The organism is Rhodococcus sp. NPDC127593 (assembly GCF_042671975.1).
In the GTDB taxonomy this organism is placed as follows: domain Bacteria; phylum Actinomycetota; class Actinomycetes; order Mycobacteriales; family Mycobacteriaceae; genus Rhodococcus_F.
This window is the reverse complement of record NZ_JBHXWI010000019.1, coordinates 1-166,379: the sequence shown is the minus strand read 5'-3', so window position 1 is coordinate 166,379 and position 166,379 is coordinate 1. Positions and strand designations below refer to the sequence as shown.

The 166,379-nt window shown below is 68.0% G+C and carries 164 protein-coding genes, 2 pseudogenes and 2 riboswitches; of the genes and pseudogenes, 96 read left to right on the top strand and 70 right to left on the bottom strand.

Annotated elements, in window-relative coordinates; all coding sequences use genetic code 11:
• Positions 1-250: 250 nt before the first annotated feature.
• The 4 genes from ehuB to ehuA are packed head-to-tail and all read left to right on the top strand — an operon-like array spanning position 251 to position 3,311.
• Positions 251-1,135: an ectoine/hydroxyectoine ABC transporter substrate-binding protein EhuB gene (gene ehuB, locus ACFVJ3_RS19625; protein WP_378453602.1), complete on the top strand. Its 885-nt coding sequence runs from the start codon at positions 251-253 to the stop codon at positions 1,133-1,135.
• A gap of 22 nt (positions 1,136-1,157) precedes the next feature.
• The gene (ehuC, locus tag ACFVJ3_RS19620; protein ID WP_095862970.1) at positions 1,158-1,889 is read left to right on the top strand and encodes an ectoine/hydroxyectoine ABC transporter permease subunit EhuC; all 732 of its coding nucleotides are present in this window, start codon (positions 1,158-1,160) and stop codon (positions 1,887-1,889) included.
• Positions 1,886-2,530: an ectoine/hydroxyectoine ABC transporter permease subunit EhuD gene (gene ehuD, locus ACFVJ3_RS19615; protein ID WP_378453595.1), complete on the top strand. Its 645-nt coding sequence runs from the start codon at positions 1,886-1,888 to the stop codon at positions 2,528-2,530. The genes ehuC and ehuD overlap by 4 nt, the downstream gene beginning before the upstream one ends.
• Positions 2,531-2,549: 19 nt before the next feature.
• Complete coding sequence (ehuA, locus tag ACFVJ3_RS19610) at positions 2,550-3,311, top strand: ectoine/hydroxyectoine ABC transporter ATP-binding protein EhuA (RefSeq protein WP_378453601.1); 762 nt, start codon at positions 2,550-2,552, stop codon at positions 3,309-3,311.
• Between the two features lie 7 nt (positions 3,312-3,318).
• Here the strand turns inward: ehuA and ACFVJ3_RS19605 are convergent, their stop codons facing one another.
• Complete coding sequence (locus ACFVJ3_RS19605) at positions 3,319-4,323, bottom strand: bile acid:sodium symporter family protein (protein WP_378453594.1); 1,005 nt, start codon at positions 4,321-4,323, stop codon at positions 3,319-3,321.
• 83 nt (positions 4,324-4,406) lie between these two features.
• On the opposite strand from ACFVJ3_RS19605, the gene ACFVJ3_RS19600 reads away from it, so the two are divergent.
• On the top strand, positions 4,407-5,267 hold the full coding sequence (locus ACFVJ3_RS19600; RefSeq protein WP_378453593.1) for a LysR family transcriptional regulator: 861 nt from the start codon (positions 4,407-4,409) through the stop codon (positions 5,265-5,267).
• Positions 5,268-5,306: 39 nt separating this feature from the next.
• On the opposite strand, the gene ACFVJ3_RS19595 is transcribed toward ACFVJ3_RS19600, so the two are convergent.
• Positions 5,307-6,881, bottom strand: a complete 1,575-nt coding sequence (locus ACFVJ3_RS19595) for a hypothetical protein (protein WP_378453592.1) — start codon at positions 6,879-6,881, stop codon at positions 5,307-5,309.
• Between the two features lie 313 nt (positions 6,882-7,194).
• On the opposite strand from ACFVJ3_RS19595, the gene ACFVJ3_RS19590 reads away from it, so the two are divergent.
• On the top strand, positions 7,195-8,577 hold the full coding sequence (locus tag ACFVJ3_RS19590; RefSeq protein ID WP_378453591.1) for an MFS transporter: 1,383 nt from the start codon (positions 7,195-7,197) through the stop codon (positions 8,575-8,577).
• A gap of 1 nt (position 8,578) precedes the next feature.
• On the opposite strand, the gene ACFVJ3_RS19585 is transcribed toward ACFVJ3_RS19590, so the two are convergent.
• Positions 8,579-10,270, bottom strand: a complete 1,692-nt coding sequence (locus tag ACFVJ3_RS19585; RefSeq protein WP_378453590.1) for a PucR family transcriptional regulator — start codon at positions 10,268-10,270, stop codon at positions 8,579-8,581.
• 180 nt (positions 10,271-10,450) lie between these two features.
• Here ACFVJ3_RS19585 and ACFVJ3_RS19580 point away from each other — a divergent pair, with 180 nt between their 5' ends.
• The 10 genes from ACFVJ3_RS19580 to ACFVJ3_RS19535 all read left to right on the top strand — a co-directional run bounded on the left by ACFVJ3_RS19580 (position 10,451) and on the right by ACFVJ3_RS19535 (position 19,243).
• A complete protein-coding gene (locus tag ACFVJ3_RS19580; protein WP_105419547.1) occupies positions 10,451-10,897 on the top strand; it encodes a heme-binding protein in 447 nt (148 codons plus the stop codon).
• A 152-nt stretch (positions 10,898-11,049) separates the two neighbouring features.
• A complete protein-coding gene (locus ACFVJ3_RS19575; RefSeq protein ID WP_037242390.1) occupies positions 11,050-11,769 on the top strand; it encodes a TenA family transcriptional regulator in 720 nt (239 codons plus the stop codon).
• Positions 11,770-11,837: 68 nt separating this feature from the next.
• Positions 11,838-12,194 (top strand): Rieske (2Fe-2S) protein, encoded by a 357-nt coding sequence (locus ACFVJ3_RS19570; RefSeq protein ID WP_005245022.1) that lies wholly within the window; start codon positions 11,838-11,840, stop codon positions 12,192-12,194.
• A 16-nt stretch (positions 12,195-12,210) separates the two neighbouring features.
• Complete coding sequence (locus ACFVJ3_RS19565) at positions 12,211-13,449, top strand: NAD(P)/FAD-dependent oxidoreductase (protein ID WP_378453589.1); 1,239 nt, start codon at positions 12,211-12,213, stop codon at positions 13,447-13,449.
• Positions 13,446-14,888 (top strand): aldehyde dehydrogenase family protein, encoded by a 1,443-nt coding sequence (locus ACFVJ3_RS19560; RefSeq protein WP_378453588.1) that lies wholly within the window; start codon positions 13,446-13,448, stop codon positions 14,886-14,888. Before ACFVJ3_RS19565 ends, ACFVJ3_RS19560 begins: the two co-directional genes overlap by 4 nt.
• Before the next feature lie 29 nt (positions 14,889-14,917).
• Complete coding sequence (locus ACFVJ3_RS19555) at positions 14,918-15,280, top strand: non-heme iron oxygenase ferredoxin subunit (RefSeq protein WP_005245019.1); 363 nt, start codon at positions 14,918-14,920, stop codon at positions 15,278-15,280.
• Positions 15,277-16,869: a gamma-glutamyltransferase family protein gene (locus ACFVJ3_RS19550; RefSeq protein WP_378453587.1), complete on the top strand. Its 1,593-nt coding sequence runs from the start codon at positions 15,277-15,279 to the stop codon at positions 16,867-16,869. The genes ACFVJ3_RS19555 and ACFVJ3_RS19550 overlap by 4 nt, the downstream gene beginning before the upstream one ends.
• Positions 16,862-17,302: a RidA family protein gene (locus ACFVJ3_RS19545; protein WP_378453586.1), complete on the top strand. Its 441-nt coding sequence runs from the start codon at positions 16,862-16,864 to the stop codon at positions 17,300-17,302. Before ACFVJ3_RS19550 ends, ACFVJ3_RS19545 begins: the two co-directional genes overlap by 8 nt.
• 40 nt (positions 17,303-17,342) lie before the next feature.
• Positions 17,343-17,990, top strand: a complete 648-nt coding sequence (locus tag ACFVJ3_RS19540) for a GntR family transcriptional regulator (RefSeq protein WP_378453585.1) — start codon at positions 17,343-17,345, stop codon at positions 17,988-17,990.
• Positions 17,987-19,243 (top strand): MFS transporter, encoded by a 1,257-nt coding sequence (locus ACFVJ3_RS19535; RefSeq protein WP_378453584.1) that lies wholly within the window; start codon positions 17,987-17,989, stop codon positions 19,241-19,243. Before ACFVJ3_RS19540 ends, ACFVJ3_RS19535 begins: the two co-directional genes overlap by 4 nt.
• A gap of 7 nt (positions 19,244-19,250) precedes the next feature.
• On the opposite strand, the gene ACFVJ3_RS19530 is transcribed toward ACFVJ3_RS19535, so the two are convergent.
• Together ACFVJ3_RS19530 and ACFVJ3_RS19525 are read right to left on the bottom strand one after the other, a co-directional pair.
• Positions 19,251-20,603 carry a M1 family metallopeptidase gene (locus ACFVJ3_RS19530; protein WP_378453583.1) on the bottom strand — a complete coding sequence of 451 codons (1,353 nt, stop codon included), beginning with the start codon at positions 20,601-20,603 and terminating at the stop codon, positions 19,251-19,253.
• Positions 20,564-24,454, bottom strand: a complete 3,891-nt coding sequence (locus ACFVJ3_RS19525; protein ID WP_378453582.1) for a Pls/PosA family non-ribosomal peptide synthetase — start codon at positions 24,452-24,454, stop codon at positions 20,564-20,566. The genes ACFVJ3_RS19530 and ACFVJ3_RS19525 overlap by 40 nt, the downstream gene beginning before the upstream one ends.
• Positions 24,455-24,674: 220 nt before the next feature.
• Between ACFVJ3_RS19525 and ACFVJ3_RS19520 the strand changes: the two genes are divergently transcribed.
• Entirely contained in the window at positions 24,675-25,376 is a 702-nt protein-coding gene (locus ACFVJ3_RS19520) for a YciI family protein (protein ID WP_378453581.1), read from the top strand.
• Positions 25,376-26,611: an RNA polymerase sigma factor gene (locus tag ACFVJ3_RS19515; protein ID WP_378453580.1), complete on the top strand. Its 1,236-nt coding sequence runs from the start codon at positions 25,376-25,378 to the stop codon at positions 26,609-26,611. The genes ACFVJ3_RS19520 and ACFVJ3_RS19515 overlap by 1 nt, the downstream gene beginning before the upstream one ends.
• Here the strand turns inward: ACFVJ3_RS19515 and ACFVJ3_RS19510 are convergent.
• From ACFVJ3_RS19510 to ACFVJ3_RS19495, 4 genes are read right to left on the bottom strand one after another with little or no spacing between them, the layout of a single operon-like run.
• Positions 26,608-27,633: an agmatine/peptidylarginine deiminase gene (locus tag ACFVJ3_RS19510; RefSeq protein ID WP_378453579.1), complete on the bottom strand. Its 1,026-nt coding sequence runs from the start codon at positions 27,631-27,633 to the stop codon at positions 26,608-26,610. The genes ACFVJ3_RS19515 and ACFVJ3_RS19510 overlap by 4 nt on opposite strands.
• Complete coding sequence (locus ACFVJ3_RS19505) at positions 27,630-28,628, bottom strand: nitrilase-related carbon-nitrogen hydrolase (protein ID WP_378453578.1); 999 nt, start codon at positions 28,626-28,628, stop codon at positions 27,630-27,632. Before ACFVJ3_RS19505 ends, ACFVJ3_RS19510 begins: the two co-directional genes overlap by 4 nt.
• Positions 28,625-29,251 (bottom strand): TetR/AcrR family transcriptional regulator, encoded by a 627-nt coding sequence (locus ACFVJ3_RS19500; RefSeq protein WP_378453577.1) that lies wholly within the window; start codon positions 29,249-29,251, stop codon positions 28,625-28,627. The genes ACFVJ3_RS19505 and ACFVJ3_RS19500 overlap by 4 nt, the downstream gene beginning before the upstream one ends.
• 28 nt (positions 29,252-29,279) lie before the next feature.
• Positions 29,280-30,761 carry a purine-cytosine permease family protein gene (locus ACFVJ3_RS19495; RefSeq protein ID WP_378453576.1) on the bottom strand — a complete coding sequence of 494 codons (1,482 nt, stop codon included), beginning with the start codon at positions 30,759-30,761 and terminating at the stop codon, positions 29,280-29,282.
• Positions 30,762-30,907: 146 nt separating this feature from the next.
• Here ACFVJ3_RS19495 and ACFVJ3_RS19490 point away from each other — a divergent pair.
• The 4 genes and pseudogenes from ACFVJ3_RS19490 to ACFVJ3_RS19475 all read left to right on the top strand — a co-directional run.
• Positions 30,908-31,102: pseudogene (locus ACFVJ3_RS19490) on the top strand (mammalian cell entry protein); the annotation flags it as partial.
• A gap of 79 nt (positions 31,103-31,181) precedes the next feature.
• A riboswitch (SAM riboswitch) is annotated at positions 31,182-31,296 on the top strand.
• Positions 31,297-31,347: 51 nt separating this feature from the next.
• A complete protein-coding gene (locus tag ACFVJ3_RS19485; RefSeq protein WP_378453575.1) occupies positions 31,348-32,643 on the top strand; it encodes an aminotransferase class V-fold PLP-dependent enzyme in 1,296 nt (431 codons plus the stop codon).
• A gap of 4 nt (positions 32,644-32,647) precedes the next feature.
• Entirely contained in the window at positions 32,648-32,740 is a 93-nt protein-coding gene (locus ACFVJ3_RS19480) for a putative leader peptide (protein WP_368680942.1), read from the top strand.
• A 49-nt stretch (positions 32,741-32,789) separates the two neighbouring features.
• Complete coding sequence (locus ACFVJ3_RS19475; protein ID WP_378453574.1) at positions 32,790-33,416, top strand: hypothetical protein; 627 nt, start codon at positions 32,790-32,792, stop codon at positions 33,414-33,416.
• A 5-nt stretch (positions 33,417-33,421) separates the two neighbouring features.
• Here ACFVJ3_RS19475 and ACFVJ3_RS19470 read toward each other — a convergent pair whose 3' ends face one another.
• The 3 genes from ACFVJ3_RS19470 to ACFVJ3_RS19460 form a co-directional block, all read right to left on the bottom strand.
• Positions 33,422-33,931, bottom strand: a complete 510-nt coding sequence (locus ACFVJ3_RS19470) for a flavin reductase family protein (RefSeq protein WP_378453600.1) — start codon at positions 33,929-33,931, stop codon at positions 33,422-33,424.
• Positions 33,932-34,110: 179 nt separating this feature from the next.
• Complete coding sequence (locus ACFVJ3_RS19465; RefSeq protein ID WP_141471143.1) at positions 34,111-34,584, bottom strand: YbaK/EbsC family protein; 474 nt, start codon at positions 34,582-34,584, stop codon at positions 34,111-34,113.
• A 34-nt stretch (positions 34,585-34,618) separates the two neighbouring features.
• The gene (locus tag ACFVJ3_RS19460; RefSeq protein ID WP_378453573.1) at positions 34,619-35,710 is read right to left on the bottom strand and encodes a hypothetical protein; all 1,092 of its coding nucleotides are present in this window, start codon (positions 35,708-35,710) and stop codon (positions 34,619-34,621) included.
• Positions 35,711-35,834: 124 nt separating this feature from the next.
• Between ACFVJ3_RS19460 and ACFVJ3_RS19455 the strand changes: the two genes are divergently transcribed.
• On the top strand, positions 35,835-36,413 hold the full coding sequence (locus ACFVJ3_RS19455; RefSeq protein ID WP_378453599.1) for a TetR/AcrR family transcriptional regulator: 579 nt from the start codon (positions 35,835-35,837) through the stop codon (positions 36,411-36,413).
• A gap of 2 nt (positions 36,414-36,415) precedes the next feature.
• On the opposite strand, the gene ACFVJ3_RS19450 is transcribed toward ACFVJ3_RS19455, so the two are convergent.
• Both ACFVJ3_RS19450 and ACFVJ3_RS19445 read right to left on the bottom strand, forming a co-directional pair.
• Entirely contained in the window at positions 36,416-37,483 is a 1,068-nt protein-coding gene (locus tag ACFVJ3_RS19450) for an alpha/beta fold hydrolase (protein WP_378453572.1), read from the bottom strand.
• A 75-nt stretch (positions 37,484-37,558) separates the two neighbouring features.
• Positions 37,559-38,878: a monooxygenase gene (locus tag ACFVJ3_RS19445; RefSeq protein WP_378453571.1), complete on the bottom strand. Its 1,320-nt coding sequence runs from the start codon at positions 38,876-38,878 to the stop codon at positions 37,559-37,561.
• An 82-nt stretch (positions 38,879-38,960) separates the two neighbouring features.
• On the opposite strand from ACFVJ3_RS19445, the gene ACFVJ3_RS19440 reads away from it, so the two are divergent.
• Together ACFVJ3_RS19440 and ACFVJ3_RS19435 are read left to right on the top strand one after the other, a co-directional pair.
• Complete coding sequence (locus ACFVJ3_RS19440; protein WP_378453570.1) at positions 38,961-39,791, top strand: crotonase/enoyl-CoA hydratase family protein; 831 nt, start codon at positions 38,961-38,963, stop codon at positions 39,789-39,791.
• A 117-nt stretch (positions 39,792-39,908) separates the two neighbouring features.
• Complete coding sequence (locus ACFVJ3_RS19435) at positions 39,909-41,606, top strand: MDR family MFS transporter (RefSeq protein ID WP_378453569.1); 1,698 nt, start codon at positions 39,909-39,911, stop codon at positions 41,604-41,606.
• 60 nt (positions 41,607-41,666) lie between these two features.
• Here ACFVJ3_RS19435 and ACFVJ3_RS19430 read toward each other — a convergent pair whose 3' ends face one another.
• A complete protein-coding gene (locus ACFVJ3_RS19430) occupies positions 41,667-42,158 on the bottom strand; it encodes an inorganic diphosphatase (protein WP_378453568.1) in 492 nt (163 codons plus the stop codon).
• Positions 42,159-42,289: 131 nt separating this feature from the next.
• Here ACFVJ3_RS19430 and dacB point away from each other — a divergent pair, with 131 nt between their 5' ends.
• From dacB to hpt, 4 genes are read left to right on the top strand one after another with little or no spacing between them, the layout of a single operon-like run.
• Positions 42,290-43,675, top strand: a complete 1,386-nt coding sequence (gene dacB, locus ACFVJ3_RS19425; RefSeq protein ID WP_378453598.1) for a D-alanyl-D-alanine carboxypeptidase/D-alanyl-D-alanine-endopeptidase — start codon at positions 42,290-42,292, stop codon at positions 43,673-43,675.
• Positions 43,675-44,721, top strand: a complete 1,047-nt coding sequence (locus tag ACFVJ3_RS19420) for a zinc-dependent metalloprotease (RefSeq protein ID WP_378453567.1) — start codon at positions 43,675-43,677, stop codon at positions 44,719-44,721. Before dacB ends, ACFVJ3_RS19420 begins: the two co-directional genes overlap by 1 nt.
• 22 nt (positions 44,722-44,743) lie before the next feature.
• Complete coding sequence (gene tilS / locus ACFVJ3_RS19415) at positions 44,744-45,721, top strand: tRNA lysidine(34) synthetase TilS (protein WP_378453566.1); 978 nt, start codon at positions 44,744-44,746, stop codon at positions 45,719-45,721.
• Positions 45,722-45,725: 4 nt separating this feature from the next.
• A complete protein-coding gene (gene hpt / locus ACFVJ3_RS19410; protein WP_378453565.1) occupies positions 45,726-46,280 on the top strand; it encodes a hypoxanthine phosphoribosyltransferase in 555 nt (184 codons plus the stop codon).
• A 15-nt stretch (positions 46,281-46,295) separates the two neighbouring features.
• Here the strand turns inward: hpt and ACFVJ3_RS19405 are convergent, their stop codons facing one another.
• On the bottom strand, positions 46,296-48,398 hold the full coding sequence (locus ACFVJ3_RS19405; protein WP_378453564.1) for a serine/threonine-protein kinase: 2,103 nt from the start codon (positions 48,396-48,398) through the stop codon (positions 46,296-46,298).
• Between the two features lie 164 nt (positions 48,399-48,562).
• Here ACFVJ3_RS19405 and ACFVJ3_RS19400 point away from each other — a divergent pair, with 164 nt between their 5' ends.
• The 18 genes from ACFVJ3_RS19400 (at position 48,563) to ACFVJ3_RS19315 (ending at position 66,971) form a co-directional block, all read left to right on the top strand.
• The gene (locus ACFVJ3_RS19400; RefSeq protein WP_378453563.1) at positions 48,563-49,909 is read left to right on the top strand and encodes an amidase; all 1,347 of its coding nucleotides are present in this window, start codon (positions 48,563-48,565) and stop codon (positions 49,907-49,909) included.
• 211 nt (positions 49,910-50,120) lie between these two features.
• The gene (ftsH, locus tag ACFVJ3_RS19395; protein WP_378453562.1) at positions 50,121-52,391 is read left to right on the top strand and encodes an ATP-dependent zinc metalloprotease FtsH; all 2,271 of its coding nucleotides are present in this window, start codon (positions 50,121-50,123) and stop codon (positions 52,389-52,391) included.
• 60 nt (positions 52,392-52,451) lie between these two features.
• A complete protein-coding gene (folE, locus tag ACFVJ3_RS19390; protein ID WP_378453561.1) occupies positions 52,452-53,069 on the top strand; it encodes a GTP cyclohydrolase I FolE in 618 nt (205 codons plus the stop codon).
• Positions 53,066-53,923, top strand: coding sequence for a dihydropteroate synthase (gene folP, locus ACFVJ3_RS19385; protein ID WP_378453560.1), 858 nt, complete (start codon positions 53,066-53,068; stop codon positions 53,921-53,923). The genes folE and folP overlap by 4 nt, the downstream gene beginning before the upstream one ends.
• A complete protein-coding gene (gene folB / locus ACFVJ3_RS19380; protein ID WP_378453559.1) occupies positions 53,916-54,278 on the top strand; it encodes a dihydroneopterin aldolase in 363 nt (120 codons plus the stop codon). The genes folP and folB overlap by 8 nt, the downstream gene beginning before the upstream one ends.
• Complete coding sequence (gene folK, locus ACFVJ3_RS19375) at positions 54,275-54,787, top strand: 2-amino-4-hydroxy-6-hydroxymethyldihydropteridine diphosphokinase (RefSeq protein ID WP_378453558.1); 513 nt, start codon at positions 54,275-54,277, stop codon at positions 54,785-54,787. The genes folB and folK overlap by 4 nt, the downstream gene beginning before the upstream one ends.
• A 20-nt stretch (positions 54,788-54,807) precedes the next feature.
• On the top strand, positions 54,808-55,275 hold the full coding sequence (locus ACFVJ3_RS19370) for a DUF3180 domain-containing protein (protein WP_378453557.1): 468 nt from the start codon (positions 54,808-54,810) through the stop codon (positions 55,273-55,275).
• A gap of 68 nt (positions 55,276-55,343) precedes the next feature.
• A complete protein-coding gene (locus tag ACFVJ3_RS19365; protein ID WP_378453556.1) occupies positions 55,344-56,294 on the top strand; it encodes a DUF6779 domain-containing protein in 951 nt (316 codons plus the stop codon).
• A gap of 147 nt (positions 56,295-56,441) precedes the next feature.
• Complete coding sequence (locus ACFVJ3_RS19360) at positions 56,442-57,368, top strand: Rossmann-like and DUF2520 domain-containing protein (protein ID WP_378453555.1); 927 nt, start codon at positions 56,442-56,444, stop codon at positions 57,366-57,368.
• Between the two features lie 5 nt (positions 57,369-57,373).
• Entirely contained in the window at positions 57,374-58,312 is a 939-nt protein-coding gene (gene panC / locus ACFVJ3_RS19355) for a pantoate--beta-alanine ligase (RefSeq protein WP_378453554.1), read from the top strand.
• An 18-nt stretch (positions 58,313-58,330) separates the two neighbouring features.
• The gene (panD, locus tag ACFVJ3_RS19350) at positions 58,331-58,777 is read left to right on the top strand and encodes an aspartate 1-decarboxylase (protein ID WP_378453553.1); all 447 of its coding nucleotides are present in this window, start codon (positions 58,331-58,333) and stop codon (positions 58,775-58,777) included.
• Positions 58,778-58,780: 3 nt separating this feature from the next.
• Positions 58,781-59,596: a type III pantothenate kinase gene (locus ACFVJ3_RS19345; protein ID WP_011596827.1), complete on the top strand. Its 816-nt coding sequence runs from the start codon at positions 58,781-58,783 to the stop codon at positions 59,594-59,596.
• Between the two features lie 122 nt (positions 59,597-59,718).
• Positions 59,719-60,252 (top strand): cysteine dioxygenase, encoded by a 534-nt coding sequence (locus ACFVJ3_RS19340; protein WP_378439656.1) that lies wholly within the window; start codon positions 59,719-59,721, stop codon positions 60,250-60,252.
• Positions 60,249-60,671, top strand: coding sequence for a rhodanese-like domain-containing protein (locus ACFVJ3_RS19335; RefSeq protein WP_378453552.1), 423 nt, complete (start codon positions 60,249-60,251; stop codon positions 60,669-60,671). Before ACFVJ3_RS19340 ends, ACFVJ3_RS19335 begins: the two co-directional genes overlap by 4 nt.
• Positions 60,672-60,784: 113 nt before the next feature.
• A complete protein-coding gene (gene lysS / locus ACFVJ3_RS19330) occupies positions 60,785-62,296 on the top strand; it encodes a lysine--tRNA ligase (protein ID WP_378453551.1) in 1,512 nt (503 codons plus the stop codon).
• A 138-nt stretch (positions 62,297-62,434) separates the two neighbouring features.
• Positions 62,435-62,785, top strand: coding sequence for an Lsr2 family protein (locus tag ACFVJ3_RS19325; protein ID WP_378453550.1), 351 nt, complete (start codon positions 62,435-62,437; stop codon positions 62,783-62,785).
• Positions 62,786-62,885: 100 nt separating this feature from the next.
• Positions 62,886-63,821: an esterase/lipase family protein gene (locus ACFVJ3_RS19320; RefSeq protein WP_378453549.1), complete on the top strand. Its 936-nt coding sequence runs from the start codon at positions 62,886-62,888 to the stop codon at positions 63,819-63,821.
• Positions 63,822-64,433: 612 nt separating this feature from the next.
• Entirely contained in the window at positions 64,434-66,971 is a 2,538-nt protein-coding gene (locus tag ACFVJ3_RS19315) for an ATP-dependent Clp protease ATP-binding subunit (protein ID WP_378453548.1), read from the top strand.
• Positions 66,972-67,038: 67 nt separating this feature from the next.
• On the opposite strand, the gene ACFVJ3_RS19310 is transcribed toward ACFVJ3_RS19315, so the two are convergent.
• Complete coding sequence (locus ACFVJ3_RS19310; RefSeq protein ID WP_378453547.1) at positions 67,039-67,647, bottom strand: TIGR03086 family metal-binding protein; 609 nt, start codon at positions 67,645-67,647, stop codon at positions 67,039-67,041.
• Positions 67,648-67,684: 37 nt separating this feature from the next.
• On the opposite strand from ACFVJ3_RS19310, the gene ACFVJ3_RS19305 reads away from it, so the two are divergent.
• A complete protein-coding gene (locus ACFVJ3_RS19305; protein ID WP_378453546.1) occupies positions 67,685-68,635 on the top strand; it encodes a helix-turn-helix transcriptional regulator in 951 nt (316 codons plus the stop codon).
• A gap of 40 nt (positions 68,636-68,675) precedes the next feature.
• Positions 68,676-69,113, top strand: a complete 438-nt coding sequence (locus ACFVJ3_RS19300; RefSeq protein ID WP_378453545.1) for an OsmC family protein — start codon at positions 68,676-68,678, stop codon at positions 69,111-69,113.
• A gap of 10 nt (positions 69,114-69,123) precedes the next feature.
• Here the strand turns inward: ACFVJ3_RS19300 and ACFVJ3_RS19295 are convergent, their stop codons facing one another.
• From ACFVJ3_RS19295 to ACFVJ3_RS19275, 5 genes are read right to left on the bottom strand one after another with little or no spacing between them, the layout of a single operon-like run.
• Positions 69,124-69,459 (bottom strand): ScnB, encoded by a 336-nt coding sequence (locus ACFVJ3_RS19295; protein ID WP_378453544.1) that lies wholly within the window; start codon positions 69,457-69,459, stop codon positions 69,124-69,126.
• Positions 69,456-70,145: a thiocyanate hydrolase subunit gamma gene (scnC, locus tag ACFVJ3_RS19290; protein WP_378453543.1), complete on the bottom strand. Its 690-nt coding sequence runs from the start codon at positions 70,143-70,145 to the stop codon at positions 69,456-69,458. Before scnC ends, ACFVJ3_RS19295 begins: the two co-directional genes overlap by 4 nt.
• Positions 70,142-70,441 (bottom strand): SH3-like domain-containing protein, encoded by a 300-nt coding sequence (locus ACFVJ3_RS19285; RefSeq protein ID WP_378453542.1) that lies wholly within the window; start codon positions 70,439-70,441, stop codon positions 70,142-70,144. Before ACFVJ3_RS19285 ends, scnC begins: the two co-directional genes overlap by 4 nt.
• A complete protein-coding gene (locus ACFVJ3_RS19280; RefSeq protein WP_378453541.1) occupies positions 70,438-70,881 on the bottom strand; it encodes a hypothetical protein in 444 nt (147 codons plus the stop codon). The genes ACFVJ3_RS19285 and ACFVJ3_RS19280 overlap by 4 nt, the downstream gene beginning before the upstream one ends.
• Before the next feature lie 23 nt (positions 70,882-70,904).
• Positions 70,905-71,099 (bottom strand): CbtB domain-containing protein, encoded by a 195-nt coding sequence (locus tag ACFVJ3_RS19275; protein WP_005244942.1) that lies wholly within the window; start codon positions 71,097-71,099, stop codon positions 70,905-70,907.
• 254 nt (positions 71,100-71,353) lie between these two features.
• On the opposite strand from ACFVJ3_RS19275, the gene ACFVJ3_RS19270 reads away from it, so the two are divergent.
• Positions 71,354-72,019, top strand: coding sequence for a DsbA family protein (locus ACFVJ3_RS19270; RefSeq protein ID WP_378453540.1), 666 nt, complete (start codon positions 71,354-71,356; stop codon positions 72,017-72,019).
• On the opposite strand, the gene ACFVJ3_RS19265 is transcribed toward ACFVJ3_RS19270, so the two are convergent.
• Positions 72,016-72,471, bottom strand: coding sequence for a hypothetical protein (locus tag ACFVJ3_RS19265; RefSeq protein WP_378453539.1), 456 nt, complete (start codon positions 72,469-72,471; stop codon positions 72,016-72,018). The genes ACFVJ3_RS19270 and ACFVJ3_RS19265 overlap by 4 nt on opposite strands.
• A 142-nt stretch (positions 72,472-72,613) precedes the next feature.
• On the opposite strand from ACFVJ3_RS19265, the gene ACFVJ3_RS19260 reads away from it, so the two are divergent.
• The gene (locus tag ACFVJ3_RS19260; protein ID WP_378453538.1) at positions 72,614-73,555 is read left to right on the top strand and encodes a DUF5996 family protein; all 942 of its coding nucleotides are present in this window, start codon (positions 72,614-72,616) and stop codon (positions 73,553-73,555) included.
• Between the two features lie 14 nt (positions 73,556-73,569).
• On the opposite strand, the gene ACFVJ3_RS19255 is transcribed toward ACFVJ3_RS19260, so the two are convergent.
• The 3 genes from ACFVJ3_RS19255 to ACFVJ3_RS19245 form a co-directional block, all read right to left on the bottom strand.
• Positions 73,570-74,364 (bottom strand): CbtA family protein, encoded by a 795-nt coding sequence (locus ACFVJ3_RS19255; RefSeq protein WP_378453537.1) that lies wholly within the window; start codon positions 74,362-74,364, stop codon positions 73,570-73,572.
• Positions 74,355-74,549 carry a CbtB domain-containing protein gene (locus tag ACFVJ3_RS19250; protein ID WP_005244930.1) on the bottom strand — a complete coding sequence of 65 codons (195 nt, stop codon included), beginning with the start codon at positions 74,547-74,549 and terminating at the stop codon, positions 74,355-74,357. Before ACFVJ3_RS19250 ends, ACFVJ3_RS19255 begins: the two co-directional genes overlap by 10 nt.
• Positions 74,550-74,571: 22 nt before the next feature.
• Positions 74,572-74,705, bottom strand: a riboswitch (cobalamin riboswitch).
• Positions 74,706-74,756: 51 nt separating this feature from the next.
• On the bottom strand, positions 74,757-75,071 hold the full coding sequence (locus ACFVJ3_RS19245) for an antibiotic biosynthesis monooxygenase family protein (RefSeq protein WP_378453536.1): 315 nt from the start codon (positions 75,069-75,071) through the stop codon (positions 74,757-74,759).
• Positions 75,072-75,103: 32 nt separating this feature from the next.
• On the opposite strand from ACFVJ3_RS19245, the gene ACFVJ3_RS19240 reads away from it, so the two are divergent.
• Positions 75,104-75,859: an alpha/beta fold hydrolase gene (locus tag ACFVJ3_RS19240; protein ID WP_378453535.1), complete on the top strand. Its 756-nt coding sequence runs from the start codon at positions 75,104-75,106 to the stop codon at positions 75,857-75,859.
• A gap of 11 nt (positions 75,860-75,870) precedes the next feature.
• Here the strand turns inward: ACFVJ3_RS19240 and ACFVJ3_RS19235 are convergent, their stop codons facing one another.
• Positions 75,871-76,749 carry an A/G-specific adenine glycosylase gene (locus tag ACFVJ3_RS19235; RefSeq protein WP_378453534.1) on the bottom strand — a complete coding sequence of 293 codons (879 nt, stop codon included), beginning with the start codon at positions 76,747-76,749 and terminating at the stop codon, positions 75,871-75,873.
• Between the two features lie 100 nt (positions 76,750-76,849).
• Between ACFVJ3_RS19235 and ACFVJ3_RS19230 the strand changes: the two genes are divergently transcribed.
• A complete protein-coding gene (locus ACFVJ3_RS19230) occupies positions 76,850-77,476 on the top strand; it encodes a carbonic anhydrase (protein ID WP_378453533.1) in 627 nt (208 codons plus the stop codon).
• Between the two features lie 59 nt (positions 77,477-77,535).
• Positions 77,536-78,291 carry a hypothetical protein gene (locus ACFVJ3_RS19225; RefSeq protein WP_378453532.1) on the top strand — a complete coding sequence of 252 codons (756 nt, stop codon included), beginning with the start codon at positions 77,536-77,538 and terminating at the stop codon, positions 78,289-78,291.
• Here ACFVJ3_RS19225 and ACFVJ3_RS19220 read toward each other — a convergent pair.
• The 3 genes from ACFVJ3_RS19220 to ACFVJ3_RS19210 are packed head-to-tail and all read right to left on the bottom strand — an operon-like array spanning position 78,284 to position 82,155.
• Positions 78,284-79,246: an asparaginase gene (locus ACFVJ3_RS19220; RefSeq protein WP_378453531.1), complete on the bottom strand. Its 963-nt coding sequence runs from the start codon at positions 79,244-79,246 to the stop codon at positions 78,284-78,286. The two genes, ACFVJ3_RS19225 and ACFVJ3_RS19220, sit on opposite strands and share 8 nt — an antisense overlap.
• Before the next feature lie 15 nt (positions 79,247-79,261).
• Positions 79,262-80,707: an amino acid permease gene (locus tag ACFVJ3_RS19215; protein WP_378453530.1), complete on the bottom strand. Its 1,446-nt coding sequence runs from the start codon at positions 80,705-80,707 to the stop codon at positions 79,262-79,264.
• Positions 80,704-82,155 carry an aspartate ammonia-lyase gene (locus tag ACFVJ3_RS19210; protein ID WP_378453529.1) on the bottom strand — a complete coding sequence of 484 codons (1,452 nt, stop codon included), beginning with the start codon at positions 82,153-82,155 and terminating at the stop codon, positions 80,704-80,706. The genes ACFVJ3_RS19215 and ACFVJ3_RS19210 overlap by 4 nt, the downstream gene beginning before the upstream one ends.
• Before the next feature lie 219 nt (positions 82,156-82,374).
• Between ACFVJ3_RS19210 and ACFVJ3_RS19205 the strand changes: the two genes are divergently transcribed.
• Together ACFVJ3_RS19205 and ACFVJ3_RS19200 are read left to right on the top strand one after the other, a co-directional pair.
• Positions 82,375-83,094: a FadR/GntR family transcriptional regulator gene (locus ACFVJ3_RS19205; RefSeq protein WP_378453528.1), complete on the top strand. Its 720-nt coding sequence runs from the start codon at positions 82,375-82,377 to the stop codon at positions 83,092-83,094.
• 56 nt (positions 83,095-83,150) lie between these two features.
• On the top strand, positions 83,151-83,936 hold the full coding sequence (locus ACFVJ3_RS19200; protein ID WP_378453527.1) for an HpcH/HpaI aldolase/citrate lyase family protein: 786 nt from the start codon (positions 83,151-83,153) through the stop codon (positions 83,934-83,936).
• Here the strand turns inward: ACFVJ3_RS19200 and disA are convergent.
• Complete coding sequence (disA, locus tag ACFVJ3_RS19195; protein WP_005244912.1) at positions 83,933-85,018, bottom strand: DNA integrity scanning diadenylate cyclase DisA; 1,086 nt, start codon at positions 85,016-85,018, stop codon at positions 83,933-83,935. The two genes, ACFVJ3_RS19200 and disA, sit on opposite strands and share 4 nt — an antisense overlap.
• Before the next feature lie 85 nt (positions 85,019-85,103).
• Between disA and ACFVJ3_RS19190 the strand changes: the two genes are divergently transcribed.
• On the top strand, positions 85,104-85,667 hold the full coding sequence (locus ACFVJ3_RS19190) for a PaaI family thioesterase (RefSeq protein WP_378453526.1): 564 nt from the start codon (positions 85,104-85,106) through the stop codon (positions 85,665-85,667).
• 31 nt (positions 85,668-85,698) lie between these two features.
• Here the strand turns inward: ACFVJ3_RS19190 and radA are convergent, their stop codons facing one another.
• Positions 85,699-87,081 (bottom strand): DNA repair protein RadA, encoded by a 1,383-nt coding sequence (gene radA / locus ACFVJ3_RS19185; RefSeq protein ID WP_378453525.1) that lies wholly within the window; start codon positions 87,079-87,081, stop codon positions 85,699-85,701.
• A 46-nt stretch (positions 87,082-87,127) separates the two neighbouring features.
• Positions 87,128-87,760 carry a hypothetical protein gene (locus ACFVJ3_RS19180; RefSeq protein WP_378453524.1) on the bottom strand — a complete coding sequence of 211 codons (633 nt, stop codon included), beginning with the start codon at positions 87,758-87,760 and terminating at the stop codon, positions 87,128-87,130.
• Between the two features lie 263 nt (positions 87,761-88,023).
• On the opposite strand from ACFVJ3_RS19180, the gene carD reads away from it, so the two are divergent.
• Genes carD through rlmB form a run of 5 tightly spaced genes read left to right on the top strand, consistent with a single transcriptional unit; the run spans position 88,024 to position 92,064 of the window.
• The gene (gene carD, locus ACFVJ3_RS19175; protein WP_005262216.1) at positions 88,024-88,512 is read left to right on the top strand and encodes an RNA polymerase-binding transcription factor CarD; all 489 of its coding nucleotides are present in this window, start codon (positions 88,024-88,026) and stop codon (positions 88,510-88,512) included.
• Positions 88,513-88,530: 18 nt separating this feature from the next.
• Positions 88,531-89,211, top strand: a complete 681-nt coding sequence (ispD, locus tag ACFVJ3_RS19170; RefSeq protein WP_378453523.1) for a 2-C-methyl-D-erythritol 4-phosphate cytidylyltransferase — start codon at positions 88,531-88,533, stop codon at positions 89,209-89,211.
• Positions 89,211-89,687 carry a 2-C-methyl-D-erythritol 2,4-cyclodiphosphate synthase gene (ispF, locus tag ACFVJ3_RS19165; protein WP_378453522.1) on the top strand — a complete coding sequence of 159 codons (477 nt, stop codon included), beginning with the start codon at positions 89,211-89,213 and terminating at the stop codon, positions 89,685-89,687. Before ispD ends, ispF begins: the two co-directional genes overlap by 1 nt.
• An 11-nt stretch (positions 89,688-89,698) precedes the next feature.
• The gene (gene cysS, locus ACFVJ3_RS19160) at positions 89,699-91,093 is read left to right on the top strand and encodes a cysteine--tRNA ligase (RefSeq protein WP_378453521.1); all 1,395 of its coding nucleotides are present in this window, start codon (positions 89,699-89,701) and stop codon (positions 91,091-91,093) included.
• Between the two features lie 2 nt (positions 91,094-91,095).
• Complete coding sequence (gene rlmB / locus ACFVJ3_RS19155; RefSeq protein ID WP_378453520.1) at positions 91,096-92,064, top strand: 23S rRNA (guanosine(2251)-2'-O)-methyltransferase RlmB; 969 nt, start codon at positions 91,096-91,098, stop codon at positions 92,062-92,064.
• A gap of 12 nt (positions 92,065-92,076) precedes the next feature.
• On the opposite strand, the gene ACFVJ3_RS19150 is transcribed toward rlmB, so the two are convergent.
• Entirely contained in the window at positions 92,077-92,958 is an 882-nt protein-coding gene (locus ACFVJ3_RS19150; protein ID WP_378453519.1) for a biotin-dependent carboxyltransferase family protein, read from the bottom strand.
• A 47-nt stretch (positions 92,959-93,005) separates the two neighbouring features.
• On the opposite strand from ACFVJ3_RS19150, the gene ACFVJ3_RS19145 reads away from it, so the two are divergent.
• Positions 93,006-93,695 (top strand): ZIP family metal transporter, encoded by a 690-nt coding sequence (locus tag ACFVJ3_RS19145; protein WP_378453518.1) that lies wholly within the window; start codon positions 93,006-93,008, stop codon positions 93,693-93,695.
• Positions 93,696-93,709: 14 nt separating this feature from the next.
• Here ACFVJ3_RS19145 and ald read toward each other — a convergent pair whose 3' ends face one another.
• Together ald and ACFVJ3_RS19135 are read right to left on the bottom strand one after the other, a co-directional pair.
• Positions 93,710-94,816 carry an alanine dehydrogenase gene (gene ald / locus ACFVJ3_RS19140; protein ID WP_378453517.1) on the bottom strand — a complete coding sequence of 369 codons (1,107 nt, stop codon included), beginning with the start codon at positions 94,814-94,816 and terminating at the stop codon, positions 93,710-93,712.
• A 213-nt stretch (positions 94,817-95,029) separates the two neighbouring features.
• Complete coding sequence (locus tag ACFVJ3_RS19135; protein ID WP_378453516.1) at positions 95,030-96,637, bottom strand: PucR family transcriptional regulator; 1,608 nt, start codon at positions 96,635-96,637, stop codon at positions 95,030-95,032.
• 137 nt (positions 96,638-96,774) lie between these two features.
• Here ACFVJ3_RS19135 and ACFVJ3_RS19130 point away from each other — a divergent pair, with 137 nt between their 5' ends.
• From ACFVJ3_RS19130 to ACFVJ3_RS19120, 3 genes are all read left to right on the top strand, one after another.
• On the top strand, positions 96,775-98,292 hold the full coding sequence (locus ACFVJ3_RS19130) for a CoA-acylating methylmalonate-semialdehyde dehydrogenase (protein ID WP_378453515.1): 1,518 nt from the start codon (positions 96,775-96,777) through the stop codon (positions 98,290-98,292).
• A 20-nt stretch (positions 98,293-98,312) separates the two neighbouring features.
• A complete protein-coding gene (locus ACFVJ3_RS19125) occupies positions 98,313-99,701 on the top strand; it encodes an aspartate aminotransferase family protein (protein WP_378453514.1) in 1,389 nt (462 codons plus the stop codon).
• Positions 99,702-99,831: 130 nt separating this feature from the next.
• On the top strand, positions 99,832-103,113 hold the full coding sequence (locus ACFVJ3_RS19120; protein ID WP_378453513.1) for an NAD-glutamate dehydrogenase domain-containing protein: 3,282 nt from the start codon (positions 99,832-99,834) through the stop codon (positions 103,111-103,113).
• Positions 103,114-103,157: 44 nt separating this feature from the next.
• Here ACFVJ3_RS19120 and pxpB read toward each other — a convergent pair whose 3' ends face one another.
• Positions 103,158-103,778: a 5-oxoprolinase subunit PxpB gene (pxpB, locus tag ACFVJ3_RS19115; protein WP_378453512.1), complete on the bottom strand. Its 621-nt coding sequence runs from the start codon at positions 103,776-103,778 to the stop codon at positions 103,158-103,160.
• Positions 103,778-104,536, bottom strand: coding sequence for a LamB/YcsF family protein (locus tag ACFVJ3_RS19110; protein WP_378453511.1), 759 nt, complete (start codon positions 104,534-104,536; stop codon positions 103,778-103,780). Before ACFVJ3_RS19110 ends, pxpB begins: the two co-directional genes overlap by 1 nt.
• Positions 104,537-104,652: 116 nt before the next feature.
• Between ACFVJ3_RS19110 and ACFVJ3_RS19105 the strand changes: the two genes are divergently transcribed.
• From ACFVJ3_RS19105 to ACFVJ3_RS19090, 4 genes are all read left to right on the top strand, one after another.
• The gene (locus ACFVJ3_RS19105) at positions 104,653-105,810 is read left to right on the top strand and encodes a hypothetical protein (RefSeq protein ID WP_378453510.1); all 1,158 of its coding nucleotides are present in this window, start codon (positions 104,653-104,655) and stop codon (positions 105,808-105,810) included.
• A complete protein-coding gene (locus ACFVJ3_RS19100) occupies positions 105,807-106,568 on the top strand; it encodes an ESX secretion-associated protein EspG (RefSeq protein ID WP_378453509.1) in 762 nt (253 codons plus the stop codon). The genes ACFVJ3_RS19105 and ACFVJ3_RS19100 overlap by 4 nt, the downstream gene beginning before the upstream one ends.
• Positions 106,569-106,631: 63 nt before the next feature.
• The gene (locus tag ACFVJ3_RS19095; protein WP_378453508.1) at positions 106,632-107,045 is read left to right on the top strand and encodes a hypothetical protein; all 414 of its coding nucleotides are present in this window, start codon (positions 106,632-106,634) and stop codon (positions 107,043-107,045) included.
• A complete protein-coding gene (locus ACFVJ3_RS19090; protein WP_378453507.1) occupies positions 107,042-107,569 on the top strand; it encodes a DUF3558 domain-containing protein in 528 nt (175 codons plus the stop codon). The genes ACFVJ3_RS19095 and ACFVJ3_RS19090 overlap by 4 nt, the downstream gene beginning before the upstream one ends.
• 76 nt (positions 107,570-107,645) lie before the next feature.
• Here the strand turns inward: ACFVJ3_RS19090 and ACFVJ3_RS19085 are convergent, their stop codons facing one another.
• The 3 genes from ACFVJ3_RS19085 to ACFVJ3_RS19075 are packed head-to-tail and all read right to left on the bottom strand — an operon-like array spanning position 107,646 to position 110,384.
• Positions 107,646-108,539: a metal ABC transporter permease gene (locus ACFVJ3_RS19085; protein WP_378453506.1), complete on the bottom strand. Its 894-nt coding sequence runs from the start codon at positions 108,537-108,539 to the stop codon at positions 107,646-107,648.
• Entirely contained in the window at positions 108,536-109,414 is an 879-nt protein-coding gene (locus ACFVJ3_RS19080; protein ID WP_378453505.1) for a metal ABC transporter ATP-binding protein, read from the bottom strand. The genes ACFVJ3_RS19085 and ACFVJ3_RS19080 overlap by 4 nt, the downstream gene beginning before the upstream one ends.
• A gap of 13 nt (positions 109,415-109,427) precedes the next feature.
• The gene (locus ACFVJ3_RS19075; protein ID WP_378453504.1) at positions 109,428-110,384 is read right to left on the bottom strand and encodes a metal ABC transporter solute-binding protein, Zn/Mn family; all 957 of its coding nucleotides are present in this window, start codon (positions 110,382-110,384) and stop codon (positions 109,428-109,430) included.
• A 138-nt stretch (positions 110,385-110,522) separates the two neighbouring features.
• Between ACFVJ3_RS19075 and ACFVJ3_RS19070 the strand changes: the two genes are divergently transcribed.
• Positions 110,523-111,611, top strand: a complete 1,089-nt coding sequence (locus tag ACFVJ3_RS19070; RefSeq protein ID WP_378453503.1) for a LacI family DNA-binding transcriptional regulator — start codon at positions 110,523-110,525, stop codon at positions 111,609-111,611.
• Positions 111,612-111,624: 13 nt separating this feature from the next.
• Here the strand turns inward: ACFVJ3_RS19070 and otsB are convergent, their stop codons facing one another.
• Entirely contained in the window at positions 111,625-114,165 is a 2,541-nt protein-coding gene (gene otsB, locus ACFVJ3_RS19065; protein ID WP_378453502.1) for a trehalose-phosphatase, read from the bottom strand.
• Between the two features lie 68 nt (positions 114,166-114,233).
• Positions 114,234-114,872, bottom strand: coding sequence for a cholesterol catabolism transcriptional regulator KstR (kstR, locus tag ACFVJ3_RS19060; RefSeq protein ID WP_005566090.1), 639 nt, complete (start codon positions 114,870-114,872; stop codon positions 114,234-114,236).
• 94 nt (positions 114,873-114,966) lie between these two features.
• Between kstR and ACFVJ3_RS19055 the strand changes: the two genes are divergently transcribed.
• From ACFVJ3_RS19055 to ACFVJ3_RS19030, 6 genes are all read left to right on the top strand, one after another.
• Entirely contained in the window at positions 114,967-117,132 is a 2,166-nt protein-coding gene (locus tag ACFVJ3_RS19055) for an acyl-CoA dehydrogenase (RefSeq protein ID WP_378453501.1), read from the top strand.
• A gap of 83 nt (positions 117,133-117,215) precedes the next feature.
• Positions 117,216-118,256, top strand: coding sequence for an acyl-CoA dehydrogenase family protein (locus tag ACFVJ3_RS19050; protein WP_378453500.1), 1,041 nt, complete (start codon positions 117,216-117,218; stop codon positions 118,254-118,256).
• The gene (locus tag ACFVJ3_RS19045; RefSeq protein WP_378453499.1) at positions 118,241-119,392 is read left to right on the top strand and encodes an acyl-CoA dehydrogenase family protein; all 1,152 of its coding nucleotides are present in this window, start codon (positions 118,241-118,243) and stop codon (positions 119,390-119,392) included. Before ACFVJ3_RS19050 ends, ACFVJ3_RS19045 begins: the two co-directional genes overlap by 16 nt.
• Before the next feature lie 14 nt (positions 119,393-119,406).
• Positions 119,407-120,417, top strand: coding sequence for a bifunctional MaoC family dehydratase N-terminal/OB-fold nucleic acid binding domain-containing protein (locus tag ACFVJ3_RS19040; RefSeq protein ID WP_378453498.1), 1,011 nt, complete (start codon positions 119,407-119,409; stop codon positions 120,415-120,417).
• On the top strand, positions 120,414-120,836 hold the full coding sequence (locus tag ACFVJ3_RS19035; protein ID WP_378453497.1) for a MaoC family dehydratase: 423 nt from the start codon (positions 120,414-120,416) through the stop codon (positions 120,834-120,836). The genes ACFVJ3_RS19040 and ACFVJ3_RS19035 overlap by 4 nt, the downstream gene beginning before the upstream one ends.
• Positions 120,833-122,002 (top strand): lipid-transfer protein, encoded by a 1,170-nt coding sequence (locus tag ACFVJ3_RS19030; protein ID WP_378453496.1) that lies wholly within the window; start codon positions 120,833-120,835, stop codon positions 122,000-122,002. Before ACFVJ3_RS19035 ends, ACFVJ3_RS19030 begins: the two co-directional genes overlap by 4 nt.
• Here ACFVJ3_RS19030 and ACFVJ3_RS19025 read toward each other — a convergent pair.
• Positions 121,974-123,083: a flavin-containing monooxygenase gene (locus ACFVJ3_RS19025; RefSeq protein ID WP_378453495.1), complete on the bottom strand. Its 1,110-nt coding sequence runs from the start codon at positions 123,081-123,083 to the stop codon at positions 121,974-121,976. The two genes, ACFVJ3_RS19030 and ACFVJ3_RS19025, sit on opposite strands and share 29 nt — an antisense overlap.
• Before the next feature lie 109 nt (positions 123,084-123,192).
• Entirely contained in the window at positions 123,193-124,833 is a 1,641-nt protein-coding gene (locus tag ACFVJ3_RS19020; protein WP_378453494.1) for a LuxR C-terminal-related transcriptional regulator, read from the bottom strand.
• A gap of 147 nt (positions 124,834-124,980) precedes the next feature.
• Here ACFVJ3_RS19020 and ACFVJ3_RS19015 point away from each other — a divergent pair, with 147 nt between their 5' ends.
• Positions 124,981-125,937 carry an ATP-binding cassette domain-containing protein gene (locus ACFVJ3_RS19015; RefSeq protein WP_378453493.1) on the top strand — a complete coding sequence of 319 codons (957 nt, stop codon included), beginning with the start codon at positions 124,981-124,983 and terminating at the stop codon, positions 125,935-125,937.
• Positions 125,934-126,752 carry an ABC transporter permease gene (locus tag ACFVJ3_RS19010; protein WP_378453492.1) on the top strand — a complete coding sequence of 273 codons (819 nt, stop codon included), beginning with the start codon at positions 125,934-125,936 and terminating at the stop codon, positions 126,750-126,752. Before ACFVJ3_RS19015 ends, ACFVJ3_RS19010 begins: the two co-directional genes overlap by 4 nt.
• Before the next feature lie 10 nt (positions 126,753-126,762).
• Here ACFVJ3_RS19010 and ACFVJ3_RS19005 read toward each other — a convergent pair whose 3' ends face one another.
• Together ACFVJ3_RS19005 and ACFVJ3_RS19000 are read right to left on the bottom strand one after the other, a co-directional pair.
• A complete protein-coding gene (locus ACFVJ3_RS19005) occupies positions 126,763-127,191 on the bottom strand; it encodes an ester cyclase (RefSeq protein ID WP_378453491.1) in 429 nt (142 codons plus the stop codon).
• A gap of 30 nt (positions 127,192-127,221) precedes the next feature.
• Positions 127,222-127,803 (bottom strand): NTP transferase domain-containing protein, encoded by a 582-nt coding sequence (locus ACFVJ3_RS19000; RefSeq protein WP_378453490.1) that lies wholly within the window; start codon positions 127,801-127,803, stop codon positions 127,222-127,224.
• Between the two features lie 114 nt (positions 127,804-127,917).
• Here ACFVJ3_RS19000 and ACFVJ3_RS18995 point away from each other — a divergent pair, with 114 nt between their 5' ends.
• Positions 127,918-128,919: an alpha/beta fold hydrolase gene (locus tag ACFVJ3_RS18995; RefSeq protein ID WP_378453489.1), complete on the top strand. Its 1,002-nt coding sequence runs from the start codon at positions 127,918-127,920 to the stop codon at positions 128,917-128,919.
• On the opposite strand, the gene ACFVJ3_RS18990 is transcribed toward ACFVJ3_RS18995, so the two are convergent.
• Positions 128,916-129,815: a LysR family transcriptional regulator gene (locus ACFVJ3_RS18990; RefSeq protein WP_378453488.1), complete on the bottom strand. Its 900-nt coding sequence runs from the start codon at positions 129,813-129,815 to the stop codon at positions 128,916-128,918. The two genes, ACFVJ3_RS18995 and ACFVJ3_RS18990, sit on opposite strands and share 4 nt — an antisense overlap.
• Before the next feature lie 154 nt (positions 129,816-129,969).
• On the opposite strand from ACFVJ3_RS18990, the gene ACFVJ3_RS18985 reads away from it, so the two are divergent.
• Together ACFVJ3_RS18985 and ACFVJ3_RS18980 are read left to right on the top strand one after the other, a co-directional pair.
• The gene (locus tag ACFVJ3_RS18985; RefSeq protein WP_378453487.1) at positions 129,970-131,274 is read left to right on the top strand and encodes an NAD(P)/FAD-dependent oxidoreductase; all 1,305 of its coding nucleotides are present in this window, start codon (positions 129,970-129,972) and stop codon (positions 131,272-131,274) included.
• 9 nt (positions 131,275-131,283) lie between these two features.
• The gene (locus tag ACFVJ3_RS18980; protein WP_378453486.1) at positions 131,284-131,748 is read left to right on the top strand and encodes an NUDIX domain-containing protein; all 465 of its coding nucleotides are present in this window, start codon (positions 131,284-131,286) and stop codon (positions 131,746-131,748) included.
• A gap of 32 nt (positions 131,749-131,780) precedes the next feature.
• Here ACFVJ3_RS18980 and ACFVJ3_RS18975 read toward each other — a convergent pair whose 3' ends face one another.
• The 8 genes and pseudogenes from ACFVJ3_RS18975 to ACFVJ3_RS18940 all read right to left on the bottom strand — a co-directional run bounded on the left by ACFVJ3_RS18975 (position 131,781) and on the right by ACFVJ3_RS18940 (position 140,974).
• Complete coding sequence (locus ACFVJ3_RS18975; protein WP_378453485.1) at positions 131,781-134,492, bottom strand: molybdopterin-dependent oxidoreductase; 2,712 nt, start codon at positions 134,490-134,492, stop codon at positions 131,781-131,783.
• On the bottom strand, positions 134,489-135,298 hold the full coding sequence (locus ACFVJ3_RS18970) for an FAD binding domain-containing protein (RefSeq protein ID WP_378453484.1): 810 nt from the start codon (positions 135,296-135,298) through the stop codon (positions 134,489-134,491). The genes ACFVJ3_RS18975 and ACFVJ3_RS18970 overlap by 4 nt, the downstream gene beginning before the upstream one ends.
• Before the next feature lie 4 nt (positions 135,299-135,302).
• Positions 135,303-136,670 carry an 8-oxoguanine deaminase gene (locus tag ACFVJ3_RS18965; RefSeq protein ID WP_378453597.1) on the bottom strand — a complete coding sequence of 456 codons (1,368 nt, stop codon included), beginning with the start codon at positions 136,668-136,670 and terminating at the stop codon, positions 135,303-135,305.
• Positions 136,670-137,581, bottom strand: a complete 912-nt coding sequence (pucL, locus tag ACFVJ3_RS18960) for a factor-independent urate hydroxylase (RefSeq protein ID WP_378453483.1) — start codon at positions 137,579-137,581, stop codon at positions 136,670-136,672. Before pucL ends, ACFVJ3_RS18965 begins: the two co-directional genes overlap by 1 nt.
• A gap of 3 nt (positions 137,582-137,584) precedes the next feature.
• A complete protein-coding gene (gene uraH, locus ACFVJ3_RS18955; protein WP_378453482.1) occupies positions 137,585-137,914 on the bottom strand; it encodes a hydroxyisourate hydrolase in 330 nt (109 codons plus the stop codon).
• Positions 137,914-138,426 carry a 2-oxo-4-hydroxy-4-carboxy-5-ureidoimidazoline decarboxylase gene (uraD, locus tag ACFVJ3_RS18950; RefSeq protein WP_378453481.1) on the bottom strand — a complete coding sequence of 171 codons (513 nt, stop codon included), beginning with the start codon at positions 138,424-138,426 and terminating at the stop codon, positions 137,914-137,916. The genes uraH and uraD overlap by 1 nt, the downstream gene beginning before the upstream one ends.
• 121 nt (positions 138,427-138,547) lie before the next feature.
• Positions 138,548-139,612 (bottom strand): isopenicillin N synthase family dioxygenase, encoded by a 1,065-nt coding sequence (locus ACFVJ3_RS18945; protein WP_378453480.1) that lies wholly within the window; start codon positions 139,610-139,612, stop codon positions 138,548-138,550.
• A pseudogene (locus tag ACFVJ3_RS18940) lies at positions 139,593-140,974 on the bottom strand (nucleobase:cation symporter-2 family protein). Before ACFVJ3_RS18940 ends, ACFVJ3_RS18945 begins: the two are co-directional and overlap by 20 nt.
• Before the next feature lie 140 nt (positions 140,975-141,114).
• On the opposite strand from ACFVJ3_RS18940, the gene ACFVJ3_RS18935 reads away from it, so the two are divergent.
• A complete protein-coding gene (locus ACFVJ3_RS18935; protein WP_378453479.1) occupies positions 141,115-141,678 on the top strand; it encodes a helix-turn-helix domain-containing protein in 564 nt (187 codons plus the stop codon).
• Positions 141,679-141,681: 3 nt separating this feature from the next.
• Here the strand turns inward: ACFVJ3_RS18935 and ACFVJ3_RS18930 are convergent, their stop codons facing one another.
• The 7 genes from ACFVJ3_RS18930 to ACFVJ3_RS18900 all read right to left on the bottom strand — a co-directional run bounded on the left by ACFVJ3_RS18930 (position 141,682) and on the right by ACFVJ3_RS18900 (position 147,923).
• The gene (locus tag ACFVJ3_RS18930; RefSeq protein WP_378453478.1) at positions 141,682-142,410 is read right to left on the bottom strand and encodes an aspartate/glutamate racemase family protein; all 729 of its coding nucleotides are present in this window, start codon (positions 142,408-142,410) and stop codon (positions 141,682-141,684) included.
• Positions 142,411-142,420: 10 nt separating this feature from the next.
• On the bottom strand, positions 142,421-143,959 hold the full coding sequence (locus tag ACFVJ3_RS18925) for an NCS1 family nucleobase:cation symporter-1 (protein ID WP_378453477.1): 1,539 nt from the start codon (positions 143,957-143,959) through the stop codon (positions 142,421-142,423).
• Positions 143,960-144,138: 179 nt separating this feature from the next.
• Positions 144,139-144,852 carry a GntR family transcriptional regulator gene (locus ACFVJ3_RS18920; RefSeq protein WP_378453476.1) on the bottom strand — a complete coding sequence of 238 codons (714 nt, stop codon included), beginning with the start codon at positions 144,850-144,852 and terminating at the stop codon, positions 144,139-144,141.
• 10 nt (positions 144,853-144,862) lie between these two features.
• Positions 144,863-145,795 carry an allantoinase PuuE gene (gene puuE / locus ACFVJ3_RS18915; RefSeq protein WP_378453475.1) on the bottom strand — a complete coding sequence of 311 codons (933 nt, stop codon included), beginning with the start codon at positions 145,793-145,795 and terminating at the stop codon, positions 144,863-144,865.
• Positions 145,792-145,947, bottom strand: coding sequence for a hypothetical protein (locus tag ACFVJ3_RS18910; protein WP_378453474.1), 156 nt, complete (start codon positions 145,945-145,947; stop codon positions 145,792-145,794). Before ACFVJ3_RS18910 ends, puuE begins: the two co-directional genes overlap by 4 nt.
• An 88-nt stretch (positions 145,948-146,035) precedes the next feature.
• The gene (locus ACFVJ3_RS18905; RefSeq protein WP_378453473.1) at positions 146,036-147,283 is read right to left on the bottom strand and encodes a DUF6986 family protein; all 1,248 of its coding nucleotides are present in this window, start codon (positions 147,281-147,283) and stop codon (positions 146,036-146,038) included.
• 61 nt (positions 147,284-147,344) lie between these two features.
• Positions 147,345-147,923, bottom strand: a complete 579-nt coding sequence (locus tag ACFVJ3_RS18900) for a TetR/AcrR family transcriptional regulator (protein ID WP_378453472.1) — start codon at positions 147,921-147,923, stop codon at positions 147,345-147,347.
• A gap of 78 nt (positions 147,924-148,001) precedes the next feature.
• Here ACFVJ3_RS18900 and zapE point away from each other — a divergent pair, with 78 nt between their 5' ends.
• Entirely contained in the window at positions 148,002-148,919 is a 918-nt protein-coding gene (zapE, locus tag ACFVJ3_RS18895) for a cell division protein ZapE (protein WP_378453596.1), read from the top strand.
• Between the two features lie 43 nt (positions 148,920-148,962).
• Here zapE and ACFVJ3_RS18890 read toward each other — a convergent pair whose 3' ends face one another.
• Positions 148,963-150,279, bottom strand: a complete 1,317-nt coding sequence (locus ACFVJ3_RS18890; protein ID WP_378453471.1) for a TrpB-like pyridoxal phosphate-dependent enzyme — start codon at positions 150,277-150,279, stop codon at positions 148,963-148,965.
• Between the two features lie 115 nt (positions 150,280-150,394).
• Here ACFVJ3_RS18890 and ACFVJ3_RS18885 point away from each other — a divergent pair, with 115 nt between their 5' ends.
• Genes ACFVJ3_RS18885 through ACFVJ3_RS18865 form a run of 5 tightly spaced genes read left to right on the top strand, consistent with a single transcriptional unit; the run spans position 150,395 to position 154,335 of the window.
• A complete protein-coding gene (locus tag ACFVJ3_RS18885) occupies positions 150,395-151,369 on the top strand; it encodes a DUF4129 domain-containing protein (RefSeq protein WP_378453470.1) in 975 nt (324 codons plus the stop codon).
• Positions 151,351-151,833, top strand: a complete 483-nt coding sequence (locus ACFVJ3_RS18880; protein WP_378453469.1) for a hypothetical protein — start codon at positions 151,351-151,353, stop codon at positions 151,831-151,833. The genes ACFVJ3_RS18885 and ACFVJ3_RS18880 overlap by 19 nt, the downstream gene beginning before the upstream one ends.
• Positions 151,830-152,786, top strand: coding sequence for a MoxR family ATPase (locus tag ACFVJ3_RS18875; protein ID WP_005263839.1), 957 nt, complete (start codon positions 151,830-151,832; stop codon positions 152,784-152,786). The genes ACFVJ3_RS18880 and ACFVJ3_RS18875 overlap by 4 nt, the downstream gene beginning before the upstream one ends.
• Positions 152,783-154,006 (top strand): DUF58 domain-containing protein, encoded by a 1,224-nt coding sequence (locus ACFVJ3_RS18870; protein WP_378453468.1) that lies wholly within the window; start codon positions 152,783-152,785, stop codon positions 154,004-154,006. Before ACFVJ3_RS18875 ends, ACFVJ3_RS18870 begins: the two co-directional genes overlap by 4 nt.
• Entirely contained in the window at positions 154,003-154,335 is a 333-nt protein-coding gene (locus tag ACFVJ3_RS18865) for a hypothetical protein (protein WP_378453467.1), read from the top strand. Before ACFVJ3_RS18870 ends, ACFVJ3_RS18865 begins: the two co-directional genes overlap by 4 nt.
• Here the strand turns inward: ACFVJ3_RS18865 and ACFVJ3_RS18860 are convergent.
• The 3 genes from ACFVJ3_RS18860 to kstD all read right to left on the bottom strand — a co-directional run bounded on the left by ACFVJ3_RS18860 (position 154,314) and on the right by kstD (position 157,588).
• Positions 154,314-154,841, bottom strand: coding sequence for an NlpC/P60 family protein (locus ACFVJ3_RS18860; RefSeq protein WP_378453466.1), 528 nt, complete (start codon positions 154,839-154,841; stop codon positions 154,314-154,316). The genes ACFVJ3_RS18865 and ACFVJ3_RS18860 overlap by 22 nt on opposite strands.
• Positions 154,842-155,013: 172 nt before the next feature.
• The gene (locus ACFVJ3_RS18855; protein ID WP_378453465.1) at positions 155,014-155,880 is read right to left on the bottom strand and encodes a MaoC/PaaZ C-terminal domain-containing protein; all 867 of its coding nucleotides are present in this window, start codon (positions 155,878-155,880) and stop codon (positions 155,014-155,016) included.
• Positions 155,870-157,588, bottom strand: coding sequence for a 3-oxosteroid 1-dehydrogenase (gene kstD, locus ACFVJ3_RS18850; RefSeq protein WP_378453464.1), 1,719 nt, complete (start codon positions 157,586-157,588; stop codon positions 155,870-155,872). The genes ACFVJ3_RS18855 and kstD overlap by 11 nt, the downstream gene beginning before the upstream one ends.
• Before the next feature lie 148 nt (positions 157,589-157,736).
• Here kstD and ACFVJ3_RS18845 point away from each other — a divergent pair, with 148 nt between their 5' ends.
• Genes ACFVJ3_RS18845 through dmpG form a run of 3 tightly spaced genes read left to right on the top strand, consistent with a single transcriptional unit; the run spans position 157,737 to position 160,469 of the window.
• Complete coding sequence (locus tag ACFVJ3_RS18845; RefSeq protein WP_378453463.1) at positions 157,737-158,522, top strand: 2-keto-4-pentenoate hydratase; 786 nt, start codon at positions 157,737-157,739, stop codon at positions 158,520-158,522.
• Positions 158,523-158,532: 10 nt separating this feature from the next.
• Positions 158,533-159,435, top strand: a complete 903-nt coding sequence (locus ACFVJ3_RS18840; RefSeq protein ID WP_378453462.1) for an acetaldehyde dehydrogenase (acetylating) — start codon at positions 158,533-158,535, stop codon at positions 159,433-159,435.
• On the top strand, positions 159,432-160,469 hold the full coding sequence (gene dmpG, locus ACFVJ3_RS18835) for a 4-hydroxy-2-oxovalerate aldolase (RefSeq protein ID WP_112301955.1): 1,038 nt from the start codon (positions 159,432-159,434) through the stop codon (positions 160,467-160,469). The genes ACFVJ3_RS18840 and dmpG overlap by 4 nt, the downstream gene beginning before the upstream one ends.
• 39 nt (positions 160,470-160,508) lie before the next feature.
• Here the strand turns inward: dmpG and ACFVJ3_RS18830 are convergent, their stop codons facing one another.
• The 3 genes from ACFVJ3_RS18830 to ACFVJ3_RS18820 all read right to left on the bottom strand — a co-directional run bounded on the left by ACFVJ3_RS18830 (position 160,509) and on the right by ACFVJ3_RS18820 (position 162,541).
• Complete coding sequence (locus tag ACFVJ3_RS18830) at positions 160,509-160,886, bottom strand: VOC family protein (RefSeq protein ID WP_005574864.1); 378 nt, start codon at positions 160,884-160,886, stop codon at positions 160,509-160,511.
• Positions 160,887-161,030: 144 nt separating this feature from the next.
• Positions 161,031-161,378, bottom strand: coding sequence for a hypothetical protein (locus tag ACFVJ3_RS18825; protein ID WP_378453461.1), 348 nt, complete (start codon positions 161,376-161,378; stop codon positions 161,031-161,033).
• Between the two features lie 2 nt (positions 161,379-161,380).
• Positions 161,381-162,541, bottom strand: a complete 1,161-nt coding sequence (locus ACFVJ3_RS18820) for a Rieske 2Fe-2S domain-containing protein (RefSeq protein WP_378453460.1) — start codon at positions 162,539-162,541, stop codon at positions 161,381-161,383.
• A gap of 190 nt (positions 162,542-162,731) precedes the next feature.
• Between ACFVJ3_RS18820 and hsaA the strand changes: the two genes are divergently transcribed.
• Genes hsaA through hsaB form a run of 4 tightly spaced genes read left to right on the top strand, consistent with a single transcriptional unit; the run spans position 162,732 to position 166,280 of the window.
• Complete coding sequence (gene hsaA / locus ACFVJ3_RS18815) at positions 162,732-163,907, top strand: 3-hydroxy-9,10-secoandrosta-1,3,5(10)-triene-9,17-dione monooxygenase oxygenase subunit (RefSeq protein ID WP_378453459.1); 1,176 nt, start codon at positions 162,732-162,734, stop codon at positions 163,905-163,907.
• 8 nt (positions 163,908-163,915) lie between these two features.
• Complete coding sequence (hsaD, locus tag ACFVJ3_RS18810; RefSeq protein WP_378453458.1) at positions 163,916-164,794, top strand: 4,5:9,10-diseco-3-hydroxy-5,9,17-trioxoandrosta-1(10),2-diene-4-oate hydrolase; 879 nt, start codon at positions 163,916-163,918, stop codon at positions 164,792-164,794.
• Positions 164,794-165,696, top strand: coding sequence for an iron-dependent extradiol dioxygenase HsaC (gene hsaC, locus ACFVJ3_RS18805; RefSeq protein WP_378453457.1), 903 nt, complete (start codon positions 164,794-164,796; stop codon positions 165,694-165,696). The genes hsaD and hsaC overlap by 1 nt, the downstream gene beginning before the upstream one ends.
• On the top strand, positions 165,693-166,280 hold the full coding sequence (gene hsaB, locus ACFVJ3_RS18800) for a 3-hydroxy-9,10-secoandrosta-1,3,5(10)-triene-9,17-dione monooxygenase reductase subunit (RefSeq protein ID WP_378453456.1): 588 nt from the start codon (positions 165,693-165,695) through the stop codon (positions 166,278-166,280). The genes hsaC and hsaB overlap by 4 nt, the downstream gene beginning before the upstream one ends.
• Positions 166,281-166,379: the final 99 nt, after the last annotated feature.

The following is a 166,379-nucleotide window of genomic DNA, read 5'->3' as shown; positions in this document are numbered from 1 at the left end:
GGAGAGTAGGACACCGCCGAACATCCGTTACCGAAAGCCCCCCAACCTTGTTGGGGGGCTTTCGGCATTCCCGGACACCCTTCACCGACCACAACTTGATAACGCTGCGGTAACGTCCCCCCGGTTCCCCTATTGGCAGATCCTTCGCCTGCGTAACGTGGCCCGGGCAGATCCGTTGGGATCGTGCCGTGCGGTGCGCGTCCTCCCGGATCACCCGAGGTGACGAAGGGAATCTGTGGTGACGAGCACGATGTCGAAACAACGTCCGGCGGTCAGAGCCGCTGTCGCCTTCGCAGGCATGATGGTGGCTGCCGGCTCCCTGGCGGGGTGCACGAAGACCGACACGGCCAGCGGCGGATCGCTCCTCCAGCAACTGCAGGACAGCGGAACGGTGACCGTCGGCTTCGCCGGCGAGGCGCCGTACAGCTTCGAGCAGGACGGTCAGTTGACCGGCGCCACTGTGGCTCTGCACCGGGAGATCTTCAAGAACCTGGGCATCGACAACGTCGAGGGTGTGAGTACCGACTTTGGCGCGCTCATCCCCGGACTGCAGGCCCGCCGCTTCGACGTCGTCAGCGCCGGTATGTCGATCCTGCCGCAGCGGTGCGAGCAGGCAGCGTTCAGCGAGCCGGAGTTCAACTACACGACCGCACTGATGGTGCCGAAGGGCAATCCCGCGAAGCTCACGGACATGCAGTCGGTGCAGCAGAGCGGGGTGCGGATGGCTGCGATGACCGGGGCGATCGAATCGGACTACGCGCAGCAGCTCGGGATCGATGCGATGCAGGTGGCGTCGCCGCAGGACGGAATGGACGCCGTCGCCAACGGGCGAGCGGATGTCTTTGCGCTCACCGGGATCTCGCTGAACTGGCTGGCGCAGAACAACCCGCAGGCCCCGGTAGAAGTGACCAACTCCTTCGTCGCTGTGATCGACGGGGTACCCCAGGTCGGTGCCGGCGGCACCGTCTTCCGCAAGGAGGACACCGAGTTGCGCGACGCCTACAACGCCGAGCTGGCCAAGATCACTTCCGACAAGGACAAGTACCTGTCCATCGTCGGACCGTTCGGATTCACCGCGGAGGAACTGCCCGATCCGAACCTGACCACCGCCAAACTCTGCGGCGGGGCCGGCTGATCGTCGTAGTGGTCTGCTGCCTGTGAAGGAGAATATCGACGCCCTACTGGATGCGTGGCCGAGCATCCAGGAAGGGATCGTCGTCACGCTCCAGCTGACGGCGGGCGGTGCCCTCCTCGCGTTCGTCCTCGCGCTCGCGCTCGGGTTGGCAGCACGTGCACACAACATCGTGATCAGAGGATCGGCGCGCGCGTTCATCGAATTCTTCCGGGGCACTTCGCTGTTGGTGCAGCTCTTCTGGTTGTTCTACGTGGTCCCGCTGTTCGGCTATCTCATAGACCCGGTGCTGTGCGGGATCCTTGCGCTCGGGCTGAATTACGGCGCCTACGGAGCCGAGGTGGTGCGCGGCGCGATCAACTCGGTGCCGCAATCGCAGTGGGAGGCAGCGACGGCACTGGACTTCAGTCACTGGCAGCGGTTGCGCCGGGTGGTGTTCCCGCAGGCGTGGGCGGAGATGATTCCTCCGTTGACGAACCTCCTGATCCAACTCCTCAAGGGCACGGCGCTCGCGAGCTATATCCTCCTGCAGGACTTGACCTTCGAGATCGACCAGCTCCGGCAGACGACCGGGAACACGCTCTTCGCGTTCGGCGTCGGGCTCGTCATTTACTTCGTCATCGGCTACGTTCTGACACTGCTGATGAACGCGCTGGAGGTGCGGGCGAAGAATCGCCTCGGTACTGGGCCCTCCCTGCGTGAGATCTTCAGCCTCGCACCCTCCGATCCACGGGGACTGGAGGCCGCGAAGCAATGAGCGTCCACTGGAGTTGGGATCGAGCGTTCGAGGCTCTGCCCGTGCTTCTCGAGGGTTTCAAGATCACCCTGATCGCGACCGTTCTCGGGTTCCTGATCTCCGTCGTTCTCGGACTCGTCATCGCATTGATCCGGCAGGCCGCGCCGCGGTGGGTGAGTGTCCCGGTCCGCGCGGTCAGTGAATTCATCCGGCTGACCCCGCTCGTCGTGCAACTGCTGTTCGTGTACTACACGTTCACGGGACTGTCGCCGCTGCAGATCGGTGTCGCCGTACTCGGAATCCACTATGCGACGTACATGGCCGAGGTGTACCGGGCGGGTATCGAAGCAGTGCCCGTCGGTCAGTGGGAGGCGGCGCGGGCGTTGTCCATCGCGCCCACTCGGACGTGGCGGGCGATCATCCTGCCGCAGGCCATCCGTCGCGTCGTTCCCGCGCTGGGCAACTACGCGGTGTCGATGTTCAAGGACACCCCGTTCCTGTTCGCCATCACGGTGGTGGAGATGGTGACGGCCGCGCAGCAGTTCGGCGCCCGGCATTTCCAGTACCTCGAACCGTTGACGCTGGCGGGTGTGATCTTCCTGGTCGCCAGCTACCCGACGTCCCTGCTCATACGGCGATTGGAGAGACGTCTTGCCCGATGACGCGAGCGCAGCAACCCCGATGATCCGATTCGACGACGTCGTAAAGCAGTTCGGCGACCACGTCGTGCTCGACCACCTGGATTTCCAGGTCGCACGCGGCGACCGCGTGACCCTGATCGGCCCGAGCGGATCGGGCAAGACGACCATTCTGCGACTGGTCATGACCCTCGAGAAGGTGAACGACGGCGTCATCTGGGTCGACGGGGACCGCCTGACGCACGAAGAGAAGGGAAGCAAACTCGTTCCGGCGTCGGAGAAGTACACACGCCGGATACGCCGCCGGATCGGCATGGTCTTCCAGCAGTTCAACCTGTTTCCCAACATGAACGTGATCGAGAACATCACCGAGGCACCCATCCACGTTCTCGGACTCGACAAGGCCGCTGCCGTGAAGCGCGCACGCGAGTTACTCGAGACGGTCGGGCTCTCGGACAAGGAGACCGCGCACCCGACGCAACTGTCCGGCGGCCAGCAGCAGCGGGTCGCGATCGCGAGAGCACTGGCGATGGACCCCGACATTCTGCTGCTCGACGAGGTCACGTCGGCGCTGGATCCGGAGTTGGTGGCGGACGTCCTCGACGTGCTGAGGAACGTCGCGCGCACCACGGACATCACGATGCTGATCGTCACGCACGAGATGCAGTTCGCGCGGGACGTGTCGAACCGGGTGATGATGTTCGACGCCGGGCGGATCGTGGAGGAAGGCGACCCGGCGACGATCTTCACCGCGCCGAAGAACGAGCGCACCAAGACCTTCCTGAAGGCCGTGCTGGCCGACTGATTCCCGGCTAGCTCGAACTGGTCGCGAGTTCCGTCTCCTCTGTGGCGGCGCGGCGCGCCAGCCGGCCCGCCATCCACGCGCACACCAGCAACTGCAGTTGGTGGAACAGCATGAGCGGCAGCACGATCAGGCCGATCGGCTGGCTCGCGAACAGGACGGTGGCCATCGGAAGGCCGGTGGCGAGGCTCTTCTTCGACCCGCAGAACGTGATCGTGATCTGATCGGCGCGGTCGAAGCCGAGTCGCTTCGACCCGAACCACGTGACGGACAGGACCACGGCGAGCAGCACCGCGCACACCGCGAGCAGTGCCAGGAGCCGGCCGACGGACAGCGTGCCCCAGATGCCCTCGTTCATTCCCTCACTGAATGCGACGTAGACGACCAGCAGGATCGACCCCCGGTCGACGAGCTTGAGCGGTGCCCCGTGCTTTTTCACCCAGGGACCGATCCACCGTCGCACCGCCTGGCCGGCGATGAACGGGAGCAGGAGCATGACGAGGATGCCGATCGCGGAGGACGCGTCGAAGCCTGCCCCCTCGCTCGTCATCAGCAATGCCACGAGGAGCGGTGTGACGAAGATGCCGAGGATGTTGGAGAACGAGGCGCTGACGATCGCACCGGGCACGTTGCCTCGCGCGATCGACACGAAGGCGATCGACGACTGGACGGTCGACGGCAGCAAGCAGACATAGAGGAGGCCCAGATAGAGGGGTTGGGTCAGGATCGTCGGGACCAGCACGCGCGCAGCGATTCCGAGTAGCGGGAAGATCACGAACGTCGCCGCGAGGATGGTGACGTGCAGACGCCAGTGACGCAGGCCGTGGAGCGCCTCCTGCGTGGAGAGTCTGGCGCCGTAGAGGAAGAACAGAATTCCGACGGCAACCTTCGTGGCCCAGGTGAACGCGCTCAGGGCCGTGCCGTCCGCGGGGACCAGACTGGCGATCCCGACGGTGATCAGGATGCCGAGAATGAAGGGATCGAGTCTTCCGAGCAGCGGGATCTTCGTCAGCATGGTTCGACCGTAAAGAACTCGTTGATATTTCGAAAGACGATTGTCGCGTTTACTGTAATGCCGAACCGTGATAACAATGGGTGATGTTCGATCCGGTTCATCTGCGGAGCTTTCTCGCGGTCGCGCGCACCCGGAGTTTCACCGCCGCGGCCCGGCGACTGAACCTGCGGCAGTCGACGGTCAGCCAGCATGTGGGAAAGCTGGAACTGGCGGCCGGGCGCCGCCTGTTTCTGCGGGACACGCATTCCGTCGAGCTGACCGCGGACGGCTCGGTGATGGTGGGTTTCGCGACGTCGATACTCGAGCGGCACTCGGACGCCGAGCGCTACTTCACGCAATCCGGTGTGCGGGGACGCGTCCGGTTCGGGGCGTCCGAAGATCTGGTTCTGCACGAGCTTCCTCGGATTCTGGGCGAGTTCCGCCGCAGCCATCCGCTCGTGGATCTCGAACTCACGGTGGCGTTGAGCGAAGTGTTGTTCCGGCAACTGCACGAAGGCCGGCTGGACCTGGTATTCGGGAAGCGTCGCAGAGGCGACCGGCACGGCGAACTGGTGTGGACCGACCGTTTGGCGTTCTTCGCGGCCCCCGACTTCGTTCCGGATGTAGAGGGGCCGGTGCCGCTGGTGACGTATCCGCCGCCGTCGATCACGAGGGAGGCGGCGCTCGACGTCCTGGAGAAGTCCGGGCGAGGCGCGCGGGTGGCCTGTGTGACGGACAGCTTGAACGGGTTGCGGGCCGCCTGCCTGGCGGGTCTCGGCGTCGTGTTCCACGCGGAGACGCTTCCGCCGGCGGGGCTGGCGCCGGTGCGGATGCGCTCGCGCGACGAGTGGGGGCCCGCCGTCGACGTCGAATTCGTGCTCGAGGCCCGCCGGAGTGTTCTCAGCGAACCAGAGCAGGCGCTGCGTGCCGCCATCCTCGAGAACGCGGATCGACTGCGCGCGTGACCTCGGGGGGGATACCGCCCCACCGAGGCCGTCGACCCGTCAGAAGATGAACACGGACAGCGCGGTGGAGAGCACCAGGCCGGACACCACCGGAACGAAACACTTCCGGGCGAGTTCGAGGACGGGCACACGGGCGAAGCCGGCCACCGCGATCAACGACGACCAGGCGACGAGCGTTCCGCCGCCGGACCAGATGTTCCCCATCTGACCGATCGCCGCCAGGGTTGCGGGGTCCATCCCGACAGCAGGCCCGAGTGCGCCCGCGAGTGAACCGGTGAGCGGCAGCCCGGTGAACCCGGAGCCCTCGAGGCCCGCGATCATTCCGATGGCGAGAATTCCGAACGACGTGACGAACGCGTTCTGCGGCAGGTGGGACTGCGCGGCGTTCACCAGGTCGAAAAGCAGCGTCGGACCGGTCGCGTCCGCGGGAAGCCCGAGAATGGCGGCGGAGAAGTCACCGTTGCCGATGAAGAAGAATCCGGCGATCGGGATCACGATGCCCATGGCCTTGAACGCGAAGACCAGGCCGTCGATCAGATGCTCGGACGTCGTCTCGAGGAAGCCCTTCTTGTCGTTCGTCGCGGCAGCGGCGAACAGGATGAGCGCGGCGATGCCGCCGACCATCGCCGCAGCGTCGCCGCCCTTGAGGTCGGGCACCAGGTCGGTGAACTTGCCGACCATGAGGTAGACGATGAACGCCAGATAGGCGGTGGGCACCAGGACTGCGAAAGTCTTCGCGGCACGGATGCTCTTGAACGTGTCGTCGATGACCTGCCGCGCGGAGGCCGTGACGGGTTCGGCGAGAACGGCCGTCGACGTCGGGGGAGCGGCACTCGTCGCCGCTTCGGCCGGAACGTGAGCGATCGCGCCGCCGCCGGTGGGGGTCGTACCGCCCTCGGGGGCGTCGCCGCCGGGCTTGCCGAAGTCGCTCTCCGCGCGTGACTCCCAGTCGGTGAGCAGTTCCGGTGCGGGGCGGCGCATGTGCCTGCGCTGCGTGAAGTAGGCGATGAGGAGCGCGGTGAGACCGACGATCAGCGACATCACCAGCGCGCGGTCCGCGACGACGTCCGGATCGACTCCTGCCGACTTCGCCGACAGGCCCGGTGCCACCTTGATGATGTAGTCGGACGACAGCGCCATGCCCTGCCCGCAGATCGCGATCGCCATGCCGACCGCCATCGGGGGAAGTCCGGCGCGAATGGCGACAGGGATGAGCACGGCTCCGATCAACGGAACCGCGGGCGTGGGCCAGAAGAACAGCGAGATCGTGTAGGTGACGACGGCCAGGACGATGAAGCTGCTGGTGCCGCCGCGCATGACGCGCCGGAACGGCGCGACCATCAGCCGGTCGGCTCCCATCTGCCGGAGGGCGCCGAGCATCGCCGTCACCAGCGAGATGATGAGGAAGATGTTGAACAGCTCGCGGGCGGCGACGAGGCTCGCATTGAAAATCGACGCGAGACCGGTGACGAGGCTGTCGGAGAACACGAAGGCGGTCAGGAAGGTGCCGATGACGGCGGGGACGACGATGTTCTTCCGCATGAGCATCGTCCCGAGGATGACAATGATTCCCCCGAGATACACCCAATGTGCGGCGGTGAGACTTACATCCACGGTGCGCCCCTTCGAAATAGGTACAGACTAGTGGCACTAGTCACAGTGCAGTGATACTGCGCGGGGCGTTTTCCAGGGTCAACGTCCAGAGTGCACATCGATAACCAGCGTATTTGTGCATTGTGCCCGGCATTTTTCGCCGGGATTGCTTGTTGTCACGCGCAAGTAAAGGAATGCTCGGCAGAAGCCGTTTCACGGAATCCTGTGTTCATAATTAGGCTTGCCTAACCAAATTTGGCGAGCGGGGTGCGGCAAGGGTTCCGGCGAGAACTGGCATCGCCGGAACGCGAATTCTCGGATGAAAGTGGACTCTATGAACACGGCGGTCGGTCAGGCTCAGAGTGCAACCGCGGGTGACGAACGCGGACCCGGCACGTCGCCCGCGCTGGCGGCACTGCTCGCCGGAACGTTCGTCGGCACGGTCAGCAACAACATCGTCAACGTCCCGTTGAACGCGATCCTCACGGACTTCGACGCAGGCCTCGGCAGCGGTATCTTCGTCGTCGTCGGATTCCTCCTCACCTTCGCGGCGACGATGCCGCTGGCCGGGTGGGTCGGGGACCGGTTCGGTCGTAGGCGCGTGTACTGCGCCGCCCTACTGGGGACCGCGGTCTGTTCGCTCGGCGCGGCGCTCGCGCCGTCCCTGCCCGTGCTCGTGATCTGGCGGTCGCTCGGCGGTATCGCCGCTGCCGCGTTCGCGCCCGCGGTCATGGGCCTGATCGCGTGGCTGTTCGGGCCGGCACGGCGGGCGCGCGCCGTCGGTGCCTGGGCGGCGGTGAACGGGATCGGTCAGGCCGTCGGCCCGTCCATGGGAGGAATCGTCAGCGACTGGTGGGGCTGGCGGTGGGCATTCGTGCCACTGGTGCCGGTCGCCCTGATCGGGTTCGCCGCGACCCTCCGCTACATCCCGCGCTACCCCGGCAAGAAGATGCGGCTCGACGTGATCGGGGCGTTCGCCGTCACGCTCGGCGCGGTCCTGCTGATCCTCGGCCTCACGACCGTCTCGATGGAGCAGGTGCCCGTCTGGGCCAGTATCTCTACCATCGGCGGCGGAGTCGTCGTCACAGTCGGGTTCGTGGTCCACTGCCGGCGGGTGGCGAACCCGTTCGTGCCGATCGACCTGGTGATCGAATCGCGGTTCCTGCGTAGCGCTCTCGCCGCCTTCACCCAGATGTTCGCGCTGGGGGCCCTGCTACTCGCGCTTCCGCTCTACCTGACCGGTTCGGGCAGTTCGACCACACAGGCGGGGCTGATGCTCTTCGTGCTGCCGGTGGTCATGACGTGCGTCGCGCCCGTCGTCGGCCGTCTCGTCGACAGGATCGGGGCCCGGGTGGTGATGCGATCCGGCCTGGGGATCTTGATCAGTAGTCAAGTGGCACTGGCGATCACGTTGTCCGCCGACGTCCGGAACCCGGTCGCCGTCGGCGCCGTGCTCGTCGTCGCCGGAGTGGGGGTCGGCATGGTCCAGACGCCCGCCGCGGCCGGCTCGACCCGATCGCCCGCGGGGGCCGTGGGAACGGGTCTGGGACTGTTCAACCTCATCCGCTTCGGCGGCTCCGCCGTGGGCGCCGCCTGGGTGGGCGTGGCGGTGCACCTGGCGGCCGATCCGTACGGACTGCTGTTCGCCGTGGCGGCCCTCGTCGTCCTCGCCGGATTGGCCGGGACGTTCGCCGGCGAGGACCCGGTGGCCGTCTGAGCTAGCGGGTCACGATCTCGTGGTTGACGGTGTCCTGCACCTGGGAGAGCAGATCGAGACGGAGGGCCAGCCACAGCGTGAACTGGTTCTCGGGTTCCCGGATATCCATCCCGATGAGCCGCGACGTGCGATCGAGCTTGGCGATCATCGTGTTCCGGTGGATTCGGAGACGCCGCGCGGCCGCGTTGATGTTGCCGCCTTCCTCGAGGTAGGCGAACAGCAACTCCTCGGTGTCGGCGTGCGAACTCGACGCCCGAAGGGGACCGAGGACGTCACGGATGAGCCGTCGGCTCTCGTCGGTGTCGGTCGCCCGGGCGAGCACACTGAACCCGCGCAGGTCGTTGTAGGCCACCGAACCGGACAGCCCGAGCCGCTGGGCGATGCCCAGGGTGATGCGGGCCTCTCGGTAGCTTTCCCCGATGTCGCGGGCGCCCGCCGCGGGACGTCCGTGGGCAACCGGAATCCGCTGACCCAAACGGGTTTCGAGGTCGAGTGACATGGCGTGCGCGTACTCGCTGATCTCGGATTCGACGCCGGGCGCGTCGGCGGAACTCAACGATCGGATCACCACGAGCACGTCGCCGATGACGGTGACGTGAGAACGTACGCCCGGACGCGGCAGGACGCCGGCGGCGTACCGTGCCAGCCGGACCATGCTCGCGCCGGGCCGTCCCGACGCCCGGTCGACGAGGCCGGGAGCGACGAACACGATGTAGTGCAGGTCCAGATCGATCTCGTGCAGTGCGGCCCGGGTGCGCAGGTCGTGGTCGTTGGCGAAGTTGCCGTGCACGAGGGCCTGGACGAAGTCGCCGCGCGCCCGCTCCTCGGCCTCGTCCACGCTCCGCTGCCGGAGCATCTCGGTGCCGATGATCGTCCCGGCCTGTTCGACGACCACCCGGTGCTGTGCGATGTCGTGCCTGCGGGGGTTCGCCCCGGGCACGATGACCACGATCCAGCCCTCGTAGCGGCCGGCGAGTTGCATGGCCCCGGCGACTGCGGTCGTGGGCGCGAACACCCCGTCCGGATGCTCCAGGCGGAACACGTGAACGTTGTGCATCCGTGCCGGTGGTGATTCCTCGAGCCCCGGCAGGGCGTTCGCGAGAGCCTCCAGCAGGGCGACGGTGCCCGGGTCCTCGGCGTCCGGCAGGCCGGCGTGCGCGAGGAGGCGTCCCCGGACGTCCAGGGCGACGGCGACGTCCGAGGTCAGCGCCGCGACCTCGCGGATCAGCATCGGCAGGCCCGCTCCGCGGTGCAGCAACCCCGCGAGCGACTGGTGCACGGTGAGGGCATAGCGCATCACATGCGCTTCCTGGGTGAGTGCGCGCTCGGCGAGGAGCCGGTTGAGTGCGGTGAACCCGACGGGAAATCCCAGCTCCACGACCGTGAGTCCGGTCGGCCAGACCGTGCCTGCGGGCGCCGATCCGTCGACGAGGAGGACGCCGGCTCCCCGTGCCACCAGCGATTCGAGTTCACGTCCGTGCGCGGACAGGGTTTCCGGCCGGGTGTACACAGCGACCTCGGCGAGCGAGTCGGGCCGGCTCATCACCTCACCCCACGGCAGGCACCACGTCACCGGACCGCTCAGGGCGTCCGTGCCGGACAGCAGCCGGGCCGACGCGAGCAGGGGCTCTTCCAGCAGGCCGCGTAACGACAGTCGTTCGTCCTCCTCGTTCGGTGTCGTGGTGTCGTCCACTACGGACCCTCCTCGGGTGGCGTCGAAAAGTGCAGTATGGCGGAGCGCGCGCCTGCTCTTCCTATGCACTATGCCCTGATTTTGCCGAGATTGCCGGATAGTTTGACCATGGTTCCTTCGCCGATGCCGGTGATAGAAATCGGTGCATCACTTCCTCCCGAATACGCAACGGAGAAGACAATGCATCAGGTTCACCGAATCACCCTCGACGACGCACTCCCACTGCTCGCCGCGGGACGCGCGAAGGCCGAGGAAATCGGCGTCAAGCAGACCCTGTGCGTCTGCGACGACGGCGGCAACGTGCTGGCCCTGCACCGACTGCCGGGAGCGCGCCTCACCGGCGTCGACATCGCGATCGCGAAAGCGTTCACCGCTGCCGGCCACGAGCGGGCAACGCACCTGTTCAACGAGGCTCCCGACGGTCCCGCGTTGCCCGGGAACGAGGCATTCGGCATCAGCCAGATGCTGCCGGGCAAGTTTGCGGTGTTCGTCGGCGGATTTCCCCTCGTCTTCGACGGCCAGATCGTCGGCGGCGTAGGCATCAGCGGCGGAAACGGCAAGCAGGACAAAGCAGTCGGAGCGGCGATGCTGGCCGAATTCGAAGCCCTCGCCGCAGTACCCAGCTGAATGTCCACGATGCGCCGACAACGTGCACATCGAAACCCTTCCAACGCAGTCACTTCGACCGTGGTCGGGCAGACCGCGAGTCGATAACGTCGAATTCACTCCAGTCGGAGCATCCCCAACCATTCTCATACTCGAGGAAGACGAGGCACATCATGACCGAACTTCTAGGCAGGGACGAATTCCGCACAGCTCTGGAGAATGCCATCAAGGGCCGCGAGGCGAAGAACGCGTCGTTCAGCAAGGCGTGGGCCGAGGGCAAGCTCGAGAAGCACCATTTCGCGCGGTGGGCGGAGAACCACTACCACTACGTCGGACCCTTCGCCGACTACCTCGCGAACATCTACTCGAACACCCCCGACACCTTCACCAATGCAAAGGATTTCACCCTCCAGAACATGTACGAGGAGGAACTGGCCGACATCCGGCACACCGATCTCCTCATCAAGTTCGCCGAGGCGTGCGGCACCACGAAGGAACGCGTCGAGGACCCGTCGAACATGAACGCGATCACCCGCGGACTGCAGTCCTGGTGCTACGCGGTGTCGCAGCGTGAACACTTCGTCGTGGCCACCGCCGCGCTCGTCGTCGGACTCGAGTCGCAGGTACCGAGCATCTACAAGAAGCAGATCATCCCGCTGCGTGAGGTGTACGGGTTCACCGAGGACGAGATCGAATTCTTCGACCTGCACATCACGTCGGACGTCGTGCACGGTGAGCGTGGATACCAGATCGTGCTCGACCACGCCGATACCCCGCAGCTGCAGCAGCGTTGCCTGCAACTCGTGCAGTGGGGAGCCGAGATGCGCTTCTCGTACACGAAGGGCCTCTACGACACGTACGTGGCAACCGACCTCGAGCTCGCGACCGCCTGACCGTGCGAAGGGAGGGGCCCGCATCGGGCCCCTCCGGACGCAGGCGTCTCGCCCGACAGGAGAGAACGATGGAGACGAACTGGACCCGGCTGGTCACCGTGCGTGAGCTCGGCCGGCGCCGGAAGCTTCGCGTCGAGGTCGGGGACACCGCGGTGGCGTTGTTCCAGGCCGACGACCGGATCTACGCCTTTCGCGATCTGTGCATCCATCAGGATCGGTCACTGGCGAAAGGCACCCTGCTGCACGGGCGGGTCATCTGTCCGGGCCACCAGTGGGCGTTCGACCTCGACACCGGCTACGAGGAGGACCAGGACCTGTGCCAGCCGACCTACGCGGTGAAGGTCGAGGACGACGTCGTCTACGTGGATCTCACCCGCAGCCCCGATTACGCCGAGACCGCGACTTCGCCGGCCGAAGTCGACTGAGAGAGCGAGTGACCCCATGACGTTGAACACCATCGTCACCATCGGTGCCGGCCAGACCGCTGCCGTCGCGGCGCGCACCCTGCGGCGCCGAGGGTTCGACGGCAGGATCCTTCTCGTCGGCGACGAGCCGCACGCGCCGTATCAGCGCCCACCGCTGTCCAAGGAATTCCTTGCCGGGCAGGAGAATCGTGAGTCTTTGATGCTGCTTCCCGGCGCGTGGCGCGACAAGCAGAACGTCGAACTCCTCACCGGCACGACGGTGACCCGGATCGACGCGAGCGGCGGGTCGGTCGAACTGTCCGACGGGCGGAGCATTGCGGCCGACGCGGTACTCGTCGCGACCGGCGGCAGACCGCGCACGATGCCGGTGAACGGTCCTGCGTCCGAACGCGTGCACTACCTGCGGACGATCGACGACGCCGAACGGCTCGCCGCCCAACTTCGCCCCGGCGTCGGCCTGGTGCTGATCGGCGGAGGCTTCGTCGGACTCGAAATCGCAGCCACAGCAAAGACTCTGGGCGCGGAGGTGACCGTCCTCGAAGCCGACGCGGTGCCACTCGCCCGAATTCTCGGACCCGAGATGGGCGACATCTGCACTCGGCTGCAACGGGAGAACGGCGTCACCGTCCGCGCCGGCGTCCGGGTCGACACCGTGACGACCCGGCCCGACGACGTGCTCATCGCGCTCGAGGGCGGAGAGGTGATTCAGGCCGACGTCGTGGTGGTGGGGATCGGGATCGTCCCCAACGTCGAGGTCGCGCAGGCCTCCGGCCTGGCCGTCGACGGCGGAATCCTCGTGGACGCACAGGGGCGGACTTCGGTTCCGCACGTGTACGCCGCCGGCGACGTGGCAGCCCGATTCTCCGACACGGCAGGCAGACACGTTCGCGTCGAACACTTCGACAACGCGAGCAAGCAGGGGGCGGCGACCGCGAACCTCATGCTCGGACGCGTCGGGGTGGTGGACCCCGCGCACTGGTTCTGGTCCGATCAGTTCGGCAAGAACATCCAGTTCACCGGCACTGCCCGGTACACCGACCTGGTCTTTCGCGGCAGCGCCGACGACGGCGAGTTCACCGCCTTCTATCTGGACAGCGGTGTCGTGCGCGGCGCCTTCACGCTCGACCGCGGCGACGAGATCAGCGCGGCCAGAGAACTGATCGACCGGTCGATCGCGCCGGCCCGGCTGGCGGACGAAGGCGTCGACCTGTTCGACCTGATGGACGATGACGAGGAATTGGTGACGGTGTCATGATCGAGGGACTCAATTTCATTGACGGGCAGTGGGTCCCGGCGTCCTCCGGGGCGACGTTCGAGCGGCGTAATCCCGCCGACCACGACGACGTGATCGGCGTGTTCCCGGATTCCACCGAGGCAGACGTGGATGCCGCCGTCAGCGCACTGGCCAAGGCTGCGCCGCAGTGGGCCGCGACGCCGCCGGAACACCGCGCGGCGATCCTGGAAGCCGCGGCCGCGCACCTCGAGGCGCGGGCAGACGAACTCGTCGACGAACTCGTCCGAGAGGAGGGCAAGACCCGGGCAGAGGCGACCATGGAAGTCGGTCGCACGCCGATGAACCTGCGCTTCTATGCGGGCGAGGCGCTCCGCACCACCGGCAGCACGTATCCCACCCCGGGTGAGGGGCTCGTCATCACCCTCCGCGAACCTGTCGGAATCGTCGGAGCGATCACCCCCTGGAACTTCCCGCTCAACATTCCGTCGCGCAAACTCGGACCGGCGCTGACCGCCGGAAATGTCGTGGTGTTCAAACCGTCGGAGCTCACGCCGCTGATGGGTCAGCGGCTGGTGGAGGCACTGCTGGCCGGGGGACTTCCGGGCGGGGCGCTCGCCCTGGTCCAGGGTTCCGGTCGTGCCGGTGCCGCGGTCGCGGCGGACGGGCGCGTCGATGCCGTGACGTTCACGGGCTCCACCCAGGTGGGTCGCGCGATCCACGCGGCGGTGGGTCCGTCTCGCCGCAGTCAGCTCGAGATGGGCGGCAAGAACCCCGTCGTGGTCCTCGACGACGCCGACGTGGACAAGGCGGCCGCACTGATCGTCAAGGGCGCCTTCGGATTGTCCGGGCAGGCGTGCACGGGCACCAGCCGGGTGATCGCGGTGGACGCGATCCACGACCGGTTGCTGGACCGCGTTGTGGAGCTTGCCGGCGGGATCACCGTCGGACCGGGCGCCGACCCTGGTGTGGGCATGGGGGCTCTCGCGAGCGCGGGGCAACTCGCCAAATTCCTCGAGTACGTCCAGATCGGCCGCGACGAAGGCGCCGAACTGGTCTGTGGCGGAACCAGTCTCGACAGGGAGAACGGCTATTTTGCCGTCCCGACGGTGTTCGCCGGTGGCAGCCCGGACATGCGGGTAGTCACGGAAGAAGTGTTCGGACCACTGCTGGTCTTCCTGCGGGTGTCCGGCTTCGACGAGGCTGTCGCACTCGCGAACGACACGGAATTCGGGCTCAGCGCGGGAATCGTCACCAACGACGTGACCAGGGCACTCGCGTTCGCGGGCCGTTCCGAATCGGGTCTGGTGAAGATCAACCAGCCCACCACCGGCATGAGCATGAACGCGCCGTTCGGCGGATACAAGGCATCGAGCACGCAGACCCACAAGGAACAGGCGGGGGACTCGATGATGCAGTTCTACCAAGCCGAAAAGACCGTCTACCTCAGCCCTTCGGCCTGAGGCCTACCTGTCGACAGAGGGAGAAGACCATGGAATTCACTCGCGTTGCGCGCTCCGGACAGGTTTCCGAAGGCATCGTGCGCCGCTTCTTCGCCGGCGAACACGAGTTCGCCGTGGCCCGCCTGAACGGGAAGGCCTACGCCACCTCCAACTACTGCACGCACCTGGACTGCCTGCTCTCGTCCGGGAAACTCGTCGACGACGGCATCGGATGCTCCTGCCACGGAAGCGTATTCGATCTGGAGACCGGGGAACCCGTGTGCCCGCCGGCGACGGTGGCCATCAAGACCTACCCGGTCGAGGAACGTGACGGCGAGATCTTCGTCGGCATCGACCCCGACGACACCAGCTCCATCCCGCGCCGGCGGGCAGCGCGGGGGTGCATGAAGTGAACCCTCGACCGTCCACTCTCTCCGCCGACGGCATGGTCTCGTCCAGTCATCCCGCGGCGAGCACCGTAGGTGCCCGCGTACTGGCCGACGGCGGCAACGCCATCGACGCGACGCTGGCCATGGCCGCGATGACCTGGCTGACGTTGCCGGGACAGTGCGGGATCGGCGGTGACGCGTTCGCCGTCGTCCGCGAACCGGACGGATCGGTGTGGACGGTCGGCGGCAGCGGCTTCGGGCCCGACGGCGGTGATGTGGACTTCTACAGCGAACGTGGGCTGCGGTCGATTCCCCTCGACGGAGCGCTGGCGGTGGCCGTTCCCGGAGCGCCGGCGGCCCTCGGCGCGCTGCACGCGGGTGGCGCCACCCGCTCGCTGACGGACCTCTGGGCGCCGGCGGTGCGCGCGGCGGAGAAGGGGCTTCCCTGCTCGGCCAAGACTCGGGACGACGTGCGAGAAGCCCAGACCGCGATCGCCGCCGACCCCGGACTGCGTGCGGTGTACCTCCCGGACGGCCGGTTGCCGCAGGTCGGGGAGTTGCTGCCGCAGCGCGATCTGGCCCGGACCATCCGTGCACTGGCGCGCGACGTGCACGGTTTCTACAGCGGCCGGTTCGCCCAGCAGGCTGTCGAGGCGCTCCGCGCCGGCGGGGCGCCGTTCGGCGGGGACGAGTGGGCGGCAGGCGCCGACGTGCGATCGGAGATCGCGATCAGCGGGCACTACGCCGGTGCGGTCATTCATCAGACACCGCTGCCCACTCCCGGGTGGATGGTGCTCCAGCAGGCGGCGCTGAACGACGGTGTCGTCGGCTTCTCCCCGTGGCTCACCGCTCCGGCCGTCGATCGCATGGCCCGAGCGGCCCGCCTGGCCTTCGAGGATCGGTTCGCGACCTGCGGCGCCGGCAACGACGAGTGGAAGGCCGTACTCGAGCCGGCCGCGGTCGGGGCGGCGCGGGACCGGCTGGACAGCAACCGGGCGTCGTCGGGCGCCTTCAGCGTGAGTGCCGGAGACACCACCTCGACCGTCGCGGTGGACTCCGACGGCCGTGCCGTCAGTTTCATCCACTCGCTCGCCTTCACGTTCGGCGCCAAGATGACGGTCCCCGGAACCGGAGTGGTGCTGAACAACCGATACGGCCGCGGGGCCTATCTGATCCCGGGACATCCCAACGCCGCGGCGCCGCGACGGAAACCGCTGCACACCCTCAACGCCTGGGTGATCACCGATACGTCGGGGAATCTCCTGCACGTCGGAAACACCCCGGGCGGGGACGGGCAGGTGCAATGGAACATGCAACTGATCTCGCACCTGCTCGATCACGGGCTCGACCCGGCGGAGGCCGTCGCGGCACCCCGCTTCACGGTCTTCCCCGGAAGCGACGCCGATGTGGTCGGTCGCCCGGCGGAACTGCGGTGCGAGTCCCGCATTCCGGAGGAGGTGCGCGCCGAGTTGGAGCGCCTGGGTCACGACATCGCACTGCAGGGTCCGTGGGCCGCCGGTGGTAGCGCTCAGATCATCTCCCTCGATGCAGCGCGCGGCCTGCTGTCCGGTGCCGCCGACCCCCGCCAGGAAGGAATAGCACTCGGTGTCTGAGCAGGAATCCGTCGCCACCGCCCCGCGACCCCAGGGCCGCTACATTTCCGCCGTCGTGCACGACGGGATCGCGTACAGCGCCGGGATGACGCCACGCCGCGACGGTGTGCTGACGGTTACCGGCATCGTCGGACGGGACCTGGACATCCCGCGCGCCCGGGAGGCGGCCGGACTGGCGGCGAGAAACGCGATCGCCGCCGTCGCCGCGGCCGTCGGCGGCACGGCGGCCATCTCCCGGTGCCTGCGCATGAGCGTCTTCGTCGCGTGCACGCGCGACTTCCGGGAGCTGTCCGCGGTGGCCGACGGCGCGTCCGACGTGCTGGTCGAATGCCTCGGTGTCGACGCGCTGCCGGTGCGCAGCGCGATCGGCGTGTACGCCCTGCCGTCCGGCGCACCCGTGGAGATAGAGCTCACAGTGGCTGTCCGTGCATAGACCCGCGTCCGGCTCCGGAGTATAAATACATCTTGTGTCTATGTTGTATTCCGCCGCGGAGCAGGCCTATCGCGAGGTCAAGGAGCTCATCCTGTCGGGCGGTCTGCCCGGCGGTGAGCTGATCAGCGAGGGCGAGATCGCCGGACGCATGGGGCTCAGCCGCACCCCCGTGCGCGAAGCCTTCCTCCGACTCGAGGCCGAGGGCTGGATGCGGCTGTACCCGAAGCGGGGCGCACTCGTCGTCCCCGTCGCGGACGGCGAGGCCGAACACGTGGTCGACGCCCGCCAACTCGTCGAGACGCACAGCGTCCGGGTGCTGGCCGATCAGCCACACGCCCGCGAACTCCTCGTCGCCCGCCTGCGTGAGAACCTCGTGGAGCAGCGGGAGATCGCCGAGCGCGGCGACGTCGCCGCCTTCAGCGCCGCAGACGCCGACTTCCATCGGATGATCGTCGAGGCGGGCGACAACCCGCTGCTCGCGACGTTCTACTCCAGCATCCGAGAGCGTCAGCGCCGCATGACGGCACACTCGATCACCCGTGATCCGGGACAGCTGCCCAGGATCATTGCCGACCACGAGCAGCTGACCGAACTCGTCGAGGCGGGTGACTCCGCCGGGTTCGACGCCGCGGTGCTCGTCCACATGCGCCAGGTCCACGCCCTCAACCCGAGAGGAGTTGCGCGATGACCGTTGTCCGCGAATCCCCGATGAAGGTGCCGGAGGCCCTCGCGTCGCCGCGCGTCTGGCTGTTGGTGGCCGCGACCATGTTCGCGGTGGCGTGGGGCGGCAACGAGTTCACGCCGCTCCTCGGCATGTACCGCGCCGATCACGGTTTCGCACCGGTCACCGTCGATCTGTTCCTGTTCGCCTACGTTCTCGGGATCGTGCCCGCCCTCCTCCTCGGCGGACCACTCTCCGACCGACTCGGCAGGCGGCCGATCCTGCTCCCGGCACCGCTCCTGACGGTCGCCGGCTCCGCGCTCCTGGCCCTCGGCGCCGACTCCTCCGCGATGCTCATCGTCGGCCGCGTCCTGTGCGGTGTTGCGCTCGGCCTCGGCATGGCCGTCGGTGGCAGCTGGGTGAAGGAACTGTCGACCGCGCCGTGGGATCCCGCGGCCACGGACGGTGCCGGTGCGCGTCGGGCGGCGATGAGCCTGACCGGCGGATTCGGCCTCGGCGCGGGTGTCGCCGGCGTCCTCGCGCAGTGGGCGCCACTGCCGAGTGTCCTGTCCTACGTCGTGCACAGCGCGATCGCCGTCGCCGCTTCCGTCGCACTGTGGCGGGCACCCGAGACCCGCGCCGCCCAGCCGGCCTCCGAACGGGTGTCGCTCGCCCGCGATCTCGCGATCCCGTCCGCCGCCCACAAGCGGTTCCTCTTCGTGATCGCGCCGCTCGCACCGTGGGTGTTCGGTACGGCGGCCGCCGCCTACGCGGTGCTGCCGTCGCTGATGTCCGGGAACACCGGTGGGCTGCCGCTCGCGTTCTCGGCGCTCATGTGCATGGTCGGCCTCGGGGCAGGATTCGCGATCCAGGCACTCGGCCGCAAGATCGACACTCCCCGCAACGCGCGTGCCGTCGTGGTGTCGCTGGTCGTCGTCCTCGCCGGAATGGGCGTCGCCGCCGTCGCCGCGTCGGCCCTGACCGTTCCGCTCGCGCTCGCCGCGGCCGTCGTGCTCGGCTGCGGATACGGCATGGCCATGGTGTCGGGACTGCAGGAGATTCAGCGGATAGCGGGACCGGACGACCTCGCCGGACTGACCGCCGTCTTCTACTCGCTCACGTATCTGGGATTCGGGACGCCCGCCGTGATGGCCTACCTGTCCGAGACGTTCCCAGCGGTGACGTATCCGCGGATGTTCGTCTTCGGCGCGATCGCGGCCGCCGGCTGTCTTGCGCTCGCACTCACGAAGTGGCGCGCGCACCTGCCGAACTCGGAGTGACCGCAGCTCACATCGGTGGCAGGGTCTTCTCCCCGAGCCAGGAATCCCAGAGCCGGCGCAGCGGTTCGTCGGTGTAATGGGTTGCCAGGTCGGTGAACTGCTCACTCGTGACCGTGGAGTGACGATGAGCCAGAGTCCACTGCCGCAGCAACGCGAAGAACTTGTCGTCGCCGAGCCGGCGTCGTAATGCATGGAGCGTGAGCGCGCCGCGCTTGTAGACGCGGTCGTCGAACATCAACTGCGGCCCCGGATCGGCGATCACCAGATCCTGCGGTTTCCGGGCCAGGCCCTGATGCGCCTGGACTGCGAGTCGGTGCGCCGAAGGCCCACCGGAGTTCTCCGACCAGATCCACTCCGCGTAACAGGCGAAGCCCTCGTGCAGCCAGATGTCCCGCCACTGGCCGAGTGTCAGGCTGTTGCCGAACCACTGGTGGGCGAGCTCGTGCGCCACCAGCCGTTCGGACCAGCGCCGGCCGGTGCAGTGATTGGCGCCGAAGATCGACAGTCCCTGCGCCTCGAGCGGGATCTCCAACTCGTCGTCCGTGACGACCACCGTGTAGTCGGCGAACGGGTAGGGGCCGAACAACCGGCCGAACACGTCCATCATCTGAGGCTGCCTGCCGAAGTCCACGTCGAACGACGCACGCAGTCGCGGCGGGTGGACGGCGAACATCGGAACACCGCCCGACGCGAAGCTCCGGCGTTCGTACGGTCCGATCTGGATGGTGGCCAGATAACTCGCCATCGGCTCGGTCTGCTCGTACACCCAGGTCGTCTGGCTCGCCCGAGTCTGCTTGCTGACCAGTGCACCGTTGGCCACCGTGTAGTACGGCGAATCGGTCGTGATCGAGATGCGGTAACTGGCCTTCGAACTCGGGTGGTCGTCGCAGGGGAACCAGGACGCGGCCCCATTGGGCTGACTGGCGACGAGTGCGCCCTCGGACAGTTCCTCCCAGCCGACCTCGCCCCACACGCTGCGGATCGGTTTCGGGGTACCGCCGTACTGGACGGTGAGCACCAGGGCGCCGCCTGCCGGGATCGTCTGGGCAGGCGTGACGATCAGCTTGCCGTTCCGGTGCAGCCACTTCGTGTTGCGGGAACCGTTGGTCGCGACCTTCGTGACGTGCAGGTTGGACGCCAGATCCAGCGCGAACCGCGTACGGGCCTCGGTGGTGACCGCCGTGATCGTGGCCTTGCCTGCCAGCCGGTTGCTGTGGACCTTGTAGGTGAGGTCGAGTTCGTACCGGGACACCCGGTACCCGCGGTTGCCGTTCTGGGGGAGGTACGGATCGACCGGCTCGTCGATCCCCTTGTCGAGCTTCACGTCGCCGGCCACGGGGCGATCGGGTTGCCCTGCCATCGCGTGGACGGCGGCACCGTGTCGCCGCGCATGACGAGTGAGGCCGGACCGACCGTGGCGCCTTCGCCGATCCGGGCGGCGGGCAGCGCGACACAATGCGGGCCGAGGGTGGCGCCCGCTCCGAGGATGACGGTGTCCATGGACATGATCCGATCATGGAACAGGTGAGTCTGCACGACACACCCCCGTTCCACGGTCGCGCCGTCGCCCAGCGTCACGAGATCCGCCTCGGGGAGCCAATAGGTCTCACACCACACACCCTTGCCGATGGTGGCGCCGAGGCCCCTCAACCAGACGTTGAGCACGGCAGTGCCGGTGGCGGCACGGGCGAACCAGGGCGCGGCGACGGTCTCCACGAAGGCATCCGACACCTCGTTCCGCCACACGAACGAACTCCACAACGGGTGCTCGATCTTCCCGATCCGACCCACCACCAGCCACTTCGCGATCACGGAGATCAGCCCGGCGACCGCGCCCGCGACGAGGAGGACGATTCCACTGGCCAGCGCCGCGAGCCAGAAGCCGACGCGGTCGGCCATCGCCTGCAGCGCGAACAGCACGCCGAGGCCGATTCCGAACGTCACCATCACCGGGATGAGGCGGCACGTCTCCACGAACGCGCGCGCGACCTTGAGCCGGACCGGGGGACGGAACGTGCGGGACGCGTCGGTGTCGCCCGGCGCCCTACGGAGGCGGACGGGGGGACTGCCCAGCCAGGACGAACCGGATTTCGCCTTCGACGGCGTGGCCGAGAGCACCGCGACGAGACCGTTCTTCGGGACCCGCCGGCCGGGACCGGTCATCCCGGAGTTGCCGAGGAAGGCGCGCTTGCCGACCTTCGCGTGTTCGATGTGCATCCAGCCGCCGCCGAGTTCGTAACTCGCGATCATCGTGTCGTCGGCGAGGAACGCGCCGTCCGCCACGGTGGTGAACTTCGGCAGCATGAGGACGGTCGACGCTTCCACGTTCTTGCCGATCCGAGCGCCGAGCAACCGCAGCCATCCCGGCGTCAGCAGGCTCGCGTACAGCGGGAACAGGAAGGTGCGGGCGGAGTCCATGAGTCGTTCGGTGGCCCACACCTGCCAGCCGATGCGACTACGAACCGGGTGGTACCCCTCGCGCAGCGCGATGGACAGCAACCGGACGGACACGACGGTGAGGACGGCGAACACGGCGAGGCTGACGAGCGTCGCGGCGGGCAAGATCACCAGCGACTGAAGTACGGCGGACCCGATCGTGCCGGCGTCGCGGATCCACCACCCGATGACCACGATGCCGGCGACGAGGGCGAAGATCGGCAGTCCGGCGATGAGCATCGACGTCACGCCGAAGATCGGCACCCAGTAGGACGCGCGACGCGGGGTCTCCTCCGGCCACGGGTGGACGGCCTTGCCGACCTTGACCGCCGGTGAACCGGCCCAGTGCTGATTGGCCTTCACACGTCCGAAGACGGCGGAACCGGCCTCGACTTCGGCGTTGCGCCCGATGGTGGCGCCGGGAACCAGCGTGGACCGGGCACCCACCGACGCACCCGGACCGATCTTGATCGCACCGATGTGGACAACGTCTCCGTCGACCCAGTGCCCGGACAGATCGACCTCGGGTTCCACGGAGCAACCGTCGCCGAGTTCGAGCATGCCGGTGACCGGCGGGAGCGTGTGCAGGTCGACTCCCTTGCCGACCTTGGCGCCGAGCGCCCGCGCGTAGTAGAGCATCCACGGCGCGCCGGACAGGTTCGCGGCGCCGCTGGCCTCCGTCAGGCGCAGCGCGACCCACAGTCGCAGGTGCTCGCTGCCGCCTCGGGGATACGTTCCCGGTTCGAGTCCGCGCAGCAGGATCCGTGAACCGATCACCGAGATCGCCATCCGGCCGACCGGGCTGATGAACGCGAGGAACGCGAGCAGAATCCACCACCACGACACCGTGGGAGCCCACGACACCGTCGTGAACCACGAGAAGACGTTGTTCGCGATGGCCAGCCACGTGACCCACTGCAGGCCCGTGAGTGTGGTGAGCGGAACCGTGGCCGCGATCTGCGCGAGCTGGCTTCGACGCGGAGTCGGCGTGACGATGCGGGGTTCGGCGGCGTCGATCGGCGCCAGCTCGTCGAGGTATTCCGCGAGCGAACCGAGCCGCGGATGGTCGTAGAGCTGCGCGACCGTCACTTCGGGGAACCGTTCGCGCAGTGCCGTGACCAGCTGGGCTGCCGAGAGGGATCCGCCGCCGAGCTCGAAGAAGTCGTCGTCGGAGCCCGTGATCTCGGCGCCGAGAATCGCCGTCCACAGCCCGGCGACCCAGGCCTGCGTGCCCTCGAGCCCCAGTTTCTCCGCGGCGTCGTCGACACCCGGCGGGGGCCAGGGCAGGGCGTTCCGGTCGACTTTGCCGGACGTGCGGGTGGGGAGTTCGTCGACCCGCACCAGCCGGGGAACCAGCGCCGCCGGCAGCTGCTCGGTGAGCGCCGCGTGCGCCGCCTTGAGGTCGAATTCGGGGTTGGTGCTGGCCAGATAGCCGACGAGGATCTGGTGACCGGCACCGGTCCTGCGCACGGCCGCGGCCGCACCGCCGACGCCGGGAAGGTTCTGCAGGGCGTTGTCGACCTCACCCAGTTCGATCCGCCTGCCACCGAGTTTCACCTGATCGTCGGCGCGACCCTGGAACAGGAGTCCGCGGCGGTCGAGGCGGACGAGGTCGCCGCTGCGGTAGGCGCGATCCCAGCCGAGTGTCGGCATCGGCGCGTACTTCTCGGCATCCTTGTCGGGGTCGAGGTAGCGGGCCAGACCGACACCGCCGATGACCAGTTCGCCGACCTCGCCCTCGGGTACGGGTTCACCGGATCCGTCGACCACCGCGAGGTCCCAGCCGTCCAGCGGGAGACCGATGCTGACCGGACTCCTGCCGTCCATCCGCGCGCCGCAGGCCACGACGGTCGCCTCGGTGGGGCCGTACGTGTTCCACACCTCGCGTCCGTCGACGGCGAGCCGCTCCGCCAATTCGGGTGGGCAGGCCTCGCCGCCGAAGATCAGCAGGCGCACGGCCTCGAGGGCCTCGGCCGGCCACAGCGATGCCAGGGTCGGCACCGTCGAGACGATGCTGACGTCGCGTGCGACGAGCCACGGGCCGAGGTCCATGCCGCTGCGCACCAGGGACCGGGGCGCGGGCACGAGGCAGGCGCCGTGACGCCACGCGAGCCACATCTCCTCGCAGGACGCGTCGAACGCGACCGACAGCCCGGCCAGTACCCGGTCTCCGGGCCGGATCGGGTCTTCCTGCAGGAACATCCGGGCTTCGGCATCCACGAACGCCGCCGCGTTGCGATGGTTCACCGCGACACCCTTCGGGGTGCCGGTGGATCCGGAGGTGAAGATGATCCAGGCGTCGTCGTCGACGGTCGGCGGGCGGGCGCTCGGTGACTCGGCCCTGGCCGGCGCCGTGCCCGCGGTGATCCCGGTGCCGGTCACCACGCACCGGACCTGCGCCTCACCGAACACGAGTTCGGCGCGTTCCTCGGGGTCGTCCGCGTCGACCGGCACGTAGGCGGCGCCGACGGCGAGCGTCGCCAGGATGGCGACGTAGAGCGAGCAGGACCCGGAGGGCATACGGATTCCGACGCGATCGCCGGCCCCGACTCCCGATTCGGCCAGGACCTCCGCGGTCTGCCGGATCTCCTCGAGCAGTTCCTGGTAGGTCAGCGACGTCGAGCCGTCGTCGATCGCCGGGGCTTCGGGGTTCGCCTCGGCCGTCGCGACCAGGATGTCGACGAGGGTGCGCGGCGCCGGTGCGAATTCACGGCGGAGGAATTCCCGGGGTATACGGAGCGACAGGTCCGAATCCGTCGGCGACTGGAGAGACAATCCAGAATTCCTTCTCTGAGCGGGTGGTGGTGCGTACGGCTCGTTATCTCACGATCAAGTGGCCAGATGGTGAACAGTTGGTGGTTGGCAAAGCTTCTTCGACCATTCTTCACCCGCAGTTGCCACTTCTCTAATCTCACATGTCGAAGTTTCCCCCGCTTCTTCGTCGTCTGGTCAGAAGGAGCACCCGAGTTCCTTCTTTTCGAGGAAGGATGACCTCATGTACTACCTGGCATTGCTGGCCGACGAGAAGAACGCCACCGAATGGGCACCGGACAGTCCGGAGTTCGCGGTGGCCGTTGCGCGCCACCAGGCGTTCACGGAGAGAGCGGGCTCCGCGATCGTCGGAGGTGGTGCCTTGTATCCGAGCGCGGAGGCGGCGACCATCCGGAACGAGGGCGGCCGCGCGCTGATCACGGACGGTCCGTTCGCGGAGACCGCGGAGGTGATCGGCGGCTTCTACGTTCTCGAGGGACCGGACCTGGACGAGGTGCTGAATGTCGCGCGGCACATCCCCGAGGCGATCATCGAGTTGTGGCCGATGTTCGAGTGGATGCCCGTGACCGATCAAAAAGGCTGCTGGATGGCGCTGCTCCGCGAACCGGTGGCGGCGGCGGTGTCACCGGGAACACCCCAGTGGGACGAGGGGATGGCCGAGCACGAGAAGTTCGGTCGCCTCGCCGGGTCCGCGGTGCGTGGTGGCGGAGCCCTGTATCCGCCGGACTCCGCGACGACGATCCGCGTCCGCGACGGGGAACTTCTTCTCACCGACGGCCCCTTCGCCGAAACCGCCGAGGTCGCGAACGGCCTGTACGTGCTCGCAGCCGACGACCGGGAGAGCGCGATCGCGTTGTCGGCGAAGATCCCGGTGTCGCCGAAAGGCTGCATCGAACTCCGGCAGATCGTCGCCTTCGCCGAGTAATGGACGGCGACACGCTGAGCCGCGTCTTCCGGGAGGAGTCCGGTCGGGCGCTGGCCACCGTGGCTCGGATGGTCGGCGATCTGTCCCTCGCGGAAGACGCGGTGCAGGAGGCGTTCGCCGAAGCGATCCGCAGCTGGCCGGGGGCGGGGATGCCGAAGAACCCGGGAGCCTGGATCACGACCGTCGCCCGCAACCGGGCACTGGACCGGTTGCGTCGGGAGTCGTTGCGCGGCGACAAGGAGCATGATGCGGCGCGGCTCGTTCCGCCTCCGGACGAGGAAGAGGTGTGGCCGGTGCGGGACGACCAGTTGCGGCTCATGTTCACGTGCTGCCACCCCGCGCTGTCTCCGGAGTCGCAGGTCGCGTTGACTCTCCGTCTGGTGGCCGGGCTGAGGCCGGCGGAGATCGCCCGGTTGTTCCTCGTCCCGGAACCGACCGTTTCCCAACGGCTCAGCCGCGCGAAGTCGAAGATCCGGACGGCCGGTATCCCGTTCCGGGTTCCGCCCGACCATCTGCTGCCCGAGCGCACCCCGCAGGTGCTCGCCTGCATCTATCTGGTGTTCACCGAGGGCTATTCGGCGACGTCGGGCGACACCGCGATCCGGGACGAACTCTGCGAGGAGGCGCTGCGGATCGGCCGCTTGCTGTGCGAGCTGATGCCCGACGAGGGTGAGGCGTGGGCGCTGATGGCGCTCATGCTGTTTCACGACAGCAGGCGCGCCCAGCGAACGGACGGCGCGGGTGATCTCGTCCCCCTCGAGGACCAGGACCGTCGGCGCTGGGACCGGGCGAAGATCGAGGAAGGCGTCGTGTGCCTGCGGGCCGCACGGCGCAGGGGAGGCGGTCCGTACGGCGCGCAGGCCACGATCGCGGCCGCCCACGCGACCGCGCCGAACTGGGCGGCCACCGAGTGGAACACCGTCGTCGCCGGATACGACGAACTCGCCACGTACGGTGACTCGCCCGCTGTCCGCCTCAATCGTGCTGTCGCAGTGAGCTTCCGTGACGGCCCCGACGCCGGCCTCGCCGAGTTGGACGCGCTCGCCGGGGAGTCGAGGCTGGCGCGGACGCACACCATGCACGCGACCCGCGCCGACCTGCTGCGCCGAGCGGGCAGGCCGGCGGAGGCGAGCGCGGAGTACCGCGCCGCGATCGGCCTGGCGGCGAACGAACCGACCCGGCGATTCCTGGTGAGGCGGCTCGCGGAGGTGGACAGCGAGAACAGTGCCCGCTAGATCCGCCCGCGAGGCTGGTGCTGGGTGATGCAGTGGATGCCGCCGCCCCGAGCGAAGATCTGCCGGGCATCGACCGTGACGACGCGGCGACCTGGGTAGACGCTAGACAGGATGTCGCGGGCGAGGGCGTCGTGGGGGTCGTCGAAGCCGCACGCGATGACGCCGCCGTTGACGACGAGATGATTGATGTAGCTGTAGTCGACCCAGCCCTCCTCGTCACGCAGGACCGTCGGGGCGGGCACCTCGACGATCCGCCACGGCGTACCGGAACGGTCACAGCTGTCGGACATCACCTTCAGGATCTCGGCGGTCACCTCGTGGTCGGGGTGGGATCGGTCGCGCTGGGAGTGCACCAGAGCCACCCCGGGTGCGGGCAGCGCCGCGACGATGTCCACGTGCCCCTTGGTGCCGAATTTCTCGGAATCCCGCGTCAGGCCGCGAGGGAGCCAGACGACGTGCTCGGCACCGATCGTGCGCGCGAGCTCCGCCTCGACTCCCGCCGCGTCCAGGCCGGGGTTGCGCAGCGGGTCGAGTTGCACGGTCTCGGTGACGAGCACGGTGCCGCGACCGTCGACCTGCATCCCGCCGCCCTCGTTGACCATCGACGACGGGACCGGCTCCGCACCGGACCACCGGGTGACAGCCGAGGCGATCGACCGGTCGCGACCCCAGGTGGCCCACTCCTGTTGTCCCCAGCCGTTGAACGTCCAGTCGACGGCACCGAGACGGTCGTTCTCGTCGAGGACGAACGTGGGTCCGATGTCGCGCATCCAGGCGTCGTCGAGGGGAGCCTCGACCACGTCGATGTCGGAGGACAGGTATTGCCGGGCGACGGTCCGGTCCGCCGGATCGATGACCATGGTGACCGGTTCGAATTCGGCGATCGTGTGGGCGACGGCCGTCCACGCGGTCCGCGCCTCGTGCGCGTCGTCCGCGGTCGCGGTCATCGAGGCCCCGACGGGCGGGAACGCCATCCACACCCGGTCCTGCGGTTCGGTCTCGCTCGGCATCCGCCAGGTCATGACCGGGTCTCCGCGGCGGTTAGCGTCGCCGGAAGTCCGTAGGGGTGCTCGTGGTCCACGGGATCCGTCAGCCGGGTGTACGTGTCCGGCCGGCGGGTGGTCAGGAACGGGAAGAGGTCGAGCCAGTCCTTGCGCTGATCGAGGTCGAGATCGGCCACCAGGACCGCCTCGTCGTCGCGGGGCGCCGACACCAGCACGCGGCCGTAGGGGTCGGAGATGAACGAGGAACCGTAGAAGTCGATGCCCCCCTCGTTGCCGCAGCGGTTCGGGACCACCATGAATGTGCCACTGGTGATGCCATTTCCGACGATCACGTGCTGCCAGATCGGCTGGGTGTCGAAGGACGGGACGCTCGGCTCCGATCCGATCGCGGTGGGGTAGACCAGGATTTCGGCGCCGCCGAGCGAATACATCCGCGCGACTTCGGGGAACCATTCGTCCCAGCACGTCGGCAATCCGATGGCGGCACCGTGCAGTTCGGCCGGGCGGTAGACGGGGTAGGCGTCGTCGGCGGGACCGCCGCGGAAGTAGGTGTCCTCGTAGTAGCCGGCGCTGACGGGGATGTGCAGCTTGCGGGTCCGGGAGAGCAGTTCGCCGGACGGGGCGACGAGGATGGCGGTGTTGAAACCGAGACCGTCCGGGGCGTCGGCTCGTTCGTAGAGGGAGGCGTGGACGCAGACCCCGTGCCGGGCAGCGGCGGCCGCCGCGAAACGGTACGTCGGCCCGGTCATGAGCTCCTCGGCGTCGCGGCCGGGGGTCCCGGTCGCGCGGGTGTCGGCGGGGTACTTCGACAGCGTGAGTTCCGGCAGGAACACCACCGCGGCGCCGAGTGCGGCCGCCTCGCCGATCGCGTCGGTCAACGCGGTGCGCAATGCGTCCGCATCGGGACGCCAGCGGTGCTGCACCAGCCCGACCCGCAGCGGCGTGCGGGCGGATTCGGTGAAGCGCGCCGGTGAGGACGGTGCGGGCAGTGCGGTGATCGTGCGGATGGTCATGGTTCTTCCTTCGGTGTGGATGTGACGGGGGTGTCGGCAGTGGGGTGGGTGGGTTCGGACATCACGACGTCGATCGCGCCGAGCAGGTGGGCGTGGGCGTCCTCGGTGGTGATCTCCTTGCAGAGCCACCGCCCGGACAGTCCCTCGACGAGGGCGGTCATCGTGACCGCGGTGCGCTGGGGGTCGAGCGAGGGGGAGATCTCTCCGGTCGCCTGCGCCTGCCCGATCGCGTCGGCGATCTCGGCGACCCAGGCCGCGGTGGTGCGGGCGAGCGGCTCCCGCAGTGCCACCTCGTACACGGCGGCGGCGCGTAACTCGTTCCAGGCCAACGAGTTCTCCAGCACCTCGGGGCGATCCTGAATTTCCCCGAGGAGAGAGCGGGTGAGGCGGTCGCGGGCGGAGTCGCTCGATCCCTCACCCTCGCTGCGGTAGGCGCGCGCACGGTCGTTGATGTAGTTCAGGGCGGCCTCGAGGAGGCCGATACGATCCTTGAAGTGGTAGTACAGCAGGCCCGGCGACACGCCCGCGACCTCGGCGACATCGTTGACGCGAAGCCCGCGGATACCTCGTTGGGCAATGGCCGTCGCGCTGGCCTTCAGAATCGCATCGCGTCGCTCGCTCATCGGTAAATCTCCTTCGGTTCGTGTCGTCCTAGGACGTCGGCGCCTCGACCGGGGCCACGTGTTCGGGCCACAGTCGCAGCGCGACGAGGTAGCCGGCCACGGCGATGGCCGACGATCCGACAAGACTGACATCGACACCGTGCGCGATGTCGGCAAGGGGCCCGGAGTACAGCGACGTGTCGACGGCGAGGATGCCGAACACCGACCCGGCCGCCCACGGGACGACGGCGCGCAGGTTCCAGCCGCCGGTGAACCAGTACCGCCCACCCTTGCGGCCCAGGTTGAAGACCTGGAGGTCGACCGCGTCGTACTGCCCTCGCCGCGCAATCAGGAAGCCGGCGACGTTGATCGCCACCCACGGCGCGGCGAAACCGTTGAGCACCAGGGTCATCGCGGTGATCGAATCGACGGCGTCGACGACGAAGACGCCGATGTAGAGCAGGGCCACCGCGAGCGCCGACGTGATCAGCGTGGTGTGGACGCGGCGCAACCGGGGGATCAGCGCTTCCAGGTCGAGGCCGCTGGCGTAGACGTTGAGGACGCCCTGCCCGAGTCCGCCCGCGAGGGCGACGAGGACGATCGGCAGCACGTACCAACCGGGCGCCTCCGCCACCAGGTCGGCAACGTAGGAGGCGCTGAGCGTGGTGAACGTCGAGGCGGTGAACGACCCGAACGCCGCGGTCAGGAACAGTCCGAAGAAGATGCCGGCCATGGTGGCCGCGACGATCGAACGGTCGCTGAACCGCACCCGGGAGATCCGCCTGCTGTAGTCGCCGAGCGTCGGGGCGTACGACAACGGACCGCCGACGGCGAGGACCACGGCCAGAATCCAGGTGGGCCAGAATCCGCCGAGGAGATAGTCGCCGCCGCCCGCGCCGCCGTCGAAGCGACCACCGAATGCGAAGACACCGAGCAGGAGCAGCGCGGCGACGACGGGCAGCACGAACTTCTGGAGCGCGACCACCGTGCCGTGGCCGAACAGCGCGACGGCCACGATCTCGGCGGCGATGATGCCGTAGCCGAGCGCGAGCATGCCGTTGTCGACCGGGGTGCCGAGCAGGCGGTGGGCGGCGGCAATCAGCGCGTCACCCGAGGTCCAGACCGCGATCGCGGCGTACGCGAGGGCGAAGAGCAGCGTGAGACCGGATCCGATCATCCGTCCGCTCACTCCGAAATGCGCACCACTCGACACGGTGTTGTTCGTGCCGGTGCGCGGACCCAGGAGTGACAGGGGAGCGATGAGGAGCGTGCCGAGGCCGATGCCGACCGCGCTGGCCGCGACCGCGCTGCCGAACCCGAGCCCGAACGTGATGGGGAGCCAGCCGAACACGATCACCGAGAACGCCAGGTTGCCGCCGAAGAACACGGCGAGCATGTTGAGCGGTCGCGAATCGCGCTCCGATTCGGGGATGTACTCCACGCCGATCGTTTCGACGTGTCCGAAGCGGTCCTCCGGCGGGGAGGGGGCGGTGTCGTCGAGGGGCGTCGCCGGGTCGAGATTCGTGGACACTGCGGACCTCACATTCTGGGGGCGGAGGTGACCGTCATCACGTCCTGTTGGGTACCGAAGATATTCCAAACTGAAAATTCAGTCAAGACCTGCGAGCGACGTGCACCACCGATGGCGGTGCGAAGTTTGCGCTACGACGACCGGGCTTCCCGCAGAACACCGCCGCGTCCTGTGCGGCTCCGCAGGGCAGTCTCGGCGTCCGCAGCGCGAACCGGATCGTGTTCGGCGACCCCGCCGCCGTGCGGCCGTGGGACTGCACACCCAAGAAGGACCCGAACAGGTTGGCCCTCAACCCGATTGCACATCAGCTCGCCCCGCTCCGCGCGGCGACCCCCAACTGACGCGAGTTCACGGGCGCGGATCCCGGACTCCCGGGTTTCGGGTTGACAACTGCGCGTCGATCCTGCAATCTTCGAAACAGGTCACGAGTACCAGCGTCAAGCCCCGGCTAGCTGGTCGGCAACCCTCCACCGCGGCGGGGTGCTCCGGGTGACGACCAGGCTGAGGTCCATACCGGATCCGGCAAGCGCGGACTCCGAGAGGGCACCGACCCTGCGACGAGTCCCTGACTACTAGGGATGTCGTGATGACTGCTGTATTGACCGCTGACGTGTGTGTTGCCCCCCTGGCTCAAGTTTCGGGCTCCGACCTGCGGGTTCCGCTCGTTCAGGGCGGTGACTGCACCTACGTCAACTTCGACTACGCCGCCAGTGCGCCGGCGTTGGCGCAGGTGACCGACCGAATCGGGGCACTGCTTCCGACGTACTCCAGCGTGCACCGCGGCGCCGGCTACGCGTCGCGGGTGTCGACCGAGTGCTACGAGAAGGCCCGCGACTCGGTCGCCCGGTTCGTCGGAGCCGGCGAGGACCAGGTGGTGGTCTTCACCCGGAACACGACCGACTCGTTGAATCTGCTCGCCGGCTGTGTCCCCGGCAGCACCGTGGTCCTCGACATCGAGCACCACGCGAACCTGCTGCCGTGGAAGAACTCTCGTGTCGTGAGGGCGGCGGACACGCTGGACGAGACCGTCCGCCTGCTCGTCGCCGAACTGTGCTCCAAGCCCACCGCCCTGCTCGCGGTGACGGGAGCGTCCAACGTGACCGGCGAGGTGCTGCCGATCGCCGCCCTCGCCGAGGTGGCGCATCGTTGCGGCGCACGGATTCTCGTCGACGCCGCTCAGCTCGCACCGCACCGACGCATCGACATCGAGGAGTGGGGTGTCGACTACCTCGCCTTCTCCGGGCACAAGCTGTATGCCCCCTTCGGCTCCGGCGTGCTGGTGGGCCGCCGGGACTGGCTCGACGCCGCCGAGCCCTACCTCGCAGGCGGCGGAGCGGTCCGGAACGTGACCGTCGAATCCACCCAGTGGGCGCCCGCCCCCGCCCGGCACGAGGCGGGGTCGCCCAACGTGCTCGGCGCGGCGGCGCTCGCCGCCGCGTGCGATGCGCTGTCCGAGCTGGACTTCGGCACGGTGGCCGAACACGAGGCGGCGCTCACCGGCCGGCTCCTCGACGGCCTCGGCTCCGTCGACGGCCTGGAGTTCCTGCGGCTGTGGTCGGACGCGCCCGACACCGTGGGGATCGTGACGTTCACGATCGACGGGTTCGAGCCGGGAGAGATCGCCGCCTACCTGTCCGCCGAGCACGGAATCGGAGTTCGCGACGGGCGTTTCTGCGCCCATCCGCTGCTGGGACGCCTCGGCCGGCCCGACGGCGCCGTGCGCGTGAGTGTGGGTCTCGGAAGCTGCTCCGAGGACGTGGATCGGCTGGTCGACGCGGTGCGCACCCTGGTGGCGGGGCGCCGGAACTGGACCTACGCCAAGGAGAGCGGCCAGTGGAATCCGGTGCCGGAGACTCGTTTTTCGCGGGACGCGCTAGTATGACCGCATGGCATCGCAGGCTGGGAGCACAATGATTGCTCACTGGTGCCGTCGGCATGTCGATCTGTGCCGAACCGCCTCGGGTATGTGTTCGAGCTGACCGGTCTTCCAGCTCCGTTTCATTCACACGTCATTCCCGAGGAACCCCAATGTCTCGAGACAATGTCTTCGCTTCCCGTCCCCTTCGCGTCGCCGTCGAACTGACCGGATCGGGCCACCACCCGGCGGCCGAGGGTGCCGCAGGCACGCGGCCGATCAACGGCGCGGACTACTGGGTGGACCTGACCGCCGACTCGACGGATCAGCTCGACCTCACGTCGTTCCCGCCGAACGTCGTCCGTATCCGGGCGTCCGATCTGCGTGAGGCGCAGCAGGAACGGGCGCGGATCCGCGCCGAACTCGTCGCCGACGGTCGCGACCCCGACGGCGTCACCGTCCTGGTGGACCTCGAGGTGCTCATCGCCGGAGAGGCCCGCGCCGCGCGTAAGGAGCTGGCCCTCCTCGACAGCGCGCTGGAGACACCGCGTGCTCCGTTGTCGTTGCAGTACATCGGAACTCCGGTCGGCCTTGCCGGGCTCATCGCCGACATCCAGGCGGCCGGCGTCGCCGACGGTGTGACCCTGCTGCCGCTGTCGCTGCCCAGGGTTCTGGAGCAGCTCGTCGACGGCACCCTCCCGTGGCTGGAGGAGCGAGGTCTCGTCACCTCCGCCGACGCCGTCGACGAAGCACTGCGTCGCTTCGACCTCCCCCTCCGCGAGCGGGTACTGGCGTCCTGAGCAGGTCAGTTGCCGTTGTTCGCTGAACCCAGCGGCGTGGGCCGGTAGTACCGGCCCTCGTGATACAGCAGGGGAGCCGACGCGGAATCGTCGTCTGCCTCGGCATGGACTCGGGTGACGAGGCCGATGACGAGTGTGTGATCGCCGACGGGAATCAGCTGGTCCACGATGACCCGCAACCAGCTGGGAGTTCCGTGGAGGACCGGTTCGCCGGTGTCGAGTCGCGCCCAGAGGGACACGTCGGCGAACCGCTGGTCGGCGCTTCGGGAGAATCGCTGAGCCAGGTGCTGCTGGTGCTCGCCGAGGAGGTGGATCACCAGCGAATCCGCGGAATGGAGTGCCTCGATGCTGGACGAGGTGTTCGCGATGTTGAAAGACACCAACGGCGGGTCCAGTGAGACGGACGAGAACGAGGATGCGGTGAAGCCGACGGGGCCGGATCCCGCGTCGAGGGTCACGATGGTGACGCCCGCCGGGTGACGACGCAGGGCTGCGCGGTAATCCTCTGCGCAGATTCCGGGGGCGAGTTGAGGGTCGCGGGGGAGGTCCGAACCATCGACGGTTTCGGCGTTCTCGGCTCTGTCGGACAAATCATTCTCCGGGTCGGCCCGTGTGGGCACTGTGTCATTCTCGCTCACGTCACTCTCGTTCACGAGATCTGACGTCAACTATAGGGGCGTGAACCGCCCGGGATTCAGTCGACGTCGATCGCCAGGCCCGCGGTGATCCGAACCAACTCCGAGAACGACGTGCGGAAGACGGTGTCCGGGTGCCCGGCGGCCGCCCACAGTTCCGCGTACTCGGACAGGGCGTTGTCGACGTAGGTCGGAAGGTTCGTGGGATGGCCGAGCGGGGCGATACCCCCGATCGGCTGGCCGGTCGCGATCCGCACCATGTCGAGGGGCGCCTGGGTCAGATTTCCCTGCAGACGTTTGCCGGTGTTCGCCAGATCCACCTCGTGCGCCCCCGACACGAGGAGCAGGATCGGGTCGTCGTCGAGAAGGAACACCAGCGACTTGGTGATGGCCCCGATATCGACCCCCAGAGACTCCGCCGCCTCGGCCGCGGAGTGGGTGGAGTCGGGCTGGGTCACGATCACCCCATGGTGTCCTCGCGCGATCAGAGTCTCGGCGACATGCGCGGCGTGGGGGTGCAGGGGCGTCGGCATGAACCAAGAGTAGGTCCATTCCCCCGGAACGACATCAAGAAGCGTCGTCCGACACGACATCGGAACGGGGCGTAGTCGATTCCGGGTTCCGGAGGCGCCGGACGGTGAACCCGAACAGCAGTCCGAGCCCGACCGCGGAGTAGAGCGCGAGGGCGACGGCGGGCTGTCCCAGCCCCACGTTGTCGAAGTACACGATGCTGCGAATTCCCTCCGTGCCGGCGCCCGGGGTGATCCAGCGTCCGATGGCCGCGTAGAAGGCGGGGATGACGTTCGAACCGAACGCCCCGCCGGCGCTCGGATTGCCCAGAATGACGAAAACGGCGATCGCGAGAGGCACCGCGAGGATGCCGATCGAGGCACGCAACCCCAGCGTGAACACGGCGGTGCCGAAGACGACACCCGTTCCGAGGAGCCACAGCGGGAACCAGTGGCCTGCGAACGTCCCGAGTACGTGAGTGGTGATCAGGGCGCCGAGGGCACCGGACAGCACGGCGTAGCCGAACAGGACAGCCGTGTGCACGGACGCCTGACGCAGGGTCCGCGGGGCGCCGATGAACAGGCCGATCGCCGCCGCGAGCAGATAGCCGCCGACCACCCACCCGACCGCCAGATAGAAGCCGGACAGTCCGCGGTTGTCGTGCGCGCCCACCGGAATTTCGTCGCGGACCGTGAACTGGCGACCCTGACTGTTCTCCACCTCGGCGAAGACCGATTCGAGCGCGCTGGAGATGGAGCTGCCGCCCGCACTCGCCGTGATCAGGGTGTCGGGGCCAACAGGGTTCACGACGAACGCGCCCTGGATCTCGCGGTCGTGGAGGAGTCGACGGGCTTCCGCGGTGTCCGAGACGACACGGGCGCGCAGCGGCCTGCCGTCGATCGCATCGAGCCGGTCGGCGACCTGCTGGTCCGTGCCTGCGGGCAGTCCCTCCGCTGCGACGGCACCGATCTCGATGTCGCGGGGCGTGGGCTGATGGAACGCGGCCACGTAGCTGAGGATGAAGCCGAGCTGGAGGAGGAGAACGCCGAAGACCAGCGCGACCATCACCTTCGGTGCGCCGTACTTCGACACCGGACTGTCGTGGTGCACGGGAGCCGGGGTGGGGGATTCGCTGTCGGTCATGGTCATCGGGCGTCCTCGATCCTTGTCGATACCGTGGGTATTGAATACCCTAGGTATCGTGATTGGAGATCGTCAACCGGACAGTCGTCACACCGAATGGGCGCCCACGACGCGTCCCGGTCGTGACGTCGTGCGTCAGCGCCTCCTCGACGCGGCGGCGGAGGAATTCGCGGAACGTGGCTTCAGCGCGGCCAGGCTCGCCGAGGTGGCGCGCCGGGCCGGGTTCACCAAGGGGGCGGTCTACTCGAACTTCGAGTCGAAACAGGACCTGTTCGCCGAACTCTTCGCGGCGCGCTCACTCGAACTGGCGGGACGGGTCCTCGCCGAGATCGCCGGCATGAACCCCTCGGACGCCGCGGGCAAAGGCGGCGAGGCCGTCGCGTCGTGGATGGTGCGCGAGCCGGGATGGTCGCTGCTGGTGCTCGAATTCGGCGTGCTCGCCGCACGCGACCCGCAGATCGCGCAGGCGTACCTGCGGGAGCGGCGGCAACTGCGGGGAAGGCTCATCGAGCTGATCGGTGAACGCGCACGGGAGTGGGCGGTCGACGACACGTTCGACGTCCGCACCACGGCCATCTCGCTGATGGCCCTCATCTCCGGCCTCGTGCTCGAACACTCCGTCGACCCCGAGGAAGTGGATCAGTCGACGATGGGCGCCGCGGTCACCGCACTGTTCGCGGGCGCCGTCGCGAGGGCCGGGCTGACCTGATCTCAGGCGGTCTGCGCGACTACCCCGTCGAGGAAGCCGTCGATGTGCGCCCACGTGGAGTCCCTGGCCTTCGGTCCCGCGACGAGTCCCAGGTGGCTGCCCGGCGCGGACTCGAACCGCACCGACGGAGAACCGGTGAGCACGTCCGTCGCCGCCCGGACCGACGGGATCGGCGCGATGACGTCTTCGGTGCCGCCGATCGCGAGAACCGGCACCGCGAGATCGGCCAGCGTGATCGCGCCGTTCCGGGTCTCGAAACTCCCCGCGGCGAGCGCGTTCCCGAGGATCAGCTGGGTGCAGACCTGGCGGAAGAACCGGGCCGGATAACCCGGCATGTCGGCCATGAACCGGTCGATGGACTCCATGCGCGCGAGGGTCTCGGTGTCGTGTAGGTTCCGGGCGATGAACCACGGCTTGGTGAGCTCGCGCTGAAGCGCGGTGAAGCGGTAACTCGCCTGGACCAGCGGCGCGGGCAGCCCGCCCATCGCCCGCGTCGCGGTGGTGAGGGGGCGATCGCCGGTGAACCGGCCGACCATTCGTAGTGGCGCGATCATGGTCACCGACTCGTAGTCGATCGGTGTGCCGATCGCCGTCACCGAGCCGATCGGCAGATAGTTCCGGCCCGCAGCCGTGAGCAGCGACATCGTTCCCCCGAGGCTCCAGCCGATCAGGTCGATGGGTGCGCCGTCGTGGAGCCGGGACACCCGGTCGACGGCCGCCGGGATGAAGTCGTCGATCCAGTCCTCGAACCCGAGGCCGCGGTCGGAGTAGCCCATCGAGCCGTAGTCGACGAGATACGCCGCTTTGCCCGAACCGACCAGGTGCGCGGCCAGGCTCTGGCCCGGCCGGAGATCGAAGCAGTGCGCGGGCGCCGCGAGCGGGGGCACGAGAAGGACGGGCCGGCCGCCGTCGGTCTCGGTGGTGTCGTATCGGTACAGGTCCTGATGGGGCGCCTCGTGGATGCGCGTCGACGGGGTTCGCTGGACCGGGGCGATTCCGCCGCCGAAGGACAGTCGCCAGGCGTTGCGGGTCAGCGTGTTCAGCGTCGGGTTCCAGGCGATGTCGAGCACGGATTTCCTCTCATGGCGGCGCAGACCCTTCAGGTATCTGTGACGTCAACATACAGGTAATCTCGCGCTCGCCCGTCAGCGGGAGGCGAGCAGAACCCGCAGCACCGTCGCCGGGCGGAACAGCGTCCCCGGGCGGTCGAGAAGATGCGTCACCCGGAGGAACGCGGACCCCACGGCCGGGTCGACGGACGCCGCCCGATCGAGCCGGGACGTGTACGCATTGACCAACCGGACCCGCGCCGACCGCCGACCGGGCACGGCCGGGATCCGGAGATCGTTGTCGACGGTGAGCGTCCACGCGGCATCGATGCACCGGTTCGCCCCGCGGAGGAACCGGCGAGCGAGATGCGTCCGCCCCGACCGCAGGCAGTCCCGCAGGATCGTCGCCTCCACCGCGGCGACGCTCATGCCCTGGCCGTAGATCGGGTTGAACGAGCAGATGGCGTCCGCGAACGGCAGATAATTCGACGGCAGATCGTCCGCGGAATAGTGCCGCCGGACGGTCGTCGGAATCCGGTAGCGCACGCCGTCGTCCACCGGCTCGGCCGTGCGCAGTGCGTCGTACATGTCCGGTGCGGGGAACGACTTCACGAAGTCGAGGAAGCCGTCCGGATCAAGTGGCGGCACATCCTCCCCGTACCCGGCGAGAGTGACGATCCAGGTGCCGTCCTCCTGCACGCCCATGAATCCACTGCGCGGACTCGACGGTCCCGGCGCCATCCCGATGCCGGAATCCCCGTCCAGGTGCGGCGGTTCGAGCCGGAAGTGCCTCGTCGCGTAGCTGACGTCCACGGCCAGCTGCGACTCGGACGGCGGTGCGAACCCCAGCTCGCCGAGCCGGGCGACAGTCTGCGAACTGCGGCCGGACGAGTCCACGACGAAATCGGTCTCGATGACTTCCGGTGGGACGCCGCCCCGGTGCTGCACGGTCACGCCCGTCACCCGCCCACCGTCGACGGTGAGGCCGGTGACGTCGGAACGGTCCAGTATCCGCACAGTCGGCAGGGCCTCGACCCGTCTGCGCATCTGCCACTCGACGAGCGGCCTGCTCGCGAGAATGCCGGGGACCCCACTGATCTCACGCGCCATCCGATGCCCGTCGACGATCCACCGGATGTCGCCCAGTGCGTCGCCCGCGGTGGCGCCGAGGGCCAGGAGCTCGGCCACGAACCCCGGAAGGAGGTCCTCCATCGCGGCCTGCCCGCCGGCGAGAAGGGCGTGCACGTGCCGGGCCTGCGGCACACACCTGCGCGCGGTGGCCGTGTCGGGCAGGATGTCGCGGTCGAGGACGACGACGCTTCGGAACGTTCCGGCGAGAGCCGCCGCGGCAAGCAGTCCCCCCATTCCGGCACCGACGACTACGGCGTTGCCGACCGGGGTCGTCCGGTGCGTCATGGCGGCTGTCCGTTCACAAGACGGTGCAGAGACCTCCAGGGTATTTCGCCTGACCTCGAAGAGCGGTGGTTACTCTGGAGTAATGACCGAACAGAAGACCTGGAATGCGTTCACCGTCGAGCGCAAGGATCACGTCGCGCAGGTGACACTCATCGGACCCGGAAAGGGCAACGCGATGGGCCCGGATTTCTGGAGCGAGCTCCCCGAGATCTTCGGCGAACTCGACGCCGATCCGGACGTGCGGGCCGTGGTGATCGCCGGCTCCGGCAAGAACTTCTCCTTCGGTCTGGACCTGCCCGCCATGAGCGGCAGCTTCGGGTCCGTCCTCGCGGACAAGGCGCAGGCCGGCCCGCGTACCGCGTTCCACGACATGATCAAGCGGATGCAGTCCGGCATCAACGCGGTCGCCGACTGCCGTAAACCGGTGGTCGCGGCCATCCAGGGCTGGTGCATCGGCGGCGGGGTCGACCTGATCTCCGCGTGCGACATCCGCTACGCCAGCACCGACGCGAAGTTCAGCATCCGTGAGGTCAAGGTCGCGATCGTCGCCGACATGGGCAGCTTCGCCCGGCTGCCCGCCATCATCGGCGACGGACACCTGCGGGAACTCGCCCTTACGGGTAAGGACATCGACGCCGGGCGCGCCGCGAAGATCGGTCTCGTCAACGACGTCTTCGCGGACGCCGACGCCGTCCTTGCCGCCGCGCACGAGACCGCGGCCGAGATCGCGGCGAACCCGCCGCTCGTCGTGCACGGTATCAAGGACGTCCTCGACCACTCCCGCGCGGCCGCCGTCGACGACAGCCTGCGCTACGTCGCCGCGTGGAACGCCGCGTTCCTGCCGTCGCAGGACCTGACCGAGGCGATCACCGCCGTCTTCGAGAAGCGCGCCCCCGAATTCACGGGCGAGTAGTCCGTTCGCTGACACAGCCGCGCTCCGAGAAGGGGTGCGGCTGTGTCCGACGCACACGCTTATCCTCAGGTAAAGCCCAGTTCATCAGTTGCCCGAAACCTCGCCGCGCTCGCATACTTGCGGACTACAAGTAAACGACAGCGCAGCGAGGAAACAGTGTCGAATTCGGTCGAAACGCCGGTGGCCTACACCCACCGGCAGATCCTGGCTGTACTCAGTGGGTTGATGCTCGGCATGTTCCTCGCCGCGCTCGACCAGACGATCGTGGCGACGGCGATCCGGACCATCGCCGACGACCTCGACGGGTATTCACTGCAGGCGTGGGCCACCACCGCGTACCTCGTCACCGCCACCCTGGCGACGCCGCTCTACGGCAAACTCTCCGACATCTACGGCCGCAAGCCGTTCTTCATGTTCGCGATCACGGTGTTCGTGATCGGCTCGGTCATGTGCACGTTCTCGACGTCGATGTACATGCTCGCGGCCTTCCGCGCAGTGCAGGGACTCGGCGCGGGCGGCCTGTTCTCGTTGGCGCTCACCATCATCGGCGACATCGTCTCCCCACGTGAACGGGCCAAATACCAGGGTTACTTCCTGGCCGTGTTCGGCACCTCCAGCGTCCTCGGACCGGTCCTCGGCGGAGTGTTCGCCGGGCAGGACGAGATCCTCGGAATCGACGGCTGGCGTTGGGTTTTCCTCGTCAACGTGCCGGTGGGACTGGTCGCGCTCACGGTCGTCTCGCGCGTGCTGCACCTGCCGCGACGACCGAGCGGAAGCCGGCGGATCGACTGGTGGGGCGCGATCGCCCTCGCGGTGGGTGTGGTGCCGCTGCTCGTGGTCGCCGAACAGGGGCACAGCTGGGGATGGGACAGCTCGAAGTCATTGGCGTGCTACGTGATCGGCGTCATCGGCGTGCTCGCCTTCGTGTCCGTGGAACTGGCGATGAAGGACGACGCACTCATCCCGATGCGCTTCTTCCGCAACAGCACCTTCGCGCTCGGCGTCGTGATCAGCCTCGTCGTGGGTGCCGTCATGTTCGGCGGCATCACCCTCCTTCCTCAGTACCTGCAGGTGGTGAAGGGCTCGAGCCCCACTCTGGCCGGGTTCCAGATCCTGCCGATGGTCCTCGGTCTCATGGCCGGCTCGGTGGTCAGCGGTCAGATGATCTCGCGGACCGGGCGCTACCGGTACTTCCCGATCCTGGGCACCGCCCTGATCGGGATCGGCGCGTTTCTGCTGCACACGCTGGCCGCCGACACCCCGATGCCCGTCGTGATGGTGTTCATGCTGATCCTCGGACTCGGTCTCGGAAACCTGATGCAGCCACTCACCCTCGCCATTCAGAACGCACTGCCCCCGCAGGACATGGGGGTCTCGACCGGAGCGGCCACGTTCTTCCGGCAGATCGGCGGCACCGCCGGCGTCGCAATCTTCCTGTCGATCCTCTTCTCCCGCCTCACCCCGGCCATCGGCGAGCGGGTGACAGCCGCCGCCGGCACAGCCGACTTCCGTCGAGCCGTGGCCGCGGCCGCACAGAGCAACGACCCCGCGGAGGCCGCCATGGGCCAGGGAATGCTCAGCCCCGACCACGCCGGCGTCAGCGGAGTCCTCACGGACAGCTCGGTGATCGGAAAACTCGACGACGTGCTGGCCCTGCCCTTCCGGGAAGGATTCGCCGACGCCATCGGATCCGTCTTCCTCAGCGTGTCGATGCTCGCCGTCGTCGCCTTCGTCCTCACCGTGTTGTGGAAGGAAGTACCTCTCCGCAGCGAGTCCGGACTCCAGGCCGCGGCGCGGGGGGACGCGGAGGAGTGAGACGACAACGGCGCCCACCCCGTGGGGGATGGGCGCCGCCGGCGTGAATATCGCGGGGGCTCAGTGCCCGCCGTTATCCTTCAGACGCTTGAACGAGGCCTCGACCTCGGCCTTCGCCTCGGCGAGTCCGACCCAGTCGGCTGCCTCGACGTGCTTGCCCGGCTCGAGGTCCTTGTAGTGGACGAAGAAGTGCTTGATGGCGTCCAGTTCGAACTGCGGGACGTCGCCGATGTCCTGGATGTGGTCCCAGCGTGGGTCGCCGGCGGGCACGCACAGCACCTTGTCGTCGCCGCCGGCCTCGTCGACCATCTTGAACATGCCGACGGGACGTGCCTCGACGATGACGCCGGGGAACACGGACTCGGGGAGCAGGACCAGCGCGTCCAGCGGGTCGCCGTCCTCGCCGAGGGTGTTCTCGATGAAGCCGTAGTCGGCCGGGTAGCCGAACGCGGTGTAGAGGTAGCGGTCCAGCTTCACGCGACCGGTCACGTGGTCGACCTCGTACTTGTTTCGCTGACCCTTGGGGATCTCGATGGTGACGTCGAACTCCACGCCGATTCCTCGCTGTCGTGTCGATGATGATTCGGGGAGAGGATATCGGGTCGAGGATAAGGTTGGTTGTCTGACCACCCACGAATCACAGTGAAGACGGAGGCGCGTTGCCGGGCCAGGGAAAGAAGAAGATGGGCTCGTTGGCGGGACGCCACCGTCGGAACATGCGAATTCTGTTCGCGTCGGTCGTCGTCGTGGTGCTTGCGATGGCCGCTGTTCTGGTGGTCGCGGTGTCTGCGCACAACGCGTCGGCGGGCCGCGGCGAACTGGCGATCGCGCCCGAACCGGCACCGATCACGGCGGCCCCGCAGGTCACGCCGGTGCCGGACGACGCGCCGATGCCGACGGCGCAGGGGATCGCGACCGCGGTCGGTCCGGCCGCCGCCAACCCCGACCTCGGCAAGTTCAGCGGAACGGTCGCCGACGCGGTGACCGGTCAGGTCCTGTGGAGCGTCAACCCGCAGACCCCGATGACCCCGGCGTCGACCACCAAGGTCCTCACCGCGGGATCCGCGCTGCTGGCGCTGCCGTCCGACCGTCGCGTGACGACGAAGGTGGTGCAGGGGGCCACTCCCGGCGAGATCGTCCTCGTCGCCGGTGGTGATCCCACTCTCACCGCGAAGCCGGTCGGGGAGAACGGCTACTACCCGGGTGCGGCGCACATCTCGCAGCTGGTCGATCAGATCCGGAACGCGGGCATTGCGGTGACGAGCATCGTGGTCGACACCAGCGTCTACTCGGGCGACACCATGGCGCAGGGGTGGTTCCCGACGGACGTCGGCGCCGGATTCATCACCCCCACCGAACCGATCATGATCGACGGCGGACGGGCCGACCCCCTCGTGGACGAGTCGCCGCGCAGTTCGACGCCCGCGCTCGACGCCGGGCGGACGCTCGCCGGTGCGCTCGGCGTCGCCCCGTCGGCGGTCACGTCGGGGGTCGCGGCGCCCGGTGCGGCTACCGTGGCGAGTGTGCAGTCCGCGCCGCTGCGCGACCGGTTGCGGCAGATGATGGAACACTCGGACAATGTGCTTGCCGAAGCGATCGGGCGGGAGGTTGCCATGAATGCCGGCGCGGAAGCATCGTTCACGGGAGCCGTCGCGACCATCGGCCAGACGCTGACCGCGGCCGGATTCGATCTGACGGGGCTCACGCTGCACGACACGAGCGGCTTGTCCGTCGACGACCGGATCGCCCCGCACACGCTCGACCAGGTCCTGACGGCCGCCGCGGGCGACGGCAATCCCGCCCTGCGGCCGATGCTCGACTACCTGCCGGTCGCCGGTGCCACGGGCAGCCTGTCGGACCGGTACGCGTCGGGGAACCGGACGGGCGCCGGGTGGGTGCGGGCGAAGACCGGCACCCTGTCCACGGCCAGCGCGCTCGCCGGCTACGTGGTGGACCAGAACGGGCGTGTGCTCACGTTCGCGCTGATGTCCAACGACCGCCCGCCGGAGGTCAGCCGTCCCGCACTCGACGCACTGGCGGCTGCGCTCCGCACGTGCGGGTGCCAGTGATGGCCGCCGAGGGAAATGCCTTCAGCGGTGCCGTCGACTGGAAGCTCGCAGCCAAGACGGGGGTGAAGCTCGCGCGCAGCGGGCCCGTGACGTCGCGGTACACGGCCGAAACCGTGGTCGCGGAACTGGCCGACGCGTCGATGCGCGCGGAACTGCCCGTCCGGGAGGTCACCGGCCTCGCCGACGGACTTCCGGTGCCGGCCGCGCAGGTCCTCGATCGGGCCGGGTGGATCCACGCCGCGGCGCATTCGATGTCGCAACTGACGGGCGGCGACGCCGCTCCCGGCATGCTGGTCGGCAAGCCGGCGGGTATTCAGGCCGGGGCGATGCTCGCGTACCTGTCCTCGGCGATCCTCGGTCAGTACGACCCGTTCACCGGCGACAACGGAACCCTGCTGCTCGTGGCGCCCAACGTGGTGTCCGTCGAGCGCACGTTGCGGGTGCGGCCCAGCGACTTCCGGCTCTGGGTATGCCTTCACGAGGTGACGCACCGGGTGCAGTTCTCGTCGTCACCGTGGCTCACCGGATACATGCAGGAGTCGGTGGAGACCCTCGGATCCGCCGAGGACGAGTCCGTCACCGACGTGGTCGGCCGGTTGTCCTCCGCGCTGCGCGACCGCGGGCGCACGGAGCCGGACGAGTCGGGCGCACCGGGCGGAATCGTCGGACTGCTGCGCGCGACCCAGGCCGAGCCGCAGCGTGAGGCACTCGACCGTCTGCTGGTACTCGGCACCCTCCTCGAGGGACATGCGGACCACGTGATGGACGCCGTCGGCCCGGCGGTCGTGCCGTCGGTGGCCGCGATCCGGGCCGCGTTCGACCAGCGGCGCCGCCGCAAGAGCAACCCGGTGCAACGCCTGATCCGGGCGCTGCTCGGGATGGACGCCAAGATGGCGCAGTACGTGCGCGGTAAGGCGTTCGTCGACGCCGTCGTGGACAAGGTCGGGATGGACCGGTTCAACGTCGTCTGGAGCGGCCCCGACACGTTGCCCCGGCTCGCGGAGATCGACGCGCCGGACGCGTGGGTGTCCCGGGTACTGGGCTGATTCGCGAAGGGCTGAGCCGGTGATGGTGCTTCCCGAGGAGCCGGCGATCCTCGAGGTTCGTCACGCCGTGCGGCGCTGGGTCGCGGCGCACGCCCCGGACGGTGAGATCGCGGTCGCGTTGTCGGGTGGCGCCGACTCACTGGCGCTGACCGCCGCGGCCGCCGCCGAGGCGCGTTCGGTGTGTGCCCTCGTCGTCGATCATCGACTGCAGCCGGGTTCGGCAGACGTGGCGGACGAGGCGGCAGCCCGTGCCCGAGCGCTCGGCTGCACTTCCACCCAGGTGCTTCCCGTCGACGTGACCGGGTCGGGCGGGCTCGAGGCGGCCGCCCGGCAAGCCCGTTACCGCGCCCTCGACTCGGCGCGCGGAACCCAACCGGTGCTGTTGGGGCACACTCTCGACGACCAGGCCGAAACGGTGTTGCTGGGGCTGTCGCGCGGTTCGGGGGGTCGATCCATCTGGGGGATGAGCGCGTACGACAACCCGTGGGGGCGACCGCTGCTGGACGTGCGACGCGCGGTGACCCGGCAGGCCTGCGCGGAACTGGGACTGCGCCCGCACGAGGACCCGCACAACGTTTCACCCGACTTCGTGCGGGTGCGGCTGCGCACCGAGGTGCTGCCGCTGCTCGAGGACGTTCTGGGCGGCGGCGTCGCCGGGGCCCTCGCCCGCACCGGGGCACACCTACGCGAGGAGGGGGCGGTCCTCGACGCGTTGGCCGCCGACGCCGAAGCGAAAGTCGTGGTGGACGGCGAAATCGACGCGTCCGCGCTCGCCCTGTCGGCGCCACCCGTCCGCCGGCGGGTGCTGCGCAGCTGGCTCCTCGCCGCCGGTGCGCGCGGTCTCGGAGATACCCAGCTGCGGGCCGTGGACGACCTCGTCGCACGGTGGCGGGGGCAGGGACAGGTGGCGATCGGGGGCGGAACTCCGGACGCGAGGTTGGTGGTCCGCCGACGACGTGGCAGGCTGAACGTCGGATTGGACGACCGACGAAGGGTTTGATCGCGTGTACGAAGGCGACATCGCATCGGTACTGATCTCCGAGGACGAGATCCGTCGACGTATCGTCGAACTGGCCGAGGAGATCGCCAAGCGCTACCCGGAGGGTGCCCCGGAGGGGGATCTGCTCCTGGTGGGTGTCCTCAAGGGCGCCATCTTCTTCATGACCGACTTCGCGCGGGCCCTCCCCATCCCCACCCAGATGGAGTTCATGGCCGTCAGCTCCTACGGGTCGTCCACGTCGTCCTCCGGCGTCGTGCGGATCCTCAAGGACCTCGACAAGGACATCGCCGGCCGCCACGTGCTGATCGTCGAGGACATCATCGACTCCGGCCTCACGCTGTCCTGGCTGATGCGGAACCTGTCGACGCGTAACCCGGCGTCGCTCGAAGTCGTCACGCTGCTGCGTAAGCCCGACGCCATCAAGGTCGACATCAACGTCGCGAACGTCGGCTTCGACATCCCCAACGAATTCGTCGTCGGGTACGGCCTCGACTACGCCGAACGCTACCGCGACCTGCCGTACATCGGGACCCTCGAGCCCGCCGTCTACGGCGGCTGATTTCCGCGCTGCTCGTCAGCGGACGGGTTCGTGGGACACGGCGAGCTCCAGCGCCCGCAGGTCCTGCTCCAGTTGCCGGAACAGCCAGTACACGCCGACGAACGCGAAGATGCCGCCGACGCACAGAATGCGGACCGCAATGATCACCAGCGTGATCTCGTCGGGCGACAGGAACGTCACCCCGGCCACACCGGCCAGCGGAACCGAGGCGGCGACCGCGAGATACAGCGTGCTCCGGCGGTCGAGGCCCCGGAGTTTGTGCGCGTCGGCGCTGCTGGCGATGTCCTGCGGCAGCAGGGTCGGGTAGATGCAGCGCACCGCGAAGAACGCCACCACGAAGAACGGGTACGCCACCGACACGGCACCACACACGATCAGTGATGCGATGAAGTGCACGTACGCGCCCGGCGGCACGTTCCCCGCCGCGAGTTGCAGGGAAATCGGATAGGCGATGCCCGCGATGACCCACAACCCGAACACCACGAGCACGACGCGGTCGCCGAGCAGCAGCGTGTCGGTGCGGGCCCGGGCCAGTGTCTGGCGGTCGTACGTTTTCCCCTTGCGCAGACCCCGCGGAACGAGCAGCGGATATCGGCACCAGTAGAGCAGCATGATCGCGCCCAACGGGAACGCAATCGAATTGATCACCAACTGGATCGACTCGAACGAGTGCTGGGCCTCCGGGGTCAGATTGCTGATGATCAGCATCTTGTTGTGGTGGTAGTTGTAGGCGCCGGCGAGGGCGTTCGGCACCGCGATACCGATCACCAGAATCGGGAGCGCGAAGCGCCGCAGCCGCATGCGCCAACTGTTCGGCGGCGGATCGACGAGGTCCCGAGCCCGGGGATTCAGGCACAGGTCGAATTGCTGGGCCAATTCGGCACCGGACGACCACCGGTCCTCCGGCTTCGGTGCCAGACACGTCAACAGAACCCGTCGCAGCGACGGCGGGCAGTCGTAGGGCAACTGGTCGAGAAACTCCGGGTCGATGTCGCGGCCGCGGCGGTCCAGCATCGCTTCGAGTGCGACGAGCGACTCGCTCGACACGTCCTCGTCCTCGAACGGACGTCGCCCGCACATCAGCTCCCACAGCATGACCCCGAGCGCGAAGATGTCGCTGCGGGTGTCGAGGTCCGCCGCCGTCCCCGGCATTCCGCGGTGACACGCCTCGAGTTGTTCGGGGGACATGTAGGCCAGCGACCCGCCGAAGTAGGCGAGCGGTGACGCCCCGGTGACGGTGTCGCTGAAACTGATGTTGAAATCGGCGAGCTTCGGCACACCCTCGGCCGTCAGCAGGATGTTGGCGGGCTTGATGTCGCGGTGCAGGACGCCGCGCTTGCCGGCGTAGTCGAGGGCTTCGGCCAGTCGCCGGCCCAGCCACGCGATCGTCTCCGGCCAGGTCAGCGACGCGATCTCGTCCCGCACACTCGAGTCGGTGGGCCTGAGCTCGCCCTTCTCCCGCATCTCCTCGTCGACCACGTCCAGCAGCAGGCTGCCCGTCCGGTCCTGTTCCGGGGTAACGCGCACTCGGCGCAGAACCCGCAGCAGGGTGCCGCCCGGCAGGTACTGCATGTAGAGAAGGCGCAGTTGGCGGTCTTCGAGCAACCGCTGGTCGAACACGCGCACGATGTAGTTGTGGTCGAGCTGTGCGAGGGTCTGCGGCTCGTTCCCCTTGTCGTGCGAGATCTTCACCGCGACCAGTCGCTGCATCGACCGCTGGCGCGCCAGGAACACTCGGCCGAACGCGCCGCTGCCCAGGCCCATCAGCAGATCGAAGTCGTCGACCTGCTGCCCGACCTCCACATCGTCGAGCGCCGCATTGCCCGGCGGCCTGGTGATGAGCGTGTCCGGCTGCCGGGCGGTCACGGTCGGAGTGGCGGCCGCGGTCTGATCGGAGGGTGCGGTTTGCTCTGCCGCGGAGGTTTGTTCGGCGGCCGCGGTTTGCTCGGCGGGCATCGTCCGCGCGGACACGGTTTGCGCAGCAACAACCGTCGACGGGGCGGCCGCGACCGTCGACTCGCTGCTCTCGTGTTCGGAGTTCATGGCTCCGACGGTCCGTTCGGCAGAGTCCGGTCCAGCGGCCGATCCGTCTCTGCCCGACCCGTTTCCTCTGGTCATTGCACATCGAGGGTTCTACTGGGCGGGTTCTCTGGGCACATCGAGGTTGTCTGGAGCGGTGTGAAGAGTCCCATCCAGGGACAAGCGAATGGTAACCCCGCAGACCTACCGTATCCAGCGCGAATACTCGAAATGACTGCATCCCTGCGCCATATACTCGGGTGATGGGGGACTCCCCGTTCACCGCAGCCGTCGTCGTCGCCGAGCAGGTTCGCTCGGGCGTCTCGAGCCCGATGGAGCACGTCGAGGCTGCACTCGCGGCCATCGAGGAGCGTGAACCGAAGATCCAGGCGTTCGTCACCGTCCTCGCCGAACAGGCCCGAGCCGACGCGCTCGCCCTCTCCCTCCGGCCGGATCTGTCCACACTTCCGCTGGCAGGAGTGCCCGTCGCGATCAAGGACGTCATCCCCGTGGCCGGACTGCCGATGCGCGAGGGATCGGGCGCAACCAGTGCCGAACCGAAGGTCGCCGATCATCCGGTCGTCGCGCGGCTGCGGGCGGCGGGAGCGGTGGTCGTGGGCCTGACCACTCTCCCCGAACTGGCGGTGTGGGGGACCACCGACGCGCCCGGCCACATCACCCGCAATCCGTGGAATCCGTCGCGGACCTGCGGGGGTTCGTCCGGGGGAGCGGCCGCCGCCGTCGCCGCGGGGATGGTGCCCCTGGCCCACGGGACCGACGGTCTCGGTTCGATCCGCATCCCCTCGGCGAATTGCGGGGTGTTCGGTATCAAACCGGGCAGGGGAGTCGTGCCGTCCGAACTCGGAGCCACCTCGTGGTTCGGCATGGCCGAGAACGGGCCCATCGCGACGACCGTCGACGACGCCGCCCTCATGCTGTCCGTCCTCGCCGACCGACCCGAACTCGCGCGGATCGGCGCATCGGAACCACTGCGGATCGCGGTGGCGGCAGGGTCGCCGACATTCCTGGCCACAATCGATCCGCAGTGGCGGGATGCGGCCGTGCGCGCGGGCACGGAACTGACCGGCTCGGGCCACGACGTCGAGCCTGCGACCTTGCCGTATCCGGTCAACCTGCTTCCCGTTCTCGCCCGCTGGACCGCGGGAACGGCCGCCGACGCGAAGGGGCTGGATCTGCGGCAATTGCAGCCGCGGACCCGCAGGCACGTCGCGGTGGGCCGCGCGCTGGGCCGGTTCGTCCGTCCGGAGCAGGTGGGCCGGCTCGAAGAGTCGCTGCGCGAATTCTTCGAGAACTATGACGTGGTGATCACACCCGCTCTCGCGCAGCCGCCGCTCGCGGCGACGACGTGGAGCGAGCGGTCGTGGTTGTCGAACATCGTGGCCAACGTGCGGTACGCCCCGTTGAGCGCGCTGTGGAATCTCGTCGGGTGGCCGGCGGCGAGTGTGCCCGTCGGCACGCACTCGCATTCGGGTACCCCGCTGGCCGTGCAGATCGCGGCGCCGCCCGGGGGAGAGGCCAGGATCCTGGCGCTGGCCGCTCACATCGAGCGGGTGGGTGGCGGCTGGCCGAGGTTCGCGCCCGCGCGGTGAACTCCGGCACATTCGGGCCCGGATCGAGTCCGAGGGAACCGATGGGCGACCGCATGCGTTGAAAGAAAAGAGACCGCTCCCAACGGCGGTTGGCTGCTACCTGGAGTCGCCGGGGTGCCTTCGCGGTAACCTGGTTTGTCCGGTTGGCAGCCGGAAGGCGCACCCGGAAGACCCGCACTCTCGAAAGGACCGGCCATATCGGCCGACCTGTATGAACCGTAAGACTGTGTTTCGAAACCTGGCGATAGTTGCCGGCATCCTGCTGGTGATCTACGCCTTCAGCTACTTCGGCAACGACACGCGCGGATTCAAGGGTGTCGACACCTCCGTGGCGATCGCGCAGCTCGACGCGAACAACGTCGACAAGGCGCAGATCGACGACCGGGAGCAGCAGGTCCGCCTGTGGCTGAAGGACGGGAACGACGCGACCGACGGCAAGACCGAGATCCTCGCGAAGTACCCGGCGTCGGCGTCCGAGCAGATCTTCAACGAGATCTCCGACAAGGGCCTGCAGAGCTACAACACCACGGTCACGCAGGAGAGCTGGCTCACGTCGATCCTGTTGTTCGTCCTGCCGATGGTGATCCTGCTCGGCATCTTCTTCTTCGTGATGAGCCGCATGCAGGGCGGTGGCCGCGGCGGCGTCATGGGCTTCGGCAAGTCGAAGGCCAAGCAGCTCAACAAGGACATGCCGAAGACCACGTTCGCCGACGTCGCGGGTGCGGACGAGGCCGTCGAAGAGCTGTACGAGATCAAGGACTTCCTGCAGAACCCGATGCGCTACCAGTCGTTGGGCGCGAAGATCCCACGCGGTGTGCTGCTGTACGGGCCGCCCGGTACCGGCAAGACCCTGCTCGCCCGCGCGGTGGCGGGCGAGGCCGGTGTCCCGTTCTTCACGATCTCCGGTTCGGACTTCGTCGAGATGTTCGTCGGTGTGGGTGCGTCCCGCGTACGCGACATGTTCGACCAGGCCAAGCAGAACAGCCCCTGCATCATCTTCGTCGACGAGATCGATGCCGTCGGACGCCAGCGTGGCGCCGGCCTCGGTGGCGGTCACGACGAGCGTGAGCAGACCCTCAACCAGTTGCTGGTCGAGATGGACGGTTTCGGTGACCGCACCGGCGTCATCCTCATCGCCGCCACCAACCGCCCCGACATCCTCGACCCGGCGTTGCTGCGTCCCGGCCGCTTCGACCGGCAGATCCCGGTCGGCGCCCCCGACCTCGCCGGTCGTCGCGCCATCCTGAAGGTTCACTCGCAGGGCAAGCCGATCGATCAGCACGCCGACCTCGAGGGCCTGGCCAAGCGGACCGTCGGAATGTCGGGTGCCGATCTGGCCAACGTCATCAACGAGGCCGCGCTGCTCACGGCCCGCGAGAACGGCACCGTCATCACGGAGGCCGCACTCGAGGAGTCCGTCGACCGTGTCGTCGGCGGTCCGCGTCGCAAGAGCCGCATCATCAGCGAGCACGAGAAGAAGATCACCGCGTACCACGAGGGTGGGCACACGCTCGCCGCGTGGGCGATGCCCGACATCGAGCCGGTCTACAAGGTCACCATCCTCGCCCGCGGCCGCACCGGCGGTCACGCGATGACGGTGCCCGAGGACGACAAGGGCCTGATGACGCGGTCCGAGATGATCGCTCGACTCGTCATGGCGATGGGTGGCCGCGCGGCCGAGGAACTCGTGTTCCACGAGCCGACCACCGGTGCGTCCTCCGACATCGACATGGCGACGAAGATCGCCCGGTCGATGGTCACCGAGTACGGCATGAGCGCCAAGCTGGGTGCCGTGCGGTACGGACAGGAGGGCGGAGACCCGTTCCTCGGCCGGTCGATGGGTCAGCAGTCCGACTACTCCCACGAGGTCGCACGCGAGATCGACGAAGAGGTCCGCAACCTCATCGAGGCCGCGCACACGGAGGCGTGGGCCATCCTCAACGAGTACCGCGACGTGCTGGACATCCTGGCCACCGAACTGCTCGAACGCGAGACGCTCACCCGCAAGGATCTCGAGAAGATCTTCCACAGCGTCGAGAAGCGCCCGCGCATCACCGCGTTCAACGACTTCGGCCACCGGACCCCGTCCGACAAGCCGCCGGTCAAGACGCCGCGGGAACTCGCGGTCGAGCGCGGCGAGCCGTGGCCCCAGCAGCCCGAGCCGGTGTTCGCCCAGCAGCAGTCGCAGCAGGCTGCGCCGCAGCAGCAGTACCCGCAGCCTGCGCCCGCCAACGGCTACTCGCAGCCGGCGCCGGCCAGGCCACAGGGTGGGATGACGCAGCCGCGTCCGGACTACGGCGCCCCCGCGGGATGGTCGGCTCCGGGCTGGCCGCCTCGCGATCCGGGCAACCAGAATCCGGAGGGTCAATACTCCGGGAACCAAGGTCCGGGGAACCAGTGGAACCCGCCGCACGAGCAGCGTGGCACCGGGGACGACGACGCGCAGACGAGGGCCTGGAAAGGACCGGACGGATCGAACTGATCCGCCCGACACTAGGCTGTTGCTTCGGGACGATCGGTCCCGGTACTGGAGGAGTTTCGGTTGTCGGTGAATCATCTCGGTAGTGAGCCCGTGGCACTCGAGACAGGCCGGGTGTTCGATCAGCCGCGTGCCGAAGCTGCGGTGCGGGAACTGCTGATCGCGATCGGTGAAGACCCGGACCGCCCTGGACTCCGGGATACGCCCGCCCGCGTGGCGCGGTCGTACCGCGAGGTCTTCGCGGGCCTGTACACCGACCCGGACACCGTGCTGAACACGACGTTCGACGAGGGGCATCAGGAGCTGGTGCTCGTTCGCGACATTCCGCTGTACTCCACGTGTGAGCACCATCTCGTGTCGTTCCACGGGGTCGCGCACGTCGGGTACATCCCCGGTAAGACGGGCAAGGTGACCGGGCTGTCGAAGCTGGCGCGTGTGGTCGACCTGTACGCCAAGCGTCCGCAGGTCCAGGAGCGTCTGACCAGCCAGATCGCCGACGCCGTGATGCGTAAGCTCGACCCGCGCGGTGCGATCGTGATCATCGAGGCCGAGCACCTGTGCATGGCGATGCGGGGCATCCGCAAGCCTGGTGCGAGTACCACCACCTCCGCGGTGCGTGGTCTGCTCCAGTCCAGCGCGGCCTCACGTTCCGAGGCTCTGGACCTTATTCTGCGGAAGTGACCGTGATCGAGCTGCCGTCGCCAGGCCGAACCGTGGTGATGGGCGTCCTGAACGTCACCACCGATTCCTTCTCCGACGGCGGACGCTTCCTCGATCGTGACGCGGCGCTCGCGCGCGGTCTCGAACTGAAGCGTCTCGGCGTCGACATCGTCGACGTGGGCGGTGAGTCCACCCGGCCGGGGGCGGCGCGGGTCGATCCCGACGTCGAAGCCGGTCGCGTCGCACCCGTGATCGCGGATCTCGTGGGCGAGGGCATCTGCGTCAGCGTCGACACGATGCGGGCGTCGGTCGCGGAGGCCGCGATCGAGGCGGGTGCGTCGATCATCAATGACGTTGCCGGTGGCCGTGCGGATGCCGCGATGGCCTCGGTCGTCGCGGACGCCGGAGTTCCGTGGATCCTGATGCATTGGCGTTCGGCCGACGACTACGTGCACCGCGGCACCGCAGACCACTATGAAGACGTGGTCCGTGAGGTCCGGGACGAACTGATGACCCAGGTCGACCTGGCCGTGAAAGCGGGGGTGGATCCGGGTTCGTTGGTGCTGGATCCCGGTCTCGGTTTCGCGAAGAACGCCGACCACAACTGGTCTTTGCTGAAGGCGCTGCCCGAGTTCAACGAGCTGGGCTTCCCCGTCCTGATCGGCGCTTCCCGCAAGCGGTTCCTGGGTTCGCTGCTGGCGGATGCGGACGGTGAGCCGCGCCCGCCCGCCGGCCGGGAGATCGCCACCGCCGTCGTCTCGGCACTCGCCGCGACCCACGGAGCGTGGGGAGTGCGCGTGCACGACGCGCAGGGTTCCCTCGACGCCATCGCGGTCGCCGAGGCCTGGGCAAGGGGTGCATCCGGACGTGAGTGACCGAATCGAGTTGCGCGGCTTGAAGGTTCGTGGCAATCACGGCGTCTTCGAACACGAGAAGCGCGACGGTCAGGACTTCTACGTCGACATCACCGTCTGGATGGACCTCGCCCCGGCCGCCGCATCGGACGACCTCGACGACACCCTGGACTACGGCGGGCTGGCCGAGCGCGCAGCCGCGATCGTCGCGGGACCCTCACGGGACCTCATCGAGACCGTCGCCGCGGAGATCGCGGACGGGGTGATGACCGATCCCCGCGTCCGGAGCACCGAGGTGGTGTTGCACAAGCCGTCCGCGCCGATCCCGCTGACGTTCGCGGACGTCGCGGTGGTCGCGCACAGGTCGAGGTCATGAGTCGCGCAGTGCTGTCGATCGGGTCGAATGTCGGCGACAGTCTTGCCCATCTGCAGTCCGTTCTCGACGGCCTGGGTGACGCGGTCGTGGCGGTCTCTCCCGTGTATTCGACGGCGCCGTGGGGCGGTGTCGAGCAGCAGGACTTCCTCAACGCGGTCCTCGTCGTCGACGATCCCGCCCTCGACGGTTACGGCTGGCTTCGGCGCGGGCAGGAACTCGAGGCCGCCGCCGACCGGATGCGGGTCGAACGGTGGGGCCCGCGCACGCTCGACGTCGACGTCGTCACGTGCGACGACGTCCGCAGCGACGACCCGGAACTGACGTTGCCGCACCCGAGGGCACACGAGCGCGCCTTCGTGCTGATTCCGTGGCTGGACGTCGAACCCGAGGCCGTGTTGCCGGTAGGCGGGACGACGACCCGGGTGGACGCGCTGCTGCCACTGCTGGACGACGAGGAACGGGCCGGTGTGCACCGGACGCAGCTCGTTCTGGACCGGCGGCCGCGATGAAACCGGAACCGACGGGCACGATGAAACCCACCCGCATCTGGGATCTGCTGTTCCTGGCAGCTCTCGCCGTCGCCGCCACCTGGATTCTGGTCCGCGTGTTCTACGGCTCGTTTCCGCCGATTCCCGTGTACGCCGGGGCGTCGCTGTATCCGGTCGCGCTGATCGAGGTCGTGCTCGCGTTCATGGTGCGATCCCGGGTCAGCAACCATCAGGTGGGCGACGGACCGCGTCAGCTGCACCCGATCACCGCCGCCCGCGTTGCGGCGCTCGCCAAGGCGTCCGCGCTCGTCGGTGCCGCGACCGCCGGGGTGTGGGGCGGCTTCCTGCTGTACCTGCTTCCGCAGCGTTCGGTGCTCCGGGCCGCGGGGTCGGACAGTCCCGGCGCGTGGGTGGGTCTCGTTGCCGCCCTTGCCCTCGTCGGCGCGGCACTGTGGCTGGAACACTGCTGCCGCACCCCCGACGACCCCTCGGACGAGCCCGCGCATTAGGGCATAGGGGATCGCCGCAGGTCCGATGGATGCGCGGCGGACCCTTCGCGGCCAAGTACCCTGGCACCATGACGAATCCTGGTCGCCTCAAGTCTGCGCGCCGCAACAAGCGCAGCGCGAGCCAGATGATCGTTGCGGGCTTGCTCGCCCTCGCGGTGATCGCGTCCCTCTTCCTGATCTTCAGCGACAGCGTGCAACTCCTTCGGGTGGGCCTGGTGGCCGCACTGTGGGCTGCCACGGTCGGCGCCATCGCCATGACGAAGTACCGGCGCGAGTCGGCGCTCGACAAGGCGAAGGTCAACGACCTGCAGACCGTCTACGAGTTGCAACTGGAGCGGGAGATCTCGGCGCGCCGCGAATACGAGCTCACCGTCGAGAAGCGGGTGCGCAGCGAGGTGCGCGCCGACGCCGAAGAGCTCGCCGCGTTGCGTGCCGAACTCTCGTCGCTCCGCAAGAGTCTCGAGGCCCTGTTCGACGGCGCGATGCCGACCGAACGGATCGCGCTGCGGGCGGATTCGACGCGTGTGCAGGAACTCGCAGGCGGGTCGTACAGCAGCTACCAGCCTGCTGCGTCGGGCCTGTACATTCCGGGTGCGGGACACGCCGCCGGAGCCGGGCATCAGAGCGGTTCGGCCCAGCAGACTCAATCGTTCGCGAATCCGGACGACGATCCGGTCACCGCTGAGACGTCGATCGTCGAGCCCGTCGACGCCGCCCGAATCGAACCCGAGATCGAGGTCGAGCCGGAACCGGAGCCCGAGCAGGTTGCCGAGACCCCGCCGGCACCCAAGCCGGAGCCGGTCGCGGAGGTCGAGCCGGAACCTGTCGCGGAACCCGAGCCCGACTCCGAGGCAGAGGCAGAGCCCGAAGCGCGGCGGGGCCGCCGACGGGCGCCCGAGGACGACGAATCGTCGGGTGCGCACTCGAACGGGTTGTCCGTCGCCGAGATCATGGCCAATATGCAGTCGGCATCCGGGGCCGCCCAGAGCGCCGGAGGCAGGCGTCGCCGGGCCGAATAAGGCCGGACGCGCCCGAGGATCAACCCGCATCGTGTGAGGCATATATCACTCTGCCGGCGCATGGCGGGGTGCGTTCGAGCCGGGCTATCCTCACCCTGGAACGTCTGGTACCCGCCGAGCGGGACTGGAACGAACGAGAGGACGAAGGTGACCTCTTTCGGGATCACTAATGGCCCTGCGCCTGCGAGGTTGACGGTAGGAATCGTCTCCGCCGGCCGGGTCGGTACAGCAATCGGTGCCGCGTTGGAGCGGGCAGGTCACGTCGTCGTCGCCTGCTCGGCTGTCTCCGACGCGTCACGTCACCGGGCCCGCACCCGGCTCCCCGAGACCGAGATTCTGCCGGTGGCAGAGGTCGCGGCCCGCTCCGAACTGCTCATTCTCGCCGTCCCCGACGCCGAACTGCCGTCGCTGATCGCCGGGCTGGCCTCCACCCGTGCGGTGCCCAGTCGCGCGATCGTGGCCCACACGTCCGGTGCGAACGGCATCGGGATCCTCGACCCCCTCACCGAGCAGGGCGTCGTTCCGCTCGCGATTCACCCCGCGATGACGTTCACCGGGCACGACGAGGACACCGTCCGTCTCGCATCCGCCTGTTTCGGCATCACCGCCGGCGACGACATCGGATACGCGATCGCGCAGTCGCTGGTCCTCGAGATCGGCGGCGAGCCCGTCCGGGTCCGCGAGGACATGCGACCGCTGTACCACGCCGCTCTCGCTCACGGCAGCAACCACCTGGTGACGCTCGTCGTCGACGCCGTGGCCGCACTGCGCGTCGCCCTCGAAGGCCAGGAACTGCTCGGCCAGGAGCTGATCGGCGACGATCCGAACGGCCTGGCCGAACGAGTTCTCCAGCCGCTGCTGTCCGCGGCGCTCGACAACGCTCTGCGGCGCGGGCCGGCGGCGCTGACCGGGCCGGTTGCGCGGGGCGATTCGGAGGCGGTCGCCACGCATCTGCGGGTACTCGAAGAGGTCGATCCGCGGATCGCGGCCGGCTACCGCGCCCTGTCTCTGCGGTCGGCGCAACGCGCCGGCGCGACACCTGAACTGCTGGAAATCCTGGAAGACCGGAGGTGAGTTCCGTGAGCGATCTGCAGGGCGGATACAAGCGCGGCGAGCTGACCGTGCACCACGACCCGAGCGTGCTGACCCGGGTCTCGAAGGCCCTGCGCGGTGTCGGCCGCCAGGTCGCGCTCGTGCCGACGATGGGAGCCCTCCACACGGGTCACCTGGAGCTGGTGCGGCAGGCGAAGCTCACCGGCGCGGTGGTGATCGTCTCGATCTTCGTCAACCCGTTGCAGTTCGGCGCCGGCGAAGACCTCGACGCCTACCCGCGCACCCTCGACACCGATCTCGAACTGCTGCGCGAGGCCGGAGTCGAGCTGGCGTTCGTGCCCACTGCAGCCACCATGTACCCGGCAGGACCGCGGACCACGATCCATCCCGGACCGCTGGGCGCCGAGCTGGAGGGCGCGTCCAGGCCGACGCACTTCGCGGGCATGCTCACCGTCGTCGCCAAGCTGCTCCAGATCGCCGCGCCGAACGTCGCGTACTTCGGCGAGAAGGACTACCAGCAGCTGACGCTGATCCGGCAGATGGTGACCGACCTGAACTTCGACGTCCGGATCTTCGGCGTGCCCACGGTGCGTGAGCACGACGGACTGGCACTGTCCTCGCGCAACCGCTACCTCGACGAGGCGCAGCGCAACGCGGCGACGGCATTGTCGGCGGCCCTGATCGCCGGCGCCCACGCCGCGGCCGGTGGCACCGGGGCGATCCTCGCCACCGCTCGCGAGGTGCTGGCGTCCGTCCCGGAGGTGGAGGTCGACTACCTCGAAGTGCGGGGCGTCGATCTCGGCCCCGCCCCCGATCGAGGCGACGGCCGGCTGCTCGTCGCCGCCAAGGTCGGGACCACCCGCTTGATCGACAACGTCGGTGTCGCCGTCGGCACCGGTTTCCTCGAACGCGACGCCGAACCACAGTCGGACGCGTCGGCCGCAGACGAACTTCTTTCCCGCTAGAAGAGTAAGGACCGGAACATGTTTCGCACCATGATGAAGTCGAAGATCCATCGCGCCACCGTCACGCACGCCGACCTGCACTACGTGGGCTCGGTGACGGTCGACCAGGATCTGATGGACGCCGCCGACCTTCTCGAGGGCGAGCAGGTGTGCATCGTCGACATCGACAACGGCGCGCGGCTCGAAACCTATGTGATCGCCGGCGAGCGGGGAAGTGGCGTCATCGGGATCAACGGTGCGGCAGCGCATCTGGTCAAGCCCGGCCACCTCGTCATCCTCATCGCCTACGGCGTCATGAACGAGCAGGAGGTGCGCGACTACGAGCCGCGCGTCGTGTTCGTCGACGCCGCCAACTCGCCGATCGAGCTCGGCGCCGACCCGGCGCACGCGCCCGAGGGCTCCGGTCTCATCACCCCGCGCATGCTGTCGACGCTCGACGCCGAGCGCGAATCCAGTTTGGTGTAACCCATGCTCCTCACCGTCGACGTCCGGAACACGAACATCGTTCTCGGACTGTTCACCGGTTCCGGTGAACACTCGAAGTTGGTGCAGGACTGGCGGATGCGCACCGACGCGAGGATGACGGCCGACGAGCTGGCCCTCATCTTCCGTGGGCTCCTCGGCGCGCACACCGATCAGATCACCGGTGTGTCCGCGCTGTCGACGGTGCCGTCGGTGCTGCGGGAGATCCGCGTGATGCTGACACGGTACTGGGGACACGTCCCGCACGTGCTGGTGGAACCCGGGGTGCGAACCGGTGTTCCGCTGCTCGTCGACAACCCCAAGGAGGTGGGCGCCGACCGGATCGTGAACAGTCTTGCGGCGCATCACCTCTACGACGCACCGTGCATCGTGGTCGACTTCGGGACGTCCACGTGCGTCGACGTCGTGTCCGCCAAGGGCGAGTTTCTCGGCGGCGCCATCGCGCCCGGCCTCGAGATCTCCTCGGACGCACTCGCGTCGCAGTCGGCGGCGCTGCGCAAGGTCGAACTGGTGCGGCCCCGCTCCGTCGTCGGCAAGAACACCGTCGAATGCATGCAGTCCGGTGCGGTGTTCGGTTTCGCCGGGCTCGTCGACGGGCTGGTCCGCCGCGTACGCAAGGAACTGCCCGCCTTCTCCGGTTCCGACGTCGTGGTGATCGCGACCGGTGACCGCGCGCCGCTGATCATGCCCGAGACGGAGACCGTCGACGAGCACGAACCGGACCTCACGCTCGAAGGGCTGCGCCTGGTCTACGAGCGGAATCAGGCTCGCCGGGGTGCGCGTCGCAGCCCGCTCGAGTGACGGGTTCCCTCTTCGCGGAAGTTATGTCAGAATGGTCCCCGTGAATCTCTGCACGAGTGCTCAGGAGTGTTGTCGAGGCTGAACGCTGCCTTGACCAATTCACACTTCTGGGAGTCTCTCTCGTGCTCGCAACGTATTCTTCTGCATCTGTACCCACCCGTCTTCGCCCGGCTGACCTGCTGCGCATCACCGATCAGGGTGCTTCCGAGGTCCTCGACGGCCGCCACGACGTCCTGCTCCCGCAGAGCTGGCCCACCGACGAGCGCTGGTCGACCCGGCTCTACTCGGACGACGACGTCGACGTCTGGCTGATCAGCTGGGTTCCCGACCGGAACACCGAATTGCACGACCACGCAGGTTCTTTCGGAGCGCTCACCGTTCTGAGTGGGGCGTTGTCCGAGTTCCGTTGGGCGGGTGACCGACTGCGTCACCGCATTCTCGACGCCGGCGATCAGGCCTCGTTCCCGCTCGGCTGGGTCCACGACGTCGTGCGGGCGCCGGATGCACCCGGGGCGGAGGTGGTGACGCCGACGCTGAGCGTGCACGCCTACTCGCCGCCGCTATCGGCCATGTCCTATTACGAGGTCACCGACCACGGCACGCTGCGCCGTACCCGGACCGAGCTCACCGATCTCCCCGAGGGTGGTTCGAAGTGAACATCGACCAGATGCTCGAAGAGGCCCGTACCCAGATCGACCGCATGTACGCATTCGAGCTGCCCGAGTCAGTGGCGCGCGGCGCGATCGTCGTGGACATCCGCCCGCAGGCGCAGCGGGCGATCGAGGGAACGCTGCCCGGCGCGCTCGCCATCGAACGCAACGTCCTCGAGTGGCGTTGCGATCCCACCAGCTCGGCGCACCTGGCGCTGGCAGTGGACCACGACGTCGAGTGGATCATCGTCTGCTCCGAGGGCTACACGTCGAGTCTCGCCGCTGCGGCGCTGCAGCAGCTGGGTCTGCACAAGGCGACCGATCTCGTCGGCGGGTACAAGGCGATCAAGGCTGCGGGGTTGCTGGGCTCGCTCATCGCCACGCAGCACTGCGTGCGGGAGCTGGCCACCGTCTCGGCTCACTGATGTTCGGCTTGACGCTGACGGCGAGCCGTCGGGTTGACGCTGACGGCGAGCCGTCGGGTTGACGCTGACCTCTGAATAGGGGCACGCCCGGCCGTCGATTAGGCTGGTGACCCGTGAGTGAAGTAGCAGCCCAGCCAGTCGACGACACCCCCGAGCAGCTTCGGATCCGCCAGGAGAAGCGTGAGCGCATCCTCGCGGAGGGACGCGAGGCGTACCCGGTGTCGGTGGCGCGCACCCACTCGCTGGCGGAGATCCGGGCCAAGTACCCGGAACTCGAGCCCGACACGACCACCGGTGACCAGGTCGGTGTCGCCGGCCGGGTGATCTTCGTGCGCAACACTGGCAAGTTGTGTTTCGCGACGCTGCAGGAAGGCGACGGCACCCAGCTGCAGGCGATGATCAGTCTCGCCGCTGTCGGCGAGGACGCTCTCGCCTCGTGGAAGGCCGATGTCGACCTCGGTGACTTCGTGTACGTGCACGGTGAGGTGATCAGCTCCCGTCGCGGTGAGCTGAGCGTGATGGCCGATTCGTGGCAGATCGCGTCCAAGTCGCTCCGGCCCCTCCCGGTTGCGCACAAGGAGATGAACGAGGAGTCCCGGGTCCGGCAGCGCTACGCCGATCTGATCGTGCGCCCCGAGGCGCGGGAGAACGCGCGTAAGCGGGTGGCTGTCGTCCGTGAGCTCCGGAACGCGCTCGAGCGTCGCGGGTTCCTCGAGGTCGAGACGCCGATGCTGCAGACGGTGGCGGGTGGCGCGGCGGCCCGCCCGTTCATCACGCATTCCAATGCCCTCGATATCGACCTCTATCTCCGTATCGCTCCCGAACTGTTCCTCAAGCGGTGCGTCGTCGGCGGTATCGAGAAGGTCTTCGAGATCAACCGGAATTTCCGCAACGAGGGTGTCGACTCGACGCATTCGCCGGAATTCGCGATGCTCGAGACGTACGAGGCGTACGGCACGTACGACGATTCCGCTGTCATGATCCGCGAACTCGTGCAGGAAGTGGCGCAGACCGCTTTCGGTTCGCAGGTCGTCACTCTCGCCGACGGCACCGAATACGACCTCAGCGGTGAATGGAAGACCCTCGAGATGTACCCGTCGCTGTCGCAGGCGATCGGTGTCGAGGTTTCTCCGGACACCACCGTCGAGGAATTGCTGGCGCTCGCCGAGAAGGTGGGCCTGGAGGTCCCCAAGGACAAGGGTTACGGGCACGGAAAGCTCGTCGAGGAACTGTGGGAGCACCAGTGCGGCGACCAGTTGTTCGAGCCGACGTTCGTCCGTGACTTCCCGGTCGAGACGTCGCCACTGACTCGTGACCACCGCAGCAAGGCCGGGGTGACCGAGAAGTGGGACCTCTACATCCGCGGGTTCGAGTTGGCCACGGGCTATTCGGAATTGGTCGATCCGGTCATCCAGCGTGAGCGGTTCGTCGACCAGGCGCGTCTCGCGTCGGCCGGCGACGACGAGGCGATGGCCCTCGACGAAGAATTCCTCGCCGCAATGGAGCAGGGAATGCCGCCGACCACCGGCACCGGAATGGGAATCGACCGTCTGCTCATGGCTTTGACGGGATTGGGAATCCGCGAAACAATCCTCTTTCCCATTGTTCGGCCTTCTTCTCGCTGATTCACCAGGGTGAATTCGGGCGGATAAATTCGATCCATTCCTCGTATTCCGAATCGGAAGAACAGGGGTATGGTTACCTCCGGGTCGTAGCTCACGTTGACGATGAGACGTCGCTTCATTCGAGAGGAATTTCATCCCATGGCTAAGAAGGTCACTGTCACCCTGATCGACGATGTCGATCAAGAGGCGTCTGCCGACGAGACGGTCGAGTTCGGACTCGACGGTGTTCAGTACGAGATCGACCTTTCCTCGGATAATGCGGCGAAATTGCGCGAGCAGCTCGACGTGTGGGTTTCCCACGCGCGCAAGGTGAGCTCGCGCAAGCGCGGCAAGGCCGTGGCGGCCCCGGCTGCCACCAAGTCCCGGGTTTCGGTCGATCGGGAACAGAGCGCCGCTATCCGTGAATGGGCGCGCAAGAACAACAAAAAGGTTTCTGCGCGCGGACGTATCTCCGCGGAAATTATCGAGGCCTACAACAAGGCGAACTGAAAGTTAGCTGGGAACAGAATTCGCTGATTCGCTCCGCGAGGTGACCTGGACTGTTACCGTCCCGCACTGATCCGTTAATCGGGAAGTCCGGGGGGTAGCTGTGCGTCGCTGCGTGGCCGTTTCAGGGATTCTGTTCCTGGCGTTCGTGATGTGGGCCGGGGTGGCGTCCGCAGCGCCGACCTATCCGGTGCCGGATTCGTTCCTCGCCGGCGTGCCCCTCGAATTGGGAAATCCGGGCAGTTCGGCCCCGGGTTCGAACGACTGGTCCTGCCGGCCGAGTGACGCACATCCCGAACCGGTGGTCCTCGTCCACGGCACGGGAGGAGCACGCCAGACCAACTGGGCGGTGTACGCACCGCTCCTCGCCAACGAGGGCTACTGCGTGTACTCCCTCACCTACGGCAACTTCCCCGAACTGCCGTGGCCGCTCGATGCGATCGGCGGGATGACACCCATCGACACCGGCACCGCTCAGATCGCCGCATTCGTCGACCAGGTGCTGTCGAGCACGGGGGCCTCGAAAGTCGACCTGGTGGGACATTCCCAGGGCACTCTCCAGGCGAACAACTACGTGAAGTTCTTCGGCGGAGCCGACAAGGTCTCGAAGGTCGTGTCGCTGGCACCGCCGTGGCACGGTACGTACGGCAACGATCAGATCAGCGTCGGGCGATTCATGCGGTCGCTCGGCATCGACGACGAGGTGGCGGCAGGTTTCCCCGTCTGCGGGGCCTGCCCCGAGATGCTCCAGGGGTCCGCGTTCATCGACCGCATGCGGGCGGACGGGGTCTACGTCCCCGGCATCGAGTACACGAACATCGCCACCCGCTACGACGAATTGGTCGTCCCGTACACCAGCGGCATCGAGCCGGGCCCGAACACCACGAACATCGTCGTCCAGGACGGTTGCGAGCAGGACTACTCCGACCACGTCGCGGTCGCCGGTTCGGCACGGGCCGCCGGATTCGTGCTGAACGCGCTCGATCCCGACCATCCGCGGGACGTGCCGTGCCGTTTCGTCGCCCCGGTTGCGGGGTAGCCCTGCCCGACAGGCGTCGCTGCGCGGCCGGTTACCGGGGGTGGCCTGAGCAACCCGCTGGGTATCGCCACCGACGCCGGCGGAAACTTATGGGTGGCGAACTCACAGCTCATCGACATACCCTGTCCGGACACGCAGGTCTCGCTTCCTTCGGGGAGCGGGTCGCGAACTTCGCGGGCAAGCGGTTGTCGCATTTCTGCGAAACCACCGTCGCGACGTGCCCGCAGGGTCCCGTCCAGGAACGTCTGGATGGCGAACAACTGGAAAGAAGTGTCCATTCGAGCCAGTCCCAGCGGCACGAAATGGTGGTCCACATTGGCATCGCGGGACCTGTTCGCTCCAGGCGTACAGCGAAGGGGAAACGATTGCCGGAGCTGGGGCGTTAAATACGGGTAAGCAGGCCTGCTCTTCCATCTAAAGGGGTGGAGGGGCAGCAGGTCGATCGGCAGCCAACTAGAGTAATAGCTGGGGTCGTGGAACGTTCGTCGGTTCGGGGCTTCTGCCCTCGGAGCAGGCGCTGGCGATCTGCTTGTAGTGCCGGAGCGAAACGCGGCGAACAGGGACGAGACACCCGGTCTCGTGACTGCACGTCGGAAAGTGTGAGGGAGAGCGATGTTCGAGAGGTTCACCGATCGCGCACGGCGCGTTGTTGTCCTGGCTCAAGAAGAAGCCAGGATGCTCAACCACAACTACATCGGTACGGAGCACATCCTGCTCGGCCTCATTCACGAGGGCGAAGGTGTCGCTGCCAAGTCGCTGGAGTCGTTGGGCATCTCCCTCGAAGGAGTGCGCAGCCAGGTCGAGGAGATCATCGGCCAGGGCCAGCAGGCCCCGTCCGGCCACATCCCCTTCACCCCGCGTGCCAAAAAAGTCCTGGAGCTCAGCCTGCGCGAGGCACTGCAGCTCGGACACAACTACATCGGTACGGAGCACATCCTGCTCGGCCTCATCCGCGAGGGTGAAGGCGTCGCAGCGCAGGTGCTGGTCAAGCTCGGTGCCGACCTCAACCGGGTGCGTCAGCAGGTCATCCAGCTGCTCTCCGGCTACCAGGGCAAGGAGCCGGCCGAGGCCGGCGGCACTCGCGGCGAGGCGGGCACCCCGTCCACGTCGCTGGTGCTCGACCAGTTCGGTCGTAACCTCACCCAGGCCGCCCTCGAAGGCAAGCTCGACCCCGTCATCGGCCGCTCGAAGGAAATCGAGCGCGTCATGCAGGTGCTGTCGCGCCGTACCAAGAACAACCCGGTGCTGATCGGCGAGCCCGGTGTCGGTAAGACCGCCGTCGTCGAGGGTCTCGCTCAGGCCATCGTCAACGGCGAGGTCCCCGAGACGCTCAAGGACAAGCAGCTGTACACGCTCGACCTCGGGTCGCTCGTGGCCGGCAGCCGCTACCGCGGTGACTTCGAAGAGCGCCTGAAGAAGGTCCTCAAAGAGATCAACACCCGCGGCGACATCATCCTGTTCATCGACGAGCTGCACACCCTCGTGGGTGCCGGCGCGGCCGAGGGCGCCATCGACGCGGCCTCGATCCTCAAGCCGAAGCTCGCCCGCGGTGAGCTGCAGACCATCGGTGCCACCACCCTCGACGAGTACCGCAAGTACATCGAGAAGGACGCCGCACTCGAGCGCCGCTTCCAGCCGGTGCAGGTCGGCGAGCCGACGGTGGAGCACACCATCGAGATCCTGAAGGGTCTTCGCGACCGTTACGAGGCGCACCATCGCGTGTCCATCACGGACGGTGCACTCGTCGCCGCGGCCACCCTGGCCGATCGCTACATCAACGACCGCTTCCTGCCGGACAAGGCCATCGACCTCATCGACGAGGCCGGAGCCCGGATGCGCATCCGCCGGATGACCGCACCGCCGGACCTCCGCGAGTTCGACGACAAGATCGCCGATGCCCGCCGTGAGAAGGAGTCCGCGATCGACGCGCAGGACTTCGAGAAGGCCGCGAACCTGCGCGACAAGGAGAAGACCCTCGTCGCTCAGCGCGCGGAGCGGGAGAAGCAGTGGCGTTCCGGTGACCTGGACGTCATCGCCGAGGTCGACGACGAGCAGATCGCCGAGGTCCTGGGTAACTGGACCGGCATCCCCGTGTTCAAGCTCACCGAGGAGGAGACCACCCGTCTGCTCCGCATGGAGGACGAGCTGCACAAGCGGATCATCGGTCAGGAAGACGCGGTCAAGGCTGTCGCCAAGGCCATCCGTCGTACCCGTGCCGGCCTGAAGGACCCGAAGCGTCCGTCCGGTTCGTTCATCTTCGCCGGCCCGTCCGGTGTCGGTAAGACCGAGCTGGCCAAGTCGCTCGCCAACTTCCTGTTCGGTGAGGACGACGCTCTCATCCAGATCGACATGGGTGAGTTCCACGACCGCTTCACCGCGTCGCGGCTGTTCGGTGCCCCTCCCGGCTACGTCGGCTACGAAGAGGGCGGACAGCTCACCGAGAAGGTGCGCCGCAAGCCGTTCAGCGTGGTGCTGTTCGACGAGATCGAGAAGGCACACCAGGAGATCTACAACACCCTCCTGCAGGTGCTCGAAGACGGTCGTCTCACCGACGGTCAGGGCCGGACCGTGGACTTCAAGAACACGGTGCTCATCTTCACCTCGAACCTCGGTACCTCGGACATCTCCAAGGCCGTGGGGCTCGGCTTCACGTCCGGTAAGGGCGACGAGTCGAACTACGAGCGGATGAAGCTCAAGGTCCACGACGAGCTGAAGAAGCACTTCCGTCCCGAGTTCCTCAACCGCATCGACGACATCGTCGTGTTCCACCAGCTCACCACCGAGCAGATCGTTCAGATGGTGGACCTGATGGTGGCACGTGTCGAGGTGGCCTTGAAGAACAAGGACATGACGATGGAGGTCACCGACAAGGCCAAGTCGCTGCTGGCCAAGCGTGGCTTCGATCCGGTCCTGGGTGCGCGGCCGCTGCGTCGCACCATCCAGCGCGAGATCGAGGACCAGCTGTCGGAGAAGATCCTCTTCGGCGAGGTCGGCCCCGGTCAGATCGTGTACGTCGACGTCGAGAACTGGGACGGCGAAGGCGCGGGCGAGGACGCGAAGTTCACGTTCCGCGGCGAGGCGAAGCCGGTCACGGTCCCCGACGAGGTTCCGGTCGACCTGGCCAAGTCCGGCGCAGCCGACTCGGAGTAAACAGGCAGAAGGCGAACGAACGGGCCGCCGGTGGTTTTCCACCGGCGGCCCGTTCGTGTGTGCGGGGTCAGATGCTCTTGCGTCCCGACCAGTTGGCGAGGCGCTCGGTGGGACCGGCGGTGGGGTGCGGCTCGACCACGTCCGCAAAGGGCACGTGCCCGCCGCGCGTCTCCGCCGGGATCGCGTGCCGTGCGACGGCGAGCATGGCCTCGGCGAGTTCCGGGCGGGTTTCGGAGGGTTGGCCCGTGGCGACTGCCAGGTCCCAGCCGTGCACGAGCGTCTCGTTGATGTACCCCCAGATCGCGGCGCTGCCGGGGACGGTGCCCCACGGTGCGGTCACCGTCGCGTCGAGCCGGCTGTCGTCGGCCCAGACGGGCCACATGCGGTCGGTGGCGGACCGGTAGGCGTCGGCGTAGCCGTCGTCGGGGATGTCGGTGACGACGAGCGGAACGGTGCCCGGGTCGCCGCCCTCACCGATCACGCGGGCACGCTCCACGGTGGCGACCAGGTGGCCGAGCAGGGTGCGGACGTCGAAGTCGACGCAGGGAGTGGACGCCGTCAGCTGGTCCTCGCGGACCTTCTCGATGAGGCCGGTGGTCCAGGTGAGGGCTTCGCGGTAGAGGGGTCGGGGATCTGTCGTGTTGTTTGTCATGAGGCAACTATCGCCGCGATACATGACATCTCCTGTCATGTATTTCTGCCAGACTTTCCCCATGCGCGCCGACCGCCTGCTCTCACTCGTACTCCTGCTCCGTAACCGCGGCCGCATGTCGGCGTCGGAGCTGGCCCGCGAACTCGAGGTGTCACCCCGCACGGTGCTGCGGGACATCGACGCATTGTCGACGGCGGGGATACCCGTCTACGCGGAGCGCGGCCGGGCCGGCGGCTTCGAACTGCTCCCGGGGTTCACCACCGACCTCACGGGCCTGACCGTCGACGAGGCCAAGGCCCTGCTGGCGGCCGGGTCGGCGATGACATCGGAATCGCTGGGCATGGCACCGGCGTTCGCGTCGGCGATGCGCAAGGTGGTGGCGGCGATGCCGGACGCGCACCGGGCGGCGGCGACGAAGGTGGCGGAGCGGGTGTTCGTCACCCAGGGATCGTGGCTGACCGATCCGGAACCGGTCGACGATCATCTCGGGCTGATCCAGCAGGCGGTGTTCGTGGGCCGGCGGCTGAGCATCCTCTACCCGTCGCGGGGCAACGATGCGGTGTGGCGCGTCATCGACCCGCAGGGCCTCATCCATGCGGCGGGACGGTGGTATCTGGTCGCGACGGACTCCGGCCGCGACCGGACGTACCGGCTCGAGCGAATCGAGGACGTCCGCGAACTCGACGAGCCGGCGCAGCGATCGGCCGACATCGACCTCGCCGCGATCTGGGAGCGTCGCCGCTCGACGTTCCGGGCGCGCGGGACACCAGTGGTCGCCGACGTTCTCGTGCGCCGTGAGCGCCGCGACGACCTGGTGGAGCGCGCCTACGCCGTCCGGTCCGAGCAGTCGGCCGACGACGACCGGGTCCGCCTGGAAGTGGTATTCGGCGACGACTCCCACGCGAGCGGGGTTCTGTGGGCATTCGGCGAGGACGCGGAAGTGCTGGCACCGGATGATCTGCGGGCCGCCCTGCGTTCCCGGGCGGTGCGCATGTCCGCCCGGTACGAGTAGGTTCGAGACGTCAACCCGAAGAACCACGAGAGGATGTGGCATGCCGACACGTACCGCACGGACCGCTTGGAACGGATCGCTCGAACAGGGAAGCGGCCAGGTGGAACTCACCAGTTCCGGTGTCGCGACCTTCGACGTCTCGTTCCCCAAGCGGGCGGCCGAGGAGGCTGGTGGAACCACCAGCCCGGAGGAGCTGATCGCCGCGGCGCATTCCTCCTGCTATGCGATGCAGCTGTCCGCACTCATCGCGGAGGCAGGCGGCACCCCGCAGAGCCTCGAGGTGAGGGCGGATGTCTCACTCGGACCGGACAACCCGGGTTTCAAGCTCACCGGCATCAAGCTGACGGTCCGCGGTGAGGTAGAGGGTCTCGACGCCGACGGGTTCGCGAAGGCCGCTCAGGCCGCCAAGGAGTCGTGCCCGGTGAGCAAGGCACTCACCGGAGTCGAGATCACGCTGGACGCGGCACTCGAGTCCTGAGTCCAGCCGGCTACTGACGGCTGAACCGTGCGCGCACTTCCGCCATCTTCGCCTGGAGTTCGTCCGGGCTGATGACGCCCTTGTCCATCAACGCGTGAGCGGTGGCGACGACGGACCGGGAGCGGACGGGGAAGTCGCGGTAGATGGTTTCGCCCAACTGGTCCTCGGTGTGGCGCCTGTCGAGATTGTCCCAGGCGCCACGCCAGGACAAGCATTCCGCGGTGGCCTGCATGCTCGATTCCCACGGGTCGGGCTTGCGGTCGAGGTCCGGTAGTGTCGCGTCGTCGCGGGTCGTCTCCGGGGCCAACGTGTTCAGGATGACGTCGTATGCCTTGTCCGTCATCATCGCGCGGTTCCTCCGTTGTCCGAGGGTGGTGTGGTCGCGGTCCAATCGACCTGCGGGACGGCGACGCCGATCATGGTGTCGCGGGTGATGATCGACGCCAACTGTTCCTCACTCCACCCCTCGGTGCCCTCGGGGCGCATCGGCATCACCATGAACCGTGATTTCTGATTCGAATCATGCACGCGCACTTCGACATCCGATGGGAAGTGCAGACCGAACTCCGCGATCACCTCGCGGGGCCAGCGCACCAGCCGGCGGCGATAGTTGGGGGTGCGGTACCAGTCCGGAGACATACCGAGAACGGGCCGCGGATAGCAGGAACATAACGTGCAGACGATGACGTTGTGGACCTTCGGGGTGTTCTCCAGCACGTAGAAGTACGTGTAGTCGCTCGGCGTGCCCGATCCGGTCGGGTCGCGCCAGTCGATCCCCACTTCCTTACAGGTTTCGGTGCCGTCGGCCAGTAGTCGCTTCTTGAATTCCGGGTCGACCCACGCTTTCGCAACCAATTTCGAACCACCCGACGGCCCTACCGATTCGGCCCATTCGGAGAAACGGCGGTGGTCCTCGCGGGAGAACAGTCCGTGTTCGATGGACAGTTCCCGAATGGCGGTCTCCAGGATCTCGAACTCGCTGACCTCCTCCGAGGCCTGGATCGGGGCGTGATCGCCGTGCGAATGCGTCATGTGTCCGCCTCTCCTGCCGGCTCGAGCCAGCGCTCGGAGCACTCGGTTTCCAACGTGTCGATCTCGAATCCGGTGTAGCGGGGCCAGAGGTCGGTCTGCCGGAAGCGGACGACGTAGTACGGCTCGGTCCGGCCGTCCTCCACGCGTCCCCACGCCTCGTCCTCGGGAATCACCCACTCCGGGCGGTGTTCGACGACGACGCCGGTGTGCCCACGGATGAATGCCTGAGTTCGGGTGTGGAACATCGAGGTCGCGTCCTTGACGGTGACCCGGTCGCCGATCTCGAACTTCGTCATGACTGGCCTCCAGTCGCGTTCCCGGCACCCGACCGCGCCCGGACCTCGTCGATCTTGGCGGAGAGTTCGTCGGGCGTGATCAGGCCCTTGTTGATGAGCGTCTTGGCGGCCACCGTGATCCACCGCGCGTAGTACGGCAACCCGAAGTAGAGCGTTGCGCCCAGATCGTTCTCGGCGCGGCGGCGCTCCTCGGAGTTCCACACACCGCGCCACCCGAGGCATTCGCACGTGACGTATGTGCTCATCTCCCAGTCCTCTTCGACCTTCTCCTCGTACTTGACGGGGAGGGCGGTCTGGCCGCCGACGTCGTGGAGAACGTGCCGCAACGCGTCGAACGCGGAATTGGAGAGGTAATACGGCGAATCCATCTCAGTGTGATGGACCGGGCCGTACTCCGCGACCCTGTTCGCGTGTGCTTCGAAATCTGCTGGAGAGTTCATCGCGTGCTCCGGTCGTGGTGGAACTAGTGACAGGGAACTCCCAGGAGATGGCGGCCGTCGTGCATCAATTCGTGCAGGTACATGCCACTTCGGGAGATCGCACCCTGGTCGAATCCGACCAGGTAGAGGGTGAGCAGAGCGAGCAGGACGACTCCGACGGCGATCAGCACGATTCCGAGTGACTCGACGGACTTGCTCGGTGAGGAGACGTAAACCATGGTTACTCCTGGAGGAGTTCGGGTTCCACGATCATCGAGCCGCCGATTGTCCGGGCATCGCAACGAGCGCCCCTCACTCAGCGGCACGATCGATACGACGTTACTCTCGCCGTGTCGATCCCATCACCGTACCGTTCGGTCGAATCCGGCGTGCGGAAATGCAGCGCGTCGAGCCAAGACAAACGTCGAGCCAAGACAAACACCGTGTCGAACGTGGCGGAACAGAATGCGCCAGCGATTCGTTCCACTGAACTGTGACGATTCAGCAGAACACCGACGGCGACATCGAGATCGAGATCTGGTCCGACGTCGCCTGCCCCTGGTGCTATATCGGCAAGCACCGTTTCCTGTCGGCCCTCGCGGAGTTCGAGGGGCGCGACCGGGTGTATGTGGTGTGGCGGTCGTATCAGCTGTCGCCGGAGACGCCGGTGGGGGAGCGGCGCAGTGAACTCGACGCCCTGGTGGAGCACAAGGGTATGCCTGCCGAGCAGGTCCGTCAGATGTTCGGTCAGGTTGCGCGCACGGCGGCCGACGAGGGGCTGAGTCTCGATTTCGACACCGTGATCGCGGCCAACACCTTCGACGCCCACCGGTTGATCCAGCTGGCGGGCGACGAACGAGATGCCGTGGTGGAGGCGCTGTTCCGCGCGCACTTCGGTGAGGGAGCCGTGATCGACGACCGTGAGGTGCTCGTCGACATCGCGGCGCGGGCCGGGCTCGATGCCGACACCGTGCGCGCCGAACTCGAGTCCGATGCCGGTGCGGACGCGGTCCGCGCCGACCTCGAGACCGCCCGTCGACTGCAGGTGTCGGCGGTGCCGTTCTTCGTCGCGAACCGCCGAATCGCCGTGTCCGGCGCGCAGCCGAAGGACGTGTTCCTGCAGCTTCTGACGCAGGCGAGCGCAGCGCCGGTGAACTAGCGGCGCGCGAAGTACCGGTTGGCGTCGGGCCGGAACATGAGTGCCACCGCACCGATCACCGCCACGAGATGGGTGAGCCGGGCGGTCGCGATCACCGCGACGTCGAGCGTCACACCGGTGACGGCGGACATCGGGTCGTTGCCGGCCGACACCCAGGCGATCGGTTCCATCACGAGCGAAGCGACGCCGAACACGCCGAGACCGATCGCGAGGGTGTTCCGCGCCCACGCCCTGCCACTGCGGAAACGGGTCATGACGAACAGCACCGCGCCGTAGACGACGACGCGGACCGCGAGTTGTCCGGCGAGGCTCCCGACGTCGGCGTCCGGGCCCTGCAATGCCGTCGACGCGTGCGCGATGGCCTCGACCACGCCGGCGAACAAGGCGAGTCCGAGCAGCCAGTACGCGCGCTCGACCGGCTGCGGGACCGAGGGTGCAGTGCGAGTGGTCATGTCTCCATGCTGGTATCGGTGACGTCGCGGCACATCACCCCGGAGAGTGGAGTCCACCCCTACCCGGGTATCGGTGCGACGCGCTTGCCATCACCCCGGACGAGGGGCACATTGAAATGCACGTCGTCGGCAGGGAGGCACTGTGCGCGAGCAGACACGATCCGGAGATGCATGGCCGGCGTTGAAGGTGGACGACTGGACGTCGACGCGGGACACCCTGCACATGTGGACGCAGATAGTCGGGAAGATCCGCTTGGCCCACGCACCGTTGATCAACCACTGGTGGCAGGTCCCGCTGTACGTGAGCCCCCGCGGTCTCACGACGTCGACGATCCCGTACGACACCGACTGTTTCGACATCGAATTCGACTTCGCCGACCACCGACTGGTGATCCGCACGAGCACGGGCGGCACCGGGACGATTGCCCTCGAACCGAAGTCGGTGGCCGATTTCTATGCGGAGACGATGGGCACGCTGGCCGAACTGGGTGTGGCGACGACCATTCTGGCCCGGCCCAACGAGGTGGACCCCGCAGTTCCGTTCGCGGAGGACACCCAGCACTGTTCGTACGACGGGGAGTCGGTGCACCAGTTCTGGCGGCAGCTCGTGCAGGCAGACCGCGTCCTACACGAGTTCCGTTCCCATTTCATCGGGAAGGTCAGTCCCGTGCACTTCTTCTGGGGTGCGCTCGACCTGGCCTGTACACGGTTCTCCGGGCGAACCGCACCGACTCACCCTGGCGGAGCACCGAACTGCGGAGACTGGGTGATGGTCGAGGGCTACTCGCACGAGCTGAGCAGCTGCGGTTTCTGGCCCGGTGGTGGTGTCGAAGGCGCGTTCTACGCGTACGCCTATCCGGAACCGGACGGCTTCGCCGACTACCCGGTCGGGCCTGAAGGAGCTTTCTACAGCAAGGAGAACGGGCAGTTCCTGCTGCCGTACGAGACCGTCCGCACCGCAGACGATCCCGATGCCGCACTGCTGAAGTTCCTGCACAGCACGTACGACGCGGCCGCCGAGCGGGGTGGCTGGGACCGGGCCGCCCTGGAGGCGGACCCGGCCCGATGGGACAGATCCCGCTGACCCCGAGAGGCGGGTCAGGCGGCGTTTGCCGTCGCGGGCGTCGTGGCCCGGGTGGCACGCTCCGTGAGGAACGCGAAGGCCAGTCCGAGAACCAGCCACAACGTGGCCTGCGTCGCGAGGGACGACAGGCGGAACTGCCACAGCAGCACTGCGGGGAAGTCGTCGCCCACTTCGTTGACGGTGGGCAGAACGAGGTATCCGATGGTCACCACCGCGAGGAAGGCGAGAACCGGCGCCGCGATCCGCACCGACAGGAACTCCTGCGCTGCGACGGCCTTCGCCGCGAAGACGGAGGCCACCACCGCGAGCAGGCCCAGCACGACTGCGGCGAGCCACAGCCAGGTGCGCTGGGTGATCGTTTCGGGGTCTCCGACAGCGGGCGGGTTGGCGGGGTACTTGAAGAACGGCACCGCCTCGATTGCCAACCAGCCCAACGTGGCCAGTGTCAGCCCGAGCAACGGCCCCGACAGCGTCGTCACCCGACGCGCGTAGTTCGCGACGACGGCGAAGATCGCTCCCAGAGCCAGGCCCGCGAGGGACGTGGCGAGGAACAGTCCGAAGCGCTGTCCGTCACGGCTGACCAGTGCTTCTTCCTCGTCGTGCGAGTGCCCGGCCGGCTCTTCTGCCTGGGTGGCGTCGTGCGAGTGGACTTCGGCTTCGGAAGCGCTGTGCGACTCTTCGATCGCGATGGCCGCATCGATGTGTGACTCACCGAGGACGAAGGCGACGCCACCGGCCAGGATGCCTGCGATCAGGCCGGCCAGCAGACCACGGATGAGGAGTTTCGCGAAGGAATCGGTCAGTGGCATGGCAGACCCAGGAGGTGGCGGCCGTCGTGCATCAATTCATGCATGTACATGCCACTGCGCGAAATCGCGCCCTGGTCGAAACCAACGAGATAGAGAGCGAGCATCGCGAACAGAACGATCGCGAAAGAGATGACGGCGAGGCGGGTCGTGTCGACCGACGAGCCGGGTGCGTAGGCGAGTGCCATAGTTCCTCCTGGGATTTCGCGTCCCCTAGGTCCAGGCGATGGCCGCAGTATCTGGCTGTCGAGGTGGCTCCCGTGAAGGACTACTCCGATTTACAGTGGCGCGACCGCTCCGGGATTGCACCGGATTCCTGCCGAACCATCGCTTTGTCCTGCGAACTTTTGCACCCGGCGGGCCGCCGTGTCAATCCTCCCGCTCGGCCCCGACTCTCAGCTCTTGCTCGCCGCCGCGACGTCGAGCACGACCTCGAACTCGAGCAGGGAAGCTCCGGACGCCACCGGCTTCTTCTGCTCACCGGCGTGTGCTTCCCTGGCCGGACCGTCGCGCCACGCCGCGAATGCCTCTTCGCTCTCCCACTGGGTGACGACGAAGTAGCGGCTCTCGCCCTTGACTGGGCGCAGAAGCTGGAAGCCGAGGAAGCCGGGGGAGTTCTCCACGGCGTGCGCCCGCGCCGCGAAGCGCTTCTCGAGTTCGGGGCCCGCGCCCTCGGGAATTTCGATTGCGTTGATCTTCACCACTGCCATGCGGGCGAGGTTACTCCGCTAGCGTCGGAGGGGTGGCGGGTGAGAGTGCGTTGCACGACGAGGGCGGGACGGGACAGCCGATTCTGCTCCTGCACGGGCTGATGGGCAGCGCGCGGACGTGGGGGCGGCACGTGCCGTGGTTGCGCGAACACGGCCACGTCTTCACCTTCGACGCCGCAGGTCACGGCAGGCCCGCACCGTCGCGGTTGACGACGGAAGCATTCGTGGAAGACCTGGTCGTCGCGCTCGCGCCCTTCGCCGGGCCGTGGGTGGTGATCGGTCATTCGATGGGCGCCCTGCACGCGTGGTGCCTGGCGGCCGAACACCCGGAGAAGGTGTCGGCGCTCGTGCTCGAAGACATGGCCCCCGACTTCCGGGGCCGTACCGCCGCGGACTGGGCGGCGATGATCTCGAACTGGCCGCAGCCGTTCGCGACGCGGGAAGACCTCTTCGAGTTCTTCGGTCCGGTTGCCGGACAGTACTTCCTGGATTCGTTCGAGAAGTGCGCCGACGGCTGGTACCTGCACGGGGACGTCGACACGTTCCGCGACATCTCCGAGGAGTGGGGCGGCAGGCACTTCTGGGACCAGTGGGCGTCGATCAGCGTTCCGGCCCTGCTGATCGAGGGAGAGTTCACGATCACTCCCGAAGGTCAGATGCGGACCATGGCGGAGCGGCACCCGGGCGCCGAGTACGTCCGCATCGAGCAGGCCGGGCACCTCGTCCACGACGACCAGCCGGAGCAGTACCGGAAAGTGGTCGAGGCATTCCTCGACGGGCTCGGCTGAGCGTTTGGCAGTCAGTTCCCCTCGCCCGCGAGGGCGAAGAGGCCGTCGTCGGTCTGCTCGACGAGTCCGTCGATCAGCAGGGAGTGGAGGGCGCGGTCGCGCTGCCCGGGATCGCCGAGCCACACCTGGTCGAGCCGGACGCGTTCGACGGGGGCGGAGCTCTCACGGAGTACGGCCATGAGCTTGCCGCGCACCTGACGGTCCGTGCCGGCGAACTTCTGGACCTTCCGGCGCTCACCCGTGTGCGCGGGACGTCCGGCATCCACCCAGGCGCATTTCGGAAGCGGGCAGCGGGCGCATTCGGGGGAGCGTGCGGTGCACACGGTGGCCCCGAGTTCCATCAGGGCCGCGGAGAACGTGGCGGCCCGCGCGCGGGTTCGGGGGAGCAGCGCGGACACGTCGGCGAGGTCACGCGTGGTCGACGGATTTCCCGGCTCGGCGCTTCCGTGCACGGCCCTGGCGACCACTCGCCGGACATTCGTGTCGACGACGGGTACGCGCTGTCCGTAGGCGAAGCAGGCGACGGCCCGCGCGGTGTAGGCACCGATGCCGGGCAGACCGAGGAGGGTGTCGACGTCACTGGGAACCACGTCGCCGTGCTCGGCGGCCAGCACCCCGGCGCACTCGTGGAGTCTCAGCGCCCGACGCGGGTAGCCGAGCTTGCCCCAGGCGCGCAGAACGTCGGCCTGACTCGACGCGGCCATGCGGGACGGGACGGGCCAGCGCTGCACCCATTCCTCCCAGATCGGGGCCACCCGGACGACGGGCGTCTGCTGCAGCATGATCTCGCTCATCAGGATGTGCCAGGCCGTGACGCCGCCGCGGCGCCACGGCAGATCCCGGGCCTGTACGTCGTACCAGCTGATCAGCGCGGAGGAGTCAACGGCCACTTCGTCCTCACAAGTCCCTTCGTTCACGGGGGAAACGGAATTTCCGCCGTCGTCACATTCCCGTTGCGACGGTGCGACGCGCCCGGTGCACAATGTTCCCATGCCTAATTCCAACCCCGTGTCCGCGTGGAAGGCCCTGCGTCAGGGTAACGACCGATTCGTGAGCGGCACCTCGCTCCATCCCAGCCAGGGCATCGCCGATCGCGCGAAGCTCGTCGGCGGCCAGCACCCCACGGCCGTCCTGTTCGGATGCGGAGACTCCCGCGTCGCCGCCGAGATCATCTTCGATCAGGGTCTGGGCGACATGTTCGTCGTCCGCACCGCGGGTCACGTGATCGACGACGCCGTGCTCGGGTCCATCGAGTACGCCGTCGGCGTCTTGAACGTGCCGCTCATCGTCGTGCTCGGTCACGACAGCTGCGGTGCCGTCAAGGCGACGCTCGACGCCCTCGACGAGGGCAACGTGCCGCCCGGGTTCATCCGCAGCATCGTGGAACGGGTAGCGCCGTCGATCCTCATGGGACGCCGAGAAGGCCTCACTACCGTCGACGAACTCGAGGGTCGCCACGTGGTGGAGACCGGGGCGCTGCTCATGCAGCGGTCGCGCATCATCGCGGAGAAGGTGGAGAGCGGCGCGTGCGCCATCGCGGGTGTCACGTACAAGCTGTCCGACGGCCGCACCCACCTGCAGGGCGCAGTCGGGGACATCGGTGAGCTCACGGACTGACCGCGACACGCCGCACCCGCTGAGCCGTTGCCGCGCGACGCCGAACTACCGTTGACGTCGTGCTGGAACCGAATGGACCGTTGCCCCCCGAGATTTACTGGCGCCGCAGGGCGCTGGCGATCGGCGGCGCCATCGTCGTGTTGCTGCTCGTGGTGTGGTTGATCAACTCACTTCGTGGTGGCGGTGACTCAGAGACGGATCCGGCGGCAGCGAGTTCCTCGTTGACCACCCCTGTGTCGATTTCCCCGACAGCCTCGGGTTCGTCCACGTCCAGCGGTGGGTCCGGTGGCGGCGGCGGTGGCGCCGCTGCCGCCGGCGGGGAGGCCTCCTCGGGCACGTCCGGCTCGTCCGGGGCGTCGAGCAGCGGCGCCTCGAGCAGCGCGGCTCCCAGCGGCCAGCCGGTCGCCGCGGGACAGTGCCCGGACCAGTCGCTGGCCATCAAGGTGGCCGCCGACAAGCCGACGTACCTGGCGGGTGAGGAGCCCAGCTTCACGACGGTCGTCACCAACATCGGCACCACACCGTGCGAACGCGATCTGGGCAGCAGCCTCCAGCAGGTGCTCGTCTACACGATCGACGGTGCCGTGCGTCTGTGGTCCAACATCGATTGCTTCCCACAGTCCGCGGCCGACGTGCGCACCCTCGCGCCCGGTGAGCAGGCACAGTTCACCGTGAAGTGGTCGGCCAAGACGTCCACGCCCGACTGCCTGACGCAACCGGAACCCCAGCGCGATCCGGTGGGGCCCGGTGCGTACACCGTGGTCGGTCAGCTCGGCCAGCTCCGCAGCGCGCCGGAGCCGTTCAACCTCAGCTGAGCCTCGGTGCGGGGTCGATGCGTGAGCGTCGACCGAATTCCTTGTCGAGGTCGGTGTGTTCGGGGTCGGCGAGCAGCGCCGCGAGAAGGATGCGGGCCTGACCTGCTCTGAGGTCGGTCGAGAACAGTGCGCCCGCCGAAACGAGGTCGTGCCCGCCGCCTCCACCGCCGTACGTGGCGGAGGTCGGGCCGTGCGGCACCCGGGTGGTAACCACGACCGGAATCCCGGCGGACGCGCAGTCCCGGACCGCCTCGACGATCGCCGGGTTCGCGTTCCCGGATCCGAGGCCGTCGAGCACCAGACCCTGGGCCCCGGCCGCCCGGCACGCGTCGATCTGGACGCGGTCGGCGCCCGGATAGGCGGCGACGATGTCGACGCGGGTTCCGGAGATCGGATGCCACGGCAGCGGATCGAGACTTCGCCGTGAGGTGACACCGGCGGGGTGGACGGATCGGAACGCGTCGAGGGACGTCGTGTCGACCTTTCGCGTTCCCGACGCCCGGTGCAGGGCGCCTCCGAACGCGATGAGCACACCCGCTCCGCGCAGAGCGGGGTCCGATCCCGCGGCGACCGCGTCGGTCAGATTGGCCTGGGCATCGGATTCCGGGTGGTCGAACGTGCGTTGCGCACCCGTGAACACCACCGGCCGCGGGTCGGCGTGGTGGAGGTCGACCAGGAATGCGGTCTCCTCCATGGTGTCGGTTCCGTGAAGCACGACCACAGCGTCGAGATCGGGATCGCGCAGTTCCGCGGTGACGGCGTCGCGTACCCGGTCCATATCGGCGAACGTCATGCTCGAACTGTCCTTCGACATCACGTCGACGACACGGAGTTCCGTCCCGGTCCACGCACTGCCCAGCAGATCCGGGCCTGCGACAACCGGTCTGCTGACACCCTGCCCGTCCCGCCTGCTGGCGATGGTGCCTCCGGTGGTGACGACGGCGACTTTCGGCACAGTTGTCCTCTCTCGTTAAGCGGTCGGGCGGTCCGAGGCCAGGGTGCGGATGCGGTTCCGCGCGCCGAACCAGCCGATCACCAACAGCGGGGCGATGATCGCGATGGACCCGACGGTCCAGGTTCCGACAGGGTGATCGAACGCCATCAGTATGACGACGCACACGAGGAAGACCAGGGTCAGGAGCCCGGTGTAGGGGGCGCCGAACATCCGGAACCCGGGCCGGGCGAGTTTCCCTTCCTTCGCGAGTTTCCAGAGTTTCAGCTGGCACAGCACGATTACGGCCCAGGCGCTGATGATCCCGAGCGCGGCGAGGTTCAGGACGATCTCGAATGCCTGTGCGGGAACGACGGCGTTGAGTCCCACCCCGAGCAGGATGACGAATCCGGTGAGGGCGATGCCGCCGTACGGCACTCCGGCCTTGTTCATCCGGGCGGCGAACGAGGGCGCCGACCCGGCCATGGCCATGGAGTGCAGTATTCGGCCGGTGGAGTACAGGCCCGCATTGAGCGAGGACAGTGCGGCCGTGAGCACGACGAGGTTCATGATCGCGTCGGCGCCCTGCACGTCGATGGAACCGAAGAACGTGACGAACGGGCTCTCGCCGGCGTGGTACTCGGTGTAGGGGAGCAGTAGCGACAGCAGCAGAACGGATCCGACGTAGAAGACGAGGATCCGGATGATGACCGTGTTGATCGCCTTGGGGATGACCTTCTGTGGGTTCTTCGTCTCGCCCGCAGTGGTTCCCACGAGTTCGATCGAGGCGTAGGCGAAGACGACGCCCTGGATCACCACGACGGCGGGCAGGATTCCGTTGGGGAAGAGTCCGCCGTTGTCGGTGATCATGCTGAAGCCCGACGAATGTCCTTCGATCGGCGTTCCGAACAGCACGAAGTAGATGCCGAAGCCGAGGAACGCGGCGAGGGCGACGACCTTGATGAGGGCGAACCAGAACTCCAGTTCGCCGAACACCTTGACGGAGACGAGATTCAGCCCGAGGACCAGTACGACTGCGGCCAGGGCGAAGACCCATTGGTCGACGTTCCCGAGCGGTGCCCAGTACTTCTTGAAGAAGTTCATGTACAGCGCGACGGCGGTGACGTCGACGACGGCCGTCATCGCCCAGTTCATCCAGTACAGCCAGCCCGCGGCGAAGGCCATCTTCTCGCCGAAGAATTCCCGAGAGTACGACACGAACGACCCGGATGTGGGTCGGTGCATCACGAGTTCGCCCAGGGCCCGCAGGATCAGGAAGGCGAAGAACCCGCAGAGGGCGTAGACGAGGACGAGTGCGGGGCCGGCTTGCTGGAGGCGTCCGCCCGCGCCCATGAACAGGCCGGTGCCGATCGCTCCGCCGATCGCGATCATCTGGATCTGTCTCGGGCCGAGCGCTTTCCGGTAGCCGAGGTCTTCCTCGACGAAGATGTCGGCGCCGGAGGTATCGTCCTTCTCGATCGTCACGAGACCACCACCACCGCGGCAGCGGCGACAGGTGTCTGCCGTGGCGAACCGGACGCTCTCAGGTTGGCGAGATGCTCGGGGCTGAGGAGGCGGTCGAGTTCTTCACGGTCGAGCAGACCCGCCTCGATCACGAGGTCGGCGACCCTGCGGCCGGAGACCAGCGCTTCCTGCGCGATCCGGGTCGAGGCGGTGTAGCCGATGTACGGGTTGAGCGCGGTGACGAGTCCGATGGAGTCCTCGACCCGGGCACGCAGCAGATCGGTGTTGGCGGTGATGCCGAGTACGCAGCGGTCGGCCAGGATCCGGCAGGCGGCGGCGAGGTGGCGCATCCCCTCGGACAGGGAGTGCACGATGATCGGTTCGAATGCGTTGAGCTGCAGCTGGCCGGATTCGGCGGCCATGGTGATGGTGACGTCGTTGCCGATGACCTCGTAGGCCACCTGGTTGAGGACTTCCGGGATCACCGGATTGACCTTGCCGGGCATGATCGACGAACCGGCTTGTACCGGTGGAAGATTGATCTCGTTCAGGCCCGCGCGCGGCCCGGACGACAGCAGGCGGAGGTCGTTGCACACCTTCGACAACTTGACCGCGATCCGCTTGAGCACGCCGGAGAGGTGGACGAACTGACCGACGTCCTGGGTTGCCTCGACCAGGTCCGTGGCCAGGACGAGGGGGAGTCCGGTGAGTTCCCGCAGCGTGTCGCACGCTGCCTCGGCGTAGCCGGCGGGAGCGTTCAGGCCCGTGCCGATCGCGGTGGCGCCGAGGTTGATCTCGTGGACGAGGAGAGCGGCCTCGCCGAGACGGGCGCGGTCCTCGTCGATCATCACCGAGTACGTGGCGAACTCCTGGCCGAGCGTCATCGGCACCGCGTCCTGGAGTTGGGTGCGCCCCATCTTCACGGTGTCGGCGAACTCGACGGACTTGGTCGCGAAGGCGTCCTGCAGGACGCGCATCGCGTCCAGCAGGTCGTCGATCGCGAAGATCGTCGCGATGTTGACCGCGGTGGGGTAGACGTCGTTGGTCGACTGGCTGAGGTTCACGTGCTCGTTGGGATGGAGCTCCGCGTACTCCCCGCGCCCGTGGCCGAGGATCTCGAGTGCCCGGTTGGCGATCACCTCGTTGGCGTTCATGTTGGTCGACGTCCCGGCGCCGCCCTGGATGACGTCGACGACGAACTGCTCGTGCCAGCGGCCGTCGACGATCTCCCGGCACGCCTGCCCGATCGCGTCGGCCCGGCGGTTGTCGAGGATCCCGAGTTTCTCGTTGGCGCTCGCCGCGGCCCATTTGACGTAGGCGAGCCCGCGAATCAGGTAGGGGTTCGTGGAGATCGGCCGGCCGGTGACGGGGAAGTTCTCCACGGCCCGCAGCGTGTGGATTCCCCAGTAGGAATCCGCAGGCACTTGGCGGTCGCCGAGCAGATCGTGTTCTGTTCGCGTTTCGAGCACTTGATCATTCCTCACGGGGATTCGCGCGAGCCGTTGCTCTGCACGGATGCGGTGGACGGAGTCTGCTGCTCGAAGAGGGTAGATTCTCGGTCGAGCCACCCGGCTATCCACCTGCCAGGCTGTCAGACAGGTGCAATTGTTACCTCGCTCACTTGCAGGCGTCAACCCCAGAGGTGTCCCGTATTGACGTTGTGGCTGGGGCGTGAGAAGAATATCCACATGAACCTGTCAGACAGCTGGGCAGCCAGGCGCCCTGTCACGGCGCGGGTCAGCGCCGCGGAGGCGGTCCTCGCGGATCTTCGTGACGCGATCACGTCGGGTGAGCTGTCGGTCGGTGAACGACTTCCGTCCGAAGCGTCCCTCGCGGCGCGGCACGGGGTCAGCCGGTCGGTGATCCGGGAGGCCCTGCGGTCCTGTCATGCGCTCGGACTCACGGAGACGAAGTCGGGCCTCGGGACGTTCGTCGTCAGCGATTCGATAGCCCGCGACCTCGACTTCGGGAACTACGCGGCCAACGAGCTCGTCGAGGCGCGCCCGCACGTGGAGGTTCCCGCCGCCGGATGGGCGGCGCAGCGGCACACCGGCGAGGACCTGACCGCCTTGCGCGGCCTGGTGGACCAGATGCGGGACGAGGACGACCCCCTCGTGTGGGTGTCCCTGGATGCGCAGTTCCACGCGTTCATCGCCCGCACGAGCCGGAACCGCGTGTTCGAATCCGTGATCGTCGACATCCGCGAGGCGCTCACCCGGCAGTCCGAAACGCTGAATCTCGTTGCGGGGCGTCAGCAGAAGTCGAACGACGAACACGACCGGATCGTGGACGGCATCGCGTCCGGAAGCTACGACGAGGCCGCCCGCGCCATGGCCGAACACCTGGACGCGGTCCGGGTCGCACTGGAATCCGTGGTCGGAGACGCCGCCGCGGACCACCGACAGTGAGGACGAGAACCATTCTCACAACGATTCCCCTCGACGCTCGGCACGCGAGGTCGTGGTTGCTGGTATCTGCCTCGCGGACCGAGGATTTCGACCTCGCCGAACGGAGCGACGCGGACGCCGTCATCCTCGATCTCGAGGACGGTGTGGTCACCGCGGAACGATCCGATGCCCGGCGCTCGGTCGCCGCGTGGCTGTCCGGTGGCGGCGCCGCCTGGGTCCGGATCAACGCCGCGACCACCGAGGACTGGTCGGCAGACGTGGACGCGCTCCGGGGCCTCACCGGGTTGCAGGGCGTCATGCTGGCGAAAAGTGAATCCGGGCAACAGGTCCGGGACACCGCTGCCCGGCTCGACGGTGCGGTTCCGGTGCTCGCCCTCGTCGAGTCCGCGCGGGGAATCGAGTTCGCGTTCGAGATCGCCTCCGAGCCGGCAACGCTGCGATTGGCTTTCGGCAGTGGCGATTTCCGGCGGGACACGGGCGCGGGCGCGGAGGCGGACGCGCTCGCCTACGCCCGGGGACGCCTCGTCGTCGCGAGCGGCGCCGCCGGTATCGCGGCACCCGTCGACGGGCCGACGCTGGTCGACGACCTGAACACCCGGGTCGCGGATCTGGCCGTCACGCGGTCGATGGGGATGTCCGGCAAGCTGTGCATGAAGGCCGCACACACCGGCGACGTCAATCGCGAGCTGAGCCCGTCCGCCGCGGACGCGGCATGGGCCGACGAAGTGATCGACCGCCTCGGCGTCGACGGTTCGGGTGTCCGGAGCGGCAGCGACCGTCCGCAACTCGCGCGTGCACTGACCATCCGCACCCGCCTCGAAGCGCTGCGGCTGTCCTACTAGTCGTACGGGCCGGAGATCGACGTCTCGGCGAGCCGGGACAGGCCCTCGCGGATGTGCCGGGCCCACAGCCCGCCGATCCCCTCCACCGACTGCAGGTCGGCGGCCGTCGCGGCCAGCAACGACTGCAGCGTTCCGAACGAGCCGACGAGCCGGTGGATCTGGTTGAACTGCAGTCGGGGAACGCGGGTGAGGACGCGGTAGCCGCGAGGACTCATCGGGGCCTCGAGCGCTTCGATGGTGCCCGGATAACCGAACGCCCGCGCCAACGTCGTGAGGTCGAGAAGGTCTGCGTCCGTGATCCTGTCGAGCGCGGAGAGCGACTTCTCGACGTCGTCGGCGGGCGCCGGGCCGGTACCGGCCAGGTAGTCGCGCACGATGAGTTCCCTCGCCACGTCGTTGTCGCCGACGAGTTCCTCGAGTTGCAGTGCGAGCTGACGCCCGTCCGTGCCGAGTTCGAGCACGTCCTGCTCGATCTCGACGGACACGCGGCGCACCATCTCCAGGCGCTGCACCACGGTCAGGGCGTCCCGGAGCGTGACGAAATCCTCGATCTCGACCACCGACAGCTGACGGGTCACCTCGTCGAGCCGCGCCTTGTACCGCTCGAGGGTGGCCACCGCCTGATTGGCACGCGACAGGATCGTGGCGGAACCGTCGATGACGTGCCGGATGCCGCCGACGTACACGCTGACGATGCTCATCGACTGGCTGACCGACACCACGGGGTACCCGGTCTGCATGGCCGTCCGCTCGGCGGCGCGGTGACGCGTGCCGGACTCGACGGTCGGGATCTTGTGGTCGGGGACCAGCTGGACGTTGGCGCGCACGATGCGGGACCCGTCGGTGGACAGGACCACGGCGCCGTCCATCTTCGACAGCTCACGCAGGCGGGTCGGGGCGAACTCCACGTCGAGCTCGAAGCCGCCGTCGCAGATCTCTTCCATCTGCTCGTCGTAGCCGAGGACGATCAGTGCGCCCGTGCGACCGCGCAGAATGCGCTCCAGGCCGTCGCGAAGTGCCGTTCCGGGAGCCAGCCGGGCAATCGTTTCGCGCAGCGCTGACGACGACTCGGCATCGTTCATCGCGCAATACTCCCGCTGAGGTAGACGTCACTTGTCGGGGACCGCCGCGGAAACACGTCCGGACCCGCGTTTAGATTACCTATCCATGAGTAGTACCTGGACTTTGCCCGACGACCTGACCCTGCCCGAACTGGTCGGCAGCTTTCCCGCCGCAGGTCAGCGCGTGCCGCAGCACTGGTCACGGTGCTTCGGGTGCGGCGACCAGTCGCCCGCCGGGATGTCGATGAGCTTCACGGCCGGGGAGGGGCTCGACGTGTGGGGGCGCCTCGAGGTGGCACCTCGCTACCAGGGCGGTCCGGGAGTGATCCACGGCGGCATCCTCTCGACCGCGTTCGACGAGGCACTGGGCATGGTGTGCCGATCAATCGTCGACGGACCGGTCGTCACGGGTCATCTCGAGATCGACTTCGCCAAGCCCATCCCGCTGGGTTCCGTCCTCGAATTCCACGCGAGCATCGACGGATCGATCCGCCGCAAGGTGTACGCGAGCGCCGAGGCGCGCATCGTCGAGGGGCCGACAGCCGATCCCGACGTGGTGGTGGCGACGTCGCGGGGGCTGTTCCTCACCGTCACCGCCGAGCACTTCGAGAAGACCAAGGACTTCGTGGACGGCGTGCCGGAGCGCCCGTTCGGCACGTCGTCGATCTGAGTGTCACTGCAGTGACACCTCGATCCGAGCGTCACCGCAGTGACGCGATGGCTGCTCCCAGGTTCCCGACCTCGGTGACCTTCATGCCCTTCGGAGCCGCCCCGGAGTCGAGGGGAACGATGGCGCGGGTGAATCCGAGGCGGTATGCCTCCGCGAGCCTGCGCCCGACGCCGGGTACCCGGCGGACCTCGCCGGCCAGTCCCACTTCGCCGAGGATCACCAGTCCGTCCGGAACAGGCTTGTCCTTGACCGCGGACGCGACGGCGATTGCCAGCGCGAGGTCGGCGGAGGGTTCGGTCATCCGCATTCCGCCGACCGTGGCCGCATAGACGTCGTTCTTCGCGATCTGCACCCCGCACCGGCGGTCGAGCACGGCCAGGACCATGGCCACGCGGGCGCTGTCGAGCCCGCTCACGGCGCGCCGGGGTGCGGGCATGGACGTGGCCGCCACGAGGGCCTGCACTTCACCGAGGAGGGGCCGTTTGCCGTCCATCATGACGGTGACGGCGGTTCCGGGAACGGCCTCGGCGCGGTGGTGGAGGAACAGTCCGGACGGGTCGCTGATGCCGGCGATGCCGTCTTCCCGCAGTTCGAAGCAACCGACCTCGTCGGCGGCGCCGAAACGGTTCTTGACGCCGCGCACCATCCGCAGTGTGGAGTGCTTGTCGCCTTCGAAGTGCAGCACCACGTCGACGAGATGCTCGAGCGACCGCGGTCCGGCGACCGCGCCGTCCTTGGTGACGTGGCCGATGAGGAGCACCGGCACGCCGCTGGCCTTCGCGAGGGAGGTGAGGGCGCTGGTGACGGCCTTCACCTGGGTGACTCCGCCGACCACGCCGTCGACGTCCGCAGCCAGCATGGTCTGCACGGAGTCGACGATCAGCAGGGTGGGGCGCACCTGCTCCACGTGACCGAGGATGGTCGCGAGGTCGGATTCGGCGGCGAGGTAGACCCGCTCGTGGACGGCGCCGGTGCGGTCGGCCCGCAGTCGCACCTGTCCGGCGGATTCCTCACCGGTGACGTAGAGGGACCGGTCGTCCGGGCCGCGGCGGGCCCACTGGTGGACCACCTCGAGGAGCAGCGTCGACTTGCCGACGCCGGGTTCGCCGGCGAGGAGAACGACGGAACCGGGAACCACGCCGCCGCCGAGAACACGGTCGAGTTCGTCGATGCCTGTGGGCTTGGCGCGGGTGGACGTGCTGTCGATCTGAGTGATCGGAGTGGCCGGGGTGGACGGAAGTACCGCTCCGGCCCCGGCTTTCGCGAGCGAGGCCCCGGGGCGGCTCGCGACGGACGCGACGATCGGGGCCTCGTCCATCGATCCCCAGCTATCGCACTCGGGGCACCGGCCGACCCATTTGGGAACCGTGCACTGGCACGACGAGCAGCGGAAGCTGGATTTGAGTTTGGCCACCCGGCCAGCCTAGGTATCGGGTCCGACAGCGGACCCGGTCCGGCTGCTAGTGTCCGCCGCCCTCGGCTTCGGATCCGGGCGACTTGTCGGAGACGTGGCGCTCGGTCTCGTGGCCCGCGTCGACGGGAACGGACACGGTGACGTCTCCGGCCTTCTCGAACGCGAACGTGACGGGGAAGGTGAGTCCCGGGCGGACGCCTTCCTTCAGGCCGTTCAGCGTGACGAGGACGACGTCGGCCGGTGCGTCGGCACTCTCGTCCTTCTGACCGGCGGCGTCGGCGCTCGCTTCGGCGTCCTCGCCCGGCAGGCCGGCGATGAGCGCGGTCTGCGGCGGGATCTCGAGGCCGCCGCTCTTCTCGCCGAGCGTGACGGACTGCGCGAAGTCGGTGCTGATCCGGGTCAGCTTGTCCGGGGTGTCCTCGTTGTTGTTGATCGCGGTGAACGCGAGGACGGCGTTGCCGCCCGGCTCGAGGCTGTACTCGGCGGAGTCGGGGTAGACCACGTGCACGTTGCGCAGGGCGATCGACCCGGCGTCCGCGCTGTTGCCGTTGACCGCGGCGACCTGACTCGACGTCTGAGTGATCTGGCCCGCACTGCAGGCGGACAGCACGAGTGCTGCGCCGGCAGCGAGAGCGACGGCGGTGGCGACTCGGCGAGTCGACTTGTCGAGAGCAGTCACGAGTTGTCCTCCGGTGTCAGGTTCGCACTTCAACTAGGCAGAGTAGTAGTTCGCCCGCGGGGCCTGCTCGCTGGGTACTCACAATGGTTGTCTGCGTGCGGTTTCGGCGCTGAAGAACCGCCCGATCGGGGTGTCCGGAATGCACGTATCGGGGACCCTGTCAACCCCTACGGTCAGGCCATGATGCCCCTGACCTGCACCGTTGATGAGACCAGGTTCCGGACACGTGTTAAACTCGAATGATCGAAAGGGGCACGGGACAGATGATTTTTAAGGTCGGAGACACCGTCGTATACCCCCATCACGGAGCGGCGCTGATCGAAGCTATTGAAACCCGCACCATCAAGGGTGAGCAGAAGGAATATCTCGTTCTCAAGGTTGCTCAGGGCGATCTCACCGTACGGGTTCCCGCAGACAACGCAGAGTACGTAGGCGTACGCGACGTCGTCGGCCAGGAAGGTCTCGACAAGGTCTTCCAGGTACTGCGGGCACCGCACACCGAAGAACCCACCAACTGGTCGCGCCGCTACAAGGCGAATCTCGAAAAGCTCGCGTCAGGTGACGTCAACAAGGTCGCCGAGGTCGTGCGTGACCTGTGGCGTCGTGAGCAGGATCGCGGCCTGTCCGCAGGAGAGAAGCGCATGCTCGCGAAGGCGCGGCAGATTCTTGTCGGCGAACTCGCACTGGCCGAAGGTACCGACAGCGACAAGGCCGAGACCATCCTCGACGAGGTCCTCGCGGCCGCGTCCTAGCCAGTCGCGACACACACAGTGGCCGAGGGAAAGGGTCCTGTAGTCGCGCTGGTTCCCGCCGCAGGTCAGGGAGTGCGTTTGGGCGAGAACAAGCCCAAGGCATTCGTTGATCTGGGTGGGACGACCATGCTGGCACGCGCGGTCGACGGGCTCCTCCAGTCGGGGGCTGTCGACCGCGTCGTCGTGATCGTTCCGGAGGAACTGGTCGAGTCGACGCGGACCCTCCTCCCCGGTGGCGTCACCGTCGTGGCCGGTGGAAGCGAGCGGACCGATTCGGTTCGTGCCGGACTCGCCGTCGCGGACGACGCCGAATACCTGCTCGTGCACGACGCCGCCCGCGCGCTCACGCCGCCGACGCTCATCGCGCGGGTGGTCGCGGAGTTGCGGTGCGGTCGCAACGCGGTCATTCCCGTCCTCCCGGTGACGGACACCATCAAGACCGTCGACGTTCTCGGCGCGGTCACCGGCACCCCCGAACGGTCCGAACTGCGGGCAGTGCAGACTCCGCAGGGTTTCACCGCGGAACTGCTCCGGCGCGCCTACGACGCCGCCGACGGCATTGCCACGGACGACGCCGGCCTGGTGGAGCGTCTCGGCGAACGGGTCCGCAGCATCGTCGGAGAACCCACAGCATTCAAGATCACCACGCCGCTGGACCTCGTGCTGGCCCGCGCGCTGGTGGAAGAGGGAGCGCACTAGTGCGAGTCGGAATCGGGACGGACGTCCACCCGATCGAGCAGGGTCGGCCGTGTTGGATGGCCGGCCTGCTGTTCGAGGACGAGAACGGCTGCGCGGGTCATTCCGACGGCGACGTGGCCGTTCACGCACTCTGCGACGCCCTGCTCTCCGCCGCCGGGCTCGGCGATCTCGGCTCCGTCTTCGGAACCGGGCGGCCCGAGTGGTCCGGGGTGAGCGGTGCCGCGATGCTCGCCGAGGTACGCCGGCTCCTCGAAGAGGACGACTTCGGCATCGCCAACGCCGCCGTCCAGGTGATCGGGAACCGGCCGAAGATCGGCCCGCGCCGAAACGAGGCGCAGAAGGTGCTGAGCGACATTCTGGGCGCGCCGGTTTCGGTGTCCGCGACCACCACGGACGGGCTCGGCCTCACCGGGCGCGGCGAGGGGATCGCCGCCATGGCCACCGCGTTGGTCATTCCCGATCGAAGCGCCAGGTAGGATCGCTGGTCGTGACCCTGCGCCTATTCGACACCGAGACGCGGGCCATGCGTGACTTCGTTCCGCTGGCCCCTGGACACGCATCGGTGTACCTGTGTGGCGCCACGGTGCAGGGCGACCCCCATATCGGCCACGTACGCAGCGGCGTCGCCTTCGACGTGCTGCGACGGTGGCTGCTCGCCCACGACTACGACGTGGCGTTCGTCCGCAACGTAACGGACATCGAAGACAAGATCCTGAACAAGGCCGCGGAGGCGGGCAGGCCGTGGTGGGAGTGGGCCGCCACGTTCGAACGGTCCTTTACGTGGGCCTATCAGCAGCTGGGTGTGCTGCCGCCGTCCGTCGAGCCGCGTGCCACCGGGCACATCACACAGATGGTCGAGATGATGCAGCGCCTCATCGACAACGGCCACGCGTACGCGGCGGGCGGGGACGTCTACTTCGACGTCCGCAGCTACCCCCGGTACGGCAGCCTGTCCGGGCACAAGCTCGACGACGTGCACCAGGGCGAGAGCGCCGGCGAATGCAAGCGTGATCCCCGCGACTTCACGCTGTGGAAGGCGGAGAAGCCGGGTGAGCCGTCGTGGCCGACGCCGTGGGGCCGGGGCCGTCCGGGCTGGCACCTCGAATGCTCCGCGATGGCCGAGTTCTATCTCGGGGCGGCGTTCGACATCCACTGCGGTGGCCTGGACCTGGTGTTCCCGCACCACGAGAACGAGATCGCGCAGGCCAAGTGTGCCGGCGACGACTTTGCGCAGTACTGGCTGCACAACGGCTGGGTCACCATGGGTGGCGAGAAGATGTCGAAGTCGCTCGGCAACGTTCTCTCGGTGCCGAACGTATTGAAAAAGGTTCGGCCGCAAGAGCTTCGGTACTACCTGGGCAGTGCCCACTACCGGTCGATGCTCGAGTACTCCGACACCGCGCTCGACGAGGGGGCCGCGGCGTTCCGCCGGATCGAGTCGTTCGTCATGCGCACGCAGGAGCGTGCCGGTGAGGTGTCCGTCGGTCGGTGGACGGAGGCGTTCGCTCGCGCGCTCGACGACGACCTCGCCGTCCCCGCCGCGCTCGCCGAGGTGCACGGCAAGGTCCGCGAGGGCAATATCGCCCTCGACGGTGGAGGTCTCGAGCGTGCGCGCGAGATCGCGTCGCAGGTCCGGGCCATGCTCGGAATCCTCGGCGTCGACCCGCTGGACGAGCACTGGACTCAGGAGACCGCGGATGCGTCCGCGGCAACCGATGCCCTGGACGTTCTGGTCCGGGCCGAACTCGAGCGCAGGCAGAGTGCCCGCGCCGAGAAGAACTGGGCTGTGGCCGACGAGGTGCGTGACCGTCTCATCCGGGCGGGCATCGAGGTCACCGATACCCCCAACGGGCCCGAGTGGTCTCTCAAGGCAGGACAGTAGTAATGGCTGGAAATTCGAGTAGGCGCGGAGCCATCCGCAAGACCGGTACGAAGAAGGGGCAGGTCGCCGGTTCCGGTGGCCAGCGCCGCAAGGGGCTGGAAGGCCGCGGCGCCACGCCGCCCGCGGAGGCCCGCACCAAGCACCCCGCCGCCAAGCGCGCCGCCCGCGCAGCCAGGGAAGCCGACAAGCAGCCCGGGCGCGGTCGTCAGACCGCCGGACGCAAGGTGCTCGACGGCCCCGAGACGGTGCTGGGCCGCAACCCCGTCGTCGAGTGCCTGCGCGCCGGTGTCCCCGCGACCGCGCTGTACGTCGCGGTCGGGACCGAGAGCGACGATCGCCTGAAGGAATCCGTTCAGCGGGCGGCCGACGCGGGCATCTCCATCCTCGAGGTTCCCCGGACCGATCTCGACCGGCTCAGCGCCAACGGCATGCACCAGGGCATCGCGTTGCAGGTGCCGCCGTACCGCTACGCGCACCCCGACGACCTGATCGCGGAGGCCCGCAAGCATCAGGAGGCGCCGCTGCTCGTGGCCCTCGACAACATCACCGATCCCCGCAACCTCGGTGCCGTCGTGCGTTCGGTGGCCGCGTTCGGTGGTCACGGTGTGGTGATCCCGGAGCGCCGCAGTGCGTCGGTCACCGCGGTCGCGTGGCGGACGAGTGCCGGCGCGGCGGCCCGCCTGCCGATCGCCCGCGCCACCAATCTGACTCGCACGCTGAAGGATTGGGCGTCCAAGGGTGTTCAGGTGGTCGGTCTCGATGCGGGTGGCGACACCACCCTCGACGAGTTCGACGGCAGCGGCCCCGTGGTGGTCGTCGTCGGCTCCGAGGGCAAGGGATTGTCGCGTCTGGTCCGCGAGAACTGCGACGCCATCCTCAGCATCCCGATGGCAGGCCCCGTCGAATCGCTCAACGCGTCCGTCGCTGCGGGTGTCGTGCTCGCCGACATCGCCCGCCGTCGCCGGGGCTAGATTCCGCCACGGTCACCTCGGGATCGGCGACGCCACCGCGCGGTGGAAGCGGACTCGGTGCCCGGGCCGCAATTGTGCGGCCACCGGGAGGTCGGCCTCGGTGACCACGGCGATCACCGGATAGCCGCCGGTCACCGGATGGTCGGCGAGGAACAGGATGGGCCGACCGTTGGGCGGCACCTGCAGTGCCCCCGCAACCATGGCCTCGCTCGGCATCTCGTGCGTCACGGCGCGGTGCAACGGTCCCGGACCCTCGAGCCGCGCCCCCACGCGATTGGTGTCGGAGCTGACCGTCCACGTCTCGCGGAGAAGGGCCTCGACGGACGCAGGTGTGAACCAGTTGTCCCGCGGTCCGAGCCGAACCCGCATCGTCAGCGGATCCTCGGGAGCTACGGGTGGGGGGATGATCTCGTCCGCAGGCCAGTCGCCGGCATCCGCGCCGACCAGCAGCCGATCACCCAGGGCGACGGGATCGGGGCCGATCCCCGACAGAGTGTCGGTGGACCGGCTCCCCATCACCGCGGGCACGTCGAAACCTCCGCGCACCGCGACGTAGCTGCGAAGGCCCTCCGACGCGAACGCGATCTCCAGCAGGTTCCCGGTATTCAGGTGCAGCATCGTGTAGTCGGGCCGGGGTTCGGTGTTGACGGTGACGGGGTTGCGGGCGCCCGTGACGGCGACGGAGACGGTCCCGGCCGCACGCACCGCGAGCCCACCGAGCGTGACTTCCAGGGTTGCTGCGTCGGAATGGTTGCCCACCAAACGGTTTGCGCTGTCGTGCGCGTCGCGGTCGGCGGCACCCGACTCGCCGACGCCGATCGACGCGTAACCGGGGCGGCCACGATCCTGCACGGTGGTGAAGGGTCCGGTGCGCACGACCTCGAGCCAAGCCATCGTTCGATTGTCCCGCATCCGCAGGTCTTGTGGATACGCTCTCGACCATGTTGACCGCGACGTTGTACGGCCTCGGTACGGCCCTGCCCTTGCTGATCGGTGCAGTCGTCGGATTGCGCTTCGACCTGCCGCGGCCGGTTCTCGCGGCACTCATGGCCTTCGGTGCCGGAACGATGGTCGCCGCCGTGTCCACCGAGTTGTTCCAGCCCGCGTTCGAGACCGAGGGGATCTGGACAGCAGGCGCGGCCCTGTTCGCGGGAGCACTCGTCTACGTGGGCGCGGACCGGCTCATCGAGCTGAAACTGGGTGCGGGCGCACTGGGCTGGGCGTTGATGCTCGGTGCGCTACTCGACGGCATCCCCGAGAACACCGCCCTCGGCGTATCGATCAGCGGCGCCGGCGGGGTGGTGCTGCTCGTGGCCGTCGCCGTCGGAAACGTGCCGGAGGCGGTGGCGGGCGCGGCCTCCATGCGAGCACAGCCGCACTTCAGTCGCGGTCGTGCGCTGTCCGTGTGGGCGGCGACTGCAGCCCTGCTGGTGCTGGTCGTGATCGGCGCCGACGCCGTGTCCGACACCATCTCCGACGGCACCATCGCAACGGTCCAGGCGTTCGCCGGAGGCGCGACCATCGCCGTGCTTGCGGACTCGCTGATGCCCGAGGCGTACCGCGAAGGCGGGTGGTGGGTCGGCCTGTCCACCGCACTCGGGTTCCTCGTCGCATTCGGTCTCGGCGCCTAGCCGGGCGATGTCGCTCAGGCAGGCAGCGGCACCGCCGTGTAGCCGTGCGCAGCAGCGACTTCGGTGGACAGCAGCTGTCCGTCGTGGGTGGACAGTCCCTCGGCGAGTCCGGGAACGGTCGCGGTGGCCTCTTTCCAGCCTCTGTCGGCGAGGGCGACGACGTAGGGGAGGGTGGCGTTGGTGAGCGCGTAGGTGGAGGTGCGGGGGACGGCGCCGGGCATGTTCGCGACGCAGTAGAAGACGGAGTCGTGGACCTGGTAGGTGGGCTCGGCGTGCGTGGTGGGCTTCGAGTCCTCGAAGCAGCCGCCCTGGTCGATGGCGATGTCGACGAGGACCGAGCCTGGCTTCATCCGGGAGACGAGGGTGTTGGAGACGAGGGTGGGTGCCTTGGCGCCCGGGACGAGGACCGCACCGATGACCAGGTCGGCGCCCTGGACGGCCTGTTCGAGTTCGAGGCTGTTGGAGGTGATGGTCTTGACCTGGCCGGAGTACTGGGCGTCGATCTCGCGGAGGCGGGCGATGGACAGGTCGAGGACGGTGACGTCGGCCTGCATGCCGTAGGCGACGGCGATGGCGTTGCGGCCGGAGACGCCGGCACCGATGACGACGACCTTCGCCGGGCGCACGCCGGGGACGCCGCCCATCAGGACGCCGCGGCCGCCGCCCTGGCGCATGAGGTGGTAGGCGCCGGCCTGCGGGGCGAGGCGTCCGGCGACCTCGCTCATCGGGGCCAGCAGGGGGAGGGAGCCGTCGCCGCCGACGACGGTTTCGTAGGCGATCGAGGTGGTCTTCGATGCGAGCAGGGCGTCGGTGCAGTCCTTGGACGCGGCGAGGTGCAGGTAGGTGAAGAGCACCTGGCCCTGGCGCAGGCGTGCGTATTCTTCGGCGATGGGTTCTTTGACCTTCAGGAGCAGGTCGGCGGTGTCCCATACCTGGTCGGCGGTCGAGAGGATCTGGGCGCCTGCGGCTTTGAAGTCCTCGTCGGCGAAGGACGAGCCGATGCCGGCGCCGGATTCGATGACGACTTCGTGGCCGCGTTCGCTGAGTTCGTGGACACCGGCGGGGCTGATGGCCACACGGTATTCGTGGTTCTTGATTTCGCGGGGGATGCCGATCTTCATGAGAGCTCCGTGCTGTCGGAAATTCGATTGGTAGGTGCCAATAGTGAAGAAAACGTCCATTCTTGCCAACAGTTGTGAAGATAATTCTCAACCATGGGGTGCTGGCTCGCGACTATTCGGATGCCGGCACCCTGAGCCGGTCCTCGTCGAAGGATGTTCGGCCAGTGGCTTCGCCCCGTGAGTACTTATTAACCGCCCGCCGTTAACAAGTACTCACGGGTGGCGGAGCCGCAGGATCAGCATCGCCGTGTGCAGCGACGTCCGGGACTCGGCGTCGTCGAGGTCGACACCGAGCAGGCGCTGGATCGTGGCCAATTTCGCGTAGAGCGTGGGGCGGGAGAGGTGGAGCTGTTTCGCGAGTTCCGTCTTGTTGCCACCGAGTTCGAGAAAGCTGCGCAGGACGTCGACGCTGTCGCCGCCGTGGCGCGCCTGATACTCCAGCAGGCCGCGGAGTTCGGTCTCGGCGAAGGCCTGCACCCGCGGGTCATTCCGGATGAGGGCGAGGAGACCGCGCAACCGGATGTCGGCTGCTCGGTGAAAGGCCTTGTCGCCCGGTGGCAACGACAGCGCGACCTCGGCGATGTGAGCGGATTCCGTCAGGCCGCCCGCGGCGTCCAGGAGCCGGGTCGATTCGGGACCGACGCCGATCGTGCAATGCAGGACGCCGTCGAGACGGGTGAGCGCGGCACGGATCGCCGCGCAGAGTTCGGGCAGCGCGTCGGGTGTGGACGCCGGCGGATGGGACAGGAGCAGGTCGATCTGCCCGGCGCGGGTGTTCGCGGTGAGTGCGGTTTGCCGCGACGTCCGGACCGCGTGGCGGACGGCATCGAGCATGTTCACTCGGCGTCGCTGCGCGAGAACCTGGTCGGTGCTGGCGGTTTCGCTGACTCGCACCGTCATCGGCAGGTAGGTCAGTGCTGGACGGAGGCCGAGCGCATGGGCGCGCGCGGTCGCCTCTGCCTCGTCCTGGATGCGCCCGCGGCGGAGTTCGTCGACGAGTCCGCTCTGGGCCTGCTGCTCGAGTGCGGTCCGGTCCTGCTCGACCATGCGGTTCAGTGCGAGCGCCTGCGCGGCACGCTCGAGGGTCATCCGCGCCCGACCTTCCGCGGCGACGGGGCGAGGGGCGACGAGTCGTCCCCATTCCTGCCGATGTGCGCCGACGGGCGTCGTCGTCCACGACTCCGGGCCGTCGACCGCGGTCTGACGCGATACGGGCGTCAGCCGCGACCGACGTTCCCACTCGGCGAGGAGATCCGCCGCCGTGGTTCCCTGCGCTGCGAAGGCCAGCACCTGCCGGTTGAGGTCCTCGAGCACGATCGGGGCGCCGAGCATGCCGGCCGCGGCGTCGACGATCTCACCGAGCGACGCCCGCTTCATGCTCAGGTCGGTGAAGACCTCATGTGCGTGCCGTGCGAAGGCGACCTCGTCGTACTGCTCCGCGACGATCGATCGGTGCACCTCCTCGGTGACCTCGACGAACCGGATCTGGCGGTGCAGCGCGATCACCGGGAACGACAGTCTGTCGGCGGCGCGCGCCACCCCTTCCGGCACGGTGTCGACGTGGACGCCGAGTTCGACGACGAGTCCGGCTGCGCCCGCCGCGGCCAGTCCCTCCAGGTACGCCACGCTCGACGAGTCGTCCGCGAGGGGTTGGCCGGTGGTGAGGACGAGTTCGCCACCCTGGAGAAGGTTCGACAGGTCGGGTAGATCGCTGACGTGCACCCATCGCACCGGCCTGTCGAGCGGTCCGCCGCCGATCACCTCGGGCGTTCCCGCCTGCACGACCGGGAGCGCCAGGATGTCGACGATGGTGGGCTGCATTTACGCAGTGTAAATCAGAAGCCGGATTTCTATACAGATCGTCGGGCTCTGGGGGCTGGTTCACGGACCAGAGTGAAGACATCGCACTTCACGCGGAGTTCCCGCGTATCGGCTCTCTCGGTAAGGACACCCATTTCATGACCCACAGCGATGGCGCAGCGCAGACCCGAACGATCTCGCACTGGTTCGACAACAAGAGTTTCACCGGTACCAGCGGCAACACCGCGCCCGTGACGAACCCGGCGACCGGTGCCGTGACCGGGCAGGTCGCCCTCGCCAGCGTCGAGGACGCCCGCGCCGTGATCGATGCCGCCGCCGCCGCGTTCCCCGCCTGGCGCGACACCTCCCTCGCCAAGCGTTCCTCCATCGTGTTCAAGTTCCGGGAACTGCTCAACGAGCGCAAGGGCGAACTCGCCGAGATCATCACCTCCGAGCACGGCAAGGTCGTCTCCGACGCGTTGGGTGAGGTGAGCCGCGGGCAGGAAGTCGTCGAATTCGCCTGCGGCATGCCCCACCTGCTCAAGGGCGGCATGACCGAGAACGCCTCCACCAACGTCGACGTCTCCTCCATCCGCCAGCCCGTCGGCCCGGTCGGGATCATCTCCCCGTTCAACTTCCCCGCCATGGTCCCGATGTGGTTCTTCCCCATCGCCATCGCCGCCGGCAACACCGTCGTGTTGAAGCCGTCCGAGAAGGACCCGACCGCCGCGATCTGGATGGCCGAACTCTGGGCCGAAGCCGGCCTGCCCGCCGGGGTGTTCAACGTCCTCCAGGGCGACAAGACCGCCGTCGACGAACTCCTCACCAACCCCGCCATCAAGGCCATCAGCTTCGTCGGCTCCACCCCCATCGCCCAGTACGTCTACGCCACCGGCACCGCCCACGGCAAACGCGTCCAAGCCCTCGGCGGGGCGAAGAACCACGCCATCGTCCTCCCCGACGCCGACCTCGACCTCGCCGCCGACGCCATGGTCAACGCCGGCTTCGGCTCCGCCGGCGAACGCTGCATGGCCATCTCCGCCCTCGTCGCGGTCGGGGACATCGCCGACGAACTCGTGTCCAAGATCAAGGACCGCACCGCCACCTTGAAGATCGGCGACGGCACCAAGGACTCCGACATGGGACCGCTGGTGACGAAGGTGCACCGCGACAAGGTCGCCTCCTACATCGACGCCGGAGAAAACGACGGCGCCACCATCGTCGTCGACGGCCGCACCGTGCAGGCGAATGGCGGCACCGACGGGTTCTGGCTCGGCCCGACCCTGATCGACCACGTCACCACCGACATGTCCGTCTACACCGACGAAATCTTCGGACCGGTCCTGTCCGTGATCCGCGTCGACTCCTACGACGAGGCCCTGGAATTGGTGAACTCCAGCCAGTTCGGCAACGGCACCGCCATCTTCACCAACGACGGCGGCGCCGCCCGACGGTTCCAGAACGAGGTCGAGGTCGGCATGGTCGGCATCAACGTCCCCATCCCCGTCCCGATGGCCTACTACTCCTTCGGTGGCTGGAAGAACTCCCTCTTCGGCGACAGCCACGCCCACGGCACCGAAGGCGTGCACTTCTTCACCCGCGGCAAGGTCGTCACCACCCGCTGGCTCGACCCCAGCCACGGCGGCCTCAACCTCGGCTTCCCCCAGAACAACTGAGCCGGAAAGGACCTACGGTCATGACGACGACAGTCTGCCAGGAACTCCTCCCCACCGGTCAGTCCCTCGACGCGGCCCGCGCCGAGGGGGAGCGGGCGTATGCCCTCGACCGTGCGCACGTGTTTCATTCGTGGTCCGCGCAGGAGCAGATCACCCCGATGACGATCCTCGCGTCCGAGGGTTCGTACGTGTGGGACGGCGCCGGGAACCGCATGCTCGACTTCTCGTCCCAGCTCGTCAACACGAACATCGGGCACCAGCACCCGAAAGTCGTTGCCGCCATTCAGGACCAGGCCGCGAAGTTGTGCACCATCGCACCGCAGTACGCGAACGACGCCCGCTCCGAGGCCGCGCGGCTGATCGCCGAGCGGACCCCGGGTGACCTGAACAAGGTGTTCTTCACCAACGGCGGCGCTGACGCCAACGAGCACGCGGTGCGCATGGCTCGGCTGCACACCGGCCGCTACAAGGTGCTGTCGCGGTACCGCTCGTACCACGGTGGCACGGACACCGCGATCAACCTCACCGGCGATCCGCGCCGGTGGCCCAACGACTACGGCAACAGCGGAGTCGTCCACTTCCACGGACCGTTCCTGTACCGGTCGCAGTTCCACTCCGAGAACGAGCAGCAGGAAACCGAGCGCGCGCTCGAGCACCTCGACCAGCTGATCCGTCTCGAGGGGCCGAACTCGATCGCAGCGATCGTGCTCGAATCGGTTCCCGGGACCGCGGGGATCATGGTGCCCCCGCTCGGTTACATGGCCGGTGTGCGCGAGATCTGCGACCGCTACGGCATCGTGTTCATCGCCGACGAGGTGATGTCCGGGTTCGGCCGGACAGGAAAGTGGTTCGCGATCGACCATTTCGGTGTCGTTCCCGACCTGATCACGTTCGCGAAGGGGGTCAACTCCGGCTACGTGCCGCTCGGCGGTGTCGCGATCAGCGAGAAGATCGCGGCGACGTTCGCCGACCGGCCGTACCCCGGCGGACTCACCTACTCGGGACACCCGCTCGCCACCGCGGCCGCCGTTGCGACGATCAACGCGATGGAGGACGAGCGGATCGTCGAGAACGCGGCCCGGATCGGCAGCGAAATCCTCGGTCCCGGGCTGCGTGGCCTCGCCGACCGGCACCCGTCGATCGGTGAAGTCCGCGGGCTCGGCGTGTTCTGGGCGATCGAACTGGTCTCCGACCGTGCCACGAAGGAACCGCTCGCACCGTACGGCACCTCCAGTCCGGCGATGAACGAAGTGATCGCGGCGTGCAAGGCGGGTGGATTGCTGCCGTTCGCCAACTTCAATCGCATTCACGCTGTGCCGCCGTGCACCGTCACCGAGGCCGAGGCCCGTGAGGGGCTCGCGATCCTCGACACTGTCCTCGACATCGCGGACGCACACCGCAACTCCTGACACACCCCGTCTGCCGACACACCCGTGTCCTGACACTCGATCCGTCCCGCGGTCAATGGCGCCCGCGGGACGGATCTTTCTCGTTTTCCACGACAACCACACGGCGCCCGGATCTCAACGGAGAGAATCTATGAGCTCGACCACGTCCACGCTCGCACTGTCCCTGCCGGAAGGCTATGTCGAGGAACGGGATCGGCCGCCGGTTCCCGACGTCGCCATCCTCGACCGACTGACCGCCGACGCATTCGACCTGCACGTCGACACCGTCGGACCGAACGAAAACCGGCAATTCCGGGTCACGCTCTACAGCGGAGGCTCGACCGTGTCGCTCGAGCGGGTGCTCCGACTCCTCGGGAGTCTCGACCTCGAGGTCGTCGACCAGCGGACGTCGGTGTTCCGCCGCGCCGACGGATTGGTGTGCCGGCTCTACGACTTCCGGGTGTCCGCGGGACCGCTCGTCGCGTCCGCGGTGGCGTCGGGATCTGTCGAACCCGAGGCCGTCCTGGAAACGTTTCGTGCGATGTGGTCGGGCCGCGCGGAGGCGGACCGGTTCAACGTGCTGGTGCTAGCCGCCGGCCTGGACTGGCGGGAGGTGGTGCTCCTGCGCGCGTACGCACGCTTCCTGCGGCAGAGTGCTCTGCCCTACGACCAGGGCCGGATCGAGGCGGTCCTGCTGTCGCGTCCCGAGTTCGCGTCGGCGCTCGTGGATCTGTTCCACGCGCACTTCGATCCATCCCGTCCCGGTGGCGGCACCTCCCGCGACGACGAAGTCGAACCGCGTGCGCGCCGAGTCGAATCGCTGCTGGCCGAGGTGGAGGGCCTCGACGCCGACCGGATCCTGCGCGCCTACTCGAGCCTCGTCGCGGCGACGACCCGCACGAACTTCTATCGGGACGGAGCCCTCGGTCCGGCTCGGCCCCAGTTGTCGCTGAAGTTCCGCTCCGCCGAGATCGACGAGCTTCCGCGACCGCGGCCGTTCTACGAGGTCTTCGTGTATTCACCGGAAATGGAGGGCGTGCACCTGCGATACGGACCCGTCGCGCGCGGCGGGCTCCGCTGGTCCGACCGTCTCGACGACTACCGCACCGAGATCCTCGGACTCGTCAAGGCGCAGGCGGTGAAGAACGCCGTCATCGTGCCCGCGGGCGCCAAGGGCGGTTTCGTCGTGCGCAATCCGTCGTCCACCGGCCAGGAGTGCTACCGGCAGTTCATCTCCGGTCTGCTCGACGTCACCGATAACCGTTCGGACACAGCCGAATCAGTTCATCCGGACCGTGTCGTGTGCCGGGACGGTGACGACCCCTACCTCGTGGTGGCGGCGGACAAGGGCACTGCCACGTTCTCCGACGCCGCCAACGAGGTTGCCCGGACGTACGACTTCTGGCTCGGTGACGCGTTCGCGTCCGGCGGTTCGGTCGGCTACGACCACAAGAAGATGGGCATCACCGCGAAGGGTGCGTGGGTGAGCGTCACCCGGCATCTGGCCGAACTCGGTATCGATGTCGACCGTGACAGTTTCAGAGTTACGGGGATCGGCGACATGAGCGGCGACGTCTTCGGGAACGCCATGCTGGCGAGTGCCGGCATCGGGCTGGTCGCCGCGTTCGACCACCGCCACATCTTCGTCGACCCCACTCCCGGCCGGGAGCAGGCCTGGCAGGAACGCCGCCGGTTGTTCGAGCTGCCGAGGTCGTCGTGGGCCGACTACGACCGGACCCTCATCAGTGAGGGTGGCGGCGTCTGGTCGCGCGAGTGCAAGTCGATCCCGGTGAGCAGCCAGATACGGACGGCGCTCGGCCTCGCTCCGTCGGTGACGACGTTGACGCCGCCGGAGATGATCCGCGCCATCCTCGCCGCCCCGGTGGACCTCCTGTTCAACGGCGGAGTCGGGACGTACGTCAAGGCCTCGTCGGAGTCGCACACGGACGCGGGTGACAAAGCGAACGACACCGTCCGGATCGACGCGGGCCGACTGCGTGCACGCGCCGTCGCCGAGGGCGGCAACCTGGGCATGACGCCGCTCGCCCGCATCGAATTCGCCCGCGCGGGTGGGCTCGTCAACACGGATGCACTGGACAACTCGGCCGGAGTGGACTGCTCGGACCACGAGGTGAACATCAAGATCCTGCTCGACTCGCTGCCCGTCGACCGGCGGCTGGACCCGGCTCGGCGCTCGGACCTGCTCGGGGCGCTCACCGACGACGTGTCGGAACTCGTGCTCGCGAACAATCGCGCGCAGAACCGGGTACTCGGCGACGCCCGGTCGAACGCCCACCGGATGGTGGACGTGCACTCGAGGATGGTGAATGAGCTGGTCGACAAGTGCGGTCTGGACTGCGAGCTGGAGGCGCTCCCGAACGCCGAGGGGTTCGCCGAATTGTCGGAGGCAGGGCTCGGACTGACCTCGCCGGAACTGGCGACGCTCCTCGCCCACGCCAAGCTGGATCTCAAAGCGGAAGTCGAGGATACGGACGTCTTCGCCGACGGGTACTTCTCCGAACGGCTCGGCGCGTACTTCCCGGCTGCGCTGCGCTCCGTCCTCCCCGTCGACGCGCACCCCCTCCGCCAGGAGATCCTCGCCACCGAGATCGTGAACGACATCTTCGCCCGCGGCGGGCTCACGTATGCGTACCGGCTGCGTGAGGAGACGGGGGCCGCGCCGGCGGATGTGGTGCGCGCGTTCGTCATCACGTCGGAAGTGTTCGGGCTCGCGGAACTCTGGTCCGACATCGCCGCGGCGAAGCTGCCACCGGCGACAGAGTACGAGCTGGTCGTCGAGGCCCGCCGGCTGCTCGACCGGGCGTCGCGGTGGTTCCTCGCCAACCGTCGTCAGCCGCTGTCGGTGGACGCCGAGATCGACAATTTCCGACGCCACGTCCACACGCATTCCGGTGACGTCGGCGGATGGCTCCGCGGCGCGGAGGTGCTGGCGATGGAGGAAACGCGTCGCCTCTACGACGAGGCGGGCGTCGAGACGTCCATCGCCCGGCGAATCGCGGATGGCCTCTACCGGTTCAGCCTGCTCGACATCGTCGACGTCGCCCGCGAACTGGAGCACGACGTCGCCGAGGTGGCGCCGCTCTACTTCGCGCTCTCCGATCACCTCGGCGTGGATCAGTGGCTGATCAAGGTGTCGGCGCTTCCGCGGGGCGAGCGGTGGCACACCCTCGCCCGGGTGGCGCTGCGGGACGACCTGTACCGCAGCGTCAGGCTCCTGACACGGGACGTACTGTCGTCGGGGGAGCCCGGTGATGCGCCGGACTCCCGGATTCTGCTGTGGGAGAGTACGAACCGGGCGAGGATTGAGCGTGCTCGTCGGACGCTGGGGGAGATCGACGCCGCAGCCACCCCTGATCTCGCATCGCTGTCGGTCGCGGCGCGCCATGTGCGGTCCATGGCAGATCTGCACTGACACAATGCGCTTCGCGCCTGTGAGTACTTATTAACGTCGGGCGGTTAATAAGTACTCACGGGCGCGAAGCGCACGACGACGCCGGGGCGGAGCAGAGCGGGGGGAGTGCGTTCGGCATCCCAGATGGGTTCGTCGGTGGTGCCGATGAGTTGCCAGCCGCCGGGCGAGCTGCGGGGATAGATTCCCGTGAACTCCCCTCCCAATGCCACGGTCCCGGCGGGGACGGAGGTCCGAGGCGTCGCGCGTCGCGGCACGTGCAGTTCGGGTGCGCCGCCGGTGAGGTAGCCGAAACCGGGGGCGAAGCCGCAGAACGCCACCGTCCACGGTGTTCCGGTGTGTGCGGCGACGACGCCGTCGCCACCCAGACCGGTCAGCTCGGCCACGTCCTCGAGGTCGGGACCGTCGTAGCGCACGGCTATCCGGATCTCGTCGGGGGAATCCTCGGCGACCGCCGCCTCCGGTTCCGTGGTCCGCACCCACTTGGCGACGCGGTCACGGCTGGTCGCGCCGTGGTCGAACCGCACCAGGATGGTGCGCGCAGCCGGGATCACCTCCACGACTCCGGGTGGCCGGGAGTCGTCCAGCGCACGAAAATGCGCGAGCACGGTGCCGAGGTCCTCGAACTCGGCGAGGACTGCGCTTTCTCCGACGTCGAGGATGCGCATCACACGAACGCCTCCACCGTGATGCCCTCGGTGTCGAGCAACGACCGGATGGCAGTGGCCATCTCGACAGCTGCGGGCGTATCACCGTGCACGCAGACGGATTCGGCGGTGACCGTGAGTACTGTGCCGTCGATCGCTTCGACGGTGTGATCGACGACGAGACTGCGGACCCGTTCGGCCACCACCGCGGGATCGTGCAGGACGGCCCCGTCCGTCGTGCGCGGCACCAGCGTTCCCTCGGGGGTGTATGCGCGGTCGGCGAACGCCTCGGTGACCGTCCGCAGTCCCGCCTTCTCGGCCTCCTCGAGGAACACGGAACCGGGCAGACCGAGGACCGGAAGCGTCGGGTCGTACGCGCTGACCGCCTCGACCACCGCGCGGGCCTGCTCGCGATGATGCACGATCGCGTTGTACAGCGCGCCGTGCGGCTTCACGTACGCCACCGCCGAGCCGGAAACCTGGGCGAGACCGTCGAGGGCGCCGATCTGATAGACGACGTCGGCCGTCAGGTCACGTGGGGCTACGTCGATGAACCGGCGCCCGAACCCGGCGAGGTCGTGGTAGCCCACCTGCGCGCCGATCCGCACCGTCAGCTCGGCCGCCGCCGAACAGGTGGCCAACAGGGTCGCGGGATCGCCTGCATGAAAGCCGCAGGCCACGTTGGCGCTGGTCACGAGCTTCAGCATCGCCAGGTCGTCGCCGAGGGTCCAGGCGCCGTAGCTCTCGCCGAGGTCGCTGTTCAGATCGATTGCCGGCACATATTCGATACTAGGGTTCCGAGTGCCGTCTTGTAGATTTCTCGCGGGGGCGGGCGGAACCGGTGAGGGTCCTGCTGCGTCAGAACAATTGACTGTGCGTCATCGGAGGGGGAATCGTGACCGACCCGGCATATATCAAGGATCCCGAGAACTTTCACTCGGACCAGTGGGACCACGCGAGGATCGCGAGTGCCGTCGCCGGCATGAATGTCGAGCACGTCAGCGGCATCGCAAGAGCCTGGGCCGAACTGGGGACGACGGCCCACCACGCGATCGTCGAGTTCAGCGACGCGATCAAGAAGACGATCAGCGAGAGCTGGCAAGGTGCTGCCGCGTCGGCGGCCTACTGCGAGACCGAGCGGTACTCGACCTCCGCGCCGCAGGCGCAGGAGCAACTTCACGGAGTGGCGGCCGCGCTGACGCCGCTGGCGGAGACGGTCGCGTCGCTTCGGTCGCAGGTTCCCGAAACCATCGGCACCGGACTGTGGGACAAGTTGACGCCCTGGGACACGGACACCGAAGACGAGTACTACCGGCGCGAGGACGAAGCGCGCGAGAAGATGGCCACGATCTACAACCCGGGACTCGCGACGTCGGACGGCAACGTCCCGTCGTTCACGAAGCCGGAGAGCATCGTCGACGTTCCTTCGGGTCCGGCCGGGCCCGGTATCGACTACGCGGGCGGCACCCCGAGTTCGACCGATCGGTTCGGCGGACCGAGCGCCGGGCAGCCGAATTCCGGCGACGCTCCCGTGAACGACCCCTCCGCCGAGCCAAGTGTGGACGGCGCACCCGCTGCGGACGGCACGCAGCAGAATGCAGCAACCACGCCGTCGGCTGCCACCGCACCGGCGACGACGGCCCCGGCCTCGGTGACGGGTGATCAGGCGCAGAGCCGGTCGGGCATGCCTTCCAGCGCCGATTCGTCCTCGGGCGCCGGCTCACGATCCGCAGGTGCGGGTGGGGGTCCTGGTGGAGGCGGGCTCGGCGTCGGCGGACTCGGCGGTGGCGTCGGCACCGGGAATCGGCCGGGGACCGTGGCACGGCCCGGCACCACCCCCGGGGTGGCGGGGGCCACCGCCGGAGGTCGCGCCGGTACCGGAATGCGGGGCACCGGCCCGATGGGCGGGGGAATGATGGGCGGCGCAGGGGGCGCCAAAGGCGGCGGCGAGGACAAGGAACACAAGACGCCCGACTACCTGATCACCCTCGACAACGGCAACGAGTTGATCGGCAAACTGCCCCTCGTCTCTCCACCGGTGATCGGCGCATGAACATGCGCAACTGGCGGCTGCGACCCGAACTGTTCGCCGTGCTGTGGGCCGGCACCGGCCAGGACCGCACCCCGTACCCGTTCCGGATAGTGAGCGCACACCCCGGGCTCAATGCATATGTCGCCGAGCAGAACCGGATACGAGAAGCCTTCGCGGGAGCCGAACACGACGATGTGAGGTCGGCGTTGGGCGTGCTCGCCGAGCCCGAGGCGTATGTCGAGATCTCCGGTTCCAGCGCCGATGAGACCCCGATCCGCATCATCGGTGCGCAACACCGGCAATGGGTGGTGATCGCGTCGCAGCTCCCCGGCCGGGTACCGCAGATCGGCGGCGACGTGGTGATCGGCGCCGGTGCGGCCGGGCGCCTGGGCGCCCAGCTGATCGGGCTGATCCCGCAGAACGCAGCAGGCCGACGCCGGTTCCAGCGTCGGGACGAACAGGACACCCACTTCTCTCGAGGAATCCTGCAGGAGGTCAATAGGGCGGCGCCCGCCCCGCGACTCGAATCCGCCGTGCAGAAGGGATACGCGGGACGCGGGAAGATCCGGGTCTTCCGCGGCCCCCGTTACGGCACCGGCAGGGACGTCGGCGTCATGCAATGGATCGACATCGCCGGCGACGGACGTTACGCGATCGGACCGCACGATCCTGCCGCTGCGCACCCGGCAGGCCCCGAACAGCTCGTATCTTCGCTCGACACCCTGATCGGGGTCGGTACCACTCCTCGAGCGGGGTCGGTCGGTGCCCGCGGTTGGTAGATTGCCACGCGCCGGCGATTGCACAGGTGGGGACACAGCAGGACACACGGAGGGGACACCAACATGGCGGGGCCAGAAGCACCGGAAGCCGGATGGAAGGCTTTCACCGAAAACGTCGTCGGGGGAGGCAGGCTCGAACTCGACACCGCCGGCATAGAGCGGTGCATCAAGCTGTGCCAGGAGCATGCGGAGTTGATGGGCGACTTGGCTGACAAAGCTCGTCAGAAGCTTCGGGCTGATGATCTGGGAATCGGTGAGCGGGACATCGACTCGGCGAAGAAACTCGCACGGAAATTCGACGAAAAGGCTATCGGAGGCGGCGGCATCGAATTCGCGAACACGGCGGTTGGCCTGTTCGCAGCGCATCAAACGTATGCCAAGGATATGAAATCGATGTTCGAGGCGGTCCTCGCGCGCTATAACGAGCAGGACGCGGCGATCGCGTTGAGTCTGGGTTCGGTCGGAGGCGACCTGTGAAACGTCGGTCGGAGAGCGTCGCTTCGGCATTCGGCATCGTGGCGATTGCCGCAATTGCAGGTTGTTCAACTCCAGTGGATGGTGCAGAGGCGCAACAACCCGTGAACGAGATTGCGTTTCACCCGTGTGACGGCTTTACCCAAGAGTCACTCAAAGCGGCGCAGATCGACGTGCGCGCAGGATCGCGGCTTTCGGACGAGTCGGCGAATCGCTCATGCTCATTTCGATCACGTAATCCTGACTACGGCGTCGTCATTTCGGCAATCGGTGAAGCACCCGACAGCGTGAAGAGCGACGACCGCTTCGACGTCCTGAGTGAGACCGAGATCGGCGGGCGGCGTGCTCTGGTGTCGGATTTCCGTGGCGGCAGTGCGTGCACGGTGTCGGTGGCGATCGAGCCGGGGATTCTCGAGTTCATGATCGGGTACAGCGAGTTGGAGGATTTCACGACCGTCGACGCGGCGTGTGATCAGGCGACGAAGGTGGCGACGACGCTGGCGCCGTATTTCCCCGACCACCTGTAGGTCAGAAGTTGTACTGAGCCTCCACTCTTCGGCGTGGGAGGGCCGGTTCGGCCGTCGGATCGCGGAGAGTGGCGGTTCAGTGCGTGTGTGTGTGGGTGGGGGTGATGCGTCCCGCGTTCTTGCGTCGGGAGGATCCGCTGAGCCGGCACACGAGGTAGATGACGAACGAGATCGTGGTGACGAAGCTCGACACGGGCACACCGGGTGCGAGCGACAGCAGGATGCCGCCGACGGCGGCGAGTTCGGCGAACACGATCGACAGGATCGTGGCCTTCAATGGGCTGGCGGTGACGTAGGCGGCGGCTGCGGCGGGGGTGATGAGCAGTGCCATCACCAGCAGGGCGCCGACGATCTGGACGCCGAGCGCGGCTGTGATGCCGACGAGCACGGCGAACACGATCGACAGCGCACGGACCGGCACGCCGCGGGCCTCGGCGACGTCGGGGTCGGTGCTGGCGAACAGGAGGGGACGGTAGATCAGGCCGAGGGCCCCGATGACCAGCACAGCGCAGAGCAGCAGCAGTTGCAGGCCGCTGTCTCCTGGCGCCACGATCTGGCCGATCAGCAGCGAGAAACTAGTGCCGGTGCGCCCTTGGTACGACCAGATGAACAGCACCGACAGGCCGAGCCCGAACGCCATGATGACGCCGATGACGGAGTCACGGTCGCGGGCCTTCGCGCCGAGTAGTCCGAACAGGACCGCCGCGACCACCGACCCGGCGATGGCGCCGGCTCCGACGCTGACGCCGATGAGCAGGGCCGCCGACGCACCGGTCAGGGACAGCTCGCTCGTGCCGTGCACGGCGAACGACATCTGCCTGCTCACGATGAGCGGGCCGATGGCTCCTGCCAGCAGGCCGAGGATGGCGCCGGCGATCAATGCCTGCTGGACGAAGTCGTACTGCAGGAGGTCGACGGTGGCCGAGACATCGAACATGTGCGACATCGCGTCGGTGAACTTGTTGCTCATGCGTGTCCCTCGTCCGTGTGGTGCACACCCTCGCCGGGGCGGAGGCCGCCCGCGCTGCCGAGCGCGTCGATGGCGTCGCCGGTGCCGATCACGACGAGACGGCCGCGTACGTGCAGCACCTCGACGTCGGTGCGGTACAGCTCGGACAGCACCTCCGACGTCATGACCTCTTCCGGTTTGCCGATGCGGAACTGTCCGTCGACGAGGTAGAGCACGCGGTCGACGAGCGGGAGGATCGGGTTGATCTCGTGGGTGACGAACAGGACCGCGGTGTCGTGGGTGCGTCGCCGCCGGTCGATGAGTCCCGACACGAGATTCTGGTTGGCCAGGTCGAGGCTGAGCAGCGGTTCGTCACACAGCAGGATCTGCGGATTGCCGACGAGGGCCTGCGCGATACGCAGTCGTTGCTGCTCGCCGCCGGACATGGAACCGATCGGCGCGTCCGCGTAGTTCTGGGCGCCGACTTCGGCGATTGCCGCGTCGACGATCGCACGGCGCCGGCCTCGCCGGAGGAGGCCGGTTCCCCACTGGTGGCCGTCGACTCCGAGGCCGACGAGGTCGCGGCCCCGCAGTGGCAGCCCGTCGTCGAGCGACTTCTGCTGGGGGATGTATCCGACGTGCGAATTGCCCTTCCGCGCCGGTGATCCGGCGATGCGCGCGGTGCCGGAGCTGAGGGCGAGCTGGCCGAGCAGCACCTTCAGCAGGGACGTCTTGCCCGACCCGTTGGGTCCGAGGACGGCGACGAATTCGCCGGGTTCCACGGTGATGTCGAGGTCCTGCCAGAGTGTGCGTTCGCCGAAGGACAGTCGCGCCCCCGTCAGTTCCAGTGCGGGGACGCGACCGTTGCCGGCGTTCTTCGAAGTGGGTTCTGTCACAAGCCGATCAGTTCTATTGCAGAGCCGCAGCAAGCGACTCGGCGGTCTTGGTCTGCCACTGAATGTAGTCCAGGCCTTCGGGCAGGGTTTCGGTCACCTCGACGATGGGGATTCCCGCCGACTCGGCCGTCGCCCGCACGTCCTGGGTGACCCGGTCCTGCGTCTGCACGTTGTAGACGAGGGCCTGCACCTGCTCGTCGGTGAGCAGCTGTCGCGTGGCCGCGATGGCGGCGGGTGCGGGGTCGTTGCCGTTCTCGATGGCGCTCGTGAAATCGGGCGGGGTGACGTCCTTCAGGCCCGCGGACTGCAGCAGGTAGTAGGCGATCGGTTCGGTCTGGACGACGGGTGCGTCCTTGTGTGCGGCCGCGATTCCGTCGGTGATCGCGGAGATCTGCTCGAGCTGACCGTGGAAGGTGGCGGCATTGGCCTTGTAGGCGTCGGCGTTGTCGGGGTCGAGTTGGCCGAGCTTGTCCGCGATGGACTGCGCGGTGGCGTCGACGGTGTCGACGTCGAACCAGACGTGTTCGTTCACGTCGCCGTGATCGTGGCCCTCGTGCGAGTCTCCGCCGTCCGAGTGCTCGTCCTCGCCCGCGTGCGCGCCGCCCTCGAGGAGGTCGAACGCGTTGACCGTGAGCTGGTCGCTGTTACCGGTGCCGATGATGTCGTCGACGAAGTGGTCGTACCCGCCGCCGTTGTAGACGATCAGGGAGGCGTCGGTGAGCTTGGCGGCGTCGGTGGGGCTCGCCTCGAACGAGTGCGGGTCGGACGACGGTTCGGTGATGATCGAGGTGACGTCCACCTTGTCGCCGGCGACTGCCTGCGCGACGCTGCCCCACACGTTCGTCGACGCGACGACGGTCAGCGCGCCGTCACTGGTCGTGTCGGAGCCGCAGGCGGTGAGGGTGAGGGCCGCGGCGAACGACAGCCCGACGGCCGCCGTGGCGGCACGAAAACCTGAGGAAGCGCGCACAGAAAACTCCTGACCGAAGACGAACGCTAAACGCTATTGGAAACCGTTACCGTTGCACTTTAGCGGATAGGTCCTGGTAGTGCACTTTCGGTGCAGCCCCGACGCGCCCGAACGCGGGCCGGGTACTAACGTCCCCCTATGCCCAGGTCTCGACAGCCTCGTCGCCAAGCCACGCTGGCGTCGCTCGCGGCCGAGCTCAATATTTCGCGAACGACGGTGTCCAACGCCTACAACCGGCCCGATCAACTCTCCGCGGAACTCCGCGACCGCGTGATGCAGGCGGCCAAGCGCCGCGGCTACCCCGGCCCCGACCCGGTGGCCCGATCCCTGCGCACCCGCAAGGCCGGTGCCGTGGGACTGCTGCTCACCGAGGCCCTCAGCTACTCCTTCCGCGACCCCGCCGCGATGAGCTTTCTGTCCGGACTGGCCGAGTCGTGCGAGGCCGCCGGGCAGGGTCTGCTCCTGATTCCGGCGGGTCCGGGTCGCGAGGAGGCGGACGCCGCCGCGGTCGTGCAGCAGGCGGGCGTCGACGGGTTCGTCGTGTACTCGGTGGCGGACGACGACCCGTACCTCGCGGCGGTGTGCGAGCGTCACCTGCCGGTGGTCGTGTGCGATCAGCCGCGGGAGATCCCGGGGGCATCGCTCATCGGCATCGACGACCGCGGCGCGATGCGGGGTCTCGCCGACTATCTGATCGGGCTCGGCCACCGCGACATCGGCGTGCTGAGCATGAGGCTCGGGCGCGACCGCTCGGACGGGGTGGCCGACGTCGAGCGTCTGCGGTCACCGAACTTCCACGTCCAGCGTGAACGCATCGAGGGGGTGCGTGACGCCATGTCCGACGCCGGCCTGGACCCTCGGACGCTGACCGTCGTCGAGCGGTTCGAGCACACCGGGAAGTCGGGGCACGCCGCTGCCGCGCAGGCACTCGGCGTGAATCCGCGGATCACCGCGCTCGTGTGCACCACCGACGTCCTCGCGCTCGGCGCGCTGGACTGGGCGCGCTGGCAGGGCATCGACGTGCCCGGCCGGCTGTCGATCACCGGATTCGACGGCGTCGACGACGCACTCCGCGAGGGCCTGACCACCGTGCGGCAACCTCAGGAGGAGAAGGGTCGCCGGGCAGGCGCCCTGCTCATGTCCCCGTCGCACTCCGGCGTCGCGACCGTCGAGATGCTCGAGACCGAACTGCTGCGGGGTTCGACGGCCGGGCCCGCCAAGCGCTGACCCGGCCTCCCTCTCAGGCCAGGAGTTGAGCGCAACGGAGCAGTCCCAGGTGGCTGTACGCCTGGGGGTGGTTGCCCAGCGACCGCTCGGCGACGGGGTCGTACTCCTCGCTGAGCAGTCCGGTCGGCCCGGCGGCGTCGACCAGTTGCGCGAACAGTGCCTCCGCCTGTGACCGCTGCCCGATCAGCAGGTACGCCTCGACCAGCCACGCCGCGCAGAGGTGGAACCCGCCCTCGGTGCCGGGCAGTCCGTCGTCGTGGTGGTACCGGTACACTGTCGAGCCGCTGCGCAGTTCCGCCTCGGTCGCCGTGACGGTGGCCGCGAACTTCTCGTCCGACGGGTCGATCAGCCCGGACAGTCCGATGTACAGGGTGGCGGCGTCGAGGTCGGTGCCGTCGTAGGCGGCGGTGTACGAGCGGACCTCGTCTTTCCAGCCCTTCTCGCGCACCTCATCCGCGATCTTGTCGCGCAACGGCGTCCAGCCGGGCTCGATGTCGCGGCCGAAGCGCTCGGCCAGCGCTACCGCGCGGTCGATGGTGACCCACCCCATCACCTTGGAATACACGTGGTGACGCGGGTTGTCGCGGATTTCCCAGATGCCGTGGTCGGGTTCGAACCAGCGACGTTCGACGGCCTCGACCATGGCGCACACCAGTTCCCAGTCACGGTCGTTGAGCGCCACCGGGGCGCCCTGCTTCTCGCGGGCGTGGGACAGGTCGTGGATGAGTTCGACGATGGGTCCGAACACGTCGAGTTGGACCTGCTGGTTGGCCGCGTTGCCGATGCGGACCGGCCGTGAGCCCGCGTAGCCGGGCAGCGAGTCGATGACGGCCTCGGGCGGCAGACCGCCACCGTGCAGCGTGTAGAGGGGGTGCAGGCGTTCGGGGCCGGGCAGGGTCTCGAGGACGTCGTGCACCCAGTCGAGGTAGCCCTCGGCCTCGCTGAGGGAACCGAGGCTGACGAGCGCGGACGCGGTGAGCGCCGCGTCGCGCAGCCAGCAGTAGCGGTAGTCCCAGTTGCGGACGCCGCCGATCTCCTCGGGCAGCGAGGTGGTGGCGGCCGCCATGATCGCTCCGGAGTCGACGTGCACCAGACCGCGGAGGGTGAGCGCGGAGCGCTTCATCAGGTCGGGTTTGAGCGTGGGCAGGGTGAGGCTCTTCGCCCAGTCCGACCAGTACGATTCGGCCAGTGCTCGGCGCTCCTGCTCGGGCGTCTCCGAAGGTCCGAGTTCTTCGGTGCCGCATCGCAATTCCAGGATGACGTCGCCGCCGGACGGGTCGACGACGGCATGCGCGGTCTGCTGGTTGCCGTCGGACGTGACGTTCCACTGCACACCGGGGGAACGCAGGACGATCGGCTCGTTGGTGCCGTGCACCCGCAGTCCCTCGCTGACGGCCTCGAGGATGACCTGGCCCTGCCCGAACTCGGGCCGCGGTGCGAACGTCACGACGGCGGCGGCCTTGCCGCTGATCACCCGGGTCAGGTCGGTGCGGCCCAGACGGACGTCGTGCGGCAGGTAGTCGGTGACGGACAGGCTGGCCCACCGTGTCTGCACGGTCATGGTGCTGTCGATGTACCGCTGGCTCAGCGGCAGTGCGCTGCGGTGCGGGCCGACGCTGAAGTGGCCGGCTTCCGGTCCACCGAGCAGATGCGCGAACACGGACGCCGAGTCGGGTTCGGGATGACACAGCCAGGTGAGGGTCGCGTCGGGGGTGACGAGGGCGACGGTCCGCGGGCTGGCGAGCATGGTGAGGCGCTCGATGGGCGGCGCGTGTGCCCCGGACAGCCAGGTGCGGCGCTCCTCGAGCAGGAACGCGAGGGCCGCGGCCACGTCTTCGGTGCTCGACACCCGGAACTCGGCGAGGCTGTCGCCGGGGCCCACCTTCACGCCGAGGTCGGGGCCCTGGAGACGCGCGAACGCCTTCTCGTCGGTGACGTCGTCGCCGACGAAGACGGCTGCCGTCGCACCGTCCTGGTGGCGGATCAGGTCGAGGGCATGGCCCTTGTCGGTGGCGACGACGGCCAGTTCGATGACGGCCTTGCCCTCGGTGACCTGCACGCCCACGCGCTGCCCGGCGTCGGCGCGCACCGCGGCCAGGGCCAGGGCGCCTTCCTCGGCGTCGGCGTTGCGGACGTGGAGGGCGACGCTCGCCGGTTTCGCCTCCACCGACGTGCCGGCGTGCAGCTTGGCGATCCGGTTGAGTTCCTCGGTGATCTCACCGAGAAGTTTCTTGGCGTCGGCGTCGATCGCATGGATGAACCCGATGTCGAATTCCGAGCCGTGGCTGCCGACCAGTTGAACCTCGGCGGGCAGCCGCGACAGCGCGGCGAGGTCCTTGAGTGCGCGGCCCGAGATCACGGCCGCCGTCGTTCCCGCGAGGCTGGCCAGGGCGCGGAGAGCGCGCACCGATTCGGCGTGGGGGAACGCCTTCTCGGGGTCGGAGACGATGGGGGCCATCGTGCCGTCGTAATCGGAAGCGACGAGCAGGCGAGGGGTCCGCGCAACCCTCGAGAGGGCACGACGAAGTTCGATGGGCAGATCATGGGCGCTCACAGGTTCAAATCTAGGGGATGTGACGGCTGTGAGCGCGTTCTCGGCCGGGGCTGTGCCCCGATCGCGTCCTACTCGGGTCTGCGGCTTCCGTCACCGAGCAGCAGTTCGACGGTGAGTTCGAGCCGATTCGCGACATCGGTCGCGGACGAGCGGCGTGTGAGCCAGGCCACCAGATTCGACAGCCACACGTCGGAGATGACGCGGGCGACGGCCAACTGGTCTTCGGTCGGCTCGGTGTCCGTCATCGCGCGGGCGAACAGACGGTCCATCAGCTTGCCCACCTGATCGACCTCGGCGGCGGCGGACGCGTCGGCGAACATGAACGCGCGCGTCATGGCCTCGGTCAGCAGTGGGTCGCGCTGCATGGCCCGGGTGATCTGGCTGAGGATCAGTTGCATCCGCTCGAGCGGGTTCCGGCCCGGCGGGTTCTTGCCCCGCGAGTCGATCCGCTCGAACTCGCGGGCGAGCGCCGACACCAGTAGGTGCACCTTGGACGGGAAGTAGCGGTACAGAGTGCCCACGGCGACGTCGGCGCGTTCGGCGACGGCCCGCATCTGCACGGCTTCGTATCCGCCCTTGGAGGCCAGGGCCAGGGTCGCGTCGAGGATCCGCTTGCGCCGTTCCTTCTGCGCGTTGGAACTGAGATCGTCCTCGCCCAGCGTCGCCGCAGCGACCGTCGTGGACCGTGATCGAGAGCTGGTCGTCATTACCTGTTTTCCTTCGCGCCTTGACTCATGGCCAGGTGTCATATTAGAACACGTTCTAGACGAATGTGTCATTCAGGAGAGGCGGATACCCGTTGTGACAATCGCCACCACCGAGGAACAGAGGGCTGCAGCGGGTTCGATCCAGGCCTGGGCGCGGTCCACGGACCCGCTGGTCACAGTACGGCAAGGACCAGCAGATTCGTGGCGCACGACGTGGCCGTCCTTCGCGTCGCTCGGAATTTTTTCGGTCGCCGTGCCCGACGAGGTCGGTGGGTCGGGAGCGGAGATCGTCGATCTCGCCGCGATGCTCGAACAGGCCGCGACTGAACTCGTCCCGGGTCCTGTTCTCTCGACCGCTCTCGCGGCTCTGATCGTCGGGCGCAGCTCCGGTGCCGCCGCGAAACGGTGGTCCGAGGATCTCGCCGACGGCGCGATGCCGTGCGCGGTGGCTCTCGGCAGCAACTCCCCGGTGAACGCGACCCTCGGGGCCGACGGCGGGCTGACGGTCACCGGCGACGCGGGCTTCGCGATCGGCGGTGACGCGGGGGTGTCCGTGCTGCTGCCCGCCGACGCGGGCGACGGCGTCGTGTGGTGTCTGGTCGACGGCGCAGCCGACGGCCTGGACATCACGGTCGCCGACACGATCGACAAGAGCCGCCCGCTCGCGCGGGTGCGCTGCGTCGGCGTGGCGGTGGCGGCCGACCGGATGGTCACGGGGGTGCGGGACGGGCTCGTGCCCGACCTCGCGGCGACCCTCGCCGCAGCGGAGGCGTCCGGCATTGCAATCTGGTGTCTGCGAACGGCGGTGGAGTACGCCAAGATTCGCGAGCAGTTCGGCAAACCGATCGGATCGTTCCAGGCGATCAAGCACCTGTGTGCGGAGATGCTGTGCCGCGTCGAACAGTCCGGCGCGGCGGCGTGGGATGCGGCCGTGGCGGCGGAGGACGCGTGGCACGCGGACAGCGGCGAGCTGCCGATCGCGGCCGCCGTCGCGGCGTCGATCACGCTCGACGCCGCCGTCGAGACTGCCAAGGACTGCATCCAGGTGCTCGGCGGGATCGGCTTCACCTGGGAACACGACGCGCACTTCTACCTGCGCCGGGCGACGTCGCTGCGGCAGCTGCTCGGCGGCTCCGCCCGCTGGCGGGCGCGGGTCACGGAACTGACGCGGGCCGGTGCCCGCAGGAACCTGTCGATCGACCTGTCCGGGCTCGACGACGAACGGGGGCAGATCCGCGCCGAGATCGCCGAGCTGGTGGCGCGGCCGGAGTCGCAACGACGCGCGGCCCTCGCGGAATCGGGCTACCTGGCCCCGCACTGGCCCGCGCCCTACGGGCGGGGTGCGCGCGCCGCGGAGCAGATCCTGATCGAGGAGGAGCTGGCGGCCGCCGGGGTCGGCAGGCCCGACCTCGTGATCGGCTGGTGGGCCGTGCCGACCATCCTCGAGCACGGCAGCGCCGAGCAGATCGAGCGATTCGCCACCCCGACGCTGCGCGGCGAGATCATCTGGTGCCAGCTGTTCAGCGAACCCGGCGCCGGCTCCGACCTCGCGGCGCTGCGGACGTCCGCGGAGAAGGTGGACGGCGGGTGGAAGCTGAACGGTCAGAAGGTGTGGACGTCGAGGGCGCAGGAGGCGGACTGGGCGATCTGCCTTGCTCGCACCGATCGGGACGTGCCCAAGCACAAGGGCATCAGCTATTTCCTCGTCGACATGACGAGCCCCGGCATCACCATCTCGCCGCTGCGCGAGATCACCGGCGACGCCCTGTTCAACGAGGTGTACCTCGAGGACGTGTTCGTGCCCGACGACCTGGTGGTCGGGAACCTCGGGGACGGCTGGAAGCTGGCTCGCACCACGCTGGCCAACGAGCGGGTCGCGATGGGCGGAGGGTCCTCGCTCGGCGAGGCGATGGAGGAACTGCTCGCGCTCGCCGGGGACGGTGACCCGCTGACCGACGACAAGCTCGGTCACCTCATCGGCAACGCGCTCGTCGGCTCCCAGCTCGAACTGCGCACCACCCTCCGGCAACTGGACGGCCAGGACCCCGGACCCGAATCGAGCGTCCGCAAGCTCGTCGGTGTCCGGCAGCGGCAGGCGGTCGCGGAATTCGCGATGGAACTCGGCGGCCCGGACGGCTGGGTGGAGGGGCCGCTGGCGCGGGAGTTCCTCAACACGCGCTGCCTGTCCATCGCGGGCGGAACGACGCAGATCCTGCTGACGGTCGCGGCCGAGCGGATTCTCGGGCTGCCGCGGGGCTGAGCCGGGCGGCGATTGGTCTTTCGCGAGGTCCGGGATGGTGATACAACTAGAACACGTTCTAAATCGAAAGTGGGATTGTCAGCGTGGACTTCACTCGAGACGAAACCCAGGAGGCCGTGGCTCAGGTCGCGGCCGGACTGCTGGCCCGCGACCTCGACGGCGACGCCCTCTGGGCCGCGTTCGCCGACGCCGACCTGCTGACCCTCGCGCTGCCGGAACGTCTCGGCGGCGAAGGTCTCTCGGTCACCGACGTCGGTGCGCTGCTCACCGAAGTCGGGCGGAAGGCGGCGCAGGTCCCGGCCCTCGCAACGCTCGGATTCGGTGTGCTGCCCATCGTCGCGCTGGGCGACGACGCACAACAGGACGCACTGCTCACCGGTCTCGCCGACGGCCGCACGTTCACCGCGGCGCTCGCCGAACCCGGGGCGCAGTTCCCGGCACGGCCTTCGGTGACCGCGGTCGCGGACGGGGACGGCTACTCCGTCACCGGGCGCGTGCTCGCGGTTCTGTTCGCCGAGCGGGCACACCGGATCCTCGTGCCCACGGACACCGGGGTGGTGCTGGTGGACCCGGCCGCGGACGGCGTCACGCTCACGCCGACCCCCTCGGCATCGGGTAGCCCCGAATTCGCGATCACGTTCGACGGTGCGCGGGGCGAACTGCTCGCGGCCGGCGACGACGCGGTGCAGACGCTCTACCGCATCGCACTGGCGTCCATCGGGGCGGTCGCGGACGGACTGCTTTCGGGCGCAACGGCTCTGGCAGGCGAGCACCTCGCGACGCGCCACCAGTTCGGCAAGCCGCTCGCCACGTTCCAGGCCGTGTCGCAGCAGATCGCCGACGTCTACGTCACGTCCCGCACCCTCCATGTGTCGGCGCTCGCGGCGTCGTGGCGCGTGTCCGAAGGACTGGACGCCCAGGACGATCTGGACGTGATGGCGTACTGGATCGCCGCCGAAGTGCCTGCCGCCATGCAGGTTCTGCACCACCTACACGGCGGGATCGGCGTCGACGTCACGTATCCGCTGCACCGCTACTACTCGACCGCCAAAGACCTGGCCCGCCTCGTGGGCGGCGCCTCGTACCGACTCGACCTCGTGGGGGCCCGGTGTTCATCGATCTGACCGACGATCAGCGTGAGTTGCAATCGGAACTCCGGCGCTACTTCTCCGGGCTGATCTCGCCGGCCGAGGCCGAGGTGATGCGCACCGAGCGCCACGGCAGCACCTACCGTGAGGTCATCCGCCGGATGGGCAAGGACGGCTGGCTCGGTGTGGGCTGGCCGGTCGAGTTCGGTGGCCGCGGATTCGGTGAGATCGAACAGCAGATCTTCGTGAACGAGGCTGTGCGAGCCGATGTTCCGCTGCCCTCGGTGACGTTGCAGACGGTGGGTCCGACGCTGCAGAAGTACGGGACCGAGGAGCAGAAGCGCAAATTCCTGCCCGCGATCCTGGCCGGCGAGGTGCACTTCGCGATCGGCTACACCGAACCGGAAGCGGGCACCGACCTTGCGGCGCTGCGGACGACGGCCGTGCGGGTGGGCGACGAGTACGTGGTCAACGGGCAGAAGATCTTCACCACCGGCGGTCACGACGCCGATTACCTGTGGCTCGCCGTCCGCACGGGCTCGGCGGATTCGCGTCACCGTGGCATCTCCATCCTGATCATGGACACCAAGGACCCGGGCTACAGTTGGACGCCGATCATCACGTGCGACGGTGCGCATCACGTCAACGCCACCTACTACTCCGACGTCCGGGTTCCCGCAGACATGCTGGTCGGTGAGGAGAATCAGGGCTGGCGACTGATCACCACCCAGCTCAACCACGAACGCGTCATGCTCGGACCGGCAGGCCGGGTCGGAGGTCTCTACGACCGCATCCGCAGCTGGGCCGTCACACACGACCTGCTCGACGAGCCGGACGTGCGGCGCGCGCTCGGCGAGATCCACGCGACGTACCGCCTCAACGAACTACTCAACTGGCAGGTGGCGTCGAGTGAGGCGGACGCCATCGACATCGCCGACGCGTCCGCGACGAAAGTGTTCGCCACCGAACGTATTCAGCGCATCGGCAGGCTCGTCGAGGAGATCGTCGGACGCTACGGCGACCCCTCCGAGCCGGAGACCGCAGACCTCATGAGGTGGCTCGACATGCAGGTGAAGCGCAACCTCGTGATCACGTTCGGTGGCGGTGTCAACGAGGTGATGCGCGAGCTGATCGCGACAGCCGGTCTGAAACTTCCCCGAGTCCCGCGATAGGAGCGCCGCGCGAAATGAGTTCCGAACAGATCCTCGCTGCCGCGGAAGAGGTCCGGTCGGCGGGTCCGAGCGCTCCTCGCCCCGGGCGGGACCCGATCAACCTGCCGATGATCCGCAACTGGGTGGAGGCGATCGGCGACAGGAATCCTATCTACGTCGACGAGGCAGCGGCGCGGGCAGCGGGACACGACGGCATCGTGGCCCCGCCCGCGATGGCGCAGGTGTGGACGATGCAGGGCCTGAACGCCGTCCGGCAATCCGACGACCCGCTCGGGCGCATGACGACGATCCTCGACGAGGCCGGGTTCACGTCCGTCGTCGCCACCAACTGCGATCAGATCTACCACCGCTACCTGGGGGTCGGTGAGGAGGTCACCATCACCACGACCCTCGAGGACCTCGTGGGTCCGAAGAGGACGGGCCTCGGTGAGGGGTGGTTCTTCACCACCCGCAGCCTGTGGCGGGTCGCGAACGACGACGGCAGCGACGAGGTCGTGGCCGAGATGCTGTTCCGCATCCTCAAGTTCGCGCCCAAACCCGCTGAACCGGTGGCACAGTCGGCGAACGGTCAGGGCGCGTCCTTCGACGATCTGGACCCCACCAGGATGATGCGGCCCAGCGCCTCGCAGGACACCCAGTTCTTCTGGGACGGCGTGGCCGCGCACGAATTGCGGATCCAGAAGCGTGAGGACGGATCGCTGCAGCACCCGCCGGTGCCCGCGCTGTGGAAGGACAAGGCGGAGACGACGGACTACGTCGTCGCGTCGGGCCGCGGCACGGTGTTCAGTTACGTGGTCCACCACGCGCCGAAGGTCCCGGGACGCTCGCTGCCGTTCGTGGTGGCGCTGGTCGAACTGGAGGAAGGCGTCCGCATGCTCGGCGAACTGCGCGGCGTCGAGCCCGCGGAGGTGACGGTCGGGATGCCGGTGGAGGCGATCTACCTCGACTTCCCGGGCGACGAAGAGACGGGTGGCGCGCCGTGGACCCTGTACGCGTGGCAGCGCGGAGCGAAGGAGCAGTCATGACGTCCACTCTCGATGTCGTGGTGGGAACGACGCTTCCGGAATTGACCGTCACCGGCGACCCGACGTTCGTCGTCTCGGCCGCACTGGCGACGCGCGACTTCCAGGACGTCCACCACGACCGCGACCTGGCGCAGCAACGCGGGTCGAAGGACATCTTCGTCAACATCCTCACCGACACGGGTCTGGTGCAGCGGTTCGTCACCGACTGGGCGGGGCCGAACGCGGTGATCAAGTCGATCGCATTGCGCCTCGGCGTCCCCTGGTACGCCTACGACACCCTCACACTGAGCGGCACGGTGGCGTCGGTGGACGACGGCGTCGTCACGCTGGACGTCGTCGGGAAGAACGGTCTCGGCGACCACATCACGTCGAAGGTGACCCTCGTCCTGGACGGACGCACGAACGGAGCGGATGCATGAGCGGGCTGTCGGGCAAGGCTGTCATCGTCGGTATCGGCGCCACGGACTTCTCGAAGGACTCGGGCCGCAGCGAATTACGGCTGGCGGCCGAGGCGGTCACGGCGGCGCTCGAGGATGCGGGCCTGACCCCCGCGGACGTCGACGGCCTGACGTCCTTCACGATGGACACCAACACCGAAGCGGCCGTTGCCCGTTCGGTCGGTATTCCGGACCTGAAGTTCTTCAGTCGCATCCACTACGGCGGCGGCGCGGCGTGCGCGACCGTGCAGCAGGCGGCGATGGCCGTGGCCACCGGTGTCGCCGACGTGGTGGTGGCGTACCGGGCGTTCAACGAGCGGTCCGGAATGCGGTTCGGGCAGGTGAACTCCGGCCTGGTGCAGCAGGTGAACTCGTCGGGTACCGACAATGCGTTCTCCTACCCGCACGGCCTGTCGACGCCGGCGGCGTTCGTCGCGATGGTCGCCCAGCGGTACATGCACGAATATGGTGCTACAAGTGCTGATTTCGGGCGAATCGCGGTCACCGATCGTAAGCACGCCGCCACCAATCCGAACGCTTTCTTCTACGGCAAACCGATCACGCTCGACGACCACCAGAATTCCCGCTTCATCGCCGAACCCCTGCACCTGCTCGACTGCTGCCAGGAGTCCGACGGCGGCATCGCGATCGTGGTCACGTCACCGGAGCGGGCGAAGGATCTGAAGCAGAAACCGGCCGTGATCGCGGCGGCGGCCCAGGGGAGCGGCAGCGACCAGTACATCATGACCAGCTACTACCGTCCGGAGCTCGCGGGACTGCCCGAGATGGAGCTGGTCGGCAGGCAGCTGTGGGATCAATCCGGACTCGGACCGCAGGACATGGATCTGGCCGTCCTCTACGACCACTTCACCCCATACGTATTGATGCAGCTCGAAGAACTCGGCTTCTGTGGCCGCGGTGAGGCCAAGGACTTCGTCGCCGACGGCGCCATCGACCTCGACGGCAGTCTGCCGCTCAACACCCACGGAGGCCAGCTCGGCGAGGCGTACATCCACGGGATGAACGGGATCGCCGAGGGCGTGCGTCAGATCCGCGGCACGTCCGTGAACCAGGTCTCCGGTGTGCAGAACGTCCTCGTCACCGCGGGGACCGGTGTGCCTACGTCAGGGCTGGTGCTGACGGCCTGAGTCCGGCCCGTGCCTGTCTGCGCGCGATATGTTTCGCGACGTACCGGGCATCCCGGCCCACCCCGCCGGTGAGCATCGAGGCGAACGCCTGCAGGAACGGCAGACCGACGAAATACAGTCCGGGATGGTCCGGCGAGACTCCGCGGGACTGCTCGGGCCACCCGTCCGAACCGGTGACGGGGATCTGGATCCACGACGTGTCCTTGCGGAACCCGGTGCACCAGACGACGTTGCGGACGTCGAGTGCGGTGCCGTCGTCGAGGACCGGTCTGCCGTCGCGGACGCCGGTGACCTTCACGAGGAAGTGCTCCACGCCGGCGGCGGCCAGGTCGGCTCGTTTGACCCGCAGGAGTGGTCCGCCACCCGAGCGGACGTGGGTCCGCATCTTCCGCCCGACGGGTGTGCGTTCCGTCAGAACGTGATTGGCCATGAACCACATGATCGGGACCGCGATGTGGGCGAGGCGTCCCTCGATGTCGAACGGCACCTCACCGCGGACGGGCCCGCAGATCGTGGTGCGATGCGAGCGGGAGACCTCCAGCGCGATATCCGCGCCGGAGTGGCTGCACCCGACGACCAGTACAGGCCCGTCCTGTAGTTGGGAGGGATTGCGGTAGTCGCTCGAATGCAGTTGCCGGATTCGAGGGTCGAGGCGCTCGGCGAGATCCGGGATGACCGGGGACTGCCAGGTCCCGGAGGCGACGACGACGTTGTCGGCCTCGAATCGGTCGGTCCCCGCCGTGACGACGTAGCGGTCGCCGACACGGGACAGACCGTCGACGGTGGTGCCCGTCCGGATCGGCAGTGCGAATCGCTGCGCGTAGGCCTCGAAGTAGTCGGCGACCTCGTCCTTCCCTGGCCAGGACCAACCCCGGGCGGGAATTCCCCAGCCGGGCAGACCGTCGTACCGGGCGGGACTGTAGAGCCGGAGCGAGTCGAACCGCTCCCGCCACACGTCCCCGACGCGGTCGTGGGCGTCGAGGATCACGAATCGCTGCCCGCATCGGGAGAGGTGGTATCCGGTCGCGAGGCCGGCCTGTCCGGCACCGATCACGATCGTGTCTAAGCGTTCTGTGGACATAGTCTGTCTTCTTCCCTGGGGTGATCGGTGGTCATGCTCAACGCTATGACCGGGCCGATCGTGGCGCGTCGGGAGAATGGCGCAGATATGTACGACCGTATGGGTACTTTCATGTAGTCGGGCCGACGAGGCGATGCTCGTAGGCATAGGCCGTGGCCGCGGACCGCGACGAGATCCCCAGCTTGACGAAGATGTTGCTCAGGTGCCGCGCGACCGTCTTCTCGCTGAGGAACAGTTCCGTCGCCACCGCGCGGTTGCTCTTGCCCGCCGCCACGAGGCGGAGCACGCACACTTCACGCGGGGTGAGGGGAGTGCTGACCGTCGAGTCGGGGAGGAACTCTGCCCGCAGTCGCTCGAGGTCCGGGACCGCGCCCAGTTGCCGGTAGGTGGCGGACGCGAGGTCGTGCTCCATCTGCGCGGTGTCGTCGTCACCCAGGTCGCGGCACACCAGCGCGACCGACTCCCGGACCCGCGCGCACTCGTAGGGCGCGCCGATGTCCTGCCAGCGCCGCCACGCGTCGCGCAGAACGGTCAGCGCGTCGCTACCCCGTCCTTCGGCGTGCAGCACCGAACCCGACGCCTGCGCGGACAGTGCGCACAGGTAGGGGATGGCGAACCGTGTTGCGATCGAGTCGAGTTCGTCGGCGGCGATTCGGGCCGCCGGGACGTCGTCGGCGGCGAGCAGGATGTCCACGGAGGCGGGCAGCAACCGGGCGCGTTCCACGGCGCCGGTGGACTCGTCCACCGCACAGCGGATCGAGGCGACCGCGCTGCCGACCCGCCCCTGCGCCATCCGCAGCAGCGCGAGTCCGGGCTGCGGTCGCCTGCCCCAGCGGTTCGCATCCAGAAACAGTTTCTCGGCCTGGGCGACCTCGCCGCGCAGGCGATGGAGGTCGGCCATCACGTAGGCGGCGGACCCGGCCGCGGCATGCGAGGCGAGCCGCTCGTGCGCCCGCCGCGCCGAGTCCATCGCCGTGGGCCAATCGCCCTGCAGTTGCAGGATCTCGGCGCGGTGGACGAGGCACTGACCGCGGTAGGGGACGAGGTCGGGTTGCGAAGAGCACCACTCCTCCAGCGCCACAGTCCATTCCCTGGACCGGCGGAGATCGCAGATGTTCTGGCACTGCTCGATCACGGCGCAGTACACGATTCCCGCCACCACCGGAGACACCTCGTCGGACGTCACCCCGACCATCGCCTCGTCGAACGCGGACACTGCCTCGGCGACGTCCCCCAGGAGGACGAGCGAATGGCCGGTGCCCAGCACCCCGAGCGTCGTCAGATCCGGGTCGGCGAACCGGGCGCCCGTCTCCGTCACCGTGCGGAAGATGTCCCGGGCGGCGGTGCCGTCACCGTCGTCGATCCGTTGCAGTCCCTGCGGCACCAGCAGGTAGCCACGCTCGGCGCAGTCCACGCCCGCGGTGTCCAGTAGTCGCTGGGCCCTGCTCAGCCAGCCGCCGCCACGCGCCTGCTCACCCCGCATGATCAGGACGAACGAGAGCCAGAACGCGCACCGGGCGGAGCGCACCGGTCGACCCGCGCGGGCCCACTCGTGCACCGCCCGTTCCCACCATTCGGTGCTGGCGTCGTCCTCACCGAGCAGGTAGGCGGCGGTGGCGACCAGTTCGAGGTCGTCACCGGACAGCGGGTTCTGCCGGTCGGCGCCCGACAGTCGTGCGTAGGTGTCGCGCCAGTCTCGTCGATCGAAGGCCGCACGGCCCGTCCGGAGTTCCGGCGCCGCGTCGGACATCACTGTCTCCTGCCGAAGATCTGCGCTGACCTGCTCGGATTTCAGACTACCGCCGCACCGGGCCTGCCGGGAACGTCGAATAATCCGTGCACCCTGTCGGTGCCTCGAGTCACACTGGGTCCACACGCCAACGGATGGGAACTTCTGATGGTCGATGCGATAACGGCAGTGGGTCTGGTCAAGAAGTACGGCAAGGTCACGGCACTGGACGGGGTCGACCTCGCGGTCCCCTCGGGAACGGTGATGGCGCTGCTCGGACCGAACGGTGCCGGCAAGACGACGGCGGTGCGGGTCTTCACCACCCTTCTCGTCCCCGATGCCGGCCGGGCGGAGGTGGCCGGTCTCGACGTCGTCCACGATGCGCGCGTGCTCCGATCCAGGATCGGAGCCTCGGGACAGTACGCGGCCGTCGACGAGTACCTCACCGGTTTCGAGAACCTCGAGATGGTCGGGCGGCTCTACCACCTCGGGTCCAAGCGGAGTAAGGCACGCGCCCGTGAGCTGCTCGAACAGTTCGACCTGGTCGAGGCGGGAGATCGTCCCGTCAAGGGCTACTCGGGTGGCATGCGCCGGCGTCTCGACCTCGCGGGAGCGCTCGTGGCCGAGCCGGAAGTGTTGTTCCTCGACGAACCGACCACCGGGCTCGACCCCCGTGCCCGGCTGGCTCTGTGGGATGTCATCGACAATCTGGTCGCCAGGGGCACCACGCTTCTCCTGACCACGCAGTACATGGAAGAGGCCGAGCGGCTCGCCGACCAGATCGCGGTGATCGACCACGGATCGGTCATCGCCCGCGGAACCGCCGACGAATTGAAGGACCGCGTGGGCGGTGAGCGCATCGAGCTGAGCGTCCGGGAGGGCATCGAGCTCTCGGTCGTGCGCGACGAACTGGCCCCGCTCGCCGCAGGCGACATCCTGGTGGAAGAGAACGTCCGCCGGGTGACGGTGCCGGTGACCGGCGGTGCGGACGCCCTCGTCGAAGCCTTGGGCCGACTCTCCAATCGAGGAGTGAAGGTGTTCGACGTCGGTCTGCGCAGACCGACCCTCGACGACGTCTTCCTCACCCTGACCGGACACGAAGCCGAAGAGGAGCACGTCTCATGAGCGCCCCACAGACGGCGTCCGTGCACACCGCGCTCGCGGACGGGCTCACGATCGCCAAGCGCAACATGATCAAGATCAAGCGCGTCCCCGACCTCATCGTGTTCACCACATTGTCGCCGATCATGTTCGTGCTGCTGTTCGCGTACGTGTTCGGTAGCGCCATCCAGGTTCCCGGGATGTCCTACCGCGAGTTCCTGATCGCCGGGATCTTCACGCAGACAGTCATCTTCGGGGCCACGTGGACGGGCCTCGGGATGGTCGAGGATCTGCAGAAGGGGATCATCGACCGGTTCCGGTCGCTGCCGATGGCCCCGTCCGCCGTCCTCCTCGGCCGCACCTCCACTGACGTCCTGATCAACATCGTCAGCCTCGTCGTGATGTCGCTGACCGGCCTGATCATCGGGTGGCGGATCCACTCGAGCCTCGGCGAAGCGGTGCTCGGCTACCTGCTCCTGCTGTTGTTCGCCTACGCGCTGTCGTGGGTGATGGCGGTGGTCGGCCTCTGGATCCGGACGCCGGAGGTGTTCAACAACGCCAGCTTCATCGTCATCTTCCCGCTGTCCTTCATCGCGAACACGTTCGTCGAGACCACGAACCTGCCCGGTCCGCTGAAGGTGATCGCGGAATGGAATCCGGTGTCCGCGGTGACGCAGGCCGTGCGGGAACTGTTCGGAAACACCAACCCGGCCATGACCGTTCCCGACGCGTGGCCGTTGCAGCACCCGGTCATCGCCTCACTGGCATGGTCGGCGGTGCTGCTGGTGATCTTCGTGCCGTTCGCGATCCGGCGGTACAAAAAGGCCGTCAGCCGCTGAAGGGTGGCGGTCACCGCGCCGCGGCGGGGATCACCCCCAGCTGCTGGAGCATGGCGAGGACGTCCTTGTCCGACCACTTCTCCGCGATCCGACCGTTTTCGATGCGGTGGATGACGGTGGCGGTCATTTCCATGTGGTTCCCCGTCGCGGGAATGCCGGGGAGATCACCCGTGTGAGTTCCGGCGCACAGTAGCCGGGTAACGACTTTGTCGCCCTCGGCCACCTGATCCTCGATCAGGTGCGTCCCCGGTGTGGCCTCCCAGAACAACCGGAACGCCTGTTTCAGTCCCTCACGCCCCGGCGCTTCGAGGCCGGGAAACGGCGGCGGTGAGTGGTCGAGGTAATTCTCGTCGACGAGTTCGTCCAGAGCGTCGATGTTGCCTGCGTCGATCTCGGTGTAGAAACGCCGGATCAATTCCTTGTTCGTTTCCAGTGACATGACTCCATTGTCTGCCGTTCGTCCAAAGGTTTAGCGGAGTTCGCGCGGCGAATCGACGTCGCGCCCCGAGCCCAGGTCGGAGCAGTCGACGGGCTCGGCGCCGTGTTCCCCGAGGTACTTGCGTGCCCCGGAGTCTCCGGTGAGGCTGCGCCGCAACGGGAGCCAGTGGTCCCGGCCGATCAGCACGGGGTGGCCCGGACGTCCGGCGTAGTGGGCCTGGCGGAGCGTCGAGCGGGCGTCGCCGGGCGGCACCGTCGCCACCCGTCGGACGGCGTCGACGCCGAGGTCGGGGAGATCGACGAGGGTGATGACGACGGCATCGACGTCGTCGAACGTCGCCGCGGCCTCCAGCCCCCGGCGCAGGGAGGCAGACAGCCCCGACTGCCAGTCCTCCGCGATCCCGACGGTGACGGGGACACTGGCGGGCAGTAGGCCCTCGGCCTCGTCGGCGCGGGCACCGAGCACCACGACGGTCGGCTCGCATCCCGCGTCCGCCAGCACTCGCACGCCGCGCGCAAGCCACGGCTCTCCGTCCGCGCCGACGACGAGTGCCTTGGGCATGCCCATGCGCGAACCGGCCCCGGCGGCGAGCAGCACGCCCCCGATCCTCATCGTGGTCTCACCGGTCCGCATCGCATGCGTTCAACTTACTTTTGCCGGGCCGAGTGCGCGTCGACGTCGCGAATTCCTCCACGCGAGCTCGGCGTCACGCACCCGTGTCGCGACGTGCGCCGTAGACTGGCCGGTGGCCTCGACACGCCAACGGCCGGAACGGACGGACACAAGGTGGATCCGAACAGAGTCGGCGAACCTCCCCAGCAGGAGTTCGCGCAGCAGTGGGGCGGCTCCGGCAGCGTCGTCGACATCGACGGTCCTGTCCACTGGGTCGAATACGGTGACGACACCGGATCTACTCCCGTGGTCATGGTTCACGGCCTCGGCGGCTCGCATCTCAACTGGGTCCGGATCGCACCGGTCCTCGCGGAGCGCACCCGGGTGCTGACCGTGGATCTCCCCGGATTCGGGCTCAGTCCGTCCGGCCGCCGCCGGACGGGGGTCGGCGCCAACGCGAAGGTACTGCATCGCTTCCTTCGTGACGTCGTCGGCGGTCCCGTGATCTTGATGGGCAATTCGATGGGCGGCATGATCTCGTTGTTCGAGGCGGCGGCGCACCCCGAGACGGTCTCGGCTCTGGTTCTCGTCGATCCCGCACTGCCTGTCGCGCAACGGATCCCGGACCCGCGGATCGCCGCGCAGTTCGCGATGTACTTCACGCCGTTCGTGGGGGAACGGTTCTTGCAGTACTCGAGCAGGAAGTTGACGGACCGGCAGTTGGTCGAGCGGATGATCGACCTGTGTTTCGCCGAGCCGGGCCGGGCGTCGGAAGATTCCCTCGACGCCGCAGCGGCTCTCGCGGGATACCGGCGCGGGCTGCCGTCCGAGGATGCGGCGTTCCTTCAGGCCAGCCGGTCACTGATGCGGGTCCTGGCCCGCCCGCGTCGATATCTCGACACCATGCAGTCGATCGGACAACCAGTGCTCCTGCTCCACGGCGACCGCGACCGACTGGTTCCGGTCGCGGCGGCCCGCAAGGTGGCGAGGGCAAACCCGCGGTGGGACAGCGTGATTCTCGGGAACGTGGGGCACACCCCGCAGCTCGAGGTTCCCGACACGATGCTCGACCACGTGCTCACGTGGGTCGATCGGCACGGACTGATCGACGCCTAAGTGTCGGCGGATCCGCGGGACCCGGCGATCGACTGCGCGAGCGCGCGGAACAGGTGGGTGAGTTCGGGTCTCGTCGCCGTTCCGCTCCGGACGACCCCGCACACCGGGATGCGCAGTCGGTCGTGCGCCTCACGCAGGAAGCTCAGCCCGCGGCGGGGTGTCGCGTCGGCGGTGTCGGCGTACAGCACCGTCCACGACCGCGGAGTCGTGAGGACGTCGAGGGTGGCCGTGTGGTCGCTGGGGATCGACGGTCCGAGCATGACGCGCTGCCCGACCTGCCGGAACGCGTCCTCGACCACGGTGTGGATCAGGATCTGACTGCTGCGTGGCGGCAGTAGCAGGGGGTACGGCGCCAGTTCGCTCAGGTCGACGGTCGAGACCCCCGCCAGTGGGTGTTTGCTCGACGTCACGATCACCAGGTCCTCGAGCCCGAATTCCACGGTTTCGAGCCCCGGCCGATCGACGCCGCCGCGAATGAGTGCGAGATCGGCGTCCCCCGACGCGACGGCGGTCATCCGGTCGGTGAAGTCCTTGATGACGAACTCGATGTCGAGTTGTGGGAAGTCTTCGCGGACAGCCGATATCGCCTCGAGGCTCTGCGTCGCGAAGCTCATGCTCGCGCTGATGCGGAGCCGGTTGCGGGGATCGAGTCCCACCGACAGCGCGCGGGCCTCGAGTCCCATCATCTCGGCCGCGATGGGCATCAGCCGTTCGCCGGCCGCGGTCAGCCGGGTGGCACGAGTCGACCGTTCCAGGAGGGTGGTGCCCAACTCGTGTTCGAGCTTGGCGATCTGGTGGCTGATCGCCGACTGGGAGATGAAGCAGCGTTGCGCCGCGCGCGAGAAACTGCCCTCCTCGCCGACCGCGAGGAAGTAGCGAAGCTGTCGGAACTCCATGACCTGAGGTTACGTCCTTCGGTGACGACTTATGAGCAATCGAGATAACACAATTTCGATTTCCCCAGCTTACTGGCAATCAACAACGGGCGATCCCTAATGTGGAGCTCATACGCGGCGCTAAGTAGACGCCAGAAGCAGTAGGAGGTTTTCGGTGGATCGCACACAGGTCGTCATCGTGGGATCGGGATTCGGCGCACTCGCGGCGGCGAAGAAGCTCGGCAAGGCAGGCACGCCGTTCGTGCTGATTTCCGAGACCACCGAGCATCTGTTCCAGCCCCTCCTGTACCAGGTCGCCACCGGTGTCATCTCGCCCGGCGAGATCGCCCCGTCCATCCGCGCGATCCTCGCGAAGTACCCCAGCGGTGACGTCCGGCTCGGCCGCGTCGTCGACGTCGACCCGGACAAGAAAGTGGTCGTCTACGAGGCAGGCGGGGTAAGCCACACGATCGGTTACGACAGCCTGATCGCCGCGACGGGCGCCCGGCAGGCCTACTTCGGTCACGACGAGTTCGCCGAGGTCACGTACGCGCTCAAGACCGTCGCCGACGCCGACCGGCTGCGCCGTCAGATCGTCCGCTGCTTCGAGGAGGCACACACCACCTCCGACCCGGAGCGTCGCCGCGACCTGCTGCACTTCATCGTGATCGGCGCCGGTCCGACCGGTGTCGAACTGGCAGGTCAGATCAAGGAACTGGCGGGCCGCTACTTCGAGAAGTCGCTCCGCGACATCACGTCCGAAGACGTCACCGTCACCCTCGTCGAGGGTGCGGGGGAGACGCTGCCCGTGTTCGGCGGCAAGCTCAGCAAGTACACCCAGGACTCGCTCGAACGGGCCGGCGTCGAGGTGGTGCTGGGCACGATGGTGACCGATATCGACGAACACGGCGCCACCCTGTCGTCGCCGAGCACCGGTTTCGAGAAGCGCCTCACGGCGGACACGATCATCTGGTCGGCAGGCATCCAGGCCAACGACTTCGCTGCGGTGCTCGCGGAACGGACCGGCTGCGAGACCGGCCGTGGCGGCCGCCTGCTGGTCGACGAGGACCTCACGGTGGGTCGCTACGACGACGTCTACGCGATCGGCGACATGGCGTCGCTGAACAACCTGCCCGCCCAGTCGCCGTTCGCGATGCAGGGTGGACGGCACGTCGCGGCCATCATCACCGGGAAACGCGCCCTCGGAACGCCGTTCGCGTACCGCGACAAGGGCAGCATGGCGATCATCAACCGGTTCCGTGCGATCACCCGCGTCGGCAAGATCGAGCTGACCGGTGTGCTCGCCTGGTTCCTGTGGCTCGCCGTGCACCTCGTCTACCTGGTCGGATTCCGCAACCGGTACGTCGCGGTGATGTCGTGGTTCGGTTCGTTCCTCGGACACCGGCGTCCGCACTTCCACTACGCCCAGGAAATCGAACCTGCCGAGCTGCGCGAGCAGCGGGAGGACGCCGCAGCCTAGCCTGGGTCCATGACCGTCACCAGCGCTGGAGTACTCCTGTATCGCACCGACGATGCGGGAGTGCTCCAGTTGTGGATCGTGCACATGGGCGGCCCATTCTGGGCGCGCAAGGACGAGGCTGCGTGGTCGATCCCCAAGGGCGAATACGTCGAGGGCGAAGACCCCTACGCGGCCGCACTGCGCGAGTTCGAGGAAGAGATCGGCGCGCCGCCGCCGGCCGTCGAGTACGAGTTGCTCGGAGAATTCCGGCAGCCCTCACACAAAGTGATCACGGTCTACGTGGCGGAGGTGAGCGAGGACGTCACCTTCGTCGAAAGCAACACGTTCGAGCTGGAATGGCCACCGCGGTCGGGGAGGCTTCAGCAGTTCCCCGAGGTCGACGACGCCCGCTGGTTCCCGGCGAGCGAGGCGGAGACGAAGCTGGTCAAGGGGCAGCGTCCGATCGTCGACGCCCTGCGGCGTCGCCGCCCGTGAGTACTTATTAACCGCGGGACGTTAATAAGTACTCACGGGCGCGGGAGCGCACGCCAGACGGCGGCGGGGGTCATCGGGATCCGCCGAAGCCGGGCGCCGGTGGCGTCCGCGATCGCGTTGGCCAGGGCCGGGGCGACCGGGTTGTACGGGGACTCGCTCATCGACTTGGCGCCGTGCGGGCCCAGTTCGTCGTAGGTGTCCGCGAAGTACACCTCGGTGTCCGGCACATCTACGAGCTGCGGAAGGTGATAATTCCGGAGCTGCGGGTTGAGCACGGTCCCGGCGCCGTCGAGCAGGATCTCCTCGTACAGTGCGCTGCCGATCGCCTGCGCGACGCCGCCCTCGACCTGCCCGCGGCACTGCTGCGGGTTGAGGACCGTGCCGGCATCCGCCGCCTGGATGGACTGCAGGATCCGGACCTCCCCGGTGATGGTGTCGACCGCCACCCGGAACGCGTGCACGTTGAACACCACCGAGCGGGGGGTGCCGTCGTGCCTGCCCTCGGCGCGGATCGGGCCCTCGGGCACCAGCTTGTCGAGCTCGACGACCCGCCCGGCAACCTCGACTGCGTCGGGGGTCAGCGTGCAGTCGCTGTCCTCGGCCGCACCCGCCACGCGGCGAGCGACCTCGAACAGCTGCTCCCGCAACCGGGTTCCCGCGAGATGCACCGCCTTCCCCGCGACCACCGTGCCGGCCGAACCGAACGCGCCGGTGTCGTGCCCGGCGACGTCGGTGTCGGATTGCAGCACGATGATCCGGTCGGCGGTGGTGCCCAACGCGGACGCCGCGAGCTGGGCGTGCACGGTGGTGGTGCCGTTGCCGAACTCGGCTGTGCCCACCCGAAGTTCGTACCGGCCGCCCTCGACGAGGGTGCAGGACACGTCCGCGAAGTGTCCCCGCGGCGGAATGGTCGCGATCATGGACGCCGCCATGCCCTCACCGACCCGCCACTGTGGGCCGTCCGGCGGACGCACGTCGTTGCCGCGGCGCAGTGCGGCCTCCGCCAGGTCGAGGCATTGGTCGAGTCCGTAGCTGCCGTACGTGAGGTCGCCGTGCTCCACCTCGGCGTCGACGAAGTCGTCACCCGGAACGACCACGTTGCGGCGGCGCAGTTCGAACGGATCGATGCCCAGTTGCGTTGCCAGCTGATCGAGCGCGGACTCCACCGCGAAGATGACCTGGCCCAGGCCGTAACCGCGGAACGCCCCGGACGGCAGGTTGTTGGTGTAGACGGCCTGGGCGTCCACCCGCTTGTTCGGCGACCGGTACAGCGCAACGGATTCGCTGCAGCCGTGGAACATCACGCCCACCGAATGGTTGCCGTACGCACCGGCGTCCGAGAGCACGTCGACGGCGAGCGCCGTCAGCTTTCCACCGCCGTCGGCGCCGACCTTCACCGAGACGCGCATGGGATGCCGGCACGGGGCGATCGTGAATTGGTCGGAGCGGGTGAACTCGTATTGCACGGGTCTGCCGGTGCGCAGAACGGCGAGGGCAACGAGATCCTCCACCAGCATTTCCTGCTTGGCGCCGAAGCCGCCCCCGATCCGGGCGGTGAACACCCGGACCTGTGCGCCGTCGAGCGAGAACAGGTGGGCGAGTTCGTCGCGGACGAGGAAGGGTACCTGGGTGCTGCTGCGGAGGGTGAGCCGCCCGTCGGAGTCGAGCCAGCCGATGGCCGAGTGGGTTTCGAGATGCGCGTGCTGCACGCGTTGCGTCTGCCACGTGCCCTCCACCACCGCGCCGGTGTCCCGCGCCGCCGCGAGCCCGGCAGCGAGGTCGCCGACTTCGCCGTGGACCTCGGCCACCAGGTTCCGGGCCGGGTCCGCGATCCGGGAATCGGCGCCCTTGTCACCGTGCAGCAGGGGTGCACCGGGGCGGCGTGCCAGGTCGGGATCGAAGACGGGCTCCAGTATTTCGTACTCCACCTCGATCAGTTCCACTGCGCGCCGGGCGATGTCGACGGAGTCGGCGACGACGGCCGCGACGCGCTGCCCCCGGAACCGGAGGATCGTGTCGAACACGTAGGTGTCGTCGGGGTCGTCGGTGCGGAACTCGTGGCGGGCCGTGGAGAAGGCGACGTCGGGACTGTCGCGGTGAGTGAGTACCGCGTGGACGCCGGGCAGCTGCGCCGCGGCGGACGCGTCGAGTCGGGTGATGCGGGCGTGCGCATGTGGGCTGCCGAGGATCTGGATGTGCGTCAGGCCCTCGACTGCCAGGTCGAGGGTGTAGGGCTCGGCGCCGCACACCACCCGGGTGGCGGCAGGTGCGGGAATCGATCGGCCGAACGACTTACCGGCACTGTCTGATTCGGTTGTACATACGCCGCCGACGGCGTCGCGAATGGCGCGATAGCCGGTACAGCGGCACAGATTCCCCTTCAGTGAGCGCGGCAGGTCGGCCCGTTGACCGGAGTCGAGCGCGGACGCGGTCACCACCATCCCGGGGGTGCAGAACCCGCACTGGAAGCCCGCCGCCTCGACGAACTGCTGTTGCACGGGGTGGAGTCGATCGGGACTGCCGAGGCCGGCCGCGGTGGTCACCTCGCGGTTCTCGGCGCGATGCGCCGGCACCACACACGAGTGCACCGGAGCGCCGTCGAGCAGCACGGAACAGGCGCCGCAATCGCCGGCGTCGCAGCCCTTCTTGACCGCGAACCGCTGCTGCTCCCGCAGGAAGGTGCGCAGGCACTGACCGGGCCGTGGGTCGGCATCCATCGACTGTCCGTCGACCGTCAACTTCATTCCAGCTCCCTCCTGATCTCCTCGGCGAGGACTCCCGTGACGTGACGGCGCCAGTCCGCGGCGCCGTGCGCGTCGGTCAGGTAGTCGTCGGGGGAGATCCGTTCCGACAGAGACTCGCTCAATACGTCGGGGCCGGGAACGGCGGGGAAGCGGAGGACGAACGGGCGGACGGTCGATGCGGTGACGGTCAGTGCGAAACCGTCCGCGGCGACACGCCCGGCCAGCAGGGCGCCGGACCGTCCGAGCGGCGAGTACGCGATCTTGCGCAGCGCCGTGCGGCCCCGCAACGCGGTGGCGGGGAGGTGGATGCTGCGGATCAGTTCACCGGCTCCGAGCACCGTGCGACCGGCATCGGTGACGAAACGGTCGACCGGAACTCGGCTCTCACCCCCGTCGGCAGTCCAGATCAGGAGTTCGGCGTCGAGCGCGCAGCACAGCGTGATCATCGCCCCGGCCGGGAGCGCCAGCGCGAGGTTGCCGCCGACGGTCGCGGTGTGCCAGATCTTCCACGACGCGACCAGGGACTCGGCGCACGGCCGGAACAGGCTCGTCGCCGTCCACTCGGCGGGAAGCGGTGCGTTGCAGAGGTTCTCGATGGTGCACGTCGCGGCGAGCTCGAGTCCGTCGTCGTGGACGGTGATCGCCGGCCAGTCGAGGGTGGTCAGGTCCACCAGTCGGGTGACCGTGGGCTGCGGTTCCGAATACAGCCAGGTGCCGCCCGCCAGGTACGCCGTTCCGGGTTCCGGGGCGGGCAGGTCGTCACGGCTGCGTGGGGCCGAGAGTTCCGTCACGAACGACAGATCCATCGACTCACCCGGCCTTGCGCACCAGGGCCCGGTGGGCCTGCTCGACCTCCGCGGCGACGTTCTCCTCGTTCACGGTGATCACTCTCCCACGCTCGACGACGGCTCGCCCGTTCACCAGAAGCAACTCCAGGGGCGGTGTGACTCCGAGTACGAGTGCCGCCACCGGATCGGTGATGCCGGAATGTGCGAGGGTGTCGACCCGCCACAGTGCGAGGTCGGCCAGTTTGCCGGGCTCGAGGGAGCCGAGTTCGTCCTCCCTGCCGAGGACCCGGGCTCCGCCGCGCGTGGCGAGTTCGAGGGCGGTACGCACCGTCATCTCGCCCGGGCCGCCGCGGGCCCGCGCGAACAGCACGGCGTGCCGGGCCTCCTCGAGCATGTTGCACGCCTCGTTGCTGGCGGCGCCGTCGACCCCGAGCCCCAGCGGAACCCCCGCCGCGTGGAGATCCCTGGCGCGGGCGATCCCGGCGCCGAGGCGCGCATTGGACGTGGGGCAGTGGGCTACCCCGGTGCCGGTGCCTGCCATCGTGCCGATTGCGGCGTCGTCCAGGTGGACGGCATGCGCGTACCAGACGTCGGGGCCTACCCAGCCGAGTTGCTCCATGTACTGCACCGGGCTGCAGCCGAACCGCTCGAGGCAAAAGCTCTGCTCGTCAAGGGTTTCCGCGAGGTGGGTGTGAAGCCGCACTCCTGCGGAACGGGCGAGGGCCGCGGCCTCGGTCAGGAGGTCGCCGGTGACGGAGAACGGGGAGCAGGGGGCCACCGCGATCCTCAGCATCGAGTCGGGTGCCGGCTCGTGCCAGCGGTCGATGACATGCTGCGTGCCCTTCAGGACGTCGTCGAGACGCTCCACTACCGAGTCGGGTGGCAGTCCGCCCTGACTGTGGCCGAGGTCCATCGACCCTCGGCTGGGGTGGAACCGGAGCCCGACGGTCTGTGCGGCCTCGATCTCGGCGGCGAACACGTCGCCGCCGTCGCGTGGCACGACGTAGTGGTGGTCCGTCGTGGTCGTGCATCCGTGCTTCGCCAGCCAGGCGAGACCGCCGGTGGCCGCGGTCCGGACAGCGTCGGCGTCGATGCCCGCCCAGATCGGGTAGAGGGTGGTCAGCCAGCCGAACAGGGTGTCGTCGGCGGCGAGCCCGCGGGTGATCCACTGGTACAGGTGATGGTGTGTGTTCACCAGTCCGGGGGTGAGCAGGCAACCCCGTCCGTCGACCACCCTCGCGCCCTCGATCACCGGTGCGGGACCGGCGCCGACGTCGACGATGCCGTTGCCCCGCACGACGACGTAACCGTCCGGATACTCGGTGCCCGCCGCGTCCACAGTGGTGACGTACGCGCCGGAGACGACGACGGTGCCCGGGCCGGCGGACATCAGCTGAGCCAGCCCGCGTACGCCGACCACGCGGGTCCGGCGTCCGGAGCATCGGACCGCTGCACCGTCGCCTGGATCAGGCCGTACGGACGGTCGGCGGCGTGGAAGACCTCGTTGTCGTTCTCCACCCCGAAGCGAGCGAGGTCGTGGGCGAAGTGATGCTTGTTCGGCGCGGACAGGCGCACTTCCGCGAGCACGGGGTAGCGCTCGAGGATCGCCTTGCCGATCTCGTACAGCGTCTGCTGCAGGGCGAGCGAATGGACGGTCGCGAACGTCGCGACGATCTGCTCCTTGATGCCGGCGTAGACACTGTTCCAGTCCACGTCGGTGGTGACGAACCGCCATTGCACGACAAGCGAAGTCGCCATCACCCGATCGTGGGTCTCCTCGAGGATCGTGTACTCGTCCTTCAGAAATCCGAAGAACTCGCTGCCGGTGGACTTGAGGATCACCAGATCCTTCAGCCCGCCGACCACCCACGTGCCGTCGGCGTCGACGGTGATCGCCGCGGTGCGCACCTCCTCACCCTTGCGCACCCAGGTGTGGTCGTGCTCCGCTCCGTCGACCACCGCGCGCTGCCAGGCGTATTCCTCGATCTCGATGCGGGCGCCCTCGACCGGGGCCACGTCGTTCACGAAGTGCCGTGCCAGCGTCAGCCCGTACTCCTCGATGGAGTCGAGTCCCTTCTCCTTCGCGTAGGAGTACGCCGTCTGCTTCTGGGTGTCGGTGGGCAGCACCGAACTCTGGTCGCCGGCGAGATGTGCCGCCGAGAAGTCGCCGCGCAGGCAGGTCGACACGCTCACGTCCCGGATTTCGTGCCGGGGGGTGTCGCGGTAGATCCGCACGATGCGGTTCTCGGCTTTGCCGTACTGGTTGTCGCCCAGGACGATGGCGCCGGTGAGGTCGGTCATTCTTCAGCTCCCGCGGTAGGTGGAATACGCGAAGGGGGACAACAGCAACGGGACGTGATATCCGCGCTGCGGGTCGTCGAGGACGAAGGTGACGGATACCTCCGGGTAGAACGTCTCCTGGCCGCGGGCGGCGAAGTACTCGCCGGTCTCGAAGACCAGCGAATAGGTGGCAGCGATCAGACCGTCGGGTGCGATCTCGGCGATGCGGCCGTCCGAATCGGTCGTCGCGCTCGCGATGACGTCGCGTTCAGGTGACAGCAGGTGAACGTGCATGCCGGCCGCGGGTGTGCCGTCGGTGGCGTCGAGCACGTGGGTGCTGAGGATCTTGGACATCAGTGCTCGGTGTCTCCGATCTCGCCGAGAAGGCGTTCGAGGCGTATCCGATTGATGGCGGCCAGTTCGGTCCGCAGAATCTTGCGCTCCGTGGCGCCGTCGTTGCCGAGGCGGTCGCGCAGCACGTCGAGCAGTTCGTGCGCCGACCGGCCAGACGCGCACACCAGGTAGACGTGCCCGAACTTCTGCTCGTACTCCTCGTTACCGGCCCGCAGGCGCGCGCGGACGTCGTCGTCGGCGGAGGCGACCGCCGACTGTTCGCGCGCGGACGACGGGTTGTCCGCCCGGTCCCCGATCCTCGGGTGGCCGGCCAGGGCCGCGTCGATCTCGGACTCCGTCAGGTCTCCGAGAACGTCGTCGGCGGCGGTATACAGCGCGTCGGCGGACGGGAACGGACGGCCGGCGGCCATCCGCTGCGCCCACACCGTCGACGAGCAGCACCGCACGAGCAGATCGGCGGCCCGCGCGTCGCTCAGTGCGTTGAACGCGATCACGCCGGGCGGTTCGGTCATGAGGGCTCCTCGCTCGTGCGCCTTTTCGGTACCTCTGGCTACCACTATGGCGCACGGGTGGAGGTCGATTCGAAGAACTCGACGAGACCCGTGACCGCTCGGGCGTCCGCGTGTTCACGGTTCACCGGGCGGCCGCCCGTTCCGCCGCGGCGAGGACCCGCTCGGCCTCACGCACCGCGGCAGTGTTCTTCTTGCCGTGACGGGAACCCGCCAGTTTCGCCTTGATGTGCTCGCGGACCGTCACCGGCGCGTATCCGTCGTCGGAGTGTTCGCACAGTCCCGGCAGGGTCGCGATCACCGCGTCGACGTTGCCGTCGTGAAAGAACGCCGCCGATCGCCGCCGCGTGATCGTTCCGTCGACGACGGGCGGAGTCACCCGGTGCAGCGTCGACATCCACCGGTCGTTCGTGAGCCGGGCGGTGAGATCGCCGAGGTTGACGAGCAGTGCCCCCTCCGCGGGGCTCACGTCGTGCCAGCGCTCGTCGCGCCCGAGGACCTGCAGGCCGGCCACACGATCGGCCCACAGCACCGTGACCAGCCCGAAGTCGGTGTGCTCACCCATGCCGGTCAGCTCGCCGTCCAGGGTGACACTGCCTTCCGGCAGCGCGTAGTTGTTCATGCGGAGGACGTCGATGGAATGGTCGGTCAGGGCGGTGAAGAAGCCCGGATCGAGCCCGAGGGCGTCGGCGAAGATCCGCGTCAGGGTGCGTGCGACGCGCTCGCCGTGCGCGTAGTAGGCCTGAACGGCTTCGGTGAAGGAGGGCACCTCGGGCCACACGTTCAGTCCGTAGTCGTCCTCGGACAGGTGCAGGTCCGGGAACGACCGAGCCTCCGCTCCGACGTTGTAGGCCTCGAAGAAGTCGTTCATCCGGGTGGCCGACTCGACGCCCAGGCTCAGGCTGAGCGACTCGCTCTTCGGTGGGCTGTATCCGCGGTTGGCGCCTTCCACGCGATACGTCTTCTTCGTCTCCAGGGGCAGCGCGAAGAAGTCGTCGACGGCGCCGGCGAGTCCCTCGATCACCGGTTCGGGGATGCCGTGACCGAGTATCTGGATGAATCCGATGGCGGCGCAGGCCGAGTCGATTTCGCGTGCCACCCGGTTGCGCTCGGCGTCGGACCCGCCGGTCACGTACGGGGAGATGTCGATGACGGGGACATCGAACGGCTCAGGCACGGGCGCCAACATGCGGCTCCTCGGAGGTCGGCGGAACGGGGCCTGCTGCGATGACCGGTGCAGAGGCGGCGCGGGCGGCGGTGCCGATCCGGGTGTGGTTGAACAGCAGGTTCAGGGAGAACGCGGAGATGGCGGCAAGGGTGATGCCGCTGCCGAGCAGGATCTGGGCGGACGAGTTGAAGTGCTCGAACATGCCCTCGGCGAACTCGGGGAGCAGGCCGATGCCCACCGACACCGCGACGATGGTGGTGTTGGTCCGGTCGCTGAGATCCACCTTGCGGAGCGTGTTCATCCCCACCACCGCGACCGTTGAGAACAGGATGATTCCGACGCCGCCGACGACCGGCGCGGGCAGGGCCGCGACGACAGTACCCATCTTCGGGATCAGACCGAGGACGATCAGGATCGCACCGCTGGTGGCCGTCACGTACCGGCTGTGGACGCGGGTGGTGGCGACGGCCCCGACGTTCTGCGTGAAGATGGTGTCGACGAACGCGTTGAAGATGCCGCCGAGTACGCCGGACAGCGCATCTCCGACGAGGCCGCGGGCCACGTCACCCTTGGTGAGGGGCTTTCCGGTGATCTCGCCGAGGGCCAGCATGCTCGCCGTCGACTCCGCGAACACCACGGCCATCACGATGCTCATCGCGACCACCGCCGTGATCGGGAACTCCGGTGCCCGAAGTGGAACGGAGCGGTGATGCCGAACCAGGGGCTACCGGATACGCCGCCCAGGTCGATCAGGCCCATCGGAATCGCGGCGAGCGTGCCGATCACGAGGGCGAGGAGTACACCGAGCTGGGTCCAGATCCCGCGGCCGAGGCAGAGGAAGGCGATCGCGACGAGCACGACGACACCGGCGAGCGCGATGTTGCCAGGATCCGCGAAACCGTCTGCCGTCGGATCGTTTCCGACGATGAGGCCGGCGGCGACGCCGATCAGGGAGATGCCGACGACGGTGAGGACGACCCCGGTGACCAGCGGCGGGAAGAACCGGATCAGCCGCGCGAAGGGCACGGCGAGGGCGAGGCCGACGAGGCCGCCCGCGAGCATCGAGCCGTACACCGCTTGGAGCCCGTATTCCTTCGCGATGAGGATCATCGGTGTCAGCCCGGCGAACGTCGCGCCGCAGACGATCGGCAGCCGTGCGCCCGCCAGCTTCCCCACGCCGAGACTCTGGATGATCGTGATGATCCCGGCGATCAGCAGGTCGGCGCTGATCAGCAACGCGACGGTGGACTTGTCGAGTCCTACTGCGGCACCGAAGACCAGCGGAACGGTGATGCAGCCGGTGTACATGATGAGCACGTGCTGCAGACCGAAGGCCGCTTGCCGCATCAAAGGCAGGCGCTGGTCGACTGCGTGGAAGGACATGGGTCGATCTCCGTCCGAGTGAAGGGAGCGTTCGAGTTCAGTTCTATTGAGCACGCCAATCTTTACTAAGCAGGGTCAATTTCGTTTCGTCCGTGTAATCAGTCGCTGTTTCCGCGAAACACGGTGCTAGCGTTCGCCTCATGGACGAGGATCAACACCAACTGGCCGTCGCCATCGGCACCGCGATGCGATCGGTCCGGCGTGACGCGGGGCTGACCCTGCGCGACGTGGCGGCCAAAACGGGACTGTCGCAGCCGTTCCTGAGTCAGGCGGAGAACGGCCACTCGGTGCCGAGCGTCATGAATCTGCACCGGGTGGCGCAGGTGCTGGGAACCACGGCGCACGCCCTGCTCGAACAGGGTGCGCGCACGCCGACGAGTCTGGTGCGCAGCCGCGAGGGCAGGCGCTTCGCGCTGTCGGACGGCGCCGTGCTCCGGTTCTGCTCCACGGGCGTGCGCGCGATGGAACCGAACGAGGTGACGGCGCAACCGGGTTCGCAGGCCGGCGAGCACACCGAACATGCCGGCGAGGAGTTCATCTACGTCATCGACGGCAGCATCCGCGTGGAAGTGGGCGTCGAGGAGAGTTACGTGCTCGACCGGGGAGACACGCTGTACCACCCGGCCACCGTGCCGCACCGGTGGTTCAACGACGCCGCGGAACCGGCACGGTTTCTCATTACGAGCACCCCGCCGTCCTTCTGACCGTCAGCGGCCGAAACCCTCGAGCAGTCCGGTGTACTTCTTGGGCAGGGGAGCCGCGAATTCTCCGCGCGCGCCGGTCCGCAATCCGAGCGTCACGAGGGACTGCACCATCAGGGTGGCCGCCGCCACGCCGTCGACCACCGGCACCCCGAGTTCCGCCGAGATGACGGCGCACAGGTCCGCCATGCCCGCGCACCCCAGCACGATTGCGTCCGACCCGTCGCGATCGAGGGCGACGCGGCAGGCCTCGGTGATCACCTTCACCGAATCCGGGTCGCGGTCGAGGTCGAGGACGGCGATCTCGCATGCGTGCACGCCGAGGCAGAAGCGTTGCATCCCATACCGTTCGGCCAGTTCCCACGCCCGGCCCCGGGTACGTCCCAGCGTCGTGACGACGCTGAACCCGCGGCCGAGGAAACTCGCGGCGTGCATGGCCGCCTCCGCGATTCCGAGGACGGGTCCGGAGGCCAGTTCGCGGGCCGCGTCGAGGCCCGGGTCGCCGAAGCAGGCGATCACGTAACCGTCCGCCCCCGCCTCCTCGCCGCGGGCGATCTCCTCGAGAAGCCCGGGGACGCTGAGTGCTTCGTCGTAGTGACTCTCGATCGACGCGGGACCCATCTTCGGGCTCACCGCCTCGACGAGCGTCCCCGGCCCCGCGACGGAGCGGGCGCAGTCGCCGATCTTGTCGGTCATCGACTGGGTGGTGTTGGGATTGACGATCTTGATGAGCACCTTCGTCGACCTACGCTTCGATCGGGGCCGGGCGATTCGCGCGACGGGCACCGGCGGACAACAAGAGGTAGCAGCCGAATCCGACGCCCATGCCCAGGAACCACGAGTACTGGGCCGCGCCCGCCATGCCCCACACGTCGAGTCCGAACGGCTGCGCCTTGAGGACGACGGGTACGACGGCAACCAGTGCTCCCACGGCGGTGGAGATGATCGCGGCCGGGTTGTAACCCTTCTTGTACCAGTATGTTCCGCCCTCGGACATGGTGAACATGTCGTCCAGGATCACTCGCTGCCTGCGCACCAGGTAGTAGTCCGCGATGAGGATTCCGAACAGCGGTCCGATGAACGCCCCCAGCGTCTCGAGCGTGTAGTGGATCACCTCGGGATTGTTGTACAGGTTCCACGGTGTGATCAGGACGGATCCGACGGCGGCGATCATTCCGCCCGTCCGCCAGCTGATGCGCTGCGGGCTGACGTGCGAGAAGTCGAATGCCGGGGAGACGAAGTTGGCGACGATGTTGATACCGATGGTGGCGACGATGAAGGTGAGGAGACCGAGGACGACGGCGAACAGGTTGTCCATCTGCGCGACCGTCTCGACCGGATCGGTAATCAGGCGGCCGTACACGGGCAGAGTCGCGGAGGCGGTGACGACGGTGAGGATCGAGAAGAACAGGAAGTTCACCGGGAGGCCGAGGAAGTTGCCGCGCTTGACCGCGCCGAACGTCTTTCCGTACCGGGAAAAGTCGCCGAAGTTGAGCATCGGGCCCGAGAAGTACGACACGACAAGGGCGATCGCGCCCAGCACCACGGGCACAGCGGACCAGCCGGTGTAGTTCACTTCGCCGAGGTTCAGGCTGATGTTCGACCATCCGGCCTCGCTGATCAGGTAGATCGCAAGCATCAGCATCACCACGTAGACGGCGGGGCCGCAGAAGTCGATGAATTTGCGGATGCTCTCCATGCCGCGCCAGAAGACCAGCGCCTGCAGCACCCACATCGTCATGAACCCGGCCCAGCCGAGGGCCGACAGTCCGAGGAATCCGTGCTCGTGCACGTCCGCCCAGGGCGCGAGGCCCGGCCAGATCTTCAGGCCGAGGATCACGAACGCGTGCGAAGCCAGGTACGTCTGGATTCCGTACCAGGCCACCGCGATGAGCCCGCGGATGATGGCCGGGACATTGGCACCCAGAACGCCGAAGGCGCTGCGGCACATGACCGGGTAGGGGACGCCGGTGACCTGGCTGGGCTTGGCCACCAGGTTCGCGAACACGTTGACGATCGCGATGCCGACCACCAGGGCGACGAGGACCTGCCAGCTGGTCAGCCCGAGCGCGAACAGACTGCCCGCGGTGACGTAGCCGCCGACGCTGTGCACGTCGGACATCCAGAACGCGAAGATGTTGTACGAAGTCCACGACTGCGTCTTCAGCGGCGCGAGATCGTCGTTGGTGAGTCGCGGGTGATAGCCGGGCTTGATCAGCCCGGCGCCGGCCAGGTGTGCACCGGGGACGGTTTCCCCCTCGTTGGAGGGCGCTGTCTGAGTCATCGTTTTGCTCCCTGGTGCAGTACGGACACGACTGCTTCGATGTAAGGGTGCCTCGGTGAAAAGCACACCACCGAAGTGCTGGGAGCAAAAGTAGTTTCCGGATATTTCCTGGCTGTGACGGCGAAGATATATTCTCGCCGGCGCACGGTCCGGGCCGAGAATATATCTTGCCGGGCGGCCTACCCGGGCGTGTCCCGGAAGATTCCGGTGTCCGTGGGGAGGGCGGCGATCACCGTGTCGAGTTGTTCGTTGTGCCGGTCTGTGGCCGCCTTCAACGCCGCGGCGTCGCGGGCGAGGAACGCCGCGAGCATGTCGCGGTGCCCGAGATGGAGTTGCAGCCGATCCGGGGTCCCCACCTGCGACATCGGTTGTACCGGCTCAGTGATATTCCACGCCGACTCGAACATGTGCAGAAGCCGCTGCATCCGGCACGGCGACGCCAGGGCGAGGTGGAAGTTGCGGCTCTCCCGGTGGTACGCGGTCAGGTCGTCCTCGAGAACAGAGCGGTCGAGTGCCGCGTAGGCCTCCCTGGCCCGGGCGTCGTCCGCCTCGTCGGCGAGGGTGATCGCCACGGAGTGCGCCGCCGACTCGAGGACACCCCGCACCAGGTAGAGCTCCTCGAGTTCGTCGACGGTCAGCCGGGCGACCGTGTACCCGGCGTTGGCCCGGTGATCGACGAGACCCTCGCCGATCAGCGTCTTCAGCGACTCCCGGATCGGGATGCGGCTGACGCCGAAGTGGTCGGCCACCTCGTCCACCGGGATCGGGGTGCCCGGCGGGGCGCCGCCGCTGAGGATCACCCGGCGCAGCTCCTCCAGGATCACGGTCTGAGAGCTGCCGGGATCGCGGTTGGCCAGGTTCGTGACCAGCATCGACGGTCGTCGCGGGGGCATCGGGCCGTCCTCAGGCGGGGTGTACGTCGCGCCAGTGGCGGGCGATCTCGATGCGCCGGGCGACCCAGACGTCGTCGTGAGACTGCACGTGATCGAGGAAACGCTCCAGCGCCGCGGTGCGGGCGGGTCTGCCGGCGATGCGGCAGTGCAGACCCACGGACAGCATCTTCGGTGCCCCGGCCGTTCCCTCCGCGTACAGGACGTCGAACGCGTCCCGCAGGTGCGCGAAGAACTGCTCGCCGCTCGGGAAACCGCCGGGCGACGCGAACCGCATGTCGTTGGTGTCGAGGGTGTACGGCACCACCAGGTGGTCGACGAGGCCCTTTCCTGGGGCGTCGACCTTCACCCAGTAGGGCAGGTCGTCGGCGTACGAATCGGAGTCGTACTCGAAGCCGCCGTGCTCGACGACCAGCTGCCGGGTGAGCGGGGAGTCGCGGCCGGTGTACCAGCCCAGCGGTGCCTCGCCGGTGAGGTCGCGCAGGATCTCCACCGCCTCGGCCATGTCCTTACGCTCGGCGTCCTCGTCGGAGAGCTGGTACGACTTCCACCAGAGACCGTGGCATGCGATTTCGTGACCGAGTTCGCGAAAGGCGCTGACGGCCTCGGGGTTCCGCTGCATCGCCTTCGCCACCGCGAAGATCGTGAGCGGGAGCCCTCGTCGCTCGAACGCCCGGAGCACGCGCCACAATCCGGCGCGCGATCCGTATTCGTAGATCGATTCCATGCTCATGTGCCGGTTCGGGAACGGCTGGGCCCCGACCATCTCGGACAGGAACGTCTCCGACGCCTCGTCGCCGTGGAGCACGTTGTTCTCGGCGCCCTCCTCGTAGTTGAGGACGAACTGGACGGCGACCTTCGCGCTGCCCGGCCACTGCGGATCGGGCGGGTGCTGCCCGTATCCGACGAGGTCACGGGGGTAGCTGGTATCGAAACCGTGGGTCATGATGCCAAGCCTGCCCGACCAGCCCCGGTCAGGGAACCCCACAGGCGCAACCGCGCCATGCCGCCGTCGGGGAAGATCTCCCCGCCGAGGGTGCGTACGGCCAGGTCCGGCAGACCCCGGAAGCTGGGCGGGGTCAAGGTGTTCGGGGTCACGGGTGCGGCTACCTCCTGATCGGGCGTGGGGGCAAGTGTAGGGCGGCGGAGTGGGTGGTGCGGGCGGTCCTCGTGCGCGGAGAGGTGCTCAGCTCTCCGGAACCACCACCCGGGTGAGGAGGTCACGCAGTGTGTCCACCGTGCATCCGGGGGCCTGCGCGCGGACCGCGTCCTCGTCGAATGCGCCGCACGCCAGTCCCCGCAGGATCACCGTCGCGAGCGCCTGCGCGGTGGCGGGTTCGTCCATCACCCCGCCACCCTGGCGGTCGAGGTAGGCCTGCACGCGGGTGGCCGCGGCGGGCAGCGCACCGCGGTAGAAGTCGAACGTCGCGAGCCATCGGGTGATCAGATGCCCGGGATGCATGTCCCATCCCTGGTAGTAGCCGCGTTCGAGCGAGCGGGTGACGAGCCGGTAGTGCCGGGCCAGCGCGGCGTGGATGTCCTCGTCGCTGCCCTGCGGGATGACCTGGGTAGATCCGTCGCACACCCACACGCCGGTCTGGGCCGCCGCCACCAGCATCACGGACTTGGCGTGGTCGGCCACCGGATGCTCGAGCGACTGGAACCGGGACGCGATTCCGCAGGCAGCGCTGTAGTCGTAAGTGCCGTAGTGTAATCCGGTGCAGCGCCCGTCGGCGAGGTGGATGGCCTTCGCGACGGTCACGGTGCCGTCCGGTCCGAGCACGGCCTGCGGGCTCTCGATCTGCAACTCGAAGAGCAGCGACCTGTCGGGGAGCCCGTACGCGCGCTCCAGTTCCTCGCACAACGCGACGACGGCGGTGACCTGCTGGGCCGCACGCAGTTTCGGCACCGTGAACACGAAGCCGTCGGGAACCCCACCCGCGCCTTCGAGGACGAGTTCGAGCGTCCGGATTCCGCGTCGGCGCTCGTGCGGGGCCAGGCCCTTCGCGCGGATGCCCAGCGACCGCGGGCCGGACGGGTCGGACGAGAACAGTCGGAGCGTGCGTCCCACTTCCAGTGCGGCGGCGTCCTCGACGTCGTCGCTCCGCCAGCCGTAGCCGTCCTCGAAATCGATCCGCAGATCCATGATCGGACGGTGTTCGAGCATCGCGCGGACGTCGGGAAGCGCACCGGTCGTTCCGATTTCGGACAGCGCATTCGTGTGCCTGTCCAGCAGTTCGACAGCCTGCTCACCCCACACCCTCGGGGTGTCCGGTCCGGCGTCCGCCGCGCTCACGTAGACGGTGTGGACGGGCTGCGGTTGCTGCCGATCGCCCGGAAAAGCGACCGCGAGGTCGGTGTCGACGGGGTCGAGGAGTGCGTCGACGCGGTCGAAACCGCTGTCGGGGAGACGGCTGAGGTACTGGGGGTTCACGTCACGATCTTGGCAGAAACGCGGGATTTTCGTCGTCCACCCCGCGCCGGGTGGCATTCGTTCAGGCCGTCACACCGCGCAGATACGACTCGACGGCGCGCGCCAGCTGCCGCACGCTGCGTTCGGTGCCGGGCTCGATGCCGTCGAGTGACCGGGCTCCCACGAAACGGTCGAAGACCAGGCCTTCGACGAGGCTGACGAAGTCCGCGCCCGCGCTCTCGGGGTCGGCGACGCCGAGGGCGTCGAACAATTCGGTGGCGCGGGGACGGGAGAACAGGCACGTCGCGAGGAGTGCGTGCAGTTCGGCGTCACCGGACAGTTCGACGGTCAGCGCGTGCCGGGCGGCGACGTCGTCGTGGCGGGTGTGCAGCAGCCGGTCCAGGGACCGGGCCACGCCCTCGGCGAGGGATGCGAGGTCGAGCGGCGGGGCCGCCGTGGTCTCGAATTCCTGCCGTGAGCGTTCGGCGAGCCGGCGCACGGCGGATTCGATCAGGGCACGCCGGGTGCGGAAGTAGTAGGACGTGGACCCGCCCGGGAGATCCAGTGCGCGGTCGACGGCCCGATGCGTCAGCGCCCGCATGCCCTCGCGCGCGACGATCGTGATCGCCGCGTCGGCTATCTGCTCACGCCGCTCGGGCACGGTGTCGTCCTCCTCACATCGGCTTGTCGCACGAGACTCTACATTCGTAGTGTTTTCTCTGTGGATGTAGAGGTTCTGTTGGACGACGCGCAGCGCGCGGCCGCGGCCGTCCTGCACGAGACCGCCGAGGGCCTGGGGCAGGGGAGGCCCGGAGTTCGCGGCGTGTACCTGTGGGGACCCGTCGGACGCGGCAAGACGTGGTTGATGGACCGCTTCTACGGGTCGGCCGCGGTCCCGAAGCGGCGCGTGCACTTCCACTCGTTCTTCCGCCGGCTCCACACCGACGCGCACGCGCTGGGGTCCATCGACCTCGCGATCGACACGGCTCTCGGGGACGTCCGGCTGCTGTGTTTCGACGAGTTCCACCTGCACGACGTCGGGGACGCGATGCTCGTCGCGCGACTGCTGAAGGTCCTGTTCACCCGCGGGATCACGCTCGTGGCCACATCGAACTATCCGCCGGAAGGGCTGTTGCCGAATCCGCTGTTCCATCACCTGTTCGCGCCGTCGATTGCCGTGCTGGAACAGAACTTGACCGTCGTGCGGTTGGCTGGTCCCGTCGACTACCGCACCGTGGCCACGGCGGACGCCAGGTTCTCTTCCGGACGTTTCGTCCGAGCTTCCGAAACCGAGACCCCGGCCCTGTCCGAGCGCGTCGCCCTGACCGTCGGGACGCGCACGGTGACGGCCTCCGCGGTGCAGGATCGCACGGTCTGGTTCGAGTTCGCGGTGCTGTGCGGCACCCCGACCGCACCCGCCGACTACCTCGAACTGTCCGAGCGGTTCGGATGCTGGGTGATCACCGGTGTGCCCCGACTGCGGGAGGCCGGCGCGGAGACCGTGCGGCGGTTCGCGAACGTCGTCGACGTGCTGTACGACAGGGGAACCGCGCTGACCCTGGTCGCCGACGCGTCGTGGGACGACGTGTCCGCCGGACTCGACGGCACGCTCGACATCGACCGGCTGGTGAGCAGGCTGTCGACGCTGAGCCGGTGACCACCGAGGCAGACCCGTTGGGGCGACTGCCTCGGCAAATCGATCAGACGTACCGGCTGTACGCGGGGAGGTCCAGCTGGCCGTTGCCGGACAGTCCGATGACCACGACCTCCGGTTCGGTGACCGTGCGGGCGTGCGCGATGGCCGCGGCCACGGCGTGCGTGGATTCCGGCGCCGGGATGATGCCTTCGGCGCGGGCGAAGAGCAGGCCCGCGGCGAGTGCGTCGTCCTGTTCGATCGCGGTCGCCTCCATCAGCCCGAGGGCGACGGCGTGCGAGACCATCGGCGACATGCCGTGGTACCGCAGTCCGCCCGCATGGATGGCGGGCGGAACGAAGTCGTTGCCGAGGGTGTACATCTTCAACAGCGGCGTCAGGCCTGCGACGTCACCGAAGTCGTAGCGGTACTCGCCCTCCGTCAGCGACGGGCAGGCGGCCGGCTCACACGCGACGAGGCGGGTGGTGGTGCCCTCGCGCAGATTACGCCCCAGGAACGGGAAGGTCAGGCCGGCGAGATTGGAACCGCCGCCGGCGCAACCGAATACCGTGTGCGCGGCAGGCTCACCCGCCTCCTCCAGCTGGGCCATCGCTTCCTGGCCGATCACGGTCTGGTGGAGCATGACGTGGTTGAGGACGCTGCCCAGCGAGTAGTGCGCGTCGGGATCGTTTGCAGCCACCTCGACGGCCTCGCTGATCGCCATGCCCAGCGACCCGGTGGTGTCGGGGTGCTCGGCCAGGATGGCCCGACCGGCTTCGGTGAGGTCGGATGGAGACGGATGACAGATGCCGCCGTAGGCCTCCATCTGGAGTCGGCGGTACGGCTTGGCGTCGAACGAGGCGCGGACCTGCCAGACCTCCACCTCGAGGCCGAGCAGGGCCCCGGCGAACGAGAGCGACGCGCCCCACTGGCCCGCGCCGGTCTCGGTGGTGAGCTTGGTGGTGCCTTCGAGCGCGTTGTAATAGGCCTGTGCCACAGCCGTGTTCGGTTTGTGTGATCCGACCGGGCTGACACCCTCGTACTTGTAGTAGATCCGTGCCGGCGTGCCGAGCACCCGCTCGAGCCGGTGCGCGCGCACCAGCGGCGACGGCCGCCACATGCCGTAGATCTCGCGGACCGTCTCGGGGATCTCGATGTACCGTTCGGTCGCGACCTCCTGTTCGATCAGGCTCGCGGGAAACAGCGGAGCCAGGTCTTCCGGTCCGAGCGGCTCACGAGTGCCGGGATGCAGGTGCGGCGGAACGGGTTCCGGAAGATCGGCGGCAAGGTTGCCCCATTGCGTGGGCACGGCCGAGGGGACCGCAACCCCCAGAGGTTCCAGCGATCGAGTCAGTTCGGCTCCGGTTACCGGGGACGTGGTCAAGTAAAACTCCTTCGTAGATGGATACGTCCGGAACATGCTGCGCCGTCCGCCGCCGTGAACGGGTGATTTTCCCGGTCCCCGCGTGTCACGATGGAGGAGCAACTCGGGAGTGAGGATGCCGGACCGTCGCGTGCGAAGCAGGGTCGTCCACACGGTCGCCCTGCTGGCGGCCGTCGTGACGGTCACCCTTGCCGTCCGGGTGGTCCCCGCGCCCGACACCCCCGCGACACCGTCGGAGCCGGGCGCAGGTGCGACGCGCGCTCTCATCATCCTCTCGGCGATCGCCGTCGTCGTCGCGGCGGTGGCGCTGGCGTCCGCCCTTCGCAGCGGTCGGCCGCGGGTCGCGCCCGACCCGCCGCCGGTAGGGCTCACCGGAGACACCGGGTCCTCGGTCTCGCGCCGGCACATTCTCGGATGGGCTGCGTTCGCCTCGCTCCTCGTGGCCGCGGCGTTCTTCCTCGGGTCCGCCGGCGGTGACCAGCCACCGGACCGTCAACCGTCGCCGGCGAGCCCGGCCACCGACAATGGGGCCGGCCGAACCGACGAGTCCGTGCCCGCCGACATACGTCCGCCACCCGACACGGTGGAGGAGGCCCGCGAGGACCTGACGGAATTGTGGACCGCGGCAGCGATTGTCGGGCCGATGCTGGTGACCGTGCTGATCCTCGGTGCCGTGGCCCGGCGCCCCCTCCGGGCTCGGGCCGGCGCCTGGACCGCGGCGAGTTCCCCCGACAGTCCGGCCGCCTCGCAGTCGCTGGCCCGGGCGGCGGAGGAAGGTCTCGCCGTGGTCGTGGCCCCGACTCTGCCGCCGCGTGAGGCCATCATCGCCAGCTACGCCGCCATGGAAGATGCGCTGCGCGGGGCCCCGGGCGCCGAACCGCGGGAGTCGGACACCCCGTCCGAAGTGCTGGCTCGCGCAGTGCAACTCGGAGCGCTGCACTTCGAGGCTGCGGCGCCGCTGGTGCGGCTGTTCTCCGAGGCGCGGTTCAGCCTGCATCCGATGGGCGAACAGCACCGTGACGAGGCCGCGGATCTGCTCCGGCGCGTGCTCGACGACCTGGGGAGCGGCGCATGTTCGCCGTCGCGGTAGCCGGTGTCGGGGCGGTGCTGGCCGTGGAGGTCCCGCTGGTGGCCGCCGGTCGGTACAGTGCGGCCGTGCTGATCGCGGGAGCGGTGACCGCGCTGGTGCTGTTCGAGATTCGGCGACGCATGGCACCCGGGGACGTCGACGACCAGCCGCCCGGCCTGGAGGCGGAACGAGCCGAGGCCACGGCCCGCTGGATGGCGCGGACGGAATCACTGATCAGTTGGGCGGACGGTACGCGCGGCGACTGGGATCACCATCTGCGTCCGCTTCTGGCGCGCGAGTTCCAGCAGTCCACCGGACAGCGGCAGGGACTCGACCCCGCCGACACCGCCGCCGCGGGTGAGGTGTTCTTCGGCGACTTGTGGCAGTGGGTCGATCCCGAGTGCGTGCAGCGCTCCGACAGGGCCGCACCCGGTCCGGGCCGGGATGTGCTCGACCGGATCCTGCAACGGCTGGAGCAGCTGTGACGATGCCCGCCGAGGTCACCACCGCGCGCGCCCACGCGGTGCTGGCGGAGGTCGAACGGGCGGTGGTCGGCAAGCACGACGAACTCACGTCGATCCTGCTCGCGGTACTCGCCGGCGGACACGTGCTCATCGAGGATCTGCCCGGACTCGGAAAGACTCTGGTGGCACGATCTTTCGCTGCCGCACTCGGGCTCGACTTCACGCGCGTCCAGTTCACCCCCGACCTGCTGCCCGCCGACCTGCTCGGCGCCACCATCTACGACATGCCGTCGGGACGCTTCGAATTTCGTCCGGGCCCGATCTTCACCAACCTGCTCCTCGCCGACGAGATCAACCGCACCCCGCCCAAGACCCAGGCCGCTTTGCTCGAGGCCATGGCCGAGGGGCAGGTCAGCGTCGACGGCACCACCCGGATCCTGCCGCGTCCCTTCATCGTGCTCGCCACCGACAATCCCATCGAGTACGAGGGCACCTACCCGCTACCCGAGGCGCAGCTGGACCGGTTCGCGCTCCGCCTGCGGCTCGGGTATCTCACCGAGACCGACGAGCACGAGATGCTTCGCCGACGGCTCGACCGGGGATCCGCCGCCGTCGTCGTCGAGCAGGTGGTCGATGCCGCCGACCTCCTGGCGATGCGCGAATCGCTCGAGCAGGTCAGTGTTCATCACGACGTCCTCGGGTATGTCGTCGCGCTCGCGAACGCCACCCGGCATCACCCGCAGGTCGAGGTCGGGGCCAGCCCCCGCGCGGAGCTCGACCTCGTCCAGCTGGCTCGGGCGCGAGCCCTCCTCTCGGGCCGGGACTTCGTCATTCCCGAGGACATCAAGGCCCTGGCCGTTCCCGCTGTCGCGCACCGCATCAGCCTGCGCCCGGAGATGTGGGTGCGCCGTATCCGCAGCGACGACGTCCTCGCGGAACTGTTGCGCCGTCTCCCCGCGCCGAGGGCACGATGACGGAGCACCAGCTGACGTGGCGGGCGTCGCCGGCAGCCCTCGCATTGACGACCTGCGCCGCTGTGGCGTTGACGGCGGGTGTCGTGGGGCGGTGGTGGGAACTGATCGTGTTCGCCGCCCCGATGCTGGGTGCGCTCGGCACGGTGACGTGGTTGCCCCGTCCGGCCACCGGCGTCCGGGTCGAGGCGTCGGCGCACATGCTGCGGTGTTTCGAATCCGAGTCCGTGCACTTCTCGGTGGATGTGACGGCGTGTTGTGGCGCGGCGGAGCTCGCGGTGACACCGGCACCGTCCGACGGCTACACGGTCGATCAGGTCGGCGAGGGCGACTACGTGGTGTCGGCGGATCGATGGGGCCGGTACGAACCCGCACTGACGGTCACGGCACGTGCCGGCGGCGGCCTGCTGACCGCTTCGCTGCCGGTTCCCGTCGCGGAGCTGCGGGTGTTCCCGCTGGCGCCACCCATGCCGACTCCGTTGCCCCACGCCACCCTTCCGGACCGCATCGGCGCGCACCGCACCCGCCGATTCGGTTCGGGCGTCGAGTTCGGGGACATCCGCCCCCACACGCCGGGAGACCCGCTGCGCAGCGTCAACTGGCCGGTGAGTGCCCGGCGCGGCCGGCTCCACGTCACCGAACGGATCATGGACCGCGCCGCGGACGTCGTCGCCGTACTCGACACCACGCCGCAGGCGCCGGGCCCGGCGTCGGCGAGCCTGCACCGGACCGTGCGCGGGGCCACGCAGGTGGTGCAGACGGCCTTGCAGCGCGGCGACCGGGCCGGGGTCGTCGCCCACGGGCTCCGGCTGCGGTGGCTCGGCGCCGACATCGGACGCAGGCAGTTCTACCGGATCCTCGACACCGTGCTCGACTCCGAGGCCGGTGCCTCCGAAGGCACACTCGTCCCGCGGGTCGCGTTGCCGCCGAGGGCCGTGGTCATCGCGTTCTCCACCATGCTGGACACCAACTTCGCGCTGTCACTGCTGGAGTTGAGGCGGCGCGGTCACGTCGTCGTGGCCGTCGACGTGCTCCGCGGCCCGCCGTTCGAGTACGAACTCGAGCCGATGACCGGCAGGATGTGGCGGCTCGAGCGGCGGAACATGTACCGGAACATGGGTGTTCTCGGGGTCCCGGTGGTGGCGTGGGACGACGATTCCGCACTGGATCTCGCGCTGGCCCTCGCCGATCGCGCCCGCCGGCCGCCGAGGGCACTCCGATGAGATGGGTAGCGGTGATCGCGGTGCAGGGGGCGTTGGTCGCGCTCGTCCTGGGCAACGCGTCCGCGCTCGCGGCGGCCGCCGCGGGTGTCGCGGCGACGGGACTGCTGCTCGTCGCGTACACCGGCCTCGCACCGGGAATCCCGACGCTACTGCTGGGGGCGGTCGTCACCGGCGCCGCGGCCGGTCTGGCAGCGGCACTGCCGGACGGGCCGGCGTGGGCGTCCCTGCTCGGGCCGGTCGCGGTGGTGGTGTTGTTCCTCGTCGCGGTGTGGCCGTACGTCGGCAGACGCACACCCACGGCCGAGGGTCAGAACCGGCGGATGCTGTAGATGTGGAACTGCGACAGCGGCGCCAGACCCACGGGCACGCCGCGTCCGTACGCATTGAAGACCTGACCGAAGCCCGCGTAGATACCGATGTGCGACGCATCCGGGTTGAGCACCACGATGTCGCCGGGAGCCACTGCCCACAGCGGAATGGGGGCGCCGACCTCAGCCTGCTCCCACGTGGTGCGTGGCAGATTCACCCCTGCCTGCCGGAATGCCCACTGAACCAGCCCCGAGCAGTCCCACGCGTCGGGACCCGTCCCACCCCACAGATAAGGCTTGCCAGTCTGGGTCGTCGCGGCCGCGAGCGCGGCCAGCCCGGTCGGGGTGGGAATGGGCGTCGGGAGGACGGAAGAACCCATCGAACTGCCGCCGGTGCTGCCGCTGTCGGAACTTCCCGCGACCGGTGCGGCATTCGCGGGAAGAGCGATGAGGGCGGTCGCGCAGAACGTTAGAGCGCCGGCAACGGCAGCGCGCCGCACGGGACGGAGATGTCTGCGCTGGGACACGAGGTCCCCCCTTTGTTCGCTACTGCTCGTTGGAGAGCCGTGGAACCGTCCCGACCATCGGTTGACACGTCTCGATGAGGTCCCGGAAAGCGTACAAAGTGTTGCGGCATCGTGCCTGATAATTGCGAACATCCGCCCGAACTGGGCACATTCGGTCAACTTTCGGTAACTGTCACCCCTTGGCCAGGGTCAGTACCACGTCGGCCAGGGCCGGGGCATGATCACGCTCGGGAACCGTGGCCGAGATGAGTAGTCTGCCCTCCTCCCGCCAGATTCGCGTGTGCAGCGTCTCGCCCGGAAAAACCACGCCCGCGAACCGGACTCGGAAGCCCGCGACCTGCGACGTGTCCGAGTCGAGTACCGCGTCCACGGCCGCTTTGCACACCATTCCGTAGGTGCACAGGCCGTGCAGGATCGGGGCGGGAAACCCTGCGGCGGAAGCGAACTTCGGGTCGGAATGCAGGGGGTTGCGGTCGCCGCACATCCGGTACATCAGCGCCTGCTGCGGAAGGACGGGGGTGTCGACCTCGGCGTCGGCAGGCCGGTCGGGTAACTCGACGGACTGGGACGGTCCGCGCTCACCGCCGAAACCGCCTTCGCCGCGGGCGAAGATGGACGAACGCCCGGTCCACAGGGGAGTGCCGCCGGGGTCGGTGGTCGTCGATTCCTGCACGATGACGGCGGCCTTGCCCTTGTCCCACACCTCGGCGATGCGGGTGGTGGTGCGGGCCTTGCCCTCCGGGGGAATCGGCTGGTGCACGGTCACTTCCTGGCTGCCGTGGACCACCTTGGCGAGGTCGATCTCGACGCCCGGGAACGACACACGGGGGGCCTCGGTCGCGTGGAAATTCGCGGCCACCGTGGCGAACGTGGGGAGCACCTGCGGCTTCCCGTCGGTCAGGTACCGCAACTCCCTCTCGTCCAGTGGACGGGATCCGGCACCGAGAGCGAGGTGGTAGTGCTGCACGTCGGAACTGGTCCAGGAGAACTCCTGAACGGGCAGTTCGGCTCCGATGGCGATGTTCGGATCAATGGGCATTGGTGGTGTCTCCGGTGAGTGACGTCGGGGAATCGGTCCGGGAGGACTTGTCGAGGATATCGAGAACCGCGAGATAGCCGAACGTCATCGCCGGGCCGATGGTCGCGCCGGGTCCGGCGTAGGTGTGGCCCATCACCGGGCCGCTGGCATTGCCCACCGCATAGAGGTTCTCGATGGTGCTGCCGTCCTCCCGCAGCACGCGCGCATTGCGGTCGGTGCGGAGGCCGCCCTTGGTGCCGAGGTCGCCCGGGACCATCTTGACGGCGAAGAACGGCGCCTTCTCGAGCGCCCCGAGGCTCGGGTTGGGCTTGTTGCGGGGATCCCCGTAGTAGTGGTCGTACCCGCTCTCACCACGGCCGAAGTCCTCGTCCTTGCCGTTGCGGGCGAAAGTGTTGAAACGCGAGACCGTTTCGGCGAGCGCGTCGACCGGCACGCCGATCTTCCCGGCCAGCTCGGCGACGGTGCCCGCCTTGACGATCACACCGGCCTTCAGCCAGCGACCGGGGAACGGCGAGCGGGGGGTGACTCCGGCGAACGCGTAGCGGTCGCGGTAACGCTGGTCGAGGACGAGCCAGCACGGCACGTTCTCGCCCGGTCCGTCGCCCTGGCCGTGCGTGCCGCCGTACATCGCGTGCGTCGCCTCGACGTATGGCGCGGATTCGTTGACGAAGCGCTTGCCGGATTCGTTGATCATGATGCAGCCCGGCAGGCTCCGCTCGGACAGCGCGAACCAGGGGCCCCCGGTGAGTGGGATGGACGGTCCCCACCAGGCGTCTTCCATCAGATCGAGCGCGGCGCCGAGCTTTTCGCCCGCCCAGATGCCGTCGCCCGTGTTGGCCTTCGCGCCGACGGTCCATTCGGTGCCGATCGGTGCCCGCTGGTACTTCTTGCGGGCCTCGTCGTTGTGCTCGAAACCGCCCGACGCGATCACGACGCCGCGGCGCGCCCGGAACACCTGCGGCTGTCCGTCGACCGTCGCGTTGACGCCCCTGACCACGCCGTCCTCCACATACAGGTCGGTGAGCGGGGTGTCGAGCAGGATCGGGACGCCGGCGGCCTTCAGCCCGGCCTGCAGTCCCGCGACGAGCGCCTGACCGCGGACGAGCAGGCGCTTCCCGGTGAGCTTGGCGCCGAGGAACCGGAGCCCGACCCGGGCGGCGCGCAGCGGGCCGCGCGGGTTGCGCATCAGGAGGTTCAGCCAGCGGTAATCGGCCTGGGTGATCACGAAATTGGACGGCGCCTTGACATAGTCGGGTTCGAGCCTCGCGAGGTCGGCGCCGAGTTTCCTGCCGTCGAACGGTGTCGGCTCGACGGACCGTCCGCCGAGCCGTCCGCCGGGGGCCTCGGGGTAGTAGTCGGAGTATTCGGGCACCCACTGCAGTTTCAGCGGGCTGTTCTTCAGCACGAACGACAGCATTTCGGGGCCGCGGTCGATGTAGGCGTCGATCCGGTCCTTCGGGACGACGTCACCGATGATGCTGTGCAGGTAGGTCCGCGCGGCGTCGGTCGTGTCCTCGACTCCCGCGGCGATCAGCGCCTCGTTGTTGGGGATCCACACGCCACCGCCGGAGCGCGCGGTGGAGCCGCCGAAGTGCGGCGCCTTTTCGAGGATGACGACGCTGAGTCCCTTGTGGGCCGCGGTGAGGGCCGCGGTCATTCCACCGGCACCGCTTCCGACGACCACGATGTCGTATTCGTGCTTGCTCATGTAGAACACGTTATAGAATGATGGGGTTGTCAGTCCATCCTTTCTGCCAGGAAGTATTACTGACGCCAACAAACAAGAACGAAACACGTTGCAGTGGAAACCGGTGGGCGTGCGCACACAAACGAACTTCACGGAAGGTCCTCACACCATGCTCTCGACGCAACTACGCACCGAGTTGGCGAATCAGCTCGACGCCGCGGAGCGGGGCCGCGCTCCCATCGGCCCCCTGACCGCGGACCATCCCGACATCGACGTCGTCGACGCCTACGAGATCCAGCTGATCAACATCCGCCGCCGGCTGCAGGACGGAGCGAAGGTCGTCGGGCACAAGGTCGGCCTGTCGTCCCTCGCCATGCAGCAGATGATGGGCGTCGACGAACCCGACTACGGCCACCTGCTCGCCGATATGGAGGTCTTCGAGGACCAGCCCGTCGACACGGCGCGGTTCTGCTTCCCGCGTGTGGAGGTCGAGGTCGCGTTCGTGCTGGGCGCCGACCTCCCCGGCGCCGGCTGCACCGAGCAGGACGTCCTGGACGCCACCGTGGCGTTCGCGCCGTCCATCGAGCTGATCGACAGCCGGATCACCGATTGGAAGATCACGCTGCTGGACACGATCGCGGACAACGCGTCGTCCGCCGGTTTCGTGCTCGGCAAGAACCGAGTGCGGCCCGCGGACATCGACATCACATCCATCGATGCGGTCCTGACCAGCAACGGCGAGACCAAGGCCGAGGGGCGCAGCGACGCGGTGCTCGGCAACCCGGTGACGGCCGTCGCCTGGCTCGCACAGAAGGTCGAGAGTTTCGGCGTCCGGCTGAAGGCCGGCGACATCGTGCTGCCCGGATCGTGCACCCGCGCCATCGACGCGCACCCAGGCGATCACTTCCGCGCCGAGTTCAGTGGGCTCGGATCCGTATCCCTGCAGTTCAAGTAGGAGTTTGTTCATGACCAAGGCAAGTGTGGCGATCGTCGGTTCGGGCAACATCAGCACCGACCTGCTCTACAAACTGCAGCGATCCGAGTGGCTCGAACCCCGCTGGATGATCGGGATCGACCCCGAGAGCGAAGGCCTGGCACGCGCCCGCAAGTTGGGACTGGAGACGTCGGCCGAGGGTGTCGACTGGTTGCTGAACCAGCCGGAGAAACCCGACCTCGTCTTCGAGGCCACGTCCGCGTACGTGCATCGGGAGGCCGCACCGCGGTACGAGGCCGCCGGCATCCGCGCCGTCGACCTGACACCGGCCGCGGTCGGACCCGCCGTGGTGCCGCCGGCGAACCTGCTCGAACACCTCGGCGCCCCCAACGTCAACATGATCACGTGCGGAGGGCAGGCCACGATCCCGATCGTGTACGCGGTCTCCCGCGTCGTCGACGTGCCGTACGCCGAGATCGTCGCGTCGGTGGCGTCCGTCTCCGCGGGCCCGGGCACCCGCGCCAACATCGACGAGTTCACCAAGACCACCAGCCGCGGCATCGAGACCATCGGCGGAGCGCGGCGCGGCAAGGCGATCATCATCCTCAACCCGGCCGACCCGCCGATGATCATGCGCGACACGATCTTCTGCGCGATCCCCGAGGACGCCGACCGCGCCGCCATCACCGATTCCATCCACCGCGTCGTCGCGGACATCCAGCAGTACGTCCCCGGCTACCGGCTGCTCAACGAACCGCAGTTCGACGACCCGAGCATCGTGTCGGGCGGGCAGGCGACAGTCACGACGTTCGTCGAGGTCGAGGGCGCAGGCGACTTCCTGCCGCCGTACGCGGGCAACCTCGACATCATGACCGCAGCGGCAACCAAGGTGGGCGAGGAGATCGCCCAGAAGCTCCTGAGTGTGGAGGCATGAGCACTATGGTCCATTTCGACGCCAGCTGGGACATCCGCGTCACCGACACCTCCCTGCGGGACGGTTCGCACCACAAGCGGCACCAGTTCACCGGTGAGGAGGTCCGGGCCATCGTCGGTGCGCTCGACAACGCCGGGGTCCCGGTCATCGAGGTGACGCACGGCGACGGACTGGGTGGGTCCTCGTTCAACTACGGGTTCTCCAAGGTGCCGGAGCAGGAACTCATCTCGATCGCCGTCGACACGGCGAAGAACGCGAAGATTGCCTTCCTGATGCTGCCGGGCCTCGGCATCAAGGACGACATCATCGTCGCCCAGGACAACGGCGCCTCGATCTGTCGCATCGCCACGCACTGCACCGAGGCGGACGTGTCCATCCAGCACTTCGGGCTGGCCCGCGACCGCGGTCTCGAGACCGTCGGCTTCCTGATGATGGCGCATTCGATTGCACCGGAGAAGCTCGCCAAGCAGGCCCGCATCATGGCCGACGCGGGCTGCCAGTGCGTGTACGTGGTCGACTCCGCCGGCGCGCTCGTGCTCGAGCAGGTGTCGGACCGCGTCGAGGCTCTGGTGCAGGAACTCGGCTCGGACGCGCAGGTGGGATTCCACGGTCACGAGAACCTCGGACTCGGTGTGGCCAACTCGATCGCCGCGGTCCGCGCAGGTGCCAAGCAGATCGATGGCAGCACAAGACGATTCGGTGCCGGCGCCGGCAACGCGCCGGTCGAGGCGTTCGTCGGCGTGTGCGACAAGATCGGCGTCAAGACGGGGATCGACTTCTTCGCAATCGCCGACGCTGCCGAGGACGTGGTGCGTCCGGCGATGCCCGCCGAATGCCTCCTCGACCGCCAGGCGCTGATGATGGGATACGCCGGTGTCTACTCGAGCTTCCTCAAGCACGCCGAACGCCAGGCCGAGCGGTACGGCGTCTCGTCCGCCGAACTCCTCGTCCGCGCGGGTAAGCGCAAGCTCGTCGGCGGGCAGGAAGACCAGCTCATCGACATTGCGCTCGAACTGCAACGCGAGCGCCTGTGAGTACTTATTAACCACGGGCGGTTAATAAGTACTCACGGGTCAGCGGGCGGTCTCCCACAGCCCGACGACGTTGCCCTCAGAGTCGGTGAAGTACGCGGCGAATCCCATGTTCCCGACGGGGGTCCTGCCGGTGACGGTCTTGCCACCGAGGGATTCGATCCTTTCGAGGGCGGATTCGATGCTCTCGACGTCGACGGTGACCACGGGAGAGGTCACCTCCCCGCGCTGCATCATGCCGCCGTTGATGTACCCGGGTTCGTCGGGCATGCCACTCTCGCCGACGGGTCCGGTGGTGACCATGCTGTAGTCCATATCGGGGATCTCGGCGATGGCCCACCCGAACGCGTCCCGATAGAACGCTCGTGCGCGGTCACCGTCGTCGAAAGGGATCTCGAAGTGCACGATTCGGCCTGTCATGGCACGCCTCCGGTTCGGCTGGAACCGCCGAATCCGACGGCACATCCAGCCTAAGCGCCCAATGTGACATTCGTGCAGGCCGAAGCCGCACTGACTGCACGAATGTCACACTGGGCGACGCATCCGCGCGCAGCGTGCCAACGACTATTCGACGCGATCTCGCACGTCGATGAACCCCTCCATCACCGCGTGATCGATACTGTCCCACAGCCGCGGGCACCCCTCGCGGAGCGCGGTGGACTGTCCCTCTCCGACGGCGTCCCGGAACGTCGGGCACGTCTTTGCAGGGTCGTCCGTCCACTGGACGCTTGTGTGCTCGAGGCTGTTCTTGCGCACCAGCACACAGGTTCCGCACGTCCGGCACTCGACTTCCTTCATGCCGTCGTCGAGGTAATTGGCCTTGTCGGCCAACGTCTGCGCATGAATGGCCTCGAGCCGAGCAGGCTGCCCGGCGAAGTCGGGAGCTTTGGCCCATTCGGTCGAGGCACTCATGATCAGACCTGCGCTTCCTTGCTTTCGGACCGCTCCGCGGCCTCGCGTTCGGCCTTCTGACGGGCCAGGTTCTCGTCGACCTCGTGCTGCCAGGCCTCGTTGGCCTTGGTGGTGTCGACCTCGAACTCGAAGCGCCGCGTCATCTTGTCGGTGACGTCGGCGACGTCGACGTAGAACTGGTCGTACCAGCGTCGCAGCTGGTAGACCGGACCGTCCTCGTCGCAGAGCAGGGGGTTGTCGATCTTGGTCTTGTTCTTCCAGATCTCGACGTCCTGCAGGAATCCCTCGGCGATGCCCTCGGTGAACTTCGCGGCCAGCTTGTCGGCTGTTTCGTCGTCGATGCCGGTCGGCTTCTTGACGGTCACGCCGTACTGGAGCACGAACGAATTGTTCGTCACCGGATAGTGGCAGTTGATGAGGACGCTCTCGACCTCGTACCCGCCGTAGCTGTTCCACAGCGGATTGATCATGTAGGACGGCCCGTAGTACGCGGCCTCGGAGCGCAGCAGCGATTCCATGCCGTACTGCGTCGCCATCCCGACGTCGGGGCGACCTTTCGTGTTGAGGTACTGCGTCGCGATGTGGCCTTCGAAGACGTTCTTGAAGTACGTCGGGAACGCGTAGTGGATGTAGAAGAAGTGCGCCATGTCGACCACGTTGTCGATGATCTCGCGGCAGTTGGAACCTTCGATCAGCATCGAGTTCCAGGTCCAGTCGGTCCACTCGTCGCTGTATGCGCCCTCGATGCGGGGGATCGTCACGTCCTCCGGCGGGGGATTGCCCTCCGGGTCGTTCCAGACGAACAGCTGGCCGTTCTGCTCGAGGGTGAGCCAGGCCCGGGTGCGGGCGATCGGCGGAACCCGGCGTGCGTAGGGAATGCTGGTGCACTTGCCGTTGCCGCCCCAGCGCCAGTCGTGGAACGGGCAGGCCACGGAATCGCCCTTCACGGTGCCCTGCGACAGGTCGCCGCCCATGTGCCGGCAATACGCGTCCAGAACCTTCAGTTCGCCCTTGCTGTCGGCGAAGACGACGAGTTTGGTGCCGAATGCCTCGATCGAATGCGGTTTGCCGTCCTTGAACGTCTTGGTCAAACCGAGGCAGTGCCAACCACGCGCGAAGCGGGTCTGGACCGTGCCCACATCGATCTCGCGAATCTGCGCCATTGTGCCCTCACATCCCTTCATGCTGTTAGTAGAACACGTTATAGAACTTCGACACGATCCGCCAGATTTTCGGGTGCTTTCTTCCAGACCCGGGCCGTCAAACAGCACCTTTGCCGGTATCTCGACATAAATGGGAACGTGTTCTAGTCTCAGAAGATAAGTGAACCATCGAACGAGACAGGAGCGTCCTGTGGGTGACCATGACAGTCACGAGGTGATGCAGCGGCTCGACGCACTACTGCCGACGCTGCGAGAGCGTGCGCAGGAGACCGAGGATCTACGTCGTATCCCCGACGATTCCATGAAGGCGCTCCAGGAGACCGGATTCTTCCGGTTGCTCCAGCCCGCACAGTGGGGTGGTTACCAGGCGGATCCGGTGCTCTTCTACTCCGCGGTGCGGAAGATCGCGAGCGCCTGCGGTTCCACCGGATGGGTCTCGTCGATCATCGGTGTCCACAACTGGCACCTCGCACTGTTCTCCCAGCAGGCTCAGGAAGACGTGTGGGGCAACGACACCGACGTCCGCATCTCGTCCTCGTACGCGCCGATGGGCGCCGGCCAGGTCGTCGACGGCGGATACACGGTCAACGGTGCCTGGGCCTGGTCGTCCGGCTGTGATCACGCGAGCTGGGCCGTGCTCGGCGGGCCCGTCATCAAGGACGGGCGTCCGGTCGACTTCGTCAGCTTCCTGATCCCGCGCGAGGACTACCGGATCGACGACGTGTGGAATGTCGTGGGACTCCGCGGAACCGGCAGCAACACCGTGGTTGTCGACGACGTGTTCGTCCCGACGCACCGCGTTCTCAGCTTCAAGGCGATGAGCAACCTCACCGCACCCGGGCTCGAGCGCAACACCGCGCCCGTCTACAAGATGCCCTGGGGAACAATCCATCCCACCACCATCTCCGCGCCGATCGTCGGGATGGCCTACGGCGCCTACGATGCGCACGTCGAACATCAGGGCAAGCGCGTCCGCGCGGCGTTCGCCGGTGAGAAGGCGAAAGACGACCCGTTCGCCAAGGTCCGCATCGCGGAGGCCTCGAGTGACATCGACGCCGCCTGGCGCCAGCTGTCCGGAAACGTCGCCGACGAATACGCACTGCTCGTCGCCGGTGAGGAAGTCCCGTTCGAGATGCGGCTGCGGGCACGCCGCGACCAGGTGCGCGCCACGGGCCGCGCCATTTCGTCGATCGACAAACTGTTCGAGAGCTCGGGGGCCACCGCGCTGGCCAACGGAACGCCGCTGCAGCGTTTCTGGCGGGACGCGCACGCCGGACGCGTCCACGCGGCCAACGATCCCGAGCGCGCCTACGTCATGTACGGCACAGGCGAATTCGGTCTGCCCGTCACCGACACGATGGTCTAGGAGAACGCGTGACGACTACCGAAGAGGCCCTCACATTCGAGTCCACCTCGAAGTTCGCCCAGGTGCGGCCCGACCTGAAGTTGCACTACCACGAGGCCGGGGTCGGCAACGACACCACGATCGTGCTGCTGCACGGCGGCGGTCCGGGCGCTTCGTCGTGGTCGAACTTTGCCAGGAACATCCCGGTTCTCGCCGAGAAGTTCCACGTGCTCGCCGTCGACCAGCCGGGATACGGGTTATCGGACAAGCCGACCGAGCACCCGCAGTACTTCGTGCACAGTGCGTCCGCGTTGAAGGATCTGCTCGACACGCTCGACATCGGCGGACGCGTCCACCTGCTCGGCAACTCGCTCGGTGGCGGTGCGGCAGTGCGTTTCGCGCTGGACTACCCGGACCGGGCGGGCCGGCTGGTCCTGATGGGTCCGGGCGGACTGAGCGTCAACCTGTTCGCCCCGGACCCGACCGAGGGCGTCAGGAACCTCGGCAAGTTCGGGTACCAACCCACGCGCGAGAATCTCGAGGCGTTCCTGCGCATCATGGTGTTCGACCAGAAGTTGATCACCGACGAACTGATCGACGAGCGTTTCGCCGCGGCGAGCACGCCCGAGTCGCTCGCCGCCGCCAAGGCGATGGGAAAGTCGTTCTCCTCGGCCGACTTCGAGCTGGGAATGCTCTGGCGCGACGCCTACAAGCTGCGCCAGCGCGTGCTGCTGATCTGGGGTCGCGAAGACCGGGTCAACCCGCTCGACGGGGCGCTGGTGGCGCTGAAGATGATTCCGCGGGCGCAGCTGCACGTCTTCGGCGGCTGCGGACACTGGGCGCAGCTGGAGAAGTTCGACGAGTTCAATCGCCTGGCAACCGATTTCCTCCTGGACGGGGGTAAGTGATGAGTATTCGTTCACTGGCATACATGCGCATCGAGGCCACCGACATGGCCGCGTGGCGCGAATACGGTCTGAAGGTGCTCGGCATGGTCGAGGGCAAGGGCTCCGACCCGGACGCCCTGTATCTGCGGATGGACGACTTTCCGGCTCGCCTCGTGATCTTCCCCGGGGAGCAGGACCGGCTGTCGGTGTCGGGTTGGGAGACGGCCAATGCCGCGGAGCTGCAGGAGGTCCGCGACAACCTGTCGGCGGCCGGCGTCGCGTTCAAGGAGGGGACCGCCGAGCAGCTGCAGGACCGCCGGGTCGACGAGCTGATCACGTTCGAGGACCCGTCCGGCAACACGCTCGAGGCGTTCCACGGCGCAGCCCTGGAACATCGGCGGGTGGTCAGCCCGTACGGGCACAAGTTCGTCACCGGTGAGCAGGGTCTCGGGCACGTCGTCCTCTCGACCACGGACGACGAGGCGTCGCTGCGCTTCTACCGCGACGTCCTCGGCTTCCGCCTGCGCGACTCGATGCGGTTGCCCCCGCAGATGGTCGGGCGGCCCGCCGACGGCAAGCCGGCGTGGTTGCGGTTCTTCGGCTGCAATCCGCGGCATCACAGCCTCGCGTTCCTGCCGATGCCCACGCCCAGCGGCATCGTGCATCTCATGATCGAGGTCGAGAACTCCGACGACGTCGGGTTGTGCCTCGACCGCGCGCTCCGCAAGAAGGTCAAGATGTCGGCCACGCTCGGCCGCCACGTCAACGACCTGATGCTGTCGTTCTACATGAAGACCCCCGGCGGCTTCGACGTCGAATTCGGTTGCGAGGGACGTCAGGTGGAGGACGAGAGCTGGATCGCGAGGGAGAGCACGGCCGTCAGCCTGTGGGGTCACGACTTCAGCGTCGGAATGCAGCCGTGAGCGAGGTGACCGGGGACGGGGCCGTCGCGGCCGAGGCGATCGATCCGCGACGGTTCCGGACGGTGCTCGGCCAGTTCTGCACCGGCGTCACCATCATCACGACGATCGACGACGGCGAGCCCGTGGGGTTCGCGTGCCAGTCGTTCGCCGCGCTGTCGCTCGAACCCCCGCTCGTGCTGTTCTGCCCGACCAAGACGTCGCGGTCGTGGGCGGCGATCGAGCGCAGTGGCATCTTCTGCGTCAATGTGCTCGCGGAAGAACAACAGTCGTCGTGCGCCCGCTTCGGTTCCCGGGATCCGGACAAGTTCGCCGGGATCGACTGGACGGAGTCGCCGCTGGGCTCACCGATCCTCACCGGTTCGCTCGCCCACATCGACTGCTCGCTCGAGAGCGTGCACGACGGCGGCGACCACTGGGTCGCGTTCGGCCGGGTCTCCTCCCTGAGCGAGATCAGGGAGGAGCGACCGCTGCTGTTCTACCGCGGGCAGTACACCGGCATCGAACCGGACAAGACCGTGCCCGCGCCGTGGCGCGACGACCTCGAAGCGTTCCTCACGACGTCGTCGGAAGACACCTGGCTCTAGATTTCTAACGGGGCTTCGCCCCAGCCCGACGAGTCGTGTGGTGGTCACTGGGTCGGGGGGCTCCGGCCGGTTGGGGTTGTGACCCTGGTCGACGACGTC

Excerpts from the sequence above, each read along its gene's own strand:
- ACFVJ3_RS19565 (WP_378453589.1), top strand. The coding sequence starts at position 12,211 with ATGACGTTGAACACCATCGTCACCATCGGTGCCGGCCAGACCGCTGCC.
- ACFVJ3_RS19590 (WP_378453591.1), top strand. The coding sequence starts at position 7,195 with ATGAACACGGCGGTCGGTCAGGCTCAGAGTGCAACCGCGGGTGACGAA.
- ACFVJ3_RS18880 (WP_378453469.1), top strand. The coding sequence starts at position 151,351 with ATGTTCGCCGTCGCGGTAGCCGGTGTCGGGGCGGTGCTGGCCGTGGAG.
- uraD (WP_378453481.1), bottom strand. The coding sequence starts at position 138,426 with ATGACCGAACCGCCCGGCGTGATCGCGTTCAACGCACTGAGCGACGCG.
- ACFVJ3_RS19480 (WP_368680942.1), top strand. The coding sequence starts at position 32,648 with ATGGCATCGCAGGCTGGGAGCACAATGATTGCTCACTGGTGCCGTCGG.
- ACFVJ3_RS19540 (WP_378453585.1), top strand. The coding sequence starts at position 17,343 with ATGTTGTATTCCGCCGCGGAGCAGGCCTATCGCGAGGTCAAGGAGCTC.
- ftsH (WP_378453562.1), top strand. The coding sequence starts at position 50,121 with ATGAACCGTAAGACTGTGTTTCGAAACCTGGCGATAGTTGCCGGCATC.
- ACFVJ3_RS18920 (WP_378453476.1), bottom strand. The coding sequence starts at position 144,852 with ATGCCCCCGCGACGACCGTCGATGCTGGTCACGAACCTGGCCAACCGC.
- ACFVJ3_RS19505 (WP_378453578.1), bottom strand. The coding sequence starts at position 28,628 with ATGACCATCCGCACGATCACCGCACTGCCCGCACCGTCCTCACCGGCG.
- ACFVJ3_RS19515 (WP_378453580.1), top strand. The coding sequence starts at position 25,376 with ATGGACGGCGACACGCTGAGCCGCGTCTTCCGGGAGGAGTCCGGTCGG.
- ACFVJ3_RS19010 (WP_378453492.1), top strand. The coding sequence starts at position 125,934 with ATGAGCGCCCCACAGACGGCGTCCGTGCACACCGCGCTCGCGGACGGG.
- tilS (WP_378453566.1), top strand. The coding sequence starts at position 44,744 with ATGGTGCTTCCCGAGGAGCCGGCGATCCTCGAGGTTCGTCACGCCGTG.
- ACFVJ3_RS18970 (WP_378453484.1), bottom strand. The coding sequence starts at position 135,298 with ATGGATCTGTCGTTCGTGACGGAACTCTCGGCCCCACGCAGCCGTGAC.
- ACFVJ3_RS19130 (WP_378453515.1), top strand. The coding sequence starts at position 96,775 with ATGACCCACAGCGATGGCGCAGCGCAGACCCGAACGATCTCGCACTGG.
- ACFVJ3_RS19535 (WP_378453584.1), top strand. The coding sequence starts at position 17,987 with ATGACCGTTGTCCGCGAATCCCCGATGAAGGTGCCGGAGGCCCTCGCG.
- ACFVJ3_RS19285 (WP_378453542.1), bottom strand. The coding sequence starts at position 70,441 with ATGACGAAGTTCGAGATCGGCGACCGGGTCACCGTCAAGGACGCGACC.
- dmpG (WP_112301955.1), top strand. The coding sequence starts at position 159,432 with ATGAGCACTATGGTCCATTTCGACGCCAGCTGGGACATCCGCGTCACC.
- puuE (WP_378453475.1), bottom strand. The coding sequence starts at position 145,795 with ATGACCCACGGTTTCGATACCAGCTACCCCCGTGACCTCGTCGGATAC.
- ACFVJ3_RS19245 (WP_378453536.1), bottom strand. The coding sequence starts at position 75,071 with ATGGCAGTGGTGAAGATCAACGCAATCGAAATTCCCGAGGGCGCGGGC.
- ehuB (WP_378453602.1), top strand. The coding sequence starts at position 251 with ATGTCGAAACAACGTCCGGCGGTCAGAGCCGCTGTCGCCTTCGCAGGC.
- ACFVJ3_RS19280 (WP_378453541.1), bottom strand. The coding sequence starts at position 70,881 with ATGAACTCTCCAGCAGATTTCGAAGCACACGCGAACAGGGTCGCGGAG.
- ACFVJ3_RS18975 (WP_378453485.1), bottom strand. The coding sequence starts at position 134,492 with ATGAAGTTGACGGTCGACGGACAGTCGATGGATGCCGACCCACGGCCC.
- ACFVJ3_RS19560 (WP_378453588.1), top strand. The coding sequence starts at position 13,446 with ATGATCGAGGGACTCAATTTCATTGACGGGCAGTGGGTCCCGGCGTCC.
- ACFVJ3_RS18840 (WP_378453462.1), top strand. The coding sequence starts at position 158,533 with ATGACCAAGGCAAGTGTGGCGATCGTCGGTTCGGGCAACATCAGCACC.
- ACFVJ3_RS19520 (WP_378453581.1), top strand. The coding sequence starts at position 24,675 with ATGTACTACCTGGCATTGCTGGCCGACGAGAAGAACGCCACCGAATGG.
- ACFVJ3_RS19040 (WP_378453498.1), top strand. The coding sequence starts at position 119,407 with ATGAGTTCCGAACAGATCCTCGCTGCCGCGGAAGAGGTCCGGTCGGCG.
- disA (WP_005244912.1), bottom strand. The coding sequence starts at position 85,018 with ATGAACGATGCCGAGTCGTCGTCAGCGCTGCGCGAAACGATTGCCCGG.
- rlmB (WP_378453520.1), top strand. The coding sequence starts at position 91,096 with ATGGCTGGAAATTCGAGTAGGCGCGGAGCCATCCGCAAGACCGGTACG.
- ACFVJ3_RS19370 (WP_378453557.1), top strand. The coding sequence starts at position 54,808 with ATGAAACCCACCCGCATCTGGGATCTGCTGTTCCTGGCAGCTCTCGCC.
- ACFVJ3_RS19555 (WP_005245019.1), top strand. The coding sequence starts at position 14,918 with ATGGAATTCACTCGCGTTGCGCGCTCCGGACAGGTTTCCGAAGGCATC.
- ACFVJ3_RS18820 (WP_378453460.1), bottom strand. The coding sequence starts at position 162,541 with ATGGCGCAGATTCGCGAGATCGATGTGGGCACGGTCCAGACCCGCTTC.
- ACFVJ3_RS19580 (WP_105419547.1), top strand. The coding sequence starts at position 10,451 with ATGCATCAGGTTCACCGAATCACCCTCGACGACGCACTCCCACTGCTC.
- pucL (WP_378453483.1), bottom strand. The coding sequence starts at position 137,581 with ATGACCGACCTCACCGGCGCCATCGTCCTGGGCGACAACCAGTACGGC.
- ACFVJ3_RS19020 (WP_378453494.1), bottom strand. The coding sequence starts at position 124,833 with ATGTCCGACGCGGCGCCGGAACTCCGGACGGGCCGTGCGGCCTTCGAT.
- ACFVJ3_RS19400 (WP_378453563.1), top strand. The coding sequence starts at position 48,563 with ATGGGGGACTCCCCGTTCACCGCAGCCGTCGTCGTCGCCGAGCAGGTT.
- ACFVJ3_RS18925 (WP_378453477.1), bottom strand. The coding sequence starts at position 143,959 with ATGACTCAGACAGCGCCCTCCAACGAGGGGGAAACCGTCCCCGGTGCA.
- ACFVJ3_RS18870 (WP_378453468.1), top strand. The coding sequence starts at position 152,783 with ATGACGGAGCACCAGCTGACGTGGCGGGCGTCGCCGGCAGCCCTCGCA.
- ACFVJ3_RS18965 (WP_378453597.1), bottom strand. The coding sequence starts at position 136,670 with ATGTCCGCCGGCCCGGGCACCGTCGTCGTCTCCGGCGCGTACGTCACC.
- ACFVJ3_RS19500 (WP_378453577.1), bottom strand. The coding sequence starts at position 29,251 with ATGAGCGAGCGACGCGATGCGATTCTGAAGGCCAGCGCGACGGCCATT.
- ACFVJ3_RS19420 (WP_378453567.1), top strand. The coding sequence starts at position 43,675 with ATGGCCGCCGAGGGAAATGCCTTCAGCGGTGCCGTCGACTGGAAGCTC.
- ACFVJ3_RS19310 (WP_378453547.1), bottom strand. The coding sequence starts at position 67,647 with ATGTATCGCGGCGATAGTTGCCTCATGACAAACAACACGACAGATCCC.
- ACFVJ3_RS19600 (WP_378453593.1), top strand. The coding sequence starts at position 4,407 with ATGTTCGATCCGGTTCATCTGCGGAGCTTTCTCGCGGTCGCGCGCACC.
- scnC (WP_378453543.1), bottom strand. The coding sequence starts at position 70,145 with ATGACGCATTCGCACGGCGATCACGCCCCGATCCAGGCCTCGGAGGAG.
- ehuD (WP_378453595.1), top strand. The coding sequence starts at position 1,886 with ATGAGCGTCCACTGGAGTTGGGATCGAGCGTTCGAGGCTCTGCCCGTG.
- ACFVJ3_RS19405 (WP_378453564.1), bottom strand. The coding sequence starts at position 48,398 with ATGACCAGAGGAAACGGGTCGGGCAGAGACGGATCGGCCGCTGGACCG.
- ACFVJ3_RS19275 (WP_005244942.1), bottom strand. The coding sequence starts at position 71,099 with ATGGTTTACGTCTCCTCACCGAGCAAGTCCGTCGAGTCACTCGGAATC.
- ACFVJ3_RS19100 (WP_378453509.1), top strand. The coding sequence starts at position 105,807 with ATGAACATGCGCAACTGGCGGCTGCGACCCGAACTGTTCGCCGTGCTG.
- ACFVJ3_RS18935 (WP_378453479.1), top strand. The coding sequence starts at position 141,115 with ATGGACGAGGATCAACACCAACTGGCCGTCGCCATCGGCACCGCGATG.
- kstR (WP_005566090.1), bottom strand. The coding sequence starts at position 114,872 with ATGACGACCAGCTCTCGATCACGGTCCACGACGGTCGCTGCGGCGACG.
- ACFVJ3_RS19475 (WP_378453574.1), top strand. The coding sequence starts at position 32,790 with ATGTCTCGAGACAATGTCTTCGCTTCCCGTCCCCTTCGCGTCGCCGTC.
- ACFVJ3_RS19255 (WP_378453537.1), bottom strand. The coding sequence starts at position 74,364 with ATGCCACTGACCGATTCCTTCGCGAAACTCCTCATCCGTGGTCTGCTG.
- ACFVJ3_RS19440 (WP_378453570.1), top strand. The coding sequence starts at position 38,961 with ATGACCGAACAGAAGACCTGGAATGCGTTCACCGTCGAGCGCAAGGAT.
- ehuA (WP_378453601.1), top strand. The coding sequence starts at position 2,550 with ATGATCCGATTCGACGACGTCGTAAAGCAGTTCGGCGACCACGTCGTG.
- ald (WP_378453517.1), bottom strand. The coding sequence starts at position 94,816 with ATGAAGATCGGCATCCCCCGCGAAATCAAGAACCACGAATACCGTGTG.
- ACFVJ3_RS19445 (WP_378453571.1), bottom strand. The coding sequence starts at position 38,878 with ATGACGCACCGGACGACCCCGGTCGGCAACGCCGTAGTCGTCGGTGCC.
- ACFVJ3_RS19300 (WP_378453545.1), top strand. The coding sequence starts at position 68,676 with ATGCCGACACGTACCGCACGGACCGCTTGGAACGGATCGCTCGAACAG.
- uraH (WP_378453482.1), bottom strand. The coding sequence starts at position 137,914 with ATGTCCAAGATCCTCAGCACCCACGTGCTCGACGCCACCGACGGCACA.
- ACFVJ3_RS19485 (WP_378453575.1), top strand. The coding sequence starts at position 31,348 with ATGACTGCTGTATTGACCGCTGACGTGTGTGTTGCCCCCCTGGCTCAA.
- ACFVJ3_RS19085 (WP_378453506.1), bottom strand. The coding sequence starts at position 108,539 with ATGAGCAACAAGTTCACCGACGCGATGTCGCACATGTTCGATGTCTCG.
- ACFVJ3_RS19025 (WP_378453495.1), bottom strand. The coding sequence starts at position 123,083 with ATGTCCACAGAACGCTTAGACACGATCGTGATCGGTGCCGGACAGGCC.
- ACFVJ3_RS19365 (WP_378453556.1), top strand. The coding sequence starts at position 55,344 with ATGACGAATCCTGGTCGCCTCAAGTCTGCGCGCCGCAACAAGCGCAGC.
- ACFVJ3_RS19125 (WP_378453514.1), top strand. The coding sequence starts at position 98,313 with ATGACGACGACAGTCTGCCAGGAACTCCTCCCCACCGGTCAGTCCCTC.
- ACFVJ3_RS19150 (WP_378453519.1), bottom strand. The coding sequence starts at position 92,958 with ATGGCTTGGCTCGAGGTCGTGCGCACCGGACCCTTCACCACCGTGCAG.
- ACFVJ3_RS19315 (WP_378453548.1), top strand. The coding sequence starts at position 64,434 with ATGTTCGAGAGGTTCACCGATCGCGCACGGCGCGTTGTTGTCCTGGCT.
- ACFVJ3_RS19070 (WP_378453503.1), top strand. The coding sequence starts at position 110,523 with ATGCCCAGGTCTCGACAGCCTCGTCGCCAAGCCACGCTGGCGTCGCTC.
- ACFVJ3_RS19000 (WP_378453490.1), bottom strand. The coding sequence starts at position 127,803 with ATGAGGATCGGGGGCGTGCTGCTCGCCGCCGGGGCCGGTTCGCGCATG.
- ACFVJ3_RS19605 (WP_378453594.1), bottom strand. The coding sequence starts at position 4,323 with ATGCTGACGAAGATCCCGCTGCTCGGAAGACTCGATCCCTTCATTCTC.
- ACFVJ3_RS19460 (WP_378453573.1), bottom strand. The coding sequence starts at position 35,710 with ATGACCATGACCGACAGCGAATCCCCCACCCCGGCTCCCGTGCACCAC.
- pxpB (WP_378453512.1), bottom strand. The coding sequence starts at position 103,778 with ATGCGCATCCTCGACGTCGGAGAAAGCGCAGTCCTCGCCGAGTTCGAG.
- carD (WP_005262216.1), top strand. The coding sequence starts at position 88,024 with ATGATTTTTAAGGTCGGAGACACCGTCGTATACCCCCATCACGGAGCG.
- ACFVJ3_RS19570 (WP_005245022.1), top strand. The coding sequence starts at position 11,838 with ATGGAGACGAACTGGACCCGGCTGGTCACCGTGCGTGAGCTCGGCCGG.
- kstD (WP_378453464.1), bottom strand. The coding sequence starts at position 157,588 with ATGAGCAAGCACGAATACGACATCGTGGTCGTCGGAAGCGGTGCCGGT.
- ACFVJ3_RS18825 (WP_378453461.1), bottom strand. The coding sequence starts at position 161,378 with ATGAGTGCCTCGACCGAATGGGCCAAAGCTCCCGACTTCGCCGGGCAG.
- ACFVJ3_RS19530 (WP_378453583.1), bottom strand. The coding sequence starts at position 20,603 with ATGGCAGGGCAACCCGATCGCCCCGTGGCCGGCGACGTGAAGCTCGAC.
- ACFVJ3_RS19005 (WP_378453491.1), bottom strand. The coding sequence starts at position 127,191 with ATGTCACTGGAAACGAACAAGGAATTGATCCGGCGTTTCTACACCGAG.
- ACFVJ3_RS19465 (WP_141471143.1), bottom strand. The coding sequence starts at position 34,584 with ATGCCGACGCCCCTGCACCCCCACGCCGCGCATGTCGCCGAGACTCTG.
- folK (WP_378453558.1), top strand. The coding sequence starts at position 54,275 with ATGAGTCGCGCAGTGCTGTCGATCGGGTCGAATGTCGGCGACAGTCTT.
- ACFVJ3_RS18990 (WP_378453488.1), bottom strand. The coding sequence starts at position 129,815 with ATGGAGTTCCGACAGCTTCGCTACTTCCTCGCGGTCGGCGAGGAGGGC.
- ACFVJ3_RS19345 (WP_011596827.1), top strand. The coding sequence starts at position 58,781 with ATGCTCCTCACCGTCGACGTCCGGAACACGAACATCGTTCTCGGACTG.
- ACFVJ3_RS19575 (WP_037242390.1), top strand. The coding sequence starts at position 11,050 with ATGACCGAACTTCTAGGCAGGGACGAATTCCGCACAGCTCTGGAGAAT.
- ACFVJ3_RS19265 (WP_378453539.1), bottom strand. The coding sequence starts at position 72,471 with ATGACCACTCGCACTGCACCCTCGGTCCCGCAGCCGGTCGAGCGCGCG.
- ACFVJ3_RS19145 (WP_378453518.1), top strand. The coding sequence starts at position 93,006 with ATGTTGACCGCGACGTTGTACGGCCTCGGTACGGCCCTGCCCTTGCTG.
- ACFVJ3_RS19250 (WP_005244930.1), bottom strand. The coding sequence starts at position 74,549 with ATGGCACTCGCCTACGCACCCGGCTCGTCGGTCGACACGACCCGCCTC.
- dacB (WP_378453598.1), top strand. The coding sequence starts at position 42,290 with ATGGGCTCGTTGGCGGGACGCCACCGTCGGAACATGCGAATTCTGTTC.
- hsaC (WP_378453457.1), top strand. The coding sequence starts at position 164,794 with ATGAGTATTCGTTCACTGGCATACATGCGCATCGAGGCCACCGACATG.
- ACFVJ3_RS19295 (WP_378453544.1), bottom strand. The coding sequence starts at position 69,459 with ATGATGACGGACAAGGCATACGACGTCATCCTGAACACGTTGGCCCCG.
- ACFVJ3_RS19510 (WP_378453579.1), bottom strand. The coding sequence starts at position 27,633 with ATGACCTGGCGGATGCCGAGCGAGACCGAACCGCAGGACCGGGTGTGG.
- ACFVJ3_RS19135 (WP_378453516.1), bottom strand. The coding sequence starts at position 96,637 with ATGCAGCCCACCATCGTCGACATCCTGGCGCTCCCGGTCGTGCAGGCG.
- ACFVJ3_RS19015 (WP_378453493.1), top strand. The coding sequence starts at position 124,981 with ATGGTCGATGCGATAACGGCAGTGGGTCTGGTCAAGAAGTACGGCAAG.
- ACFVJ3_RS18945 (WP_378453480.1), bottom strand. The coding sequence starts at position 139,612 with ATGTTGGCGCCCGTGCCTGAGCCGTTCGATGTCCCCGTCATCGACATC.
- ACFVJ3_RS18845 (WP_378453463.1), top strand. The coding sequence starts at position 157,737 with ATGCTCTCGACGCAACTACGCACCGAGTTGGCGAATCAGCTCGACGCC.
- ACFVJ3_RS19230 (WP_378453533.1), top strand. The coding sequence starts at position 76,850 with ATGCCTAATTCCAACCCCGTGTCCGCGTGGAAGGCCCTGCGTCAGGGT.
- ACFVJ3_RS18865 (WP_378453467.1), top strand. The coding sequence starts at position 154,003 with ATGAGATGGGTAGCGGTGATCGCGGTGCAGGGGGCGTTGGTCGCGCTC.
- ACFVJ3_RS19190 (WP_378453526.1), top strand. The coding sequence starts at position 85,104 with ATGAGTAGTACCTGGACTTTGCCCGACGACCTGACCCTGCCCGAACTG.
- ACFVJ3_RS19325 (WP_378453550.1), top strand. The coding sequence starts at position 62,435 with ATGGCTAAGAAGGTCACTGTCACCCTGATCGACGATGTCGATCAAGAG.
- ACFVJ3_RS18855 (WP_378453465.1), bottom strand. The coding sequence starts at position 155,880 with ATGCCCATTGATCCGAACATCGCCATCGGAGCCGAACTGCCCGTTCAG.
- ACFVJ3_RS18885 (WP_378453470.1), top strand. The coding sequence starts at position 150,395 with ATGCCGGACCGTCGCGTGCGAAGCAGGGTCGTCCACACGGTCGCCCTG.
- ACFVJ3_RS19305 (WP_378453546.1), top strand. The coding sequence starts at position 67,685 with ATGCGCGCCGACCGCCTGCTCTCACTCGTACTCCTGCTCCGTAACCGC.
- ACFVJ3_RS18830 (WP_005574864.1), bottom strand. The coding sequence starts at position 160,886 with ATGACAGGCCGAATCGTGCACTTCGAGATCCCTTTCGACGACGGTGAC.
- ACFVJ3_RS18980 (WP_378453486.1), top strand. The coding sequence starts at position 131,284 with ATGACCGTCACCAGCGCTGGAGTACTCCTGTATCGCACCGACGATGCG.
- ACFVJ3_RS19095 (WP_378453508.1), top strand. The coding sequence starts at position 106,632 with ATGGCGGGGCCAGAAGCACCGGAAGCCGGATGGAAGGCTTTCACCGAA.
- ACFVJ3_RS19205 (WP_378453528.1), top strand. The coding sequence starts at position 82,375 with ATGAACCTGTCAGACAGCTGGGCAGCCAGGCGCCCTGTCACGGCGCGG.
- ACFVJ3_RS19035 (WP_378453497.1), top strand. The coding sequence starts at position 120,414 with ATGACGTCCACTCTCGATGTCGTGGTGGGAACGACGCTTCCGGAATTG.
- panD (WP_378453553.1), top strand. The coding sequence starts at position 58,331 with ATGTTTCGCACCATGATGAAGTCGAAGATCCATCGCGCCACCGTCACG.
- ACFVJ3_RS19120 (WP_378453513.1), top strand. The coding sequence starts at position 99,832 with ATGAGCTCGACCACGTCCACGCTCGCACTGTCCCTGCCGGAAGGCTAT.
- ACFVJ3_RS19030 (WP_378453496.1), top strand. The coding sequence starts at position 120,833 with ATGAGCGGGCTGTCGGGCAAGGCTGTCATCGTCGGTATCGGCGCCACG.